Raw genomic sequence first — 230,686 nt, 5'->3', positions numbered from 1 at the left:
GTCAAGACTGGTGCTAACATTAGCTGAATTGCCCTCTTTGTAGGCCCAGTGAGCAGCCACGCCAAATTCAGCAATTTGATGCATTTCTTCTGTTCGAATTTGAACTTCGAGTGGCTCGCCACCCGGTCCTATTACGGTCGTATGCAACGATTGATACATGTTTGCCTTTGGCATCGCAATGTAGTCCTTAAAACGACCTGGCATCGGTTTAAAGCGTGTATGAATAATACCGAGGACAGCATAACAGTCTTTAATGCTTTCGACGACAACACGAATCGCTAACAAGTCATAAATTTCATTGAACTGCTTATGTTGACTCGTCATTTTATGATAGATAGAAAAGATATGTTTCGGACGTCCTGAAATATCTGCTTTAATATTCAGTTCACCCAAGTTTTCTTGGATGTCTTCCACTAAATCTTCAAGGTAAGCTTCACGCTCACCACGTTTTTGCTTCATCAAATGCACTATGCGATAATATTGTTGCGGATTTATATATCTTAATGCTGTATCTTCTAACTCCCATTTAATCATCGAAATACCTAAACGATGCGCAAGTGGTGCAAAAATATCAAGTGTTTCTTGGGCAATTCGTTTTTGTTTTTCGGGTGGTAAATGTTTCAACGTCCGCATGTTATGCACGCGGTCGGCTAATTTGATTAAGATAACACGAATGTCTTGGGCCATTGCTAAAAACATTTTACGATGGTTTTCAGCCTGTTGTTCTTCATGTGATTTGAATTTTATTTTCCCTAATTTAGTGACTCCATCAACGAGCATCGCCACTTCGGGATTGAATTTATGAGCAATATCCGTTAAAGTGACGTCAGTATCTTCGACGACGTCATGCAAAAAGCCAGCAGCAATTGTATTAGGATCCATATCGAGATCAACTAAAATGCCTGCTACTTGAATAGGATGAATGATATAAGGTTCACCTGATTTACGAAATTGATGTGCGTGCGAATCGCGCGCGAATTCATACGCCTCTGTGATAAATTGAAGATGTTGCTCATTTAAATAGCGCGATGCTTTCGTGATGACCTCTTCAATCGATAAATTTTGCTCTTTTACCATAATGCCATCCCCTTTCAATGGATATGCATAAAGCTGCACCTAACAGCCACGATAATCGACCTTAGGTACAGCTTAATCTTATTACCAATTATAGCAGATTGATCGTACGATAAAAAGAAAATTATATTTTTGGAAGGTCGGTCTCTTTTTTTCGAAAAACCGACCATTTAAATGCCATCAATCGCCTCTGTGTAACTTCCTAAAAAAAACAGTTCGCAGCATCGATTGCTTGTCGAGTGCTCCGAACTGGTTGTTTCGTTTAGTATTCTAATAACACTTTCGTGTCGATGTCGCCTAATTTGGCACGGCCGTTCAACTCAACTAACTCAAGTAAGAAGGCTGCGCCCACTACTTCGCCACCGAGGGCATGCACAAGTTTGATGGTAGCTTCAATAGTTCCACCAGTTGCTAATAAGTCATCGACGATTAAAACACGTTGCCCTGGTTTAATGGCATCTTTATGAATTGTCAATGAATCTTGACCGTATTCAAGGTCGTAAGTCACTTCAATTACTTCACGTGGTAACTTACCGGGTTTACGCACTGGTGCAAAGCCAACACCCATGGCATACGCCATCGGACAGCCGATAATAAAACCACGCGCCTCTGGTCCAACAATGACATCAACTTGTTTATCTTTCGCATAATCAACTAACTGATCAGTTGCAAATTTGTACGCTTCACCGTTACCCATTAATGGTGTGATGTCCCGAAAAATGATACCTGGTTTTGGGTAGTTCTCAATCGATGCAATGTAATCTTTCAAATCTTCTGTTTTCATAATCATTATCCCCTTTAATTAACTTTCACTCCAAAACACATTGTAAAGAGCGGTGTAGTTTGAATAAATAAAACGTTGTTGTAGCGCTTCAATTGCTTCGCGTTTTTTGTATGACGCTGATTCTGCTAATTGATGTTTCGGTGCTTGTTCGTTTATCGTCAAACAATCCTTTTCTATTTTAACAAATTCCAGCTCAAAAAACACCGTTGTCATGAAAAAGAGCTTATTTTTCGAGATGTTTAATTTTTGACAAATCGCTTGATGTTGACGCTTCACATCAACCGGTTGGAATTGCGCAATAAATTTAAAAAAGTCACCGAATTCCTCACGACTTGGCAGTACCACCAACCCTTGTGGATTAGGGTTTTCAAGTCGGGCATAAATATTTTGTGGTTGTGTCACAGCCAGTAAGGCCTCGAGTTGTTCGGCATCGGTGGGTAGATCGACAATCACAAGACTGTTGATGCGCTCACTCGGTAATTCATCCACCGCTAAATTAAGCACGTTGACTTTATCAGCCCATTCGCTCACAAAGGCGGGATGATTAAAAACAACAAAGGCATCTGGTTGATTAAAAGGCGTAACGGTTTTACAAAATTTGCTCCACTCGGCCTCACCACGTAAATCAAACAATTGGTTATTGGTGACTGCAATATCTTTAATTTGCAGCTGCACCATTTGTTGATTACGCCATTCATTCAGTGACAGTTCGCCAACAACATCAATATCGTCACTCATGTTCAAAGTATTTTTGAGAGCACCAATATTAAAACCAATCGCTTCAATCGTCGCCTCATCATCTTTAAAAGTTGCCTTAAGATGGGCGTTATCAGCACCAATTTGACGAATGCTCGCAAGTCGAACGTTGGTAAATTTCACTAGCGGTTTTGGGTTATCGGTTCCGAATGGTTCTAAGCGCTTGACCTCGTCAAGTAGCGCAAGACTTGCCTCGGGTATCGTTAAGTTTAAATCAATCATGAGCGGCAGTTTGGTACTCGTTTCTGCTAATAGTGGTGCTGCATAAGTATTAACAGCTGTTCGCAAAGCAGCCACATTATCGATTGGCAATGTCAGACCGGCTGCACCAGCATGTCCGCCAAAGCGGGTTAATAGCGTCGTACTATCGTTTAAGGCATCATAAAGATTCAAACCAGGAATGCTACGACCTGAGCCTTTGGCCCACTGTTTTTCTTCATTCAATGACAAGACAATCACCGGACGTTGATAGGCTTCAACGAGACGAGAAGCCACAATTCCTAATACACCTTCATGCCAGTCTTTGCCAGCAACAATTAAGACTTTATCTGCTAAAAACGGTTGGACTTGTTCGTCTGCAGCCAACACCAGTTCATTTACAATTGCTTTTCGTTCATTGTTGATCGCAACGAGGTCGCTAGCCAATTGCTTCGCTTCATTCACATCGCGTGTAATTAATAACGCCAATGCTTTCTCAGCAGACCCAAGGCGACCGGCCGCATTTAAATGGGGGGCAATCTTAAACCCAACCATATCGGATGTAACCGTTGATGTATCTAAGTTTAGTTGCCGGTAAAGGGCCTGTAAACCCGGGCGTTCAGTTACTGCTAGTCGCTCTAGCCCTGCTTTAACAAGAAAACGGTTTTCATCGGTTAACGATACCATATCACCAATTGTTCCAAGCGCAAATAAATCGAGTAATTCAACTGGGATTTCACCAAGTAAGGCGTGTGCAACTTTAAAGGCAACACCAACACCAGCTAGCTCTTTGAATGGGTAATTAAAGGCTGGATGTTTCGGATGAACAATCGCATCAGCATCCGGTAATTGTGCTCCGACTTCATGGTGATCTGTACAAATAACTTGCAAACCAATTTCACGTGCATAAGCCATTTCTTCGATGCCAGCAATACCGTTATCAACCGTAATTAAAAGGTCATAGCCATCTTCTTTAATTTTTTTGAAAGCGGCTTTATTAGGACCATACCCTTCAACAAAGCGATTGGGAATAAAACAACTCGGTTCTGCCCCAATGATTTGCAATGCTTCATATAAGACCGCAGTACTTGTTACACCATCCGCATCATAGTCGCCATAAATCATAATTTTTTTATCTTCAGCTAAAGCTTCTTCGATGATTTCAAGCGTTTTCTCCATATCCGACAGTAAAAAAGGATCATGCACAACTGTTTCGGTCGGCTGTAAAAACTGTTCGATAGCTGCTTCTGAACGCAGATTCCGTTCCCATAACAGCGCTGTGATTGGCGTTGATAATTGTGTTGCCTTTGCCAATGCTAATACGTCGGCTTGATTGTTTGTTAGTTCTTGCCAGTCATAGTTAGATGCAAGCACGTCTCTCACTCCTTCTAAATAAAGTTCCACTTCATATCTTACCATAAATCGACCTTTTTAACTGGTGCCACTTGTTTTTTTGTATAAAAAAAACTGGCAGACACTCGTCTGCCAGTTCAACTTAACAAATATCACGGAGCGTCTCTACCACTACTTTTTATCCGCTTGTTTAAGCTTGTTTATTTCTGTACGTGTTGTTGCTTGTGCTAAGCGTTCTTTTTTTTCCGCTTTTTCTGCCTGTTTACGCGTGTTTTTTTCTTTGATTGCGCGCATAAACGAAACACAGATAACGAGGAGCGCACCGAGTAAGGCTGAGCCAATAATCACTAAAATCAATGGCCATTGCACCGTTGTAAAGATGAAGTTCACTTCGACTTTATCGACATTGATAATCGCTAAAATGGCAATTATCAAAACCAATAAAATACTAATAAGTGTTAACCATTGTGCTTTTTTCATTTATCCCCATCCCTTTCTCTCGTTAAACGACAAGTTTATCCTTCTTCGTTTTGTATTTTTTCTCTTTAACCGTTTTAATTTCGCCGTGTTTATTTAATTCGCGAACTTTAAAACTATACCACATTTGCATAACCATAAACATTGAGGTGAAAATGCTTGAAATCAACCCGATCATTAAGGCTAGTGAGAATTCCCAAATTGAGTGACTACCAAAGAGCATTAAGGCAATCACGGTAATTAAAACCGTTGATACGGTTGTAATTGAACGGGTCAATGTTTGGCGTAACCCTTGGTTAACAGCGATTGCCAAATCTTCTTTGTTTTTGTAAACCCGTAGTTTTTGACCGATTTCACGCACACGGTCAGCTGTTACAATTGTATCATTAATTGAATAACCAATAACCGTTAAGACCGCGGCAATGAAGGTTAAATCAACCTTAATTTTGAAGAGACTAAAGACGACGAAAATCACAAAGCCATCGAATAATAACGATACAACAGCTGAAACAGCCATCTTCAATTCAAAACGGAAACCAATGTAGACAATAATTAACAATGAGGCAATGATTAATGCGAAGAAACCATTTTTTGCAAGTTCTTGTCCCACCGTCGGTGTCACTGTATTAATACTTGCTTCATGGCCGTATTCAGCTTTGAAGTGATTGTTGAATTTTTTGATTTCAGCTTGACTAAAGGCACCTTTATAACTGACAACTGCGCTTTTTTGATCCTTACCGGTCAAAACAATATCGCTTGATGGCATCCCGATTGCATCGAGTTCTTTTGATACCTTAGCTGCTGTTAAAGTAGAATCAGCTGTCAATTCAGCACGTGTACCACTTGAAAAATCGATACCTAAGTTCATCTTCAATGTTGCCAAACAAATAATACCGAGAATTGTAATCGCAGCAAAGATTGATAAGAACACTTTGCGGTGTTTCAAGAAATCGATATGGTCAAAGTTAGTCGCAAGCTTAAATGATTCGAAGCCTTCTGATAACTGATGGATACTTTTACGTTTAACCCCAAACAAACCTGGACGTTGATCTAACGAACCACTGTTGACAAGTAAGCCCAGCATAATCCGTGAGCCATAAACAGCTGTCACGAAACTTACGAGAATACTGATGATTAAAATAAGCGCGAAACCACGAATTGAGCTCGTACCGAATACAAATAAGACGGCAGCAACAATAATCGTTGTTAAGTTTGCATCTAAAATTGTACGGAATGACTCTTTTGAACCTTCGATAAAGGCTTTTTTAATCGTGCGTCCGACACGAATTTCTTCTTTAATCCGCTCATACGTAATAATGTTGGCATCGACGGCCATACCAATACCGAGAATCAAACCGGCAATCCCTGGCAAAGTCATCGTTGCACCAACCAGACTAACAATTAATAATACAATGTATGTGTATACGGCTAGCGTTACTGAGGCAATCAGACCTGGTAAACGATAGAAAATCGCCATGAACACGAAGATAACGAGCAGGCCTATTAAGCCAGCAAACATTGTATCTTCGAGTGCTGATTGACCAAAGGCAGCCCCTACTGAGGTAGAATACACTTCAGTTAATTTCACTGGTAATGCCCCTGCATTAAGTAACTCAGCAAGGTTAGTTGCTTCTGCGACTGTGAAACTACCTGAAATTTCTACTTGATTCGTATTGAGTACTTGGCTGACATTTGGTGCTGATAAAAAGGCAGGATTTGCTTTAGCAGATTCATCTAAGAATTTTTGTTTATCCTTATGATCAAGCCAAATAACAAGTTGATTATTTGGTGCTTGGTCTAAAATGTTTTTTGTTACCTTAGCAAATTTAGCACTGTCTTTCAATTTCAAAGTAACGACTGGTTGATTTTGTTGATCGTATGATTGCTTCGCAGCACCTTGTACGAGATCGCTACCATCCATCATGAGCTTATCATTGGCGTCACGGAATGATAATTGCGCGGTTGTTGATAACATATCACGCGCTTCATCTTGGTTTTTAATACCCGCTAATTGGACACGGATACGGTTACCCGATTCGATTGTAATGCTTGGTTCTGCCACACCTAACGCGTTAATACGTTTATCTAAGGCGACAACAGTTGATTTTAATGTTTCAGTTGTAATTTTATCGGATTTTCCGTCTTGGGGTTTAACCTCATATAAGACTTCAAACCCACCTTGCAAATCGAGTCCTAAATTAATATTATTTAATACTGGTTTAATAGTGAACGAGATGACAGCAGCGAATACGGCTATCAAAATAAAAAAACTAACTAATTTACCCTTTTTCATTGTGTTAAACACGACCTTTCTTCTGCCATTTTGTTTGAAGTAATTATTATTAGCTTTTTGAGCTACAAAAATAATCCTCTAGACTGTGAAAATAGTTATCATACGAACATACTAGTTATATGTACTACGTCTGCAGCTTTGCGAATGTTGCGTCTTAAAGTTATTAAACCCTACTTTAACAGTCCTTTAAGGTCACATCATTCTGCGTCAACACATTTCGTTAGCACTTCACAATTCTAGATAATTATACCAGTTTTAGTACTTTTTTTCATTAAAATAAAAAAACCTTTTATGTCCGAAAACATAGCAGGTTTTGGTGTGTTTATTTAGTTGTTATCGTCTGATTCAAACGTTTCAACTGGTGCTTCAGCGACTTCAAGTACTGTACGCACAGCTTGACGGTCAAATGTTAACAATGAACCGTGACAGTCCAAAGTAATTTGTTTTTCGTCAATTGACTCAACAACGCCATGTAAGCCACCGATAGTTGCAATTGTGTCGCCTTTTTTAAGCGCACTTTGCATCGATTGAACTTTCTTTTGACGCTTTTGTTGCGGACGGATTAACATAAAATAGAAAAGCGCAATCATTACGACAATTAGTAACATAGAACTCATGTGTGATAAAACCCCTTTCGTTATTCAATACTTTAAGTATATCAGAAAAAACTGTTAATAGACTACTAATAACTTAAAAATTACGTGGATTTGGCTTATTATAGCCATATTGTTCAAAGAATTCTTCTCTAAATGCCAGTAAACGGTCTTCCATAATCGCTTCACGGACATTTTCCATTAATTTAATGAGGAAGTGAAGGTTATGATAACTTGTTAAACGAATGCCGAATGATTCCTTCGCTTTAACTAAGTGACGAATATAAGCACGCGAATAGTTTTTGCAGACGTGGCAATCACAGTTCGGATCAAGTGGACCAAAGTCTTTTTCATAGATTTTATTTTTAATCACGACTCGACCTTGGCTCGTCATCGTTGTACCGTTACGAGCAATCCGTGTTGGCAATACGCAGTCAAACATATCAATTCCACGGATAACGCCATCAATCAAGGCATCTGGTGAACCGACACCCATTAAATAGCGCGGTTTGTCGGCGGGTAAAAATGGTGTTGTTGCTTCAAGCGCTTCATTCATTAAGTGTTTTTCTTCGCCGACACTTAAGCCCCCAATTGAATAACCAGGAAAATCAAGTGATGCCAATTCCTTCGCATGTTGTTGGCGTAAATCAGCATAAACCCCACCTTGCACAATACCGAAGAGCGACTGTTTATCCATTGTTGTGTGTGCTTTTAAGCCACGCTCTGCCCAACGCGTCGTCCGTGCCATCGATTGAATCATGTATTCACGACTGGCAGGATACGGTGGACATTCGTCAAACGACATCATTATGTCTGATCCGAGTGCTTCTTGAATTTCAATCGCTTTTTCGGGCGATAAGAATAATTTCGACCCGTCTAAATGCGACCGAAAATGAACGCCTTCTTCTTTAATGTCACGAATTTTACTTAAACTGAACACTTGGAAACCACCTGAATCGGTAAGAATCGGTTGATCCCAGTTCATGAATTTATGGAGCCCACCCGCTTCACGGATTAACTCATGACCAGGACGTAACCAAAGGTGATATGTGTTGCTTAAGATGATACCGGCATTCATTTCTTTTAAATCTTCTGGTGCCATCGTTTTAACTGTTGCTAACGTTCCGACTGGCATAAACATCGGTGTCGGAAACGAACCGTGTGGTGTGTGAATAATACCGGCACGGGCACCGGTTGCCTTATCCGTTTTAATGAGTTCATAGGTTACTGCTGGTTTCATAATTTCCCTCTTTCATTTGTTATTATTTTTGTAAAAACATTGCATCACCAAAACTGAAGAAACGATACTTTTCTTCGACTGCATGGTTATAGGCATTAATAATATGTTCACGGCTTGAGAACGCAGACACAAGCATCACGAGCGTTGATTTAGGTAAATGGAAGTTGGTAATTAACGCATCACAGGCCTTAAATTCAAACCCTGGCGAGATGAAAATATCCGTCCAACCATCGTCTGCCTTAATCTCACCATCAAATTTTTGCGTAATCGATTCAAGTGTTCGCATACTTGTAGTACCGACAGCGATGATTTTTTTACCATTAGCTTTAACTTCGTTTAAGGTTGCAGCCACGTCTTCAGTCATACGATAAAATTCAGAATGCATCTTATGGTTGGTCGTATCCTCCACACTAATTGGACGGAAGGTACCGAGTCCAACATGCAAGGTAATAAAGACGACGTGTACCCCTTTAGCACGGATAGCATCCAATAATTCAGTTGTGAAATGAAGGCCTGCTGTTGGTGCTGCAGCAGAACCATTTTCTTCTGCGTAAACTGTTTGGTAGCGTTCTTGATCCGCTAACTGCTCTTTAATGTATGGTGGTAATGGCATTTCACCGAGGGCTTCTAGCACTTCATAAAAAATCCCCTCGTAGCTGAATTTCAGTTTACGGCCACCGTGTTCAAGTTCTTCAGTGCAGACCGCGGTTAGTTGGCCTTCACCAAATGACATTTTGGTACCGACGCGGACACGTTTGGCTGGCTTCACTAACGTTTCCCATTCATCGTCTAAGAGTTGTTTAAGGAGTAACACTTCAACATGACCACCTGATTCGGTTTTAATCCCATGTAAGCGTGCAGGTAGCACCCGCGTGTTATTTAATACGAGGGCATCCCCTGCTTCAAAGTAATCCAATACATCCGGAAAATGACCATCACGATAAGCACCGGTTGCCCGGTTCACCATTAATAAGCGACTTGCTGTCCGGTCAAGTAAGGGGGTTTGCGCAATTAGTTCTTCTGGTAATTCATAATTAAAATCTTCAACTTTCACGTTTTTCACTCTTTCTCTCTTTAATTGTGTGGTTCTTTGCCTAAATGTTGATAGGCTTTGGCTGTTGCAACACGACCTCGTGGCGTTCGTTGTAAAAAGCCATGTTGTAATAAATACGGTTCGTACATATCTTCAATCGTGAGTCGTTCTTCACCAATACTCGCTGCTAAGGTATCCAAGCCGACGGGGCCTCCATTGAACATATCGATAATGGCACAAAGAATCTTTTCATCAACCTGATCAAGCCCCTTATCATCCACAAGCAGTAACTCCAACGCATATTGCGCGATGGCCACACTGATAGTGCCATCACTGCGTACTTGGGCCACATCTCGCACACGTTTCACTAAGCGGTTGGCAATCCGTGGTGTGCCGCGCGAGCGACGTGCCATCTCATGGGCAGCGTTCCCCTGAATGGGGGTCTCTAAAATAATCGCTGTTCGCTCAACAATCGCTTCTAACTCGCTAATTGTATAATATTCCAAGTGGTTAATGACACCAAAACGATCGCGCAATGGTGCGGTCATGTGACCGGCACGGGTCGTTGCCCCAATCAAGGTAAACGGTGGCAGCTCCATCCGAATGGAGCGCGCTTCAGGACCTTGTCCAATCATAATATCTAAGACGAAATCTTCCATCGCTGGGTATAAGATTTCTTCGATGACACGGCTCAAGCGGTGGATTTCATCAATAAAGAGCACATCCCCAGGCTCTAGCGCTGTTAAAATCGCAGCTAAATCCCCTGGTTTTTCAATCGCAGGTCCACTTGTCGTATGCAATTTCGCGCCCATTTCGTTGGCAATGACAACCGCTAAGGTCGTTTTCCCAAGCCCAGGTGGTCCATATAGTAACACATGATCCAACGCTTCATTACGGAGTCGGGCCGCTTCAATGAAAATTTGTAAATTTTGTTTCACTTTTTCTTGGCCGATATACTGGGCTAAGCGCTGTGGTCGTAAGCTTAACTCAATTGAACCATCAGCGCTGTTTTCTTCTGATGACACAAGACGCTCATCCATTGGCGTCACCCCTTTCAAGTCAATCTCTGACACTCGTTAATTCGTTAATTCGTTAATTCGTTAATTCGTTAATTCGTTAATTCGTTAATAATTTTAAGCCCGCACGAATGTATTCATCCGTCGAACTTAAATCAACTTTTTCTAATTTAGTTTCGGCTTTTTTAATTTCACGTGCACTGTAACCTAGCGCTTCTAAGGCCAGCAAGGCTTCGGCTAAGGCACTGTGTGTTTCGACAACAATCGTTGTTTGTTGCATCGATGGCACTAAATCATTGATTTTCCCTTTTAAATCTAAAATAATTTGGCGAGCGGTTTTTTTGCCAATCCCCGGGAACTTCACTAAATAGCCCTCGTTTTCACCTTCAATTGCTGTAACAAGCAGATTCAAATCACCACGGGCAATGATCGCCATCGCGCCCTTTGGTCCAATCCCTGTAACACTGAGTAGTTTTTGAAATAGAAAGCGTTCTTCGCGACTCTCAAAACCAAACAAGGTAATAGCATCTTCGCGAACATGATGATGGATAAAGATTTTTTCCACCTGACCTTCGCGCGTTGTAAACGTAAAGGGATTCGGTACATGAACCAAATAGCCAATCCCTTGCACATCAACAGTAATGTATAACGGACATATATAGGTAATCTGTCCTTTTAAATATTCAAACACATGAGCCACTCCTTTAGTCGAGGTGAAGTTTGGACGTCAAACTGACGTTACTTCATTTCTTTTCATCTCTACTATAATAGCATATATACGGTCTTAAAATCATCTAAACGGTCAATGTCTCGCTGAATTGCACAGAAAAAAGCAACGGTTATGAAACCGTTGCTTCAGATTGTAGACAAAGTCGAATTAAACTGCTTTTTCTGTGAAAAGTGGTCAAGCGACTTTGTCTACAAGATGATCAGGCTGAATAGAAACGCTGTTATATCCTCTCGTTCTAGTAGGCACGACGAGCGAGTGACGGTGCGCGTATTGATGGTACGTAATCCCAAGCGAGCAAGTCGTAACGATTTAGAACAGCGTTTATCTTCAGTCTCAAGCAGCTAACGTGCTGTCTGCTCTGTTAGTTCGCCATCTTCCATATGGAACACGCGGTCACAATAAGCAAGCATTCGTTCATCATGAGTGACCATAATCGCGGCCTTTTGACGTTTTTTTGTTTCATTCACTAGTAGTTGCACCACTTCATGTGCTTTTTTCGTATCTAAGCTCGCCGTGGGCTCATCGGCTAATATAACGCTCGGATCATTCATTAAGGCACGGCCAATTGCAACCCGTTGTTTTTGTCCTCCTGATAAATCTGATGGGAAATTTTTCAGTTTATCCGCTAAACCAAGCTCGGTTAATAATTCCTGTGCTTGTTGCTTATCTGCCGCGGTGACCTTCCCTTGCAATTGCTTCACTAACAACAATTGTTCTAACACATTTAAGTATGGTACTAAGTTTGAAGATTGTAAGATAAAACCAATTTCTTGTAAGCGTAAGCGTGACAGTTCTTGTTCATTGAAGCGTGAAATGTCTGTTTCATTGATTTTAATTTGTCCCGTTGTTGGTTGTAATAACGCACCTGCAATCGACAAAAACGTACTTTTACCTGAGCCTGAAGGCCCGACGATAGCAATCAGCTCACCGCTATTAACAGTTAAAGAGACCTTGTTTAAGGCAATGATTTTTTCACCATTGTCATCAACAAATTCTTTTGTAATATTTTTTAAAAATAAGTTACTCATTATTCCACTCTCCCTAATGCAATTAATGGATCGATTTTTAAGATTTTGCGCACTGAGAAAACCGAACTTAAAACGCTGATAATAAATAGTAACACGGCATACAGCACGATCATTTTAATATCTAAGGCAAAGGGCATTCCAGCTGGAAATACGAGTGCCGTTAAATATGTTAAGGCAATACCTGCCACAATACTAATTAACGAAATAATGCTTACTTGTGAAATAATCATCCGGCTAATAAAACGGTTGTTGGCACCGATTGCTTTCATCACGCCAAATTGATTCACTTTTTGCATCGTAATGACAAAGAAAAACACACCAATAACGAAGGCCGATATGACAATCAAGAAGGCTAACATCATCAAAATGGTACCGTTTTCTTCGGCATAACCAGGCATCGCTTGTACTGCTTGAGCACGAGTCACAACTTCTGTGTCCTTAACCTTTTTTTCAACTGCTTCAGCTGAAAAAGCAGACGTCGTATCAACGACAATCGCATTGGCCGCTGCTTTCACTCCATCATCACTACCTGGTGTTGTAAAGCGATAGTCGCGCCATTCGGTAATATTATAAATTATCGTTGGCAAATGATTGAACGTTTCACCTTTGACAAAACCAACGATTTTGTAATCACGTTTAAAACCGCTCAATTGAATCGTATCACCGAGCTTGTATCCAGCTTCTTTAATCGAAGCGTCAACAATAATGTCCCTTTTATTTGCGGTTAAGGCTTTTCCTTCAACGACCTCAGGTTCGATGAACGATCCTGGGATAATTCCCATTAACGTAATATCGGTTTTTTTATCATCTTTTTGTGATTCATTAATGACTGAGGCAATTGACGTACCTAAGGGTGTCGCACGTTTAACACCTGGCTGTTTTTCAATTTCTGCCACTTTAGTCGCCGTTATTAATGATTTAGAAAATTTATGTTCCGCCTCTGCTTGATAAACGAGATGTGAAGCTGGTAAGTTTTTAATCGTGGCCGCGTTCAAGGTCGATAGGCCATTACCTAGGCCACTTAAGATAAATACCAACCACGTAATCAGTAAGATGATTAGACCAATCATGACAAACCGCATCTTATTTCTGCTTATTTCTTTCCATGCTAACTTCATTTTTTTCCTCCTAAATAAATAAGTTACGATAAAGTTACTATACCGTAACTTTATCGTAACCTATTTTTAGAAAGATGTCACGTTCTTTTACTCGTACCATATAAAACAAGTTGGGTGAGCATCGTGAGCCACTCTTCTTTTGAAGCGCTTTTCAAATCGACCGTTTCGATAATGCCCATTATAAATTGCGTAATCAGCTCCGTACTCAAGCCAGTATCAAATACCCCTATGTGCTTGCCCTTCGTAATAATGGCATCGACGGTCGCTGAAAAACGCCGGTGTTGTTGTTTTAGCTGATCGAGATTGTCACCGATAGAAGTTGCTTGCTCGTATTCAATGCGATATAACGATGACATCATTCGATGTAGTTCACTAAAAGAAATTAATACCGTTAAGAGGTTTTCAAACAGTCGCTCGAACGAAGCGCTCATGTCAGTCGGTAACTGCTCGCTTATTTGAAGCATTTCACTCACCATCAACGCAGTAATCATCTCATCTTTATTGGTGAAGTGTTTATAAAGGGCAGGTCGTGTGACACCTAATCGTTTGCCTAGTTCGGCAAAGGTTAAACCATCGTAGCCACTTTCTAACAACACCATTTTGCTCTCACGGTAGATATCAGCTGTCGTTATTTTCATCAAACCCCCCCTTTTTTCATTCTTATTTATTTTACCATAGGCGGTTGCGAGAATGTAGTGCCATAGCCGTTAACAGTATCTTGCTGTTTGCCGGTCTTTATTGCTTTCCTCCGAAAGCTCTTTACGTTAAACTATGGGTAACTCCTCGGTGGCTGGCGATACCCTACATATAGTTTAACAGCCACTATATGTAATTTAATTGAGGAGTGATGCAATGAACGCGATTACAATCATGATTGGTTCAATTTGTCTTTTAGCTTTAGCTTACCGCTTTTATAGTTTATTTTTTGCCAAGAAGGTGCTTCGTTTACGAAACGATACGCCAACACCAGCTGAACAACTCGATGATGGACAAGATTATGTGCCCACCAATAAGTGGGTTACCTTCGGTCATCACTTTGCCGCTATTGCTGCCGCCGGCCCATTGGTTGGCCCCGTCTTGGCCGCACAGTTTGGCTATTTACCCGGCTTAATCTGGCTCTTGATTGGGGCCGTCTTAGGCGGCGCCGTCCACGATGCCGTCGTGCTGTATGCCTCAATGCGTCATCAAGGGCAGTCACTGAGCGAGGTCGCTAAAAAAGAAATGGGTCCGATTGCTGGCTTTTGTGCTGGGTTAGCGATGCTCTTTATTATTACGATTACGATGGCTGGTCTTTCGATGGTCGTACTTAATGCGTTAACACATAATCCGTGGGGAACATTTACGATTGCGATGACGATTCCGATTGCAATGGCCGTCGGGCTCTACTACCGCTTCACCGGACAATTAAAACTGGCAAGCACTGTCGGTTTCAGTTGTATCTTAGTAGCAGTCGGCCTAGGCCCTTGGATTGAAACGACCGTCTTAGGCACATGGCTCAGTTTAGATTATCAAACGCTCGCCCTCATCTTACCTGTGTATGCTTTTTTTGCAGCGGCGCTCCCCGTTTGGCTCTTGCTGACACCGCGTGACTATTTAAGTAGTTTTATGAAAATCGGCGTTTTTTTGGCCTTGATCATCGGTGTCTTTGTCATTAATCCCGCCATCCGCATGCCCGCTTTAACCGAATTCACAAGCGGAGGTGGACCGGTAATTGCTGGACCGGTTTGGCCTTTTATTAGTATTACAATCGCCTGTGGTGCGATTTCTGGCTTCCATGCCTTTGTCGGCTCGGGCACAACACCGAAAATGATTAACAAGTGGCGGGATATTCGCATGGTCGCCAGTGGTGCGATGCTTGTCGAATGTTTAGTCGCAATCATGGCCTTGCTTGCTGCCACTGCGCTTCATCCAGCTGATTATTTCGCCATCAATGCTACGCCTGAAGTCTTTCGTACGTTAGGGATGTCGGTCGTTGACTTACCACATCTCAGCCAAGAAATCGGGATGGATTTAGAAGGACGAACCGGTGGTGCGGTGACACTCGCAGTTGGGATGACCTCTATTTTCACTCGTTTGTCCTTCTTTGACACGATGGCTCCTTATTTTTATCAATTCGTCATCTTATTTGAAGCCGTCTTTATTTTAACCGCAATCGATGCAGGAACACGTGTTGCCCGTTACCTCATCCAAGATTTCTTTGGTGAGCTTTACAAACCGCTTAAACAGGTCAATTGGCTTCCCGGTACTATCTTCGCCAGTGTTCTTGCCTGTTTTGCTTGGGGCTATCTGCTCTATTCGGGCGATATTAGCTCGATTTGGGTCTTGTTTGGGGTCTCGAATCAGTTAATGGCCGTTATCGGCCTCATTATCGGTGCAACGGTCATTTTAAAAATGGCGAGCAACAAACATTATTGGCTCACCTGTTTGATACCGTTAGCCTATTTATATGTGACGGTCAACACCGCCAGTTTTTGGATGATGAAACAGGTTTACTTCAATCCCGCTAATGCCGGTTTTAGTATCGTCAATGGGATACTTTCGCTGATCATGCTCGTACTAGCCGTTATTATTTTAGTGACTGCCATTAGACAATGGCGTCACTTGTGGCAGCAACGACGGACACCGCTAGGCATAGAAGGAGAAGCGTTGGCAACCGCTAAAAACACCCTCCTCTAGACAGCTAAAAAAGACGCTAAAGTCGTGTAAACACATCACTTTAGCGTCTTTTTCGGTCTTTTATGCAATCAAAGGAATAACCACACTGGCAACAATTGCGGTTCCTGCCATTGTAATCAAGGCAATTGCACCTTCTTCTTTATTGAGTAACATTGAACGTGAAGCCCCCATAATATGAGCAACAGCAGCCATCGCTACCCCACGAGCGATGCGATGATGAATGCCCATCGCGTTCAGGATGCGGTCGCCAAACGCGGCCCCTAAGCAACCAGATAAGACGACCCCAATTGCTACGAGCGATGGCGATGCTGCAATATCATCGGCTATTATTAAGGCCACGGGTAAGGTGACATTTTTGCTCCAAAGTGCGGTTACAACCGTTGCTGATAAGGGCAATACGTGTGAAAACAGCAGTGTCATTCCTAACGACACCGTTACGCCGATAATAATACCGAGAATGACAAACGGCAGATAACGATAAATAATACTGCGAACAGCGTACATTGGCACAGCAAAGGCCACGATTGCTGGCCCCATCATAAAACTAAAAAAGGCGCGCGCCCCTGCATAGGCATCATAGCTCAAATCAAGACTGACTAAAAAAACAATCATCAGTGCTGAAGCTGTAAATATCGGCAATGTGAAGAACGAGGGAAAACGCCGATTAATGACATAGCCAATGCAAAAAAAGACAATTGTCATCACAACGAGTCCGAGATTTAAAATCATTTTCCCACCTCATTTCGCGACCGTTTTTGCCATAAAACGATGAGGTGTTGAATTGCCCAACCAGTCACAAAGAAAATCACAAAGGCTGAGATGACAATGTCGAGCACAATAAATACCCCTGCATGTAGAAAGAGTGAGCCGTATGCCATGACTCCTGTCATCGATGGAATGAAAAAGAGTGGCATAATCAACAATAAGAAGCTGGCACCGAGATTAACCCAACTGACTGGAATGATTTTCAAACTTAAGCACGTAAATAATAGCACAAGCCCAATCAGACTGCCAGGAACGATGAGGTGGAACAATTGTTGCAGTTGTACTCCCACTAAATAAAAACTAATCAAAAAGCAGATTTGAACGATGACTGTAGCAAGCCAACGTGCAAACTGCTTTATTTTTAACAGACGCATTTTTCTCACGATCCTTATCCTTTAATACCACTTATTGTACCTCTTTTAGCTCTCTTTGTATAGGATGGTTAGACGAGTAAATTGTAGAGCATCGCATTATCGTTGACCGACATATACTGCGGATCGAACACTTGTAGACGCTCAATCATCGCTGCGTAATCGTTCGTTTGACCGAGTAATACGCCAATAATAACAGGACCTTGCCCGCGATTGACTTTCTTCGTGTATTCAAATTTCGTAATGTCATCATTCGGACCCAACACTTGACTGACGAACTCTTTTAGCGCTCCTGGTCGTTGGGGAAAATTAACGATGAAATAATGTTGTAAGCCTTCAAACATGAGTGAGCGTTCTTCCATCTCTTTCATCCGATTGATATCGTTATTGCCACCACTGACGACGCACACTACTGTTTTCCCTTTAATTTCAGCACGCATCTGCTCCAATCCCGCAACGCTCATCGCACCGGCTGGTTCAGCGACAATCGCCAGTTTTGTGTACATTTCGATCAAGGTTGTACACACCTGACCTTCATGCACGGTGAGGACGTCATCGACTACGGTTTGACAGTAGTCAAAGGTGATTTTGCCCACCTCGGCGACAGCAGCCCCGTCTACAAACTTATCAATCTTCGGTAGTTTGACAACTTGACCAGCAGCGCGGGCACTTTTCATCGAGGCTGCCCCAAGCGGTTCAACTCCAATCACCTTTGTTTGAGGACTCTTTGCCTTAAAATAACTGCCTAACCCTGCAATGAGACCACCACCACCAATCGTCGCAATAACATAATCAATCGGATCTGGCGCATCACCTAAAATTTCAACGGCGACTGTCCCTTGACCAGCGATAATATTTTCGGAATCAAATGGTGGCACAAAGGTCATACCCTCTTGAGCAGTATACGCTTGGGCCGCCTCAGAACACGCATCAAACGTATCGCCAACGAGTTTAATTTCAATGTCAGAACCACCAAAAAATTTCACCTGTGCAACCTTTTGATTGGGTGTTGTCACTGGCATAAAAATAACTGCCTTCATTTTTAAACGATCACACGTATAGGCGACACCTTGCGCGTGATTGCCCGCACTGGCACAGGTGACACCTTGCGCCCGTTGTTGATCGCTTAATTGACTGATAGCATAATAAGCGCCCCGCAGTTTAAAGGAGCGCACAATTTGTAAATCTTCACGTTTTAAATACACACGACAATCGTATTTTTGTGATAAGTATGGATCATATTCGAGCGGTGTATGTCGTACGACTCCAGCTAATTGTTCAGCTGCTTCTTCAATGTTAGTTGCGTGCATAACTGTCGTCATTTGTTGTCCCCCGTTCATCAACCCGTTGTTCATACGCGCGAATGACATCTTCGTGCGTCAATGTTAGGGTGATATCATCTAAGCCCTCAACTAGTTTTTCCTTCACTTTTTGATTAATCTCAAACGGGTAGACATCCCCGTCAGCTTCAATCACTTGATTAACCAAGTTAATCGTCACCACTACATCACCCGCTAAGGCTGCCAACTGTTGGCGCTGTTCGAGTGGTAAAACAATCGGTAACAGGCGGTTTTTAGTACAATTGCTAAAGAAAATGTCGGCAAAACTACCGGCGATAATACAGTCGAAGCCATAATCAGTTAAAGCCCATGGTGCATGCTCACGACTTGAGCCACAACCAAAGTTATCCCCACTAATTAAAATTGAAGCACCTTGACGATCTTTGGCATTCAAAGGGAAGGCCGGATTCGGTTGATGACCGGGTAAATAGCGCCATTCATCGAATAAAAACCGTCCAAAGCCGGTTCGTTCAATCCGTTTTAAAAATTGTTTTGGAATAATTTGATCCGTATCAATATTATCATTCATCAAGGCGACGACTGTCCCGCGATGTTGTTTAAACGGTCTCATGTGCAATCCCCTCCTCCAAACGGACATCCACAAAATGTCCATGTATTGCTGCTACTGCCGCCATCGCTGGTGACACAAGATGTGTGCGTGCACCTTGACCTTGACGTCCTTCGAAATTACGATTGGAGGTTGAGGCACAATGTACACCATCCGGTACTTGATCGGGATTCATTCCGAGACACATCGAACAGCCGGGTTCGCGCCATTCAAAACCTGCCTCTTTAAAAACCTTATCGAGACCGACCGCTTCGGCCGCCTTGCGTACACCACGCGAGCCCGGTACGACCATCGCTCGAATGTGTTTCTGCACTTTGCGGCCACGTATCATTCGCGCAGCTTCGATTAAATCCGACAGCCGAGCATTCGTACACGAACCGATAAAGACGTAGCCAAGTTCGATTTCAGCAGCTGTTTGACCGGGTTGTAAATCCATGTAATGGTATGCTCGTTCATGATTAACGTTTTCAATCGGCGGAAAAGATGCTGTAACAGGTACGCCCATTTCAGGGTTGGTCCCCCAGGTTACGTATGGCACGAGACTAGCCGCATCGAGTTCGATTATTTTATCAAACACTGCATCAGCATCTGTGTACAGGGTCTCCCAGTCTGCGATTTTTTCAGCCATGTCAGTCGGAGCATAGTCGCGTCCGTTCACATAGGCATAAGTTGTTGCATCCGGTGCCATCATCCCCATCTTCGCACCGCCCTCAATTGCCATGTTACAGATTGTCATCCGTTCATCCATCGTCATTCGTTCGACTGTATCGCCATAAAATTCAACCGCATGTCCATTACCAAATGACACACCATTTTGAGCGATAAGCGCAAGGATGATGTCTTTAGCGTATACGCCTGGTTGCAGCTCACCTGTTATATGAACCCCCATCCGTTTCGGCTTCGTTTGCCATAAAGACTGCGTCGCAAACACATGCTCAACCTCACTGCTGCCGATTCCGAACGCTAGGGCACCAAACGCACCGTGTGTCGCCGTATGACTATCGCCACAAACAATTGTTTTACCAGGTTGTGTCAAACCGGTTTCTGGTCCAACCATGTGTACAATTCCTTGGCGGTCATTGCCCATTTCGGCTAATTCAATCCCAAACTCGGCACAGTTTTTGCTGAGGGCATCAATTTGTTTTTTTGCTACCAAATCTTGAATGTTAAAAATGTCGGAGGTCGGCACATTATGGTCCATCGTGGCAAACGTTCGATCAGGTCGTCTTACGGTCCGTTGCGTCATGCGTAGCCCTTCAAATGCTTGTGGCGATGTCACCTCATGAATGAGGTGCAAATCGATGTATAATAACTGCGGTTCACCTTCTTTTCCATACAATACGTGACGTTCCCAAAGTTTATCAAACAATGTTTGTTGTGACATTCGCCCCACTCCTTTCAATCAGTTCACTTATTTTTGCACCAAATGCGCGCGTACTCGTTTGTCCCCCTAAATCCTTTGTTAAAAAGCCTGCTGCCAATGCGGTTTCGACGGCTGTCTCAATTTGAGTCGCCTCCGCTTCGAGTTGAAATGACTGCCGTAACATCATAGCCGCTGACAGTAACATCCCGATTGGGTTAGCACAATCTTGACCTGCAATATCCGGTGCTGAACCATGAATCGGTTCGTATAGCGCCGCCCGACCAGCTTGCGCATGCGAGCTTGATGGTAATAAGCCCAGCGAACCGCCAAGCACACTCGCCTCGTCACTTAAAATATCACCAAACATGTTCTCAGTCACAATCACATCAAATTGCGCTGGCCGTTGAATCAAATGCATCGCGGCCGCATCGACATATAAGTGAGTGACGCGTACCTCTCGATAAAGCGGTGCAATCTCTTCAACAGTTTGACGCCATAATTTACTCGATGCCAACACATTTGCCTTATCGATACTCGTTAATTCACCTTTACGTGTGGCTGCGAGTTTAAAGGCGTAATGCACAATCCGTTCGATGCTCGCCTTGTCATAACGTAAGGTATCGACGCCTTCTTTTTCGTTGAAGTACTTCGGTTCACCGAAATATAAGCCGCCTAGTAATTCACGCACAACGACGAAATCGACAGCCTCTAAACGTTCTTCACGTAAAGGAGATAAATGTTTTACCGCCGAAAAAATTTTAACGGGACGAACATTGGCAAATACACCCATTTGTTTACGTAAGGCGAGTAAGCCTTGTTCTGGTCGTTCAGTGGCTTCATCCCATTTCGGGCCACCGACCGAACCAAGCAGAACTGCATCAGCCGTTGCTACGGCCGCCTGTGTCGCTGGCGGAAACGGCGAACCTGTCACATCAATCGCCGCGCCACCAAACAACTGCGCGTTAAATTGAATCTGCTGCTCTGATTGTGCGAGTACTTGTGTTAAAACGGTTTGCGTGACGGCCATGATTTCTGGTCCAATGCCATCACCTGCTAAGACGGTTACGTTATATCCCATTACACCTCAACCTCACTTGTGTTTAATGTCGCATGACGCTGTTTTGAAAAAGCTTGTATATAAGCTCGAGCAGAGGCGTTCAATACATCATGATCGATGCCAACACCATGATAAATGCTACCGTCCGCCGTTGCAATCACTGTATGTACTTCAGCCTGTGCATCCATTCCTGGTGAGATTGACTGAATACGATAATCTTTTAAGGTCACCGATTCGCCCATTAACTTATCAATCACATTGTAAACCGCTTCGATACTACCAGCACCTGTGGCTGAACCACTGAGACGCTCACCCTCGGCTGTTCTAATTGTAATATCGGCTAATTGTTGCGCAGCAGAATTATAATGCACATCCAACGACTCTAAGTGACAAAAACTCTCGTCACTGTATAGATGGCCTGACATCATTGCTCGGAGATCGTCATCGCTGACTTCTTTTTTAACATCAGCTAATTGTTTAAAACGTTCAAACAGTGGTTGTTGCTCCTCTTTTTCAATTGAAAAACCAATATCCGCGAGTCGTGTAAAGAGCGCATGACGTCCAGAGAGTTTTCCGAGTACAAGGGTTGATTGTGAAACACCAACAAGCTCAGGTGTAATAATTTCGTAAGTGCTTGGATTTTTCAAGAAACCATCCTGGTGAATGCCCGATTGGTGTGCAAACGCGTTGCCGCCAATCACTGCCTTATTTCGTGGTACCGCCATGCCCGATAAATGACTGACGAGATCACTGCTGCGTTTCAGTTGATTGAGCACAATGTTTGTTTCTGCTTGATAATGGTCTTTACGAATATGAAGAGCCATCGCGACTTCTTCCATTGCAGTATTGCCCGCACGCTCGCCAATCCCATTAATCGTACATTCAATCCGTGATGCCCCGTTTTCAATTGCAGCTAAGGCATTAGCGACCGACATCCCTAAGTCATCGTGACAATGTGATGAGAAAATCACCTCATCAAACCCACGAATCTCTTGGCGTAAATAGCGGAATAACGCACCGAACTCGGTTGGATTCGTATAGCCGACTGTATCGGGTACATTAATTACTTTGGCGCCGGCATCAATGGCTGTTTGGATTGCCTTAACTAAAAAGTCTGGTTCAGTTCGGGTTGCATCTTCAGGTGAAAATTGCACCATATTGACAAATTGCTTCGCATAGCGCACATGATGATCAATCGAGGCGAGTACTTCGGCTTGCGTCATTTTGAGTTTGAATTCACGATGAATCGGGCTTGTCGCTAAAAAGGTATGGATTTGGGGTGCAACCCCACCTTTAACCGCTTCATAAGCCCGACTAATGTCCGCTTCGACGCAGCGGGCGAGACCCGTAACCGCACTTTCTTTTACAATCTCAGCAATGGTTTTGACACAGTTAAAATCACCCGGGGAAGCGATTGGAAAACCAGCTTCAATGACATCGACACCAAGGGTTTCAAGCTGCTGTGCCATTTGAATTTTTTCTTGTAAGTTAAAGCTCACCCCCGCTGTTTGTTCGCCATCTCGTAATGTTGTATCAAATATTTGGATTTTTCTCATGCCTGACACCCCTCTCATTATTTTATTAGTAACGCAATTATGTTCAAATTTAAAGTGAGGCACACCTCAAATTGAGATGTGCTCACTGGTCATTCTTTTAGTTAATAGCTGCTAACACAATGTTAGTCTTTTATAACAGTAAGTTTTATCGCTTGTCACTTTATTGTATCGCTACTTTTTTCATCGAAGTGCTTGCTACTTAACGTTTACCCTTTTAGTTGCCTTTTGCCTTTTGCAAGTTGTATTCACTTTCTATTCTCCAGTTACTCCAACTAAAGGCTGTCTAAATTTCGCTGTTTCGTTCCGACAAAAAGCGTCGAACCCTCAACACCTCCAATTTAGTTGCCTTTTGCAAGTTGTATTCACTTTCTATTCTCCAGTTACTCCAACTAAAGGCTGTCTAAATTTCGCTGTTTCGTTCCGACAAAAAGCGTCGAACCCTCAACACCTCCAATTTAGTTGCCTTTTGCAAGTTGTATTCACTTTCTTTATTTGTTTTGATCAATAAACGGCATCATATCACGGAGTTTATTACCGACTTCGGTAATTTGATGACCTTTTTGCTCTGCACGCATACGATGGAATTCTTTAAAGCCATTGTTGTTATCATCAATGAAGCCTTTAGCAAAGTTACCGTTTTGAATATCAGTTAACACGTCTTTCATATGCGCTTTAACATCACTTGTTACGACGCGTGGGCCTGATACGTAATCGCCATATTCGGCTGTGTTCGAAATCGAGTTACGCATTTTTTCCATGCCACCTTCGTACATAAGATCAACAATTAATTTCAATTCATGTAACACTTCAAAGTAGGCCAGTTCTGGTTGATAACCCGCTTCAACTAATGTTTCAAAACCAGCTTGTACTAAATGCGTCGTGCCCCCACAAAGTACCGCTTGCTCTCCAAATAAATCAGTTTCTGTTTCTTCTTTAAAGGTTGTTTCAATTACACCTGCACGGGTACCACCCACACCTTTAGCATAAGACAGCGCGTTTTGAGTCGCCTCTCCAGTTGCGTCTTGATAAACCGCGAATAAACAAGGTACCGCACTACCTTCAACAAAGGTACGACGAACAAGATGACCTGGACCTTTTGGTGCCACTAAGAACACATCAACGTCTGCTGCCGGCTTAATGACATCGTAATGAATGTTAAAACCATGGGCAAAAACAAGTGAATTGCCGGCCTCTAAGTTATCCTTAATTTCAGCTTCATAAATCGTCCCTTGGTTTTCATCTGGTAAAAGTACCATGACAACATCTGCTTGTTTACTTGCTTCTGCTACCGAGAATACATCAAATTGATCTGCTTTGGCGTTATCAGCTGATTTACCTGCACGAATACCGATAATCACATCGTGACCATTGTCGCGTAAGTTTTGCGCATGAGCATGGCCTTGTGAACCATAGCCAATCACCGCGATTTTTTTGCCTTTAAGTGTATCCTCTTTTACCGAATCATCATAATATACTTTTACCATTTTCATTACCCCCTGTTTTATGTGTGTTATTTATAGATAAGCCTTGCGGCGAAATCATCAGTTATGCTGTTTTGACAAAACCGGCAATGCCGGTTCGTGTTAATTGTGTGATGTTGTATGGTTTTAACAGTTCAATAAAATCATCAATTTGATGATGCGATCCGGTTGCTTGAATGACTGTGTGATCGGCTGCCTCGGTTAAAATCGCGACTTGGAAAGAAACCAACAGGTCAGCTACCGCCGAATAATCAACTGCCACATCGACAATTGCCAATTCACGTGTTACCACATTTTCATCGGTAATGTCACGTGCTTCCATCACATCGACCTGCTTATTCAGCAGTTTGACCAAGTGTTCACAAGAGCTAATGTCGTCAACATGCACGACTAAGGTGAGCTGTGACTGATTGACTTCGGCCGTTTGACCGACCGCGATACTTTCAATATTAATAAAACGTTTTGAAATAGCATTGATGGCCCGGTTCAAAACACCGGGTGAATCGGATAAACGAGCAATTAAGATACGTTTCATTGACCAACAACCCCCTCCATTTGATGAATGCCTTTCCCCGGTGGTACCATCGGTGTAACGGTCTCCATCTGAGCAATATGAACATCGACGACAACTGGACCTTCGATCGCAAACACCGCTGCCAGTTGCTCAGCAAGTTGCTCGCTTTGTGTAATCCGCTCGCCCTGAATACCGTACGCTTCGGCGAGTTTCACAAAATCAGGTTGGCCGTCAAACACGGACTCGCTGTATCGCTCATCATAAAACTGTGTCTGCCATTGTTTCACCATTCCGAGTGAGGCATTATTGAGAATAATCACTTTTATATCTAACTTAAATTCTGTTAATAACGCTAATTCTTGCAACGTCATTTGAAAGCCACCGTCACCAACAATCGCAACCACCTGACGATTAGGTTGGGCAAACTTCCCACCAATTGCAGCCGGTAAGCCGAATCCCATCGTGCCCAAACCACCACTTGAGATGAGCGCATGTTCTTCTTTAAACTGATAATATTGAGCCGTCCACATTTGATGTTGCCCGACATCGGTGGCTACAATCGCTCGGCCCTCCGTTAAGCTACTAATCATTTCAATCACCTGTTGTGGTTTTATCGCGACGCTATCATTGGTCGTATAGCCATGTGGATGCTGTTGGGCATACGCTTGTAAACGACTGACCCACGCTGTATAATCAGCGGGTTGCTCAACTGCAGCCAACAAGGCTTGTAGGCTTACCTTGGCATCAGCGACAATCCCGATGTCAGCTGTAAACACTTTGTTGATTTCTGACGGATCAATATCAATATGGACAATATTAGCATCCTTCGCGAAATGCGCTTGTGCCCCGACTAAGCGGTCATCAAAACGAGCACCGATGGCGATTAGGAGGTCGCATTCATATATCGCACGATTGGCCGCATAGCCCCCATGCATTCCCGCCATGCCAAACGCTAACGGCTCAGATGGGCTAATGTTCCCTAAGCCTAACAGTGTGTTCACGACCGGAATGTTCATTTTGTTAGAAAATTCGGTCAATTCAGATTTGGCAGAGGCAAAATTAATGCCTGCACCCGCTAAGATTACCGGTTGTTTGCTCGTTGCTAACAGTTGTGCCACTGCTGCGATTGCTTCCACAGGTGGTGTTGTTGCCACCTCATAGGTCGCTAACGCTTGCACCTGTTTAATCTGTGAGACGACTGCGGTCATCATATCTTTTGGAAAATCAATTACGACTGGCCCTTTCCGTCCGGTTTCAGCAATCGTAAACGCCTGTGCCACAATTGTTGGAATATCGGCAGCGTCACGGATTTGAAAACTATGTTTCGTAATCGGTGAGGTCATATTCACAACATCGGCTTCTTGAAAAGCATCAGTGCCAATGACTGAGGTTGCCACCTGACCAGTAATAACGACGAGTGGTAAGGAATCAGCTAAGGCATCCGCTAAGCCGGTGACGACGTTAGTTGCCCCTGGTCCACTTGTGACGACGACAACACCGGCCTTGCCCGTAATACGAGCATAACCTTCAGCGGCGTGGATTGCACCTTGCTCATGTCGGGCTAAAATGTGTTTCACACCACTATCATAGAGGGCATCATACAAGGGTAAGACTGCACCTCCCGGATAGCCATAGATGATGTCAACCTCTGCTTGTTTAAGACTCTCGATGAGCCATTGCGCTCCATTTTTCAGCTTTACTGCTTGCTCAGCCATTTATTTCACCCTCTCTTAAAGTAGTTCATCCGGAATCTTCATGATGCCTCCGGTACTGGCACTCGTTGTTAGTACTGAGTAACGTGCTAACCAACCGGTTTTCACCTTTGATTTAAATGGTTTTAGCTGTGTGCGACGTGCCGCTAACTCATCTTCTGAAACGAGTAGTTCCATCGTCCGTTCCGGTAAATCAATCACAATCGTATCGCCATCTTTAATGAGGGCAATCGGGCCACCTGCTGCCGCTTCAGGCGATACATGACCAATCGCAATACCACGTGTTGCACCAGAGAAGCGACCATCCGTAATGAGGGCGACATCTTTGCCTAAGCCTCGTCCAACAATTGACGATGTCGGTGCTAACATTTCTGGCATTCCAGGCCCACCCTTCGGTCCTTCGTAGCGAATAACAACAACGTGCCCTTCACCGACACGGTGATCATCAATCGCCGCCACTGCTTCATCATGTGAGTCAAAACAAATGGCCTCGCCGACAAACTTAGTGACACTCGGATCAACACCGCCGACCTTAATCACAGAACCATCTGGCGCAATATTACCGTAAAGAATTGATAATCCACCCGTTTTACTATACGGATTCTCTTTAGAATGGATCACGTTTTCGTTTAAAATTTTCGCATCCGCCACATTCTCTCGTAATGTTTTACCCGTTACAGTAATGCGGTCGGGATGAATCGCATCGCCTTTATCAACCAACTCTTTAATGATTGCTGAAATGCCACCGGCTTCATGCACATCATGCATCGAGTATGCTGAACTTGGAGCGATTTTTGATAAATACGGAATGCGTTCGGCAATCTCATTGACCGATTTCAAATCGTAATCAATGCCTGCTTCATTCGCGATTGCTAATGTATGTAGTACTGTATTAGTTGAGCCACCCATTGCCATATCGAGGGCAAACGCGTCATCGATGGCTTCTTTGGTAACGATATCCTTTGGCTTAATGTCTTTTTTTACTAAGTCCATTAAGTGAAAGGCTGATTTTCGAATTAATTCGCGTCGTTCTTCTGAGACAGCTAGTGTAGTGCCGTTTCCTGGTAGGGCCAGTCCGAGCACTTCCATCAAACAGTTCATTGAGTTGGCCGTGAACATCCCTGCACAAGAGCCACAGGTTGGACATGCCTCTGCTTCAAGTTCTAAAAATTCTTCTTTACTCATTTTCCCTGATTTAAAGGCACCAACCCCCTCAAACACTGACGATAAGGTGAGCGCTTTACCAGTTGAAGATAGGCCTGCTTTCATCGGACCACCTGAGCAAAAGATGCCCGGTACGTTCGTCCGCATGGCCGCCAATAACATTCCTGGTGTGATTTTATCACAGTTTGGAATATAGAAAACACCATCAAACCAATGAGCGTTAATAACGGTTTCAGCCGCATCAGCGATAATCTCACGACTCGGTAATGAATAGCGCATGCCGATGTGTCCCATCGCAATCCCATCATCAACACCAATCGTATTGAACTCAAATGGAATACCGCCAGCCTCTCGAATCGCTTCTTTGGCAACATCGGCTAGTTCACGCAAGTGTACATGTCCTGGCACAATATCAATATATGAATTACAAATTGCAATAAAAGGCTTACGCATGTCATTATCGCTTCTTACTTGTCCAGTTGCTCTAAGGAGGCTACGTGCCGGGGCACGATCGTCACCTTTTTTGATTTCATCACTTCTCATCATTAACACTCCTTAGCTCTTCTGTAATTTTCCAATTAAAAACCCCATTCAAGGAATGGGGTTTGAAGCCCCAGTCAAACGCAATCGGGACTCAAGTAACAATCGCACAAGACGATGTTCCGAGTCCTAGCTAAGTAATAAAATGACTAAGCGTGATTGGTTTGACTGGCTACGTTTCATAATGAAAAACTCCTTTTGTTTTTTATTAATAAGATAATTTATATATTATAGGACATTTATCGATTAGTCAATTGAATATTCAGAAAATTCTAATTATGATATTGTTTCGTTTGTTTTTTTATTAAATCTATCTCATATCGATATAAAAAAAACGAAACCGGTTAATGGTTTCGTTTCAGCTTGTGAATCATCTTCAATTCTGTCTCATTCTATTACAGTAACCTCACTATTCGTTTAATTCAGGAAATAGTTTCATGAGCAACAACTGGGCTAATGGTCGGCCTGTCCCTTGATAAGGAAACATGTGCATGTGAATGGCTGGGTTATAATTAGCCTCAATAATCCCGTAGTTAGTAGCTGCTTTCGTCGACGGCACCCTGTTATCAGTGATCATCAAATCGATACCTGACACAAACGCACCCAGTGCGGCAACAGCTTCAACTGCAATTTGTTTATAACTTTCATCCATTTCATCAGTCATATCAATCGAATCACCACCAGTACTAACATTCGAGTTTTCCCGTAAATAAATACGTTGCTCCTTGGCAGGAATATCATCTTCGCTGTAACCTTGTGTTTTCAATAACAACCGTTCAATTGATCCAATTACTATACGTTGTAACGGTTTGCGGTAATGTGTCCCCCGTAACGGATCTTCGTTTTTGAATGCCACTAACTCCGCAATCGTATGAATGCCATCGCCAATAATGTTTGCGGGCACGCGTAAAATAATGCCTTCAACCTTGCCATCAAGGACATAAAAACGATACTCAGTACCCGCGATAAATTCTTCAATGAGCACATGAGAATCCTGCTTAAAGGCAATTTCAACCGCTTCTTGAAAATGAGTCCGTGAGACACCTTCTTGAAAAATCGAAATTCCCAGACCAAAATTAGTCGACTTCGGTTTAACAACAAAACCACTTTCGCTAAAATAGTCATACATTTGCATCGCTTCGTCCACAGTGGCAAATTCTTCGCCGCTAGGCACACGAAAACCGGCCTGTTTTAAAATTTTCTTTGTTACCGTTTTATTTTCCATAATGAGCGGTGCAATATAGGTATCAAGACTTGTCATATTCGTATTTTTTATATATTCAGTATGATTGCCGACGGTCAGTTTCAAAAACTGTTCCGCTTCATCTAGCACCTCGAAGGCAATACCGAGTTCAATTGCATGCACTATCACTAGCTGTGTCGATAGCTCCATCTTATCGAAGCCAGCTAAGGCAAAGGTGTTTTCCCAGGCTTGTTGTTGAAACAGCTGTCCTTGTTGGCAATTGTAGGTTGCTGCTGTTACTGTATCACTATCTTGCCTAAATGCGGATGAACTTACTTCGCGCCAACAGTGGGTAATGATGTCTCGATCGCTCTTACTTAAGTGTAAGTCATTCGCCATCGCAGTTAACGCTTCAAATAATTGATCGACTGTTTCAATATTAGTCGCTGTATAAGCTGACAGTAGCGTTAGCAGTGTATAAAAACGTAGTGTTTCGCTTGTTATTCCAAAACGTGCAGTCGCATCTAAGGGCACACCAACTAACGTAAGCTCCGCTTGCGTAGCTGAATTCGTTTCACTAGAAACGAAGGCAAAGCGAGACTGCAACTGTGAAGCAAGCATGACTTTGTATCCTGCTAGGTTCAGCCTCATTTGGTGAGACAATCCGGTCCGCGTTTCTGCAACTGTCTGCTTCATTGCTTGCGCTAAGTCATACACAAATGTTTCTGAGAAGATGTAATGCAGTGTAATCGCACCATTAAACGTTTCATCAGGCAGTGTTGAACTTGGCCAGAGCATTTCTGTTGACGGATGTGTACGCATCGCAACCTCTTGAATGGCACCAAAATACTTTAATGCCTCTTTTTCGGATGAGACAAACGGTGTTTTCATCACCAGGCTGTTATGATTTGTATACTTAAGCATCGGATGCTCTGCTCCTAATGCCAATCGATTGACTGGGCATTCAATCCCAGCTGTTGTTGTAAAATGACTTTCTCGTTCTATCGAAAGGAGCATTTCTTGCAACCGCTGTTTTAATCCCGGATTATGTTTTAAGTGTTCTGTGACATTCATCTATTTTCCGTCTCTCTATTATCAACGAACAGCTTGGCTGTCGTCAATCTATTTTTAAGTACGATTCATTTTAAAGTCCCACGTCTATTTTGTCAAACAGGTTGATTCTTGCGACAGCAAGGCAGTCTCGTCTTTTTACAAAAAAACAAGTGACGACAGCTGTCAGTCACTTGTTTTGGATTAAAGTTTCGTTACATTTTCAGCTTGCAATCCACGTTGTCCTTCAACGATTTCGAATTCAACGTCTTGCCCCTCGTCTAATGTTTTAAAACCTTCACCTTGGATAGCACTAAAATGTACAAAGACATCACTGCCACCTTCAACCTCAATAAAACCAAAACCTTTTTCTGAGTTGAACCATTTCACCTTACCTGTTTGCATAGTATGAACCCTCCAAATGATTTCTATAATATGGGTTTCCATATCGTTGATACAGATGACATCACATATTATAAATGAAGTTCGTTTACTTTTACAAAACAAAATCCATTTATAACATGCGAAATACCTTTTTATATTTTTTATTATAAGGGCTCTTCCTCACCTTTGCAAGCCCTTACATTTATCTTTTTTGGAACAGTTTACCCACATATATCTATTGATTATAGAAAACAAAGGAAGGCTATTAACTATCTGCCATTATGTCTAATCCTACATATGATGTGTTTTCTAAAAAAAGGAATAATCCCCCTCAATTGTTTTGTAAATAATTACAGCAGAGCCTCTATGAGATTGTTCACTGTTTTTTTCATAAGCGCCCCTAATAGAACAAAAAGCGCTCATTTTAATTGAGCGCTTGAGACTGAAGATAAACGCTCGTATCTTCAAAATTTTTGCTGGCGATGGTCAATAATCGCTTTTTTGTTCTATATTTAACTTCGCTAGTAATTCGTCTCAGCAAGCGTCTAACGGTGTAAAACGCACGGTACGCTCGTTTATTTAAGTCGCTTTATTCCATTGTATCAGGCGGCGTATAGGCGTAGTCTTTACTGAAAACAAACCGATCGTTTAAGCCCTTTTCAATAAATAACTTTTGAATACGCGGACCGAATTGTCTGAATAGCGTCGTACTTACAATCATATAAGTACTGGCCAATAAAAAACCACCGATAATATCACTTGGATAATGAACACCTAAATAAATGCGCGTATAGCCAATAAAACTGATGAGACAGGCTGTGATAATCAAATATGTTTTTCGATGATAACGCTGATTGACTGTTAGCATAAAAACAATACTTAACGTAAACGTTGTAATCGCCATTGTATGCCCACTCGGAAAACTAAAGCCACCTTGTTCAATTAACATATTCACCGGACGCTCCCGTTGAAAGAGCGATTTAAACACCCAGTTAATCCCACTAGCACCGACAAGCATATTAACGCCAAGCCAACATGCCCATAAAAACTGGCGGTAACAGGCCATAATAATAACGATTATCGCTGTAATGACAATCATGCCTTTAACCCCTGCAAAGTCAGTCGCTAGCGTGATGACTTTGGTTAGTCCAACCGGTTGAACAGCTTGACACATTGTTCGTATTGTCGAATCAAATTGTTTTACCCACAGTGCATTGGCCGAAACAGCTGCAGCCACAAACAGAAAGAGGATAAAAATAATAGCTACGACACTATAGCGCAAAATCGTTTGCTTTTTCGTTAACATTTCGTCACCTCTTCATTAGATTACATTACACTACATTTTAGCACATCATTAAGTTTACAACATCTAATTACCTAAAGGCTCCGTCTTTAGTCTGAATTGATCCTTAAAAAAAACGTTATTTCACTGGTGCTGAAATAACGTTTTTATCTTAAATACTTGATTGAGCCTCTACAAATTGAGCCGCTTGTTGCGCCATCCGTTCATAGGCTATTTGTTCAGCTGTCGTCGTTTGTGACATCACTGTCACGGCCTTGGCATCGGCGGAAATCACTAACTCAGCCTCAAATACAAAAGTGGCATTCCCAATTAAATCAATCCGATAGGTATCCGCTTCACGATAAACCTGACATTGCACACGACCCCCAGGATTATACACATCGATTTTACGCTCAAAATCACCACCATGAATGAGACGCGCCATTAAACTGCTGGCTGACATCGCAGTACCACAAGCGTTCGTAAACCCTACACCACGCTCATATGTTTTTACAAAGATGGCATCTTCGCTAAAACGGCGGACGTAACTAACGTTAACACCGTCTGTAAAATAGGGATTATCACTGTTCAGCCAGCGCGCTAATTTTTCTTGGTCTGCAAAATCAGCTCCTTCAACAAAGCTAATTAAGTGAGGATTTGGTACGGCTACTGCCGAATAATGTAACTGCTCTGAAAAAGCTGGCACGCGCTCATCGTATAGCTGTTCACCATCAATCACTAACGGCAAAGTCTCTTTAGCAAAGGTGACCGGTGAAATTTCAACGCGATAGGTTGGAATCCCTTCGGCTAGCGGTTCATCCTCAGATACTTTTAAAATCGCCTTCATTGTTTCGACGGTGAAATCAGTTAGCTGATGTTTTTCTGCCAAATAACGAGCAACTGTGCGAAGTCCGTTACCACACATCGAAGCCTCAGAACCATCTGAATTAATAACACGCATACGTGCTAACGCTGTTTTACTCGGAGAGACATATAAAACCCCATCTGCACCGCCCAAGGACTGCTGACGATCACACAAGGTCAATGCTAATTGTCGACGCTTTTCTTCTGGCAGTGCTTCACTTAACAACATTTCATCGATAATATAAAAATCGTTCCCGGAACCATGCACTTTTTTGACCGTTACTTTCATTCTGCCATAACCTCTTTCTGTTGATTAACGTTTATTTTTATTGTAGCACATTTTATTTTGAAACCGATGATTGGCTTCTTAGACAGAAAAAAACCGGTATCGACGTTACACGTCAATACCGGTTCAAATTGTAGACAAAGTCTAAAGAGACTTCATTTTTCTTCTAAACAGTTGCTTTCACTTTTAAGCTTCTAAGTCAATGTCGCCATAATGTTCAGTCACAATGTCAGCACAGTGAGCACATAAGGTTGGATGAGCAGCGTTTGAGCCAACGTCTGTTTTCACGACACGGCAACGTTCACATGTGTCACCGTCGGCAGCAGTGACAGCAACAGCAACTGTTTCTGTTGCAATCGCATCAGCTGGCGCGTTATCTTTACCCACAATTAACTCAAAGTCACTAACGATTAACAATTGTTTCACATCGTTGTTAATTGACTTGATTAAGTCAACCGTTGCTTGATCAGCATAGATTGAAACTTTCGCCATCAATGATTTCCCGATTAATTTCGCATTACGCGCTTCTTCTAATGCTTTTTGAACAGCGTCACGGATAGTCATGAACTGTGTCCATTTTTCAAGTAAGGCTGTTTGTTCTGCTGTCTCAGTCGCAAATTCAAAATCAGTTAAGTGAACACTCTTAGCTGTTTCAAACTCAAGATAAGACCAAATTTCATCAGCCGTATGTGGTAATAACGGTGCTAATAATTGTGTTAAACCTTTCGCAATCGTGTAGAATACTGTTTGCATACTACGACGAGCCTCACTCGCTGCCGCTTCAATGTAAACAACATCTTTGGCGAAGTCGAGGTAGAAGTTACTTAAGTCAGTCGTTACAAAGTTGTTAACCGCACGATAAACAGTTGAAAACTCATATTTATTGTACGCTTCATCAATTTGATGTGCTAGGCGGTTATATGTTGTTAACATGTATTGATCAGCTTCTGACAATTTGTCATACGCCACCATATCTGTTGTTGGATTAAAGTCTGATACATTTCCTAATAAGAAACGGAAAGTATTACGGATTTTACGGTAGACATCTGAAACTTGTTTTAAAATATCATCTGAAATACGCACATCCGCTTGGTAATCTGATGAGGATACCCATAAACGTAAAATATCGGCACCCATTTGGTTCATGATTTTTTGAGGATCAACTGTATTACCAATTGATTTACTCATTTTACGCCCTTTACCATCTAAGACCATCCCGTGGCTTAAGACACCTTTATAAGGTGATTTCCCTGTGATGGCAACACTCGTTGTAATTGACGAGTTGAACCAGCCACGGTATTGATCTGATCCTTCGAAATACAAGTCAGCTGGACGGCTCAAGTAATCACGTTCTTCAAGCACACCTTGGTGAGATGAACCTGAATCGAACCAAACGTCCATAATATCAGTCTCTTTTGTAAACGTTCCGTTCGGGCTTGATGGATGTGTAAAACCTGCTGGTAATAAATCTTTCGCTTCACGGGCAAACCAAACGTTTGAACCATGTTCACGCACTAATTCAACAAGATGAGCAATTGTTTCTTTCGTAATAATTGCATCGCCATTTTCACCATAAAAGATTGGTAACGGTACACCCCACGCACGTTGACGTGAAATAACCCAATCGCCACGGTCACGAACCATGTTGTGTAAACGTTGTTCTCCCCAAGCTGGTGTCCATTCAACCGTTGCAATCGCATCAAGAATATTCTCGCGGAACGCATCAATTGATGCAAACCATTGTGGTGTCGCACGGTAAATAACAGGTTTCTTCGTACGCCAGTCATGTGGGTAACTATGTGAAAAGAAGTCCAGTTTCAAGAGACGACCTTTTTCGGTTAATAAATCAGTAATCATTGGATTCGCTTTATCATAATAGATACCTTCAAATCCTGGTGCTTCATCAGTATAAATACCGCGACCATCCACTGGTGAAATAACTTCTAATTTATAAGCTAATGAGGCAAAGTAATCGTCTTCCCCGTGTCCTGGTGCTGTATGAACACAACCTGAACCAGCTTCTAGCGTTACATGGTCACCCAAAATAACAAGTGACTCGCGATCATAGAACGGATGACTTGCAGTAACGTACTCAAGCTCGCTCCCTTTGAACGTTTTGAGCACAGTCGGTGCTTCCCACTCTAGTTTTTCAGAAACGGCTTCTAATAAGCCTTCAGCCACGATAAACTTACGGTCAGCAACAGCGACTTCGATATAGTTATAGGTTGCATTAACAGCGATTGCTACGTTTGCTGGTAATGTCCATGGTGTCGTTGTCCAAATAACAAATTCTGCATCATTATCCACAATGCCTTTGCCGTCTTTTACGTTAAAAGCAATGTATAACGATGGACTTTTAACATCCGCGTACTCAATCTCGGCTTCGGCTAAGGCCGATTCACTTGATGGTGACCAGTAGACTGGTTTTTTACCACGGTAAATGTAGCCTTTTTCAGCCATCTCACCAAATACTTTAATTTCATTTGACTCAAAAATCGGATCCAATGTAATGTATGGGTTGTCCCATTCAGCCGAAACACCTAAGCGTTTAAAGCCTGTACGTTGAAGATCGATTTGTTCACGTGCATATTTTTCACACAGTTGACGGAATTCAACCGGTGACATCTCTTTGCGTTTAATGCCTTTTTTCGCTAATTGTTGTTCAATTGGTAAACCGTGTGTATCCCAGCCTGGAACATAAGGTGATGAAAAGCCACGCATTCCTTTGTAACGCACAATCATATCTTTGATGATTTTATTCATCGCATGTCCAACGTGAATCGCACCGTTTGCGTATGGCGGTCCATCATGTAAAATAAAAGTTGGTTTATCCGCATTTTTAGCTTGGATTTGCTCATATAAGTTCATTTCTTCCCAATCAGCTTGCATTTTTGGTTCTTTGTTTGGTAAGCCGCCACGCATCGGGAAGGCTGTTTTAGGCATAAGTAACGTTTTTTTGTATTCCATCTTTATTTCCTCCTTAGATTAGCGGTAAAACAAAAGAGTCCCATCCCCTTAAAAGGGACGAGACTCGCTCGCGATACCACCCTTATTAGTACGGCAAATTGCCTCACTAAAAAATGTACTCTCTCAACACTTTAACGCAGTGGCTACGGCTAAGCTTACTTGATTCAGCTTAACAGCTCATGGATGATTTTCAACCGTGACCCCTTTTTGACCTTTCACCATTCGTCAAATCGCTAGAAAAGGGCGGATACAGTTAACGTTCCATTCGTCGCTTATTATTTTGCTGGAATTTCTTTGTTCTCTTCAATCACTTCAATAGATTGAGTCGTTTCTGTTGGTGTTTCAACGCTTTGTTTCTCCGCAACATCTACAAATTTATCGGTGATGTTTTGTTCAACATCAATGTCATACTCGAGTGAATTTGACCAATCATCATGTTCAAGTAAGTCAAGTTGTGTCGTTACAAGTAAGCGTAAACGCTCACGGAACACTTTAGATTGACGTTTTAACTCTTCAATTTCGACCGAGAGACGATGCGCTTTGTTTAAGCCCTCTTTTACAAGCTCTGCTGCATCGGCTTTTGCTTCAACAACAATCAATTCGGCTTCTTTCTGTGCTTGTCTGCGTGTTTCATCAGCTGAATCTTGTGCAATCACAAGTGATTTATTCAATGTCGATTCAATTGTTTTAAAGTGGTCTAATTGCTCATTGCTTGTTTGCAAATCGCTTGTTAATTTTTTATTTTCTTTAAGGACTAATTCATAATCTTTAATGACTTGTTCTAAAAAATCGTTAACCTCATCTTCATCATAGCCACGTAATTTTTTACCGAATTCTTTATTGTGAATATCTAATGGTGATAACGGCATTTATTCCACCTCCAAGTATGTAAACAAATTAATGTTCTATACACCTTACTATATAGTAAAATGTACCGACTAATCAAGTATAAATCAACATCTTTTGGATAATTAACGTTTTTTCAGCCTTTTATCCGCACATTCAGTTTTAATTTATCCTTTTTACTCTTGCCGATTTGTTCTAACACTTGTATTCGACCATGTTTACGCACCGACAACATATCATTCTCAGTGCATTCAAAGTTGGCCTGTTTCACAACTTGCCAATTGACTTTGACGAGTCCTCCTTCAATCATTATTTTCACTTTTTGTCGGGAAATATTCAACACCGTTGCAACCACACTGTCAAGCCGCATTGAGCTGACCGTCACAAATTTATGCTCAAAATCATCTGGAATCGCTAGTGCACCTGTAAACGGTAGCCGTTCTAACTGAATATTAACCTTGCCTATTTTCGTAAGGTTAAGTTGAACATAATTGGCCACCTCTTCTTCGACGACAAATTGCCAGTCATTTCCGACATTTAAAATATCACCAAATACCTCTCGCTTCATACCGATGTTCATTAAGGCCCCTAGTATCTCTGGGTGACTCAAGTTTGAAAACTTCGATGGGTAACGGATGGAAAATAAACACATTTGATAGTCTGCTTCGTTCTCCTCAAAGTAATCCGGCTTAATTAAAAAACGTTGCCGTTCATGTGTCAACAGTGATACGAGCATGAATTCACTATTTTTGCTAATCAATGACTGTAAAATAAATGCTTGTCGCGGATCAATAAACGGGGTCAAATATGGGCTGTATTGATTTTCAGCCTGCACTATCCAACCCGATGCCGCATCGATAAAAGGCTGTTCTTCTGGTCTGAAATGTTGATATACACCGTCCATTACATTCGTCCTTTCTATAAAAAAAGAAGCAAACGCGATGTTTGCCTCCCTCTACTGTTATTACATTGTTACTAAAAATTGATAAATCGATTGCAAGCCACGAGGCAATAACTGATTTAACACAATTAAGGCCAAAATCGCAGATATATCTAGCACACCACCGATTGGAGGAATTATTTTTCTAAACGGTTCTAAAAACGGCTCACAGATGCGTCCTAACAGTTGGCCAAATTTACTGCCTTGCGCATTAGGTACCCAACTAAGCAAGATGTAAATTAAAATCGCCCATGAGTATACAGAGCAAAACGTTATTAAAACATTGAAAATAGTGTATAAAACCACTTAGTCACCTCTTTTTTATTTACGCATCATAGTTATTAATGTATTCCGAAATAGCACCATCGACGCTAATATTTTCCGGAGCGCATAAGAAAATATTATTTCCTAGACGTTTAATTTCACCATTGACTGCGTATATATTTCCACTTAAAAAATCAATCATTCGTAGCGATTGTTCTTTATCCATTCGTTGTAAGTTTACAACCACAACTTGACGGTTTAACAAGTCGTCTGCGATTGCTTGCACCTCACTATAAATGCGTGGTTCGTGTAATGTTACATTAGTCGTCTCTGTCTCGGAACCGATTCGAACGACATTATTTTTCTTAGTGACTGCTTTTTTCTCTTTAGGCACAGCTTGACGTTTAGCCTTTGGCTGCGTGTTGCGGTTACTTACCTGTTCTTTTGTTTCTGTTTGTTGTTTTGCTGATTGCGTCGATTGAAATTCTTCTTCCTCATCTAGGTAGAAAAAGTCTTTTACCTTTGACAACATTGACATTGCAATCCCTCCTTAATTGACAGTTACAAGTTCTGTTCCAACTCTTACAAACGTGGCCCCTTCTTGCAACGCAATCTGGTAATCATTCGACATTCCCATTGATGCTTCAAGGCAAGGTGCATGTTTTAATTGGAGTGCTTGAACGTCATTAGTTAGTTGCTTCAGTTGTGCAAACACTTCGTGAAGTTCCTGTTCGCTGGCCACAAACGGCGCCATCGTCATTAACCCCACGACTTTAATGTTTGGATAATGCGTAAGTTGCTCGATAAATGGAATGACATCGTCTGGCGCCATACCATGTTTATTTGCCTCACCGGCTACATTTACTTCCACAAAACAATTGCTTTCTTCGGTTGCACGTTTATTAATTTCTTTCGCAAGTGATAAACGATCGAGTGAATGAATATACGTTGTAGCTGGCAATACTTCTTTTACTTTACGGGTTTGTAAACTGCCGATAAAATGCCAGACAATATCTGGATATTTGTCACTGAGAGCTGCCTGTTTTGCTGTTAAGACATCGGCACGATTTTCACCGAAATGACGTTGTCCTAAGGCGTAGAGTTGCTCAATGACATCAATCCCCACTGTTTTTGTGACCGCCACTAGTTGCGCTGGTTGACCGGTTGCCAACATTTTATTCGTGACCTTCGTAAAGTTATCAGTCAGTCCCATCACTAGACCTCCTAGCGGTTGCGATTACGGTTACGTAAAAAGGCTGGAATATCTAAGTCATCTGAGGCTGCATCAACTTCACGACGTGGTGCCTCATTAACTGGTGAAGGTGCAACAGTTCCTTCTGCTTTATCTTCTGAGCGTGTTGGTGCCGCTTGACGTGTGAAAGCTGGTTTCACTTGACGGTTGCCCGCTTCAGAAAAACCAGTCGCGATAACTGTTACAACTAACTCATCATTTAGATCATCATTAATAACAGAACCAAAAATCATGTTAACTTCTGGATCAGACGCACTTGAAACGATTTCAGCAGCTTCTTGCACTTCGAATAAGCTCAAGTTTGATGCGCCTGTAATGTTCATTAAGACACCCTTCGCACCATCGATTGATGCTTCGAGCAATGGTGAAGAAATTGCTTTTTTAGCTGCATCAGCCGCACGGTTTTCACCACTAGCAGACCCAATACCCATTAAGGCCGAACCACGGTTAGACATGATTGTCTTAACATCGGCAAAATCCAAGTTGATTAAACCAGGAACCGCAATTAAATCAGAAATACCTTGCACACCTTGACGAAGAACATTATCAGCTTCTTTAAACGCTTCTAACATCGGTGTGTTTTTATCAACAATTTGCAATAAACGATCATTAGGGATGACAATCAGCGTGTCGACTGCCTCTTTTAAAGCTTCAATCCCGGCTACTGCATGTTTTGAGCGTTTTGGACCTTCAAATGTAAACGGACGAGTGACAACACCGACTGTTAAGGCACCAACTTCTTTGGCAATTTGTGCAATGACAGGAGCAGCACCAGTTCCTGTTCCCCCGCCCATACCAGCAGTTACGAATACCATATCAGCACCAGCTAATACTTCCTCGATTTGATCACGGCTTTCTTCGGCCGCTTTCTTACCAATTTCTGGTTGCGCACCTGCACCTAGTCCGCGTGTTAATTTACCACCAATTTGCATCCGTGTTTCTGCCTGTGATAAATTTAATGCTTGGGCATCCGTGTTAACGGTAATAAACTCAACACCTTGAACCCCATGTTCAATCATACGATTGACAGCATTGTTTCCGCCACCACCGACACCAATAACTTTAATTACAGCTAGTGAACTTCTCGTTTCATCAAAATCATACATATAATTTCCTCCTACATCGTCGCTAGTTTTGTGTTATTCGAATAATGAACCAAACATTTTTTTCATTTTATTTACAAGCTTATCTTCTTCAGCTTTAGGCTCTTTCATTCTTTCTTGTGGTGCATTGACGCTTTGATCTTCATACTCTTGAAGCTCATTAGGTTCACCATGCTCGATTTCATAGCTGATAAGTCCCACCGCGGTTGATAATGACGGATGTCTAACTCCAATGTAATCAGGATAAACAATCCGGACACGCGCTTGTAGCACCTGTTCAGCAATTTCCATCATGCCTGGAATAACGGTTGTTCCCCCAGTTAAAATATAACCGTTTGGCAACTTATTGAGCCCCGCTCGAACCAATTCATCATTAACCATCATTAAAATTTCTTCCAGTCTTGCTTCAATTATAACCGATAAATCCGTTTGATTGATGATAATTGGCTTAGAACCACCAATGACATCGATTTCAAATGTTTCTGCCGTGCTGGCATCGTTTGCATAAGCATAACCATGTTCCAGTTTGATTTGCTCGGCTTGACGCAATGAAATGTTTAAACCAATGGAAACATCCTTAGTGATTTGACTCCCGCCAACCGGGATGGCAAATGCATCAATCAATTGACCTTGATCAAAGACACCCACAGATGTAATGCCACCACCAATATCAATCAAAACCGTTCCGAAATCACGATCATCTTTTGTTAAACACGTTTCTGCAGCTGCAAGTGGTTGTAGTACCATCCCCGTTACTTCTAAGCCCGCGCGCTCGACACATCGTAAAATATTATGTACGATTGACTTCGAACCTGTAATCAGCGTTCCTTCAACTTCCAGTCTGACGCCAAACATCCCGGTTGGATCACTGATACCTTCTACGCCATCCACCTTATAGACACACGATTCAAAACTGATTGTTTCACGATCACTTGGTTTAGCAATTGCTTGTGCGGATTCAATCACATCTTGAATATCGTTTGCTGTTATTTCATTGTTTTCATTTTTAATGGCAATCATGCCATGACACCTTGCTAAATTTGTTTGAAAGTTTAACATGCTTACAACCACACGTTGAATCGTTACACCCACCATATCTTCAGCCTGACGAATCGCCGCTTTAATTGCCTCGACTGTTTTTTCGATATCAACTACCGTGCCACGACGAATGCCTTCTGAAGGGGCTCTTCCTACACCTATTACATTTAATTTTCCATCAGTGTGTTCGGCTATTATAACTTTTGTTGTCGATGTTCCAATGTCTAAACTTACATAAATTTCATTTTCACTCATACATCGGCACCTCCTTCGTCTCTTCATGTTTGTTTTTTTATATAAATATACCTATATTAAGTCTACACTAGTAAAAAGCGAAATAAAAGAAAAACTACACATTTTGAGGAAATTACTTCATATATGACCCTTTTCTCCCTCATTTCGCCTTATTTTTCCTACCTTGATTGTAATAGCTTTGATAAAATGCACCAACTTCTAAATCGATAATACCAGTTGATCCATCTGTAACTTGTCCCACAATCGAAGGGTAAGTCTTGATACTGGTTGAAAAATTAGCGAGACCGATGACCACTTGAAAACCGTCATTCATATTTATGTTCAAACGATTTTTATTTATTTTTGTCGGTTTATAAACAATTTCTGACATTGTGTTGCGCAGTTCAGCTGGTGTTTTCGTCAATTGTTTGGCCAATTCATTTAAGAGTTGTTTATTATTATCAAACCCGATGATTAACGGTTCGTTACCAATCGGATACTTCGAGACATTCTGTTCATCCAACAAACCCGAAGACAATAACGGGATATAACCATTAGTCTTTGGCATGTATGCTACTGGTTGCATTTCTTTAATCGTTAAACGATACGTATTAATCCCACGTCTTGTCAGCTCAGCTTTCTCAATCAAACGCGAGTCCGTAATTTTTTTTTCTATCGCACTACTGTGTATTCCAAAAATACTAACGTCTTTTTCCACCCCAGTTAAGGCCATCACCTGCGCTGTTGTCAGACGGCTATTATTGACGACTTCAATCGATTGCAGACGACTCAAAGGTGAAATTAAAAAGACAACGATTACGATTAGCAGACCAAACACACCTAAAAGGCCAAACAGTTTCCGACGTCGAACCTTGTCTTTGTATTCCTTTAAGCCCGGTATTTTTTCTTCGATTGAGACAACTTTCGTCTTAGCTGTCATACTTTCACCTCACCTTAACTGTTCGTTTTATTTCGCTAAATCTGTCACGAGATCACATAGGTCTTGGGCTGCCTGTGGTTTCCCTAAGGCTAGGGCTGCCGCTTTCATTTTTGCTTGATACGTTTCATCTAACAAACAATGATCCAATTGTTCGACCAGTTTCGCTGCGCTCAAGTCTGTTTGTTTAATCATTTCTGCTGCCCCCTTTTCAACTAAGGCCATCGCATTCTTTTCTTGATGATTATTGGTTACATACGGACTAGGAATTAGGATTGATGGCAAGCCTAACGCGGTAAACTCAGCTAAGCTGGTTGCACCTGCACGCGAGACAACAACATCACAATTACGTAATACGGCCGGCATATTGTAAATGAACGGCACGATTTTTACGTTACTGGCATTGATAGCCTTTGCAGCTGCCTCAATCTGAGCAAAATGAATATCACCCGTTGCACAAAGAACTTGATAATCTTTTTGTGCCAAAGTTGGTAAAGCTTCAATTATTGCCTCATTCAAAGCACGAGCACCGCGACTCCCACCAAAAATCAAGGCCGTTTTTTTAGTTAGGTCAAGACCGTATTCACTTAAGACTGCTGGATTATTTTCGGCTTGAACAACCTCTGTGGCACGTGGATTACCGATTAAGGTTACTTTTTCGGTAGGAAAATCTGCCATTACCGCTTCAAAGGCCACGGCAATTTTATCGACGTAACGGCTTAAAAATTTATTTGTTAAACCCGCCACACTGTTTTGCTCATGAATGACAGTCGGAATGTTCTTTTTAGCGGCGGCATACACAACCGGTGCACACACATACCCCCCCGTCCCAACTACAACATCGGGTTTAAATTCTTTGATTATTTGTTTCGCGCGTGAAACGCCCTTCATAAAGCGGGCAATCGTTTTTATATTTTCAAGTGATAATTTCCGTTTGAATCCGGTAATTTCCATCGTTTCAAAGGCAATGCCTGCTCGTGGTACGATATCGGCTTCTAAGCCTTTTGATGTCCCCACATAGAGCACTTCTCCATCAGGGTAATTTTCTTTAAACTGACGAACTAACGCTAACGCAGGATAAATGTGTCCCCCGGTTCCGCCACCACTAATTAATAATTTCATAATACACCTCTAAGTTTGATTAATATGTTCACTTGCTTATCAAAGAAAAATACTTTTTCCTTTGATAAACAGATGACCAAAGAGCCTTAAATAGGCTCTTGTTCGTCTGTTTATCACTTTACAATGCGTTGACTGCTTTGATAAATAAATCGCCACGGACTTCGAATGACGGCACTTGATCCCAGCTCGCACACGCTGGGCTAAGTAAAATGACATCACCTGGTTCACTGCACGTATACGCAACCGGAACGGCTTCTTCGACGTCGGTCACGATTTTAATGTGTTCAACACCCGCTTCAGTTGCAACGCGGGCAATCTTATGTTTTGTTTCTCCGAATAACACAACGGCGCGGACATTTTTAAAGAACGGCTTCAAGTCATCAAACTCATTACCGCGATCTAAACCGCCAGCTAATAACACAACGGGTTCTTTAAAGCCTTTTAGAGCACTCTCAGTTGAAATGATGTTGGTCGCTTTTGAATCATTATAAAAACGACGACCTGCTAACGTCTTAATAAATTGCGTCCGGTGTTCAACACCATTAAAGCTCGACAAGACTGCCATGATATTTTCGTTGCTCTCACCCTCAAGTTTAGCAACACAAATCGCTGCCAACACGTTTTCCAAGTTATGTTCACCTGGTAAAACAATATCTGCTTGACGGCCGATGATTTCCCCTTTAAACATCAGGTTCCCATCGAGCACATACGCACCTGCTTCGACAACTTCTTTCGTAGAAAAAGGCACAATCCGTGATTTAGCAGCTGTAACAAGCTCACGTAACTCTGGTTGATTCCAGTTAACGACTAAGAAGTCATCTGCTTGTTGGTTTTCAAAAATACGTAATTTCGCTGCCACATACCCTTGGCGTGATCCATGATAATCAAGATGCGCCTCATAAATATTAACGATGACCGCGATATGAGGACGGAATGTTTCAATCCCCATTAATTGGAAGGATGATAACTCCATCGTTATGATATCTTCTGCCTTGGCTTCCATTGCAACGCCTGACGCTGGAAAACCAATGTTTCCTGCTAACAAGGCTGTTTTTGAACGGTTTAACATCTCATTAATTAAGGTTGTCGTTGTGGTCTTACCATTCGTTCCAGTGACACCGACAATTTGTGCTTCGCTAATTAAGTATGCCAATTCAACCTCGGTAATAATCGGAATATTTAAAGTCAACGCTTTTTGAATCATTTGGTTTTCGTAAGGAATACCTGGGTTTTTAACGACCAATTCAAAACCTTCATCTAACATTTCGGTCGGATGTGAACCGGTAATAACCGTGATACCTTCTTCTAACAACCCTTGGGCTGCTGGGTTCTCATCAAATGACTTTTTATCGTTGACTGTCACAAAGGCACCGAGTTCATGTAATAACTCAGCCGCTTTAACACCGCTACGAGCAAGTCCTAAAACCAATACTTTTTTATGACGAAAAGAAGTAATCTTTTTCATTTTACAGCACCTCCATTAACACGGCAGCAACGGCACAAACTAAGCCTGCTGTCCAAAAAACAAAGACAACCTTCGTTTCTGACCAACCACCTAATTCAAAATGATGATGAATCGGTGTCATGCGGAAAATACGTTTTCCATGAGTCAGTTTGAAGTACGACACTTGCATCATGACTGAAACTGTTTCAATCACATAAACGAGTCCGATTAAGAGCATCAACCATTCAACCTTTAATAATATCGATACAGCCGCCATTGAACCACCAAGAGCAAGTGAACCGGTGTCGCCCATAAAGACTTTTGCTGGATTACGATTGAAGATTAAAAAGGCCAGTAAGCCACCAATAATCGCCATACAGAAGTACATCACAGCTAAGTTATGTTGGTGATAGGCGATAATCGCAAAGGCACCGAAAGAAAAGATGGCTAAGCCCGCCAATAAACCATCTAAACCATCTGTTAAGTTCGTCGCATTTGAAAAACCAACGAGCCAAAAAATAATGAAGAGTCCATACACATACGGTAATTCAACCATAATGTTTGTAAACGGAATGTTAAGGGCATCGGTGTAACCATTTAAATGGTAAACAACGTAAAAGAGAATACCAATCACTAATTGGCCAATCAATTTTTGTTTAGCCGTCAAGCCGAGGTTCCGTTTTTCACGGACTTTGACGAAGTCATCCCAAAAACCAATAAAAGCATAGCCTAGGAAGGTAATTAATAACAACCACATGCCCGAGACGCTCCCGCGTGAAATTCCAGTGCCAATCAAGGTTGCAATAAAGACAGCTGGGACAAATACAATCGCTCCCATCGTCGGAGTACCTGATTTAGCCTTATGACTTTGTGGCCCTTCTTCTCGTTGCTCTTGTCCCACCTTACGTTGACGCATTGCTGAAATGTAAATAGGTAACGCCATCAACGTTAAAATGAATGCGATGAACGCTGTACCAATAATGAATTTTGTAGACACTTTCGTTCTCCCCTAACTGTTTTTGCTTACTTTAGATTTTTTATTGCTTGTTCTGCTACTTCACGATCATCAAAATGGTGTGTGACTGAACCGATGATTTGGTATGTTTCATGTCCTTTACCCGCTATTAAAATAACATCATCATCCTTCGCTTCATTGACAGCTAACTGAATCGCTTTTTCACGATTAATTTCTTTAAGATAAACCGCCTCTGCCGATACGCCAGCTTCCATCTGATTTAAGATCGTCATGGGATCTTCTGACCGCGGATTATCTGATGTCAAAATCGCCACATCCGCTTTTTGCACAGCAATTTTCGCCATGATTGGACGCTTCGTACGATCGCGGTCACCACCACAACCAACCACACAAATAATTCGACCTTTGACAAAGTCACTGATTGTTTCTAACACATTTTCTAAACTATCAGGCGTGTGGGCATAGTCAACAATGACAGGGAAGGCTTGTCCTGCACTAACGAGTTCAAATCGTCCAGCCACACCTTTCAGTGATTCAATTGATTTAATCGCTGTTTCCAATGGTACACCTTGTACATAGGTTGTGGCAATAGCTGCCAATGCATTATACACATTGAAATTACCGACTAACTGCATCGCAATCGGGTATGTTTTTGCTTGAAAATGAAGATTGAAGGTTGTCCCTTTGCCACTGATTGCAATATCAGTCGCTTGGAAAGTCGCCGGCTTGCGAATGCCATACGTTACAACATGAGCCGCAGTCGCCGTTATCATCCGTTCGCTGGCGGCATCATCACTATTAATAACAGCAAATTTCGGACGATTCGAACGGTAATCATTACCTAATTGGGCAAACAACAAACTTTTAGCAACGGCATACTCATCCATTGTTTTATGAAAATCAAGATGGTCTTGGGTTAAGTTTGTAAAGACTGCTACATCATAGTCACAGCCATGTACACGGCCCAATACAAGTGCATGTGACGATACTTCCATTACGGCTGTATCGACATATTCTTCGCGCATGCTTGCAAATAAACGTTGTAATGTGAGACTGTCGGGTGTGGTGTTTTTAGTTGTTTGAATCGTATCACCAATTTTTTGATACATTGTACCCACCAATCCTGTTACTTGGTTGACACTGCGTAATACATGTTCGATTAAATGCGTCACGGTTGTTTTACCATTCGTTCCTGTTACAGCAATCATCTTCATTGCTTGTGTGGGATGATTGAAAAAAGCACCTGCTAAAATTGCCATTGCACGGTTAGTGTCTTCAACAATAATGACTGGCACACGTGTTTCAGCCAACGGTTTTTGAGCTAAGATTGCAACGGCACCTCGTTCAATTGCTTTATCGACATAATCATGACCATCAACAGTATAGCCATCAATACAAATGAAAAGTGTGCCGGGAGTGACTAGACGACTGTCTTGTTGCATGTCTGTTATGTCAACGTCCTGCCCCTCATAGTTCGTTAATGGTAGCTGTTTCATCAGTTCAATCAATTTCATTTTATCATCGTCCCTTTCTTAAATCCCTACATTAATTATTGTCCCACTATCGTTCCAACGGCTTCATTAACAGCGGTTCTTTCAGTGGCAGCTGTCGTTTCTTCATCAGCTGTCGTTGACGGTTTCACATTGTATTTTTCTAACGTTTCCGCCGCTTTCATCTCTAACGTAATCTTTGTGTTCGCGTTGACTTTCTCACCAGCTTTAACACTTTGTTTAGCGACATAACCTGAACCATTAAAGGTTAAAGGGACTCCGCTTATTTCAGAAAACTTCAAGGCATCATTTTTTGACCAATTTGCCATATCTGGTATCGTAATGTTACCGTTTGTTAATAAAAGCACCCGTTGTTTCTCGAGAATTCCTTCACCTTTTTGTGGCAGTTGTTGCACTATTTTAGTCCCGTCTCCCACTACTGTGACAGATGCCTTCGATTCTTTCAAGGCTTTTTGTGCTTGAGTGATGGTTTGGTCAGTCAATTCTGGCATAACGACTGACTTAGCATTAATTGTCTTTTCTGGTTTAATATTTAAATATTGTAAACTCGTCTGCATTACCGGATTAAAAATCGATTTTATCACATCGGTACTCGATTGACCTTCTTGGATAATTGGTTTTTTAACGGTCACATACATAACAAGTTGTGGATCATCTGTTGGGGCAATGCCCATAAATGAATAAATATAATCGTTGGGACCTGTCATATAGCCTGAGCCATCGGTATTTGCGATTTGGGCAGTCCCCGTCTTTCCGGCCAGTTTGTAACCATCTAATTTATACATTGAACCCGTACCATCTTCAGCTTCGATAACAGAACGCAATTGTTCAAGTGTTTCGTTCGCTGTTTCTTTAGAAACAGGTGTTCCGACCTGAGTCGGCTTAGTGGTCGTGACTTTACCCGTCACGCCATCTTTTACTTCTTTAATGTAATATGGTTTCATCATTTTACCATCGTTAGCAATGGCACTAACACCTTGCATCATTTGCATGGCTGTCACGGTTGTTCCTTGACCGAATGATGTTGTGACACGTTCAATCGGGTAACGGTATAATATATCGCCACTCGCCTCATTGGCTAATCCACTACCCGTTGATTTACCTAATCCAAATTTTTCAAGTGACGACTTAAAATTACTCGTCCCAATCTTATCAAGTAAGTTAGCAAAAGCAACGTTTGAGGAAATAGCAACCCCTTCATTAAAACTAATTGTGCCCCATCCTTCACCATTGTTCCAGTCGTTGATTTTAATATCATCGACACTGTACGAACCTGATTTATATAAGGCGTTCGGATTGTATACGCCTTTTTGAATAGCAGTTGCCAGCGTGAAAATTTTCATAACTGAACCTGGCTCAAACGGTTCCTCTGCTACAAGGTTACGCCAAGACTTATCCAATCCTTCTCGTGTTTGCGCATTAAAGGTCGGACGTTGGCTCATAGCAACGATTTCACCTGTTTTAGGATTCATCACAACTGCCATCATTTCTTCTGGTGTGTATTTAGCTTGGGCCGCACTCATCCGTTCTTCCAATAAAGTCTGGATGCGCTTATTCAACGTTAAGGTTAACGTGTTACCATTTTCAGCTTTTTTAAGCACCTTGTCAGCGTTCGGTAAAATCAACCCTAAATTATCCTGACTATAGTTGATTGAACCATCCTTACCACTCAATTCATTTTCTTCACTCGCTTCAATTCCCATTTGACCGGTTTGAATCGTCTTGTAGCTATCGTTAACTTTAACTTCCTCATTTTTCACAATTCCCACCAAATTTGAAGCAAAAACACCGTTAGGATAAATCCGCTTATTTGTTTTAGTGAAAATAATACCTGGTAGCTTTTCTTTTTCTAAGGCCATCTTTGTGGCTGAGCTAATATTTTTACCTGCCGTACCAAACTCAACCTGGTACAATCTAGGATTATCTTCAACTTTATTTAAGGTTTTCAAAATATCGGCTTCCTTCATATCGATATACTTACTCAATACTTTCGCCGTTTTCACACGATCAACCACATGTTGTGGGTTATCTTTATCGATTGTGACACCTGGTGTCACAACCGCAACCATTGAATAACTGACGACATTTTCAGCAATGACTTCACCATTCGTATCTAAAATATTACCTCTTTGTGAGAACAATGTCTCTTTTTGCAAGTACTGTTGTGCCGCTTGAGCCGCGAGTGGCTTACCGTTAGCAATTCCGATAATTTCTAAATATAAAAAGCGACCTATCAGTATAATAAAAAACAAACCGAAAAGCACGCGTAAAATCACGGCGCCTTTTTTTCGGTTTTTCGTTAGTTTTTTCATTTAATATCCACAGCCTTAACGTTTGTTTCACTCGATTTAAGACCGCTTTTATTCGCCTCTTGATAGACACGGTCGTAACGACTTAATTCATCAACATTCGCTTTCAAATCGGCATTTGTTTGTTTTTGTTGCGTAATTTTATTCTCCTGCGTTTGAATGTGACTACTCAGCGTATAATTGTCCGCTTGCAGCGATAACATCCAAATCGATAAGAGAGCAGAAACTGTAAGTGTGACGGACACAAAGACATTTCTTACTTTGCGAAAGACACGTTGTTCGTAATTATCTACTGCTGTCTTCGTTATTGTTTGTTTTACTTCACGTTGTGGTTGCCGTTCGATTTGTCGCGCTGCCATATTTGCCATCTCACTCAGCTCCATTCTCTTTAGGTTCGTTAGTCTTTAAGACATTCTGCCACACGTAGTTTTGCTGAACGTGCGCGGTTATTCTGTTCTAATTCTTCATCCGACGGTAAAATCGGCTTGCGCGCAATAATTTTAATTTTTGGTTGGTACTCGGTTGGAATCACAGGCATATTACGAGGTACATGAGGGCCTTTAGCATAATCTTTTAAAATCAGCTTCGTGATACGGTCCTCTAGCGAGTGAAAAGTGATGACTGACACGCGACCACCAATGTTTAGTAAGTTGACCGCTTGATCTAGCGATGCTTCGACCGCCCCTAATTCATCATTAACGGCGATTCGGATGGCTTGGAATACCCGTTTCGCTGGATGACCACCTTTACGTCTCGCTGGTGCTGGAATCGCATCTTTAATCAATTCGACTAATTCACCCGTTGTTTCAATTCGTTTTTCCACTCGACGTTTTTCAATTAAACGAGCGACTTGTTTTGAAAATTTTTCTTCGCCATATTGGAAGAAAATACGCACTAATTTTTCATAAGGCCATTCGTTGACAACCACTTCGGCTGACAATGCTTGTTGCCGATCCATTCGCATATCTAACTTAGCATCTTGATGGTAGCTAAAACCACGTTCTGCTTCATCCAACTGTGGCGACGAGACACCTAAGTCATATAAAATACCATCGACTTTTTCAATCCCACGTTGTTGTAATTCTGTTTTTAAATCACGAAAATTTGCTTTAATCAAGGTGACTTGACCATCGTACTGCGCAAGTTTCAGCTTTGCATTGTCAATCGCTGTTTGATCTTGGTCAAACGCATACAGATGCCCTTTGCTGCTTAACTGCGACAATAAGTAGGCGCTATGTCCTGCACCACCTAATGTGCAATCGACATAAACACCAGCCGGTTTAATCGCCAAAGCATCTACTGTTTCATGTAATAAAACCGTTTCATGTTGAAACATATCTCCACCATCTTCTCTATAAATTAAAATCTGTCATTTGTTCTGCAATCTCACTAAACGACTCTTCTGCCCCCGCAAAGAACGCTTCCCATTCGGACTTAGCCCAAATCTCAATGCGATTCGATACACCGACTACCGTCGTTTCTTTCTCTATCAATGAATACGTCAGTAAATTCTGAGGTAGGTTAATACGTCCTTGCTTATCTAATTCACATTCGAGCGCTCCTGATAAGAAAAAGCGCGAAAAAGCACGTGCGTCTTTTTTAGTCATTGGTAATGCCTGTAGTTTCATCGTTACTTTTTCCCACTCGTGCATCGGATAAACAAAGAGACATTTATCCAAACCACGAGTGACAACGAAGTGATCACCTAATTGTTCACGAAACTTAGCCGGCATAATTAGTCGACCTTTTACATCGATATTATGAGCATATTCTCCCATAAACATAAGCGCACCTCATTTCTGCTTTAATTTTACCACATCCCCCCACTTTCCACCACTTAGAACCTAAAAAAAAATAGCTTTTCACCTATTCAAAACCAGCTGTTCGTTTAACTAGTTTTTTTGAATCTTTTATCCTATAAAACAGCTTTTTAAAAATAGTTATTCTTAACGCACGTCTTTTCTATCAAAAAAAAGAAAGCACGTTTACACGTACTTTCTGCCAACCTCATTTCCGAAGTCAATAACTTCAGACAAATCCACAAAAAAAGCATCACTCACCTTTTTTAACTAAAAAACATTAGTACGATAGCAGACGAATAGGTCAAAGGTAATAGTATGAGTAGGATTTTAACATACCCTTTCAACACTTTTTTTACATACAATTCTTTTTTTACAGCATTGAATACTAAAATATACACGACACCAACTACCAGATAAAACAGTAGACAATAAAGAAATAGTTGTTCGTTATCTTTCGCGTCGAACAAACAGAAACACGCAACAAGCAAACTGACAATCAACACATAGGATAAGAACGCTTTAACCCGTGCGCTTTTGATGAATATTTTCAGTACTACAAACAATATAATAGGCAACACAATTAAACCCACTGTCATTAAAGTCATTACCGACACCTCACTTATGCACATTGATCATCCGCTGATGACCTTTTAAATAAGTATACGACATATCATTTTGTTTTGCGAGAACGAAAAAAACCTCCCCAAGAGCCATGGTCTCTCGGAAAGGTTAATTAGCAAAAGTGGACGTTTCACCTTTGCGGTGTGTTGTATTATGCTTTCGCTTCTACAACTGTCACACCTTTATATTGTCCACATTCAGGACATACGCGGTGAGATAATTTTGATGCGCCACAGTTAGGGCATGCAGTCATACCTGGTACTTCTAACTTGAAGTGAGTACGACGCTTGTTTTTCTTAGCTTTTGAAGTTCTACGTGCTGGTACTGCCATTTTCAAACACCTCCTTAAATAAAAATTAAAGATTATTCATCTTTTTTAAAATAATCAGCTAAAGCTGCTAATCGAGGATCGCCCTTAGGCGCCTCAGCGTCTTCAGACTGTTGTTCCTGATTGTAATACTCTTCTTGTCCGATAACAACCCAACCCTTGCCCGCTTTTGATGCTTTTTTAGCATCCGTTGCGTACACTTGCATAGGAATATCAACGAGGACACATTCTTCTATAATCGGCATTAAATCTACCTGATTGTCAGTCATCTCATATACATCATCACTACCCGTAAACTCAGTTAAGTCTTTGACCATCATTTCGTTAAGTGTTAAGTCTAACGGATAAGGAACATCAACTAACGTACGCGCACACGGCAAAATAATTACCCCTGTAACTTTAAGAGAAATCATTACCTGCTCACGTTGAGCAACTAAGTGTCCTGACACATGGATTGAATTTGCCGAACGTACATCTTTATTTTTAGTATGCAAAATTGCAGTAAGATCTACCACTTCTTCAACGGGAAATCCAGCTCTGTTTTTTTGTATTTGTAAAAAAGACCATTTCAACATTTTTTATCACCTCTACATGGACAACAAGACCAATTATAGCGTTAAATCACATCATTTGTCAACCTTATTATCTTTAAAGACCGTTATTCATTGATTCATTTTTCTTTTAACACTTTTTTTTGTTATGATAATGATTATATAACAGAAATGTGCGAAAGGATTGATGTTATGAAAGCTGTTGGAATCATTGCCGAATTTAACCCATTCCACAATGGGCACCGTTTCATTTTAAACCATGCGAAGCATAAATCACAAGCAGAAGTTTTAATTGTTGTCATGAGTGGCAACTTTTTACAGCGGGGCGAACCCGCTCTCATTAATAAATGGCGCCGGACGCAAGCCGCCTTAGCTAACGGTGCTGATCTCGTGATTGAATTACCTTTCACTGCCGCAACTGAATCGGCCGAAAATTTCGCCCGTGGTGGCGTTCAACTATTACACGACCTTCATTGCGACACCCTTTGTTTTGGGACTGAAGACGGCGATTCTATACCATACGAAGCTTTAGCTGTCTTTTATCAACAGGAGACAGCCCGTTTTGACGATCTTATTCAAGAACGTCTAGCCGAACACTATACGTATCCAAACGCACTCACAGCCGCTTGGGAAGCCTTAACACACGACACCTGGCCTAATATCAATTTTCGCCAGCCGAATATCCTGCTCGGTTTACAATATGCCATTGCCAATCAACTTGGTAATCACCCCATGCAATTATTACCACTCAATCGCATTGGCGCCCAACACAGTGATGAGCATATCGCGCACGAGGCCTTTGCGAGTGGAACGGCGATTCGTTCGCGTGTGCTTGAAGGCCATGACATCACCGCCTTTATCCCGGAAAACACACAACAACTCGTTACAGAAGCAACCAAACATACTTGGGCGGACTACTGGCCCCTGCTCCACTACCAATTATTGTTACAATCACCCGCACAACTTAGTTTGTACCACGGGATTAGTGAAGGAATCGAATACCGCCTCATCAACGCAGCCAAAAAAGCGAATTCCTTTAGCGAATGGCTCTCTTTAGTCAAAACAAAACGCTATACTGTCAATCGCATTCAACGAATGGCACTCAACATCCTCATGCAACATACTGAAGCTGACTTTCAACTGCAACAACAAAAAACATACCATCATTTGCTCGGCATGAGCACAACTGGACAAGCTTACTTAAAACAATCTAAAAAAACACGTTCATTCCCTGTAGTAGCAACTTTTTCTAAAGCACCACCTGGATACACGTTTGTTGACGAAAAGGCAACAGCGCTCTATCAGCTGCCATTTAAGAAAGTCTCCGCCAACGACTATACTCATCCTCCGATAAGGATTGAGCTATAACACTTCATCCACACAGTCATTGTTAAAAATAATAAAACGAATGCGCTGTCGAAAGTGATCGAAAGCGCATTCGTTTTATTGAGGTTACTCTTTTTTTATTGGTAATTTTTGCAGTGTGACAATCGCATCATTAAGTGATTTAACTGGAATAATCGTCATCGACGTATCAATCGCCTTCGCAACTTTAAGTGCGTCGTCATAATTCGAGTGAACTGATGAATCGGCCTTCTTCATGTCAGCGGTAATTTCATCATCGGGCGCTAAGAAATAATCCTTGCCCGCTTTAGCAGCCGTCACAATCTTTTCCTCTATTCCTCCGATACGTCCAATTGTACCATCTGCTTCAATTGTACCAGTGCCGGCAATCTCATAGCCACGCGTTAAATCTTCCGCCGCAAGACTACTATAGATTTCGAGCGAAAACATAAACCCGGCCGATGGTCCACCGATTTTTTCAGTGTGAACCGTAACCTTCGGCGTTGTCTTAACTTCTTTATCATCAACTAAGGTAATACCAATTCCTACTTTGCCTTTTTTGTCGATGTCAATTAATTTCACCTGACCGCTACGTTGAGACATTTCGCCTGCTTTAGTATACGTCAAACTGACCGATGAACCTTTTTTGCGCGAGCCGACATATGCTATAAATTCATCCGATGATTTAAATTGCTTACCATCGATGGCATGAATCGTGTCACCAGCTGCCAACAGTTTTTTTGCATCACTCTGATCGACTAACGATAAGACAAACACACCGTTATATTTCGCCTCTGCTTTGAGTCCAGCCTGCTTAAAAGCCGCTTCGACTGCATTGTTTTTAGCACTATTCATGTAATACATTTGACGAACATTAAATTGGGCATCCGTTTCACCTTCGGCGCGCAATTCGCTCGCTTTGTCGATTTCTTGATATTTCATTAACGAGGCAATGAGCAACGTCACCGGAGTTGCATGCTGTAAACCAATCGTCGTCAAACTAAAACTCCCTGTTTTGTTAGCGTGTTTGCCGGCGACACTAATCAACGGTTCTAATTTTTCAGTCGTACCTGGCTTCGTAATATAATACGGCACTGGGATAAAAATTAACCCTAATAGCAGCAAGGTAATAATGACTGTAAGTAGTTTCTGCAATGTTTTATTCATGCGCTACCCCTGCCCGAACTTTTGTGCCACGTCAATCGCCACAAAGTCTGGCACAAACTGTTGCACCGAACGACCGTATCGCGCGATTTCTTTTACAATTGAAGAACTAATCACTTCATGTTGTGGGCGCGCCATCAAAAAGACAGTCTCGATTTCAGGTGCCAGTTCGGCATTCATAGTCGCAATCGGCCACTCATAATTGTAATCGGTTGTGTTACGAATCCCCCTAACAAAACTATCCGCTTTAACAGTCCGGGCAAAATCAACTGCTAATCCCTCAGAATGAGTAACAATCACAGAGGTATCATTAGCAAAGGCTTGTGTGAGATGGTTGAGACGCTCATCAAGACTAAAAAGAGTCTGCTTCGCCTGATTAACCATAATCACGACGTACACACAATCAAACAATCGACTTGCACGCTCGACAATTTCAAGATGACCATTTGTTAACGGATCAAACGATCCGGCATAAACAGCAGTTGACATCGTTCATCACTCTCCTACTTCATAAAAGCTCAAACTAGTAATACCATATAACGCTTGTTTAAAGCGACTAAAACCACCAATCACATCCGGGAGCTCATAAGTTTTTTCATGTTCTACCACAATGATTGACTGCTCAGACACTAATTTTAACGTTTCAATTTTATTCAATAACGCTTCCATTTGATGAAAACGATAAGGCGGATCCAAAAAGATTAACTTGAAGGTATCGCCCGATTGGGCCAATTGATCAATCGTTCGCAACGCCTCACCTTTCTTAATAACTGCTTGTTTTTCTAAATGACATTTTGCGACATTCTCGGTAATAATTTTAATCGCTGGCGCGGCTTGATCAACAAAGACTGTTTCATCAATCCCCCGACTCAGCGCCTCAATTCCAAGACCACCACTGCCCGCAAAGAGATCCAATGCTTTTCCGCCATCAAAATAAGGGCCAATGATATTGAACATTGACTCCTTAATTTTATCGGTTGTCGGGCGTGTTTTATCACCTGGTACGGCTTTCAATTGGTGGTTTCTAACTGTTCCTGCTACAACTCTCATCATTATGCTCCTTTATTGTTCACTTCGTTAGAGTGAGTGATACTCTAATTCGACATTTGGATTTTCAATCGTCGTATAGGTTGTCTTTATAAATGGACGTTGCGAAACTTCCACTTTTTTAACCCAATTCAACGTTTTTAATTTAGCAACGACACCCTCAACATCATCACAATTACAGTAAACAACACCGTACTTCATTCGACGTGATGTATATTGCAAGTGACCGTAACGACGTAATGTTTTTAACTGTTTAAAATGATGACCCCAAACAACAATCCCTTGTCGTTCAATTGGTGTAAATGTCATAAATTCCCTCCTCTTAACCTACTGAGCAACCACAGCCGCCTCCGGTACTACAGCCACCGCCATGACGACGTTTCCCTTCGAAAAACGGATTGCCCACAGGCACTTTTACTTGTTCTGATACACTTTCGCCGATGAGGATACCCACTTGGTCCAATAATGATTGTACGCCCATTTCGGCTTGACGAAAAGTCATGATGACTTCATCCATGTCTAACTCTCGCTTCAATCGACGTGTTTCCCGGTTAATCTCTTTGTACTCGGGATGATAACGTCCAAATCGTTGCACTTCATCGAATCGCTCTTTCATTGTTGCAAAAGCTTTTATTTTTTCTTGCGTTACTGGTGTCGTCATTAATTGTCTTTTGGCAGAATGGTATTCTGACATCGCTTCTGATTGATTGATCATCTCAGCAAGTTCGTCTGCTAAATCAAGCACTTCAATCGTTTGATAGGTTGCAAACATCTAACCACCCTTTCTTATAATACTCTCTTAATTATACTGCTTTATGAAGGGTCTGTCACTTCCGCTACATAGCCAATGATTTGCGTTGTATAAAACTGAAAGCTTCCGACCCCCATAACGTTCGCATTCTCTAGCTCCAACGTTTGACGATGACTAGCTGAACTTAACCACGCGGCAAAGGTCGCGGCACCATCGACGTAATTAGCCGCAATATTTTCTTCAACTTCCTCAAATACGAGTTCAGAGACGGTCATCCGTTTTGCTAAATCACCCTTTGTAGCAGAATCATGGCTAAAAAATTCATTCTCGTGCATGTCCTTACTATGAGCACTTGCCGCCTGCCCAATTTTTTTGTTTTCAACTAACGTACTCAAGCCCCGTTTCGTCCGATAAATATTAGTTAAATCAACAATATCGCTGTTCATCCCTGCATTAATTTGACGCCATTTTTCATCAGATAATTTAGGTACCTCATAAAGTTCCCCTTCATAAACTGATTCATAAGGATGCAGTTTCACTAACGTATCGCTATCCATAAATGAGACTGCGAATAACTCACGTGCGTTCGAATCAATCGTCAACTGGGCATAGCGATTGGGTGCAAGTTTAATTAAAGGGCGCGTATAAAGGTCGTCTTCCGATAAACTCAATTGATATTTCCCATAGCTTGAATTAACAATGATTTCAGATTCCATCGCATAGCGATTCATGATTGTCTCAACTGGCATCCCAATTTCAAAGGGATTAATTTCTAGCTTATTACCGACTACATTGATTCGAACAACACGATCTGCTAATACACCAACCGTCATGTAACCTTGCACACCTTTGGTAAATACGTATTCCTCATATTCGTAAGCCGTTTGTTCCACCCGATCTGCCTTACCATATTTTTTTTCAATCGTCGCGTAAGGCTTGCCAATATATTTTGCAATACTCTTATCTTCGTCGTATTTCAGTGCCGTTTCTTTCGAGGCTACTTTCATTTTCAAATCACCTTGTTTCGCATCATACGTTTGAAATAAGGCAGTACTTTTATCCTTTGTGTATAAAGGAGAAGTATAGGCAATTAACATAAAAAGCACGACTAACAATAACACTTTTAAAATACTTTTCATTTTTCCCCTCTCCATCAAAAAAAGATATTAACAGTAACAACGAAACGTTACTGTTAATATCTTGAGACTGAAGATAAACGCTGTACTAGGTCGTTACGACTTGCTCGCTCGGGATTACGTACCATCAATACGCGCACCGTCACTCGCTCGTCGTTCCTACTATAACACCGTTTCTTTTCAGTCAAGTCATTTTGTACACAAAGTCACTGTAATAGCATTACAAAGAAAATGAAGTCTGTTTAGACTTTGTCTACATTCTGAGATATTAACAGTAACAACGAAACGTTACTGTTAATATCTTATCGTCTTTCTTGAATTCATGCAATCATCAACTGTGCTTACACAAAAGGTGCTAACACCATCATCGCCACAAATAAAATCATTAGATAGCTTAATGAGAAGAAAAACATTGATTTTGCCCATTGATCTGGATCGGCGGTTTTATAGCCGCGTAACCCGAGCACAAGCCACGCAATATTCATAATTGTCGCTAACACAACATAGATTATACCGAAATCAAACATGAAGAATGGTAACACGGTTAAAAAGCCCACCCAGAGAAGGATGCTTTTACGCCCTCGTTCTACACCTTTAACAACTGGCAGCATCGGAATACCTGCAGCTGCATAATCAGCACGACGACGGATGGCAATTGCATAAAAATGCGGTGGTTGCCAACAAAACATGAATAAAAAGAGCATGATTGCTGGTAATTCTAACGTTGGCGCAATTGCAAACCAACCAATTAGCGGTGGTACTGCACCTGAAAACGAACCGATAATCGTATTTGAAACAAGGTTTCGTTTCGCCCACATCGTGTAGACAACGTTATATAAAAACACACCTGCTAAACCAGTAATACCGGTCATCGGATTAATCATGAACAGCAACACTTCACCGACAACGGTTAAAGCAATAAAGGCTACAAGTGTCATTTTCGGACTAATTCGCCCCGTAATTGTCGGCCGTGTTTTTGTTCGCTCCATTTTTTTATCGATGTCACGATCGTAGTAATTGTTCCAACAGCCTGCTCCCGCAATAATCGCCGCCGTACCGATTACAAGCATAATAACGGTCACTATGTTTTGTAAAAAGGGTGTGTTCGTATATTGGAAAGCAATCCACATCCCTGCAAAGGCAGCAATCGTATTCGAATCAACGATGCCCATTTTTACAAGCCCCGTCAAATCATTGATTGTAACGCGTGACGTTGCTTTGTTTGTTTCAAGACTTTTTTCTGTCATATTATAAACCCCTTACCTTCTTTTTTCCTAAAAAACTCTTATATCAATATACCATATTTCACATAATATACACCAACTAATTGTTTAGTCATATTTCAGACACATTTATTCAAATTGCCAAAATGACCTCTTGGGTGTTTAGCGATTATAAGGTAAAATTAGAAGTGATTGTATTAAAGAAAGTGGGGTTCTCTTACACATGACTAAGTTTTTAAAAATTCTCTCAATAGTAACAATCGTCTTAATGACTGTTGTGGTGTTCGGTGGTGCTCTCGTAACAAAAACAGGCTCCGCCGATGGCTGTGGCGCTACATGGCCCTTATGTAACGGACAACTCGTTAATTTAACCGATGTCACCATCGAAAAATTAATTGAAGTGTTCCACCGTCTTTCAACGGGACTAGCCTCTATTTTCGTGATTGCACTTGCCATTTTCTCATGGCGCTATATTAAAGGACGTGCCGAAACAAAGGTTATTGCCATTATTTCAGTTGTTTTTTTAGTTTTACAAGCAATCATGGGTGCGATGGCAGTCGTTTGGAGTCAAAATGCCGTTATTATGGCATTGCATTTCGGAATTTCAATCATCTCATACGCTTCCATCGTGATGCTTGCCTTGTTCATCTTTGAAATCGACCTTAAGTTCGATGCCAAGTCGGTTAAAATGACCAAGAAATTACGCTACAGTATTTATTACTTGTTGCTTTTTACGTACATCGCAATTTACACCGGCGCCTTAGTGCGGCACATGGATGCCAGCTTAGCGCTACCGTCCTTCATGTTTGAAGATGGTAAATTTGTCATGCCGACAACAACGCCACAATTCGTGCAGTTATTACATCGAGCAGCAGCCTTCGTCTTGGCGGTTTGGATTGCTTGGCTTGCTTGGTACACATCGAAGCACTACAGCCATTCCAAAGTATTACGTGGCTGTTCATCACTCCTTGTACTCCTCGTTGTAATTCAAATCATTTTAGGGATTGCTACTGTTGACTCAAACGTCAACCTCTACATTGCCTTAATGCATTCCTTAACCATCACGATTATCTTTGCCGTCTTGAGCTACTTAGCATTGATCGCATTCCGTAGTGGTCGACGTAGCAACAACAATTAATATGCCCTATCAAAAGAGCCTGTCCAACCGTTTGGTTGGACAGGCTCTTTTGACATTTCGGTTAATCTAATTCAATCAGCAAATCAGCGGTTTCAATTGCATCACCGACTCCGATGTACACTTGTTTAATCGTGCTATCGTATGGCGCTTGAATCGTTGTTTCCATCTTCATTGCTTCTGTCACTAAGATTGGTTGGCCTTTTTCGACCTTATCGCCTTTAGCGACTAATACTTGCAGAACGCTCCCTGGCATTGTCGCACCAACGTGACCACGAACAGATGGTTCGATTTTACGACGTGTCGCAATCGTACTCGTAACGTTATTATCTTTAATTGTTACCTCACGTGGTTGACCATTTAATTCAAAGTAGAAGACACGCGTACCATCTGGCATTGCTTGTGAAATCGAGTTCAATTTAATGTTCAACGATTTACCGCGTTGAATTTCAACTTCAATTTGTTCTCCTAAACGCATCCCTTTAAAGAAGGTTGGCGTATCTAGTTTTGTTAAATCACCAAATTGATCGACCATTTTTGTATACTCAACAAATACTTTTGGATACAGTACATACGAAATAATTTCTTGTTCAGACGGTTCATAACCAATTAAGGCTGCTAATTCAGCCTTCACATCGTCAAAGTTGATTGGATCAAGCAAGGTGCCTGGTCGTACTGTAATTGGTTCACGATCTTTTAAAATTACCAATTGTAGTTTTTCTGGGAACCCTTGGTAAGGTTGACCTAATTGTCCTTCGAAGAACGAAATAACTGACTCTGGGAAATCAAGTGTCAAACCTTTTTCGTAAATATTTTCTTCATCTAGTTCATTTTGCACCATGAACAATGCCATGTCGCCAACTACTTTAGAAGATGGTGTCACTTTAATAATATCGCCGAACAACACATTGACTTTCATGTACATCGTTTTAACTTCTTCCCAACGATCGCCTAAACCAACAGCGCGTGATTGTTGTTGTAAGTTAGAGTATTGTCCACCTGGCATTTCATGGTCGTAAACTTCTGTTTGCGGTGCGTTTAAGCCGTTTTCGAAATCAGTATAGTAACGACGGACATCTTCCCAATAACGGTTAATGGCTTGTGAATTTTCTGGATTTAAGTTTGGTGTCCGACTGCTATTTACCTGACCGTAGAACAATGTGGTCATGCTTGGTTGTGACGTAGAGCTTGACATTGCGCTCGTCGCAACATCAACAATATCAACGCCTGCACTGATGGCGGCAGCATATGTATAGTTCCCATTACCGCTCGAATCATGCGTATGCAAGTGAATTGGAACGTCAACTGTTTCCTTCAGTTCACTAATTAAGCGATAAGCTGCCTGTGGTTTCAAGATACCTGCCATGTCTTTAATCGCGATAATGTCTGTTCCGACTGACACAAGGTCCTTCGCTAAGTTTTTATAGTAATCAATGTTATATTTCGGACGGTTTTCATCTAAAATATCACCCGCATAACAAATCGTTGCTTCAACTAGTTTGTTAGCATCTTTGGTCGCTTCAATCGCTGTTTCCATATTGGGAATCCAGTTGAGACTATCGAAAATACGGAACACATCAATGCCGGCCTCAGCTGATTGTTTAACGAATTCGCGCACCACATTATCAGGGTAGTTTTTATAGCCCACTGCATTAGCGCCACGCAATAACATTTGGAACAATACGTTCGGTACTTGCTTACGCATTGTTTCCAATCGCTTCCAAGGGTTTTCATTTAAGAAACGGTAAGCGACATCAAACGTAGCCCCGCCCCACATTTCGTAAGAGAACATATTAGGTAATAAGCGTGCCATTGCCGGTGCAATCGCTGTAATGTCCTTAGAACGCACACGAGTCGCCAATAACGATTGATGTGCGTCACGCAACGTTGTATCTGTTAACAATACTTCTTCACGAGATTTAATCCAATCGACAACCGCTTGTGGTCCACCCTGTTCTAAAATTTGTTTTGTACCCGCTGGTGGCGGTGTCTGTAAATCAATTTTAGGATAGCGAACTGTATCAAATAATTCTTTTTCTTTATGATCAATCCCAGGGAAGCCGTTAACGGTTACGTTGCCAATGTAGCGTAATGTTTTGCTGCCACGGTCACGTAATTGTGGAAATTCAAACAGTTCTGGTGTCGTATCAATAAACGACGTATTGTAGTTCCCTGTAATAAAGTTTGGATGCTCAACAACATTTTTTAAGAAGAGGATATTCGTTTTAACACCACGGATACGGAACTCTCGTAAGTTACGTTCCATTTTACGAGCCGCTTGTTCTAACGTCATCCCCCATGTACACACTTTAACGACCAATGAATCGTAGTAAGGCGTGATTTTGGTTCCTTGGAAACCACTACCCGCATCTAAACGTACACCAAAACCACCCGGTGAACGGTACGTATTAATGACACCTGTGTCTGGCATAAAGTTGTTTAACGGATCTTCAGTCGTCACACGACATTGAATCGCTGAACCATTAATGCGAATGTTTGCTTGTGTCGGTACGCCAACTTCAGAATCAAAAATATTATAGCCATCTGCCACATATAATTGCGTTTGAACAATATCAATCCCTGTGATTAATTCCGTAATTGTATGCTCAACCTGCACGCGCGGGTTAACTTCGATAAAGTAAAACCCTTCATCTGAAACTAAGAATTCAACTGTACCAGCATTGACGTAATCAACATTCTTCATTAATTTAACTGCTGCATCACAAATTTCAGCACGACGTTCATCGCTTAATGTCGCACATGGCGCAACTTCAACTACTTTTTGATGACGACGTTGTACGGAACAGTCACGTTCGAATAAATGCACAATGTTGCCATGATCATCACCAAAGATTTGCACTTCGATATGTTTTGGATTCAGGATACATTTTTCAACGTATAACTCATCGCTACCAAAAGCTGCCTTTGCCTCTGAAGCCGCCCGTTCATAGCCGTCCTTCACTTCTTTTTCATTATTAACGATACGCATTCCACGACCACCACCGCCAAGAGCGGCTTTAACCATAATCGGATAACCGACTTTTTCAGCAAATGCTTTTACTTCATCAAGTGATGAAACAGAACCATTCGTGCCTGGAATAACAGGAATACCTGCGAGTAACGCTTGTTCTTTCGCTTTAATTTTATCACCGAACATATTCAAATGTTTTGGCTGTGGTCCAACAAACTTAATACCTTCTTCTTCACAGCGTGTTACAAACTCTAGGTTTTCTGACAAAAAGCCGTAACCAGGGTGGATTGCATCTGCACCCACTTCTTTGGCAATTCGTAAAATATCTTCAATATCTAAATAAGCATCGATTGGTTTTTTACCTTCACCTACTAAATAGGATTCGTCTGCTTTGAAACGATGGAGTGATGCTGCATCCTCTTTCGAATATACCGCAACGGTTTTTATATTTAATTCATTACAAGCACGTAATATACGGATAGCAATTTCCCCTCGGTTTGCTACGAGAACTTTGTGAATGTTTTTCATAATTACCCTCCTAGTATGTTTGAAACTTATCTTTATATTATAGTATTACTTTAATGTAATTGTAAAATATTTTTTCGCTATCAATGCTAATACTTTCGGTTTTTTTTACATTCCAACCGTTATTCACTACAAAAATACGTGTATTCGTTATTTTTAAGCAAAAAAAAACGAACATATTCTCGTATGAACAAGAATATATCCGTCAAAAGCAAGCGATGTTCTCATCGTTATAGCTCTAATCGTTTCCGTTTGTTTTTCATACTAATATTAGCGACAATCCCCAACGGAATTAAAATCGACAGCAGTGATGAACCCCCTGCACTAATAAACGGCAATGCGACCCCCGTTAACGGCATCAAACCTGTTGCACCACCGAGATTAACGGCTGACTGGATAAAAATCCAGCTCGCCATCCCATAGCAGATTAGGGTTGCAAAACCGTCTTCAGCTTCAGAACCAATCCGTAAACACCGAAAAATCAAATACCCCAGACCGAGAATAACGAAGGCGACCCCGATAAACCCTAATTCTTCGGCAATGACAGCAATAATAAAATCGGTGTGTGCCTCAGGTAAATAACCTAACTTTTGAACACTGTTGCCAAGCCCTTGTCCAAAAAAACCACCCGAACCAATCGCATAGTATGAGTTAATCACTTGATGCCCCGTCGTATCTGAATACTTAAACGGATCAGAAAAACTAATTAACCGGTTGGCTCGATTTTTCCCGAGGACACTAATGAAAATGTGTGGCACATAGATTACGAGTGTAAAAACAACAGCCACTAACCCTAACAAGACGCCATATATATTAACCAACCTTCTCATATCAATACCCGAACCCGCGATGGTGAATAAGATAATACCTAAGTATAAAATTGACATACCGACATCAGGCTCTGCCCCCACCAATATTAAAAAGCCACTAAAAATATATAACGGTTTAATCAACTCTTGATTCGTTAACGCATAATCCTCATTTTTAGTACTGTATATTCGCGCAACATATAATACGAGCGCAATTTTACAAAATTCAGCAGGCTGAATCCCAAATAACCAACTTTTAGACCCATTAATATCTTCGGCAAAAATCAATACCATCAATAGTGAAAGCAAGGCAATTCCGACCATCCACATTGATATTTTCGCTTGCTTGAAAAAGCGATAATTAAAAAAGGCAAAGAAGAAAAAGACGAAAAAACCTAAACAAGCAAATTTTATTTGCTTCGCAAAAAAATAATAGGGCGATACGTCTTTTTCAATTGAGATTGTCAAACTTGAGCTATAAACCATGATACAACCAAAGATAACCAGGGCTGTAATGGCGATTAATAGGCCGTAATCAAACGATTTCATATTTCTTAAGAGTCTTGTTTTGACAGTATTAGCCATGATGTTTCTTCCAATCTGGTGATATCACAAATAAAAATAGAGCGTAGTACACTCTATTTTATCGTTTTTTTATTCGTTCAGTGAAGGGTCACCTGTTATTTTTTCAACGTTACCGATTCATGTAAGTTGGCCAATTGACGTTCAAGTGTCATCATGATTTCACGACCAACACTAGCTTCAATCAAACCAAGTCTGACTGCAAAATTAATTTCACGCGAAAGACCGTACATCTGTGTATCAAGTACCTCTTCATAGGCTGGACATTGTGGTAATGTTAAATTATCCATCTGCACCTTAATCAATTTCCAAATCCGGTTTGCATCTGTTTTTAATGCTTCATATGCTGCATGTTTCATTTCTTTTCCATTCATCATTCGCCACGTCCTTCACTTTTACTAAAGTTCCCTACGATCCTGTTATTTTAGTATAGCATGTTAAAAATAGTGGCGCAATTACTATCCCACTTTCACTCCTTCACGAACATCATTTTTTGAATTTTTGTCGGTTTTTGTTATACTATAAGTTATACGAGGTGATTTTAATGAAAGTAAAATGTATTTTATGTGATGGCAAACAAGAAATTAATGACCAAAGCATCGAAGCTAAAAAAATTCGTAACCATCCACTGTATTTATATACTTGCCCCGCTTGCTCAAAACGTGTCACACAACAAACGTTAATTCGGATTAACTCAAAAAACTATGATCCGCATCGTCCTAAGAGCGAGTCGTTTTACCGTTTATAAAGCTGAACCACATCCATTTAAGGATGTGGTTTTTTGACACATAAAAACCCTTGAAGAATATTCTTCAAGGGTTTTTAAACGATTCGCTTATTTAGATTTTTTTTGTGCTTTTTCGCGTTCGTTTTTGTTTAAGATTTTTTTACGTAAACGGATTGATTCTGGAGTTACTTCACAGTACTCATCATCAGCTAAGAATTCTAATGATTCTTCAAGCGTTAATTTACGCGGTGTTTTGATAACGTTAGTTTGATCTTTGTTAGCAGAACGAACGTTAGTCATTTGTTTTTGGCGAACGATGTTAACAGTGATATCTCCGTCTCGAGCGTTTTGACCAACAACCATACCTTCATAAATTTCAGTACCTGGTTCTACGAAAATAGTCCCACGGTCTTCAACTTGCATGATACCGTAAGTCGTAGCTTTACCAGTTTCCATAGAAACAAGTGCACCAATACGACGTCCACCTACATAACCTTTTTGTACAGGTTGGTAGCTGTCATAAGTATGGTTGATGATACCATAACCACGAGTTAATGACATGAACTCAGTTGTGTAACCAATTAAACCTCGTGAAGGAACAAGGAATTGTAAACGAACTTGTCCGCTACCGTTGTTTTCCATGTTTTTCATTTCACCTTTACGAGAAGATAATGATTCAATTACGCCACCCATGTATTCTTCAGGAACGTCAACTTGAACATCTTCGTAAGGCTCACATTTTTTACCGTCGATTTCACGAACGATAACTTCTGCTTTAGAAACTTGTAATTCGAAACCTTCACGACGTAAGTTTTCGATAAGAATTGACAAGTGTAACTCTCCACGACCAGAAACGATCCATGCATCAGGTGTTTCAGTAGGTTCTACACGTAAAGAAACATCTGTTTGTAATTCAGATAATAAACGTTCTTCAATTTTACGTGAAGTAACGTATTTACCTTCACGACCAGCAAATGGTGAGTTGTTAGTAACAAACTTCATTTGAAGTGTTGGTTCATCAATACGAAGAACTGGTAAAGCATCTAATTGGTTTTGAGGAGTAACAGTTTCACCTACGAAAATGTCTTCCATACCAGAAACGGCAATTAAATCACCAGCTTTAGCTTCTTGAATTTCAACACGTTTAAGACCAAGGAAACCAAATAATTTAGTTACACGGAAGTTTTTAACTGTACCGTCTAATTTAATTAATGATACCGATTGTCCAACTGACATTGTTCCACGGAAAACACGTCCGATACCAATACGACCAACATAATCGTTGTAATCAAGTAAAGATACTTGGAATTGTAATGGTTCATCAGAGTTATCTTCAGGAGCAGGAATTGTATTAACGATTAAGTCAAATACAGGATCCATTGTTGATTCTTGATCAGCAGGATCAGAACTAATTGAGCTTGTTCCGTTAAGAGCTGATGTGTAAACAACTGGGAATTCTAATTGAGAATCATCTGCACCTAATTCGATGAATAATTCTAAAACTTCATCAACAACTTCTTCTGGACGTGCTGAAGGGCGGTCAATTTTGTTTACTACAACGATTGGTGTTAATTTTTGCTCAAGCGCTTTTTTCAATACGAAGCGCGTTTGTGGCATTGTTCCTTCGTAAGCATCAACGATTAAACAAACACCATCTACCATTTTCATGATACGTTCAACTTCACCACCGAAATCGGCATGTCCAGGTGTATCCATGATGTTGATATGAGTCCCTTTATAGTTGATTGCTGTGTTTTTAGCTAAGATTGTGATACCACGCTCTTTTTCGATAGCGTTGCTATCCATTGCGCGTTCTTCCACTTGTTCGTGGTCGTTATAAGTACCTGATTGTTTTAATAATTCATCGACGATAGTTGTTTTACCATGATCGACATGGGCGATAATTGCAACGTTTCTTAAATCTGTACGTTTTGTCATTTTTTTCCGTTCACTCCTACTTCTATTCGATTCTATACTCTTGCCAAAAGTGGCATTTTATAGTCTTTATATAGCACTTTAAAAAAATCTTTTTACACAATTAAAAATTATAGCACAAGTTAAGTCATTTGACTAATATGTTTTTTTAATTTTTCATAATAAAATCATGTAAAAGTGTCTCATGCACTTGTTCAGAGGCAATCAACAGTGAACCTGACTTTAACACATTTATTTCAGTGCCGTCAATCCGACTGATTTTCAAGCCCAGTTCATTGGCCATGATAAACCCGGCAGCAATATCCCAAGGCATCAAGTGTCGTGATAGATAGGCATCCGCTCGGCCCGTAATAACTGCGGCCATTTCGAGTGATGCCACACCGTAGAGACGAACACTTCGTGCTTGAGCCCCTGCTGTGGCCAAACCAAGATAGTTAGCAGCAATAATACCAAAATTCATAATTAAGGTGCTCTCTGCTAACGAAGGATTGGGTCGTCGTCGTTCGACCTGAACACCATCAACAAATACACCTTCACCAACCTTACAACTATACAACGTTCGACGCTCAACATCAAATATATACGCCAGTTGGCCGACACCATCCTCAAAAATAGCCAGTGAAATGGCATAATCAGCCTGTTGTTGGATAAAATTTAATGTCCCATCAATGGGATCAAGAATCCAAGTCACACCGCTAAATGTTTGGTGCTTATGGGTTGGGTCTTCTTCTGCCACCAACTGATGGGTCGGATAAAATGTCGCTAGCTTGTCCGCAAAAAAAACTTCAATTTGTTGATCAACAGTCGTTACCAAGTCAGTCGGACCGGTTTTTTGTGACACCTGATAACGTGCCATTTTAAGTTCTGTTTGAATTAAATCGGCGGCTTCATTAAGCCATTGGCGCACGGAACGATCGATTTCAAGTTGTTCAATCATCGTGTCACCTCCTCCTTTTTATTTTACCATAAACGCGATTTGCGAAACATATCACATTGTGATTAAACTAAAACACTTGCGATAACACTTTTAGGACGGACCGTGCTATCATTTTTTGCCAAATCAGCTATAATAGAAAGGACAGAAAGCTTTATATAAGGAGGAACAACAATGACATTTAACGGCTTTTTAAGCGATGATTTTACACAGATGACTTCACCCACGCTCGAAGGACGGATGCATTTTTTACGTGAAACCATCCAACCCAAATTTTATGAACTCGGTGGCTCTTTAACCGACTTTTTAAGTGTCTCGCTCGGAAATGAAATGTACCTCCATGTCGCTAAACACTTACGCCGTTCAGTTAACCCACCAGATAGTACTTGGTTAGGGATTTGTCACAGTAAGCGCGGCTATAAAAAACACCCGCATTTTCAAGTCGGCATTTGGAAGGATTATATTTTCCTCTACCTTTCATATATTTATGAAACAGAAAACCGCACCGCTATTTCTGATGCCTTTTTAGAAAATAATGAGCTCTTCGCTGCTTTACCTGCTGACTTTGTTATTTCACCAGACCATACTGAGAATCGTTATTTACCACTAACAGAGGCTAATTTGGCTGCCACTTTGACGCGTTTTAAAACCGTTAAAAAGGGTGAATTTTTAGTCGGAAAAGTACTTTTAAAAGACAACCCACTCCTCGCTGACCCTGTGGCGCTTGAAAAAGAAATCGAAGCAACCTTTACAGCCATGCTCCCGCTTTATAAATTATCGATGTCTATCTAAGCGCTTTCAATGATTGCACGTTGATATATCTTGATTTGTTAGCTATACTTATAAGGTTGAATCTCTTTTGAAAGGAGCCTGTCACTATGAAAAATGCAAGCACGCCGAAAGAACCAGATCCCCTGTCTGAGCAGCAGGATTGGAATAGGAATTGTCCAACTAGCTTTAGCAGGCTCTTGAACTAAGTCGTTTCTGGTTCTGCCTTCCCAATAATAGTACGTAAAAATGAGGAGGTTATTAACATGCTACAAATCTTCAAAACCGATATGAATACCGGCAAATTAATTGAACTCGATGAGATTGAAAATCACTGTTGGGTCAATTTGATTAATCCAACGACGGAAGAAATCAACCACATTGTTGAACACACGAACGTGCCGGTTGAATTTATCCGCGATCCCCTCGATAACGATGAAAGTTCACGGATTGAACGTGAGGATGATAACGTCCTTATCATTGCCGATTTCCCGATTGAAAATACGGATGATGATGTCAGTTCAATTTCGTTTGAAACAATGCCCTTGGGGATTATTATTACGAATAAAGTTTTCATCACTGTTTGTTCAGAAAATTCACCGATTTTACAATCGTTCATCCACCAAAAGGTACGTAATTTTTATACTAATATGAAAACACGGTTTGCCTTGCAAATCTTATATTTAATCTCAACCAGTTATCTGCGTTTGTTAAAACGACTTAATCGTCATTCTGATCGGATTGAAAAAGAATTACACCGGTCAATGAAAAACAAACAGCTGTATGACTTGATGGGTATCGAAAAAAGTTTGGTTTACTTTGTAACCTCACTTAAAACAAACAAGGTTGTCTTAGATAAAATGTTCCGTCAAAATATGATTCGAATGTACGAAGAAGACCAAGACTTGCTTGAAGATGTTATTATTGAAAACCGCCAAGGTCTTGAAATGGCAGAAATACATAGTAATATTTTAAGTGGGATGATGGATGCCTATGCCTCTATCATTGGGAATAACATGAACATCGTGATGAAATTTTTGACGACGGTCACAATCATTCTTTCCTTTCCAACAATGGTCTTTAGTTTTTATGGCATGAATGTCAAACTCCCATTCATGGATAATGAATACGGTTGGATTATCGCCATCGGCTTCGCTGTTTTGATTGCAATTGTCACAGCCATCTTTTTTTCACGAAAAAAATTCTTTTAACTAGACAAGCCCCAACTGAGATACTCAGTTGGGGCTTCAGATTGTAGACAAAGTCTAAAGAGACTTCATTTTCTTTCGAATGCTATTACAGTGACTTTGTTTATAAGATGATAAGACTGAATAGAAAGGCTGTTCTATCCTCTCGTTTAATCAGCTAACTTCTATGATATTTCATGGAAAAGTAGCGACGGTAAATAGTCGCTATTCTTTTCCATTCCAATATCTTCAAAGTTGAACGAGCTGATTTCACTTTCGTTCTAGTAGGCACGACGAGCGAGTGACGGTGCGCGTACTGATGGTACGTAATCCCGAGCGAGCAAGTCGTAACGACCTAGAACAGCCTTTCTATTCAGTCTCAAGCCCCAACTGAGATACTCAGTTGGGGCTTTTTTATCGAAGGTAAGGTAGCAAGTTGGGATACAAACGGTCGGTATGCTCGATATAACTACTATGCGTTTCACCAGGTAAGACGAGTAACTGCGCGTTAGGCAAGACGGCCGTGACTTGCTCAAAAAATACGGGTTCACAAACATCATTTTCACCGGCAACAATTAAAGTCGGAATTGTCATTGTCGTCAGTTGCTCCAACTCAATCTGCGGTTCTTCTAACATTAATTGAATTAATGGGTCGTTGGTCTGGCGATACTCGAGTTGCAGCAGCGCCCGTACTGCCGGTTTAAAATCCGCCGGCGTTAAATTAAGACCGAGTAACAGTAATTGTTTCAGTTGAGGCTGTTGCGCTAATCCGAGCAACAAACCAATGATCGCCCCATCACTAAACCCAAGAATGGTTACGTCTTCTAACTGTAATACTGCAATAAAGGCGGCGACGTCATCACACATTGCTTGATAGCTTGTTGCTACATTTTTGGTGCTTTGACCATGGTTACGACTATCAATCGCGTAGACAGTCCGATGACGGCTTAGTTTAGTAGTGATTTCAGCGAATAGTTCGTGTGTTTCACCATTGCCGTGTAGTAATAGTAGTGGCGGACCACTACCACTTTTTTTGTAATATAAACTAACACCGTTGCATTTCAATTGCATGCCTTCACCTCTTTTAAGATTACATTTTAACGATTGAACGGGGTGTTTCTTTCATTTCTTTAATCGTTTTATAGATTGAGTAGCCACTTTCTTTTTCGAACTCAGCGCCAATTTTTTTCTCTTCACCAATACTTTTTATGACCATCTTAAACGCTTTATACGCCAGTTCAAGCTCTGTTACAGGCAACCCTTTTTCATAGGCCAATTCAATTTTTTGCAAGAACTCAATCACTGCAATTGTTTCTGCTGTTGACCAAGCCACATCGATCGGATAACTATAAGTATTCATTGTATCGCTCCCTTTGATTAAACGTCGTGCGTCTGCACACACTTATCTCTTTTATATTATAAGCTATTTTTAAGATAAAAAAAGGGGTACACTATAATAGTGCTCTCATTTTAGTTTCTCAATAGATCTGGCACCACCTACTTAGGAGGACTTCATGAAAAAAATACTGTTATATTTGTTCATCTCACTAAATTTAAATGCCTTTGGTAATGCCCTCACGATTAAAATTAACTTAGGGAGTGCACCATGGACTGGTTTATCTACGAATGCTGCTTTTTTCTTCGACGTTCCCATTAGCGTAACGTTGACGATAGTTGGTGTCACTGCACTTATCATTAACTATTTCGCCTACAAACAGGCTTCACTTAAGCGCTCATTTTTCAACCTGCTCTTTTTATTATCGTTTAGTTATCTAGTCGATTTTTGGTATTACCTCATTCCGGATATAACAATTGACGCCTACCTAATCCGCTTACTACTGAATGTGTTTGGCATTGTTTTTATTGCCGCTGGTGTTTCAATATACTTACGCCTCAATGTCGTGCTTCATCCTGTCGATGAGCTCTTACAAGTCTTTCGTTTACAAGTCTTCCGCGGTAATGTCGTTAAAGCTCAGGTTACAAGTTTATCGATTCCATTAATCGGCTCGCTTATTTTTTGGTGGCTGAGTGGCAATCTGTATGCGGTAAATGTTGCAACGCTCGTGTCGTTTTTCTTTATGGGTTGGTTCATCGTCTTCTTTGATAAATACTTATTCCCAAGCATCAAATTGAACGCGAAAATCACCACTACTCCAAATTAATGTTTTAACTTTTATTTTTCGGGGTAATAGTTAATAGATACAAAACAGAATGGGGATGTGTGAATGGCAAAAGAGGATTTGTTTGCAAAAATTAAGACGTTAGTGCAAGAGGGCAAGTTAGATCATGCCAAGGGTTTTTATGCCGAGCATAAAGATAGCTTAGGTGATTATGCTGCCAAAGCAAAAACCTTAATTCACAGTTCTAAAGATGAAAATTTGGTGGATAAGGTGAAACACTTATTTGATCAAAAATAACTAAAAAAACCGTACTGCGCTTGTCGCAGTACGGTTTTTTTATTATAACTTGTTCTTGGTATTTGACACATTATGATAAACTAATAACAGCTAAAAACAGAATATATCCTTCCGCTAAAATAAGGATGAAGTTTTTATACTATACAACATTTGTCGCTCGGTTCAGCATATAATTGTTCTTAGATGGAGGTTTTTTTGTTGGCTAAAGTAAAAGCAATTCTATTTGTTTTTTTTATGGCATTTTTTTTAACGGCTTGTACACAAGTCAAACTAAGTAACTATGACAGCACTAATCCGCTAATCATTTCACACAGAGGCAGTCCACTTACATTTCCAGAACATAGTTTCGCTGGGTATGATGACGCTATTGTCAAGGGCACTTACTTTATCGAACAAGATTTGATTTTAAGCAAAGATAATAAGCTTGTTGTTTCACATGATGATAACCTAATGAGAATTTTAGGCGTCAATCGTAATATCAGCGATTCAAACTACCTTCAACTATCAAACTACCGTTTTACAAATGGTGAACAACTACATCTTTTAAATGACGTTTTCGAAAGATACTCCAACGCTATCAACTATGTAATTGAAACAAAGTTCAATCAAACAAACTCTTTTCATACAATGGAACGTGAGTTAATTGCGCTGATAGAAAAACATCGTTTAGAAAAGAATGTTATTTTACAATCCTATTCAATCGACAGTCTCAATTTCATGTACGAAAAATCAAAAAAGATTCCGCAGATGCTTATCTTAGATGAAGCTAAAAGTAACAAACTGCAAGAAGCTCTAGTTAATGTACCTGAACATATTCAAATCATTACCATAAGCAGCAACTATTTGACTCCCACAGCTGTTAAACTAATTCACGATACAGGTAGATTAGCGATGACTTATAATTTGGATTCCTATGACCAATTAAATTATGGAACGCAAGTGAAAATAGATGGTTTCTTTACAAATGATACAAAAAAAGCCTATGATAAAAAAAATTAACCGCTCTATTTTCAAGGAATGGAGCTGTCATCCAAAAACGATGAACAATCAACATACGATAGCTCATCACCCTTTGCTATTGATAACCACTCTGCCAAGTTAGTTGCTATCCTTCAATTATCTGAAAAATAGAAAAAGAAACCGATTGTCATATCGGTTTCTTTTTCTATTTGCAAACACTATCCACCTACACAGACCATTGTCTTATGTAAATCAAAAAAACAGTTGGCCACATTGAGTGTGACCAACTGCTCGTACTAACTTACATGTGAATCGGCATACCGAGCGCTAACTCAGCAGCTTCCATCACTGTTTCACTTAATGACGGATGCGCGTGAATTGTTAAAGCGATATCTTCAGCATTCATTCCTGCTTCGATTGCTAAACCAATCTCAGATACAACATCACTTGCGTTTACACCAACAACTTGACCACCAATGACCAAGTTGTCAGATTTACGTGTAACAAGTCTGACAAAGCCTTCAGGTGCGTTTAATGATAAGGCACGACCGTTACCACCAAGTGGGAACTTAGATGCTTTTACGTCATAACCAGCGTCTTTTGCTTCTTTTTCAGATAAACCAACTTGCGCGATCTCTGGATCAGAGAAGACGATAGCAGGCATTACGATGTAGTCAACTTCTGAAGACTCACCAGCAATTGCTTCTGCAGCTACCTTACCTTCGTAAGATGCTTTGTGAGCAAGTGGTGCACCGGCAACAATATCACCGATTGCGTAAATGTTAGGAACGCTTGTACGTCCTTGTTTATCAACTTCAATTAAACCGCGCTCTGTTAATTTAACACCCGCTTGTTCTAAACCGATTTCAGCAGTGTTTGGTGAACGACCAACCGTTACCATGACGTAATCTGCTTCCACAGTTTCCTCTTTATCGTTCGCTTTATATGAGACAACAACGCCTGTATCTGACTCTTCAACACCTTGTGCTAAAGCGTTAGTAATAATTGTTGCGCCCTTGTCTTTCATTTTACGCTTAACCGGTTGAACCATATCTTTCGGGTATTGCGGTAAAATTTCAGCGCCACCTTCTAAGATAACAATTTCAGTTCCTAAGTTCGCAAAGGCACTACCTAACTCAGTTCCGATATAGCCACCACCAATGATGACTAATTTTTTCGGTACTTCAGGTAACGCTAACGCTGACGTAGAGTTAAGTACACGTTTAGAGTATTTAAAGCCTTTAATTTCAATTGGCGTTGATCCTGTTGCGATGATCAGATTTTTGTATGTGTATGTTTCAGCACCGTTTTCGTGCATGACACGAATCGTGCTTTCTTCACCAACATAAGCTTCACCGGCAACAACAGTTACTTTATTTTTTTTGAGAAGACCAGCAACACCTGCTGTTAATTTATTAACAACGCCGCCCTTCCATTCTTGTGCTTTAGTGAAGTCTAATTTTACATCTTCAGCTAATACACCCATCACATCTGAGTGTTGCGCTTCTTGGTAGCGGTGACCGATTGTGATCAATGCTTTTGAAGGGATACAGCCAACGTTTAAGCATGTCCCACCAAGGTTTTCTTTTTCAATCAATGTTACTTTTTGACCAAGTTGTGCGGCACGGATTGCTGCTACATATCCCCCAGGTCCACCACCGATAACGATTGTTTCTGCATCAATTGGAAAATCGCCTACTACCATTGTCTATCCCTCCATTAATAACAATTCTGGATCAGCCAGTAATCGTTTAATATGATTCATTGCATTTTGAGCTGTTGCCCCATCAATAATACGGTGATCAAAGCTTAATGATAACGCGATAACCGGTGCAACAACAACTTCGCCATTAACAACGATTGCTTTGTCAGCAATACGACCAATTCCTAAAATCGCAACTTCAGGATGGTTAATAACAGGTGTGAACCATTGTCCACCAGCAGAACCGATGTTTGAAATAGTAATTGAACCGCCACTCATTTCAGTTGCCGCTAATTTACCGTCGCGTGCTTTAACAGCCAATTCATTAATTTCAGCAGAGATTGCAAAAACAGATTTAGTGTCAGCATCTTTGACAACCGGTACTAATAAACCACGGTCTGTATCAGCCGCAATACCGATGTTCGCATAGTGTTTGTAAACAATTTCGTCTGTTGCATCATCAATTGACGCATTCAACACTGGGAATTTTTTAATCGCACTTGTTAACGCCTTAACCACATATGGTAAGTAAGTTAATTTAATGTTTTGTTCAGCCGCAACTTCTTTGAAACGTTTACGGTGTGTTACTAATTTAGCAACATCAATTTCGTCCATTAACGTTACGTGAGGTGCTGTATGTTTCGAGTTAACCATTGCTTTAGCAATTGCTTTACGAATACCAGACATTTTTTCACGTGTTTCACGTTCACCGACTGCAAGTGGTACTGGCGCTTCTTTTGGTGTTGCTGCCGTTGTTGACTCTGCCACTGGAGCTGTTTCAGCTACTGCAGACGCGTCTCCATTTAAGAATGCCTCAACGTTTTCTTTTAAAACACGGCCAGCTTTGCCTGTGCCTGCAACGCTTGAAATCGCAACGTTGTTATCACGAGCAAATTTACGAACAGATGGCATTGCAATAACACGATCGTTTTCGCGTGCCACTTCTGCAGTTGCAACAGCTGGTGCCGCTGCTACAGGTGCTGCTGCAGCTTTAACTGGTGCTGCAGGAGTTACTGGCGCTTCTACTGGCGCTGATGCCTCTTCTTCTTGGTCATTATCATGACCTGGTGCATCGATGGTAATTAATAAATCACCAACGATTGAAACTGTTCCTTCAGTTACGTGAACTTCTAAAACCGTTCCTGTAACAGGACTTGGAATTTCTTCGACACTTTTATCGTTTTGGATTTCTAATAATGGTGCATCCTCTTCAATTGTATCGCCTGCTTTTACAAACCATTTTACGATTTCGCCTTCGTGAATACCTTCACCAATATCTGGCATTTTAAATTTAAATGACACGTTTATTCATCCCCTTACATCATAGTAGTAAGTAGCTTCACAGATGCGAAGCTACTCGAGACTGACACAACTTATCGTTCAGCCTAATATATTTGTTAATACAGCTTTAATTTAGAAAGAAAGAATTTCTTTTGCTTTGTTGTAAATATCTGTTTTGTTTGGTAACCAAGCTGTTTCTGCTTGTGCAAATGGGAATACTGAATCCGCTGCTGTTACACGACCAACAGGTGCATCTAAGCTAAGGATGGCACGGTCATTGATTTCAGCAATAACGTGAGCTGCCACACCCGCTTGTTTTTGCGCTTCTTGAATAACAACCACGTGGTTCGTTTTTTCAATAGAAGCAACAAGGGTATCTGTATCGATTGGGCTAACTGTACGTAAATCGATTACCTCAGCTGAAATGCCCTCTTTTTCAAGTTCATCTGCCGCTTTAAGTGATTCTTGTACCATCGCACCGTATGCGATTAACGTAATGTCAGTTCCTTCGCGACGAATGTTTGCTTTACCTAATGGAATTGTGTATTCGCCTTCAGGTACATCTTCACGGAATGAACGGTATAATTTCATGTGCTCTAAGAAAACAACCGGATCGTTGTCACGAATTGCTGAAATTAACAAGCCTTTTGCATCGTAAGGCGTTGATGGAATAACAACCTTAAGACCTGGCGTTTGTGCCATTAAACCTTCTAATGAATCAGCGTGCATTTCTGGTGTATGTACACCACCACCAAATGGTGCACGGAATACAACTGGCATGTTACGTGTATTACCTGAACGGTAACGTGTACGCGCCACTTGACCCGCTACTTGGTCAAATACTTCGAAGACAAATCCGAAGAATTGGATTTCGGCAACTGGACGGAAACCTTTATAAGATAAACCGTTTGCTAAACCACCAATAGCTGATTCTGCAAGTGGTGTATCGAAGACACGGTCAACACCAAATTCTTTTTGTAAGTTTTCAGTTGCGCGGAATACACCACCGTTGTTACCAACATCTTCACCAAAAACGAGGACATTTTCATCGTTACGTAATTCTGTTGCAAGCGCATCTGTGATGGCTTGGATCATTGTCATTTGTGCCATGTTATTTCGACTCCTTTTCAGTGTAGTATGCAATTTGTTCGGCTACATTTTGAGTAGGCGTTTCAAACATGTTGTTAAGTAAGTCTGTTACTTTTTGTTTTGGAATCGCATCTGCTTCTTTAAGGGCAGCTTTGATTTCTTCTTTAGCGCGTTCAATGACAGCTTCTTCTTGCTCTGCTGACCAAAGGTTTTTTGATTCTAAGAAAAGACGGTAGCGCACGAGTGGATCTTTAAGTGCCCATGCTTCATCCATTTCTTTTGTACGGTAACGCGTCGGATCATCACCAGCTAAAGTATGTGGTCCGAAACGGTAAGTTAATGTTTCAATGACAGTTGGGCCTTCACCATTAACAGCGCGATCACGTGCTTCGCGAGTAACTGCATAGACTGCTAATGGATCCATTCCATCAACAACTACCCCAGGTACGCCGGCTGCAACTGCTTTTTGAGCAAGTGTCGGTGCCGCTGTTTGCAATTCACGTGGAACTGAGATAGCGAAACCGTTGTTTTGGATAACAAAAATTGCAGGTGATTTAAACGCACTTGCAAAGTTGATACCTTCATAGAAGTCACCTTGTGATGAACCACCATCACCTGTGTATGTGATTGCAACACTTTTTTCGCCACGTTTTTGAATACCAAGCGCCACACCAGCTGTTTGAACATACTGTGCTCCGATGATAATTTGTGGTGAGATAATGTTTAAATCTTTTGGATATTGATTTCCTGCAAAATGTCCACGTGAGAATAAGAAAGCTTTCGCAAGTGGTAAACCGTGCATGATGATTTGCGGAATATCACGGTAGCCCGGTAAGATGAAATCTTCTTGTTCTAACGCAAATTGTGTACCTAATTGAGAAGCTTCTTGACCAGCAGTTGGCGCATAGAAACCAAGACGACCTTGTTTGTTTAAGGCAGTTGAACGTTGATCTAACACACGCGTCCAAACCATGCGTTCCATCAATTCCACCATTTTTTCATCTGATAAATCAGGCATGTATTGAGGATTTACGACTTCCCCTTTTTCATTCAAGACTTGAATTGGTTCAAATTGTTTAGCGATTGCTGCAAATTGTTTTTTCACATCAACGATAAGTTGTTTTTGCTTAGTTGCCATTTCATAACACTCCTTTTTAGGTATTTCCTACCAAATAAGTTGATACTGCATAAAATACATCAATTATTCTATTTACCTATACGGCAACATTTAAATAATTTCAATGTGCTATTATACAGCTCCCATGACTAATATAACAAAGACCGTTAAATTGGTCAAATATTCAGGTGGTTAAAAAGAGATAAATTCTTATGACCGGCTTGCGATAAAGCGTTTTCAACACAAAACCTCTTGTAACCAGATAAAGTCTCTCTGTTATATAATAATAACCAGCTATTATAGTACAGTATGCCTTTATCTTTTTAATGATATATCATTAGAGGTATGTGGTTAGTTTGCACATTTTATGCACACACTAAAGTGTTACGCCTATCAACCGTGTGCTATCAAAAGAATCCTCCCAAACAATATCTTGTTCTTTTCGTTCTTTTTCTGCTAATATGTTAATGATATGATTCTTATTTTTAGAATTACATAATCCTCTGCTATTAGTTAACTATTCGGCAAGAAAATGTGTCTAAAATAAGAACAAAATTTAATTAAGAGGTGTAACTATTATGATTACAATGAAAGATATTGTTCGCGAAGGTCATCCCGCTTTACGCGTAAAAGCCGCTGAAGTTACTTTACCACTATCAAAAGAAGATATTGCAATTGGTAACGACATGCTAACATTCTTAAAAAATAGTCAAGACGAAGAAATCGCTGAAAAATACGAATTGCGTGCTGGTATCGGTATCGCTGCCCCACAATTAGCGATTGAAAAACGTATTATTGCAATGTATCTCTTAGATGACCGCGAACGTTTGATTAGTCATGTGCTTTACAACCCAAAAATAGTCAGTCATTCTGTTGAAGATGCTTGCCTTGCTGGTGGCGAAGGCTGTTTATCGGTTGACCGTGACGTTGAAGGCTATGTCGTACGTCACATGCGTGTGACTGTGCAAGCCTTTGATATCAACTCAAAACCGATTAAATTGCGTTTCAAAGGTTACCCTGCTATGTGTGTCCAACATGAAATCGATCATATTAACGGCGTCATGTTTTATGATCATATCAATGAAAAAGAACCGTTTAAATTAAACGGCGAAGTGACAATTATTGATTAATTCACTGAGCCAGGAATGAGGGCCCCTTGCCAAAACGATTGGATGGTTTCACCTTAAAGATGATTGCACTCCTATCGATGACCTGCGATCACCTCGGCGTCTTTTTCTTTTTAGGACCTGAATGGCGCATCATTGGTCGACTCGCTTTTCCGTTATTCGCCTTTCTCTTGGTCGAAGGCTTTTATCATACGCGTAACCGTCAAAAATACTTTCTTACAATTGCTGGGGCTGGCCTCTTAATGCAACTGCCTCTCTATTTAATGGGAGAACACACTTTTAATATTTTTCTAACGTTAGCATTAGGACTAATCGCCTTACAGTTGCTATCCTATCGAAATCATTTAAGTGTCGCTTTGTTGCTATTCGTCGCTTGGTTTTTACCCTTTGATTACGGCATGTATGGCCTACTACTCATCCTTGGTTTTTATCTCTTTAAAGTGAAACCTTCGCTGCTAATTGGTTATACCATCATCGTCACAGGCCTCAGCTTAACGATTGACCATCTGAGTGTATTACAACTGTATTCCTTATTTGCCCTGCCGTTACTCTTAATGTATAACGGACAACGAGGTAAAAATTGGAAGTGGTTTTTTTACCTCTATTATCCCTTACACATCATTGTTATTAACGCACTTGCGCTAATACTTTTTTCAAACCAATAGAAATGAGAGGTTCACTATGATGTTTCAACCTTCAGAACTTGAACAGATCAAACAAATTATGACTGGGAAATTTGGCATTGAACGTGAAAATTTACGCGTCACACCAAACGGTGAGCTCGCCTTAACACCTCATCCAAATGCATTGGGTGATAAACGTACCAATCCTGAGGTCACCACTGATTTTTCAGAAAGCCAACTTGAAATCATTTCACCTGTTGTTGATTCCATCGAACAACTTTTACCTGAATTGGCCCGTATTTCAACCACTGTCAAACAGGCATTATCGCAGGAATTTTTATGGATGCAAAGCGTGCCTCCAACCGCATTGCCAGCTGAAGAGACGATTCCGCTTGCACAATTCGGTACACGTGCTGATGCCGCTTATGAAAAAACACTCTATCGTGAGTATCTTTCGACCAAATACGGACGATACAAACAACTCTATTCGGGGATTCATTTTAACTTTTCATACGACGACAGCCAGTTGCGTTCATTGTTTCCACAAACAACAATCAATGATTTTTACATCCGACTGATGGCACAAACTTTAAAATACCGCTTCTTTCTTAACTTTGTTGTGGCAGCAAGTCCTGCAACTATTAATAAGGTGACCTATCGATCAGCTCGCCTCGGTGAAGAAGGCTATCATAATTTGACAATGATTCCGTTGGATTACACATCCACCGCCAATTATCTCGCTTCTTTGAAAGCCGTGATTGCTAGCGGAATCATCGAAGGCTCACGTGAGCTTTATGAATTGGTGCGGGCTAAGGGGACGTCAATGGATTCATTCAAGGCTGAGTATGCTGTGATTAATCGCATTGAACTGCGCATGCCTGATTTAAACCCGCTCTATCCAGAAGGAATCAATCCGAGCGACCTCTATGTCATGCACCTTTACATTAGGTGGTGTAGTTCACTCGTCGATCAAAGTTACGACGTTGCTGAACAACGCACAGCAGCAGAACTTGCCAATTCCGCTGCTTTATTCGAACTAAGTCAACCGCTTGAACATAAAATCAAGTCGATTTTCGATGCCTTGTTTGTTTACTTAGAATGGGCCAATCTACCCGCCGTTTATCACGCTAGTTTACTCGAGGCCTACCAACGTTTCTTATATCCAAACAAACGCTATGCCGAACAGTTAGTAGCCGCTTATGCCAAAAGCTCATTTGATGAAGTTAATTTAAATATCGCCAAACAACAGGCATAAAAAAGAAGCATAGGCCCTTAATCAGCCTGTGCTTCTTTATTTTCATGGAGACGATCTTCAAACGCAAATAACGTCTGTAACTCTGAGACGACATCGAATGATCTCATAACAATCGATGAAGGAATCTGTGGTGTCATCACGCTGAGATTTAAAATTGTCGTCACGGCTGTCGTACCTACCTGCTTTTCAATCGTATGCCATTCTTGTTCGCTACAATCTAAGACGAGTGTGCTAATGTTTTTTTCCAACATCACTTCCGTAAAATCCGTGATTGAGTATATCGGTACACCTTCATGAATTGTACCAACTGCGTGCTCTGTCTCAGTAAAAGCGCAACTAATTGTCATGTTTTTCTCGGTCAAACTGCGGTGATTAAAAAAACGACGACCACGTTGACTGACACCAATTACTGCGATTAAATGACTCCGATTTGTCATAAACAAATTATTTAGCACAATCACTAATGACTGTACGTGATAACCATATCCTTGCTTTCCGAGAGAGCCGATATGAGATAAATCTCTTCTTAATGTCGCAGCCTCAATTTTTAAATCGTGACTCATTTCAGTTGACGATATACGTTCTACCTCATTATCAGCCAACATTTTAACGTACTGATGATAGATCGACAAGCGCTTAGCTGTTGCTTTTGGCATGTTTGGATATTTATGAAACACGTCATCACTTCCTTTTCTTACCATTCACTACATCTATTGTAGCTTTTTTAATCAAATATAGCTAGTTACGGATAATTTCAATCATTCCTTCTCGATACATTCCTTTTTGGTCGGATATCGGTTAAAATTAAGAGGTGAAGGATGTGACGACAGATGATTTTACTCCAAGTAAATCAATTAACGAAACGATTTGGCGCCGAAGCCATACTCGAAAATATTCAATTAGAAATCAAAACCAATGACCGAATTGCTCTCGTCGGTAAAAACGGGGCTGGTAAATCAACTTTATTAAAAATAATTGCTAATCAGCTCTCTTATGATGAGGGACAAATAAGCAAACCAAAAGACGTAACGATTGGCTATCTCGCTCAAAATACTGGCCTCGAATCGACTCGTACGATTTGGGATGAGATGCTCAGTGTCTTTGAACCGTTAAAAGTAATGGAACAACGCATTCGTACCTTAGAAGAACAACTCGCTCAACCCAATGTTTATGAAAATGAGGAACGCTATCAACAAGTATCTGCCCAATATGATCATCTCCAACATGAGTTCAAAGAAAAAGGCGGCTATCAATACGAATCGGATATCCGTTCGATTCTACACGGTTTCCGTTTTTATGAAGAACGCTACCAACAAGTCATTACAAGTTTATCGGGTGGCCAAAAAACACGGTTAGCCCTTGCTAAATTACTATTATCCAACAATGATATTTTAATTTTAGATGAACCTACTAACCATCTCGATATTGAAACATTAACTTGGTTAGAAAACTATTTGGCGAACTACCGAGGCGCGCTCTTAATTGTTTCTCATGACCGCTATTTTCTCGACCGCGTTGTCAATCAAGTGTATAGCATTAGCCGTACCCATTCGAAACACTATGTTGGTAACTATTCACATTATTTGACCCAATATGCCGCTGATCTCGAAAAAGAATGGAAACAATTTGATAAACAACAGGGGCAAATTGCCAAACTGGAAGATTTCGTGCAACGTAATATTGTACGTGCCTCAACGACAAAACGCGCCCAAGCACGACGAAAACAACTTGAAAAAATTGACCGCATCGATAAACCACTTGGCGATGAAAAGGCCGCTCATTTTAGTTTTAAGATCAATAAACCGAGTGGTAAAGATGCCCTTTTAACAACCGATTTAGGCATTGGCTACGATGCTCCGTTAGCTCAGCATTTAAACATCGATATTAAGCGAACGGACGCGATTGCCCTCGTTGGACCAAATGGTGTTGGTAAATCAACCTTGCTCAAAACGTTAATCAAACAACTGCCCGCCTTGAGTGGTACTTTTACTTTCGGTGCAAACACTGAAATCGGCTATTATGATCAGGAGTTATCCAACTTAAATAGTCGCCAAACGGTCTTAGAAGAACTTTGGTCTGCCTATCCTAGTCTCGATGAAAAAATCATCCGAACGTTATTAGGTTCATTCTTGTTTACAGGCGATGACGTAAAAAAAGCAGTCAACATGTTAAGCGGCGGTGAAAAAGCCCGCCTCGCCCTCTCTAAGCTCACGTTACAACAGGCCAACTTTTTAATCTTAGATGAACCGACCAACCATCTTGATATTGATAGTAAAGAAGTGTTAGAAAATGCCCTAATTGATTACGAAGGTACACTCTTATTCGTTTCCCATGACCGCTATTTTATCAACCGGATTGCGAATAAAGTGATTGAACTATCAGCCGATGGTGCGGTGACGTATTTAGGAGACTACGATTATTACGTCGAAAAACTAGCAATCCAAACAGAGCGGGCCGCTTTATTAGCTGCTGAAAAAACACCAGAAACACTCAGCACTGTTGTCAATGACCGTAAATTAAGCTATGCCGAAGAAAAAGCTGCTGTACAACAAGCACGTAAACAACAGCGGGCCGTTGAAGCTGTTGAACGTGAAATTTCCGAAACAGAAACCTTAATTGACACATTGGAACACCGCTTAGCTGATCCAGCCATCTTTGGTGATGTTACACAAACCCAAAAATACCATCAACAATTACTCGATGCCCAAGCAGCACTCGAACAACTGATGATTGACTGGGAACATTTATCCTCTTAACTTAACGTCAAAAAGTAGCAACCCATTAAAGGTTGCTACTTTTTGATTGTGTATCGATCAGACTAGTAATAATAATTAAGACGACACCAATGATGAAACACCAACGCGCTTTAGTTTGTGTCAACTTTTACATCTCCTGACTTATTTTCAATGGTTAATTGATTATTCTTTGTTGTCGTTTTTTGATAGGAACCATTGTAATTTTTACCGTTGACTTTTACATCACCATAAGCCGTATCAATCGTTAAACCAACTGCATTTTTCGTGCTAATTTTAATGTCGCCGTACTGATTCGAAATGTGACTTACACCTGCTAGAACACTGTTTAACACCTTAATATCGCCACTACTGGCTTCGAGTGTTAATGCCGTTAAGTCACTTTCTTTAAAGGTGACATCACCATAGCGGCTCGAAATTTGCGCCTCGTTAAATGCATTCTTTGTGCTATCAATATCACCGGATTCACTCGTAATACGCAGTTGTTTGGCCGAGCTATTATCGATTTGAATATCGCCATACGTTTGTGTGATTGTTAAGTCATCCGTTAGTTTAACTGCTGCTATGTCGAGGTCGCCACTTTTCACCTGAATAACACTTACTTTTGCTTTAATGTCTGTCACACTCACATCGCCATATGTATTCATAATATTGACGGTTTCAAGCTTTTCTTTCGGTAATGTAATCTTTATGGTCGGTGTTGTCTCGATGATACCAAATATCATGGCATCTCCTTTTTCAGCTGTCACATTTAGTGTCCCATTGCTCACATCGACCTTTATCGGATGATTTTTATCAGCGGTCCATTCCGCCTTAGCTTCCACACCTGTCTCTAGTACGACATCCGCCGATTTCACAGCAATGTTCACATTATGAATACCTGTTACTTTTTTCGTTTCTTTCACATAATCAACCGTTTCGAAGCGATGGTTATGCCATGCAATGGCACTGATTGTACCACTTGAAAAACTGATGCCTGCTATAATAAGACCGACTACTACCAACGCACTATAAATCATTGTTCTTTTCTTCATTGGTTACTCCCTCGTTTGCGATTGAATTTTAAATAGGTTGCTTGAATCATATTAGCAATTAGTTTGAAACACACGATCCATAATTTTTTAAACGGCTGTGCCAATAAACAACCACCACCGATTAAGGACAGACCACATCCGATTAAGAAGGCTGCAGTCACTCCATCTTGAGCAATCACTAAACCCCCTAACAAAAGTGAACCGATGCCACTAATAATAAAACTAACGAAGACACTTACATAACTGATGAGGACTGCGAACACAACTGCTACTATGGCAATAAATACAGCGATCACAGATACTGCTAATGGTAAAATAATCGGACTAGAGGCGATACCCATCAGCACCCACCATAATTTTCGAGGTCGATCTTTAACCGTTCCCTCTGACGCACTCAATTCTTTCATTGCAAAGGTAGCCGTCACTTCGCGCGCGACTTTCTTCGGATGACCCAATCGTGCAATGACGGTTACCTCATCGTCTTCCAATAAGCCATCAGCAATTATTTCTTGGTAATAAGCCATAATATCGGCTTGCTCGTCCATCGGTAACTTTTTAATTTGTTTTTGTAATACTTGTAGAAAGGTTGCTTTATTCATTTTTTTTCTCTCCTTCGACGACCATCTCAATTTTCTTAATAAACTCGGTCCATTCTGCTGCCAACTCTGTTTTTCGCTGTAGGCCTGTCGCTGTAATTTGGTAGTAGCGTCGGTTACGCCCTTGAAAAGCTTCATCATAGGTTGTAACAAACGCTTCTTTTTTCAAGCGACGCAACACTGGATACAAGGTCGATTCGCTGATTGTCATCACCTTTTTCACTTCGACGGTTAAGGCATAACCATAGGCATCTTCACGCGCCAATACACCGAGCACACAATAATCGAGCAAGGCTGCTCCCATTTGAAAATTCATTTTGTTCTCTCCTCCGATACTATACATCGTATAACATACACATACTATACATCGTATAATATCATTTTGTCAATACCAATAGTTATTTTTTAGTGTTTTAAGCTTCCCTAAACAACATAACAGTATCAGAGATGGGCATTGAAGGGACGCTTTTTTTATATTAGTAATTTAATTCAATCAAAACGGTGCCAACATAATTGTCGACACCGCTTTGATTCACTTAGTTAGGCTGATCCAGTTACTGACGGTTTGTACGATAGTTCCGCTTTTTGCGAAGTTGAATGAGCTGCTTTCACTTTTATTTCACTAAACACAATTTTTCCTGACGATGAAAGCAGTAGCCAATCAAACCACAAATTAGACCCGCACCACTTAAGATGACCGCGGCAAACACGGTGTTGACCTCGGAGGCATGAAGATAATTTGCCAAAGTGCCATCAACTGTGCCCACAACATTCGCATACACAAACGGATTATACACTACCCACCATGCATCGATTGTATCTAATCGTTCAACCATCTGTTGTGTAGCTATCAGGCATACAATCAACACACTCAAGGTCAATACGCTATTTTTCAAGAGCAACACGCACAGGCTTGCAAGGTTGACTAAAAAATAAAGTACCGTTAGACTCAACACGGTTGTTTGCAACAACAGAACACCGATAGAACTCAAATGATAACTGCCCACCGTTTGAATAATGACCGGATAAGAAAAGATGCTCCATCCACCACTGCAACCGGCTAAACTATACGGAAACAAATACGAGAGGCTTGCCTCCGCAAAATCAGGTGCCCAAATGAAAAATCCTGTGTCATTGACTGGATAATGCTCAGCTGCCAACTTACGTTTGAGAGCAAGGCCCGCTTCAATCGCACGCGTCTCTTCTCCATCTGCTAATGTCCCGGCTGCAATCTGGTCTAATCGATAAACTAAGCTTTCTATCTCTAATTGCAAGGCGGTTAAGCGGTCTTTTCCCAATTGAAGCTCATGCTCATTACTGGCAATCATTTGGTTTATTCCTTCATCCGCTTCTTGCAACTGTAATTGATGCAAGGTCAGTTCAATCGAGGTGTTATTTACTTGTTGATCAGAGATGGCCGTTTGGGTTAGGATCTTTACTTGATTATGATGTAAACCATAGACTCCCACAACGGCGATGAGCAAGAGAATGAGTGTAACATAGCCCGCTTTTTGCTTCCCCACTTTTTTCAATTCAAAGGCTAACAGCTGCAACATCACGCTTCCCCTCCTCACCATAGAGTGCTTCATATGCTCGTCTCGTTTCATCCAGCCTACTAGTCACGGTCTTAACTGTTAACTGACATGCTTCACAGCTCTTAATGAAGGCATGTATTGTTTCAGGTGTGATCGTAACAGTAAGGTTCTCATCGTTCATTACCAGTTGCTGAACGTTTGCTTCCGCTGTTAAATATGCGATTTCGGTTGCGAGGGGTACACGATTGAGCCTGAGTAAATAACGCTCAGTCGTTGGTTGAATCGTCGTCTGTTCAAGCAATTTCCCAGCCTTCATAAAATAACAGTCATCCGCTAATTGGTCACTATCAGAGTGCTGATGCGATGAAAAAACAATCGTTGCCCCCTGTTTTTTCAAGCTCATCACCTGTTGCTTCAATCGTTGCGCCACAATTACATCGAGTCCATTAAAGGGCTCATCCAATAAATAGAAGGAGGTCTCAGACAATAGTGCCATCGCAAACAAGAGCTGCTGTTTCATCCCCAATGAATAATGTTTCACTTTGCGATGGATCCAAGCAGTGAGCTGTAATTTTTTCACCAACGCTCCAAGCGATTGGGACGACTGATACATGGCTGCTACGAACTGTAAATGATCATACAGCATCTCATGACCTTGTAAGAAGAAACAGTGTTTCAATCGTTCTGACCGTGAGACAGTCCCCGTTGTTGGTGCAATAATACCCGCTAACAAGCGAAACAAGGTCGTTTTTCCACAGCCATTCGGCCCAATAATGGCGGTGATTGTTCCTGGCGCTAAGCTCACCGACAGGTCATCCAACACCTTCGTCTGTCCCCACTTTTTCGTAATGTTTTGAGCGTGTAACATGATAACCTCCACCCATCTTTTACACTTTCTCCGTGTATTAGCGTTAGACTATCCTTCTCAAGCAGCGCTGTCAATCAACCAGTCGTTACCTTTCTGAGATTATATATCGCTAGACTATTATTTATATCGAACATCATTTTTAACATTTATAGATTATCACCTATGTTATCGTTAGCTTAGCTATCACTTAAAAATAACTGTGTATTGCTTAAAATTAATTAGGACAAAAAAAAAGATAGCTCATGCTATCTTTTTTCAGACTGAAGATATCTGCTGTTCCTAAGTGAGTATTAATGTTTTTCAAACATAAAACCCGGGCGGGCATTCAAACTCATGTCACTAAAGACACCTTGTTGCAACAACATATCGCCTGCTGCACCAATCATTGCGGCATTATCGCCACAGAGACTTAACGGCGGAATCACCAATTCAACCTCAGGGAACTGTGCTGTTAAAGCAGCTGCTAAGCCTTGACGTAACCCTTGGTTCGCGGCCACACCACCAGCCATAACAAGCATACCGACCGAATAGTGTTCCAACGCACGCATCGTTTTGGTCACGAGCACTTCCACTACAGCCGCCTGGAAACTCGCCGCAAAATTGGCTTTATCGATTGGTTCATTGCGTTGTTCTTTATTATGAATCGTATTGATAAATGACGATTTTAAACCTGAAAAACTAAAATCCAAGTTATCTTCATGGAGCATTGCCCGTGGAAAATGATAGGTATCTTCGCCTTCAAGCGCCAATTTATCAATCTTGGCTCCTCCAGGATACGTCAGTCCCATTGTCCGTCCAACTTTATCATACGCTTCACCAGCGGCATCATCACGTGTTTCACCGATGATTTCAAAACTATGATCGTTGGCCATGTAGACTAACTCGGTATGCCCACCACTAACGACTAGTGCAATCAGTGGATACGTTAAGGGTTGGACTAATCGATTCGCTAAAATATGACCTTCAATATGATGGACACCAATCAATGGTTTTTGATGGACAAACGCCAATGATTTAGCGGCACTAACACCGATTAACAAGGCACCGACCAAACCAGGTCCTTGTGTCACAGCGATGGCGTCCATTTCATCTATCGTTTTGCCAGCTTCTGTCAAAGCTGCTTCAATCACATACGTAATTTGTTCAACGTGATGACGTGATGCGATTTCAGGCACTACGCCACCAAATCGTTGATGACTTTTAATTTGCGAAGACACCACATTCGATAAGATTTCTGAGCCGTTTTGTACAACTGCGACACTCGTTTCATCACAGCTTGATTCAAATGCTAAAATTAAGCGCTTAGTTTCCATTAGTTTCTTCACCTTCAGTTGTTGACGTTTGTAAATTCACCATTTTTAGTGGATCAATCCATTGTTCGTATTGCGCTGGAGTGACGTCACCTGAAGCAATGGCCGCTTCTTTGAGTGAGCAATTATTAACAAAGGCAGCCTTGGCAATTTTCGCTGCTTTTTCATAGCCAATCTGCGGATTTAAAGCCGTAACGAGCATGAGTGATTGCTGTACTAATTCGTCCATCCGACTCGGGATTGCTTCCATTCCTACCAAGCAATTAACATTAAATGAGCGCAGTGCATCGGTTAATAAGCCGACCGACTGTAAAAAATTATAAATAATAACAGGCTTATAGACATTCAGCTCAAAGTTACCTTGACTAGCTGCAAAGCCGATTGCCGCATCGTTTCCCATCACTTGTACACTTACCATCGTTAAGGCTTCCGCCTGCGTCGGATTCACCTTACCTGGCATAATTGAACTACCAGGTTCATTTGCGGGTAACTGTAACTCACCGATGCCACTGCGTGGGCCACTTGCTAACAAGCGAATGTCGTTAGCAATTTTCAGCGCATTGGCAGCGAGGCCTTTAATTGCACCATGCGCATAAACTAAGCCATCATGACTAGTCAGCGCATGGAATTTATTGTCAGCACTCACAAACGGGTAACCGGTTTGTACGCTTAACTGTTGGGCCACCTTCGCACCGAACAGCGGATGCGCATTTAAGCCGGTACCGACTGCTGTACCGCCAATCGCTAACGCTAATAAGTGTTGCGCACTTTCGTTAATCTGGTGCATCGACATGCTAAGCATCGCTTCCCAACCAGAAATTTCTTGCCCAAAAGTTAAAGGAGTCGCATCTTGTAAATGCGTCCGACCAATCTTAACAAGCTGTTGGTATTGTGCTTGTTTTTGCAACATGACAGCCTGCATCTGTGCCACAACTGGCAGCAAGCTAGACTGTATTTCAGCATAAGCAGCAATATGCATCGCTGTCGGAAACGTATCATTTGAACTCTGAGACATGTTAACATCGTCATTCGGATGAATTGTTTCTGACGTTAACTGATTCGCACGATAGGCAATGACCTCATTCATATTCATGTTCGTCTGCGTGCCACTACCAGTTTGCCAGAGCGATAACGGAAATTCATCGGCCCATTGACCGGCAATAATTTCATCACAGGCTTGTGCAATGGCTGCTTGCTTAGCAGCTGACAATTTATTCAAGTTATGATTCGCAACACTTGCTGCTTTTTTCAACTGAGCAAATGCTAAAATAAGTGCATCTGGCATTTTTTCAGTACCAATTTTAAAATGCTCGAGGCTCCGTTGTGTTTGTGCACCCCATAAATGGTCGGCGGGCACTGCAATTTCACCCATCGTATCATGTTCTATTCGCACGTTCATTTGACATCCTCACTCTCTTTGTTAAAATCAACCCGCATAATAAGCGCATCTTCTTGATTATCACTGTAATATTTTTTGCGAAGAGCGACTGGACGAAAAGCCAATTTCTGATATAAGCGCTGGGCAATCACATTGCTTTCGCGTACTTCTAACGTTAAGTAACTGACCTGTTGTTTTTGTGCCTGTGCGATGAGTTGTTGCATGAGTCGCAACCCTAATCCTTGACCACGGTAAGCCGGTAATATCCCCACATTAGTTATATGACCTTCATCAAAAATAAAGCCGGCCCCTGCATAACCAATAATCGTCTGCTCACTTTCAATCACAACGTAATAGGCATACTGATTGATGGTTAATTCATATGCAAACGCGGCTCGATCCCAAGGTGTTGCAAAACAGGCCTGTTCAATCGCAACAAGCTGATCAATATCACGCGCCACTGCTGGACGAAAGGTTAATGAACTAGCCATTAATCTAATCCTTGGGCTTTACGCCAATTGGTTTCCGCTTCTGTCATGCGAATATAGGTTGGCACAAATGTATGGACATCCTGTGGTTTTTCATATTGAGCAAGTAACGCCAAGCGTGCCCCTGACGGCATCCCAGCGGCCGTATCTGCAAAAACAGTTTGTGCCAAATGTTCTTCAATTTGTGCTTGATAGAGACTAATATCAGCTGCTGAGGCAACGATCATCACCGCTTCTTGACGCTCTGCGAGTTGCTCGAGCAAGTCGGGCATCGTGACGTATTGATCAGTCACAACCGTTTCAATCGTATCGCCTATTGCTGCGCGACGATAAATACCCGCGAAAACAGCATTGCGTCGGGCATCGACTAACGAAACGATTAAACCATCGAACACCGTAATATTATCAGCCAACGTTCGTAAGGTCGACACACCATATAACGGCAGTTTTAAATCCCAGGCAAGTGTTTTCGCAATTGTTACCCCAATGCGCAAACCTGTGTAAGAACCTGGTCCTTGGGCGACGGCAATCGCGCTAAGTTGTTGCGGTGTAACCTGACTCGCTGCCATCAAATACTCGATAGCTGGCATCAATTGTACACTGTGATTTTGTTGGACGTTCAAGGTGATTTCACCTAAGACGGTTTCGTCGTTAACTAGACCGACAGTCATTGCTTTTGCTGATGAATCAATTGCGAGTGTTACCATTGTGCCAAGACCTCCTCAACGAGCATTTGATAATGCTCGCCTTCTGCTTCGATTGTTAGTTCACGTGAAAATTCATCAATATGTTTGAGTGACAGACGTAAAAACTGCGACGGTAAAAAAGTAGCAATATAATGCGCCCACTCAACGACTACTACACCGTTATTGGTAAAGTATTCTTCAAATCCTAAATCATCGTCTGCATCTTCAAGACGGTAGGCATCCATATGATATAACGGTAACCGTCCTTCATACTCGCGAATGATAGTAAAGGTCGGGCTTTTAACCATTGCTTCAACACCTAAACCACGGGCAATCGCCTTTGTTAAAGTTGTTTTGCCCGCACCTAAATCACCCTCGAGTAAAATGCAATCGTTGGCTTCTAACAGACGACCGATGCTCAGACCGAGACGTTCTGTATCTTCTAAATTTGCTATTGTTAATGTGGTCATTAAACATCACCTTCACTTCGATTCAATGCCTTTATTTTAGCATAAAATTGCAGTAAAGGCATTAGCCTACTCCTCAAAATTAGTCGCCATTTCTTCGTACTGCCGTTTTTTACCGAAGACTGATTCATAATGATTTTTTTGAATCGCTAGAACGATGCCTAAACTGAGCATATTTGCTAAAATTGAGGATCCGCCATAACTTATAAAGGGCAGTGGAATCCCCGTAACCGGCATTAGGCCGATGTTCATCGCAATGTTTTGAAACATATGAAAACTCATCAAAATCAAAATACCTGAAATCACATAGGTGTGATACAGTGTTTTCGTCATAAAACACGTCCGAATTAAATAATACATCAGAAAAAAGTAAACAATAATCAAAATGGCACAGCCAATCATACCAGTGGTTTCACCAATCATACTGAAAATAAAATCCGTATGGCGTTCCGGCACATAGACCTGCGATTCAAAGCCATTGCCAAAATAGCCACCTGATCCAATCGCCTTAACGGCTTGTTCAACATTAAAGGCCGAATCGGCATCTACTGCAGAACCATCGAACCATGTATCAATCCGTTTAAACTGGTAATTTTCAAACCCTATTTTTAATAACAGCCCACGGTTAAAAATAACTAAATAAGCAAATAAACCTAAGATGGTACCGCCTATCAAAATGGCTAAGGCAATAATTTTCTTCGAGATGCCCCCAATAAACAACATGCCACACGTAATAATGATAAAAACGATAGCAGTCCCTAAGTCAGGTTGTTTTAAAATGAAAATTAGTGGGATAATTAAAACCCCTAGTACTTTACCAATCAACAGAATATCACTGGCACGTTGTTTTGTCTGACGATGCTTTGCGATGACATGTGCCAAAAACAACACATAAAAAATTTTCATAAACTCAGACGTTTGCAAGCTAACTGGACCAAACTTTAGCCACCGTTGCGCACCATTAATATTGCTACCAAACAATAAAACTGCTACCAACGATAGGATACCTCCAAAGTATAACCAGATGGCGTATTTCTCAATCAATTTTGTATCAAATAATCGGATGATTGCTATTCCCACTGAGCCCACGATGTACCATAAGGTTTGCATAATCACTAAATTAAAACTCTTGGTTACTAAATAAATCATCGTGACACTGACTAAATATAAAACCACAATACTAATAATGATATTCGCACTTAAAAATCCTGCCTCGCTTTTAACCGCCTCATTTTTCACGTTTACCACTCCCCAAATTCTGTTGTTCAACCAATGAGACCTTACGAATTCAACAATTCAATTGACTGTTAGCAGGGTATCTCACACATTACGTTCTTTTGAAACAATCATTTATAACTAGTCACAAAACATTGTTGTTTCATTGTACAAATAAAAGCAAGGCATGAGCAAATGATATGAGGCTTGTTCGTTCTTTTTCTCCACAAAAAAAGCCACTTAAAAAGTAGCTCAGATTGTAGACAAAGTTGAATCAAACTGCTTTTTCTGTGAAAAGTGATGCAGCGACTTTGTTTACGAGGTGATTAGATTGAATAGGTAGACTACGATTTAAAGCTCAAAAGCAGTATGGCATACGTTTGCTGCTACGAGCATTTTAGCCTGCGGTACCACAACGGATACCTTGATTTCAGAAGTACTAATCATCCGAATGTCCACATCGGCTTGACGCAATTCCGTAAACATTTGCGCCGCTACCCCTGGATTGGAAACCATCCCCGAACCAACAATTGATACCTTCGCCAAACCAGCCTCAGTCACTAAGCTATCATAGCCAATCACGTCTTTATAGGCTGCTAAAATCGCCACTGCTTCATCGAGTGCAGCTTCTTTTAATGAGAATGACACCGCTGATGGTCCATCGTCTTCTCCGATACTTTGGACAATAATATCAACGTCAATATGTGCCTCTGCTAACTTCGTAAAAATACAGGCGATATTCATCGCTGTAATCGATGTGAAACTCACACGAATACGCGCAATTTCATCATCAAAGGCCACGCCTCGCACAACTTGTTTTGTTTCCAATAATGTTCCCTCCTTAATAATTGTTCCCGTTTCTGTCACATGTGCTCCACGTACTTCTAATGGGATTTGGTGATTTTTTGCATATTCGACTGCCCGCGGATGCAACACACCCGCACCGAGATTGGCAAGTTCTAACATTTCATCGTAATCAATCTCTCTTAACTTTTGTGCACCTGTAATATAACGGGGATCACTTGTGAACACACCAACGACATCGGTACAAATACTACATTTAGCAGCACCTAAGGCCGCTGCTAAAGCAACTGCCGTTGTATCTGAACCACCGCGACCTAAGGTCGTAATTTCACCGTTTTCACTCATTCCCTGAAAACCAGCAACAATGACAATCTGATTGTCAGCTAACGCCGTTGCAATTTTTGTTGTTTCGATTGTTTGAATCCGAGCATTACTATGTACCGCTTCAGTAATAATACCAGCCTGCCAACCTGTATAGGAGACCGCCTTTTGACCAGCAGCCTGTAGCGCCATCGTTAATAGTGAAATGGTGACCTGTTCGCCCGTTGTGAGCAACATGTCCATTTCGCGTGTACTTGCCTGTGGGTTAATTACTGTTGCTAACGCGACTAAGTCATCGGTTGATTTCCCCATCGCTGAGACAACTACAACCACCTGATTTCCTTGTGCTTTTTCACGAATCGCTTGCTCAGCCGTAGCCTTAATCTTAGCTACATCACCTACTGATGTGCCTCCAAATTTCAAAACAACAATGCCCATGCGTAACACTCTCCTATGACTTAATTTAGCTAAATGAATAGTCGTCCGGTGTCCTCTTTTAAAAAAAACGTCACCACTTTAAGCATAAGCCTCTGCTTATCTTCTCAAAGTGACAACGTTCCAAACGAATGGTTTGTATGTTTCCAATGAGAATAGCCCTCCAAGACTCCTTGACAATGTGTTATATCTTTTACAACACACCAGCAGGTTCGCTACGACACAGCCCCCACTTCGGCGATCACCCCTTTCAAACGTGTTCAACTGTGTTCGTAACACATCCCACATTTTACTCTTAGCTCTCGCGCCTCTATTCACATTCTATTTAACTATTGTACTTATTGTAGCTTATCTTGAACTACACCGCAACCTCTTCTGATTAATTATTCTGAAAATTCTTCATTTTATTTAATAAGCGGTGGCGACTGCTCAAATACCACGGTTAAAAGTGCAAGTGCCTCATTGAGTTCACGGTAGCTCGCGGTGATTGGTGGCAACAGACGAATCACTGTTGCTCCCGCACTCAATAGGAGTAACCCCGCTGCACGACACGCTTCTATGAGTGGTGCCACGACTTGGTTACATTCAAGTCCGATTAAAAAACCTCGACCACGAACAGCGGTAATGAGCGGGCTAGCATTTGCGATTTCTCTTAATTGTGCCATAAAATAAGCACTTTTTTGTCGCACTTCTGCCATAAAACCAGTGGTCGTTAACGTTGTTAGCACTGCCTCTGCTGCGGCCATTGCCAAATAATTCCCCCCAAAAGTTGACCCGTGCGTGCCCGGTGTAAAGGCGGATGCGACTGCTGGTTTAGCAAATACTGCCCCTGCAGGGATTCCGTTTGCCAATCCCTTCGCTAAGGTCATAATATCAGGCACAAACTGATACTGCTGTGTAGCAAAGAGCTCGCCCGTACGACCAAAACCGGTTTGAACTTCATCGACGATAATTAAAATCTTTTTGGCAGTGCAAAGCTGTACGAGTGTATCAATAAAGGTACTATCAGCTGGATAAACACCACCTTCCCCTTGAACGAGTTCGAGCATTACAGCGGCGATTGCATCATCGGTTGTTAATTTTTCAATGAGAGCAGCACTGTCGTTAAACGGTAAATAATCAAACCCTGCTAACAAGCGACCAAAACCGTTATGGATTTTAGCTTGTCCTGTGGCTGCCATTGCCCCGTATGTTCGTCCGTGAAACGATTGTTCAAAACTGACAATGGTCTCTTTTCCGGTATATTTACGCGCAAGCTTAATCGCTGCTTCATTCGCCTCTGTCCCTGAATTACAAAAAAAGACCTTTCCTGGTGCACCGATGCCCACGACAAGTGAAGCTGCCACCTTTTCTTGCAAACGGTTTTCAAACAGGTTAGATGTGTGCCATACTTGTTGTAATTGAGCTTGAACGGCCTCCTCGACCGCTGCCGGCCGATGACCTAAATTACAGACGGCAATTCCAGAAGTAAAGTCCAAATAACGCCGTGCTTGCTCATCTGTAACATACGATCCAGCAGCAGTTGTAATCACCAATGGGAGACGCCCATAATTATTCATCAAGCGTGTCATTGCAGCACCGCCTCCTTCGTAATTGCAGTACCGCTCACCTGAATCCTATCGGTAATGTGGACCCGTTTAACGCCGCGATTAACTGCGGCAATTGCGCCTTTCACCTTCGGAATCATTCCCCCGATAATGACACCACGATCAATGTAATCAAGCATTAACTGTGGCAACGATTCTTTAATAATCCGCTGATTAGCAAACACACCTGGTACGTCGGTCAATAAGATGAGCTGTTCGGCTTGAAGAGCACCCGCAATATGACAGGCGGCAATATCGGCGTTCACATTATACAGTTGGAAGTTTGCATCCACGCCTAGCGGAGCAATAACTGGTGTTAAGTGATGATCGAGTAACATCTTCAAAAAGGCAACATTAACATGTTCCACTGTACCAACATAGCCTAACATCTGATCATGAATCGGCCTTACTTTCAACAGTAAATTATCACTGCCATTGAGGCCGATGGACTGAAAGCCTTTAGCAGCAAACTGCAGCACCATTTCCGTATTGATTTTCCCCGCTAAAACCATCGTGGCGACATCGAGTACTTCACGACTGGTTACGCGTAATCCCTGTTTCTTTTCAATCCCAATGTGTAGTTTCTCAAGTAAGGTGTCAATTTGTGGCCCACCACCATGTACAAAGACTAGACGCTTCCCTGCTGTTTGCCAGTCTTTAATCTGTTTAAAAAAAGCCGGTTCGATGGTACTTAAGGCATTGCCTCCTAGTTTAATAACGATTGTTTCACTCATCTTATCCCCCCTATGTGCGGTAGGCCGCATTAATTTTGACGTACTCGTAACTTAAATCGCAGCCCCAGGCAGTCCCTGCTTCATTGCCCAAATGGAGCTCAACCGCAATCGTAATATCATGCGCTTTTAACACGGGTGTTAAGTCACGAGCCTCATCAATTATTACTGGTTCGCTGTTCTTTAGTACCGTTACACCCGAGATGGCAATATCGACTGTGTCAGGATTAATCGGTACTCCGGCGTATCCGATTGCATCAATAATCCGTCCCCAGTTGCCATCTTCACCAAAGAAGGCAGCCTTCACTAAGTTAGAACCAACGACTTTTTTGGCAATTAAACGCGCATCAGTTTGTTGAAGAGCTCCCGTCACATTCACTTCAATCAGTTTAGTCGCCCCTTCGCCATCAGCTGCTACCTTTTTTGATAACTGTTCGCACACATACATTAAAGCGGCTTTAAATTGCAGTATTTGAGGATGGTTCGCACAAAGTATATCATTGCCAGCCCGACCATTTGCCATCACCAATACCATATCATTTGTTGAGGTATCGCCATCAATCGTAATTTGATTAAATGACCGCTCAATTGTCTGGCGTAATAATTTATCTAAATAGACACCTTCAATGGCAGCATCTGTTGTAATAAATCCGAGCAAGGTTGCCATATTAGGATTAATCATGCCACTGCCCTTGGCTACACCTGCGACTGTCACTGTTTGACCATCGAGTTCAATCGTGACACAAACTGACTTAACCGCCTTATCAGTCGTCAAGATGGCTTCTTGAAAGCCATGACCATTACTCTGTGTTTCATCCAACTGTGCAATCCCATCGAGTACGCGTGGTAAATTGAGTGGCACACCAATGACACCTGTTGAAGCCACCGTCACATAATCAACAGGCAGCTGTAATTTTGCCGCCGTTGCCGCACGCATCGCATAAGCGTCAGCGATGCCTTTTTTCCCTGTACAAGTATTGGCATTGCCACTGTTTACAATCAAGGCTTGTGTCAAGGAGGAGGTTGCCAAACTCGCTTGTGTCACGGTAATTGGAGCTCCCTTAAAATAATTTTGCGTATACACCGCAGCTGTTTGCGCCGGTACATCCGAATAGATGAGTCCAATATCTTTTTTAAAGCGTTTTAACCCTGCATGTAACCCATCTGTATAAAAACCAAGCGGTGTGGCTATGTGTCCCTCATGTCGTATTTGCATTATTTTAACTCCCTCTAAATTAAGATTGGCAAGAGTGGTAACCCTAAGGTTTGCTCCCAACCTTGACTGATGTTAACGTTTTGAATCGCCTGTCCGGCCGCCCCTTTCACTAAATTATCAATGACTGATATGAGTGTCACACGACCTGTTCGCTCATCTTTATGCCAGCCAATATCGCAATAATTACTGCCAATGACTTGTTGTATCGTCGGCAGCTGTTCAGCAAATATGCGTACAAAGGGTGCTTGCTGATAAGCCGTTGCGAAAATGGCGGACAGTTGCTGATTGGTGGCGGACGTTTCAAAATAAATGGTTGCCATCAAACCTCGGGCAATTGGTAGCAACTGCGTTGTGAGTGTAATCGGTGCGACACTCTCAGTCACTTTGCTAAGCTGTTGCTCGATTTCAGGAATGTGTTGATGACGATTGATTTTGTAGGCTTGTAAATTATCATGGGTTTGCATAAAATGGGTTGCTGGCGATAAGCCCTTCCCCGCACCTGAAACACCCGATTTTGCATCGATAATGACGTCTCCCATCGCTAACTTCTCAAATAAGGGCATTAGAGCTAATAGAATCGCGGTGGCATAACAGCCTGGATTAGCAATTAAGCGTGCCCCCATCAAAGCGGTCTGCTCCCACTCACTGAGGCCGTAAATGGCCTCATCACGTAGAGCTTGCGCCGCCGCTGACTGCCCATACCAATTGTCATAATTTTCACTCTTTTCTAACCGAAAGTCGCCTGATAAATCAATAATTTGTAGCGATGAGCTCAATAATGGAATTAAGTCTTTTGCAATCCCTGCCGGTGTCGCTAAAAAGACGATTTCAGCAATTGCTGAAATACGTACAGCATCAACTGGTTCTACGATTAAATCATAACCCGTCTCTTTAACTAACGGAAACGTCTCCGATAACAACTCACCTTTCCCTGTTAAACTATGCAATGAAATCAGTTCTAAGTTGGGGTGTTGACTGACGAGACGAAGTAATTCTAAACCGCTATAACCCGTTGCTCCAACGATAGAAACTTTCATAAAAGGCCCCCTTTATTATTATAAGCTTATTATAAACATGTATAAATATAAAGTCAATACGTATATTTATACATTTGTTGTAAAAAAACGACGGGATACCGTCGTTTCAGGTTGTAGACAAAGTCGAATTAAAGGTTCTATAATTTATGGTGTTGGTGAATTTTCACTGATGCCTATTTTTTCGCAAAAAAATAGCAACATTTTCAAAATCCCTATAATATTAAGTCACCACAAAAAATTTATAAGGGGGATTCGACAATATCAGCTATCACTTTTAATAATATCGCGAATTCCTCTGGAATTACAGATGAAACTATTTCTTTTCCAAAAACATGGTGTTTAACTCAGTTAATTAAAGGTGTTTTAAGCACTTGTTATTTTGGCACACTCTCTTACACACCCTCACGGTGTGCGAATTGCGGCTTCAATAATAAAACAGTTAAACTCATTAAACACGGAACTAAACTATCACGTATCACACTCCTTAAAACCAATAACCTTCCAACCTATCTCTTTTTAAAGAAGCAACGCTTCTTATGTAAAGGATGTAAAACAACCTTTATCGCTTCAACTTCGATGGTAAAACGAAATTGTTTTATCTCCAAACGTGTCATCCAAACACTAGCTGCCGAAGGACAGTTTATTACTTCTGAAAAAGATATCGCTTTTAGACAGAGTGTTTCAACAACTACTGTTAATCGTGCTTTACACCAATGGTCTCCTCAATTCAAACCGAACTATCAAAGGCTTCCACTACATCTTTCAATGGATGAATTCAAATCGGTAAAGAGTGCTGATAGTCAGATGCGTTTTATTTGCACTGATGCGAAAAAATATGAAATCATTGATATCCTCCCATCTAGAAGATTGCATCATCGATCGTTTTCATTTGTCCCAATTAGTAACACGCTCCCTTAATCAAACACGTATTAAACTCATGAACCGTTATGATACTTCAAACTCAGAAGATAAAAAGATTTATCGTAAACTCAAAGCGTATTGGAAATTACTTCTCAAAAACAAAACAGACTTAAGCGATTTTGATTATCGCTATCATCGTTTATTTAACGGACAAAAAAGTTCGAGAGGAATCATCGATTACTTTATGACACTGGATGTTGAATTCAAAGAAACGTACGAACTAGCACAGCAATTACTGATTGCGCTACAACACAAAAATTTCCCTGCTTACCAATCACTGATTCAGACTAAAAAACCTTTCGTTTCTTCACAACTGAAACGCAGTTTAAAAATATTAAACAAGCATTTACTTGCAATCGAAAATAGCTTTAAATACAAGGATTCCAACGGGCATTTAGGAGGGATCAATAACAAAATAAAAGTGATTAAACGGATTTCGTTTGGTTACCGTAACTTTTCAAATTTCAGAAACAGGATTCTACTCGGATTCAATCATAAACGCATCGCTCCCAACTCGTAATTAATTGACTCTTTTACTGTCTTTTAATACGCGAAAACCTCAATAATAAACGTGCAGCGTCATGACGTTTGTGAAGGCGACTCTAGCGGGAAAAGTGGCAGCTGAATACCCCACAGCGGAGCGCGGAGGATGAAGCGTCACCCGCAGAAAGCGTCCTTCACATTAGGAATGACTACAAAAAAAGCAGCTACCAAAAAAGGTAGCTGCAAAAATGACTTATTTTACTAAATTTTGAATAACAACACTATTTGACATAGAGCCGAATTAAACCGGTTTTACTTTGAACGTTCGTTCAAGTGACTTTGTCTACGAGATGATAAGACTGAATAGAAACGTTGTTATATCCTCTAGTATTTAAATCCTAAACTTGGGTGATTTCACTTTAATTTTTCTAGTATGCGTTCAGCAATCACCTGCGGAATACCAATTTTAGTATACTCAGATAGCGGTGCCTCACTCATTTTTTTAATGGAACCGAAGTGTTTTAACAGCTTTTGTTTACGTTTCGGTCCAACACCTTCAATCCCATCCAATTTCGAACTAAAACTCGTTTTGCTATGCACTTGACGATGAAAGGTAATCGCAAAACGATGCACCTCATCCTGAATACGTTGCAGTAGATAGAAGGCTTCTGATCGTGGATCTAAGTACAAGGCGTCTAGCGGATCACCAAATACGAGGTAGCTCGTGTTATGTTTCGCATCTTTCGCCATACCAGCCACTGGTACATCAATGCCTAATTCATTGCTTAAAACATCTTTTGCGATATCAACCTGGCCTTTCCCACCATCGATTAAGATGAGATCTGGCATTGGAAGTTGCTCTTTTAACACGCGCCAATAACGGCGACGAATCACTTCTTGCATCGTTGCATAATCATCAGGACCTGTCACCGTTTTAATTTTATATTTACGGTATTTAGAACGCGAAGGTTTTCCATCTTCAAAACACACCATCGCTGAAACCGCATCGACACCTTGAATGTTTGAATTATCGAAGGCTTCAATCAGACGTGGCACTGGAATTGCTAGCGCTTCGCCAAGTTGCTCCGCCGCACCGATTGTGCGCTCATCATTGCGGGCAATCAGTGAGAATTTCTGTTGTAAGGCTATGCTTGCATTTTTATGAGCTAAAATCGTCAAATCTTTTTTGCTCCCTCGTTGAGGTACTAAACAAGGCACTTCTAATAATTCCTCAATTAAGTGATTATCAACTGAGTCCGGCAAAAAAATTTCTTGTGGCACTAAATGATTCATCCGTTTATAAAATTGCGCAATATAGGAAGTAAATTCATCAGCCGCTTCATCATGAATCGGGAACAACGATACGTCACGTTCGATTAACTTGCCTTGTCGCACAAAAAACACTTGCACACACATCCACCCTTTATCAACCGCATAACCAAATACATCCCGGTCTGTGAAATCATTGCTCGTCATCGTTTGTTTTTGAATCGTCAATTCGATACTTTCAATCTGGTCACGGTACTCGGCAGCCTTTTCAAACTCCAATCTTTCAGCAGCTGCCTGCATTTTCAATTGTAATTGTTTGACCACCTTTTGGTGACCTCCGTTTAAAAATTGGGCAATCTTAACAATCATATCATTGTAGGTCGCTTCCGATACGCTATTCACACAGGGGCCTAAGCATTGTCCTAAATGATAATACAAACAGGGACGCCCCGGAATCGCTTTACATTTACGGAGTGGATATAGTTTATCCAAGATTTTTTTCGTTTCGTTAGCGGCACTCACATTTGGATAAGGACCAAAATATTTCCCCTTATCATTTAACAATTTACGGGTAATGATTAAACGTGGATGACGTTCATTTGTAATTTTAAGATACGGATAGGTCTTATCATCTTTTAACATAATATTATATTTCGGGTCATGTTTTTTTATCAGATTAATTTCAAGTAACAGCGCTTCAACATCAGATCGTGTTACGATGTATTCAAAATCAACAATATCCGCTACCAATCGTTGTGTTTTACCATTGTGTGAACCGGTAAAGTAAGAACGCACACGATTTTTGAGAATTTTAGCTTTCCCGACATAAATAATCGTGCCATTACTATCTTTCATTAAATAGCAACCAGGGAAGTCAGGTAATATTTCGAGTTTATGTTTAATTAAATCATTCATTCGCTACACTCCTTATACATCTTCAGTATAACTGAGTTGGTCAGCTACTCGCAACTTTGCGAAATGCAGCAACCTTTGTTCGAAGATAATGAGATAAACTTGCAACTAACCTCAGACTGTTAGATAATATAGACAAATATAGAAATAGAAAAGAGGATTTACTTATGAGAGACAAGCTCTCATTTAAAACATCTGCCCCGATTGATCGCCAAACTGTCTGGCGCACGATTTGTGAAACGTATATTAAGCATTACATTGAACAAGATGATGATTTTCTCACGTATACCGATTTTTTAGAACCGTTTTCGGACGAAACTTTAAATCCTTTACTGCCCTCACTACTTGCAAGTTATTTTAGTGAACATCACATGGGACAAACAATTTATGAACAAATCGTTAGTGGCTTATCGATTCCTGATTATCAAATCAACCGTGTCGTTCATTGGTTTGATGATAGTGTAGTCAGCTTATTTGATGTCCTTGAACGGACACCGCAAAATAATTGGCTCTTACACAACCATCTGAATGCGCAAGAGTACTTCGTTAACCATCGCACACTCAAAGGATTAGATACGTATAGTAGTGAGCAACTTGACCAACTCTTTTATGTGACGCTTGTGCGTGAAAATACACATTATTATGCCTTAGAAAATACCATCACTCTCGGAGAAAAAGAAGAACGACTTATTTTTTCCCTCCTCAATCATAAAGAAACAAATTGGCAGCAAGATTTCACTAAACAGCAACAGTTATTTTTCAACATTGCCTTTACACATGACTTTTACTTAGAAAATAAACAATTGGATATGGGCACCTTTCTTGATACTGCCATGCATAAACAAGAAATTATGCTTGTTCTCGAAAATGAATTTGTACGGTACAAGTCACCTGAGCAACAACATGTTGCCCGGCATTTACTTGGTGAGGTTTTCTTGCAAATGACCACAGCACCAGAGTTGCAAAATGCTCAAATTAATTCAGTTGCTGCTGCTTTGACATACTTGTTGCAGCAACCACCCTTTAATTTTGGTACATCAGAAACGCAAAACACGATTGCGCAACGGTATAACATTTCTATTTCAACGATGCGAAAATGGTACCGTTACTTAAAAAATGAACTTACACCGTTTATTGATTCTTATCACTAAGAAAAATAGTAACTTTAAATTGATTGTACACAAGCTCATATAAGCCCTCTAAATTAGACAGATAACCTGTGGCAGCTACTTACTAGTACCAACTCTCAAAAACTTCAACGTTTTTTGACTAAAAAAGCCAGCGACGTCTTACAGTCGCTGGCTTTAAATTGTAAACAAAGTCTAAATAAACTTCATTTTCTTTGACATGCTATTACAGTGACTTTGTTGACGAGATGATAAGGCGGAATAGAAATGCTGTTATATTCTCTAGTTACATCACCTAGAAGCTGTTACCTTTCAGATAAATGGCAGCGACGGTAAACAGTCGCTATTCTTTTCCATTCCAATATCTTTAAAGTTGAACGAGCTGATTTCACTTTTGTTGTAGGAAAAACGAGCCTTCGAGATGCGTGAACAAGTGGTACCCGACTCCGAGAAGCAAGACATTGACAAGCTAGAAGAGCGTTTATCTTCAGTGGCTGGCTTTTTTTATTATTTTACTATCTTTTAATTCGTTTCTAAATAGACAACCTGTGTTTGCAAATATTCTTCTAGGCCATGTTTACCATCGGCACCACCGATACCTGATTTACGAAAGCCCGCATGAAAGCCTTGCATTGCTTCAAAATTTTCACGATTAATATATGTTTCGCCAAATTTAAGGCCTCGAACAACCTTAAAAGCCGTATTCAAGTTTGACGTATAAACAGATGACGTTAGACCAAACTCACTGTCATTCGCTAAGCCAATCACTTCTTCTAAAGATGTGAACACTACAATTGGTAAAACTGGACCAAAAACCTCTTCTTGGATGATTGCCATTTCATTTGTTACATCGACAATAACCGTCGGTTCAAAGAAATTCCCTTCACCGGCTACACGTTTACCACCAAGAACAACACGTCCACCTTGTTCTTGCGCTTTTTTCACCTTCGCTTCAACACTATCAACAGACTTCGCATCAATTAATGGGCCCATATGCAAATCACTAATTTCACTTGTGTTGCCATATTTAACAGCACTCATCAGATTGACTAATTTTTGTATAAATACTTCTTGGATATCGGCATGTACATACACACGTTCTGCACAGTTACACACTTGTCCCGTATTAATAACACGGGAATCAACAATTGCTTTTGCTGCCAAGTCTAAATCGGCATCAGGCATCACAATGGCGGGCGCCTTGCCACCTAGTTCAAGCGATACTTTCGTAATGTTTTCAGCTGCAGCTTCCATCACTTTTTGCCCCGCAGACACACTACCGGTAATGCTAACCATGCCAACATCGGGATGACTGGCTAAACGATTACCGACGGTTGCACCTCCACCTGTTACTAAATTGAAGACACCTTTAGGCAAGCCGACTTCATCAACAAGTTTAGCGAATTCGTACGCATTTTCTGGTGTGAGTGTTGAAGGTTTTACAACGATTGTGTTCCCTGTTACAAGTGCAGGTGCCATTTTTCGGGCAATTAAAAAGAACGGAAAGTTCCAAGGTAAAATACCAGTCGTGACACCAATCGCACGCTTGAATAAAAAGATATTTTCATTTGGACGATCACTTTGGATAATTTCACCCTCATATCGTCGTGCCCATTCTGCCATATAATCAAGGTAATCAGCTGTGAAATACACTTCGGTCTCAGCTAACCCCTGTACTTTTCCACCTTCAGTTTTAATCAATTCAATGAATACGTGTGCTTTTTCACGGATTTTATTAGCGATTTTCTTCAAATAACCGGCACGTTCAATTGCAGGTAATGCTTCCCACTCATCTTGTGCCGCTTTAGCTGCTGCAATCGCACGATCGACCTGTGCTTGTGTTGCACGTGGTACCAATGATAACACCTTATTGGTTGATGGATCTAACACCTCATCAAAGTCTGTTCCGTCTTCAAACGCCCCATTGATATAAAACTGTAGTTTTTTATCTGACATTTTGCCACCCCTTTTAGTTTGATGTAACAACACCTTGTAAGCGCTATCACACATTAAATTATATCGCTTTTAAATATATATCGCCACTTTTTGAATTCGTTTCATATAAAAAAACCGAAACGGAAATATCCGTTTCGGTTTGAGACTTCTTAGCATTTGATTCCAGTTTAATTCCTATAAATATTTGGCAATTGCTTCGTCTAACTCTTCTTTTGGACGGTAGCCAATAATTGTTTCTTTCACTTCGTTATCTTTTTTAATGATTAATGTTGGGATACTCATAACACCAAATTCTTTTGATGTTGCTTGATTATCATCGACATTTACTTTGACGATTTTAACTTTTTCTCCGAGTTCTTCGCTGATTTCATCTAGTACAGGCGCAACCATACGACACGGTCCACACCAAGGTGCCCAAAAATCCACTAATACTAAACCGTCTTTTGTTTCTGTTGCAAATGTTGCATCTGTTACTTCTTGTACATTACTCATTGTTATTTCCTCCCTTTATTTAACGCTTGTTCAACACAAGCTCATTGTTATGTGAATAGATCCTTTATTCATTGCATTAGTATAGCACCGAAACTGACGCATCGTCTATTTTTCTGCTTACTTAAGTTCGACAACCGTCATACCATTACCACCTTCAGCTGCTGCACCATGATGATAGCCTTTAACGAGACGATGTTGCTTCAAATAGTCTTGTACACCCTGTCTAAGCGCCCCTGTTCCTTTTCCGTGAATGATTGATACTTGGGCATAGCCCGCTAGTAATGCTTCGTCTAAGTACTTGTCCAAGCGATGAACCGCATCTTCATAGCGTGCACCTCGTAAATCCAACTCTGTTTTCACATGACTCTCACGCTTAATTGTCGTTAAAAAGCGCTGTTCTTGCGGTTTTTCAGTTGTGACATAGGTCATATTCGTTTCTTTAATGGTTGTCTTCATATGGCCCATTTGCACCTGCCAACTTTTCTTATCCACTCGTTTGATTAACTCACCTTTTTGCCCGAGTGATTCAACACGAACCGTATCACCGACAGCTAACACATGATTGGTAACTTTCGGTTTCACAATCGGCCCTTTTTTGAGTGTTTTTGGTCGTGCTTCTGACAGTTGATGGCGCCGTTCAATCAGTTCATGTTCTTTAAACTGACTGCGTTGCATACTCTGCATTTCGCGTAATTCTTTAATGATTTTATCCGCTGTTTCTTCCGCATTCATAATTACCGCATTGGCCTTCGAATTGGCATGATCCAACAGACGATTTTTATTCGTCTCATAAGAAACAAGCGCTTCTTCCAATTGTTTATGAAGCGCGCTTGCTTCATGCACGGTCTCCACCGCTTCTTCAAACCGTACTTCGGCTTGTTGGCGCATGTCTTCTAATTCTGAAATCATATTGTTTAAGTCGGTACTTTCTTCATCAACAAGACCGCGGGCACTATCAATCACATCGGCTGGTAAGCCTAATCGTTGCGAAATATCAAACGCGTTCGAGCGACCAGGGATACCGATTTGCAAACGATAGGTTGGTTTTAACGTTTCTACATCAAATTCAACCGATGCATTCATTGTATAGCTACGGTTATAGGCAAACGCTTTTAGTTCGGGATAATGCGTCGTTGCCATAATTTGTGCCCCCGTTTGGTGCATCGCATCGAGAATAGCAATCGCTAAGGCCGCTCCTTCTTGTGGATCTGTTCCCGCACCTAATTCATCGAATAACACGAGACTATTTTCATCAACTTCTTTAAAAATATGCACGATGTTCGTCATATGAGAAGAAAAGGTTGAGAGTGATTGTTCGATTGACTGTTCATCACCAATATCGGCGAAAATTTGACTGTATATTGGTAACTCTGACCCTACTTCAGCGGGGATTTGCAACCCAGACTGTGCCATCATCGCTAATAAACCAAGTGTTTTGAGCGTGATTGTTTTACCACCGGTATTCGGTCCGGTAATGATTAATGCCTCAAAATCGCCTCCGACATAAATATCATTCGGGACAATATCGGCCGGATTAATTAGCGGGTGACGGGCATCAATTAAGTTAACACGACGTTGATCATTCATTAACGGTGTCACTGCGTTCATTTGTTTCCCTAAACGAGCCTTTGCAAAGGTAAAGTCAAACACACCTAATTGATGTGTATTATGGCTAATTTCATTCGTAAACGGTTCAATTGCCACCGATAATTCTTTTAGGATACGAGCCACTTCATGTCGTTCTTTCACCTGAAGTTCACGTCGCTCATTATTTAAATCAACCACGGCCTGCGGTTCAATAAAGAGTGTTTGCCCCGAAGCAGATTGATCGTGTACAATCCCACCAAACTGACCTTTGTATTCGATTTTGACTGGAATAACATAGCGGTCGTTACGTATTGTTATGATGGCATCAGATAACATTTTACTCGCTGAACGTGAGCGGATGATACCTTCCAATTTTTCGCGTACATACCCTTCTGAGCGAACCAAGGCTGAACGAATCGCCCGCAACTCTGTACTCGCTGCATCCATCACATATCCCGTTTCATCAATTGATTCTAGCACTTCTTTTTCAATATCAAGCAAGGGGACAAGTGATTCTGCTAATTTCGTTAACGCAGGCATCTCAATCCCATTTGTTTCGAATTGCATGATAAACGCCTTAAAGAGACGAGCAACTTGTAAGTTGCGGGCAACCTGATACAGTTCTGTACCATTTAAGTCGGCACCGATTTCAAGTCTTTTCAGGGCAAAGGTGACGTCATGGATGCCCTGTAAAGGCGCTTCTCCACGTAAACGTAACACTTTGGCTGCCTCATCTGTTTGAGCTAACCGTTCTTGTACGGCGGTTAAGTCCGTTGCTGGCTTTAAGCCATGGATATGTTTTTCGCCTAAGCTTGATACAACTTGTTCAATTAGACGCTGTTTAATTTTTTCGAATTCGAGTACTGCTGCTACCTTTTTATTCATGTGCTCACCTTCCATAGTTCCATTTTAATTACTTATATTGTATCATCCAATGATAAAAATAATCGGATAATAAGGGGGTTTCTGTCACCATCCATTGCGCTAATTGTGACGATTGATAGGCTGTTTGAATCGTTTCGCTTGAAAAGAGCAATGAAAAATTCAGCACCATAAATATCACGGCATAAAAGATAACAAAGCCAAGTACACCACCGATAAGACCATTTAATTGTTTTAAGATGGGTAACTGTGTCACTGCGTTAATCAAAGTAATTATAATTTTAACGACAATCGAGCTGACGGTAAAAATAATCGCAAAGGCAATGACGTTATAAAATACAACCTCACTGTTTAAAAATGACAAGGCTGATTCGTTTGAGACATCAAAGGTAATAAACGTTAGATGTTGTGCTAATGGTTTATAGTACATATAGGCAATGAGCCACACGACAATTAAGCCGACAAACTTCAAGATATACTTCACTGCCCCTTGGCGCATCCCATTAAAGACACCGATTAACAGCAACAGGCTGATTCCGATTGTTACAATCATTACCTTCTTCCTTTCTGTGGAGCTGTTACTTTAATTCCTTTGTCTATTATAACAGTCTCTCTGCCTTTGTATTAACTTAAATGCCTTTTTACGACAGATTTATATCTTTTTCAAAAAAAGTTAACTTTTTCACTTTACATATCAAAAGATAGGAGCTATACTATTGTAAGTAGATAACGCTATCACATAAAAAAGGGGATTACTTAACATGTCTAACTTATTTTTAGAAGCATCTCAAAAACGTCGTTCAATCTATGCATTGGATACGAACACCAACTTATCAAACGCACAAATTACTGAAACAATTCAAGCTGCTATTGCTCACTCACCTTCTGCTTTCAACTCACAAACAACTAAAGCGGTTGTATTATATGGTGACGAAAGTGCTAAATTATGGGCAATCGTTTTAGAAGCGTTACGTAAAGTAACTCCTGCTGAAGCATTTGCTGCAACTGAAGGTAAAATTGCTTCCTTTAACGCTGGTGTTGGGACCGTTCTTTTCTTTGAAGACACTAGCATTGTCTCTGGCTTACAAGCTGGTTTTCCATTATACGCAGATAACTTCCCATTATGGTCAGAACAATCTGCTGGGATTGCTGCTTTTGCAGTTTGGACAGCTCTTGCTCAAGAAAACATCGGTGGTTCATTACAACATTATTCTAACCTAATTGAAGATGAAGTAAAAGCTGCTTGGGAACTTCCTGCTGAATGGCGCTTAACTGCTCAAATGCCAATCGGAAACATTGCAGCACCTGCTGGCGATAAAGAATTTGCACCAATTGCTGAACGAGTTCTTGTTTTTGGTGAATAAAGAACGAAAGTGACTGCAACCCGTTAGAAGTAAGCAACTTGGAAGGGAAATGTGAGCGATTATTCACCGTCGCAATCATTTTCCTGAAAGTTGAAAGTTTCTGGTTGATGGAACTGGAAGAACAAAAGTGACAGCAGCTCGTTCAACTTCGAAGATATTGGAAGGGAAAAGGTCTGCGACTATTTGCCGTCGCTGCCTTTTAGCTGAAATATCCCAGAAGTTAGCTGATGGAACTGGAGGAACGAAAGTGACACTAGCTCGTTCAACTTCGAAGATATTGGAAGGGAAAAGGTCTGCGACTATTTCCCGTCGCTGCCTTTTAGCTGAAATATCCCAGAAGTTAGCTGATGGAACTGGAAGAACAAAAGTGACAGCAGCTCGTTCAACTTCGAAGATATTGGAAGGGAAAAGGTCTGCGACTATTTGCCGTCGCTGCCTTTTAGCTGAAATATCACAGAAGTTAGCTGATGGAACTGGAGGAACGAAAGTGACTGCAACCCGTTAGAAGTATGCAACAATCATTTAGAACAGCGTATCGGCACTACTATCGAGACGCTGTTTTTGTTTTGCAACGAAAAAAAGCGTCCCTCAGATGGGACGCTTTTTTCACAAGGAAAACCTTATGCTCTTATCGAATTTCAGCACCAATTGCCACCAAGGCAGCCACAATCTTATCGTAAGATGCGCTAACTTCTTCATCTGTTAACGTGCGACTTGGATCAAAATAAGTTAAATTATAAGCCATCGATTTTTTATCAGCGCCCATTTTTTCATTGACGAAGACATCAAATAAGACGATGTGTTTCAACAAGCTGCCACCATTATCACGAATGATTGTTTCTAACGTCGCATTGCTGATTTCGCTATCGACTAACACCGCAATGTCACGGTGACTTTCAGGGAAACGTGGCATATCATAATACTGTTTTTCTACCGTATCAGCAGCTAATAACTGTTGAAGATTAAGCTCAAATACATACGTTTCTGGTAAATCTAGTCGTGTTGCTTCTGATGGGTGTAATTGACCCACAAAACCGATTTCATCCTCACCTAAGAAGATTGCTGCTGCGCGGCCTGGGTGTAGTTGTGGACGTTTTGTCGCTTCAAACCGTAAGGCTGTTGTTAAACCAAGTGAGGCAACAATCGCTTCAATTATCCCTTTCACATCAAAGAAATCAACGGGACGGGCAAGTTTTAACCATGGTGTTGATTCCGCTAGACCAGTCACCGCACCTGCTAAATGTTCTTCTTCGGTCGGACGGTCTGTATCATTACCATAAAAGACACGGGCAATTTCATAAAAGGCAACGTCTGATTGACGACGGGCAACATTATATGCGACAACATCAAGTAAACCAGCAATTAAACTCGTACGTAAATGCGATCGTTCTTCACTCATTGGCATGGCTAATTTGGTTAATGCTGTTTCTTTTAACGCTAAGTAACCCGCTTTCTCTGCTGTTTCTAACCCGTAAGTAATCGCTTGATAATAGCCATTACCTTCGAGTAAGTGACGCATTTCGCGTGTTTTTTGTTGGCTGTAACTTAATTTACCTGGTGTTGCTTCGCCTTTTGGCAACGTTGATGGTAATTTATCATAACCATAAATACGGCCAACTTCTTCAAGTAAATCCGCTTCAATTGAAATGTCCGGACGACGCGATGGCACTTTTACCATAAAGCGATCGCCTTCATTTGTTGTTTCAAATTGGAGGCGACTGAAACTTGTTGCTACATCAGCTGCGGTCATGTCTGTCCCTAACACATGGTTAACTCGTTTAACATCTAATGGCAAGGTTACATTAAAGGCTTCACGATAATCAAGTGTTAACGGTTCAGCTAAGATGGTCGCATCGGCTAACTCAACCAGTAAGGCAAGTGCATGCTGACGAGCTTGCTCTGCAATAAAATAATCCATTCCTTTTTCATACCGCATGCTAGCTTCGCTACGGATACCGACAGCCTTCGCAGACAAACGTGTAACTGTTGGTTGGAATAAAGCTGTTTCAAGCGCTACTCGTGTTGTTTTAGCAGTCACTTCACTGTCTAATCCCCCCATGATACCCGCAATCGCAATCGGTGTTTCATTGCTTGTAATCACTAGGTTTGTCGCTGTTAATTGACGTTCTGATCCATCTAAGGTTGTCAATTTTTCGGCGTCATGCGCTCGACGTACCGTAATATCATTGCCAGCTAACGTATCAAAATCAAAGGCATGTAACGGTTGACCGTATGTCAACAAAATATAGTTGGTAATATCGACAACATTGTTATGCGGACGAATGCCCGCTTTCATCAACTTCAGTTGTAACCAGAGTGGTGATTCTTTAATGACGACGTTTTCAGCGATTGCAATGCTGTAATATGGAACATCGGTTGTATCGGCAACTGCAATCGATAGTAATTCATCGGTTTTTTGATCAGCTACGGCAGTAATTTCAGGAATGTTAACAAGCGGTTTTTCGCCAATGATTGCGCCTACTTCATACGCAACTCCTCGCATACTCAAGGCATCTGAACGGTTTGGTGTAATCCCTAAATCTAAAATCGGATCATTTAAGGCAAGTAATTCTAAAACATCTGTTCCAGGAGCTGGCTTGTCAGCAAAGACATAAATCCCTTCAGCATATGCCTTTGGCACAACCTTACCGTCGAACCCTAGTTCTTGTAAGGCACAAATCATCCCATTTGAGACTTCACCACGTAATTTAGCTTTTTTAATTTTAATGCCGCCTGGTAAACGAGCACCCGGTAAGGCCACAATCACAGCTTGACCAACAGCCACGTTTGGCGCCCCGCAGACAATTTCAGCTAAGTCTGTTTCACCGACATCAATTGTTAATTTATGCAATTTTTCAGCATTAGGATGTTGCTCACAAGTGATAACATGACCAACAACGATTTTTTTTAAACCGTCAGCAAAACTAAACACATCTTCGACTTCAATACCAGTACGGGAAATGACTTCACCTAAGGCTTTCGCTTCTTGATTTAAGTTGGGTAAGTATTCTTTTAACCATTTATATGATACAAACATGTATGTTTCCTCCTTAGTCTTTCACTTTGAATTGTTGTAAAAAGCGGACATCATTCGTGTAGAAATGACGAATATCATCAACGCCATATTTCAACATTGCAATCCGGTCTGGTCCCATCCCAAAGGCAAAACCACCATAAATTGACGAATCAATTCCTGCCATTTCTAATACGTTCGGATGTACCATACCGGCACCTAATACTTCAATCCAACCGGTTCCTTTGCAGACGTTACAGCCAGCGCCACCACATTTGAAACATGAGATATCCATTTCAACTGATGGTTCTGTGAATGGGAAAAACGATGGGCGTAAACGGATTTCACGTTCTTCACCGAACATCTTTTTAGCAAAGGCTGTCAATGTACCTTTTAAATCAGCCATTGTGACATGTTTATCAATCACTAACCCTTCAATTTGTGTGAACTGATGTGAATGGGTCGCATCATCGCTGTCTCGGCGATACACTTTACCAGGACAAACAATTTTAATTGGTCCAGTGGAAAAATCATGTTTTTCCATGGTACGGGCTTGGACTGGTGATGTATGTGTACGCAAAAGAACTTCATCAGTAATATAGAATGTATCTTGCATGTCGCGCGCTGGATGATCCTTTGGTAAGTTTAGCATTTCAAAGTTATAGTGATCTTGTTCAACTTCTGGGCCTTCTACAACACTGTAGCCCATCCCAATAAAGAGGTCTTCGAGTTGCTCAACGACCTGTGTTAAAAGATGCGTTGTGCCTGTTTGAACGGCACGACTTGGCAAAGTGACATCAATGCTTTCATGTGCCAATTGTGCTTCGATTTTAGCGGACTCGAGTGCTTGATGTTTTTCTTCCATTGCCGCATTAATCGCTTCGCGTACTTCATTAGCAACTTTTCCCATCAACGGACGTTCTTCGTTTGAGAGCTTACCCATCCCTTTCATAATTTCAGTCATCGGTCCTTTTTTACCTAAAAATTTTACGCGGACATCGTTTAACTGACCTAAATCAACAACGTTTGTAATCGCAACAATGACTTCTTCTTTTAAACTTCTTAATTTATCAATACTCATCGTAATCCTCCTTTAATTGTTTGAACCTGTGGACAAAATAAAAAACCCCGTCTCCAAAAAGGGACGAGGTTCAGCGCGGTACCACCCTAATAAAAGAGCAGAAGGCCCTTTCACTTCATTAAGATAACGGCTGTTGATAGACAACCGGCTAACTTTACACATGCTGTGGTCCCGTTAGCGACTCCAGAGTTGAACGGCTTGTGTGTTGCTGTATGAGAGTAGTCTCAGTCTTGCTACTCCTTCCTGTCATCTTTCACACACACCTTATGCTCTTTCATAGTCTGTTTATTTAACTGTGTCTTAATTATACGGTGTTTAACCGTTATTTTCAACTGTTGTCTGTGGAATTTCAATCCATTTTTCGGCCCATTCATGAATATCTTTGGTCGCTTTTTGTAAATCCTTACCTTTTTGCGTCAAAACATATTCAATCCGTACCGGTGTTTCTGGATAAACTTTACGTTCAACTATTCCTTTTGCTTCAAGTTCTTTTAACCGTTCAGCTAGAACACGATCACTCATGTTCGGAATGAGTTCTGAAATTTCTTTAAAACGACGGCAGTCTGCGTTAAGTAACACTTCAATGATGAGTCCGGTCCAACGTTTACCAATTAATTGATAAGCTTCTTCAAACCTTGGGCATAATTTTTCTGAAGTAATCATCGTTACATTCACCTCGTCTCTCTATTTTACTATATTATAGCACCCAGTCGTAATGTTAGCCACTATCTAAATCTACATCACTTGTTTTTTGTAAGTAGTGTAAAACTTATAGACCTGAACTACCGATGCCACCATTACGTTGCTCGTTTAAGGTCAGATCGTTATCGGCAACAAAGTATTTTTTAAAAATACCTTGGGCAATTCGTTCACCCGCTTCAATCGTTACCGCTTCAGCGGAATGATTCACGAGACAAATACCAATGTTGCCATAATTACCAGCATTGGCATAGTATGAAGCATCAATAATCCCAACCGTATTTGCGAGCGTAAGATGACGTTTAATACCAATCGACGATCGCACATACATTTCAAGTACTTCGTCATCGAGCATGTAGGCACAGACGTCTGTCCAAAAAAGATGTTGTGCTCCGGGTGCGATAACAGCTGTTTCATTTGCACTAAAATCATAACCAGCTGAACGGGCATCTGCACGAACGGGCAGTGTAATTTGTGCTGCTTTAAATTTACGATGTTCCGTTGGAATGATTTCAAATCCTCTTGTTTTCATAGTTATCCCTGCTCTCTATCGTTATGGTCTGCTAAGTGATACGCTAAAATACCCGTCGCAACACCGACATTTAATGATTCTGATTTCCCATAAATGGGAATATAGATTTTTTCATCGAGTAACGCCATCACTTCTGGATTAATACCTTGGGCTTCATTTCCGACAACAAGTGCAACACGTTCAAGTGGTTCGATTTGATAATGACGTTTTGCTTTGGCATCAAGTAAGGCACCAAAAACAGGGATTTCAGCTGCTTGGATTGCTGGGATGAAAGTCGTTAAGTCAACCCCTGCCAAAACATTAATATGATAAAGACTGCCCTGCGTTGCACGGACGACTTTTGGGTTGTACATATCGCCACTACCCTTACCAAGGACGACCGTATCATAACCGGCCGCATCCGCTGTGCGAATAATCGTACCGATGTTCCCTGGATCTTGTACCTCGTCCATAATTAGTACAAAGTTCATATCATCGATGTTAGAGTGACTTTCAATCATCTCAATTTCAGCAAAAATCCCCTGCGTTGAATTCGTTTCTGCAAGCGCATCGGCTACCTGAGGTGTAACACTGAATTTAGCTAACATATCGACGTTCCAGTTTGTTGGGATTTTTGTGTCTTCTCGGACGATTAATGCTTTAATTGTTTGTTTAGCGAAAATGGCTTCTTCTATCAAATGAATACCTTCGACCAAGTAACTCCCACTGGCTTCGCGACCTTTTTTTGTTGCCAGTTTACGCCATTTTTTAATGCGGTCATTTTTAATTGATGTTATTTTTTCCATTGATTACACGTCCTTTTAGTTGAATACAATGCTTTAATTATAGCACATCTTATTATTTTTAATTAGTGTTATTATCAGTTACAATGAAGGTGATTAAGTCGCTGACTAACTCTAGAAACAGCTGACTTACGAAGAGAGGTGAAGTGATGAACGGCTTACTCCTGCTCACAACGGTTTTACTATTGTTTTTTTGCAGTTGGCTGCTCATAAAATATCTCAAAAGTGACAGTCGCCAACTCTTTATTGCGTCGCAAAAGCGCGAGTGGTACAGTTATCAAACAGTTGACAATGAGATTGTTTTTACTTGGCAAGGACGATTTTTCACCGCGCGTCCACAGCCGTTACAAGTGCACGATGACCACTTAGTGACGACTTATTTTATTACACCGTTTGACTACGAAAAACTAACTGGCTTAGATACCGCCGATGTTCGAATCATGACCGATTTGTTGGAAGAAAGTTATCCTCATTGTCATTTTCGTTGGGCCGATCCGTTGGCTACCCTTTTGATAGCTTTTTAAAACGAACATTTGATTAAGACCACTGACTTAAAGCGGCCCACAAAACACAAACACCCATCAGCGTTACTGATGGGTGTTTCAGACTGAAGATAAACGCTGTTCCAGGTCGTCAATGCCTCGCCTTCTCGGAGTCGAGTACCATCTGTACACTCACCTCTAAGGCTCGTGTTTCCTAGAACAAAAGAATTTAAAGCCGTTCTAAACGGCAGTGATTGGAGAAAATAACGTCTCGACTATTTCCCGTCGATGCGTTATTTTTGAAATCAACCAAGTTTAGGATTTAAATACGAGAGGATATAACAACGTTTCTTTTCGTTCAAGTCAGCTTGTAATCAAAGTCGTATCAAACTTCCTTGTCTTCTCAGTTGTTTGCTTCTAACAGGTTGATTTCACTTTCGTTTCTCCAGTTACATCAACCAGAAGTTTTCAACTTTCAGAAAAATGATTGCGACGGGAAATAAAGGCTGTAAAGAAAGTTCCAAGCTGTGTCAGAATTAAACGGAGCCAAAAGAACTTTCCTTCCTCCAGTTACATTAAGCGTTGGGCCAGTTGTTCCATTTTAACCCCACGTAACTCGCCCCATTCTTTGAGGCGACCATATGCGACAATTGGTACTTTTCGTAACTTAGATAAATTACGGGCATTCACCATTACCGCAATCATTTTCATTTGTAGTTTCCATTCTTCAACCCACTCGATCGTCGCCTCCACATCATGTTCTTTTAGATAAGCTAAAATCACACCGGCAATCCCGACTGCTTCTGCCCCAAGTGCTAAACATTTAATCGCATCCAGCGGGTGACGTACGCCACCAGAGGCAAAGTACGGCATATTCACATAATTTGGCGACTGAATCGCAATCAAAGACTGTGCAGTTGTTTGACCCCAGTCGTTAAAATAATCCCATTTTCCATCACGTCGACGCGCATTTTCGATGCGGGCAAAGTCAGTCCCACCTTTACCTGCTAGGTCAATAATATCGACATTGATATCGCGTAAGCGCATGATTGTTTTTCGAGCTAAACCGAAGCCCACTTCTTTCACAATCACAGGAACATTAACATGCTCTTTAATCGCCGCAATGTTTTCTAACCAATGATCAAAGTCACGTGACCCTTCTTTCATCACGAGTTCTTGGGCAACATTCACGTGAATTTGTAAGGCATCGGCTGCTAAAATATCAATAGCCTGCTGTGCCTGTATCGGTGATAAATCCGCGCTAATATTAGCAAACAATACACCCTCTGGATGATTTTTACGGACAATGCTATAACTTGAAGCCAGTTTAGGGTCACGAATTGCTGAATGCATCGAACCAACTGCCATCATCAGTCCTGTCGCTGCCGCTACTTCAGCTAATTGTCCATTTAATTTCTCAGTATGAGGGCTTCCACCAGTCATTGCATTAATATAAAGAGGGGTTTCAAACGCTAACCCCGCCACTTCACCAGCTAAATCAACATCGGCTAAATTTACCATTGGAATCGCATCATTAATCAGTTCTAATTCATCGAACTGTGACTGTAATTTCGTATTATGTTGCGACACCGCAAAATAAATATGTTCATCTTTACGACGTTGGCGTTCAATATTGTCGTTCATTTTCTTCCTCCTAATCGTTTAACTTCAACTTAGCAAGTGCTTCTGCTAACGGGTTATTAAACGGTTCATCATCCTGCCGTTGTTTTTTCATGTATTTGGCGACATCGCCTTTCGATACACGACCTTTTTTGTGTTTCTCAAATCGTTTATCCATCGCTTCTTGACTTTCACGATGACCACAAACACAAGAGTAGACTGCAGTTGAACCTTTGCCTCGTAGTTGTAATTTCTTCTTACATTCAGGACATCGCGCATTGGTCGTCCGTACCACGTTTTTCTTTGTACCACATTGTGGATCTGAACAAACGAGCATCTTCCCTTGTTTCGTTTTCACATCGAGCATAAACTTATCACAGGTTGGACATTTCGTCGCCGTTAAATTATCATGTTTATATTTCTTTTCACTTTTCTTAATATCGCTAATCACTTGTTGTGTGTAATTTTTCATCTCGGTAATAAATTGCCCTTTTGAATACTTCCCTTTTTCAATCTGCGCTAACTTTGTTTCCCAATCAGCTGTTAAATCTGGTGTTTTTAATTTTTGAGGTGCGAGATCAAGTAATTGACGCCCCTTCATTGTGACACGCAAGCCACCATTAACTTGTTCAACAACGTTCATCGCATACAGTTTTTCAATAATATCAGCCCGCGTTGCGACAGTTCCAATCCCACCGGTTTCTTTCAACGTTTTCGCTTTCTGAGAATCTTCAATTTGGAAGATTGTCGTCGGGTTTTCCATCGCCTTCAATAAGGTACCTTCATTTAAATAGGCTGGCGCTGTTGTGTGTCCCTCAGAAAGCGACAGTTTAGCAGCCGAATAACGCTCACCTTGTTTAAACGGTAACGCTTTAGCGTTTCCTTTTGTTTCATACAAGGCCTTAAAACCTAGCTCTGTCACAATCTGCTGTTTCGCTTTGAAAACATTGCCGTCAATCTCAGCTTCAATTACCTGCTCTGTATAGACGTGAGCTGGTAATAGAACACTCACAAATTTTTCAACAACTAAATTATAGATGGCCAATTCACGTGAACCCATTTTCAAGTAATTAGGGGCTTCTTCGGTTGGAATAATGGCATGATGATCAGATACCTTCGCATCGTTCACAAAGCTTTGATTCACCTTAAGTGGTTCACGTAAGACGGCTTTGACCTGCTCGCCAAACTTCGATTTACGGGCAGCCGTTAACCGTTCTTTTAAGGTTGGTACCACATCTTTTGAAATAAAGCGTGAATCCGTTCGTGGATAGGTTAATACCTTATGCGTTTCATAGAGCGATTGCATGATTTTTAACGTTTCTTTCGCTGAATATTTAAAGCGCTTATATGCATCTTGTTGCAAGGTTGTTAAATCATATAAGGCACCCGCATATTGTTTCTTTTCGCTATTTTTAACAGCTGTTATTTTGACCGGTTTCCCTTTGAGTTGTTGTGCTAATTGCTTAACGGTCGCCTCATCTTTAACACTTGTTTGTTGACCGTTATACCACTTGAAATGAGTGCCTTCAACCGTTAAATCCAATCCATAAAAAGGTGTGGATTTAAAACGGTTAATTTGATCCTGACGATGCGCAATCATTGCCAATGTCGGTGTTTGCACGCGACCACATGACAGTTGCGCATCATACTTTTTAGTTAAGGCACGGGTTGCATTGATCCCAACTAACCAATCCGCTTCTGACCGTGCAAGTGCTGCTTGATACAATGGTTCAAAGGCCTTCGCGTCACGGAGGTTATTAAATCCTTGTTTAATTGCTTGATTGGTCACGGAAGAAATCCAGAGTCGTTTAATCGTTTTATTTTTCAATTTACATTTTTCTAAAATCAGACGTGCCACTAGTTCACCTTCACGCCCAGCATCGGTCGCAATAATAACCTCATTCACATCATCGCGTTCGATTAGACGTTTAACCGCGTTGAATTGACTACTTGTTTGTTTAATGACAACTGTTTTCATTTGATTGGGAATAATTGGCAGTACCGCTAAATCCCATTCTTTATATTTATTATCGTATTGCTCTGGCTGTGCATTCGTTACCAAATGGCCTAACGCCCAAGTAACAATATATTTTGGTCCTTCAATTGATTGACGACTTGCGTTTGTCGCACCCATTACCCGTGCAATATCGCGGGCAACAGACGGTTTTTCTGCTAGAATAAGCGATTTCATTGTTTCCACCTACTTCGATTTTTTTTGGCTATTAATGGATGCCAAAGTCTCTCCCTATCTTATCATATTCACACGCGTTTCACACCACCACAAAAAAACACGTCGCGGCACTTATCGCTAATAAATGCGCCGACGTGCTATATCAGTTAAACGTAGCAGTTAGGCTTTCCATTTCGCCGTTAGTCTGCTTCGCCAGCTTTTTTTGCTATGCTCTCGCGTTGCTTTTGGTTCACCAATTGCATTCCACTTTGTAGCGGTGTTTTCTTTGAAGTTTAAAATGCGGTAATAACGTTGCATGTTTTCATCAATCTGTGTTTTTTTCGTCAACTCTTGCATACAACTATCACCCGTTCGTTTTGATACGGTTAAAAACCAGCCACTATTTTTTGTTGGATGATCTTCGATTGTCCGAGTTACCTTATCACTCATATAATACTCGCCAGTTGTATTAATCGCTTTCAAATCAATGGTGCCATCCAAATAAATTACTTCATCACCCAAGTCAGTTTTATTCCAATTGCTCTGGCCAAAACGAGTCACAATACGACGATACGATTCAATGTTCGTTTTCAACGATGCCCTTGTCAGTTCTTGAATAAAGTAACCACTTGCGGATTGCGGATGATTTTTGAGGAAGTAACCCGCTGCATCTCTTGTCGGCTTATCGATCATCTGCTCATATTGATGCATTGGAATGTAGTAATCCCCCCATTCACGAACATCAGCAAATGACTGGACATCATCACCAACTTTTTTACAGATACCTCCTGGTAACACTTCTTCCAATTTGAAATAGCCTCGTTCTTCCATCACTAACTTAATTAATTGTTGTTGGGCATCATCATAAAATGCCTGATTAAAATGGAGGTAAAACGGTCCCCATTCATTTTCAGCACTACTGTAATAACGCTCTTCATCAAACCGTAACGCCTTCACTTCCGGATACCTCGTGAGGAGGTATGTATCCATCTCCGTCCAAATATCATTCATGCGTTCTATCGTTGCCGCTGTTCTTTTCTTATCTTTGATGACAACAGATAAGTCTTCAAAACTTTTTGTGTCTGAGTTGAAATAACGATTGGTGAATTTTTTAGTGTTTAAGATAATGGTTGTTTCTGGTGATTCTTGCTTAATATAAGCCATAAAGCGATCAATGCTATCTTTCCAAAGTACAAGATAGCCTGCTCTATCCGTTAATGGATTAATAGCCGCCTTGACCTCTTGTTTGACAACCTTATTATAAAAGTCGATTTTTTGATACTGCCATTGTTTCCCAGACACATAGCTGCCATCCTGCAGTTCAATCACACCATAATACGTATCCATATAAAAATCTAACAGTAAGTAATCCTGCTCATTCGTCGCGATTTTTCGCAAAAACACCTTGGTTAAATCCTCTTTAAAACACTTTTTCACAAAGGGATTAACCTTGCCTTCAAGCTCTGCTGGAATTTTCCCCAATAATTCCTCTGATAACGGTTGTGACATTAAAGACACGACAGACATATGATACTGATCATTTGAAAATGCAAAGAAATCTTTGTAATCCCTCACGATTGAACTCTTAAATAAATCTCGACTGACACAAGCACCAAAACTAGTCATTTTTGGTAACAAGAAAATCTCCCCTTCCATAGCTTATCCCTACGATGCTATGTTTCCCTTATTTTCGTATCTGCTGTTCAAACACCCCGCTCCAAAAGGGCGAGTCTTTTTCCAAGTTAATTACCTCATCAAACACAGTATCACCAAATAAGCGGCGCCATTCTCGTTGATAAGCTTTTTGATAATGTTTTTTTGATTGCTCGGTACTAAATTGTTGCGTCTTTTCGAACTCACGAATCGCCATTATTTCAGCTAAAGTTTTCGGCATCGTTGGTCCGTACGGTACGAAGTTAACGTCGTTGCCTAATGAAACAATACTCGCTTTTTTAGCGCTATCTTTTAAGACGCCACCTCTCATCATCGCAGTCACAAGATGGTTATTCGCTTGGCGTTCTTTCGTCCCCTTAACAAAACTCGGCAAGACCGTTGTATCGCTCAATAAACCACCTAAATATAAATCTTTTTGACGATATTCTTTGTTTGCAACAAGCTCAACTTCGCGACTATCATCTTTGAAAAACCAGAGGGCAACAGCTTCACCTGAACGGCCCTTATCAAGTGGACAAAAACGTGCTTTTGCTGCCAAATAACGCGGACTTGGGGTTTGATCAACAATCCCTCGTTCAACCGCTGCCACGAGCTCTTCAGTCGTTTTCGCAATAAAACCAGGTAATTCTTCCTCACTTAAATTTAAACCACGGGCGCTGCGATACTCGTCAACATCGTATAAATAATGCACGATTGGTTTTTCTGTCGGTATAAAATCAAAGAACACACTTGAATAATCTGAGATTAATACATCCATTGTACTCATCAGTAAATTCGTTGAAATATCACCTGGTGGCATAATAATATTGTCCGGCATTTTGACCATTTTTAAAACCGATCGTGTAATTGGATGCCCTCTAAATAAAATATTGGCATCAATTCGTGCTAGAGCCTCTAAGTCACTTACTAACTTATCGACATCAAAGTGATTGTCTTTAGACGTTCCACGCCAAGTCGGTGCATATAATACATTGGCTTTCCCATTATTGATTTTCAAACGTTCTAAAATAGCTCGTTTGACGGTATCATCCTGTTTCAGTGTAATATCAATCCGGGGATAGCCCGCAATTGCAACTTTTGCCGAACGAATGCCTTTAATTGAATAGGCATATTCCTGTTGTTCGACCATAAATTGATTTGGAACAATTAAGTGGGTCGCTTGTAAATAATTTCGTGTACTGATTGCAACACCGACTTCTTTGTTGGCACTTTGGCGTCCCACTGTTTTGTAAAAGATACCGTGCGTGGTGTGTAAGTACTTTTGACCAGGTTTACGTACAACATATTGTGCAAAGACCGAATCACAAATTAGGTATTTTGCGGTGGTAATGTATCGTAAATAAGCATCTGAATTACGCTTCACGAAAATAATATTCGCCTGCTTACGATAGTGTTGTGGGATGGCTTCAAAGTCATTAATAACCCATATGTGTATGTAGTCACTAAAGTCTTCATCTCTAAATGTATAATCAAAAACCCCACCTGGATTACCCATCATGCTCGACCCACTCATGCTCTCATAAAACACCATTTTATCGTTTAATTCTTCGTAAAACTCATAGCACATTGCATATTTAACAGATACATCAGCGATTGCTTTTTGGTAGGATTTCTCTGACATATTACTCGGAATACGGTATAAATCTGCCTCACGATATTTTGCTAAAGCCGCCTTTTCTGCTCCTGTTTGAGCTAGGCAAAAAGCCAATCGTCGGTATATTTCAGGACGATGTACTTGTTGTCGTGAAACAGTCTGTTGGTAATTAACCGCCGCTTGCTCATAATTAGCGATATCTTCAAAACAGCGCGCTAAATTATAATACCAACCCGAAAAGACCTTTTCTCCTTCGAGTGCGTGTTCAATATAAGGAATCGCCTCTGTTGGTCGATTCAATTTTTTTAGTAAAATACCTAACTGATAATATAAGTGCGAATCGTTGTGAGTCTCCGTTAATTTTTCTTTATAAGCGGCGATTGCTAATTCCCATTCACCCTGTTGCTCATGAAGGACCCCTATGCCAAAACGAGACACATTTTTCACATCGCTTAATCCGATGGCAGCAGTAAACGCTTCGTTTGCAGCTGTTTGTTGACCGTCAACTTGCAGTTGTAGTCCCTTTGCATATAATGCATCGGCCGTCGGTTGTACCTTTTGCTCGACTACGTCGTCTTTCAGTTGTTCTTGTTGTAGCGGTGATTCCTGTTTTTTAAACTGTTTCTTCCATCTGCCAAATAATCCCATATCCTACGCCCCCACATCTTTAGTCTGTCACTGATTCCCCTACGTCTTGTTCGTACATATTCTTCTGTTATATTTTAAAAAAACTATCATTATTTATTATAACTAAGTTAGAACAAGGCTGTCAAACACTGCTCAAACTCGAAACGTTTACACTCGTTCGTCGCATAAAAAAACTAAGCATTTAATAATGCTTAGTGCCCGACTGTAGACAAAGTCGAATGAAACTTCCTTTTCTGTGAAAATAAGTCAACGAACTCTGACTACTGATAATCAGACTGAATAGAAATACTGCTCTATCTTCTAGTTGCATCAGCTAACCGTCAGTTTTATTTTTTATTCGCTTAAAACGTTCGATTGCAGCCAATCGTGCAGTTTGGTGGTCAACGATTGGCGCAAGATAAGTAAGTCCATACTTCTGCGGTTCATGAATTTCTTTGGACTTTGCCAATACAAGTTCAGGTAACCAACGGCGAATGAACGCACCATCCGGATCAAATCGCTTGCTTTGGACCGTTGGATTAAACACACGGAAGTACGGCACAGCATCAACACCCGTTGAGGCAGCCCACTGCCAACCACCTGCATTTGAAGCACGATCATAATCAATTAGTTTCTCCGCAAAATAGCGCTCACCTTCGCGCCAATCAATCCCGAGATCTTTCACTAAGAACGAGGACACCACCATCCGCAGGCGATTGTGCATCCAGCCAGTGGCATTCAATTGTTTCATCGCCGCGTCAACTAATGGATAACCGGTTTCGCCCTTACACCAAGCATTAAATCCCGCTGGATTAACCTCCCATTCGAGCGCACGGTATTGAGGCGTTAATGCTTCCGTTTGTATCGTGGGATTTTCACACGCAATCATCTGATAAAAATCACGCCAAGCCAACTCTTTAATGTAAGTCGCCTGTCCTCGTTGCTCGCTTGTGACGACACGACGATACACTTCCACTATTGAGAGGACACCATACTTTAAATAAGGCGACATCCGACTCGTGCCTGCACGGGCAGGAAAATCACGGTCGTAGTCATACGTCGCTAACGGACCGGCAATAAATTGCTCTAACTGTTGACGTGCAGCTGTGACACCAATCGTTTCATCCCATTGCTGAGCCCTTAACTGTGTAAGCAAGCCTGCAAAAACGCGTCTGCCTTCATCGAAGCATGCCCCTTCATACTGAGGAGAACACGACTGCTCACAGCGAATACGATGCCAACTCGGCTTTTCTAATGCTAGCCATTGACGATAGTAAGGTGTAAATACTCGATAGGATGAGCCGTCTGCTTTTTTCACTTCCGCCACGCCATGTAAATGGCCGTCTAAAAACTGTTGGTAAGGGATCTGCTTGTCTTCCAACAACGCTATTAATTGCTGATCACGACGCAAACGCTCACCAGACAATTGCCTATTAAAGTAAAACGTCACATTAGTTCCAAGCGTCGCTAACAAAGACGTAAACGCAGCACTCAGTTCACCAGCAATAAAATGCAACGGTGCTATCTGCTGACATTCAGTCTGAAACCAGTTCAATGTTTTAAAGAAATAATCATGTCGTGCAGTTTTTGGAGCAAACTGCGAGGGATTCAAATGAAACAACAGCACTATTTGATCATGTGTTTCTCGAGCATCTAAGGCAGCTTGTAAGGCTGGTTGATGATCCAAGCGTAAATCATTCCGAAACAAGACAATATGTATCATTGGTTTAAGCAAGTAAATGCGCTTGAATAAATTGACCGACGCCACCTTCGTCACTATCAACCGTTGAAATATGTTTAGCAACCGCTTTAACAACTGGTTTTGCATTACACATTGCTAAGCTTTCAGGTGTTGCTTGTAACATTGACATGTCATTCTCATTATCCCCACACGTTAATGTCGTTTCGAGCTCTAAGTAGCCATGCTCTGCTAGCCATTGCACTGCAGCTCCCTTTGTACTGTTACCGACCATCACATCTAATAAGTTACTGCCCGAAATAACCGTTTCAACACCTAGTGCTAAGAATTCAGTTCGCACTGTTTCAAGCAACGCCTCATCTTCAATAATAACGAGCATTTTCAACATCGCCTCATCTTCATGTAAGGCACCTAAAATATCTGGTGTAATCGTATACGGTGTTTTTTCATCCTCTGTTTTAGCTTCCGCATTAATTTTGACATAACGTTCCATCGTGCCGTATAATGCCGGACTAAGTAAACGTTCTGTTGTATAAATGTGATAAGGAACCTGATGTTTTTGCGCAATCGCAACTGTTTTTTGCATCGTTTCAAGCGGTATTGCGTTTTTAAATAACACCTCGCCAGTTGTCCAGTCACGGATTAAAGCACCGTTACATGAAATAACGGGCAAGCTGATGTTCATTTGTGAGGCATAAATACGCGCACCTAAATCGAGTCGTCCCGTTGCCATAATCAACTGACCTCCTTGTGCCTGCCATTGTTTAAAGGCCGCTAAGGTAATTGGGTGCAATTCTTTTTTTGATGTTAAAGCTGTCCCATCCATATCGGTCACGATTGTTTTAATGTTTGCTAATGTCATTGTAATACCCCCTGATATGTTGCAGTCGCTAACGGACTGTTCTCTTTTATTTTAACATGAATCGCTCACTTTTGTTGACGTGCTTAAACACAAAAAAGCCTCTCACAAGGAGAGGCTTTAGCGCTATTATTTAGCTAATTCTGTTTTTGCTGCGTCACATAATTGTGTGAATGCTGCAAAATCATTAACTGCTAATTCAGCTAACATCTTACGGTTCATATCAATACCAGCTAATTTTAAGCCGTGGATTAATTTAGAGTAAGATAATTCGTTCATACGAGCTGCTGCGTTAATACGAGCAATCCATAATCTACGGAAGTTACGTTTTGTTTGGTGACGATCACGGTAAGCATACATGTTTGCTTTCATTACAGCTTGGTTAGCTACGCTGAAAATAATGTGTTTTGCTCCGTAATAACCTTTTGCTAATTTGATGACCTTTTTGCGACGTGCGCGTGTTACAGTACCGCCTTTAACTCGTGGCATAAGAATTCCCTCCTGATTTTAAAAACAATGATTTTTGGTCGTTTCTTGGACGACTTCGATTATTTGATGTTGTCTAATTGTTGACGGATACGTTTCATATCGCCAGCTGATACTAATGCAGATTTACGTAAATGACGTTTTGCTTTAGTAGATTTGTTTGCAAACAAGTGACTTGTTTTAGCACGGCCACGTTTCAATTTACCTGAAGCAGTTTTTTTGAAACGTTTAGCTGTACCTCTGTGTGTTTTCATTTTTGGCATGGTTTTTTCCTCCTTGTATTAACACAGCATTAAATGCTGTCCCCGATTAGCTTTCTTTCGGCGCTAAAACTAAGAACATACTACGTCCGTCCATTTTAGCTTTTGATTCGACTGTCGCAATTTCTGCACACTCGGATGCAAAACGGTTTAGAACTTCTAATCCAATTTCTTTATGTGTAATCGCACGTCCTTTGAAACGGATAGAAGCTTTCACTTTATCGCCTTTTTCTAAGAACTTAACTGCGTTACGCAATTTTGTATTGAAATCATGTTCATCAATTGTTGGACTTAGTCGTACTTCTTTTTGCGTAATTGTCTTTTGGTTTTTACGCGCTTCTTTGTCTTTCTTTTGTTGTTCGAATCGGAACTTACCGTAATCCATAATACGGGCTACTGGCGGTTTTGCGTTCGGAGCAACAAGAACAAGATCAAGATTTGCACGTTCTGCAAGTTCGAGTGCATCATGTTTAGATGTTACACCTAACTGCTCACCAGTTTGAGTAATTACACGAAGTTCACGAGCACGAATATTTTCATTGATCAAAGTGTTGTCTTTGCTAATGATAATCCACCTCCAAATTAAATTGAACCTAGCATGATGTTCAAAAACATGAAAAAAACGGGCATTTCATCTCAGAAATACCCGCAAACAGACTTAATTAAATAGTTTGTTAGCCTGAAAACAATGACGTCAACAAGGCGAGAAGCGGAAACTTCTTCTTTCATGTATTATTTAAACTCACAAGATTTATATTACCACGTCACTTTGTAACTGTCAATCCTTTTTACAAACCATTTTCAATTAAAGTGCGATAACCTTCGATACTTAAGCCCGGTGTAATCCGCACACGTTTCAATTGATAATACCCGTCAGCTTTAGACGCAAGCCCTGGCTCAGTCGTAACGGCTAGTTTGTAGCCGGCGGTGTTAGCGGCTGCCAACGTCTCGTCATTGTATCGACCGACAGGATAACTTAAGATGATGCTATCGTAGTCGAGCTCGTCTTTAATAAACCGCTTCGAATCAATCATTTCGGTTAACTGCGTCTCTTTGGCCAGCAGGTTCAGTTCTTGATGATTGACCGTATGACTTTCAATCGTCACCTGCTGCTGTTGCATTGCTTTCATTTGTTCGATTGTGAGATGATTCGGTTTTCCAGTAGTGCCTGTAATCATAAAAACAGTACTCGCAAGACCATAGCGTTCCAACACCGGTAAAGCTGCTGTGTAATTATCGGTATAGCCATCATCAAAAGTGATAAGGACTACCTTTTCGGCTGGAACCGTATTCGTTTCAAAGGCCTGATACAATTCAGCTGGGGTTAAGGTGTAATAGCCTGCTTCTTTAAGAAACTGCATCTGTTGCTCAAATTCTGTAGGTGGCACCCGTAACGAATTACCGCTCGAAATGCTATGATACATTAAAATCGGTATTTTAACCGGTGTTTCACGTGTTAACCATCTCTGTGTTTCTTCCGCTTTTCCAGGTGGGGGTACTGCCTTCTTCGGTGCTTTCTGTACCTGCTTCACTGGTTTTATTTCTGTTTTTTGGGAAAGGTACGCATCTGTCCCCATTGCGGCAACCACGCATAAACCAATGAGAAGCAACCACTTCGCTATCTTCGTCATCTGGACTCCTTTTGGCTATTGTCAGCTAGCCTGACACAACCTTTTCTTTCGGATATCTAAACCCATATTCATTATCTGTTTTCGCTGCTGTAAACAATAAAATATACATCATCGATACCCGTCCAACAAACATTAACATAATAATAACCAGTTTACCAACGATAGACAGTTGAGCCGTTGCACCGAGTGACAAGCCCGATGTCCCGAAGGCTGATGCCGTTTCAAACATTAATGACATCAGAGGAATATTGACCTCTGTTAGCGATAAAATTAAGACCGAAGTGAAACAAAGCAAGCCCGAAAACAAGGTGACCGATAAGGCTTTTCTTAAATCTTCTTCAATGAGCTCACGTCCAAATACATGCACATGTTTATGGCCACGTGCTGTTGCAAAAATAAACAACACCGTCATTGCAAAGGTTGTTGTCCGTATCCCACCACCCGTTGAACTGGGTGATGAACCGATGAACATAAATAAAATTAAAATCAATAAGGTCGTGGCCGAGTACTGATTTAAATCCAGCAAAGTAAAACCACCACTGCGGGCCGTCGCCGAGGTGAATAAGGAATAAAACAAGCCTTGATGCCAAGTCATCCCACTAAAGAATTTATTAAATTCTAGGAGAATGATTAACATCGCCCCTGCAAAGTAGAGACCAAAATAAGTAAAGGTTGTTAATTTCGTAAAGAGCGAAAAACGAAAGGGTCGCTTCGTTGATTTTCGTCCAATTAAAAAGCGCTTGACTTCTAACAGCACCGGAAAACCAATGCCCCCCATGATCATTAATAACATGACAACCGTTTGGATGAAATAATCACCCGCGAATGGTTCCATTGATAAGCCATCCATATCCATCCCTGCACTAGTGGCAGCTGCAACACTCAAGAAGAAACCATGGAAGAAAGCTGAACCCACATCTTTATAATGAGGAATCGTGTATAAACCAATCAAAATACCGCCGATTACCTCTGCCGTCGTAATAATAATAAACACGTCACGAATCAGATTAACCATGCCACTCATTGAGTAGGCATTTACATCCGTTTGAATGAGACGACGTTGTTTCAAACCAATTCGACGTCGCAACATCAAATAAAACAATGTACTCATCATCATAATACCGAGGCCTCCGACTTGGAAGAAAATCATCATACAGACAAGACCAAACGTACTGTAGGTACCTCCTGGGCTAACAGGCGATAGACCAGTGACACTGACTGAACTTGCCGCGACAAATAACGTATCAATGAACGACACTTCTTGCCCTGGCTTTTTTGCAATCGGCAATAACAAAACGAGTGTGGCAACTGTCATCGCGACAAAATAAAACGATACAATCGCTTGTACTGGCGTCAAATTACGCAATCGTAATCGCAAGTGATAGAACATGGTTAATTCACCCTTTCTGATGTGTCAACTTTATCTTAATTAATGCGCCGATAATAATGACTATCATAACACCCCAGAATGTAACTTGCCACCCGATACTTTCTGGGAACCCAAGCGCTAAAACACCGATATCTTTATGTGCCAAGGTTAAGACCGCTAATTTCACACCGACCCAACCGACAAGCAAGAAGGCCGCCTGTTCTAAAACAGGATAAAGTTCTAACCAACGGACAATTTTAGTGGCAGCGAAGCGAATACACAATAACCCGATAAAACCACCAATAAACATCACGATAAACTTCCAGCCATCCATACCACCAATTGAGAACGTATGTGTACTCGGTAAGGTAATCACTAAGGCCGCCGCAGCTAAAATCGAATCAATCGCAAAGGCGATGTCCGACAATTCAACCTTCAACACCGTCCCCCAAAATGATTGGGACTTTCTGTCGGTATCTATGGCAGTCATTGACGCTTCTTCCGTCATAAAATGTTTCACCGCTAAATAGAGCAAGTACAACGCACCAAGCGCTTGTATATACCACATATCAACCAAGAGCGATATGACAAACAGCGCTGTGAATCGTAAAACCATCGCACCCACTAAACCATAAAACAGTGCTTTTTTTTGCGCCTGTGGCTCTAATCCCTTAACCATTACCGCCATCACGACTGCATTATCGGCTGATAACACCACTTCTAAACCAACCAATACGATAAATACCCAACCGTATTGTAAAAAAAGACTTGCATCCATTTTGACACCTTCTTCATTAAATTTCTTCACATGTTTGTTTGCATAAAGAAAACTCAATCAAACACTTTGTAAAGTGTCTGATTGAGTCATTTTAAACTGTTGTTTCTTTTGCTTTACGCGATACAATCACACTGATTACAATAATCAATACCATCACGCCATAAAAAATACTTTGCCACACTGTCCCATGTGGGAAGTGTGCGTCTAACAGCGCTACTTTTTCATGCGCTAAGGTCATAACAACCAATTTGACACCGACCCAACCGACGAGGACAAATGCCCCAGTTTCGAGTGCGGGGTATTTTTTCAACAAGTTCACCACCGCTGTTGCAACAAAGCGAATGATGATTAAGCCAATCACGCCACCAAGGAACATAACGATAAACTGCGCTGTGTCAATCTCAGCAATATGGCCCCAACCTGATGGTGGCAACGTAATTGCTAATGCCACTGCTGCTAACATTGAATCAACTGCAAAGGCAATATCTGCCACTTCAACCTTAATGACCGTCGCCCAGAAACCACCTTGCTTACGTTTCTTAGTTTTATGTTCGCCTTCTTTATGGGCGAATTTCTTATAGAGATTAGAACCCGCTATGTAAAGTAAGTAAACTGCACCAAGCGCTTGCAACTGCCAATATTTAGCCAAGGTTGCGATTAAGAATAACGCGATAAAACGGAACACTAACGCTCCGACCAAACCATAAAACAACGCCTTTTTTTGTTGTTCTGGCTCTAAGTGTTTCACCATTACTGCCATCACGACCGCGTTATCAGCCGCTAAAATTCCTTCCAATCCAATTAATACGATTAAAACCCAACCATACTGTAATAACATTGCTGCATCCAAAAAATCGCCTCCTCTAAATTATCTGTGTTAAAGTCCCAGTGACGTTTAAGGTGTATGGCGGTTAGACCCCTTTTTTTAAACAAAAAAACAAGCCCTTTGCCCACCTTAAATAAGTGTGGACAAAGGTCTCGCTGACATGACACATGTTGATAAAACCGATGGAATTAATCCATGTATTGACGACTTTATCTTGCTTACTGTTATCAACAGTAAGCAACGCTACTCCCCTTTGACACAAAATGTCAAACTGATATTTAATTGAGTATATCGTAACATATGGCCAATTCATTCGTCAATTTTTTTTACGATTTTTTTGCAGCTGGCTTATTATGCTGATATAGTTGCAATGGAATTCTATTTAAGTGTAAAATGAAGTATAGTTTCACTAACGTTGTTTCTATCAATCTAAGAATAGAGGTATCTTTCAATGAGTTATTATTCAATTCCTATTGCCACAATTATTATTGGTTTTATTTTTTTACTTTGGACCTTTTTACTTGTTAAATCCTCAAAAAAACGCATCTCTAAACTCGGTTTTTTCAACCTACTGCTCATCGCAGTCATTTTAATTGTAGCCGGATTACTACTATTGCTCGTATTTACAGGCGATTTGGCCACTTTGTTGTAATAATAGCTAGAGAAATGAAAGTGAAATCAGCTCGTAAACAACGTCACTGTAATAGCATTCGAAAGAAAATGAAATCCGTTTAGACTTTATCTACAATCTGAAAGGAGGGGACCGAAACTAATCGGTCCCCTCCTTTTATCTTAGCTTAGATTAATTCAAACAGTTCAACATCCGGGTTCTTATCACTAAACCAGCGTAAGGCAAATTCATTTTCAAACAAGAAGACGGGTTGATCGTAACGGTCACGCACAAGCATATTACGAGTCGTTGCTAATTTTTCATCCGCATCTTCTGGTTTGATCCAACGCGCCATTTTCTTGCCCATTGGTTCCATGATGATTTCAGAATTGTACTCATTGTTCATCCGGTGTTCAAACACCTCGAACTGTAATTGACCAACAGCTCCAAGCATGTAGTCACCCGCATGCCATGTTTTGTACAACTGAATGGCACCCTCTTGTACTAATTGTTCGACACCTTTATGGAAATGTTTTTGTTTCATGACGTTTTTAGCTGACACACGCATAAACAATTCCGGTGTGAATTGTGGCATTTTTTCATAATGCAGGTTTTTAGCCCCCATCGTAATCGTGTCCCCAATTTGATAGTTACCTGTATCATATAAACCGATAATATCACCCGAAACGGCATGGCTCACAATTTCTTGAGAATCGGCCATAAATTGGGTTGAGTTATTCAGCTTAATCGTTTTACCTGTCCGTGCTAAATGAACGTTCATGCCTTTTTCAAACGCCCCCGAACAAATACGGACGAAGGCGATCCGATCGCGATGGGCTTTGTTCATATTGGCTTGGATTTTGAAAATAAAACCAGAGAACTTGCTGTCGGTTGGATCAACTAAGTCACCTTCTTCAGTTTGGCGCGGTTGCGGTGCTGGAGCAAAATCAACAAAAGTTGATAAGAAGTTTTCAACACCAAAGTTGGCTAAGGCACTACCAAAAAAGACAGGTGTTAATTCACCAGCTGAAATCGCCGCTTCATCAAATTCATTGCCTGCTTCATCTAATAAGTTGATTTCTTCCATTGCTTCATCAAAATAAGTTGATTCCTGCACAGCATGAGGTGCCAATAATTCATTTTTATCATTAAGAGGGATAAAGCGGTCCGCTTCGTCCTCATAACGATATTGCTCAATACGGTGATTATAGCGGTCAATGTTACCAATCAACTCTTTTCCCATCCCGATTGGCCAGTTCATTGGATAAGCACCAATGCCCAGCACTTCTTCTAATTCTGAAATCAAGTCCATTGGATCGCGACCCGGACGGTCTAATTTGTTAATAAAGGTAAAGATGGGAATACCGCGCATGCGACAAACTTTGAACAGTTTCATCGTTTGTGGTTCAATCCCTTTAGCCGAGTCAATTACCATCACTGCACTATCGACCGCCATCAATGTACGGTACGTATCCTCACTAAAATCCTGGTGACCAGGAGTATCAAGGATGTTGATGCGGTAATGATCGAAATCAAATTGCATCACTGAACTTGTTACCGAGATACCACGTTGTTTTTCAATATCCATCCAATCGGATGTGGCAAACTTACCTGACTTTTTACCTTTTACTGTTCCGGCTGAACGAATCGCACCACCAAACAGTAAGAGTTGTTCTGTAATCGTTGTTTTACCCGCATCGGGGTGAGAAATAATCGCAAACGTTTTACGCGATTCAATTTCTTTTTTAATTGCGTCTATCATGAATACCCTCCGTTTATCTAAATAGAATCTGATGTTTAACAAAATAAACTACATCGGACTTCCTCCGTAACTTAAAATTGACATAAAATTAGTATAGCATATTTCAGACGATAACTTTAGCGTTCGTGTGAAAAAACAGCTATTTGTTGTCGGCTAATGGTGAGAATATATAGGCCCATACGAGTTGCTCTGTCGCTGTAATCGCTTCTTTATGCGTCCGTTCGTAAGCATGAGAGGCTTCGATTCCCGCACCAATTAAGCCATGTTTCACATCAGCACCAGCCTTCATTGCTGCACTAGCATCGGAGCCATAAAACGGATAAATATCAACGCAGTAAGCCAGCTGTTGCGCCTGTGCCAATCCCACTAAATGTTGCCGTAGACCATAATGATAAGGACCACTGCTGTCCTTCGCACAAATTGACACATGGTACTCATCACTCGTTTGCCCATCACCGATTGCCCCCATATCAACAGCGATATACTCTACCACCTCTTCAGGGATGCTCGAATTACCACCATAGCCGATTTCTTCATTATTGGAAATTAAGAAATGAGTTGTGTAGGGTAAGGTCTGCTGTTCTGCTACGAGACGCCCAAGCGTTTCAATCAAAACAGCAACACTCACCTTATCGTCTAGATGACGTGACTTAATAAAATCACCACTACGTGTACTACGGGCATCAAAACTAATAAAATCACCGACTTCAATGCCCAATTCACGTGTTTGAGCAGCCGTTGCCACCTTTTCATCAATTCGAACTTCCATATTAGCTGCATTTCGCTCAGCCGAGCCCGCATCAGCATATACGTGCACCGTTGTTTGATGCATTAAAATCGTGCCAGTATACGTTTTGCCACTGGCGGTCGTGATTGTACAGTACTCTCCTTCAATCGCATTAAAACGAAACCCACCCACAAGCGATAAAGCTAGACGACCGTTGGACTTCACTTCTTTTACCATCGCACCTAATGTATCGACATGTGCCGTTAATAAGCGTTGCTCTGTGTTGTTTTTACCAGGAATAGTCACGATGCGATTGCCTTTATTAGTCGGCGCTACTGTTAATCCCATCGCTGTCAAGCGGTCGGTAATGTACGACATGATTGACTCCGTATAGCCGGTTGGACTTGCAATTTGTGTCAATTCGAATAAGGTTGCAATTGTTTTTTCAGTTGTTATTGTCATTTGTGTCAGCCTTCTTTCCTTCATTCAGTGAGTTATCTAGAACTCTAATTCACCTTAATTATACACAATTGGAGGCCTAACGAATACCGTCAGCTTTTGATGAGCGTTATTCGCCTATTACCGTTAAAAATGTTAAAATAATAGCAGCTCTTAAACAACACGTATCATTTCCATTTAGGCGCTAAATGGAAGCCTGACTTTGCTTGTTATGATTAGCAAATAACACATTAGGTTCGCCGCAAACGAGCTTAGTAAAGGAGAATGTTCTTTGAAAAAAACACATGTAAAATGGGTCACTGTCGCCATCTTTGTTTCAACCTTTATGACCGCGATTGAAGGCACCATTGTTTCTACAGCCGTGCCACGGATTGTTAGTGAACTCAACGGTATTTCAATTATGAACTGGGTCTTTTCAATCTACTTATTAACATCAGCTGTCTGTGTGCCGATTTTTGGTAAATTAGCTGATATTTATGGCCGAAAACCGATATTCATTATCGGAACGATTGTCTTCATGATTGGTTCGGCCCTTTGTGGCTTTGCGCAAGACATGACCCAACTAATTATTTATCGTGCCATCCAAGGGATTGGAGCTGGCTCGATTATGCCGTTAAGCTTTATTATTATCGCTGATATTTATTCAGTTGATAAGCGAGCAAAAATTATGGGCCTTAATGGAGCCGCCTGGGGTATCGCTGGTATCTTTGGTCCGCTCCTCGGCGGATTCATCGTCGATTACTTAACCTGGCACTGGATTTTCTTCATCAACGTGCCGATTGGGATTATCCTCATCATCTTAATGAAGATGTACTTCCATGAAGAAGTCAGCAAAACTGAGCAGACGATTGATTACATCGGCACCTTCCTCTTAACAATCGGCTTAGTCGCCTTGTTACTCGGATTTCAATTAGCTGGTGACACCTTAAGTTGGCTTGCACCGAGTGTACTAATTGCGTTTGCAATAGCGCTTGTTTTTCTTGGACTCTTCGTTTGGCAAGAAAATCGTACGAAATACCCCATCTTACCGTTACCGATGTTTAAAAACAGTTCGTTTACCTTCGCCAACTGTGTCGCTATTTTAGCAAGTGCCTTTTTAATTGGTGTTAACGTGTATATGCCGATGTGGGTACAAGGTATTCTCGGATTAAGCGCAACGATTGCCGGATTCACGCTCGCACCGATGTCAATCACGTGGATCCTCGGTTCATTTATCGGTGGTAAAATGATTGAAAACAGCACGATTCGTCGTGTCATTGGTTTAGGGACGTTTGTGATTGCCCTCGCCGGTCTTTGGCTGATGGTGTTGACACAGACCGCTTCGATTTGGCTGTTCCTCGGTGCTTCTGCGGTGATGGGACTCGGCTTCGGAATTACGATTACGATGACGACCATTACAGCACAAAATGTCGTCGCACCTACCGACATGGGATCAGCTACATCTGTTAACACCCTCTTCCGTACCCTCGGACAAGTGATGGGGATGGCTGTCTTTGGTACCATTTTCAACTCGGTGACAACACGTCATTTAGCTGATGCAACCACAGCCGGTGTAACACACGCTAATTTAACGCAATTGCTCAATCCCAATCATGCACCAATTGCCGCAGAAGCAGTTGCACAACTTAAACATATTTTATTCAGTGGCTTGCATACGGTCTTTATCGCGATGTTTATCATTACACTTATTACTTTTATTTTCCATCTACCAATTACAACCATGAAATTTAAAAAATAAGCACGGAGGTGAGCCCATGACGGCCCGTTTGGATGAACAGCACCAACTTTATAGTCAGTTTTTAAAGACCGACTTAACCTTTATCATTCACTACCCACCACATTACGATCCGACACATAAGTACCCGTACCTAATTGTGCAAGATGGGCAAGATTTCATCACATATGGCGACTTGTTTACTAAAAGTGATGCGGCGATGTTAGCTGGTACGCTTCATAGCTACATTACAATTGCAATTCCGTATGAGTCCGTCGCGCTACGAGCTGAACGTTGTCATCCTAATGGGGCATCATTCAGTAACTATCAACGCTGTATTGCCGAAGAATTAACACCTTATTTAGATGCGAAGCTGCCTTCACTGCAACTGGCACAGGGACGTTACCTCGCTGGGGTCTCACTCGGCGCCACATTTTCGTTAGCCCTTTGCTTGCGTTACCGCTTCACTTTTGGTAAAGTATGTTTATTCTCGCCTTTTTTAGATGAGACACTGCTCGAAAAATGTCGCACAACGACACCCGTTTCATTAGTCATCTCACACACTTACGGAACAGATGAGCAACACGTCGACACTACTTTTGGCGAGCCGGATTGTGATTTCACAACCCCGAATCAACAACTAGCAACCATTTGGTCCGAACAGACAGATTATACTGGTTGGACCTTTAACGGCGCCCATCTGTGGCGACATTGGTCTGATCAATTAGCGCAAAGCTTACAAGTTTTTAATGAAAAGGAGTTTTAAGAACCATGACTGTAGTTAAAATTAACCCTGAAAATACCGAGGAATTAGCAATTGTGAAAGCGATTCGTGAGAAGGTCTTTGTTGAAGAACAAAACTTTTCTCCCGATGAAGATAACGATGGTAAAGAATCTGAATGCGAACACTTCCTTGCCTACGATGATGAAACAGGTCATCCAGTCGCAACTGGTCGTTTATACATTCACGATAACCGCGGTAAATTACAACGTATTTGTGTTTTAAAAGAAGGACGTGGCAAAGGCTTTGGTCGCAAGATAATTTTAGCGATTGAACAGTCAGCCCGTGAAGAGCAGCTTGACTCTTTATACTTGTCTGCTCAAGAGCATGCTGTTCCTTTTTATGAAAAGCTTGGATTCGTTGCGACAACTGGTGAACGATACATCGATATGGGCGGTATTTGGCACATCGATATGGACTATAAAATCGCTGTACATGCCTAACAAAAAAGAGTACGACCCTCACTTCTTCCTTGAAGAAATGAGGGTCGTACTCTTTTTTTAGCTATTGACAAAGGTTACCGTTTTTTGCAAAGCAACCAATTCATCATCGAGGCAGCTGAGCGTTAGCACCTCGGCCTTGTGATAGTCAACAACCGCTCCTTTTTTGCCATAGACATCAATCTTTTGCAACTGTAATGTGGTTTTATCCTCGCCAATTAAATAGCCATTGTTCTGTTCAAAAATCGTCTGAATACGACAAAGAATAACTTTAGCCTGCAGCTGTTTACAGAGCGAATCAACAATGTTAAAGCTATTCAACTGCAATGGTAACAGCTGCGTCACTTGCTCCGAACGGCGATTTTCAATTTCAAGTAAATAAGGTTCTGCCACTTCAAGTTGTTTAATGGCTGCTGTTTCCATCACAATCAGCCCTTCTGTCCGTCCACTTGGTGCCACTAACTCGATCCCAATCCGCCGTGGATTAACCGCTACTACGACACCAATCATAAACGCGTCGTGATGATAGAGACCAATCACCCGTTGTTCATTGGCACAGGTACTCAGTTTTGCATACATGATTAGACCTTCTTTCTTTAAAAAGTTGCGACACTGACCGCCCCAGTAGCAGTTGCGATAATCGTTACTTCTGTCATTTGATTAAAGAGGCCGTGTTCAACCACACCAGTCATGTGCTTCAACTCAGTCGCTAAGGCGAGTGGCTCAGTAATCGGCTCGAACTGTAAATCAAGGATGTAATTGCCACTGTCAGTTAGGTAAGGTGTCTCGTCAGCAGAGCGACGCAACACTGGGTTATATCCTCGTTTTGCAAGCGCTCGTTCCAATTGTTGATAGCCAAACTGAACCACCTCAACCGGCAGACCGAAGGCACCTAACTGTGTGACCGTCTTTGATTCGTCGGCAATCCAAATACGTTGCTGTGCTGCTTCAGCCACAAGTTTTTCGAACAGCAGTGCACCACCGCCACCTTTAATCCCATAAACAGAGCCATCCGCCACAAAAATCTCATCAGCGCCATCAATACAAACATCAATCGTTGTTGCCTCATTAAGATCCATTAAAGGAATGTTCAGTTCTTTTGCTAAGGCTGCTGTTTGCATTGAGGTGACGACTCCAGTTACTTGTAATCCCTCTGCGACTTTCTTTGCCAAAGCCTGTAAAAAATAAAACACTGTTGACCCCGTACCTAAGCCAACTATCATGCCATCTTTAATATAGTCAACTGCCCGTTCTCCTGCTGCTTGTTTACCGTTCATTCAAAAGCCCCACCTTCAAGTTAGTTTGCTAATATTTGTTTGATAATCTCATTGACCGTTAAGTGATTGGTTACAATTGTTTCATTTGCTAAACGATAAATTTTATCGCGTTCAGTGAATAACTGTTGGATTTGAGCTGGTGTATTGGTCTTTAACAGCGGACGTGACCGTTTTAATTTGCGCGATCGTTTTTGCCACAGCTCCCAATCCATCTTCAAATAGACGGTCGTTGCTTCCTGTAAACAAGCCGTGCGAATGTTAGCATTCATAAATGCACCACCGCCAAGCGCTAAAATATGCGTCTTATTATCGCGTAATTGCGCGATAACGAGTTCTTCTTCTAACGCTCTAAAAGCCGCTTCACCTTTAGTTGCAAAAATGTCTTGCACTGACATCTTTGTCTGCTGTTCAATCAAATCATCACTATCGGCAAACGGAAGCAGCGTCCGTTTGCCTAATTCTCGACCAATGGTTGTTTTACCAACACCCATAAAACCAACTAACACGATTGTTTTTTGTTTGGTTTGCATTCGACTGCCTCCTCGTCTGTTCTTTTTGACGGTCATCCATAAAAAAAAGCAACATAAGAAGGCGCACCTCTTTATCTTGCTTGTTTCTGAAGAAGTGTGAACCGCTTAGTCATTCAGTTTAGTAACCAATGATGTGGTAACCACTATCAACATGAATGTTTTCACCTGTAATCCCACTTGCCATATCACTTAATAAGAATAATGCCGTTGTGCCGACTTCTTCTGAAGTCGTAACGCGACGCAATGGTGCGCGTTCTTCAACCATTTTTTGAGACTCACTAAAGTTCCCCACACCACGAGCAGACAACGTCCGGATTGGTCCGGCTGAAATCGCATTGACCCGAATGCCAGTTGGACCATACTCATTCGCTAAATAACGAACAGATGATTCTAAGGCCGCTTTCGCCACACCCATCAAGTTATAATTTTGAATAACGCGTTCGCCACCTAAGTACGTTAACGTAATCAGACTCGCATTATCAGCTAATAACTCCGCTTGGTGTGCTGCTCGAATAATAGCTGTAAACGAATAGGCACTAATATCAAGTGCTTGAGCAAAGCTAGCACGATCGACCGCTGAATACGCATCACCTAAAAAGTCTTTGTTAGCGAAGGCAACCGAATGTACAATCCCACTTAACTGACCCGCTTTGACTTTCAAATCAGCCACTGCTGTAGCGATATCCTCGTCACTTGTAACATCACATTTCACCATATCTGGTTCTTTATTCAAATCTGATAATTCAAGCGCTAACTTTAATAACCCTTTGGCTGAACGTTCTTTTGAGTATGAAAAAATCAATTTGGCGCCGGCTTTATCAAGTTCTTTAGCAATGCCCCAGCCAATACTGCGTTTATTTGCAACACCCATAATTAAAACGGTTTTATTTTCAAAGTTCAAATACATAATTGCCTCCTATATAACGATATTTTCCTTTTCTATTTTACATGACTTTACGATAAATAACTATCGAATTGATGTAATTAGCTCTGATTGTGCCAAGACGGCTGCCATGTCGGCAGGCAATTCACAAACAAAGCTCATTTCCTCACCGGTAAACGGGTGAATTAATCGTAGCTTTTCACTATGCAACGCCTGTCGTTTCAAACGTGTCACACTGCCCTTGTACATATCGTCACCCATTAAAGTATGACCCAAATGTTGAAAATGAACACGGATTTGATGCGTCCGTCCCGTCCGTAATTCGACGTTAACATCCGTCCAATCATGGTAATGGTTTCGCACCTGATAATGTGTTTCAGCATATTTACCATCCGCTCGCACTTCACGAATCATAATGCTACCATCTTTACGGCCGATTGGCGCAATGATTGCACCTGATTCAGCGATAGTCCCTTCGGCAAAGGCACGATAAGTCCGTTTGACGAGTCCTTGTTGGTGCAACTCACTTAAACGCGCATGCGCAAAGCGATTTTTAGCAATCAACATGATTCCCGATGTATCTTTATCAAGGCGTGAGACAATATGAATTGCTTGTTTCTCGCCGTTTTGATAGTAATGGCCCTTAATAAAATTCGCCATCGTTTGCGTTGGATGATACTGGGCCGTAATCGATGCTATTCCCGCTGGTTTATCCACGACTAAAATAAACTCATCTTCAAATAGTACTTTAAGCGGTCCAATTTCAGGGATGATCGAGTCATTTTCTTGTTCAATCGGTGTATCAACCGTAATCACATCACCAGTTGATACTTGATAGCGAACATTTTCAACCTTTTCGTTGACGCGTATTTGACCACCGCTAAATTTAATTGCCGATAACAAACGTTTAGAAATATGATGATGACTTAAAAAAGTCCGTAATAACAAGCCATTATCGGCAGGCGTAACTGTCCATGTAAGTTTCATTCAATCGTTCCTTCTCTTAGTTAATAAATGAATTATGCACACGATTCCAAAAAGTCGATGCTTTTAATCGGGCAAATTGCACTTTTTTCGCAGATAATTCATAATCCAAACGGGTAACATTTTCATGCAGTTCCGTTTGGTGGTCAATCGTTAAAATGCACTTCGTACCACCTGTCGGAATCAGTTTAATTTTTTGTTCCTTTGGTAAAATCAACGATGAACCAATGGTTCGAAACACACGATTGTTAATCGATGCCATCTCTGTCAATTGCATCACTTCAATGGTCGGATGAATAATCGCTCCACCAAGCGAACGGTTATACGCGGTTGATCCAGTCGGTGTCGAAACACAGAGACCATCGCCGCGAAAATACTCAAACAGTTCATTTTCTAAATAAACATCGACCGCTAAAGTCCCTGAAGCCATCCGAAAAGTTGATTCATTGAGCACTAAATACTTACTTGGCTCTGCATCTTCCTTACTGAGGCGCACCTCGATTAACGGATAACTTTCAATGCTGTATTTTCCGTGTGCAATCCCTTCTGCAAGGGAATTGACTTCGTGAGGCAACCAATCCGCATAGAAGCCCAAATGGCCTGTGTGGATACCGACAAAGGCAGTATTAGCCAGACGATTTTCATAGTGATGAAAGGCATCGAGTAACGTCCCGTCTCCACCAATTGTAACGACAATATCAGGTGCATTCTCATCCTCACTTAAACCTAAAGACGTAAACCGTTCAATTAGATGGACACGTATTTCTTGCGACATTAAATCATGCCTTGTTCGAATCGCGTATTTCACTCATTTCACCTCTTATTTACATGTTTTCGATCTTTAATATGTTGGCGCTGTTGTTTTTTAATGTACAGCTGTGCCTCATGAATTTCATCACGGATATGCGACATCTCCTCATCAAGCTGAAATGCAGCTTCTGAAGCGCGTTGCAATCGTTCTTTAATTTCAATCGGAAATTCATCGCTGTATTTATAACTCAACGAATGTTCGATTGTCGCCCAAAAATTCATCGCTAATGTTCTAATTTGGATTTCAGCGATGACTTTTTTTTCACCGTTGATTGTTTGCACGGGATACTCTAACACGACATGATACGAGCGATAGCCGCTTGGCTTTTTATTTGAAATGTAATCGCGTTCTTCAATAATTCGAAAATCATTGCGTTTCCGTAAATGATCGACAACTATGCCAATGTCCTCAACGAACTGACACATAACGCGACAGCCTGCAATATCGGTAACTTCTTCGGCAAAACGCGTATCTTCGATGTGTTTTTTTGAAGCTTTATCAATAATACTTTCAATTGGTTTTACACGTCCGGTAACAAATTCAATCGGAGAGTGTTTGCCCTCTAATTTATATTGTGTGCGAATACCTTTTAATTTCATTTTCAACTCAGCCACAGTCTGTTGATATGGCGCTAAAAATCCATCCCAATCTTCCATTGAATTCACCTCTGTTTAATGTTACGCTACTTTTACAGTTTACCATATTTCTTAGCTTTAGTACGCTTATTCCCTCAACTTGAAAGGTGGATTTTATCATGCAAGAACGCGAAATCGAATTCAAAAACCTACTGACAAAAACAGAATACACTGCCTTATTGGCTCATTTTAAAACAGCAGCGGCGACGACGATTACACAAACAAACAGTTATTTTGACACACCAGATTACCAACTAAAAGAGCAGCACTGCGGCTTGCGTATCCGAACCTTTGCAACGAAACAAAACGAACTGACCTTAAAATCACCCCTACCTGTTGGCTTGCTTGAAACAACCGCTTTCTTAAGTGATGAGCAAACGAACGACATCCTCGCCGGCAGCCCATTACCTCAAGGTGAAGTATATGATGCCCTCATCGCCCGTGGTATTGACCCTCAAGCGATTGTCTGTTTCGGCAGTTTAACGACCGAGCGGATTGAATGCAGCTATCAATCAGGATTACTCGTGTTAGATCACAGCCGCTATTTAGGCCAAGAAGATTATGAAATCGAATTCGAAGTACCGGATGAACAAATCGGGCAACTCGAATTCAATGCCTTATTAGAGGCCTTTTCAATTAAACAACAGCCAACTTCTAACAAAGTCGCTCGTTTTTATCAGGCGCTTAAAGAGGTGAATTAGCAACAAAGGTACCGCTTTCACTCACAGTCCATTCTCATTTGTTTTTAATTTCCAAAGCAAATTAATTGTCCAATTGTCATTTGATTGCTAAAATGAAGTTACATTAAATATTAGGACAAGGTGATTACACTATGTTGAACTCGTTGAATCAGCGCTCATTCCATCCACAGACACGAACTGAAAAACCATTAGAACTTTATCTCTTTTTCAATCCTTTAAATGAAAGTTCTTGGGAATTAGAACGCATTATTCGCAAAGTAAAAACTAAATACGCCCCTTATTTTAAACTAAGATACGTCCTTCATCTCGAAGCGTGTATCAGTTGTGACAAACAAGAAGGTTATCGAACAATTTTTTATGCGATTAAAGCAGCTGAGCTACAAGGTCATCGTCTTGGAACTGAATTTATCCAACGATTGTTCGACCATCTCTACCTTGCTAAAGAGACAATCACTAATCAGCAGACACTGCTTGAAATCGCTTCACAGTCGGGCTTGGATATGAATGAATTCCAACTTGATCTTGCTTCTACTATTACAGAAAAAGCCTATTTATGTGATCGTTCAATTGCAGCTGAAATGGATGTGACTCAATCTCCATCCTTAGTTTTCTTTAACCGATACCATGAAGAAGAAGGCCTTAAAATTGAAGGCTTACACTCGCTTGATATTTATCAACATATCTTCCGTGAATTACTACAGAACGAGCCCATTACAGACATCAATCTTTCAATTGAACAGTGCATCCGTTTACTTCGTTTTTCCAATTGTGACGAAATTGCTCGTCTGCTCAATATTTCTGAAAAGCAAGTTACGTGTGAACTTAAAAAACTCTGCCTTCAAAACAAAGTGAGAAAAACGATTACTCAACAAGGTATCCTCTGGAAAATCAACTAAACAAACGCCCTCACAGTAGCTTAGATACTTACTGCCGGGGCGTTTTTTATTCGTTTATTTGTCGACACATGCTTTCGAGTACGCCTTCTTTTAAACCACATTCACTAAACACTAGTTGTGGACTATCAATATATCTTAGCAATACTTTCAACGGCGCTAATCCCGCGACAATCGTCTCTGACCGTTTCTTCCCTAGTGCAGGGATTGCTTGTCGTTGTAAAAGCGTGCTTGACTGGATAGTTGCGATAATCGCTAACACTTCCGCCGTATCCATCACCTGAGCGTGGACAGTTTCTTCAGTACCATTTGCAACGCGAGCAACACTCCGATTCGACCCACCGACAGCAACACAAGGAACACCTTTGGCTTCCTGTAAAAAAATGAGCTGCTCAAACGCTGTTTCAAGCTGAGTTTCCATTTGAATGAGACGTTCACTTGACCATTCGTAGGTGGCTGTACCGAATCTATTTGTTAACGTAACTGCCCCCATCGGAAGGCTGACTAAGGCGCTTATTTCACCCCTCTTCATATAAATAAGCTCACAGCTACCGCCACCTGTATCAATAATCACGGCCTCTTGTAGATTAGGTAGGCCCTTCTTAACACCGAGAAAGTCATAGGTAGCTTCTTCTTCCCCCGTAATAAGAGCCATCTTAATCCCTGTCTCACTAGCTATTCGCTCAAATAAAACGGCACGATTGACGGCACGTCTCGCTGCTGCGGTTGCAATTGCCTGATATCGCTGAACACCTAAACGTTTCATAATCTTAGAAAATCCTGCCAGTACAACCACTGCCTCAGCTATTTTTTCGGTTGCAATCACACCACCAGAACTCATTCCCTCGCTTAACCGTGTGAATGCTGTATGTTTTGCAATGACCCTTGTCTCCTCGTTTGTAAGCGTTTCGTAAATTGTTAAGCGAATGGCATTTGATCCCATATCAATGATTGCAATTACTGTCATAACCAGTCTCCTTAGTCAGAAAATTTAAACAACTAATTCTAATATAGCAAAAAACAATCTTTTTCTCAAATGCGTGTGAATTCATCAATCCTACTATTTATTTTGACTAGTTATATATTGCTATCCGCGAACTTTTGTAATACAATTGTAATGTTAATGTAACCAAAAAGAAATAAAAACAGCTATTATACATCGAAAAGAGGACTCAAATGAATAATAAAAAAAACTTTTACTTGCCTGGACTCGACGGCTTACGCGCGGTAGCCATCCTCGTTGTTTTTGCTTATCATCTTCATGCCCCGTGGGCGCAAGGTGGTTTTATTGGCGTTGATATTTTCTTTATCTTATCGGGCTATTTAATTACCTCTGCGATTTTACGTGAATGGCAGCAAACACAATCGTTTGACTTTAAAAAATTTCTTTACCGCCGCTTCAAGCGCCTTATTCCAGCTGTTTATTTTCTAATTATCGTTGTTGTCGTCTATGTTTTACTGTTTAAACCTGTCATTTTGCATACCTTACGTGGCGATGCCCTTGCAAGCCTATTTTATTCAAGTAACTGGTGGTTTATTTTTCATGACGTTAGTTATTTTGATTCTTTCGGTGCGGGATCGCCCTTAAAAAACCTTTGGTCGCTCGCGATTGAGGAACAATTTTACTTTGTCTGGCCCATTATTTTACTCATATTACTCAAATATTGTCAAAACAAGAAACAATTGCTTGGGGTGGTCGTTGTAATGATTATCCTATCGATTAGTTTGATGGCTTGGCTCTTCGTTCCTGGCAGTGATCCCAGTAGGGTTTATTACGGTACAGACACCCGTTGTTTTGCACTTCTATTTGGTGCCCTTTTAGCGATTGCAATACCAACTAATCGGCTTTTAAAGCCATTACCTGCAACTGCTGTAAAAACGCTTAATTATATTGGCTTAGGCGCTTTCACCCTTTTATTAATAGGAGTACTAACCCTTTCTGAACTAAGTTCTTTTCTTTACTATGGTGGTTTTGTCCTCGTTGCATTTTTAGCAATGATTGCGGTTTTCGTCTCTGCGCACCCATTAACGATTTGGTCGAAAATATTGGCAACTCCTCCCTTACACTATTTTGGCACGCGTTCATATAGTCTTTATTTATGGCACTATCCCGTTATCATTTTAACGACACCTATTACTGCAGCTGGAGTCTTTTCTCCCACTCGATCACTGCTTCAATTCAGCATCACACTCGTGTTAGCAGAATTATCTTTTCGCTACGTTGAAGCACCCATTCGACAACATGGCTTTAAACATGTGTTTCGTCACTTTCTACCACAACAATTCAAACAAACACAGCCGCTTCTCAAAAGTTGTTTCATTGCACTGATTGTTCTTTTTGGTATCGCACTTGGAAATGTAATGACTATTTTTGAAGAACCCACTCCAAAACCAATAACAACAGTTAAAATTACACAGAAAGCTTCAAAAAAAACACCACCGACACAGACTAATAAGCGCTCTTATCAACAGTACTTATTTATTGGTGATTCTCTCGCCATCGATATTAGTGATAAACTATCTAAGACCTTAACACCGATTACAATTGATGGTGCAATCGGACGACAAATGGTAGAGGCAACGATAATTGCACAACATTATCGCAGCTTCGACACTAGTAAAACAGCTATTTTTTTAGCACTCGGTACAAATGGAACGTTCTCACAGAGCGCTTTGGATAACGTTATTAAACAGTTCGTTAACGCACATGTCTATTTGGTAAACACACGCGTGCCACGAAAATGGGAATCAGCTGTCAATCATTTATTAGCGAAAACAGCCTCTAAAAACAAACAAGTATCCTTAATCAATTGGTATGATACCGCTATTTCACATCCTGAATACTTCGCACCAGACGGTGTCCATTTAGAAAAAAGTGGCATCGAGGCCTATGTGAACTTAATAGAAGACAGCCTTTCTTCAACTTAAATCAGCAACACTTAGGTCGATGCTTCAGATTGTAGACACGATCGAATTAAACTGCTTTTTCTTTCAAATCTTAATACAGTGACTTTGCCTACGAAATGAACACTATCCTTTAGTTACATCAGCTAAGTGCTTTTTTCATTTTCGTTATAGGCACGATGAGCGAGTAACGGTGCATGTACTGATAGTATGTAATCGCGATTGAGCAAGTCGTAACGACCTAGAATAGCCTTTATTTTCAGTCACAAGCAGAAGACGACACCATAAACGGTGTCGTCTTCTGCTTGCTTATTTTTGATAATAGTTCTCTAAAATTGGTTTGGTTAGCTCTACTATTTTTTTGTTTTTAAGGTTTTTATTCGATTTTTCAACCATTGTGACTGAGACATAGGATGCCGTTGTTGTATCAAACGCGAGTACAAAACTATTTTCATCACCTTTTGTATCTTGCTTATCTTTGATTTCTGCGGTTCCTGTTTTAGCCGCAATTTCTTGTCCTGTTGTTTGAAGCCCGTGCGCGGTTCCAGCTGTGCGGTTGACTGTTTCATATAAGGCTTTTGTGACTGTATTAGCAGCAGATTTTGTAAACACCGCCTTATCCTTTCGCTTATCTTTCACTTCTAAATGAGGATAAACAATCGCACCATCATTGGCGAATGCCGAATACATTGTCACTTGATCGATTGGTGTCATTAAGAGCTCTCCTTGCCCGTATGCAGTATCCGCTAGTAAGATATCAGTATCGATACCTTTATTAGATAGTTGCGCCTTATCCATCTCTAGTGGCAATTTAAGCGACTCGTCAAACGGAAGTTTTTCTAAGCCTGCCTCAAATCGTTTTTGACCGATTGTCAGTGCTTCTTGAGCAAAGTAAATATTATCTGAATACACAAGTGCAGCGGTCATATTGACCTGCGGCACGTCTGAGACACGGGTGACAAAATAATCACCCCATGACTTATCTTGTTGCCATTTCAAGCCACTAATTGCTTGTGCTTGCGTTGGATCAATCACCTTCGCATCAAGCCCAATCGCAGCCGTAATTGTTTTAAAGGTTGATCCGGGGGCAAAACGAGCCGTATAGCGCGCTAAAAACGGAAGATTTTTGTTCGCCGCTAGTTTTTGATACGCCGCCGTACTGATACCAGCTGTCATTTCATTAGGGTCATACGACGGTGAACTGACTAGCGCCGTTAAACCACCCGTTTTAGGATCCAACGCCGTATAAGAGCCAACTGTCTCTTTTAATTGGGCATACGCTTGTTTTTGTAGCTCGCCATCAATCGTGAGTTGAATGTTTTCACCTGCAACAGCTTTTTGCGACTGTATTTCATCAGCTTTGCCTGTCACATCATTAGTGACTGTAATCGTCCCACCGTTTTTGCCTTTTAGACGTGTGTTGTAAGTTGCTTCTAACCCAGCCTTACCAATTAAGTCACCGGCTTTGTAGCTCGGTTCCTTATCGATATCTGCAGCTGAAACCTCACCAACATAACCAATCAAGTGGGCTGCAGCTGCTCCATACGGATAAAAGCGTGCTGTTACTTCATTCATAGTGACACCATTAATATCATCGGGTACTTTGAAACTGAGCGGCACAATTTTCAAAGGAATGAAGCTTTCATCGTTCACCCATTCTTGAGCTAATTCTTGCTCTAACGTTTTTTTCTCTAACTTAAATAAGGCCGCAATTGCGGTTAAATTTGCTTCTTTCCCCTTACCTTCAGTTAGTTGTTTCGGATAAAGGCCTGCTTGTTTTTGACGCTTATTATAGGCTAAGTTATTGCCTGCAACATCTGTGATTGCACCTCGTACAGCTTCATCTTCGCTAACCGCAATCTTATCACCTGGCGACATAAAGGGAATAATCAAACTTGGTTCCCAAACAACTTTTGCTTCACCGTCTGTCTTTACTACAGTCCCTTTATATTTCATCTTATTCGTCCAGCCTAAAAATGTTTTAAAACGAGCTGTATAACTAAATTCATACGTATCTGTCGCTTTATTTTGGATCATTTTAATAGCACTCACCTGTGTTTTCGTTGTTTCAATACTCGAAAACACATTTTTATAACGCGCGACAACCGCTTTGCTATTTTTTTCATCATTCGTTTTTTTGACGCTAATTAACGGTGCCAATTTATCGTAATCTTGACTTTCAATCGCTTCGATAAAGGCCGTCGCGACTTTTTCTTCCTTACTCGTACGATTGCTTAACATCACAACTAATACTACGATAGCCACCACAACGATGGCTCCTACTATGATTAGTTTTTTACTTTTCATGTCTTCACGTCCTCTCTCATCGGTATCATTATAACTTAAAGTAGACATATAAAAAAATAAAAAGAGACAGTTGATTAATATCAACTGTCTCTGTTTGTAGACAAAGTCTAAACAGACTTCCTTTTCTTTGTAATACTATTACAGTGACTTTGTTTACAAAATGACTTGACTGAAAAGAAACGGTGTTATATCCTCTCGTTCTAGTAGGCACGACGAGCGAGTGACTGTGCGCGTACTGATGGTACGTAATCCCGAGCGAGCAAGTCGTAACGACCTAGTACAGCGTTTATCTTCAGTCTCAGAGACAAAGTCCTTAGAATCCCTAATTAATTTATAACACTTTATTTAAAAAGTCGCTGGTCCGTGGATTTTGAGGTTTTGTAAAGACCTCATCCGGATGACCTTCTTCAACAATATAACCACCGTCCATGAAAATAACACGGTCGCCAACTTCTTTCGCAAAGCCCATCTCATGTGTGACAACGACCATTGTCATACCTTCTTTGGCTAAATCTTTCATCACTTGTAACACTTCACCAACCATCTCAGGGTCAAGCGCTGAGGTCGGTTCATCGAAAAGCATAATGTCAGGGTTCATTGCTAATGCACGAGCAATCGCGACACGTTGTTTCTGACCACCAGATAAGGTTTGAGGGTAAACATTCGCCTTATCCGCTAAACCAACCCGATCTAATAATTTCAAACCATTCGCTTTGGCTTCGGCTTTCGACATTTTTTTCAGCTCAGTTGGAGCTAACGTTATGTTTTCGAGCACTGATAAGTTAGGGAATAAATTAAAATGTTGGAATACCATACCGATATGTTCTCGCACCTTATTGAGGTTGATTTTTTTATCGGTTAAATCCTTGCCATCAACGATAACATTACCTGCTGTGATTTCTTCAAGTTTATTTAAGCAGCGTAAAAAGGTACTTTTCCCTGAACCAGAGGGCCCGATAACACAGACCACTTCGCCTTGTTCAATTGCAACGTCAATGCCTTTTAACACTTCAAGTTGACCGTATGATTTTTTTAATTGTTTAACGTTTAACTTTGCCATTTGCCATTCTCCTTTCGAGGAAATCAGATACTTTCGTTAAGCACATGATGACGATAAAGTACATAATCCCGACAATTAACCAGATTTTTAATGATTCTAAATCACGAGCGATAATGATTTTACCACTTTGAGTCAATTCATAAATACCGATAATTGAGAGTATTGATGTATCTTTTAAGGTCATAACAAACTGGTTCACGAACGATGGAATCATCACACGAATTGCTTGTGGGATGATGACACGGCGCATCGCTGTTTTATAAGGTAAACCTAAACTGCGGGCTGCTTCCATTTGACCACTATCAACTGATTGAATCCCTCCACGGACAATTTCAGCCATGTAAGCTCCAGCGTTAAGGCTTAAGGTAATAATACCTGCAGCGAAGGCTGAGAGACGGAAGTCAAAGGCAGTTGGTACACCAAAGTAAATAAAGAATGCTTGAACAATCAATGGTGTCCCACGGAAGATATCAATGTAAATAATACTAATCCAACGCACAAACGGATTGGCCGATACACGCATGAAACCAAAGAGAATACCGACGACTGAAGCAATCGCTAAAGAAATCGCTGTCAGTAAGATGGTCATCCCTAAACCTTTCATTAAATCCGGATAGTTCGCTTTAATCAGTCCAAAGAACGTCTTATCTTTAGCCACTGTTTCGGCTTTATCCGTTTTCAAGTAAGTGTCTTGTATTTTTTGATACTCGCCACTCGTTTTAATGTTCGCTAAGCCTGTATTAAAGGCAGTTAATAAATCAGCGTTTTTATTTTTACCGACTGCAAAGCCGTATGAATTACCTTTTTCTTTATCTGTCACTAATTTCAGACCGTTGCCGTTTTTAACACCGTAAGCAAGTACCGGATAATCATCGAACACGGCAACTGAGTTGCCGGTCTTCACATCATTGTACATGCTGTCTGAGTCATCAAAGGCAACCGGTGTGAAATCATATTTTTGCTTAATTGAGTTGGCGAAGGTTGCACCTTCTGTGCCGGTTTTAACCGCTACTCGTTTGCCTTTTAAGTCGTCATATGAAGTCACCTGATCATCATCTTCTGCTACCGCCATGACAACACCCGAATCAAAATACGGATCAGAGAAAGCAAATTTGGCTTTACGTTCTGGCGTAATGCTCATTCCTGCAATCACAGCATCCACTTGATTGGATTCTAATGCTTGTACAGCCGAATTAAAGCCGACTGATTTAATTTCGTACATAAAGTTTTGGTCTTTAGCAATTGCTTTAACAAGATCCATATCAATCCCAACGAATTCACCTTTTTTGTTGACAAATTCGAACGGTGCAAACGTCGTATCTGTTGCTATTGTATAAGTTTTATCACGATCAAGCGTCACTTGTTTCGATGCTGATGACTGTGTCTCACCTAAGTATGTACTAATAATCTCATCGTATTTACCCGACGCTTTTAAGTTAGCTAAGCCTTTGTTGAATTTTTTCAGCAATTCTTCGTTACCTGTTTGATTCAAGGCAAAACCGTATGAATTCCCCTTTTCTTTTGGAGTAACAATTTTCAAGCCATTGCCTTCGTTAACGCCGTATGCTAATACGGGATAATCGTCAAAGACTGCCACTGAATTACCGGCTTTAACATCATCATACATGTTAGCAGAGTCATCAAAGGTTACTGTTTTAAAACCGTATTTAGCTTTAATTGATTCAGCAAAAGTTGCCCCTTCTGTTCCGGTTTTAATGGCAACGCGTTTCCCTTTTAAATCTTGATAACTTTTGACTGTATTATCTTTATCGGCAACTGCCATAACAATTCCTGAGTCAAAGTAAGGATCAGAGAAACTGAATTTTGCTTGACGTTCAGGTGTGATACTCATACCTGCAATAACGCCATCCACTTGTTTTGATTCTAGCGCTTGCACAGCTGCATTAAATCCGAGTGGTTTTATTTCAACTTTGAAATCTTGGTCTTTTGCTATCGCCTGTAACAGGTCCATATCAATACCAACATATTCACCTTTATCCTTGTATTCGAACGGAGCAAATGTCACATCAGTTGCGATTGTGTATGTTTTTTGTGCTGAGTCTTTCTCATTTGAACAACCCATCGCAATTACTGTCACGATTAGTAGTAATAATGATAGCATTGTTAACTTTGTTAGTTTTTTCATCATATCCTCCCTTTCAAAAATAATAACCTATACTTGATAGTAACATAAGTTTAATTTATTGAAAACGAGTTATAATGCGTCACAAAAGGCCGTTTCTAATGAATAATCCAATCTATTATCGTTCTTTCCTTATATAACAAGCTTTTTAAAAAGTGATTATTCTGACATTTTTAAAAAAATGTTAGATAATCTCACAAGAAAAAAAGCATCCCTTAGAAAAAGGGATGCCACAGTATTTGTCAGTATTAGCCGCTTGGCTGTTGGCACTGATTTCACTTTTATTTCTTCGCCATAATTTCTTCAAACTCACTTAAGCGCGTCTCAAATACCTTTAAGGCATCTTCAATCGGTTTAGCTGTCGTCATATCAACACCAGCTGCTTTCAATACATCAATCGGATAATCAGAGTTACCTGCCTTTAAGAAAGTCAAATAGCGGGCCACGGCTGGTTCGCCTTCGGTTAAAATATGTTGCGCTAAGGCCGACGCTGCTGAAAAACCAGTGGCATATTGGTACACATAATAATTGTAATAGAAATGAGGAATTCGTGCCCACTCATAACCAATCTCTTCATCGTGTACCAGTGTATCACCGTAATACTTTTTATTAATACCATAGTATAATTCCGTTAAAAACTCAGCCGTTAACGCCTTGCCAGCTTGATCAGCAAGATGTATCTCATGCTCAAATTCAGCGAACTGCGTTTGACGGAAAACAGTCCCTTTAAAGCCATCTAAGAAATGATTAATGATATACGCTTGGATTTTTTCATCTTCATATGTTTTCAGTAAATAATCCGTCAATAAATTTTCATTAGTCGTTGATGCTATTTCTGCTAAGAAGATAGTATAGTCTCCGTAGACAGCTGGTTGATTGTTACGTGTTAAATAACTGTGGACACTGTGACCAAATTCATGCACTAGCGTATACAAATTATCTAACGTATCATGCCAGTTTAAGAGGATAAAAGGATTCGTTCCGTATGAGCCACCCGAGTAGGCACCACTGCGCTTGCCTTTGTTTTCAACGACGTCAACCCAGCGTTTATCAAAACCTTCTTTTAAAATACTGACATATTCTTCGCCGAGAGGTGCGAGCGCCGCAATTGTCACAGCTTTTGCTTCCTCATAAGTGAACGATAATTCGTCAACATCTGCAACTAACGGTGTATATAAATCATAAACATGGAGTTCATCCACAGCTAGCACCTGTTTGCGTAAACGTACATAACGGTGAAGTAAGTCAACGTTATTGCCTACAGTTTCCAACAATGTTTGATGAACCGTTTGCGGAATGTTATTACTAAACACCGCAGCTTCACGCGCGTCAGTAAATTGTTTAACTTCCGCACGGAAATTATCTTCTTTAATTTGCCCAGTTAATGTCGAGGCAAACGTATTTAACAATGCTTTATATGTTTGATAAACGTTTTGAAACGCGTCACGACGGACGCGACGGTCTTTACTTTCTAACAGTGGCCCATATAAGCCATGGGTGATTTCAACCGTTTCACCATTTTCATCTTCAATCGACGGAAAACGAAGGTCCGCGTTATTTAAAATACCGAATGTATTTTGTGAGGCATTTAAAACTTCACCCGCTTTTGCTAATAACGCTTCTTCTTTATCTGATAGCGTATGCGCACGCTTATTTGTGATTTTTTCTAATTCATGGGCATACACACGTAATTGCGCTGATTCGTATACGTAGGTAGCAATTGTTTCATCCGCAACCGCTAGTAGTTCGGGTTCCATAAATGATAAAGCTGCTGACGCTTTAGATGCCAATGATTCGGCCCGACTATTTAACGCCTGATAGACGGTGTTCCCGGTATCTTGATCATGCTTCATGCTCGCATAGACATAAACTTTTGATAGTCTAACGACTAGTTCATCACTAAACTGTAAGGCTGACAACAGTTGGTCTGCCGATTCAGCAAGGGTTCCTTTGAAACGCACTGCCTCGTCTGTCAATTGTTGTACGGCTTTAAATTCGCTTTCCCAGCTTTCATCTGATGTAAAAATTGTTGTTAAATCCCACGTGTCTTCAACCGGTACTTCTGTACGTAAAACCACTTTTGTTGCCATTTTTATCAGTCCTTTGTCTTAGTATGTGTCTATTATCCAACATCGCTGTCGTTTGTGCAACATTAAAACCTTTTATTAATAGATTATTCTGACTATCTTGTGCTTTCCTTCTGGACGACTCGTGTTAAAAGTGACCACTCTCTCGTCTGTTCGATGCGATTAAAACCAATGGGAGCGACGATTTGATACTGACCACTTTGATACGTTAGTTTGTTGAGTTGCCGCAATACGCGCAAATAAATTATTACTAATTGATAGCTATCGGGTGTCATCGTCACAAAGGATTTCGGTTTAATCACTTCATACCACCATCTGTGCAACTCACTTTCCGAGTAACTTTTCCGCTGATTAAAGCACTGGATTAAGTGATACTGCCAGACAAAGGCAGGTGTTTGAATGAACCACTGCTGTGGTAATTCGACCCCGACAAAATAAGGAAAATACTGCAGATGTTCTTTTCGATGATAGAGATATGAGCGAAACGAGCGATTACTTTTACTATTAAAACGATTGATTTGTATTTGACGCTTTAACTCACTGTATTGTCTCCGCGGATGATGCACTTGTTCTTTTGGTCGAAATAACCAGCGTGATAGTTGACGATAGGTTATCTCCGCCACCTTTACTCTCCGCTGTCTGGCATAAAAAAACTGACCGTGTTGCTGTTGTAAGCTATCGTAACTGATGAATTGCTGTGTCGTTGGTGAATAAGCAATGAGGTAAAACCCCAACTGCTGATGATACGAAATCAGCCCACCAATAAAGCGGCTGATTACAACCGTTTTATTGTTATCCTGTAGTTCTCCAATTAACCAAGTAACTCGTAATCCAATTGAATGGTATGCTAGGGTTCGTTTAATTAGTTCCTCATGGGTTGTATGCGACAATTGATATTCAAGCACATGGTTATTTCCTGGGACATAAAGATCTGCCCGCTTTTTTATCGCTTTAAAATAAAACTCACTGTGAACCTCATCTGTTTGAGAAATCCAAGCATGTAACGTTTTTTTCATCGTTAAATGGTGTTCACTTTCACCACTCTGACAAGACTGACCTTGTCGATGCGCAAAATGCGGCCGATTACTCATGCCACGTTTAATCACACAACGTGCGCCACAGCTCGGGCAATAATAAGTTTCCGACTCTTTTGCTTGATCGATTTGTATCAGTCGTGACGCTTGGTTATGAGCTAGTTGCATAATATCCCTCCAATCCTTATTCAACATAACTCCTCTTTCATCCTAAAAAAATAGCAGTCTTTCTTTGGCAAAGCCAAAGAAAGACTGCTATTTTTTTAGGATGATTATTTACTGAAATTCGCTTTTATTACTGAAAAAGCCTTTTCTGATGCAATTGTTTTACCATATTCTTTCATTACATAAGGTGAACGTTCTGACTCATCACCATACTCTAACAATAAGCTTAAAATATTATCAATTGTATCAATGTCATTTTTATTCGAATTGAATTCTACCTCAGCAAAGTAGCTTCCTTCAAAATAATACAAATTAGCTGTTAACTCCTCCACTTTTGGCTGATGTGCTAACGAAATTAAGTCTTCAAGTTCTTTAATTTTTAACACGAAATTCAAACTATCCAACTCTACTTTTTCATCATTATCATTGTCGGTCTGAGTATCTAAAATAGCTTCGATTTGTTTTTCAACATCGTCTAATGCCTTATCTTCTTCTTCTTTAGCGTTTTGGTTTAGAGGCAATTCAATATTAATGCCTTCTTTGGTTAAATTAGCCTTTGTCACTACAACCTCAAGTCCTTTTTTCAGCGCCTGTACTTGAATCCACAAGGGACCATCTGGATTGAATTGATCTTCATAATCTAATTCTTCCATCATATTCCAAAATAGTTCTTCACTCTTATCACGGTTATACCAAATATCTTCGTGATTAAAGCCGCGTTCTTCTAAATCACCATATGAAATATAAAATTTCACTGTGTTTTCATTAATGCGTTCAATTTCCATCGTTATACTCTCCCTTCTCAACCGAGAAGTATTCTTTACTCTCACTATCGCTTATTTTGATAGCCTCTATCTGTTTATATCTTTCATTTTAACCTATTCTAACATATAAAGAAAAGTATTTGTTTCATAACGTTTAAAAACACCGTGTGTGATTACTTTTCACTGTAATCATACACGGTGTCTGTTCATTCCTTTGTTTGCTTCAATCTTTGTTTCGTTACGCTTGTAATGCGTTTGCTAAACGTTGTGCCTCACGTAATTTAAACGTACGAACACCGCGCGGTAAAAAGCGACGAATCTCATCTTCATTGTATCCAACTTGGATACGTTTTTCGTCAATGATAATTGGACGACGTAACAAACCTGGATGGGCTTGAATTAATTCACATAACTCATGTAGTGATAAGCTTTCTAAATCTAAATTTAATTTATGGAAAGTTTTTGAGCGGGTCGAAATAATTTCATCGGTACCGTTCTCTGTTAGACTTAAGATTCGTTTTATTTCATCTAATGACATGTTCTCATTAAAGTAATTGCGTTCAGAATAAGCAATATGATGTTCTTCTAACCAATGTTTTGCTTTTCGGCATGATGTGCAGCTTGGGGATGTGTATAATGTAACCATTTTCCATCCACTCCTTTATTATCGATTTATTTCTCTATAGTTTTATTATAAAGACTTAAAAATATAAACAGATGAAAAAAACAGGCTCTTAACTAAGAATTTAATGAGAATTTATTGTTTTTTCAAAGGGAGTTAGTTGACAGAATGTTTTTGACGTTATATATTTAGAAAGAAATTAAATATTTTATGCGATGATAAAGAGGAGTAAACATAAACATTACTTTAAAGAGAGTCTGTGGCGCTGAAAACAGGCAAATCATTATGTTGAATGGACTTTTGAGCACCTTAGATGAAATTAGTAGTTTAAGGCGTCTAATCAGCGATATTTGATGCCTTCACTGGCACGAGTGGTTATCTTTTTGATGACACTTAGGGTGGTACCGCGGATACAACACATTTTCGTCCCTTTTATTTAATAGGAGATAGATGTGTTTTTTATTTTGTCTATTTCACTAAAATTCGGAGGTTATTCTTATGACAGTTATCTTTTCAGGAGTGCAACCAAGTGGTGACGCACCAACTTTAGGCAATTACTTAGGCGCTTTTAAACAATTTGCGGCCTTTCAAGCAGAAAACGACTGCATCTATTGTGTCGTTGATCAACATGCGATTACCGTTAAACAAGATCCAAAATTACTAAAGGAACGGGTTCGCCGGTTAGCGGCGATTTATTTGGCCGTCGGCATTGATCCAGATAAATCAATCCTATTCATCCAATCCGAGGTTCCAGCCCATGCACAAGCAGCATGGATGTTACAATGTATTGTTAGTGTCGGTGAGCTAGAACGAATGACACAGTATAAAGATAAATCAGATGGGAAAGCACGTGTCAATGCCGCCCTCTTAACTTATCCACCATTAATGGTTGCCGATATTTTACTCTATAACACAAACGTTGTACCTGTCGGTGATGATCAAAAACAACACATTGAATTAACACGTGATTTAGCTGAACGTTTTAATAAACAATATAAAAATGTCTTAACTGTACCAGAAATTTCAACGCCGAAACAGGGTGCACGCATCATGTCCTTACAAGAACCAACTCGTAAAATGAGTAAATCGGATGAAAATAAAAAAGCTACGATTTTCTTAACCGATACACCTGCCCAAATTACAAAAAAAATTAAGAGTGCGATGACAGACTCATCAGGTATCATCTCTTATGACAAAGAAAATAAACCTGGCGTCGCTAACCTCTTAACTATTTACGCTGCAATTACTGGCGAAAAAATCGCGGATATTGTCGCTAAATACGACGGCAAAGGCTACGGTGCTTTTAAAACCGATTTAGCTGAAATTGTTGTTAATGAACTTGCACCTGTTCAAGAACGCTATGAACAATTGCTTAATTCAAGCGAACTCGATGACATTTTAGATGCCGGTGCTGCCAAAGCAAATAAAATTGCGAGCAAAACCTTAGCTAAAATGGAAAAAGCAATGGGACTTGGTCGTCGCTAGGAAAAAGGCTGCTAAATCAAATGATTTAGCAGCCTCTTTTTGACTTTAACTGTTTAATTGTGCAATAATCTCATCTTCAAAGGTTTCTGGTTTAACCCTTCCATCGTAACGTTCAACGACATCGCCTTTGCGGTTAATTAGAAATTTAGTGAAATTCCACGGGATTTTTTTACCGCCTGTTTCTGCCACTAAATACTGATATAATGGATCAGCATCTTTACCATTAACTTTAATTTTTTGATGCATCGTAAACGTTACACCATAATTAAGCTGGCAAAAATCATTAATCGCCTCATTGTCTTTGAGCTCTTGTCCTAAAAATTGACCACAAGGAAAACCTAATACAACTAATCCTTCTTCTTTATATCTTTGTGATAACGATTCAAGCGTTGTGAGTTGATTAACTAAGCCACATTTACTCGCTGTATTAACAATCAAAACAACTTTGCCTTTATATGTTTCAAGCGAAACTTCCTCACCGTTCATCTGTGTTACCTGATAATCATAGATTGTCATTTGAATCCCTCGCTTTCTACTTGTAGCATAACTTATTCCCCTAAAAAAAGAGGATTTACTGATTATAAAACAAGAGCCCCACTCTCCCGCTAGAGTGAGGCTCTTACTAAATCATTTTTAACGATACTGATATTTTTTTAACTTGATAACATAATTACCAATTACAAAAATAACAGCTAATATAAAGAGACTCGTCACGACTATAAGTAAATTAAACGGTTGTGAGCGTACATAATACAGTAAAAGTCCTAAAACACACCCTGCACAACTACATAAAAGAATGGTAATGGCTTGTTTTGTTGTCTGCTCCATATCAATTCCTCCTTAAAGGTGATATAGAACAATACCCGTTTTTCGTAAAATTACATGTATTTTTTTATATTTTGGTTAACTTCTGTTCTCTTATCACTGATGATTTTCCCTGCCTCGATGCGTATAACACGCGTACAGCAAGAGGCAATAAAAGCCTCATCATGAGTGACGACAAAAACACATCTCTGCTTGAATAAATCTGACCGTAACTGTGTGGCAACTTTTGCCATGTGATAGCCGTCTAATCCACTTGTAGGCTCATCTAAAATAAGACAAGCTCGTTTACGTATCAGACCGATTGCCAATGCTAGCCGTTGTTTTTCTCCACCAGATAATGTCATTGGATGTCGTTCTTTTAAGTGCGCAAGTCCCATTTGTTCTAACAAGCATTCTGCCTCTTTCATGATTTGAGGTTGCTTTTCATTGCCCAGAAGCAATTCAGCCATGACTGTTTCGGCAAACAATTGATAATCCGTATCTTGCGCTACGAACCAACTATTAGCTAAGCGTTGGCGTGAGCTCATTTTTTTACCATTGATGACAATACTACCTTTTTGAGGTTTGATAAACCCTGCTAACGCACGGGCTAAGGTTGTTTTCCCCGCACCATTATTACCAACAATCGCAATTACTTCACCGGGATAAGCCACTAAGTCATTAACATTCAAGATGAATGCTGCTTTTTTTAGACGATAATTCACCTTGTTCACTGCCACAATCGGCGTTTCTTCGAGTCGTTCAGGAGCTGCTGCATTGACAACGAGTGGTGTAAACACACGTAATCCACGGGCTTCACCGGTTGTTTTCAAATACTCTTCAACCTCTGCCTGCAATATATCAGCGACAATTCCACCCGCTTCGAGCACTATCAGACGATCAATCACATCTAGCAAGTAATGTAGCCGATGCTCACTGACAATCACCGTCGCGCCTTGTTTTTTTAGTTTAGCAATAAAACGTTTTAAATACCCTGCCATTTCTTCATCTAAATTTGATGAGGGTTCATCGAATAAATAAACGTTAGGTGCCATCATTCTAACAGAGGCTAAGGCCACGCGTTGCTTTTCACCACTCGACAATTCATAGAGGCTCTTTGACAGCAAGTGTCTGATTTGAACTTCTTCACTGACTTTAATGAGACGTTCATTAATTTCTGTCGCAGGTAAGGCATGGTTCTCAGCGCCAAAGACAACCTCATCTTTGACATGAAGGCCAAAGAATTGACTGCGTGGATCTTGCAAAACAGAACCTACACTATGCGGTAGTTTCCATAATGGTTGTTCTTTTGTATTGTGCTGATCAATCAGTACATCACCTTGAAACTGCCCCTCATAATAATGAGGTATTAAACTATTCAGCAAGCGTGTGAAGGTTGTTTTCCCTGACCCACTTTTACCTGTTATAACAACAACTTGACCTGTTGGAATCATTAACGTCATGTTTTTTATGCTTGGAATCGTACTATCCTTATATGTATATGACACGTTTTTAAGTTCAATCATCTACAAACCTACTTCCAGTGAAACACCAATAATAACCGCTCCGATAGAAAACAGATAGTCATACCAACGGAAGGTTAACGCTGTAGCATTCGTTCGTTTATTTGTGAGTTCAATTCCTCTTAAGGTGGCTGATATCGCTAATTCCTCGCTGATTTTGATGCTTCGAAATAAAAACGGCACCATTAAATACTCCCATTTCGTCCAAAAAGGACGACCGACCAACCGTTGCTTAACATACTGACGAATCGTTGTAAATTCATTGAGCAACGTGGGCGTATAACGTAAGCAGACGACAACTGGCAAGCTGACGCGTCGTGAAAAACGGATGCGTTCAAATAATTGTAATAAATCGGCTGGAGACGTTTGTTTTAATAACGGTAATGCCGCCATGTAAATCGGCATCAACCGTAATGCAAAGTATGGAAAAATCAAAAAGACAGAGATACTCTCAGGCAGATCACTTTTTTCACCCCACGCATTAATACAATAGAGCAAGCCAAAAATAACAGCCAAATAAACAACGGTTTTGCCAAATCCTTGTATTAACAAATACAACAATAAAAACACGCTGAATATGATTATTGGTAAGAGCTCATTTGCAACAAATGACATAATAATTGCCATGGCTAACATGATGATACGAGTAAGTGGATGAATTTTAAGCAATGTTATCTCGCCCCTTAGTTTCGACTGACTGATTTGAAGTGTTTATTCACCATTTTAATACTAATAAAAGCGGCGATCAGTGTAAATGCTACTGTAATGGCTCCTACTAATAATTGACCGTTAAAACTGAGGTATAAATCAACCATTTCATTGGCATAGGGTTTAGTCGATCGGAGTTCAGACACATATTTCGCTCTAAAGAATGTAAAAGGAATCATCATCGAAATATTAACAGCCACATAATGCAAGGCTTGTGAGAATACGATGATTTTATTATTTGTATAGCCATTCGTTACTTTCATGATAACTTCACTTATCAAAGCTGAAACAATGATAAACGGCACCATATACCACATGCCCATAAAGATTAAAAAGACACTTAAGACAAGGTTAAACACGAGTACGACACCTGGTTTAGCGACACGTCGACATAACACTAAAAAGGGTAGCATCGTAAGCAGCGACATCGTTGCTGTTTCAACATACACACGAATTGGCGTTACGAGTGTTAAACCGAACCCGACAACCCCCATTAAAATATAGATAATACCTGTAAAAATTCCGATTGTGACAAGATCACGAATCGTTAACTTATTTGATTGTTCCATCGTTATCCTCTTTTCTATTTCGAGTTGATACATACTTATTTCATTTTAATTGATAATCATTATCAAAGTCAAATTAAATACTATACAAAAAGCATATTCATGATGAATATGCTTCAGGTTGTAGACAAAGTCCAAATAGACTTCATTTTATTTCGAATTCTATTACAGTGACTTTGTTTACGAGCTGATAAGATTAGCTAGACATGCTGTTCTATCTTCTAACAGGTTGATTTCACTTTTAATCCTCAAACTGTTTGAAGATTAGGCAGGCATTGTGTCCACCAAAACCGAATGAGTTTGATAAGACCGTCTTAACTTCCGCTTCACGTTTCACGTTCGGAACATAATCAAGATCACATTTTTCATCCACTTCTTCAAGATGGATAGTTGGTGCAATTTGATTATCACGGATAGTTTGAACAGCAAAGACTGCTTCAATCCCACCAGAGGCACCCAATGTATGGCCCGTCATCGATTTGGTCGATGAAATTGCTAATGATTTAGCAGCATCACCAAAGACTGATTTAATCGCCATTGTTTCATATTCATCGTTATACGGCGTACTTGTACCGTGAGCGTTAATATAATCAACCGCTTCTGGTTGCAAGTCAGCATCTACCAACGCTTTTTTCATTGCTCGCGCAGCGCCTTCGCCATCAGGTGCAGGTGCTGTCATGTGATAAGCATCACCAGTTGAACCATAGCCAACGATTTCAGCATAAATGTTAGCCCCACGCGCTTTCGCATGTTCTAACTCTTCGATGTATAAAATCCCCGCACCTTCACCAATAACAAAACCGTCACGGTTTTTATCAAACGGACGACAAGCCGAATCGATGTCAGGATTTAATGACAAAGCTTTATTCGATGTGAAACCAGCCATCGACATTTTAGTGATTGGCGCTTCTGCACCACCAGTAATCATTGCGACTGCATCACCACGTTGTACAACACGGAAGGCATCACCAATTGAATTGGTACCCGTTGCACATGCTGTAACAGTTGTTGAGTTAACACCTTTAGCACCTAATTGAATCGATACTTGACCAGTTGCCATATCAGGAATCATCATTGGTACGAAGAAAGGACTTACGCGACTCGGTCCACGTTTAATCAATTTTTCAAATTCTTTTTCGTATGTTTCCATACCACCAATCCCTGAACCAATCCAAACACCGATATCTTCAGCGTTTGTTTCATCGATTGTAACGTTTGCATCCGCAACCGCCATCTTAGCTGCTGCGACAGCAAACTGTGTGAAGCGATCCATGTGGCGTGCTGCTTTACGGTCGATAAATTCTGAGGCATCAAAGTCTTTCACTTCTGCGCCCAATTTAACCGCGTAGTCAGTTGTGTCCATTCGTGTTAAAAGAGCCACACCATTCTTACCTGCTAACGCGTTTTGCCATGATTCTTCGGCTGTATTTCCTAGCGGTGTAATCGAGCCTACACCAGTAATTACTACTCGTTTGGTCATCGTATCTTTCTCTCCTTTTAAAGTCATCTAACTGATAACCTTTTAAATAATAAATTAAATAAGTGCCTATATTAATTGTCTTGATACTATTATATCGTATTTTCTTCATTTGTGAATTTTTTTGCGGTGATTACACCTATTTCCCCCAACGAAGGAGAACAGCACCCCAAGTTAAACCACCACCAAAACCAACGAGGACAATGTTATCGCCATCATGAACGCGGCCTGCTTTCACTGCATCACATAAAGCGACTGGAATGGAGGCTGATGAGGTGTTACCGTATTTGTGAATTGTTTTCACCATTTTTTCGTCTGGCAAGTTTAGACGTTCTCGTGCAGCATTCATAATACGAATGTTTGCTTGATGTGGAATTAATAAATCCAGTTCTTCTTTAGCAATCCCTGCTTTTTCAAGGACGGCTTCAGCTGATTTTCCCATTTGGCGGACAGCAAATTTAAAAACTTCACTACCGTTCATACTAATGAAATGACGGTCATCTTCAAATAAGAAGCCCGCACCGGCACCATCAGAACCTAATTCAAAACTTAAAATACCTTTATCGTCGCTAACTGGACCAAGAACAGCTGCTCCAGCACCATCACCAAAAAGAACAGCAGTTGAACGATCTTCCCAGTTGGTTGCTTTTGATAATTTATCTGCACCAATCACAAGCACATTTTTATATGTCCCTGCTTCGATAAAATGTTTCGCTGTTACGACACCGAACATAAATCCTGAACAAGCCGCTTCTAAATCCATGCCGGGAATTTTTTTCTTACCAATGGCATGTTGCACATAGTTTGAAATTGACGGGTGGCGTTGTGTTTGCGTCACTGTCGCTGTAATAATAAAATCAATATCTTCCGGTTGTAAGCCTGAGTCAGCAATCGCTTCTTTAGCTGCTGCAATTGCCATATCAACTGTATCTATATCGTCAGGTGCGATGCATCGTGCTTCGATACCTGTCCGTGTGCGAATCCATTCATCATTGGTATCCATTACTTTTTCTAAATCAAAATTAGTGACACTATTATCGGGAATATAGCTCCCTACTCCTAGAATACCTGCGTTCATTATAAACACTCCTTCGTTTCTTCGTTATGACCTGGTACTAATTTTAAAACATTATTCCTTTTTTTGCAACCTTCGATGCTCATAACGTCATTAATAGACGTTATCACCTGTGTTATTTTGTCACAACTGTCATTATTTTATTGATTCATCTTTTATTATTGCTCATCTATGATAAACTAGAAGAAACACAAGAAATGAAAGTTGGAGGTGTCAGTATGCGTTATGTTGTATCAGCATTATGGATTTTCATCCTAAGTGCAATGACTAACTATGTTGTTAGTTCAATGGCAAGTGCTACCTTTAATATGGGAGCAACGCTCTTAATGGGAACAATTGTTACGTTAGCAGTTTGGTTCTTACCATTAATGTTAAAAAGCCACGAAGAATTATCTAACTAATAAACAAAAAGCGGAAATCGTAAAGACGATTTCCGCTTTTTTTATGTCAAATAATATTTATTTGTGACAGTCAAATCAGCTGCCAACTCATATACGAGTGGTGTTCCTGTCGGTAATTCAACTGCCATAATGTCATCATCCGAGATGTTTTCTAAGTATTTGATGAGCGCACGTAAACTATTGCCATGTGCTGCAACAATCACGTTTTCACCTTGTAATAAGGCGGGAGCAATCGCATCCGTCCAATATGGCAATACTCGTTCGAGTGTTACTTTTAAATTTTCACCACTTGGAAGCATCCGTTGGTCAATTGCTTGATAACGACGGTCTTGGCTTGGATGATTCGGATCTGTTTGCAGCATTAAAGGTGGTAATACATCGTAGCTTCGGCGCCATTGCAAGACTTTATCTGCACCGTATTTAACGGCCGTTTCTTCTTTATTAAGGCCTTGTAATGCACCGTAATGCCGTTCATTAAGACGCCAACTTTTAGTCACTGGCAACCAGTCTTGATTGCTTTCAGCGAGGACATCGTTTAACGTATGCACCGCTCTTTTTAAGACCGACGTAAACGCATGATCAAAGGTGATATTGGCCTCCTTAATTAAAGTACCTGCCTGCTTCGCCTCTGCTACCCCTTGCTCTGATAGCTCGACATCGTGCCAACCCGTAAACAGATTACGTTTATTCCACTCGCTTTGGCCATGACGGATTAATACTAGTTTCATACGCTCAGCTCCTCTTAGTCAATTGCTTTCGTGATGCTTAATTGCCCATCTTCTACTGTTACGATGGCAGTATCGCCTTCGCTAATGTCACCCGCGATAATTTTACGAGCCAACGGTGTTTCAATATGACGAATCATATATCTGTTTAGTGGTCTTGCACCATAGGCTGGATCATAAGCTTCTTCTCCGATTAAGCGGGCTGCTTCAGCTGTAATTTGCAATGTGATTTGTTGTTCTTGCAAACGGTGTTCGAGGTTCTGAGCTAATTTTAAGACAATCCCTGAAATATTATCAAGTGATAACGGTTTAAACAAGACAATATCATCCACGCGGTTTAAGAATTCTGGTTTAAAATGACCGCGTAAGGCATTCATCACGCTTGTTTCTGCTTCTGGTGTAATCGCTTGGTCTTTTGTACCTTCTAGTAAGTATTGTGAGCCAATATTTGAAGTCATAATAATGACGGTGTTTTTAAAATCAACCATCCGTCCTTGTGAATCCGTAATACGCCCATCATCCAACACTTGTAATAAGATATTGAATACATCGGGATGTGCTTTTTCAATTTCATCCAATAAAACAATCGTGTATGGGTTTCGGCGTACCGCTTCTGTTAATTGACCGCCTTCTTCGTAACCCACGTAACCTGGAGGCGCACCGACTAAACGTGACACTGAGTATTTTTCCATGTATTCGCTCATATCAATCCGAACCATGTGGTCTTCACTGTCAAACAACTGATCGGCTAACGCTTTCGCTAGTTCTGTTTTACCTACACCAGTTGGTCCTAAGAAAATGAATGACCCAATTGGTCGACGTGGATTTTTAATGCCTGCACGTGCCCGTAAAACGGCATCTGATACTAATTCAACTGCCTCATCTTGGCCAATCACTCGTTCATGAAGGGCGTCATCAAGATGGAGTAATTTAGTTCGTTCGCCTTCGACTAGCCGTGTCACTGGTACACCCGTCCAGCGTGAAACAACGTCCGCAATTTCTTCTTGCGTGACCGCTTCTTGTACAAGACGATCGTCACCCGTTTTGTTGCTCGCAGCTGTTTCAAGCTCTGCTAATTCGGCTTCTGCTGCTGGAATTTGCCCGTGACGTAATTCAGCTGCCTTACTCAAATCATAGTTTGTTTCAGCTTCTTCGAGTTGATGACGTAATTCATCAATATGGCTACGCATATCACGAACGGTCGCAATTTCATCTTTCTCTGCTTTCCATTTTGCTTCCATTTGTTGTTTGTTTTCTTTCAATTCACTTAATTCTTCACGTAAGGTGACAAGACGGGACGCACTGACCTCATCTTTTTCTTGTTCTAAGGCCGCTTCTTCGATTTCTAATTGCATCACACGACGGGTTATTTCGTCGAGTTCATTCGGCATTGAATCGATTTCAACACGAATCGTTGCACAGGCTTCATCGACTAAGTCGATGGCTTTATCTGGTAAAAAACGATCGGTGATGTAGCGGTCTGCTAAACTTGCTGCCGATACGAGGGCATTATCATGAATATTAACACCATGATGAATTTCAAACCGTTCTTTTAAACCTCGTAAAATCGAAATAGTATCTTCGACTGATGGTTCAGGCACTAATACTTTTTGGAAACGGCGTTCGAGTGCCGCGTCTTTTTCAATGTACTGGCGGTATTCGTCTAAGGTTGTTGCCCCGATACAGTGTAATTCACCACGAGCCAACATCGGTTTTAGCATGTTGCCTGCATCCATTGCGCCATCGGTTTTACCTGCTCCGACGATGGTATGGATTTCATCAATGAACAGTAAAATCTTCCCTTCACTTTTTTGGACCTCAGCTAAGACAGCTTTTAACCGTTCCTCAAATTCACCGCGGTATTTTGCTCCGGCAATTAAAGAGCCAATATCCAATGAAAAAATCGTTTTATCTTTTAGGTTTTCAGGAACATCTTTGCGGACGATTCTGGCAGCTAAGCCTTCAACGATTGCTGTTTTACCCACACCAGGTTCACCGATTAATACTGGGTTATTTTTTGTTTTTCGACTTAAAATGCGAATTACATTTCTTATTTCAGTATCACGGCCAATCACGGGTTCAATTTTCCCTTCGCGCACAGCTTCAACTAAATCAATCCCATATTTACTTACCGCTTCATAGGTTTGTTCTGCGTTTTGATCTGTCACGTGTTTTCCTCCTCTGACGGTTGCAATTACAGTTTCTAATTCAGCCGTATTTAATTGTAGGTATTGCGTAAGTGCATTCTTTTTTTGTGTTTGCAAGGCGAGTAAGAAATGCTCGGTTGCGATAAAGCTATCTTCCATTTTTAGTCGTTGTTGATCGGCATCAGCAATCAATTCATATAAATCACCAGCTAATTGCTGGCCATAGCTGACGCTACTACCTGTTACAACGGGTTGTTGGTCTAATTTCTCGTTTAAGTACTGCTCTAATTTGTTAAAATCGACGTTTAGCTCTGAGTAAATACGCTTCACAAGGTCATTTGATGTGATAAAGACCAGCCATAAATGCCAAATTGTAATCGTTTGATGCTTACGTGTGACTGCAATTTGCTGAGCTTCACCTATATCCATTTGAAGTTGATTTGTCATTTTATTCGGTTCCAACATCATCACCTCTTCCTTTGTATACACCCATTGTAGGTCAATAAAGGTCAAAAATCAATTAAAAACACTTGTCTTTTCACAACAAAAAAAGCCTATCAGAGAGGAAAACTCTGATAGGCTTCTAACAGGTTGATTTTACTTTTGTTCTTCCAGTTCCATCAACCAGAAGCTTTCAACTTTCAGAAAAATGATTGCGACGGTAAATAATCGCTCGCATTCTCCTTCCAAGTTGTTTGCTTCTAACAGGTTGATTTTACTTTTGTTCTTCGATGGCAGTGGTTAAATTAACACGCTTATTAAGAAGGTGGATAACTAACATCCCAATGGCCATAACTGCCATTTCTCCCAATGCCATGTAAAACCAAGCGAGTCCAAAGGCAAGGTTTGCACTACCAAGGACGCCAATTATTTTTAATTCGTAAGCAACAAAGCACATCGTCACCCCAAACACAGCGGTGTTGATTGCCATTAATAAAATTTTATTTTTAATGAATTTACCGATAAAAATAACAAGGGCTAATGAAACAACTGATTGCCCCACCCCAAAGACTAAATCAAGCACACCGTTAGCTGAAAATAAATTTGCAACGATTACCCCGATGATAATGGCAGGAAAATATTTTTTATTATAGACAACTAAATGATTCATCATTTCTGATAAACGAAACTGTGCCCACCCATAGGCAAATGGTCCACTTAACAATGTCAAGATGACATAGAGCGCCGCTAAGACACCACTCGTTGCCAACATTTTAACTTTCATTCTTATTCCTCCTAGTTTTTGTATCGCAGGATGGTATTAATAAACTGCGTGTAGCTTTGCTACAAGGCTAATGTTTTAGCCAAACTCTATTGTATATGTAAATCACCTTAAACTCAAGCATATAAAAAGCGAGTTCCTCTCTATTGAAGGAACTCGCTTAACTCATTGTCAACTCTGACTGTTCTCTCTAGGTTGAAGTAATCATGTTGTTTCAATTTGTTTATCATTGTTTAAGCAAATCTGCTTAGTTAGCGTATTTACTTTCAACTTGTGCTGCATAATCTTTTAATGATTGAACCTCATCTTGTGCTTTTTTTAATTTCAGTTTTGTATCATCATTTTCTGTTTGTGAAGCTGTTAATTGTGCTTGTAAGTTGATTTTATCTTGGTTTAATTGCGCAATTGTTTGATTTAAAGTGTTAATTTGTTCTTTAGCTGTGTCTAAAGCTGCTTTTGCGTTATCAATCTCTTTTTGTTTATTACCAATGATTACTTGCTTCGCATCAACTTCTGCTTGTTTTACAGCAACTTTAGCATTGCCTTCATCGATTTTTTGTTGAATTTCACTTTCTTTTTGTTTAATTGTAGCATCTTTTTGTGTTATTTCGACTTGTTTACTAGCAATGTCTGCTTTTAATTGTGAAATTTGATTGTTTAATTCGGTCACACTGTTTTGGACTTTGTTTAATTCGGCAGTCGCTTTATCAAGTTCTGCTTTAGACGTTGACGCTGCTGCTTTAAGTGTGTTAATTTCGGTTACTTTTGCACCTAGTTTTGAATCCAATGCTTCAATTGTCGAATGAATTGATGTTACTTCGCTTTCTTTCCCCCAACGAAGGACATTATCTGCATCACCGATTGCTGCTCCACCAAAAAGTAACCCTACGACTACGATTGCTCCTACAGCAATCTTCATAACTTTGTTCTTCATTTTTCTTTTCCCCTTTTCCCTAAAATCCATGATAAGTTTTACTTTATCTAAGATATCATTATTCTATAGAAAATAATACACTTTACATGTAAAATGAGTATTTATCCTTATACAAGTAGATAATCAATGACTTTTTCGAATGTTTTTAACCAGTTAGCATAAAAAAATAGTTATTAGACTATACATTTCACACTATAACGATAGATCATCAAGTTATAATTAAATCCTTACACATCAGTCGGTTTATTACTTTTTTCCTATTTTACCAAAAAAATCCCCCTTTTTCATAAAAAAAAGAGGGTTTTTATGTCATTTACGTGTCGTTTTTTTTCTAAATAAGCTAAATGAACTCATCATATGAGTATAACTGATTTTTTCATAAAAGAGCGGTGCATTTTTGCGTAATTTATTAATAAGCAAATGAACAACAAATACTAAAATAAAGAAGAAAACGATGTAGATTAAATAATTCAGCAAATTGAGGTTGTCTGAGGTACCCGTTAATTCTAACAAGTTAAACTCAACATTAATCAGTGTAAATACGACACCATACAACAAACCATAGCGGATGAAATACTGTGGCAACGATGGTGATTGATCCAGATCATCAACGATTTTCAAATGGACAATAAGTTTCCCTAATGTTCGCCCGTTAAAGATGTACGGAATCATTATGAAAAAGACCACGATTGTTAGTATGTAACTGGCGGTATTCAACCAACTGAACTGATAAAGAACCGTTCCACTAAATAGGGAATGGTTTTTAATCATCATAAACTCACCAATAATGCCTATCAAGAGCCAATCAATCAAAAAAGCCATCAACCGACGCAGATAACTGACTTGATGACTGCGTGAATAAGCGTTATTTCTCAGCGTTTCATCACTTGGAATAAAGAAGGTTAACAACGGTGCTAAGGCATACCCAATCCAACCTCCTACGGTATTTAACAGCAAATCATCAACATCGAATAAACGATAAGATCTATCATAATAACCGTAGAGACCTGACAATTGTGTTACTTCAAAAAAGAGCGACACACAAAAGGCTGTAATAATAATAAACAGCAGCGATCGTTTAAAATAAAAGCGTAAATAAACACCTAACGGCAATAACAACATTAAATTAAAGAGTGGCTGAATGAACACACCTTGTTTTAAGGCTGTAATATAAGTGTGTGGATTGGTCAATGAAAAAGCAGTATGCTGGACAAAATCAACTAAAAAACGGAGGGGCATCAATTGTGTCTTAGCTGTTGTCAGTTGACTAACATTCGCTTGTGATGGCAGTGGCAAAATCACTAATAAATAGCTGCATAACAAATAAAATATAAAGCTATAAATAATCAACGCCCGCCAAAATGAGAAACCACCGTATTTATAATATTGACGAATTAAAAATGGCAGTGAAATGACGAGCGCAATCAAAGGAAAAATCAACGCAGCCGTCTTTAAGGGATATAAATAAACGTCCATAAGTCACTCCTTTTGTTTTTAGTTATCATAACATGTTCAATTGCTAATAAAAAGTCGCTTCTCATATTTGAGGAGCGACTTTGCTATTTAAACAGTACTAACGAATCGCTATCACTTTTATCCTTTTCTTAATTGTGCCGCAATCGCACTTTCTAGTTGTTCTTGTGTCACTTGTGAATCAAAGACTTGATCTCCGATATATATCGTTGGAACAGATACTATATCATGGGCATTGGCTTCATCAATTACTACTTGTGCTGTTGCTTTGGCTTTGGCTAATTCATGTAGTTTAAAGTTGGTTTCTAAATAAGTTGTCAGTTCTACCGGTGTTAATTTCCCCCACTCAGCTTGCGAGCGAAAGAGACTATCGACGACTTTAATCGCCGCTTCATCCTCATTATCAATAAAGTGATGCGCATGATTACCAATTTCTAGGGATGGTTTCGGTTTGTCATAAAATTTGATAATGTGTTCGACATGTCCTGATACAACATGTTTTTCGAGTGAATTTTCGGCCTTCAAATGCCAGTTTGCACAAAAAGGACAACGTAGATTTACAAAACTGATGACTTTAACAGGCGCCTCTGCTTGACCGATGTGCAAACCCGTTTTTGAAAATTTTTCAACTGTCATTTTTATCAATCTCCCATCTCTGATTTAGATACTCTTAGTATAAGCAAAGATACCGTAACATTCTAATAAACTGCCTAACAAAAAGCCAACCCAAATAAAGGGTTGGCTCAGATTGTAGCCAAAGTCAAATTAAACTGATTTTACTTTGAAAGTTAGTTCAAGTGACTTTGGCTGCCAGATGACTTGACTGAAAAGAAACGTTGTTATATCCTCTCGTTCTAGTAGGCACAACGAGCGAGTGACGGTGCGAGTACTGATGGTACGTAATCCCGAGCGAGCAAGTCGTAACGACCTAGAACAACGTTTATCTTCATTCTGATTCAACCCAAATAAAGGGTTGGCTTATGTTAATGCTGAACGTTGTCCAATTGCTTAATCAGGCATTTTCTTTAATGCTTGCAATCGTTGTCGCATCGAGTTGTGGTAATAATTTCAAGAGCATTTCTTTTGCTGCCGCGTAATCATCCACATGTAAAATCGATTGACTCGTATGAATATAACGTGACGGTAAGCCGATGACAGCGCTTGGAATACCGCCTTCCATTTTATGAACAGTTCCAGCATCTGTTCCACCAGGTGACACAAAATATTGGTACGGAATGTGGTTGTCCTTCGCAGTTTCGAGCATGAAGTCACGTAAGCCACGGTGCGTAATCATCGTGCGGTCATAAATACGTAATAAGAAGCCTTGACCAAGTTGACCAAACTGCGTTTTATCACCTGTCGTATCGTTAGCAGGGGAGGCATCGAGCGCAATGAACATCTCTGGCTTAATCATGCTTGCAGACGCCTGTGCCCCTCGTAGGCCGACTTCTTCTTGGACAGTGGCACCGATAAATAGCTCATGTGGTAATTTTATCTTTTTCAGTTCGGCCGCTGCTTCGATTGCTAAACCAACTCCGTAGCGATTATCCCACGCTTTTGCCAAAATTTTCTTTGGGTTTGCCATTGGGGTAAATTCAGATACGGGTGCAATTGGATAACCCGGCAGAATACCGAATGAATGCATCACTTCATCGGCACTATCAGCGCCGATATCGATGAGTAAATTAGCCGCTTTGACAGGTGCATTACGTTCGGCCTCTGATAATAAATGTGGTGGTACCGATGCAATGACACCGATAACAGGACCATGATCAGAGATAATTTGAACACGCTGTGCCGATAACACATGCGGACTCCAGCCACCTAATGTATCGAATTTAATCATACCATTAGCTGTGATCTTAGTGACGATAAAACCAACTTCATCCATATGGCCCGCTACCATGATTCGCGGTGCACCGACATTTTCTTTCACACCAAACAAGCCCCCTAAACCATCTTGCTCAAAACGGTCGACGTTCGGTGCCAATTTTTCTTTCATAAACGCTCGGACTGGTCGTTCAAAGCCTGATGGACCTGCCATTTCGGTTAAAGTTTTAAACAATTGTTGTGTGTTGTTATTCATCCTATTTCCCCCTAAAAAAAACGCAATAAATGAGTATCATTTATTACGTCATTCGTTTATTTTGTTTTTGCTTCAAAAATAACTGTTTCACCTGCGGTTACATTACCAAGTTCTGACCATGTAAACGTATAGTCGCCTGTGCTACTGTTTGTGACAACAACAGGAATAACAGTTGAGGCTGCTTTTTCGGCAATTAAAGCGATATCTGCTTCAATAATCGGTTGACCCGCTTTTACTTTATCGCCTAATTTAACTAAAACTTTAAAACCTTCGCCTTTCATAGCAACTGTTTCCAAGCCAATATGTACTAAAATTTCTTGGCCTAATGCTGAACGGATACCAAATGCGTGTTTACTTTCATCAGCTATTTGAATGATTTCACCGTCAACTGGTGCAACAACAATACCGTTTGTTGGTTGAACAGCCACGCCTTCACCCATCATTTTTTGTGCGAATACCGGATCGGGAACATCGTCAATTTTAATTAACGTCCCAGTCACTGGTGAGACAATTTTTTCTTCTGTTACTTTTGCTTCTTTACCGAAAAGTTTTTTAAACATAATCCGTTCCTCCTAATAAAGTTCTATTTTCCTAACCATTATACCATGATTTAACAGGTGTTCACCTTATATAACACTAAATTCAGTGATTATGACGATTTTTTGTCACGACGACTAGCTGTTTAATCCCGACGATAGTATTAGACTATTCTTAAAAGAACGAGTAAAATAACTCGTATAGTCTATTAAAGGAAGTGATTTTTTGGATGAATACACATCAAATCAAGTAACCAATCAAATTACCCGTTTCAATACTTATTTTGATAGTATCGATTGGAGTCAAATTATTGATAACATCATCAGCGGAATTTTATCGCTTATTTTTACAGTCATACTCTATTATATAGTACGCAAAATCGGGCAAAAAATTATCCGTAAAATATTTATCAGCTATAGTAAACGCGAAAATGTGAGTGAAAACCGCTCGAAAACGTTGTTTAATTTAATCGATAACGCCTTTCGCTACATTTTAATCTTCATCTTGACTGTTAATATTTTAAGTACCTTTAACGTTGATGTCCGCGCGATTATTGCCAGTGCAGGAATTGTCGGTCTCGCTGTTGCATTTGGGGCTCAAGGACTCGTCAGTGATGTCGTCACCGGTTTTTTTATTCTGCTAGAACGACAGTTGGATGTTGGCGATAACATTACAATTGGTGCCGTTAAAGGTACAGTTGAGTTACTCGGTTTACGAACGACCCAAATAAGAGATTTGAATGGAACCCTCCATTTCATTCCCAATCGTGAAATTATTGTCGTCAGTAATCACTCGCGCGGGAACATGCTCGCCCTCGTTGAAATTCAGATTAATCCGAACGAAGATATCGACAAGGCGATTGCTTTGATTGAGGAAACAACACGTGCCTTCACTAGAGACAATCCGAACATCGTTGATACCCCGATTGTATCTGGGGTAACGGGTTATGCCAACGGTAATTTTGTCGTCACGATTTCAACGCATACGTTGAACGGAACACAGCTGTTAGTTAGTAATGAACTCTATCAAAAAATTTATTTAGCTTTTCAAGAAAATGAGCTGTTAATGCCCTTATCTTTAGCAGGATTAGCCTCAACACAACCTTAAAAAAAGCCATCACCCATTAGTTAAACACTAATAGGTGATGGCTTTTTTCAGACGTTTAAATAGTTTGTTAAGACGTCGACTGCAAACGCTAATGCGTCCTCATTAGGTGACATTCTGGCATGATGGAGGCCATCTGCTGAATCGACTCCTAACCAAAACATAAAGCCTGGAATTTTTTCAAGCATGTAACCAAAATCTTCCCCCGTCATCGCAGCCGGACAAGCAACATAACTTTCGGGATACTGTTCATTCAAATACGTAATAAATTGCGCCGTTTCGGTTTCATCATTAAACACCTGCATATAAGCTGGTCGTTCTGTTCGTGTAATTTCACAGTTGTAGGCGATTTGGAAACCATCAATCAATTGACGAATACGTTTATTGACAATCAGCATCGTTTCTTTCGATAAAGTTCGGATTGTGCCTTCAATTTCGGCCTTTTCAGCAATGACATTCATCGTATTCCCCGCTACAATCTTACCGACAGTAATCACGGCACTATCGAGTGGATCAATGTTACGGCTAATAATCAATTGCAATTGCGTCACAAATTGACAAGCGGCAACAACCATATCATTCGCTTGATGAGGATACGCCGCGTGACCACCCTTACCCTTGAATTCAACAAATAATTCACAGGTGTTCGCAAATAAAATCCCTGGTTTCACGGCAATCTTACCAACCGGATACTCCGGTGCCACATGCAATGCCATAATCTTATCCGGCCACCAGTTTTTCATTTCAGCTGATTGCATCATTGGCAAGGCACCACCAGGATTTTCTTCAGCCGGCTGAAAGTAAAACACAACTGTATCATCAATCCGGTCAGTCACAATATTGGTAAGAACACCTAACGCAATCGTCATGTGAAAATCATGACCACAAGCGTGCATTCGCCCCTCATGTTCCGAAGCAAAGGCCAAGCCTGTGTCTTCAACAATCGGCAAGCCATCAATATCCGCACGGTAGCCAACAACTTTCGTCGGTGCCTTCCCTTCAACTCGAACGAGTAAGCCGGTCCGCCATTCTTTCACTTGCATGAATGCTTGCGGTAACGTTGAAAGATAGTCCCGTAAATAGGCCTGTGTCTTAAATTCAGCATACCCGAGTTCAGGTATTTGATGTAACGCACGTCTAATCGTTTGTAAGTCCGCTAAGTTCATTGATGTCCCTTCTTTCTATTGCTTAAAGTTCACGTAACGCTGCCATAATTTCAGTTTTCGAACGGGTTTGGTCGTCAATTTTTTTAATTTCACGCGCAGGTACACCCGCAACAACTGTACCAGGAGCGACATCTTTAATGACAACCGCACCGGCAGCAACAACTGCGCCTTTACCAATGCGAACACCTTCTAAAACCGTACAGTTTGCCCCAATTAAGACATCATCTTCTACAATGACTGGTTGTGCTGATGGCGGTTCAACAACACCAGCTAACACTGTTCCAGCACCAATGTGACAGTTATCACCAACGGTCGCACGTCCACCAAGCGTTACATTCATGTCAATCATCGTATTTTTGCCGATGACTGCTCCAATGTTAATTAAAGCACCCATCATAATAACCGCATTATCACCAATTTCAACTTGGTCACGAATCATCACATCTGGTTCAATTCGGGCGTTGAATTTCTTCAAGTCGACTTCTGGAATCGCTGAATTACGACGGTCATTTTCTAAGACATAATCTTTAATGTAAGCTGTATTTTCTGCTAAAAAAGGTTCAACAACATCCCATTCACCAAAGATGACACCTGACGTTTCAGAAACAAAATCTTTAATTGTCTCCGGAAAGTTTATTTTTGCTAATTCACCCTTAAGGTATACTTTAACCGGTGTTGATTTTTTACTCTCTTGAATAAATTTAATAATCTCATGTGCATCCATTTGTTTCATCTGTCATTCTCCTTTTTAGTCAATTTATTATAGTGTGCCATATTTCAGAATATTTGCAATAGTCCTTTTTCTTTATCCAGTTCTTCGATCAACTGGACAAAGGCTTGTACTTGTGGCAATTGGAAACTTTTCTTATAACCGAGTAACCATGTATCGCGGTGCAGCTGTGTGCCATCTTCTTGAATTAACGGCATTAAATTCAAATCGGTATGCTTGTCGATTGTGAGCAGTGGTAAAATCGTATAGCCCATTCCACTCATCGCCATTTGCTTACACGTTTCAATTTGATCGACCACCAATGTTTTTTCAGGCAAACGATGAAAATATTGCTGCCAATAATCCATAATACTTTGGTCATAGTCTGAATCGGTTTTAAAGCGAATAAACGGGCGTTCTGACGCTAATATGTCTTCAATCGACGTATGATATTTATCGGCAAGCGACAAATTGTCGCCAAATAAATAACGTTTTTCACCTAGCCAATCCGTCTCACCACGGGTGATTGCTAAATGCACCTTGCCATCTGCAATCGCTTGTTGCGCTCGGCGGCTACCACCTGAATCCAATTCAATGTTAACGTGTGGGTAACGTTTCACAAACTCTTTAAAAACAAAAGGGAGCCAGCGTTGCGCTACAATCGTTCCCGAGTATATTTTTAAAGTACCCTGAACGACACCTTCCATTGCTAACAATTTATCAAACACATTTTCTTCACGATTAATAACCGAACGTGCAAATTCTACAATCAATTCACCTTGTGGCGTCAATAATAGGCCTTTACGTGTTCGAATAAACAACTGTTTGCCCCAACGTGCTTCAATCGACTGTAATCGTTGGGATAAGGCCGGCTGTGAAATATAAAGGCGCTCTGCCGTTTTTCGCATATTGAGCTCCTCTGCTAACATATCTAAAATGCGAAATTCAGTTATACTCATTTCTACCATCCTTTGTTTATCATTGGTTTTATTTACTGAGTAACAGGCTGATGAATAGCCTTCGCTAAGCGTTTGAGGGCAACACGACGTGTCACAATCCCCATAAATTCATTTTGATCGTTAACGACACATAAAAACGAATGGTCAATTAACTGTTTAAGTAAAACATCAAACGTAAACCCTTCACGTAAGACGGGATAGTCACGGATGACAACATCTGCTACTTTCACTTCGGGGAGTTGTTCGAATAAAATTCGTTCAATCCCCATGACATGATTAATGATACTCGCATTATTAATCATCCCGATATATTTATTATCGTAATCCAACACAGGTATGAGTGTGTAACCAGTTGTGGTCAATACGAGTAATGTATGTTCTAAACTATTTTCTTCGAAAACATGCGCGACTTTACTTGCCGGAATAAGATAGTCTGACATATTGACTTCAAATTCTTCTTTGAGTAAATGATTCATTCTTAACGCCACCTTTATGTTTACTTCGTCTATCTACTTCCATTTAACCACATTTCCGACAACTTCTAAAGTAAACACCTTAAAAAAACTGTATCCCTAATCGCAAAAAAACAAAGCAAACAGTTCGTTTACTTTGTTTCGCTGTAACTATTGCTTACTGAGCATCTTGTAATAATTCGAAGATATCAATAGCTGCTAAATCAATGTTATCAAATTGATATTTTTGATCATCTTCAAGAATCATAATTTCAAATGATTCAGTTGCTTGGAAATATTTAACTTCGCAAATTGCTTTGCCTTCTCTTTCGAAACGACGTTGTTGAACTTCAACAGACTCGTCTTCTTTCATTGCGTTTAAACGTTGAATAATACCTGCTAATTGAGACAAGTAAAAAACCCCTCTCTTCTCATTGGAAAATTTGCTTTAAAAATCATCGCATGTATTATCTTATCAGATATCACACATTTTTTCACTAATTATAGATGGTTTTTTTACGTTTATTTTTATATTTTATTATTGTTTGTCTTTTGCTGACTTTGCAAAAGCCTTGCTACTTCATACATAGCACAGGCTAAGACTTTATTGCGATGATAGCCAACAAAACGATAGGTTTCACCTGCAACGTTCACATAGACTTCACCCCATGATTTAAGCGGCGTAAACGATACAATTTGAAAAACTAATGCCTGACCGTTTACCTTCGTATAAACGCACTCCATTTTTTTCGTTGTGATCATCGTGCCACCTCTTTTTCAATTGATAATAATTATCATTATCAATTATCATACTAAATGTCAGCTATTTTTACAAGGTAATCCCACTTTTTTTCGTTAATCGCTCCTCCAATGTGCTAAAATAGCAACTAACACATAATCCATAGATGAGGAGTTGTACAACATGGTTCTTCCTTTAAACACGCGCGTATACGACATTCAAATTTCTGGCATTCGCCAATTCAGCGATCAAGTCGGGGTCATTCCTGGTATTATCCCACTGACTCTCGGTGCACCGAATTTTCCCACCCCTTTGCACATTAAAGAAGCAGCTAAACAAGCAATCGATAATAACATTACAAACTACACACCCAATGCAGGGTTTTTATCAACACGCGAAGCCGCAGCCCGTTATTTCGCTAAAAAATACGATTTAGTCTATGACCCTAAAACTGAGATTGTCATCACAGTCGGAGCGACGGAAGCAATTGACCTTGCTTTAAAAACAGTTTTAAACCCCGGTGACGACGTTTTAGTTCCTGACCCCTTGTATCCGGGTTATGAGGCGCCTATTCACCTTGCAGGGGCTAACATGGTCGTTATGGACACAACAACAACTGCCTTCAAAGTGACACCCGCCTTATTAGACGCCTATGTGACACCAACCACAAAGGCTTTGATTTTAGCCTATCCTTGTAACCCCACCGGTGTTACTTATACGAAAGAAGAAGCGATTATTTTAGCAGCTAAAATCAAAGAACTTGGCATCTATTTGATTGCTGATGAAATATACAGTGAGTTAACATACGGCGAGCCTCATTATTCACTCGCCAATGAGATTCGCGAGCAAACAATCGTCTTGAATGGTCTTTCAAAATCACATGCGATGACTGGTTGGCGCATTGGCGTGATTATGGCGAGCGCTCCGATTGTTGAACACGTCCTCAAAATCCACCAAGTAACTGCAACCTGTGCGACGAGTATTTCACAAATGGCCGCAGAGGAAGCCTTTAATAACGGCTTCAATGACTCTGTCGAAATGCGTGACGCCTACCGTGAACGTCGGGATTATCTACAACCATTGCTCGAGCAAATGGCATTCGATGTCATTGCACCAGACGGCGCCTTCTACTTCTTTGTGAAATTACCTGATTACGTGACTGAAAGCAGTTATCAATTCGCGTTAGATTTTGCGACAGAATACAAAATCGCCTTAATTCCTGGCGATTCGTTCTCACAAAAAGGCGACCGTTATTTACGGATTTCATATGCAGCGAGCATGGCTGACCTCATTGTTGCGATGGAACGATTGGCGAAAAAAATGAAAAGTTATAAGGAGCGAAAGTATTTTAAAGCCCGTTTTAAACTGCAGTGATTCGAAAAAAATAACGTCTCGACTATTTCCCGTCAGAGCAATCCGTTACGACACAAAAAGCGACTGCCCTTCCGATAAACATCGGTGAGACAGTCGCTTTTCGTTCATTATCCTTCACGTCGCACAATAAAGCGACGAATATTCGTATTAAAGACCTCTGATAACATTAGACCAATCGCAATTGCACCGGCTACCATCCCGACATGAACGGTATGACTAATCGCTGCAATATAGTCGCCGTTGACGTATTCACGCACGGCTGACATCGCGATAAACCCCGGCACAAGTGGTACGATACCAGGCATATTAAAAATAATCATCGGCATTTTCATCTTGCGTGCCATCCGATCGCTCGCAATCGCTACCGCAAAAGATGCAATTAAGGTGGCCATAATTTTTCCAATCCCCATAAATGTAAAAGCTTCAAAGACTGCCCAGCAGACAGCCCCAATCACACCACAGGCAATAAAGGCCCGTGCTGGCACATTGAGTAACACACCAAAGGTGGCCACTGACACGAAACAAATAGCAATATGTAACAAATAAGTTAACAAGACAATGACCTCCTTAGTTTAATAAAAAACGATACGTAATGGCGATACCAATCGCAATCGAAGCAGCTGATAAAATCGCTTCGACCCCACGACCCATACCCGATATGAGGTGACCTGCTAATAAATCACGCACGGCATTCGCAATTGGCACACCTGGAACAAGTGGCATAACCGCCCCAGTCACGACAATATTCAACATCGACACAAATGACAATCGCACCGCAAAGATACTTATAGCCGCAATTACAATCGAGGCAATAATTTCTGCTAAAAACTTAATTTTCAACAACTCGTCGCTGTAATAAAAAATGAGATAGCCGATGCCTCCAATGAGAGAAGTCACGATAAAGTCTGACCAAACACCACCAAATAGCATCATTAAGGCGCCACTGACAATACAGGCTGATAAGAATTGAATCCAGACAGGATACAGGTTGTTTTCTGTATCTAATCTCACCAAGCGCTTGTATGCTTCGTCCAATGAAATTTCCTTATTTACTAACTCACGTGAAATCTGATTCGCTTCGGTGACTTTTTTCAAATTCAACGTTCGTTTTGTCACTTCTTGTAATTTGATACCCTCATCTTCAATTGTCATAAAGATACCGGTTGGTGTCGCAAAACTATTACCAACTTCAGCCCCGTCATAACAGGCATTGGCAATTCGTTTCATCGTGTCCTCAACCCGGTAATTTTCAGCGCCATTTTCAAGCATGATTTTACCTGTTAGCACACAAATATCAATGACACGTCCTGCTTTAATGCTCAATCAAACTCCTCCTTTCCGACTCCCATCGAAAGACTATTGCCTTAATGATAACAGACAGTTTATTAAATAAACAACCTTAATTTGCAAAATAGTAGTGATAAAGTGCCTGTGTCCCTTTTTCGCTTAAACCGTTGATTGCTAACTGTTCATATAAACGTTCCGCCGTAGCTAATCCTGGTAATTCAAAGTGACATTTTTCTGCTTCATCGAGAGCGATTTTCATATCTTTGATGAAGTGTTTAATAAAGAAACCGGGTTCAAAATCACCTGCCACAATTCGCGGCGCTAAGTTAGACATTGTCCAACTACCAGCGGCACCACTCGCAACCGCTTTTAAGACGTTATTCACATCTAACTGCATTTTTTCAGCATAGACAATCGCTTCGACTACGCCAAGCATCGTACCAGCGACTGCAATTTGATTGACCATCTTCGTATGTTGTCCGTTACCAGCGCTTCCTTGATAAACAATTGTTGCGCCAATTTGTTCGAACAAAGGCTTGATCGCATTAAAAATCGCTTCATCGCCACCAACCATAATTGCTAACGTTCCGTTTTGAGCACCGACATCCCCACCAGAAACAGGCGCATCTAACACATGTTGACGTAAGGATAAGCCCTTCACATACAGTTCATGTGCAAGGGACGGTGATGAGGTCGTCATATCCACAAAAATCGTTCCTGTTTTTGCTGCTGTTAAAATACCTTCGCGTCCTAAGTAGAGTTGTTCGACATCTGTTGGATACCCCACCATCGTAAAAACAACATCTACTTGTTGCGCTAACTGTTGTGCTGTTTCAACATAAATAGCACCTGCCGCAATGACTGCGGCTGCACGACTCGGCGTACGTGTATAAACCTTAACGTTATTTCCCTTCGCGAGCAGTTGTTTAATCATGCCAGTGCCCATTACACCTGTACCAATAAACCCAATTGTTTTCATCATGACGCCTCCTAAGAACTTTTCTTCATTCTAACATAACTCAAAAAAACGACCTAGCATAACTGCTAGGTCGTTTGTATCTTACTTATTTAAGGTATTCATCCATTGTTGCAATAACATCTTCTTGTGTCGCACAGTTAATAGCTTTTTCAGCTAACTCTGCCATTTCAGTTGATGATAATTTAGCAATTAATGAACGTGTTTTCAAGACTGATGAGGCACTCATTGAGAACTCATCTAAGCCTAAACCTAACAACAATGGTACTGCTGTTTGATCACCGGCCATCTCGCCACACATACCTGCCCATTTACCTTCTTTGTGAGCTGCGTCAATGACGTTTTTCACAAGACGGAGGATAGCTGGGTTATATGGTTGGTAAAGGTATGAAATATCTTGGTTCATACGGTCAGCAGCCATTGAGTATTGAATCAAATCGTTTGTTCCGATACTCATGAAGTCTACTTCTTTAGCAAATTGATCAGCAATAATAGCAGCGGCCGGAATTTCAATCATAATACCAACTTCGATATGGTCAGAAACCTTGATTCCTTCTGCAACTAATTTCGCTCTTTCTTCTGCTAACATCCCTTTAGCTTTACGGAATTCGCCTAAAGTTGCAATCATTGGGAACATAATGTGTAAGTTACCATAAACACTTGCGCGCAATAACGCACGTAATTGTGTACGGAACATATCTTGTTCTTGGAAGCATAAACGAATCGCACGTACGCCTAAGAATGGGTTCATTTCTTCTGGTAGTTTAAGGTAAGAAAGGTTTTTGTCGCCACCGATGTCCAACGTACGAACAACAACAGGTCCACCCTCTTTTACGCCTTCAAGGACTGCTTTATACGCTTCGAATTGCTCATCTTCAGTCGGGAAGTTATCGCGACCCATAAATAAGAATTCAGTACGGTATAAACCAACACCTTCTGCGCCGTTAGAAGTAACACCTTCCATGTCGCCAGGAGAGCCGATGTTTGCAACTAAAAGAACTTCTTTTCCGTCTTTAGAGACAGATTTTTCGTTTTTCAGTTTTTCCCATTCAGCTTGTTGTGCTTCAAAAGCCGCTTGTTTTTCTTGATACTCAGCTAATTCTTCTGCCGTTGGATCAACAAGGACATGACCTTCTAAACCATCAACAATAATCATTGTGCCGTTAGAAACAGATTCAGTAATTGAACCACTACCTACAATCGCAGGAATTTCTAATGAACGCGCCATGATTGCTGAATGTGATGTACGGCCACCGATGTCTGTTACAAAACCTTGCACAAAGTTACGGTTTAATTGGGCTGTATCTGAAGGCGTTAAATCTTCAGCAACAACCACAACTTCAGTATCAATCAATGTTGGTGAAGGCAATTCAACGTTTAATAAATGTGCCATAATACGTTTACGAACGTCACGGATATCCGCTGCACGTTCGCGCATGTATTCGTTGTCCATTGATTCAAAAATCGTAATAAATGTATCCGTTGCTTCTTGCAAAGCAGCTTCTGCATTGACGTTGTTTTTAATTTGTTCTGCGATTTGACCAGTTACTTCTGGATCTTGAGCCACAAGTAAATGCGCATCAAAGATGGCAGCTTTGTCTTCGCCTAAATCTGTTTTAGCTTTATCACGAATTGCTTCCAATTCTGAGATTGATACAGCTACAGCTGCTTCAAAGCGTTTAATTTCGCCTTCAACATCTGTAATTGTTTTTTTCTCAAATGATAAATCAGGTTCTACTAACAGATAAGCTGGACCAACAGCAATACCGTCTGATGCTGCAATACCGGTAAGTGTTAGTTTAGCCATTATTCTGCCAATCCTTCTTTCTTAAGTGTTTCAGTTAATCCTGCGATTGCTTCTTTTTCGTCAGCACCTTCAGCAGAGATAGTAATTTCAGCACCTTTACCAATACCTAAAGACATTACGCCCATGATTGATTTTAAGTTAACATCTTTGCCGTTATAACCTAATTGAACATCTGAAGCAAATTTGCTTGCTGATTGTACCAATAAAGTTGCAGGGCGTGCGTGAATACCTGTTTCGTCGATAACAGTGAAAGTTTGTTTTTCCATAATTAAAAATCTCCTTTATATATACAGTTGTGACGATTTCATTTTCAATAATAACGGTTTCATAAGCGCTTACATGAATTTCGTTAAACTATAGAAAAATAAAATCTATCCACTACAAAGATTACCATTATTACCTAAATTTCTCAACTATTTTTAGTTCTTTCTTTCTTTTTTTATGCTTATTTCAGACATATTTATGTTGACAGCGTTTACAATGTAAATGCGATTGCCCTTACTATCACATGACTTCTATAAAAAACGGAAACGAACCCTCGCGTGATGCCAAGTTTCGTTTCCGTATAGGCTAACATAGCTTCTCACTATGACCGCTTCACTTCATGTAAGCTACCATTCTCAATCCGAACGATGCGATCGACAAGCGGTAGCACCCGCTCGTCATGTGTCACCATGATTGCAGCTTTTTGATGGCGATGTACTTCTTCGGCAAGCACTTGCACGACTTGATAACCGCGGGTCGCATCGAGACTAGCTGTTGGTTCATCTGCTAAAATCACGTCCGGATTATTCATCAACGCACGACCGATTGACACCCGTTGTTTTTCGCCGCCAGACAAGCTCGCCGGATATTGATGGTGATCCGTCAGTCCTAAGGCGGTCAATAAATGACGCGCTTTGGCCGTCTGTGCTTTTTTATCCTTGCCTTTTCCTATTTCTGTGATGACTTGTAACTGCTCTAACACTGTTAAATATGGCAATAATTGAGCCGATTGAAAGACGAAGCCAATTTTGCGCATACGTAAATCCGTCCGTTGAGCTTGCGAGTATGCATCAATCCGTTCAACGCCAATCGCCACCGAACCACTAGTCGCTGATAAAAGAGCACCAGCAATCGCTAAAAAGGTGCTTTTACCAGAGCCGGATGGCCCGACAATGGCAACAAATTCACCTGCCCTCACTTCTAAGTTGGCATTTTTCAGCACCACTTTTGTTTCTTTACCATCCTTATATGATTTAGTCACATCTGTCATTTTAAATTTCACACTCATTCACCTGCACCTCCGATTGCTTCAATTGGGTCCACCTTAAAAACACGATACAACGATAAAAGTGAACCGAGTAAGGCCACGACTACAAAAATTGCAATGATACCGCTGACCAATGGCAACGAAAGTTCAAAAGGCATCGTTGCTGGTAGTAGTTGCGCCACACCGAGTGTTAGCAACACACTGATGATGATACTAATGAGCGCTAAAAAAATAATTTGCAGCAATAAACTCTTCGCTAAATAACGATTAGTGGCACCCAACGCTTTTAACACACCGTACTGTGACATTTTTTGAATCGTAATAACATAAAAGAATGCCGCTAACACGAAAGTGGCAATCCCAATTAAGAACGCAATCATCATCGTTAATGAGCCTTGTTCTTCTTTATAGCCTGGTATTTGTTTCACAACGGCTGCTTTCGTAACAACCGTCAAGCCTTTGATCGCTAATTGCTGCGCCTCATCATCAGTGATACGCAAGGCAACTACATTAACACCTGCTTTTTTAGTGGCTGACGGTGTTGCGATTTGCTTGAAAGCGGAGGTGCTTAAATAAATGACTGGCGTATGACTATACGCTTTACCAGCCGTAAAACCTTTAATTGTAAAGACCGTTCCCGTCCGCTCATCTTTAAATGCGTCTCCGATAGTATAACCGGCTGCTTTAAAGGAATCGTCTATCACAACCGACTTATCATCAACTGCAGCCAACGTCGGTTGTGGCGCTAATTCCGTTGTGAAATCAATCCCGAAATAAGTTACATCTGTTTTGTTCGTATCCGATGGTGATGTAATCGTTGCCTGTTGCAGTTGCAATGGCATGACTGCCGAGCCGTACTGTTGTTTTATTTGTTGGAGTTGACTGTCACTCACTGTTGAGCGAGCAATCCGTTCCCCAGCATCCTCTTGGATGATAAAATGTGAGACCGGCATCGCCTTGATGGCAGAGGCATTTTCATTGCCTAAACCGGCCGCCAAGCCAGCAACAAATAACACGAGCCAAATAATTAAGGTCATAATGACAACGACCATACTTGAACGTAAGCGTGACTGTTTAATTTCTTTCAGTGCTAAAAACATTTTCTCACTCCCTATCTATGATACCCATAGTATAGAAGTCTTATATGAACTGATGATGAACTTTTGCCAATTATGAGCGTGGCAGTTTCACAGTAAAGGTCGTTTGCGTCTTTGTCGAACGCACCTTAATTTCACCTTGATGACGCTCCACAATTTCAGCTGCAATCGCTAACCCTAGACCACTGCTTTGATGCTGCCGTTCACGTTGTTTATCCGCGATATAAAAGCGGTCAAACAGCTGTTTTAAATCAGTTGCTGGAATAGCCGGTCCTGTGTTCGTTACTGCAAGGATGACGTCGGTTGCTGACATGGACATCCGAATGTCGATACGTCCATCCTGAGGGGTGTAGTTCAAGGCATTACCAATTAAGTTCTGCCAAACTTGATAGAGCAAAGCCTCATGACCCCGAATTAGACTATCGGTTGTTTCAAGCGTGACGGTAATATTCGCCAGCTGCCAACGCCATTGTGTCGCCTTGATAAATTGACGGATTTGCCGTGCAATGCTGACCTCAGCTGTCATTGGTAAGGCCGTTGTTTGATCTAAGTAGGATAACGTCAACAATTCATTTGTTAACTGAGATAGTCGTTTTGTTTCTGCTGAAATAATGGTTAAATAACGGGCTTTCTCAGCCTCACTGACTGTACCTTGTTGTAAAATAGCGGTAAAGCCTTGCATCGTTGTGAGCGGTGTTTGCAGTTCATGTGAGACATTTGCGACAAATTTTTGGCGTTTTTGCTCTGCTTCCGCCAGTTCAGTCGTCATCATCTCGAAGGAACGGGCAAGTTGTCCCAGTTCATCTTGACGTTTTAATGGTAGATTCTCCACCGGTTTACCTGCCGAAAATGCTTCAGTTGCCCTGGTGAGTGCGCGTACCGGTTTAACGAGATAACGCGTCATAATAAAGACGGCCACAATACTAAGCAAGGCACTAAACAAGCCAATGAGGGCAATGAAAATACGCAACTCCCCAAATTGAGCGGCTTGACTCGGGCGAATGAACATCGCCGTATCCCCTACTTTAACGCCTACAGTATTGCGCACATCGTTGTCAAAAAAACCGGTAATAAATAAACCTGTTTTAAACGCTAAAATACCATGATACGTTTCGCCTGCTAGCACCGAGCTAATAACGTCAGCTGATAAGGCGGTTTTGCGAAAGTCATCACCATAAAAGTGTTCGTTGCCATTGGCATCACTTGTGTACACCTCATACCCAAGCTTACCGACCTGTGTTAAGTAACGCGGTAATGACTCCGTTTTATCCCGCTCATAATCCGTTGCAATCGATTGAGCAATCTTCATTATTTTTTGATCATTCACCGGTTTTAGTTGCAGCTGATAATAGAGATTGGCACCAAAAAAGCCGAGTAAACAACTCACCGTCATCACCACTAAAAAAATCGTTACAATGCGGATATATAATGTTTTCATACGATGACCTCTAGCTTATAGCCTAAACCCCGCATCGTTACAATTGCAACGGCTGTATTTTCACCTAAATGTTCGCGCAGCCGTTTAATGTGAACATCCACGGTTCGATCATTGCCTTCGTAAGCAGCACCCCAAATACGTGAAATCAAGTCCTCACGTGTATAGACCCACCCCGGATGACTTGCTAATTCATAGAGCAGTTCAAACTCTTTTAATGGCAGAAAAATATCCGTTTGCTGATGTGTGACCGCATAGGTGCGTCGATCAATCACAAGGTTTCCGACTTCAACTGTTGTTTCGTGGGACAAATCATAACGTCGAAAGAGAGCCTTGATCCGAAATAATAATTCTGCGGTGGCAAAAGGCTTCGTCATGTAATCATCGATTCCTGCTAAAAATCCCTCTGCCTTATTTGCCAACTCACCTTTTGCAGTGAGCATTATGAGCGGAATATCCCGTTCAGCTCGAATTGTACGAGCAACTTCGTAGCCATCTTTTAACGGCATCATAATATCGATTACGACTAAGTCAGGTAGCTGTTGCTCGGCCAAGGCTAACGCTTGCTCGCCGTTGACCGCCTCGATAACATCGTAACCCGTTTCAATTAAAGGATACTTAATTAATTCACGAATGTTTTTATCATCATCGGCAATTAAAATTGTTTTCATTTTAGCCACTCCTTTTTTTGCTCTCGCTGTAATACTACCATAAAGCGACGAAAAAACCCGTTCACAATGTGAACGGGTCCAGACTGAAGATAAACACTGCTCGAGGAACGAAAGTGAAATCAACCGCTTAGAAGCAAATAGCTTGCAAGATAAATGAAGGCGACTATCTACCGTCGCTGCCATTTATCTGAAAGTTGACAGCTTCTGGTTGATGTAACTAGAGGAATGAAAGTGAAATCAGCTCGTAGACAAAGTCGCATTAAACTGCTTTTTCTTTCGAATTCTATGACCGTGACTCTGCCAGTTTAGTTCCAACTGTTAACCCTTTAGCCCTAATCGTCTGCGCTTCTTGTGGTTGTGCATGATGCCCTTCGATAATAACTTCACCGCTACTGTCCATCCCAAAGCGGCCGTTAAAGACTTTGCAGCGCTAAGAGCAACTGAGTCGATACCACCACGTGCGTTGAGAAACACTACTTTTTTATCGCTCATCAGCTGAATCATTTCACCTTTTTTATTATATCTAAACGTAAAACCAGCAATAAAAAAAATGCTGCCGCATACGTTTATCAGCTTGACCAAAATCAAGTCGAATACGAGATACGAACAACATTTTCAACACTTGTATAGCTACTTAAAGATTGAAATAGCTATTTGTTAGTTGCTTTTTTTAGTTTTGATAAACAACGAGCCGACAAAGCCAATCACTGCCAACACCGCTAACCATGTGAACGCATGTTGAACACCAGCTGACATCATTTGTGGTACCGTCGCTGACGCATTTGCAGCAGCAAATGTTTTTTGACCACTTGTCATTAATAAAATACCGAAGGTTGTTCCGACAGCTCCGGCCACTTGTTGCAACGTACTCATAACGGCTGAACCATCAGGGTATAATTGTGGCGGCAATTGATTTAAACCATATGTTTGACCCGGCATAATAATCAACGTAATACCAATAAAGACCATTGAATGGAATAAAATAACCATCCAAAATGCTGTACTTGTTGTTAAGTTTGATAATAAAAACAACCCGATAGCCGCCAGTAAGAAACCAGTTGGGATAAACGGTTTTGGACCAATTTTATCGAATGAACGACCAACAACAGGTGAAAGTACGGCGTTTAAAAAGCCACCAGGGAGCAAGATAAGACCTGCCATAGCTGAGGATACGAGTAAGCTCCCTTTTAAGTACATTGGTAATAAAATCGCTGATGATAAAATCAACATCATTACGATAATGATAAACAGTAAGCTCAAATTAAACATTGGGTACTTGAAGACTGTCATTTTTAACATCGGATGTTCAATCTTATTTTGACGGATGACAAAAATCACAAGTGCTACGACACCAATTGCCAATGAAAGTAAGACCATTGGGTCACTCATCGAGGAGTCACCCGCAATACTAAAGCCATAGACAATCGCACCGAAGCCAATTGTTGAAAGAATAATTGAGAGCACATCAATTTTTGGTTTGGTAATCGTAGACACATCTTTAATCACTTTAACGCCGAAAATAAAGTTAACGACTAATAAAACCGCACTAATATAAAAAATAAAGTTCCAACCGAGGCCATCGACAATCAGACCTGAAATCGTTGGTGCAATCGCAGGAGCTGCGACGATGACTAAGCCCATTACACCCATTACTGCACCACGTTTATGGATTGGATAAATAACGAGTAAGACATTAATTAATAACGGTAAAACTAGCCCTGTTCCTAACGCTTGAATAATTCGTCCAACTAATAACATTTCAAAATTGACAGCTAACGCTGCTACGAGCGTACCGACAATTGAAAAAATCATTGAGATAATGAATAATTTACGGGTTGAAAACCACTGAATCAGCAAAGCTGAAACGGGCACCAAAATACCTAACACGAGTAAATAGCCTGTTGCTAACCATTGAACGGTTGCTGCTGAAATTGAAAATTCCACCATTAGATTTGTAAAAGCCATATTTAAAGCTGTTTCACTAAATAATCCGACAAACGCTGCGAGCATCAAGGCAAATGCCATCACATTAGGATTAAAAGCTTGTTTTTCGGTTGATTGCATGTATAAGCTCCTCTTTCCATTCTTGAATTAGACCGATTGGTCTAACGACTAGTATATTAGCTTTTTTACTAAATGTCAAACGTTGCTTTTTAGAGATATTTTCCTATTTGACAATTCAGTGACGCTTCTCTATTCTTACTAAAGAAGCATTATTTCATGAATTGAGGTGAACCGTCTATGAAATCTGATCAAGGACAAGCCAAAGAGCGTATTCTCGCAGCCGCCATGCGGTTGTTCCATTTTAGAGGCTATCATGCCACTGGCCTATCACAAATTTTAGCCGAAAGTAAGGCGCCTAAAGGATCGCTCTACTACCATTTTCCTGGTGGAAAAGAACAGCTCGCGATTGAGGCCATTCAACAATCAACGAGTATTATTACCGCGGCAATGATTGCTGATTTAGCCAAATTTGATGACATCATCGAATCGTTTAATTTTCATATAATGAGCATCGCGACGAAGTTCACTGACTTCGATTCCAATACAGATTTTTCAACCATTCCCTTCGGTCTCATTGCAAGCGAAACTGCCCTTGTCAATGAAAACATTCGAAAAACATGCGAGGTCACCTATCAAATTATTGAGGACGTCTATATTCACCGTTTTTTGCAAGCTGGCTACTCACAAGCCGAAGCCGAAATGTTAAGTGCCACTTTTAACGCGCTCGTCGAAGGAGCCGTCACCTTAAGTGTCACCCTTAAATCAAATGCACCACTCCTTAATATTAAAAATGTCGTGCCCTTATTACTGCATAAAAAAGAGAAATGAGCTAAGGAACTGCCACTATAATTAGATACAACTAAAAAAGAGCACCTCAAATTTGGTAAAATAAATTCGGAGGTGTTTTCTGATGTCAAAACATAATTTTTATCCTGTTGAATTAAAGATTCAAATTATTAAACGGTTTCTGAATGGTGAAAGCGCAGCTTCACTTCGTGAAGAATTTAAAATCCCTAGTAGTGGAACTCTTTACAGATGGAAAGATTGGTACCTAAATGGTGAAATAAGAAGTCTAGAAAGTTCTTCTGGACGACGATTAGAAAAGGATATTTCTATATCTGAACAATTGGATAAAGTAACGAAAGAGCTAAACTTATTAAAAAAATATTTTTCTCAAGAAAGATGGTGATAGCTGAAAATATAGTGCAGTTTATTAAACAAAATACAGATACCTTTTCCATTACTAAATTAACGGAATTATTTGGAATATCTAGAAGTTTTTATTATCGTCACCAAAATAAAGAGACATTTAAATTTTCCTATCTAGAGCAAAGGATTCAAAAACTAACGAAAGAAAATCACTTTCTCTATGGCTATCGGAAAATTCATGCACTTATCAGTAACGCGTTTTCTGTAGGTATTAATAAAGGAGCTAGGATTATGCGTAAATATGGATGGAATTGTATTGCTAAGAAGAAAAAATTTAAGAAGCCTGGTAATCCATATGAATTTTTTTGAAAATATCCTTAATAAAGATTGGGCAATAACTAGACCTCTTTGTAAATTGACAACGGATATTACTTAGCTACCTTTGGGTAAATCTATGCTCTATTTATCAACTATCATGGATACCTTTAATAGTGAGATTGTAGCCTATAAAATTACAAATCATCCAGATACTAAATTAGCCGTAGCTACCTTAAAGCAGATTGGTAAATTTCCCAAAGGAGGCATTTTGCATAGTGAGCAAGGTTCAACCTACACTTCAAAATATTTTTTTGAAGTAGGCCGAAAAAAACGTTATCCGAAGTATGTCCCGTAAGGGGACGCCTTCAGATAACGCACCAATAGAATTGTTTCATTCCTCGTTAAAGTCTGAAACATTCTATATTAACAAAGAACCGATTGGTTCTAATAACATTGTAATCGATAGTGTTGAAAACTACATTACATTTTGGAATAACAAATGCGTCTTAACGAAATTAGGTCATCTTTCACCAGTAGATTACCGGAAAAAGATGACCTAATGAGATGCTCTTTTTAAATTGTGTCAAAAAGTAGTTGCATTCCCCTAACTCATTTCTCTTTTTTTGATATTATGATCACTGTTAAAGGTTCAGTGCGTGCCCTTCTTCCATTTCAGGATATAGTTCTTCAAAGGCAACTAACGCTTTTTCAAACAGGTCCATTGCCTCATGAATTTCAGCTGTCGTAATCGTTAACGGTGGCGTAATTAACACATTTGATTCATGGTTAAATGTCGAAAAACCTTCTTCACTCAACAGTTTTGTAAAGGCGCCCATGTAACCTTGGGTATCTTTGCCATAGTCACTGCCGTAATCAATAATCGGTTCTTTTGTCACTTTATTTTTCACTAATTCAACAGCCGCAAACAAACCTTTAATCCGAACATCACCGACATATTTATAGGCAAGTAAACGCTGCAACCGTTCTCCCAACACCTTTTCCATCCGTTTAACATGATTAATCGTGTCCAATTCTTCATAAGCGGCAATCGCTGCATTTCCGATTTCACAAACAAGCGGGTGCCCACTATAGGTTGCGCCAGATGAAAAATGATTCGTATCAAAATGCTTGGCGACCTGTTCACTTAAAATAACCCCTCCCAATGGTAAATAGCCACCGGTGACACCTTTCGCAAAGGTGATTAAATCAGGTTCGACATCATAGTGGTTACAAGCAAACCACTCACCACTACGCCCGAACCCAGACATCACCTCATCACAAATCATCATGATGTGATAACGACGACATAATGTTTCTATTCCTTTAATGTAGCCATCTGGCGGCAGCAACACCCCATTACTGCCTGGAATTGTTTCAATTACTAAGGCAGCAATTGTTTCCGGTCCTTCACAATTAATTTGACGCTCTAACCGCGTTAAATACTGTGCACTTAATTCTTGTTCGCTCGTATACTGTTGGTATTCACGATAAACGTAAGGCATATCAAATTTCACAAATCCTGGCGGACTTGGTTCTGACCCTAGACGTCTCGACTCACCCGTTAAATTACCCGCGCCAAAAGTGCTGCCATGGTAAGAACGGTAACGTGAAAATATTTTATAGCCACCGGTAACTGCTTTCGCCATTTTCATTGCCTGCTCATTTGATTCTGCTCCTGCAGTTGTAAAATAAACTTTTGCCATATTAGCCGGCGCTAACTCGACAATTTTCTTGGCCAATTTTGATTTTGAAGCTGAGGCAAAACCAGGTGCTGAAATTTCCAACTGATTAATTTTGGCCAATGCATTCATTATTCGTGGGTGTTTATGACCGAGATTCGCATAGATTAATTGGGCATTCATATCAAAATATTTTTTATTATTTTGATCCCAAAAATAAATCCCATCTGAGTGCGTCACGACCTTAGCATCTCGATTCGCCTGCTTTGACCATGATTGAATAACAAATTGTTGATCTAATTGTTTGATTGTTGTACTATCCATCTCACTTGCCCCCTTCACTTTGATACCTTAAGCATACTGAAACAACAAGCACTTGAACATTGGTTATTTAACCGAATCTTTTTAGTCATCTGCACGATTACTACTTGAAATATCAGCGATTAGTAAGGCTAATGATAAACTGGTCTTATCCAAATTATTTACTAGGCTTCGATCCAAAATTTTTTCAATCCGTTGCACCCGATAATTAACCGTATTGCGATGAATATACAAGCGATTTGCAATTGCATTCGTATGACCATCTTCTTCTAAATAAACCCGTAAAAATTCATAGTATTTTTTATTGTTGCAACGATCATACTCCCACAGGGTACGGAGCGTTTCCTGACAAAATGTCTTTAATAATGGTGAGCCGCGATGGGCGAATAAAAACTGATAAACCCCTAAATCCTTATATTTGTAAAGCCACACCTTCTTTTGATGTTGGACAATCGCAATGACTTGCAACGCTTCGTGATAACTTTTGACTAACTGACTGATTTTATCATAGCCACAACCGATTCCTATTGCGATTGTGACCTTTTTTTTAGCAAAGACTTGATAAAGTTCTTTCGCAAAATCAGCAAAAGCCACGGCAGTCGGTTGCGCGACGCGGTTGACAATGAAAACAACCATTTTACCGATGACACACGAGACATACGTATCGTATTTATGCGAAAATAACGTCCGTACTAAGTCATGAAAAAGCGACATTTCTTGTTTCACCGCACCTGTTTGTTTTACGATAAGGACTGTGCCATCGAACAGTGCATTCGCCCCTAACATTGTAATAATTTCCAACGGCACGTCCGAGTCATACAACCGTTGCGCTAACAAATCATCGATGAATTGTTCAATGGTAGTCGTGGTGCCCGTTTGTTGTAGCACCTGCTCGAAAATCGCCTTTGTCATGTCGGCAATCCGAATACGCCAAGGCATACTCAGTAAGATGATGCCCTGTTGTTCGGCGTACTGCTCTAATGCTGATGGTATCATCGACAAATAGGGTCCACAATTAATAACTAACGCTGCGGCCCCTTGTTGTTTGATTTCATCGATTAATTCACAACAGTCTTTAACATCGTCGGTCATACCAACACCAGTTGTTATAATCAACTCATTTTTATGAATCAATTTTTTAAAATTAACATTATCAATGCGATTCACACTCGTAATCGCAGCATTTAATCCGACCTTTTTTGTGTGACACTCTAAAAATTTAAATCGTTCGTTTGCTAATAACTCGGCTACTGTAATCATAGTTAACCTCCCAAAAGGATTCCTCTCTTACAGTAAACCACATTACGATGGACAACAGCAATGAAAAGCCCTAGCGATTACTGTTATTGACAATGATCAGGACGTTTCTCACTTAGCAATCCCTTTAGCTGTTCCTGTGGCAAGGCATAAAATTGATTCGCTGATTGTCCTATCATATCCTCAGCCGCAAACATCGCATTTAAAATGGCTTCTTCGACTGCTTCTGCCGTTGCCTTATAAATTGGATCGAGTCGGTCATCACTGAGTAAGCAGGCTGCTTCCTTTTCATAAGCCTCTTCATTCACTGTTGAAAAAGCTAAGAAAATATCACCTGAATCATTTTCATAACCTGCACCCAGTCGCCCAATGCCAATCGGTATCCGTTTGCAAATTTTTTGCAGTTGAATCGGCATCACCGGGGCATCTGTCGCAACAATCGCAATAATCGAACCCGTCCCCGGTTTCGGTGCAAAACTGTTGAGCACTGCTTCATTCCCTGTTAACAATTTCCCTACTGGCAAACCAAATATTTCAAAATGCTCACGTGTGCCGTGATTTGCTTGGACGAATACCCCAACTGTAAAACCACCGTCAGCTTCTGCTAACACACGTGAAGCTGTTCCCGAGCCACCCTTAAACTCGTGACACTGCATTCCATTACCGCCACCGACGTTTCCTTCAGCGATGGGCCCTGATCGTGCGTCATCAATCGCATCATAAACATCGTCAGCCGTCACATGAAAGCCGTTTGTATCATTCATTAAGCCATCCCATGTTTCACCGACAACAGGATAGAAATAACCAATCCCTTTTAAAGGTTGCCCGTTTAAGACATACGGATAGTAATAGTCATTATCAATCATCCATTTTGCTAACGTATCACGGACAATCCCCACACTATTCGTATTTGTAATTGCAATCGGCCCGTGCAAAAAACCAGAATCATCCATCCAATGTGTGCCTGTTAATTCGCCATTGCCATTTAAATTATGCCGACCGACGTATAAGGCACTTTTCGCCCGTCCCTTTGGTAAAATGACGGTGACACCTGTGCGAGCAAATGCTGATCCGGGCCCAGTATAATCTGTAGGTTTACCGATATTAATCGTTTTATAACCTACTTCGATGCCCGCAACGTCGGTGATTGCATTATTAATCCCTGTTTTCCCGGGAAATAGATAGCCTGCTTCACGAAAACGGTGTTTGTTCATCTCTTCTTCCTCCTCTACAATAGTTTCTTGAACGCATCATGCGTATGCTGTTGCTGTTTTTTTCTTGCGTTAAGCGCTACTATTAAAGCATCAAACCGTTTTTTTGTAATCGGATAAAACAAAATCACTAACACTGCAAAGATACCAAAGAGTCCTGGGAATAAGGTGTTTAAATATAAAATCATTTTATTAGCCGCTGCCGTTTGCACGTCTAAAGCACCGTTATAGCCAGAAACAGACAACATAAAGCCAATCATCCACGTGGCGATTGCCGCTCCTAATTTTTGTGAAAAGGACATTAAAGCTGTAATCGCACCTTCACGACGGCGCTGATTCACGTAATCATCTACCTCACAAACGTCATACATCATTGAATAATAGATGGTCCAATACGTACTGTTTCCTAAGCAAAAGACGATACAAAAAAGAATAAGGAAAGCGAAACTTGGAAACCCGATAAAGGCAAAGGCCAATAAGCCAAGTGTTCCAATGGCCAAGGCGACTGCATAAATATTCTTTTTATCGACATACTTCGAAACCCAAATAATAAGCGGTAACCATAAAATACAGACCACACTATTAATGATGAAAAAGAGCGACTGGCGATCGGCACTATAGCCTAGCGTATAACTCATTAAATAAATGAGTGAACCGGTTCCCATCGTCGATACTATCGCCCATAAAAAGACCGATCCAGCCAAAAACTTCGTTGGTTTTAGTTTGAAAATTTCAACGAATGATTTAAGCAGTGACTGTTGCGGTTGCGCCTGAGCCTCATTTTGACTAAACTTCTCCTTACCGCGGGTGAAATGCCAACAAATAAAGGCACATAGCAACAGCATCAAACTAAAGAGTGTTGCAATCAAACGCCAACCATTAGCACCGCTAATCCCTTGCTGCTGAAAGACAGCTAATAAATAAGGTGGCAAGGCCGAAGTAAGCAATACTGAAATATAAATGCCGACACTTGCCCAAGCACGCAAGGTTGTCCGTTCATTAAAGTCATCCGTTAACTCGACGCCCAAAGCAAAATACGGAATGACATAAAATTTATAGCAGCTCCAAAAAACAATCGCCATCGCCAAATAGTAAATAAACGCACCTTGACTGCTAAATGAGACGTTATTAAAAATTAAAAATAAGGCAATTGAATAAGGAATGACCGCCGCAATCATCAACGGCCGACGTCGCCCATACTGCGATTTGAGATTGTCGGATAAATATCCGGCGACGGGATCAAATATCGCATCCCATAAGATGGCAATTAATGAGACGGTGCCAGCAATCGCTGGTGGAATCCCCACAAAATCGGTTAGGAAAAAAAGGAAGAAAAAGTAGTATATATTAAAACCGATTGAGTCAACAAACTGACCAATTGCATAGCCCGTCTTCACTTTAACGGTTAATCGTGCTGTGTTTCCCTCACTTTCCATTATTGTCCTCTCCTTCGCTTAGCCGCTGTTATAGCATCTCTTTAAAGTCGGTGTCATCATAGGCCTTATTTTCACGCTTCGCATTTAAGGCAACCATCATGCTATCAAAGCGTTTTTTAGTCACTGGATAAAAGAGTACAGCTAATACTGCTAATGCCCCAAAAACACCGGGAACAAGCGTGTTAACGTATAAAATCATCTGATGCGCACTGTCTGTCTGTGTCTCAACTGTTCCTTCGTAGCCACCAAAGGCTAGTAACAAACCGGTAAACCACGTCGCACAAGCAGCCCCAATTTTTTGAGAGAATGACATAACGGCAGTCACCACCCCTTCACGACGGCGATTATTAACGTACTCATCGACTTCACAAATGTCGTACATCATCGAATAGTACAAGGTCCAATACGTACTATCGCCTAAGCAGAAGATGACACAAAAAATGAGTAAAATGGCAAAGAGTGGGAATCCGGTTAGGCTAAAAAAGAGCAATCCTAAGGAGCCGATCCCTAAGAAACAAGCATAAACCATTTTTTTATCGTAACGACGAGCCGCCATATTAATAAATGGCAACCACGCAATACAGACTAAACTATTAATAATAAAATAAAGCGATTGCCGGTCTGCCCCATAGCCGAGGTTATATTTCATCAAGTAAATAAGTCCCCCCATCGCCATGGTTGAGGCAATTGCCCAAAAGAAGACCGAGCCTGCTAAATACTTTGTGGGTTTTAATTTGATAATTTGACCAATCGCCTTAAACAGTGACGAGCGCGCCATCTTTTGTTTGGCTTGTTGATCGTGTTGATAAATTTCTTTGCCACGGGTGAAATTCCAACAAATAACAGCGCTTAATAAAATACCGCTAGCAAATATCGCCCCGATAATACGCCAGCTATTTTGACCAGACATACCGCTGTTTTCGAAATATTCTAACAAATATGGTGGCAAAGCCGAGGCTAACATGACCGCAATATACAAACCAACGCTTGACCACGCACGTAAGGTTGTACGTTCATTAAAGTCATCGGTGAGTTCGGCACCAAGGGCAAAATACGGAATAACAAAAAATTTATAGCTACTCCAAAATAAGATGGTCATCACTAAGAAATAAATAAAGGTTGCCTGTGTGCCTAATGCGATACTGTTGAAAATTAAGAAGGCAAAGATTGAATACGGGAGTGCCGCCATAATCATTAAGGGACGGCGACGGCCATACGGCGAACGCATATTATCAGAAATATGACCCGCTACTGGATCAAAAATCGCATCCCATATAATCGCAATCAGTGAGATTGTTCCTGCTAAAGCCGGGGGAACACCGACATAATCCGTCAAGAAGAAGAGGAAAAAGAAGAAATAAATATTATAGCCTAACGCATCCCCAATTTGACCCATTGAATATGAAAATTTGATTTTGAAAGGTAAACTTACCGTCTTTTGTTCGACAGACATGTGTTCATCATCCTTTCTTTCATGATATTTTCAGTTCAATAACACCTTATGTTTTAACCATACTCCTTTCAACTGAAATAGACATTGTCATTTTCAACAGATTTTTTTAGTGAATTGCACTTTGGTCATTTGAACCAAGCCGCCCGACACGTCGTTGCATAAAAAAAAACCACCTAGCGCTTGACCTCTGCTAGGTGGTTTTTGAAACTGAAGATAAATAGTGTTCTAACTTCGCCGTTTATTTTTTCTCACGCACTACTGTTGCTAATTGTTCGATAAATGTTTCACGTGAGACAGTGTTTGATTCTTTTTTACTGTATTGGCGTACGTTAACGGCATTGTTTGCCACTTCTTCATCGCCAACAACGAGTTGGAACGGAATTTTTTGCATTTGAGCTTCACGGATTTTATAGCCTAATTTTTCATTTTTCATGTCGACTTCAACACGGTAACCAGCCTGTTTCAATTCTTCTTTTACGGCAAAAGCATAATCAGCATGTGCGTCTAAGTTAACCGGAATAATTTGAACTTGAACTGGAGCTAACCAAGTTGGGAAGGCACCTTTGTATTCTTCGATTAAGTATGCAACAAAACGTTCCATTGTCGATACAATCCCACGGTGAATAACGACTGGACGATGTTTCTCACCATCTTCACCAATGTAGTTTAAGTCAAAGCGTTCTGGCAATAAGAAATCCAATTGGATTGTTGATAATGTTTCTTCTTTCCCAATCGCTGTTTTAACCATCACATCAAGTTTTGGACCGTAGAAGGCAGCTTCGCCTTCAGCTTCAAAATAATCTAAACCGAGATCATCCATTGCTGATTTAAGCATCGCTTGCGCTTTGTTCCACATGTCGTCATCATCATAATATTTTTCGGTGTTTTCGGGATCACGATAACTTAAGCGGAACGAGTAATCTGTAATGTTAAAGTCTTGATATACTTTATGCAATAATTCAACGGTACGTTTAAACTCGTCTGCAATTTGATCAGGACGAACAAATACATGCGCGTCATTAAGCGTCATCGCACGTACACGTTGCAAGCCTGATAAGGCCCCACTCATTTCATAACGGTGCATTAAGCCTAATTCAGCTATACGAATTGGTAATTCACGGTATGAATGAATATCATTTTTGTAAATCATCATGTGATGTGGACAGTTCATTGGACGTAAAACGAGCGATTCATTTTCGTCCATTTTCATCGGTGGAAACATGTCATCTTGATAATGTTCCCAGTGACCACTTGTTTTATATAAATCAACGTTAGCTAAGGCTGGTGTGTAAACATGATCATAACCTTTAGACACTTCTAGGTCAACGATGTATCGTTCGATTTGACGACGAACAGTTGCGCCTTTTGGCAACCACATTGGTAAGCCTTGACCAATTAAGTTGCTGATCATAAAGAGATTTAATTCTTTACCAATTTTACGATGATCGCGTTCTTTCGCTTCTTGAAGTAACGCTAAATGCGTATCTAAGTCTGTTTGTGAGAAGAAAGCTGTTCCGTAAATACGGTGTAACATTTTATTTTTGCTATCGCCACGCCAGTACGCACCCGCAAGGCTTAATAATTTAAACGCTTTGATTTTTCCAGTTGATGGTAAATGACCCCCACGGCAAAGATCCGCATATTCGCCTTGGGCATATAAAGTAACCTGTTGATCTGCTGGAATGGCATCGATTAATTCTAATTTGTATTTATCATCTGCAAAACGAGCTTTGGCTTCGTCACGTGATACTTCTTGACGTTCAATTTTAATATTTTGTTTGATGATTTTTTTCATTTCTTTTTCAATCGCTTTAAATGACTCATCCGATACCTCTTCTGCTGTATCAAAATCGTAGTAGAAACCGCCATCAATCGCTGGTCCAACACCAAATTGCGCATCGGGATACAAACGACGAATCGCCTGCGCCATTGTATGTGCAGTCGAGTGATTAATAACAGTTAAGGCATCTTCGTGGTCAGGTGTAATGATTTCAAATGCTGCATCCTCGTTAATTGGTGTTGTCAATTCAACGATTTGACCGTTCACCTTCCCAGCGATTGCTTTTTTCTTTAAGCTTGAACTAATTGAGCCTGCAATTTCAGCCGTGGTTAAACCCTTTTCAAATTCTTTGATTGCGCCATCAGGAAATGTAATGTTCATAAGTCAGTTCTCCTTTATTTCTTAGTTTTGTAATACAAAAAACGTCCCTTTGTACACTGGTTTAGTAGTATACAAAGGGACGTTTGAATTAACAGACGTGGTTCCACCCTCATTTTATAGCAAATAGCTATTCTCATGGGCCTTGGTAACGGATAAGGTTCCGTCGTCTCTTACTTAATTCAGAGACGCAGTTCAAAGGTGGTAGGTAACAAGTGTGGGGTTAATAGGCTCTCAGCTTTGCCCATCTCTCTGGAAACGACTGCTTGTTAGCGTTGTCCTTCTCAATACTTTTTGTATATGACTATATTATAGCTTTTTTTGATAAAAATGCAACTTTATTGGCGGTAATTTTTACCGGACAGTTCAATCGGTTGTGCTAAAAAACGAATTCGCTCCATAATTCGGGTCGCCTTCATCGTTTCTTCATCGCCACGATTGTTGACCATCAAATATTTTTGGAGTTGTTTGAAATCCATGTTCGAAGAGAAAAAGGTCGGCAACTCTTCTTGCATCCGATATTGTAAAATTGCACCGAGCACCTCGTCACGGGTCCAACTCGTTAACGACTCAGCCCCAATATCATCCAACATGAGCACGGGTGTTTCTTTCGCAATCTGGACTTTTTCTCCCACGGAGTTATCGTTAATCGCTTGTTTGATTTCACGCATAAACTCAGGCACATAAATCATCGTTGTTTCAACGTCATTATCGGCTAACATGTTCGCAATCGTCCCTAAAATGTATGATTTACCAGTGCCGTATGAGCCGTGGATGTACCAACCCTGTACCATTGTATCACCGGCTTGTTTAATCGATTTTACTAATGGGAACATGGCATTAACGAGTTCCATTCGCTGTGGTGTATTCATATCGAGATTTTCCATGCTCGCATTCAGAATTTGTTTTGGCATGTGCAACGAGTGAATCCGTTTGCGGCGTTCGCGTTCACGATCGGCACGAATTTTTTCAGGCGTCGCAGCATAACGAACTTCAATGATATCCTTTGTTAAAGACAGTTCCGGGCGATAGCCAGGCAACAACCCTTTTTCTTTTTTCTCATATTTTTGATGTTCTGTCACAAATTCATACAGTTTCGTAATATTTTGCTTAATGACTTCGGGCGTTAACGATGGATTTTCTTGTTGAAAGACCTTAATCGCTTCGTAATTCATGACGGTCATTAATGTTTCTTCATAGAGTGCTGTTAAACGACTGTTTTTGGCTGCTAAGCCTTTTAAAGACTGCTGTATGGGGTCCATGCTATCACCTACCTTCCTTTAAATCTTTACGGAACTGGGCAATTTTTTCGAGCATTGCCGGATCTGTTGTGATTTCGGGTTTTTTCTTAATAATTTCAGGGACGATGACTTTGTCGGCCACGCCCTCAGGTTCTGCAACTGTTTTACCATCTTCAACTGCCAATTGTTTTTGGAGCCAGTCAGGAATAATATCGTTGGCTTTGCCATCAACTTTGCGATACGATTTGTTTTGTCGTTGTTGCCATTTTTCATAATCTTCTTGTTTTTTATCAACGAAGGCTTTGGTTGACTGCAACACATCGGCGACTGTAACAACACCTTTCATATCCCAATCACGGGCAATTTTCTCCATGTATTCGGGGCTATCAATGCTATTGCCTTGTAGACGTGTGTAATAGATTAATGCGTTCATGACGGGTAATGGCATTTTTCGTTTCGCCATCACCGTTTCAACTGCGGCTAATTCTTTAGCCGTTGGGTCAGCACCATAGGTTGATAATTCTTTAATGAGATTGAAGGTATCAATCTGTGTTAAAAAGGCGATTAACTGTTCTTCACTTTGAATATCACCAATTGATTGCACCACATTAACCTGCGTAGTTGGCGCTGCTTTTAATTTGAGGGTTGGATAGGCGCCTTCGCCCATATTCAATTGATAAAAGTCGCGGGCTACTTTCCGTAATTGTGCTTGGTTAATATTACCATCTGACTGCACCGAACGATAAACAAGGCTCACCATGTCGTCTTCATTAATATGATAGACGGCATACAGTTTACGAATCGTTTCTTTCACCTCGTCAGTAATCGCAGTTAACGTTACGAATGTCGGTGATAACTCATTATAAAAGCGTTCAAAATCGAAGTATGAATCAGGAATTTCAAACTGCAATGGTTGCACGCGTGTAACGATCTTATCGGTATCTGCTTTCGCGCGATCACTCACCTTTGTTTTCGGAAATTGGAACACTTCAGTAAACGAGGTTGTAATTTCAGTCATTGCTGTTTTATCTGTCACCTCACGGAACCAGCCTTTTTTTAACTCGTTATAACGGCGTTCGCCAATCGCGCTGTATAAGAACAAGTTAAGCACACCGTCCGTGAAAAAGGCCTGCGGGTTCATCGGTGCCGCCAGTTCATAGACGTAATGACGCGACTCCCCTTTATCAACCACATAACTTTTCAGCAACCGCACACCTTCTAAAATCAGACGTGCTTGCACTAGCCGTTGCTGGCTCATGTCCCCAAGTAAGGTTTGGAGTTGGTAATGGGTGTGTTGCTCTGATTGCGTTCCCATGATTGGCAGATGGTCGAATAGTGTTTGGTAGAGCGTATAAGCATCAACATTAATCAAGGGCAGATACAGTTGGGTTAACACACGACGATCGACCGCTGTTAACAATCCCGTTGTTTCTACCACATAGCTATCGCCTGGATCGGGCTGATGGCTTCCTTCTAATTGCTGTTGTCTCATAATCGCACCTTCTTTATACACATCATTTATTTTTGTTTCTCCATAATTTCTTTTAATTCGTCAATGAACACACTGAGGTCTTTGAATTGACGGTAAACTGAGGCGAAACGCACGTATGATACTTCATCAATATCAGCCAGTTTATTCATCACAAATTCACCAATAATGGTCGACTCAATCTCACTCGTACCTTGTGCTCTAATGTCATGTTCGACTTCGTTCACGACTGTCTCTAATTTTTCTAATGAAACAGGACGTTTTTCACATGCGCGCACCAAGCCACGCAATACTTTATCACGTGAAAACTCTTCACGGACACCGTCTTTTTTGACGATAATTAGCGGACTTTCTTCGACTTTTTCAAATGTTGTGAACCGAAATGAACAGTCTTCACATTCCCGACGACGTCTAATTGAACGGTTTTCGTCTGTTGGTCGTGAGTCAATAACTTTTGTATCATTTGATTGACAAGATGGACAACGCATTGACTTACCTCCTTTAAATATTCGAATGTTTTTATATCGTCATTATATCATAGATAACGAGCCAACCTATACGGTAATTCTTACGGACAGACACGATTACACCACTTTTTTAGAGTTGTTGTAAGTGATGGTCAATTTGGGCAAAGGTTTGTTGCTTCGTGCCACTGTTGTCGATGATGACGTCAGCCTGTTCCTGTTTTTGCGCAAGTGATAGTTGCGCTTGTATTCGTTGGAGTGCTGCTCGTTTGGTCAACTGGTTTCGTGCCATTAAGCGCTCCAGTTGGAGCGCTTCACTGACACTGACGACCCAAATCGCATCGTAGCGATCGAGTTGATTGTTTTCAAATAACAGAGGTACATCAAGAAAAACAACCGCTTCGTTTTGTTGACGGTATGTTGTTAATTGGGCATTCATCCGTTCAAAAATAGCCGGATGCATCAGGTTATTAAGTGTCTGACGTTGGTGTGCATCGTTGAAAATCACGGCTGCTAATGCGGCACGATTCAACCCGGCAGTCGTTGCAATTGCAGTGCCAAATTGAGCCTGTAAGTGTAATAAGAGCGGTTCACCGGGAGCAACTATTTCGCGGGCCACTTGGTCGGCATCGATGACTGGGATGCCTTTTGCCGCGATATAAGTGCTTACCAAACTTTTGCCGCTAGCGATGCCTCCTGTTAAGCCAATTATGACGGTCATACGCTCACATCCCTATTTCGGTTGACACGACGGGCAATAATGCGTGCCACGACCATGGTATTGGATTTTTTCAATCAAGCTCCCACAATGCGGGCACGGCTCACCCTTATGACCATAAACAAGCAGTTTATCTTGGTAGTTGCCGATTTTCCCTTGTGAGTTAACGTACGTCCGGATTGTGGAACCGCCGAGTCGTACCGCCTCAGTTAAGATGGACCGGGTCACATCATAAAGACGGGTTACCTCTGCTGCTGTTAGGCTGTTGCTCGCTTTTGTTGGATGCACCTGCGCTTGAAAACACACTTCATCGACGTAAATATTCCCTAAGCCGACGACTGCTTTTTGATCAAGTAAGACATTTTTAATACCGCGAGTCGAACGTGCTAATGCCGCCTTAAATGCTGCTAATTGAAAGTCATCACCGAACGGTTCTGGCCCCAGTTTTTGAATCGCACGCGTACTGCCTTCATCACCGCGGGCAACCAGTTCCATTGTTCCAAATTTACGCACATCCAAATAACGCAGTTCGTCCTCATCTGTTAATTGAAAAACGATGTGTGTGTGTTTCGTCCGCGCTTCTGTTTGAGGCGCTAAACGATACTTGCCTTCCATCCGTAAATGCGACAAAATCGTATAATTCGTCGTATCTAGCAATAAAAATTTGCCACGACGGCGAATCGCCACAAAGGTTTCATTCGTTAAATCAGTCGCAAACTGATCGGCTTCGATGCCACGAATCATTTTTGGTACACCGATGTCGACGGCTTTAATCGTACGTCCGACCACCAATTCGGCAAGTGTTGCTCGGACATTTTCTACTTCTGGTAATTCTGGCACTGTGTTTCCCCCTCTATCTTCAGTTCGTTCAATTTGGTTATTTTGCGTCGTACCACGACTCACCAAAGGCACTGTCAGCTTTTAGCGGTACATCGAGTTCAACCGCATTTGCCATCACTGTTTTAACGAGTGTATCAAGTTGGGCAAGATCGCCTTCGGCCACTTCAAAGATAAGCTCATCGTGTACTTGTAACAATAAGTTAGCGGCAAGGTTTGAGACAGCTAATTCAGCGGCGAGTAAGACCATTGCTTCTTTGATAATATCAGCGGCACTCCCTTGAATCGGTGTGTTCATCGCTGTGCGCTCAGCAAAACCACGTATATTGAAGTTTTTGCTTGTAATTTCAGGAATATAGCGGCGGCGATGGAGAATCGTTTCAACATAACCACGTTGACGCGTTTCAATGACAACATCTTCCATGAAGCTTTTAACCTTTGGATAGCTTTCAAAGTAGCGGTCGATAAAGGTTTGAGCCTCAGCGCGAGTAATGCCTAAGTTTTGTGACAATCCATAATCACTAATACCATACACAATTCCAAAGTTAACGGCTTTCGCTTGGCGACGCATGTTGCTTGTCACATCCGCCGCTGCCACATGAAAAACATCCATCGCTGTTTTCGTATGAATGTCCATGTCTGCCTTAAAGGCTGCAATCAAGTTCTCGTCTTGGGCAATATGTGCCAAAACACGTAATTCAATTTGCGAGTAATCGGCCGCATAAATTTTCCATCCCGGTTGCGAGGCTTTAAAGACAGAACGAATGCGACGCCCCTCTTCCAGACGCACGGGAATATTTTGCAAGTTTGGATCGACTGAACTGAGTCGGCCGGTTTGCGTTAATGTTTGGTTAAAGCGGGTGTGCACTTTTTGCGTCTGTTGGTCAGTCACCTTCAACAAGCCTTCAATATAGGTTGATTGTAGCTTCACTAGCGTTCGATACGTCATGACTAACTCAATGATTGGGTGTTGGTCTTTCAATTGCTCTAACACGTCAACAGAGGTCGAATACCCTGTCTTTGTTTTCTTGATGACGGGTAGTTGGAGCGTTTCAAACAAGACCACTCCGAGTTGTTTCGGTGAATTGACGTTAAAAGGCTCACCCGCTGCGGCATGAATATCCGCCACTAACGTATCTAAGCGACCTTGCAAATCGGTTTTCATCTTTTCTAATGCCTGTGTATCAACGACCACTCCTTGCACTTCCATCTGTGCGAGTACGAGTGATAAGGGCAGCTCCAATTCTGTTAGGAGGTCCAGTTGTTCATTATTGGTTAAGGCAATCCGCACTGCTTCTTCGAGCGCTGCAATTGCGTAGGCTTTCCGTCCTAAATGTTGCGCCACAATCGCTGTTTCTGGCAGCGCCCATTTCGCGCCCTTACCATAAATCGCCTCGTCACTTTCAATCGCTTCGTAACTATGTAAACGGGCGACACTCGCAAAATCAGTAATTGCAAACGAAGGATCTAACAAATAAGAACCAAGCATTAAGTCGAAGGTAATCCCCTTTACGGCAACACCATCACGACTTAACAGTGCCACCACTCGTTTGGCATCATATACTTTTTTTGAAAGCGACGCATCCGTCAGAAACTGCGTCACTGCTATGGAAGCAAGTACAGCCTCATGACTCATATAGTAGACAGTCTCTCCGTTATAAAAGCTCCACCCTAAGCAAGCTGAGGCTAAATAGTTGTCGGTTTTTGTTTCGGCATACACAGCCATGCCTGTCGTCAATTGTTCCACAGGAATATCACTAACCGTTTCAACGACTAGCGTTGCCAATGGTTCTTTTTTGGCCTCTGGTTGGTCACCGAGTTCTTTTTCGAGCAAGGCCTTAAAACCTAATTCGCGTAAGGTTGGGATGACATCATTCGGTTCATAACCGCTGTATGCAATTTCATCGAGTGTGATTTCAATCGGTGTGTCGACCTTAATCGTCACTAATGCCTTACTCATTATGGCATCTTCGCGATAGGTGGTTAAGTTTTCTTTTAACTTTTTACCTGATACGTCATCGATGTGCGCCAAGACGTTTTCAACGGTGTCGTATTGGTGTAATAATTTAAGGGCTGTTTTCTCTCCAACGCCTTTAACACCTGGAATATTATCAGAGCTATCGCCCATCAGGCCTTTTAAGTCAATGATTTGCTGCGGTGTGAGGTCATATTTTTCACGCAATGAAGCTGGCGTATTCGCCTCCACTTCTGTGATGCCCTTTTTCGTAATATTGACAGTAATTTTATCACTAGCAAGTTGAGTTAAATCGCGGTCTCCAGTAATAATGAGCACTTCATCAAAGCCATCGCGTTCAGCCTGTTGTGCCAATGTACCGATAATATCATCGGCTTCATAGTTTGGCAGTTGGTAGTGTTTCACTTGATACGCCTCTAACAATTCTTTAATAAAGGGAAATTGCTCACCTAACTCGCTCGGTGTTTTTGAACGTCCACCTTTGTAGTCTTGATACTGGGCATGTCTAAACGTCGTTTTTCCTGCATCAAACGCCACCATCACATGGGTCGGTTGTTCTTTTTTCATTACGTTCGTCAACATCATCGCAAAGCCATACACAGCGTTTGTATAAACACCTTTATCATTATTTAAAAGTGGCAGTGCAAAGAAGGCACGATAGGCCAAACTGTTGCCATCAAACAATACTAATTTTTTCAATTCAATCGCTCCTCGTTTATATGGATATCTAGTATCATTTTAGCATTTATTAGCCCTAAACACACTTTAATTACAACGACAAAAAAGCAATCACACGTTTCATTCGTGTGATTGCTCCAGCTTGTAGACAAAGTCAGAAAGACTTCATTTTATTGCAGCGACGTTATCTAATTGTTTTTGTTTGTGAGATAACTGACTAACTCGTCTGCAAATTCACTTGTAGACACAGGATTCACGTTGATAAGTTCAGCTAAATCTTCAGTAACAACCTTACGAGAAATCGTCTGTTGTAGCGCTAACAAAATCAGTTCTGCTGCTTCATGCCAGTTCAAATGTTGCAACAGCATCACAGCGGATAGGAGCATTGCACTTGGATTAGCACGGTCTTGATCAGCAAAGGTGGGTGCTGTGCCATGTGTTGCTTCAAAGAGCGCATGGCCTGTTTGATAATTGATATTCGCGCCTGGTGATAGACCAATTCCTCCAACTTGTGCCGCCAAAGCATCTGAAGCATAGTCGCCATTTAAGTTCATCGTTGCCACGACGTCAAATTGTTCGGGTTTCAAAACAATTTGTTGGAGAAAATTATCGGTAATAATATCGTTGATAATTAATTTATCGGCCAAAACCGCCGCCGTTAAAGCGGCTTCTGCCGCTGCCTGATTGGTGTCAGCTTTAATTGTTTCATACTGGTGCCACGTAAAGACCTGTTCGCCATACTCGCGTTCAGCCAATTGATAACCCCATTGTTTAAAAGCGCCCTCTGTATACTTCATAATATTACCTTTATGGATGAGGGTAACACTTTTACGATTGTGCGCTAACGCATACTCAATCGCCGCCTTAACCAAACGTTCAGAGCCTTCACGTGAAATTGGTTTAATCGCGAACGAAGATGTCTCAGGAAAACGAATCGATTTCACGTCTAACTCATCGATTAAAAAACGTTTCAACTTGTCATTTTCAGCGGTGCCGACATTAAATTCAATGCCCGCATAAATATCTTCTGTGTTTTCACGAAAGACAACGATGTCTGTTTTCTCAGGTTCTTTTAATGGCGACGGTACCCCTTTCAGATAAGTGACCGGTCGTAAACAAACGTATAGATCCAACTGCTGGCGTAAGGCCACATTTAACGAACGAATCCCACCACCAATCGGTGTGGTCAATGGTCCTTTTAAGGCAACTAACTTTTCGTTAATCGTCGCAACTGTCGCAGCCGGCAACCATTCACCTGTTGCCTTAAACGCTTTCTCCCCTGCTAGTATTTCTTCCCATTCAATCCGTCGCTGCCCATTGTAGGCAATCTTTACCGCTGTTTCAATTACACGTCGACTCGCACGCCAAATATCAGGGCCAATACCGTCTCCCTCAATATAGGGCACGATTACCTCATCTGGTACGTGTAAACCTGTTGCTGTCATTTTCACTGTTGTTGCTCCCATGATACTCCCCCTTATTAACGTTCTTCAACTGGTATGTATGTATTATTCGTTTCACCAACATATTCTGCCCGTGGGCGAATTAAGCGGTTATCTTCGTACTGTTCTAAAATATGAGCCGACCAACCGGCAATACGACTAACAGTAAAAATCGGGGTAAACAAGTCTTGATCGATACCAAGACAATGATAAACGGTCGCTGAATAAAAATCGACGTTCGGTTTCAATTGCTTTTTATCCCAGACATATTGTTCAACCGCGCGACTAATGTCATACCATTTCGTATCACCGGTTACCGTCGTCAATTCTTCACACATATCACGTAAATATTGCGCTCGTGGGTCACCATTTTCATAGACACGGTGCCCAAACCCCATAATTTTCTCTTTCTTAGCAAGCTTCGCATCAAGATACGCCACCACATTACTCTCATCGCCAATTTCAGCTAACATCACCATGACTTGTTCATTTGCGCCACCATGCAAAGCCCCTTTTAACGAACCGATTGCGGCGGTCACACCCGAATAAATATCTGATAATGTCGCGACACATACCCGCGCCGAAAACGTCGAGGCATTCATCTCATGTTCGGCATGTAGCACTAACGCACGGTTCATTGCCTTCACATGTAAAGGCGTTGGTTCTGTACCTGTGAGCATGTATAAAAAATTACCCGCGAGTGATAAGTCCCCACGAGGTTGCAGTGGAACTTCATCCTTACGCATGCGCGCATAGGCTGCCACTAACGTCGGCATTTTGGCAACAAGTTTCATCGCCTTTGAATAGTTCGATAAATTCGAATCACCCTCTGAATCCTTATCGTACACACCAAGCATCGAGACCATCGTGCGCATCACACTCATTGGATGAACCTTTTCATGTGCAATCACTGCCAAACTAGCAATAATTTTATGTCCCAATTTCATTTCTTTTGTTAGTTGTTCTTGAAAAATCGCCAATTCCCGTTTGTTAGGTAAACGGTAATACCACAATAAATAAATCACTTCTTCAAATGATGCATGTTCTGCTAAATCACCGATATCATAACCGACATACGTGAGACGGTCATCAATAATTGAACTTATTTTTGTTTGACTGGCAATAACGCCTTCTAAGCCTTTATTCATTTCAGTCATGGGGTAATACCTCCTCTATGTCTCTCCCTTTGCTAATAAGCAATGGTTCGAATATTCTAAATATTATAATTATAATAGTACAGTAATTAACGGTACTTTACAATAACTTAGGTTAATTCCATTGTAACATAAGTTATACTTATCTAATTCTGCATTATTTTAAAGTTTTTATGATTATACGAAAAAACACGATTCCTTTAGGAATCGTGTTAGCTTGTAGGCAAAGTCGCATTAAACTCCTTTGTCTACAAGATGATAAGGCTTAATAGTTGCATAGAACTGTTACTTTATAAAATAAGAAAGCCCCTGCATAATAACATATGTAATCCCACTAGCAATTACAGGCCCTGCGGCTACACCTTTTAAGAAAACAACGCCTAAAATCGTTCCCATCACGAGCGCGACCGTCACCTGCGGATCTGTTCCCATCAATTTAATGCCTCGAGCACTTAAAATCGCAACTGCAATACCGGAGGCAAGCGCAACCCACCCAACTGGTGTTTTAAACGCTTCGTATAGGTCTTTGAAGCCTATTTGACCCGTTGCAATCGGAATCAAAATCGCAATTGTAATGATGGTGACACCCCAATGAATCCCTTTCGTTTGAATGAGCGCCATCAGCTTTGTACCGTCAAAAAATAATTTCAATATCATTACTGCTGCCACTGCAATTAATAAGGATTGATTTTTGGCAACGAGTGCAATCACCAATATACAACTTAAAAATAAAAAAGCTTGAGTAAACATTTACACTCTCCTTATTCTTTGTAATCAAACGTCTCTTTTTTCACTGTGTTTTGTCGCTGCGTTGTAGCTGTATGCATCGTGAATTTTTGCGTCAGAACTTGAGTTCCTCTGGCAACAATGACGGGTGCGATTAGCGAACGAACGAATGGCATTAAAAGTAGCACACCAATAACCGAAGTCACTAAGCCTGGAATAATTAAGAGGAGACCTGCGATAAAAACACCTAATTGTTGTGCCAATCCACTCGTTACTGATGTCGTCTTTTTAATATCCTTTACAAAAAATTGCAACGAACGCCATTGTCGGACGATAATGACAATCCCAATCACAGTTGAGATAAACTCGATTAAAAAGATTTTGCTAAATGGCAAATACTGTCCTGCGATGACATAACCAATTGTTTCAATCACACAGTATCCCAACCAATATTTCAATAATTTTTTCATTTTCTCACCTCTGTTTAATGGTGTCATTATATCATATTCGCATCTTATTTCAGCTTAATAACCATTGAAAAAAGCACTTACCCAAGGGTAAGTGCTCACAAACTGACGATATCTTAGATTTTTGAGATTTTAAGTAAGTTAGTTGTTCCAGCTTCACCGTTTGAACCAACGATACCAGCAGTTACAATTACTAAGTCGTCTTTTTCAACAAGACCACTTGCTACTGCTTCTTTATCTGCAAGTTCGAATAATTCATCTGTGTTAGATGGCGCTTCAACTAATTTAGGATAAACACCCCAAGAAATTGCTAAGTTGTTATATGTTTTTGGATCAAATGTTAATGCTAAGATTGGTGCTTTAGGACGGAATTTAGAAATCATACGTGCAGTATGTCCACCACGAGTAGCAGCAACGATTGCTTTAACGCCTAAGTTACGGGCAGTGTGTGCAACTGAGTTACCGATTGCTTCTGTAGTTGAAGATTGAACGTTGATTTTCAAGAACGCTTTATCTTGATCTTCTAATGCATGTTCAGAACGTTCAGCGATACGAGCCATTGTTGCAACAGCTTCTGCAGGATAAGCTCCAGCAGCAGTTTCGCCTGAAAGCATGATTGCGTCAGTACCATCAAAGATAGCGTTGGCAACATCACTTGCTTCCGCACGTGTTGGACGTGGGTTATGTTGCATTGAATCTAACATTTGAGTTGCAGTAATAACAGGTTTACCTAAAAGGTTACATTTTTTGATTAACGCTTTTTGGATAACTGGAACTTCTTCTGCAGGTACTTCAACACCAAGGTCACCACGAGCAACCATCAAGCCTTGAGATACAGCTAAGATTTCGTCGATGTTATCAACGCCTTCTTGGTTTTCGATTTTAGGAATGATTGCAACGTGATCTGCTTTTTCTTCATCAAGAATTTTGCGGATTTCTAAAACGTCGCTGGCAGTACGTACGAATGAAGCAGCGATGAATGTTGCACCATTGCGAACACCAAAACGGATATCTTCAGCATCTTTTTCAGTGATACCAGGTAATTTAATGCTAGCGTTTGGTACGTTAACACCTTTTTTACTTTTAAGGATACCAGGATTTAATACTTTAGTTACGATATCGCCATTAGCGTGATCTAATTCAGTTACTTCTAAAGCAACTAAACCATCATCTAATAAGATAAGGCCACCAATTTCAACGTCGTTGATTAAACCATCGTATGAAACTGAGAATTTTTCACGTGTTCCGCTTACTTCTGTCATTGAGACACGAACAACGTCACCTGTTTCAAATTCAACAATCCCAGTTCCACCCATGTTATGTGTGCGGATTTCAGGACCTTTTGTATCTAAAAGAATCGGAACTGATTTACCAGAGATTTTTTCTGCTGCATGAATGCTTTCGATACGAGCACCGTGTTCTGCATAGTCACCGTGTGAGAAGTTAAGACGAGCAACGTTCATACCGTTGTTCATTAACTCTACTAATTTTTCGACTGATTCACTTGCAGGTCCAATTGTACAAACAATTTTCGTTTTTTTCATAAATAAAATCCTCCTAAAATATATTATGTAACCTTAAATTAATAATTACGCCTCTACCATTATAACCTACTTCGGGATTTTTTTCATCTTTTTTCAAAAGTTATCTTTTCACTTTCATTAATTTTCATAAAGACGACAAAAAACCCGAAGTACTTAAACTTCGAGTTTTGAGACTAGATTGAAAGTTCTTTTGAAAGTTCAAAGAGACGGTGGTCCATTTCACTTTTGTTTTGAAGAACTGCTGTAATATCATTTTCAACAATTTGGTTTGCTACAATACCGACAGCTAAACCACCTTTACCTTCAAGTAATAATTCAACTGCACGAGCACCTAAACGACTTGCTAACACACGGTCAGCTGTTGTAGGGTTACCACCACGTTGAATGTGTCCTAAGACAGACGCACGACTATCAAAATCACCATATTTATCGAGTTCAGCTGCAAATTCTGGACCAGACATAACGCCCTCAGCTAAAACGATAATACTATGCGCTTTACCACGTGCACGACGAACGTTTAATTGTTCAACGATTTTGTGAATATCAAATTTTTCTTCAGGAACGATAATTGCATCAGCACCACCAGCAATACCCGCATAAAGTGCGATATCGCCACAGTTACGACCCATCACTTCAATAATGAATGTACGGTCATGCGAAGAAGCTGTGTCACGAATACGGTCAATTGCATCTAAAGCCGTATTACATGCCGTATCAAAACCGATTGTGAAGTCAGTCCCTGAAATATCGTTATCAATTGTTCCTGGTAAACCAATCGCATTAAAACCACGTTTAGTTAAGGCTTCAGCACCATGATAAGAACCGTCGCCACCAATAACAACTAAGGCATCAATCCCAAATTTTTTGAGTTGTTCAATCCCTTTAAGTTGGCCTTCTTCAGACGCAAATTCAGGGTATCGGGCAGAATGTAAAAAAGTTCCCCCACGTTGAATGTAGTCACCTACATCGCCTAATTCCATTTTTTTAAGATCGCCGTTAACTAAACCACGGAAACCATATTTAACACCATAAACTTCTAGACCTTCATAGATTCCTTTACGTACAACGGCGCGGACTGCGGCGTTCATCCCCGGAGCATCTCCACCACTTGTTAATACTGCAATGCGTTTCATTTTTTTCATCGTCCTCTCTTATGTGCTACTTGGATAACAATTCTATGTAAACGACCTGCTATCTTTCACAACTATTATAGTATAATTAACAACTTTGAGCAATCTATCGCCCAGATAAAAAATGCAATAAGAGTTGCTACGTCACGAATTCGACGATTATCTCACTTACTTCTTCAGTAGCATTTCAAAAACCACCTTGCCCCATTTTATCGAGACAAGGTGGTTTGCTTAATTTTCAGTATACTGCCCAATTTTGCGTAGTTGTTCATAACGCTGTTCACGTAATGTTACACCGTCTAAAGCCAGCAATTCGGCTAAGTTTGCTGCAATCGCAGCATCAATCAATTGTGCTTGTTGCACTTGATCATGATGCGCACCACCCTTAACTTCAGGAATAACACCGTTAATCACACCGAGTTCCAATAAGTCAGGTGATGTAATGTGTAAATGTTCCGCCGCCTTCTTCGCTAAGGAAGCATCCTTCCACAAAATAACCGCACCACTTTCAGGTGAAATAACAGAATAAGTGCTGTTTTCGAGCATTAAGACACGGTTACCAACACCGATACCTAAGGCGCCACCACTACCACCTTCACCAATAACGATACAAATAATCGGCACTTCGTAACCAGCCATCTCAAATAAGTTACGAGCAATCGCTTCGCTTTGGCCACGTTCTTCGGCCGCCTTACCAGGATAAGCCCCTTTTGTATCAATAAACGTGATAATCGGACGCTTGAATTTATTTGCCTGTTCCATTAAACGCAAAGCCTTACGGTAACCTTCAGGATGTGGCATGCCAAAATTACGAGCAAGGTTTTCTTTTGTATCCTTCCCACGTTGATGACCAATGACTGTGACAGGCATACCTTTATAACGGGCAATTCCCCCGACAATCGCTGCATCGTCACCAAAACGACGATCGCCATGCAACTCCATAAAATCGGTAAATAATAACGGAATATAATCCAATGTTGTTGGACGTTCTGGATGACGTGCAACTTGCACACGGTCCCATGAAGTCATATGGCTATAAACTTCTGTTTCGACCTTCGCTAGACGCGACTCTAATTTAACGATTTCTGCGGTTAAGTCCACATCATTATCTTTTGTATATTGTTTTAATTCACTTATTTTTTTACGAAGTTCTAAAATCGGCTTTTCGAACTGTAAATCTGCTCCCATTATTTATCACTCACTTTCTGATGGAATGACACAAGGAAACCTAGTTTCGAACGCATTTCAAGACGTGGCACCACTGCATCAAGCTGACCTGTTTTGAGTAAGAACTCAGCTGTTTGGAAATCTTTCGGCAGTTTTTCACGGACGGTTTGTTCAATCACACGACGACCTGCAAAGCCAATTAAGGCACCCGGTTCAGCCAAGTTGAAATCACCCAATGACGCAAAGCTGGCTGATACACCCCCAGTAGTCGGATAGGTCATCACGATAATTGACAGCCCTCCAGCTGCGCTTAAACGTTCTAAGGCGGCAGATGTTTTAGCCATTTGCATTAGCGAGAGCATGCCTTCTTGCATACGTGCCCCACCTGATGCTGTGAAAATAATGACCGGTACCATTCTTTTTTGCGCGTCTTCAATCGCACGTGTGATTTTTTCACCAACGACACTCCCCATACTCCCCATTCGGAAACTTGAATCCATCACAGCAAGCATACAGCCGTTGCCTTCAATTTCACCATAGCCTGTTACAACGGCTTCATCAAGACTTGACTTTGCTTTATCTGCTTGAATTTTATCCATATAACCAGGAAATTCAAGCGGATTTGTTGTTGTCATATGAGGATTCGTTTCTACGAATGTATCAGGATCCACTAAGGTTGTAATCCGTGCCCGTGCTTGTATTTTATGATGGTAGCCACAGTGTGGACAAACCATTTCGTTTTTTTCAAGCTCTTTTGCATACATAATTTTTTGACAGCCAAGACATTTTTTCATAATGCCTTCTGGGATGTCTTGTGCCGCAGCTTCGCTGTTCGACATCATATGTTTTTTCTTCTTAGGTTTCGAAAAAAGTTCTCCTAGCAAAATAAACTACCTCCTAGATACTTTAATTAAGCACCATTTTATCGCTCAATGTTAATTGTTCACTAAAAAACTATACCTTATTATAGTTAAATGAGCAAATATACTAAAAAAAAAAAGCTGTTGACGATTCATCTAATCATTAATTAAAGCAATCGTCAATTACTTCATCACCCAACCTGAAGGGGATAATAATGTATCTAACGCCTTCGCTAACGACTCTGTCATTACAATATTAAATGAATTATTCAAGGCAATACCACGGCGGGTTGCTTTATCCACAACAATCACTTCCACTGTTCCTGGCTCCGTTGCTAAAATTTCTTTTAGGGCAATAATTTGCGTTGACTCACAGTTAACATACAATCGTTGGGCTGGGGCAAACGGCGCATCATCTTCTTCTAACAACGTCATACTATTTACAACAAGCTGTTGCTTACCTTGACGTTCACTCATTTTTCCGTTTAAAATGACGGCTTTATTTTCGACAAGAACACCTTTCATTGCACGATACGCTTGCGGAAATACCACACCTGAACGTTCAGTGCTAGGGTCACTCACCGTAATAAAACACATCAACTCGCCTTTTTTAGTTCGAGTTTCTTTCAATTGGTGTACATACACCCCGAAATTGGCTGTTTGCTCTAATTTAACCGTTTGTAATTGTTGTACATGCGCACGTTTCAGTTGATGCGGGTAACTTGTTAGTGGGTGTTTCGATAAATACATCCCCAAATAGTCTTTTTCTTGAGTTAACCGATCGATGGCTGGCATTTCGGGCATTTCGGTATATTTCGGTTTGAGTGCTAAAGTCGAACCACCGATTTCATCAAATAGATCAACTGGTGAATCGCCCTTGCGACTGAGGTCGGCTAAATTCAACGCTGAATCAATCGTCGCCAATAAGGTCGAACGTGTCTTATCCCATTCGTCACAGGCTCCTGCTAAAATAAGCGCTTCTAAAATTGGTTGCGTTGCTATTTTAGCGGGTAAACGGCGGCATAGATCAAATAAATCTTTAAAGGCTCCCGCTCGTTTTCGTTCAGCCACAATCACCTTCACTGTTTGTGATCCGATTTTTTTAATACTGCTCAGACTGTAACGAATTGCACCGGCTTCATTGCAGAAAAAATGATAACTGTGATTGATCGATGGTGGTAAAATCGTCAAATCACGTTTACGTCCTTCCGCTATGTAAGTTGTCAACTTCGACTCATCACCCGTCACAGACGTCATTAAGGCAGCATAAAAAGCAGCTGGGTAATGGGTTTTCAAATAGGCCAATTGGAAGGCGATTTTGGCATAGGCGACTGAGTGTGAACGGTTAAAACCATAGTTGGCAAACCGAACAATCAGATCGTACACCTCCTCGGCAACCGCTTCACTTACCTGTTGTGCAATCGCACCGGCGACAAAGCGCTCACGTTGTTGTTGCAATACAGCTGCCTTCTTCTTACTGACTGCACGGCGGAGCATATCCGCTTCACCTAAGCTAAAACCAGCTAAGGCTGAAGCAATTTGCATGATTTGCTCTTGGTAGACGATAACACCATAAGTCGGTGCTAAAATATCCTCGAGGGCTGGATGTGCATAAGACACCTGTTCTTTGCCATGTTTACGTGCAATAAACGTGCTGATTTGTTCCATCGGACCGGGACGGTAAAGGGCATTCACAGCGACGACATCTTCAAATGAGGTCGGGATTAGGCGTCGCAACACTTGGCGAATACCAGGCGATTCAAATTGAAAAACACCGTTTGTATCACCCGCTTGAAACACCCTTAACGTCTCCGTATCATTGAGTGAGATTTTTTCAATATCAAACTGAGGCTGTTCGTAACGGACCGCTTTAATAATCGTTGCCAACATCGTCAAGTTGCGTAAACCTAAATAATCCATTTTCAGCAGACCTATTTCTTCTAGATCACCCATTGGATATTGTGTCAGTAACGCATCGGCACTCCCTTTTTGCAACGGAACATAATCAATTAATGGGGCATCACTAATAATAACACCGGCGGCATGAGTCGACATGTGACGAGGCAACCCTTCAATCGTTTGTGCAATCCGCCAAATTTCTTCATTGCGCTTACTACTATTAATATGGCGACTCAGTGCTTTTGATTCTGTTTGCGCACCCGCTAAAGTGAGTCCGACTTGCTGAGGCAATAAATTCGACCATTCACTTAATTCAACCCGGTTCAAACCAAACACACGGGCGGTATCACGAATAGCAGCTTTGGCGGCTAACGTACCAAATGTTCCAATTTGAGCGACATGCTGTACGCCATATTTTTCAACTGTGTACGCAATCATCTCGTCACGACGGTTATCAGGAAAATCCAAATCGATATCGGGCATTGTCACCCGTTCGGGATTAAGAAAACGTTCAAACAGTAACTGATACGCAATCGGATCAACATCGGTAATCCGCAATACATAGGATACAAGTGAACCTGCTGCTGACCCTCGGCCTGGACCTGTTAAAATCCCATTTGTTTGTGCATGATGCATGAGGTCCCATACAATCAAGAAATAATCATTAAAGCCCATCTCATTAATAATACCGAGTTCATAGTGCAGTCGCTCAACATAACGTTGTGCGGGATTGCTAAAGCGTTGGCGTAAGCCTTCTTCGGCTAATTGTTGTAAATACACCTTTGCCTCAAGACCATCTGGCGTTTTGAACTTCGGTAACAACGTTTGATTGAGTTCAATCGTCACCTCACTTAGGTCTGCGATTGTGGCGGTTCGTTCAAGTGCTTCACGTTGTGCTGGTGTTTGCCATAACGCTTCTAATTCTGTTGGACTCGTAAAATAATGCGTTCCTGTAGGAGCCAGTGTTTCCCAATTTATAATCGTGTTGTCACGAATCGCTTCTAATACGGCTAAACTTTTAACGTCCTCCGGCTTTAAATAACGCACATCACTAACAACAACTGTATCGCTCTCCGCCGCAAACGCCCATTGCGTAACCTCAGCTTCCGGTTGAGAAACACCTAAGTAGGCTGTTGGAAATTGACTTAAGACTGCTAGTCGCTCTTCTTCGATGAGTTGTTCGAGCGCGGGTGATACGGGTAAAATAACACTCATATTCTCGGCATAAGCATCGAACCATTTTTTCGGTAAAAAAGCGCATTCTTCTGTTTGCAACGCACTTGTCATTTTCATTAAGTCGTGATAACCTGCCGTATTTTGAGCGATAACAAGCATCGGTAGTGACGCCACTTCACCGATTGGTTGTTCAACCTCAATCTGCATGCCATATAACGGTTTGATCCCGTAAGCTTCACATGCCTTCTTAAAACTTAAGGCACCATATAAGTGATTTTGATTGGTCATTGCGAGCGATTGATAGCCTAACTGAGCTGCTGTTTTTACAAGTTCTTCTATTTTTAATGTGCTCGATAGCAAATCGAAGGCAGTTGCCACCTGCAAATGAGTATAATTGGTCATGTTAAAAGCCTCCTAATCGTTCTGATCTTCTGAGCGATGTTTCCATCCGCCTTTTCATCTTCATTATACGCAATATTTTCACAAAAGGGAAAGGACGTTCAAATGATATTTTGATTATTGTAATTTTCAAGTTTAAAATGCTATATTAAGAGCAACACATGCAGTCTTGCATTAACAATTAACCGAGGTGATAAAATGAAGTTTATTTCATGGAACGTCAACGGCTTACGAGCGGTTGTCAAAAAAAATTTCGAAGCGTATTTCATCAACAGTGAGGCCGATTTTTTCTGTCTACAAGAAACAAAACTGCAAGAAGGTCAAATCGACCTTTCTTTTCCAAGCTACCACAGCTATTGGAACTACGCTGATCGTAAAGGCTATTCGGGAACAGCCATCTTTACGAAGCATGAGCCTCTTTCTGTTCGTTACGGTATTGAGCAAGATGAACATAACCATGAAGGACGTGTCATTACGCTTGAGTATGCTAATTTCTATCTCGTCACGGTATACACACCTAACTCCAAACAAGCGTTGGCACGTTTAGAATACCGCATTAAATGGGAACATGACCTAACCGACTATTTAGTCGCTCTTAAAGAACAAAAGCCAGTTATCCTTTGTGGCGATTTAAACGTTGCTCATAAGGAAATCGACTTAAAAAATCCGAAAAACAACCGTCATAATCCCGGCTTTTCTGATGATGAACGTCATTGTTTTAGCTATTTACTTGCGCAAGGTTTTACCGACAGTTTCCGTCATTTCTACCCCGATTTAACCGGTGCCTACTCTTGGTGGTCATACCGCTTCAATGCCCGGGCAAACAATGCTGGTTGGCGCATTGATTACTTTTTAGTAAGCGATGCACTTAAATCACAGATGACATCCGCTACCATTCACGCCGATGTTCTTGGCTCTGATCATTGCCCGGTTGAATTAGATATCGACGTGACAGCAAACAGATAGAACTGGAGAAACGAAAGTGATAGCAGCTCGTTTAACCGCGTATAAATTAGAACTACCGCATTTTCCGATTATTTACTATCGGCAAGTAAGGGAGTGAAACTTACTAGCTGTTGGCTGATTAAGCTAGAGGATATAACAGTATCTCTATTCAATCTCATCATCTGATACACAAAATTACTGTAATCGCATTCGAAAGAAAATGAAGTCTGTTTGGACTTTGTCTACAATCCAAAAGGCCTCGACGTTAATTCGTCGAGGCCTTTTTTTAAATTATTCTATAAACTTAAGCGGATAAACAGACAGTTATTGACACACCGCTTCTAAATCAGCAATTAAGCAATCGGCTTCTGCCCATGAATAGACTGTTGCACCCGAAGCTAAATTATGTCCTCCACCGTTGTATTTTGCAGCAATCTCATTAATGGTAATCGCTTTAGAGCGAATACGCACACGAATACGTTCTGGTTCTTCGACGAAAAAGGCCCAAACTTTCACGCCTTCAACTTGTGCCACTGAATTAACGAGCATCGCGGCTTCATCCGAACTAATCGCGAATTGCTCTAGCAGGTCAGGCGTAATTTTCAAATAGATAACTCCTGCTTCAGACAGCTTAAAATGTTGCAAGACATAGCCACTGAAACGTAAGACACGAATGTCTTTTTTATACATTGTATTAAAGATAGCCGAGCGATCAAAATCATAAGACGCCAAAGTTGAGACATAACTAAACGTACGCGATGTTGTGTTTGGGAACATAAAACGTCCTGTGTCGCCGACAATTCCTGTAAATAATAACCGCGCTGCTGTCGCTGTCATTTGTAATTCGTCCGCAAACTCTGCCTGGAATTCACAAATCATTTCGCTCGTCGACGAAGCGTTTGTGTCGACCCAAACGATATCACCGTAGACATCATTATTTGGGTGATGGTCAATCTTAATCAACTCTTTACCCAAGTTAAAACGGTCATCATCTATCCGAGGTGCGTTCGCTGTATCTAGTACAATGACAAGTGCCTCTTGATATATGCTATCATCAATTTCATCAAGATCACTTAAAAAGGCTAATGATTCTTCAGGCTGTCCGACACGATAAACTTTTTTCGAGGGAAAACTTGCCATAATAATTTCAGCTAAGCCACATTGTGAACCGTAGGCATCAGGATCTGGTCTCCCATGTCGATGTAAAATAATAGTATCATACGCTTTGATTTTATTTAAAATCTGTTGTTTCATCAGCTTCACTTACCTTTCAATAATTTGAACAGACACTAATGCCTTGCTCATAATTTGATTATCAACTTTAACAGTAATATCTATTTTTGCCGTTTTACGACTTTGCTCAAGTAACAAGGGTTCGAATTCTAATAAACTATCCATTTGAATCGGTTTCAAAAAGTAAATTGTCATTGATTCAATCATCATATTTTGATGTTTCGCACTTGTCATCATTTGTTGTACTACTTCACATAACGTTTGCGATAATACACCATACGACAAAGTTCCGATATGATTTGTCATTTGGGGTGTTACTTTAAATTTAAAGGTTTCATCTTTGCTGTAACTACTTTCGGGAAAAATAAATTGATTCACAATCGTATCGTCTAGCGTTTCGCCGATTTGTGGTTGACGTTGCATTAATTGCATTGCTTTTAAGACATCTTCACGACTAACAATCCCTACTAACGTTTGATTTTCTTTCACGACGGGAATTAGTTCAATCCCTTCCCAAATCATCATATGCGCAACTGAAGGCACCGTCATTTGTTCACCAACGACAATGGGGTGACGTGTCATTAAATTATCAATCGCTGTTGTACTTGGGTGATCACTAATATCCTTTGGTGATACGACACCAACCAAACGACCATTTTTATTAATAACAGGGTAACGATTGTGTCCCGTTGATTCCTGTAATTGATAATAGGTCGCCACCGTGTTTGTACTTTGAAGCGCGGTCACCTCTGTGATCGGCTTTAATATATCAGACACAAACAAAATTTCTTTTTTAATGAGACGATCATAAATCGCACGGTTGATTAACGTCGCTACCGTAAAAGTATCGTACGAGGTGGATATAATTGGCAATTCGAGTTCATTCGCTAATTTTATGACCTCATCATTCGTGCCAAATCCGCCCGTAATTAAAACTGCTGCGCCTTTTTCGAGTGCCAATTTTTGAGCATTGACACGGTTTCCGACGATTATCAAATGTTTCGCTTCAACGTAACGTTCCATTGCTTCAATCGTCATCGCGCCAATCACAAAACGATTCAACGTTTTGTGGAGTCCTGTCCGCCCACCTAACACTTGGCCGTCAGTCATGTTCAGAATTTCAGCATAGGTTAATTTTTCGATATTTTCTTTGATTTTTCGTTCAATTCGAATCGTTCCAACACGCTTTATCGTACTGACGTAACCTGCATTTTCAGCTTCCTTAATCGCTCGATAAGCAGTCCCCTCACTGACGCGCATGTTTTGCGCAACTTTCCTTACAGAAATCTTGTCTCCTACTGGCAGTTTTTCTATATACGACATAATCAATTCGTGTTTCGTAGTCACCAACTAACAACCCCTCTCGTCACACTCGTTTTCATTTGTTTTTGCCGCGTTTCTGTTATAGTTTGATTTATTTAAAATTATAACACAGAACAGCAGTCCGACGCATGCTCATAACATAATGCATTACATTCTATTTTATGGTACACTGAAACGGTAATTTATCAGATTATAGGTAACAAGAAAGGACTTACTATGCTAAACAAACTTGACACAATCCAACAACACTTAAGAGATAACAACTTAGATTTTGCTTATATTTCTAATCCGCATAACATTGGTTACATTACAGGTTTCCATAGCGATCCACACGAACGCGTATTGGCGCTTTTTATTTTCGCAAATACGATTCCGTTACTATTTGCACCAGCACTTGATGTTAGTGATGCAAAAGCATCCGGTTGGGAATTTGACATTAATGGTTACACTGATAGCCAAGAACCATTTGACTTAATTACTGACCTTATTAAATCTCGTACGACCGATGTTAACGCCATCATGATTGAAAAAGATCATCTGATTGTTGAACGCTACTTGAAATTACAAGCCGCTTTTCCAAATGCTACATTTAGTAATGGTAATGACTTGATTAATGGCATGCGTGTCATTAAGTCTCCTGATGAATTAGCAATCATGAAAGAAGCCGCAGCGCTCGCTGATTATGCCGTTGAAGTTGGTGTCGCTGCCTTAGCTGAAGGTAAAACTGAGCTTGATATTATTGCTGAAATCGAATATGAATTGAAGAAAAAAGGCGTCACTGAAATGTCATTCGCAACGATGGTCTTAACAG

General features: G+C 40.8%; 212 protein-coding genes, 4 pseudogenes, 2 riboswitches and 3 other annotated features (2 of these 221 cut by a window edge). Of the genes and pseudogenes, 38 read left to right on the top strand and 178 right to left on the bottom strand.

Features of this window, described 5'->3' with window-relative positions; all coding sequences use genetic code 11:
• The 13 genes from ACJYYY_RS04070 to ACJYYY_RS04010 form a co-directional block, all read right to left on the bottom strand.
• Positions 1 to 1,077, bottom strand: the 5' end (the start) of a protein-coding gene (locus tag ACJYYY_RS04070) for a RelA/SpoT family protein (RefSeq protein WP_408869140.1). Its footprint begins 1,152 nt before the window's first position; the window shows 1,077 of its 2,229 coding nt (coding positions 1–1,077); its start codon is at positions 1,075 to 1,077; its stop codon lies beyond the left edge, outside the window.
• A gap of 259 nt (positions 1,078 to 1,336) precedes the next feature.
• The gene (locus tag ACJYYY_RS04065; protein ID WP_035313297.1) at positions 1,337 to 1,858 is read right to left on the bottom strand and encodes an adenine phosphoribosyltransferase; all 522 of its coding nucleotides are present in this window, start codon (positions 1,856 to 1,858) and stop codon (positions 1,337 to 1,339) included.
• Between the two features lie 18 nt (positions 1,859 to 1,876).
• Positions 1,877 to 4,231: a single-stranded-DNA-specific exonuclease RecJ gene (gene recJ, locus ACJYYY_RS04060; protein ID WP_035313299.1), complete on the bottom strand. Its 2,355-nt coding sequence runs from the start codon at positions 4,229 to 4,231 to the stop codon at positions 1,877 to 1,879.
• 105 nt (positions 4,232 to 4,336) lie between these two features.
• Entirely contained in the window at positions 4,337 to 4,645 is a 309-nt protein-coding gene (locus tag ACJYYY_RS04055; RefSeq protein ID WP_408869139.1) for a lipopolysaccharide assembly LapA domain-containing protein, read from the bottom strand.
• A 22-nt stretch (positions 4,646 to 4,667) separates the two neighbouring features.
• Positions 4,668 to 6,935 (bottom strand): protein translocase subunit SecD, encoded by a 2,268-nt coding sequence (secD, locus tag ACJYYY_RS04050; RefSeq protein WP_035313416.1) that lies wholly within the window; start codon positions 6,933 to 6,935, stop codon positions 4,668 to 4,670.
• A 326-nt stretch (positions 6,936 to 7,261) separates the two neighbouring features.
• Positions 7,262 to 7,552: a preprotein translocase subunit YajC gene (gene yajC / locus ACJYYY_RS04045; RefSeq protein WP_035313301.1), complete on the bottom strand. Its 291-nt coding sequence runs from the start codon at positions 7,550 to 7,552 to the stop codon at positions 7,262 to 7,264.
• Between the two features lie 73 nt (positions 7,553 to 7,625).
• Entirely contained in the window at positions 7,626 to 8,768 is a 1,143-nt protein-coding gene (tgt, locus tag ACJYYY_RS04040; protein ID WP_035313302.1) for a tRNA guanosine(34) transglycosylase Tgt, read from the bottom strand.
• A 22-nt stretch (positions 8,769 to 8,790) separates the two neighbouring features.
• A complete protein-coding gene (queA, locus tag ACJYYY_RS04035; RefSeq protein WP_408869233.1) occupies positions 8,791 to 9,822 on the bottom strand; it encodes a tRNA preQ1(34) S-adenosylmethionine ribosyltransferase-isomerase QueA in 1,032 nt (343 codons plus the stop codon).
• 20 nt (positions 9,823 to 9,842) lie between these two features.
• A complete protein-coding gene (ruvB, locus tag ACJYYY_RS04030) occupies positions 9,843 to 10,841 on the bottom strand; it encodes a Holliday junction branch migration DNA helicase RuvB (protein WP_035313304.1) in 999 nt (332 codons plus the stop codon).
• Between the two features lie 76 nt (positions 10,842 to 10,917).
• A complete protein-coding gene (ruvA, locus tag ACJYYY_RS04025) occupies positions 10,918 to 11,508 on the bottom strand; it encodes a Holliday junction branch migration protein RuvA (RefSeq protein WP_035313305.1) in 591 nt (196 codons plus the stop codon).
• A 380-nt stretch (positions 11,509 to 11,888) separates the two neighbouring features.
• Positions 11,889 to 12,575, bottom strand: a complete 687-nt coding sequence (locus tag ACJYYY_RS04020; protein WP_408869138.1) for an ABC transporter ATP-binding protein — start codon at positions 12,573 to 12,575, stop codon at positions 11,889 to 11,891.
• Positions 12,575 to 13,693 (bottom strand): ABC transporter permease, encoded by a 1,119-nt coding sequence (locus ACJYYY_RS04015; protein ID WP_035313306.1) that lies wholly within the window; start codon positions 13,691 to 13,693, stop codon positions 12,575 to 12,577. Before ACJYYY_RS04015 ends, ACJYYY_RS04020 begins: the two co-directional genes overlap by 1 nt.
• Before the next feature lie 77 nt (positions 13,694 to 13,770).
• On the bottom strand, positions 13,771 to 14,331 hold the full coding sequence (locus ACJYYY_RS04010; protein ID WP_051456809.1) for a TetR/AcrR family transcriptional regulator: 561 nt from the start codon (positions 14,329 to 14,331) through the stop codon (positions 13,771 to 13,773).
• A gap of 214 nt (positions 14,332 to 14,545) precedes the next feature.
• Here ACJYYY_RS04010 and ACJYYY_RS04005 point away from each other — a divergent pair, with 214 nt between their 5' ends.
• Entirely contained in the window at positions 14,546 to 16,369 is a 1,824-nt protein-coding gene (locus ACJYYY_RS04005; protein WP_408869137.1) for a carbon starvation protein A, read from the top strand.
• A 60-nt stretch (positions 16,370 to 16,429) separates the two neighbouring features.
• On the opposite strand, the gene ACJYYY_RS04000 is transcribed toward ACJYYY_RS04005, so the two are convergent.
• The 35 genes and pseudogenes from ACJYYY_RS04000 to ACJYYY_RS03830 form a co-directional block, all read right to left on the bottom strand.
• On the bottom strand, positions 16,430 to 17,098 hold the full coding sequence (locus ACJYYY_RS04000; protein ID WP_035313308.1) for an LrgB family protein: 669 nt from the start codon (positions 17,096 to 17,098) through the stop codon (positions 16,430 to 16,432).
• The gene (locus ACJYYY_RS03995; protein ID WP_051456810.1) at positions 17,095 to 17,508 is read right to left on the bottom strand and encodes a CidA/LrgA family protein; all 414 of its coding nucleotides are present in this window, start codon (positions 17,506 to 17,508) and stop codon (positions 17,095 to 17,097) included. The genes ACJYYY_RS04000 and ACJYYY_RS03995 overlap by 4 nt, the downstream gene beginning before the upstream one ends.
• A gap of 68 nt (positions 17,509 to 17,576) precedes the next feature.
• Complete coding sequence (ilvA, locus tag ACJYYY_RS03990) at positions 17,577 to 18,827, bottom strand: threonine ammonia-lyase IlvA (protein WP_156921096.1); 1,251 nt, start codon at positions 18,825 to 18,827, stop codon at positions 17,577 to 17,579.
• The gene (gene leuD / locus ACJYYY_RS03985; protein ID WP_051456811.1) at positions 18,802 to 19,416 is read right to left on the bottom strand and encodes a 3-isopropylmalate dehydratase small subunit; all 615 of its coding nucleotides are present in this window, start codon (positions 19,414 to 19,416) and stop codon (positions 18,802 to 18,804) included. Before leuD ends, ilvA begins: the two co-directional genes overlap by 26 nt.
• Complete coding sequence (gene leuC / locus ACJYYY_RS03980; protein ID WP_035313311.1) at positions 19,403 to 20,797, bottom strand: 3-isopropylmalate dehydratase large subunit; 1,395 nt, start codon at positions 20,795 to 20,797, stop codon at positions 19,403 to 19,405. The genes leuD and leuC overlap by 14 nt, the downstream gene beginning before the upstream one ends.
• A complete protein-coding gene (gene leuB, locus ACJYYY_RS03975) occupies positions 20,775 to 21,854 on the bottom strand; it encodes a 3-isopropylmalate dehydrogenase (RefSeq protein WP_051456812.1) in 1,080 nt (359 codons plus the stop codon). Before leuB ends, leuC begins: the two co-directional genes overlap by 23 nt.
• Entirely contained in the window at positions 21,854 to 23,389 is a 1,536-nt protein-coding gene (locus ACJYYY_RS03970) for a 2-isopropylmalate synthase (protein WP_408869136.1), read from the bottom strand. The genes leuB and ACJYYY_RS03970 overlap by 1 nt, the downstream gene beginning before the upstream one ends.
• 441 nt (positions 23,390 to 23,830) lie before the next feature.
• Positions 23,831 to 24,873, bottom strand: a pseudogene (gene ilvC, locus ACJYYY_RS03965) (ketol-acid reductoisomerase).
• A 61-nt stretch (positions 24,874 to 24,934) separates the two neighbouring features.
• Positions 24,935 to 25,405 (bottom strand): acetolactate synthase small subunit, encoded by a 471-nt coding sequence (gene ilvN, locus ACJYYY_RS03960; RefSeq protein WP_035313315.1) that lies wholly within the window; start codon positions 25,403 to 25,405, stop codon positions 24,935 to 24,937.
• Entirely contained in the window at positions 25,402 to 27,099 is a 1,698-nt protein-coding gene (gene ilvB / locus ACJYYY_RS03955) for a biosynthetic-type acetolactate synthase large subunit (RefSeq protein WP_408869135.1), read from the bottom strand. The genes ilvN and ilvB overlap by 4 nt, the downstream gene beginning before the upstream one ends.
• Before the next feature lie 15 nt (positions 27,100 to 27,114).
• The gene (gene ilvD, locus ACJYYY_RS03950) at positions 27,115 to 28,803 is read right to left on the bottom strand and encodes a dihydroxy-acid dehydratase (RefSeq protein WP_408869134.1); all 1,689 of its coding nucleotides are present in this window, start codon (positions 28,801 to 28,803) and stop codon (positions 27,115 to 27,117) included.
• A 406-nt stretch (positions 28,804 to 29,209) separates the two neighbouring features.
• A complete protein-coding gene (gene gshAB / locus ACJYYY_RS03945; RefSeq protein WP_051456813.1) occupies positions 29,210 to 31,057 on the bottom strand; it encodes a bifunctional glutamate--cysteine ligase GshA/glutathione synthetase GshB in 1,848 nt (615 codons plus the stop codon).
• A 180-nt stretch (positions 31,058 to 31,237) separates the two neighbouring features.
• Positions 31,238 to 31,438: a cold-shock protein gene (locus ACJYYY_RS03940; protein WP_035313318.1), complete on the bottom strand. Its 201-nt coding sequence runs from the start codon at positions 31,436 to 31,438 to the stop codon at positions 31,238 to 31,240.
• Positions 31,439 to 32,006: 568 nt separating this feature from the next.
• Positions 32,007 to 32,723, bottom strand: coding sequence for a phosphatase PAP2 family protein (locus ACJYYY_RS03935; RefSeq protein WP_408869133.1), 717 nt, complete (start codon positions 32,721 to 32,723; stop codon positions 32,007 to 32,009).
• A gap of 148 nt (positions 32,724 to 32,871) precedes the next feature.
• Entirely contained in the window at positions 32,872 to 33,852 is a 981-nt protein-coding gene (gene dapF / locus ACJYYY_RS03930; RefSeq protein ID WP_035313321.1) for a diaminopimelate epimerase, read from the bottom strand.
• A gap of 183 nt (positions 33,853 to 34,035) precedes the next feature.
• The gene (gene ileS, locus ACJYYY_RS03925; protein WP_035313322.1) at positions 34,036 to 36,816 is read right to left on the bottom strand and encodes an isoleucine--tRNA ligase; all 2,781 of its coding nucleotides are present in this window, start codon (positions 36,814 to 36,816) and stop codon (positions 34,036 to 34,038) included.
• Positions 36,817 to 36,866: 50 nt separating this feature from the next.
• Positions 36,867 to 37,094 (bottom strand) — a binding site (T-box leader).
• Complete coding sequence (locus ACJYYY_RS03920) at positions 37,092 to 37,685, bottom strand: DivIVA domain-containing protein (RefSeq protein ID WP_084038440.1); 594 nt, start codon at positions 37,683 to 37,685, stop codon at positions 37,092 to 37,094. Its footprint overlaps the feature before it by 3 nt.
• A gap of 113 nt (positions 37,686 to 37,798) precedes the next feature.
• Complete coding sequence (locus ACJYYY_RS03915; protein WP_035313324.1) at positions 37,799 to 38,566, bottom strand: RNA-binding protein; 768 nt, start codon at positions 38,564 to 38,566, stop codon at positions 37,799 to 37,801.
• A gap of 60 nt (positions 38,567 to 38,626) precedes the next feature.
• Positions 38,627 to 38,908, bottom strand: a complete 282-nt coding sequence (locus ACJYYY_RS03910) for a YggT family protein (RefSeq protein ID WP_035313326.1) — start codon at positions 38,906 to 38,908, stop codon at positions 38,627 to 38,629.
• Between the two features lie 19 nt (positions 38,909 to 38,927).
• Positions 38,928 to 39,404 (bottom strand): cell division protein SepF, encoded by a 477-nt coding sequence (locus tag ACJYYY_RS03905; RefSeq protein ID WP_035313328.1) that lies wholly within the window; start codon positions 39,402 to 39,404, stop codon positions 38,928 to 38,930.
• A gap of 12 nt (positions 39,405 to 39,416) precedes the next feature.
• Positions 39,417 to 40,079: a YggS family pyridoxal phosphate-dependent enzyme gene (locus ACJYYY_RS03900; protein ID WP_035313331.1), complete on the bottom strand. Its 663-nt coding sequence runs from the start codon at positions 40,077 to 40,079 to the stop codon at positions 39,417 to 39,419.
• 11 nt (positions 40,080 to 40,090) lie between these two features.
• Positions 40,091 to 41,224: a cell division protein FtsZ gene (gene ftsZ / locus ACJYYY_RS03895; protein WP_035313333.1), complete on the bottom strand. Its 1,134-nt coding sequence runs from the start codon at positions 41,222 to 41,224 to the stop codon at positions 40,091 to 40,093.
• A gap of 33 nt (positions 41,225 to 41,257) precedes the next feature.
• A complete protein-coding gene (gene ftsA, locus ACJYYY_RS03890; protein ID WP_408869132.1) occupies positions 41,258 to 42,514 on the bottom strand; it encodes a cell division protein FtsA in 1,257 nt (418 codons plus the stop codon).
• Positions 42,515 to 42,653: 139 nt separating this feature from the next.
• Positions 42,654 to 43,433 carry a cell division protein FtsQ/DivIB gene (locus tag ACJYYY_RS03885; RefSeq protein WP_408869131.1) on the bottom strand — a complete coding sequence of 260 codons (780 nt, stop codon included), beginning with the start codon at positions 43,431 to 43,433 and terminating at the stop codon, positions 42,654 to 42,656.
• A gap of 27 nt (positions 43,434 to 43,460) precedes the next feature.
• Positions 43,461 to 44,552, bottom strand: a complete 1,092-nt coding sequence (murG, locus tag ACJYYY_RS03880) for an undecaprenyldiphospho-muramoylpentapeptide beta-N-acetylglucosaminyltransferase (RefSeq protein WP_035313338.1) — start codon at positions 44,550 to 44,552, stop codon at positions 43,461 to 43,463.
• 118 nt (positions 44,553 to 44,670) lie between these two features.
• Entirely contained in the window at positions 44,671 to 46,017 is a 1,347-nt protein-coding gene (gene murD, locus ACJYYY_RS03875; RefSeq protein WP_035313340.1) for a UDP-N-acetylmuramoyl-L-alanine--D-glutamate ligase, read from the bottom strand.
• A gap of 1 nt (position 46,018) precedes the next feature.
• Positions 46,019 to 46,993, bottom strand: coding sequence for a phospho-N-acetylmuramoyl-pentapeptide-transferase (mraY, locus tag ACJYYY_RS03870; protein WP_035313342.1), 975 nt, complete (start codon positions 46,991 to 46,993; stop codon positions 46,019 to 46,021).
• 26 nt (positions 46,994 to 47,019) lie between these two features.
• Positions 47,020 to 48,486 carry a UDP-N-acetylmuramoyl-L-alanyl-D-glutamate--2,6-diaminopimelate ligase gene (locus ACJYYY_RS03865; RefSeq protein ID WP_035313344.1) on the bottom strand — a complete coding sequence of 489 codons (1,467 nt, stop codon included), beginning with the start codon at positions 48,484 to 48,486 and terminating at the stop codon, positions 47,020 to 47,022.
• Positions 48,487 to 48,521: 35 nt separating this feature from the next.
• Entirely contained in the window at positions 48,522 to 50,795 is a 2,274-nt protein-coding gene (locus ACJYYY_RS03860) for a penicillin-binding protein (RefSeq protein ID WP_035313346.1), read from the bottom strand.
• Positions 50,792 to 51,160 (bottom strand): cell division protein FtsL, encoded by a 369-nt coding sequence (gene ftsL, locus ACJYYY_RS03855; protein ID WP_035313348.1) that lies wholly within the window; start codon positions 51,158 to 51,160, stop codon positions 50,792 to 50,794. The genes ACJYYY_RS03860 and ftsL overlap by 4 nt, the downstream gene beginning before the upstream one ends.
• A 29-nt stretch (positions 51,161 to 51,189) precedes the next feature.
• Positions 51,190 to 52,128, bottom strand: coding sequence for a 16S rRNA (cytosine(1402)-N(4))-methyltransferase RsmH (gene rsmH / locus ACJYYY_RS03850; RefSeq protein ID WP_035313350.1), 939 nt, complete (start codon positions 52,126 to 52,128; stop codon positions 51,190 to 51,192).
• 16 nt (positions 52,129 to 52,144) lie between these two features.
• Positions 52,145 to 52,576 (bottom strand): division/cell wall cluster transcriptional repressor MraZ, encoded by a 432-nt coding sequence (gene mraZ, locus ACJYYY_RS03845; RefSeq protein ID WP_035313352.1) that lies wholly within the window; start codon positions 52,574 to 52,576, stop codon positions 52,145 to 52,147.
• 281 nt (positions 52,577 to 52,857) lie between these two features.
• Positions 52,858 to 53,190 (bottom strand): DUF3397 family protein, encoded by a 333-nt coding sequence (locus ACJYYY_RS03840; RefSeq protein ID WP_408869232.1) that lies wholly within the window; start codon positions 53,188 to 53,190, stop codon positions 52,858 to 52,860.
• Positions 53,191 to 53,366: 176 nt separating this feature from the next.
• Complete coding sequence (gene rpmF / locus ACJYYY_RS03835; protein WP_035313355.1) at positions 53,367 to 53,546, bottom strand: 50S ribosomal protein L32; 180 nt, start codon at positions 53,544 to 53,546, stop codon at positions 53,367 to 53,369.
• A gap of 32 nt (positions 53,547 to 53,578) precedes the next feature.
• Positions 53,579 to 54,118, bottom strand: a complete 540-nt coding sequence (locus ACJYYY_RS03830; RefSeq protein WP_408869130.1) for a YceD family protein — start codon at positions 54,116 to 54,118, stop codon at positions 53,579 to 53,581.
• 168 nt (positions 54,119 to 54,286) lie between these two features.
• Between ACJYYY_RS03830 and ACJYYY_RS03825 the strand changes: the two genes are divergently transcribed.
• Positions 54,287 to 55,462, top strand: coding sequence for a nucleotidyltransferase (locus ACJYYY_RS03825; protein WP_051456815.1), 1,176 nt, complete (start codon positions 54,287 to 54,289; stop codon positions 55,460 to 55,462).
• Between the two features lie 84 nt (positions 55,463 to 55,546).
• Here the strand turns inward: ACJYYY_RS03825 and ACJYYY_RS03820 are convergent, their stop codons facing one another.
• The 7 genes from ACJYYY_RS03820 to cyoE form a co-directional block, all read right to left on the bottom strand.
• Positions 55,547 to 56,605: a SepM family pheromone-processing serine protease gene (locus ACJYYY_RS03820; RefSeq protein ID WP_035313358.1), complete on the bottom strand. Its 1,059-nt coding sequence runs from the start codon at positions 56,603 to 56,605 to the stop codon at positions 55,547 to 55,549.
• 3 nt (positions 56,606 to 56,608) lie between these two features.
• Positions 56,609 to 57,091: a pantetheine-phosphate adenylyltransferase gene (coaD, locus tag ACJYYY_RS03815; RefSeq protein ID WP_035313360.1), complete on the bottom strand. Its 483-nt coding sequence runs from the start codon at positions 57,089 to 57,091 to the stop codon at positions 56,609 to 56,611.
• Positions 57,092 to 57,097: 6 nt separating this feature from the next.
• Positions 57,098 to 57,652 carry a 16S rRNA (guanine(966)-N(2))-methyltransferase RsmD gene (gene rsmD, locus ACJYYY_RS03810; protein ID WP_035313362.1) on the bottom strand — a complete coding sequence of 185 codons (555 nt, stop codon included), beginning with the start codon at positions 57,650 to 57,652 and terminating at the stop codon, positions 57,098 to 57,100.
• A 27-nt stretch (positions 57,653 to 57,679) separates the two neighbouring features.
• Positions 57,680 to 57,958 (bottom strand): YlbG family protein, encoded by a 279-nt coding sequence (locus tag ACJYYY_RS03805; protein ID WP_035313364.1) that lies wholly within the window; start codon positions 57,956 to 57,958, stop codon positions 57,680 to 57,682.
• 13 nt (positions 57,959 to 57,971) lie between these two features.
• Positions 57,972 to 58,421: a YlbF family regulator gene (locus ACJYYY_RS03800; RefSeq protein ID WP_408869129.1), complete on the bottom strand. Its 450-nt coding sequence runs from the start codon at positions 58,419 to 58,421 to the stop codon at positions 57,972 to 57,974.
• Between the two features lie 41 nt (positions 58,422 to 58,462).
• Complete coding sequence (locus ACJYYY_RS03795; protein WP_408869128.1) at positions 58,463 to 59,539, bottom strand: CAP domain-containing protein; 1,077 nt, start codon at positions 59,537 to 59,539, stop codon at positions 58,463 to 58,465.
• Between the two features lie 338 nt (positions 59,540 to 59,877).
• A complete protein-coding gene (gene cyoE / locus ACJYYY_RS03790; RefSeq protein ID WP_035313365.1) occupies positions 59,878 to 60,783 on the bottom strand; it encodes a heme o synthase in 906 nt (301 codons plus the stop codon).
• Positions 60,784 to 60,982: 199 nt separating this feature from the next.
• Here cyoE and ACJYYY_RS03785 point away from each other — a divergent pair, with 199 nt between their 5' ends.
• Positions 60,983 to 61,897, top strand: a complete 915-nt coding sequence (locus tag ACJYYY_RS03785) for a heme A synthase (protein WP_035313367.1) — start codon at positions 60,983 to 60,985, stop codon at positions 61,895 to 61,897.
• A gap of 61 nt (positions 61,898 to 61,958) precedes the next feature.
• Here ACJYYY_RS03785 and ACJYYY_RS03780 read toward each other — a convergent pair whose 3' ends face one another.
• From ACJYYY_RS03780 to ACJYYY_RS03770, 3 genes are all read right to left on the bottom strand, one after another.
• Entirely contained in the window at positions 61,959 to 65,393 is a 3,435-nt protein-coding gene (locus ACJYYY_RS03780) for a pyruvate carboxylase (RefSeq protein WP_408869127.1), read from the bottom strand.
• 227 nt (positions 65,394 to 65,620) lie between these two features.
• Positions 65,621 to 66,784, bottom strand: coding sequence for an FtsW/RodA/SpoVE family cell cycle protein (locus tag ACJYYY_RS03775; RefSeq protein ID WP_408869126.1), 1,164 nt, complete (start codon positions 66,782 to 66,784; stop codon positions 65,621 to 65,623).
• A 95-nt stretch (positions 66,785 to 66,879) separates the two neighbouring features.
• Positions 66,880 to 67,155 (bottom strand): YlaN family protein, encoded by a 276-nt coding sequence (locus ACJYYY_RS03770; protein WP_156921108.1) that lies wholly within the window; start codon positions 67,153 to 67,155, stop codon positions 66,880 to 66,882.
• Positions 67,156 to 67,325: 170 nt separating this feature from the next.
• Here ACJYYY_RS03770 and ACJYYY_RS03765 point away from each other — a divergent pair, with 170 nt between their 5' ends.
• A complete protein-coding gene (locus ACJYYY_RS03765; protein WP_408869125.1) occupies positions 67,326 to 67,529 on the top strand; it encodes a YlaI family protein in 204 nt (67 codons plus the stop codon).
• Positions 67,530 to 67,616: 87 nt separating this feature from the next.
• Here ACJYYY_RS03765 and typA read toward each other — a convergent pair whose 3' ends face one another.
• Entirely contained in the window at positions 67,617 to 69,446 is a 1,830-nt protein-coding gene (gene typA, locus ACJYYY_RS03760; RefSeq protein WP_408869124.1) for a translational GTPase TypA, read from the bottom strand.
• Positions 69,447 to 69,591: 145 nt separating this feature from the next.
• Positions 69,592 to 70,380: an inositol monophosphatase family protein gene (locus tag ACJYYY_RS03755; protein ID WP_051456820.1), complete on the bottom strand. Its 789-nt coding sequence runs from the start codon at positions 70,378 to 70,380 to the stop codon at positions 69,592 to 69,594.
• 171 nt (positions 70,381 to 70,551) lie between these two features.
• Here ACJYYY_RS03755 and ACJYYY_RS03750 point away from each other — a divergent pair, with 171 nt between their 5' ends.
• Both ACJYYY_RS03750 and ACJYYY_RS03745 read left to right on the top strand, forming a co-directional pair.
• Entirely contained in the window at positions 70,552 to 71,169 is a 618-nt protein-coding gene (locus ACJYYY_RS03750) for a YktB family protein (RefSeq protein ID WP_035313374.1), read from the top strand.
• Positions 71,170 to 71,411: 242 nt separating this feature from the next.
• A complete protein-coding gene (locus tag ACJYYY_RS03745) occupies positions 71,412 to 72,356 on the top strand; it encodes a magnesium transporter CorA family protein (protein ID WP_035313376.1) in 945 nt (314 codons plus the stop codon).
• A 390-nt stretch (positions 72,357 to 72,746) separates the two neighbouring features.
• Here the strand turns inward: ACJYYY_RS03745 and ACJYYY_RS03740 are convergent, their stop codons facing one another.
• Together ACJYYY_RS03740 and ACJYYY_RS03735 are read right to left on the bottom strand one after the other, a co-directional pair.
• A complete protein-coding gene (locus ACJYYY_RS03740; protein ID WP_408869123.1) occupies positions 72,747 to 73,403 on the bottom strand; it encodes an alpha/beta fold hydrolase in 657 nt (218 codons plus the stop codon).
• A 19-nt stretch (positions 73,404 to 73,422) separates the two neighbouring features.
• A complete protein-coding gene (locus tag ACJYYY_RS03735; protein ID WP_408869122.1) occupies positions 73,423 to 73,692 on the bottom strand; it encodes a UPF0223 family protein in 270 nt (89 codons plus the stop codon).
• 154 nt (positions 73,693 to 73,846) lie between these two features.
• Here ACJYYY_RS03735 and ACJYYY_RS03730 point away from each other — a divergent pair, with 154 nt between their 5' ends.
• The 3 genes from ACJYYY_RS03730 (at position 73,847) to ACJYYY_RS03720 (ending at position 75,748) form a co-directional block, all read left to right on the top strand.
• Positions 73,847 to 74,494, top strand: a complete 648-nt coding sequence (locus ACJYYY_RS03730) for a YczE/YyaS/YitT family protein (protein WP_408869121.1) — start codon at positions 73,847 to 73,849, stop codon at positions 74,492 to 74,494.
• Between the two features lie 63 nt (positions 74,495 to 74,557).
• The gene (locus tag ACJYYY_RS03725) at positions 74,558 to 74,749 is read left to right on the top strand and encodes a hypothetical protein (RefSeq protein ID WP_035313382.1); all 192 of its coding nucleotides are present in this window, start codon (positions 74,558 to 74,560) and stop codon (positions 74,747 to 74,749) included.
• Between the two features lie 198 nt (positions 74,750 to 74,947).
• Entirely contained in the window at positions 74,948 to 75,748 is an 801-nt protein-coding gene (locus ACJYYY_RS03720) for a glycerophosphodiester phosphodiesterase (protein WP_408869120.1), read from the top strand.
• 262 nt (positions 75,749 to 76,010) lie between these two features.
• Here the strand turns inward: ACJYYY_RS03720 and lpdA are convergent, their stop codons facing one another.
• The 4 genes from lpdA to pdhA form a co-directional block, all read right to left on the bottom strand.
• Positions 76,011 to 77,414, bottom strand: coding sequence for a dihydrolipoyl dehydrogenase (gene lpdA / locus ACJYYY_RS03715; RefSeq protein ID WP_035313384.1), 1,404 nt, complete (start codon positions 77,412 to 77,414; stop codon positions 76,011 to 76,013).
• A gap of 3 nt (positions 77,415 to 77,417) precedes the next feature.
• The gene (locus ACJYYY_RS03710; protein WP_035313385.1) at positions 77,418 to 78,713 is read right to left on the bottom strand and encodes a dihydrolipoamide acetyltransferase family protein; all 1,296 of its coding nucleotides are present in this window, start codon (positions 78,711 to 78,713) and stop codon (positions 77,418 to 77,420) included.
• Positions 78,714 to 78,824: 111 nt separating this feature from the next.
• Complete coding sequence (locus tag ACJYYY_RS03705) at positions 78,825 to 79,802, bottom strand: alpha-ketoacid dehydrogenase subunit beta (RefSeq protein ID WP_035313387.1); 978 nt, start codon at positions 79,800 to 79,802, stop codon at positions 78,825 to 78,827.
• A gap of 1 nt (position 79,803) precedes the next feature.
• A complete protein-coding gene (gene pdhA / locus ACJYYY_RS03700; protein WP_035313388.1) occupies positions 79,804 to 80,919 on the bottom strand; it encodes a pyruvate dehydrogenase (acetyl-transferring) E1 component subunit alpha in 1,116 nt (371 codons plus the stop codon).
• 557 nt (positions 80,920 to 81,476) lie between these two features.
• Between pdhA and def the strand changes: the two genes are divergently transcribed.
• Genes def through ACJYYY_RS03685 form a run of 3 tightly spaced genes read left to right on the top strand, consistent with a single transcriptional unit; the run spans position 81,477 to position 83,903 of the window.
• Complete coding sequence (gene def, locus ACJYYY_RS03695) at positions 81,477 to 82,028, top strand: peptide deformylase (RefSeq protein ID WP_035313390.1); 552 nt, start codon at positions 81,477 to 81,479, stop codon at positions 82,026 to 82,028.
• Positions 82,029 to 82,054: 26 nt separating this feature from the next.
• Positions 82,055 to 82,690 (top strand): TraX family protein, encoded by a 636-nt coding sequence (locus tag ACJYYY_RS03690; protein WP_035313391.1) that lies wholly within the window; start codon positions 82,055 to 82,057, stop codon positions 82,688 to 82,690.
• A 16-nt stretch (positions 82,691 to 82,706) separates the two neighbouring features.
• A complete protein-coding gene (locus ACJYYY_RS03685; protein WP_051456822.1) occupies positions 82,707 to 83,903 on the top strand; it encodes a hypothetical protein in 1,197 nt (398 codons plus the stop codon).
• 17 nt (positions 83,904 to 83,920) lie between these two features.
• On the opposite strand, the gene ACJYYY_RS03680 is transcribed toward ACJYYY_RS03685, so the two are convergent.
• The gene (locus ACJYYY_RS03680) at positions 83,921 to 84,559 is read right to left on the bottom strand and encodes a redox-sensing transcriptional repressor Rex (protein ID WP_408869119.1); all 639 of its coding nucleotides are present in this window, start codon (positions 84,557 to 84,559) and stop codon (positions 83,921 to 83,923) included.
• Positions 84,560 to 84,733: 174 nt separating this feature from the next.
• On the opposite strand from ACJYYY_RS03680, the gene ACJYYY_RS03675 reads away from it, so the two are divergent.
• Complete coding sequence (locus ACJYYY_RS03675) at positions 84,734 to 86,659, top strand: ABC-F family ATP-binding cassette domain-containing protein (protein ID WP_408869118.1); 1,926 nt, start codon at positions 84,734 to 84,736, stop codon at positions 86,657 to 86,659.
• 110 nt (positions 86,660 to 86,769) lie between these two features.
• Here the strand turns inward: ACJYYY_RS03675 and ACJYYY_RS03670 are convergent, their stop codons facing one another.
• From ACJYYY_RS03670 to argC, 16 genes are all read right to left on the bottom strand, one after another.
• Positions 86,770 to 87,690 carry a DUF4097 family beta strand repeat-containing protein gene (locus ACJYYY_RS03670; RefSeq protein WP_035313393.1) on the bottom strand — a complete coding sequence of 307 codons (921 nt, stop codon included), beginning with the start codon at positions 87,688 to 87,690 and terminating at the stop codon, positions 86,770 to 86,772.
• The gene (locus ACJYYY_RS03665) at positions 87,687 to 88,289 is read right to left on the bottom strand and encodes a DUF1700 domain-containing protein (protein ID WP_035313394.1); all 603 of its coding nucleotides are present in this window, start codon (positions 88,287 to 88,289) and stop codon (positions 87,687 to 87,689) included. Before ACJYYY_RS03665 ends, ACJYYY_RS03670 begins: the two co-directional genes overlap by 4 nt.
• On the bottom strand, positions 88,282 to 88,602 hold the full coding sequence (locus ACJYYY_RS03660; protein WP_408869117.1) for a PadR family transcriptional regulator: 321 nt from the start codon (positions 88,600 to 88,602) through the stop codon (positions 88,282 to 88,284). The genes ACJYYY_RS03665 and ACJYYY_RS03660 overlap by 8 nt, the downstream gene beginning before the upstream one ends.
• A gap of 298 nt (positions 88,603 to 88,900) precedes the next feature.
• Entirely contained in the window at positions 88,901 to 89,842 is a 942-nt protein-coding gene (locus ACJYYY_RS03655) for a hypothetical protein (RefSeq protein WP_035313396.1), read from the bottom strand.
• A complete protein-coding gene (locus ACJYYY_RS03650; protein WP_035313397.1) occupies positions 89,820 to 90,689 on the bottom strand; it encodes an ABC transporter ATP-binding protein in 870 nt (289 codons plus the stop codon). Before ACJYYY_RS03650 ends, ACJYYY_RS03655 begins: the two co-directional genes overlap by 23 nt.
• A 290-nt stretch (positions 90,690 to 90,979) precedes the next feature.
• Positions 90,980 to 92,002 (bottom strand): tRNA (adenosine(37)-N6)-threonylcarbamoyltransferase complex transferase subunit TsaD, encoded by a 1,023-nt coding sequence (gene tsaD / locus ACJYYY_RS03645; protein WP_035313399.1) that lies wholly within the window; start codon positions 92,000 to 92,002, stop codon positions 90,980 to 90,982.
• Positions 91,992 to 93,398 (bottom strand): class II fumarate hydratase, encoded by a 1,407-nt coding sequence (gene fumC, locus ACJYYY_RS03640; protein WP_051456823.1) that lies wholly within the window; start codon positions 93,396 to 93,398, stop codon positions 91,992 to 91,994. Before fumC ends, tsaD begins: the two co-directional genes overlap by 11 nt.
• Positions 93,395 to 93,868, bottom strand: coding sequence for a ribosomal protein S18-alanine N-acetyltransferase (gene rimI, locus ACJYYY_RS03635; RefSeq protein ID WP_035313401.1), 474 nt, complete (start codon positions 93,866 to 93,868; stop codon positions 93,395 to 93,397). The genes fumC and rimI overlap by 4 nt, the downstream gene beginning before the upstream one ends.
• Positions 93,868 to 94,572: a tRNA (adenosine(37)-N6)-threonylcarbamoyltransferase complex dimerization subunit type 1 TsaB gene (tsaB, locus tag ACJYYY_RS03630; RefSeq protein WP_035313403.1), complete on the bottom strand. Its 705-nt coding sequence runs from the start codon at positions 94,570 to 94,572 to the stop codon at positions 93,868 to 93,870. Before tsaB ends, rimI begins: the two co-directional genes overlap by 1 nt.
• Positions 94,566 to 95,021 (bottom strand): tRNA (adenosine(37)-N6)-threonylcarbamoyltransferase complex ATPase subunit type 1 TsaE, encoded by a 456-nt coding sequence (gene tsaE / locus ACJYYY_RS03625; RefSeq protein ID WP_035313404.1) that lies wholly within the window; start codon positions 95,019 to 95,021, stop codon positions 94,566 to 94,568. Before tsaE ends, tsaB begins: the two co-directional genes overlap by 7 nt.
• A gap of 66 nt (positions 95,022 to 95,087) precedes the next feature.
• Entirely contained in the window at positions 95,088 to 96,257 is a 1,170-nt protein-coding gene (locus tag ACJYYY_RS03620) for an FtsW/RodA/SpoVE family cell cycle protein (protein WP_408869116.1), read from the bottom strand.
• A gap of 327 nt (positions 96,258 to 96,584) precedes the next feature.
• Complete coding sequence (locus ACJYYY_RS03615; RefSeq protein WP_035313406.1) at positions 96,585 to 97,796, bottom strand: aspartate kinase; 1,212 nt, start codon at positions 97,794 to 97,796, stop codon at positions 96,585 to 96,587.
• A 145-nt stretch (positions 97,797 to 97,941) separates the two neighbouring features.
• Positions 97,942 to 98,114: riboswitch (Lysine riboswitch) on the bottom strand.
• Positions 98,115 to 98,197: 83 nt separating this feature from the next.
• Entirely contained in the window at positions 98,198 to 99,364 is a 1,167-nt protein-coding gene (locus ACJYYY_RS03610) for an acetylornithine transaminase (RefSeq protein ID WP_408869115.1), read from the bottom strand.
• Positions 99,361 to 100,113 carry an acetylglutamate kinase gene (gene argB / locus ACJYYY_RS03605; RefSeq protein ID WP_035313407.1) on the bottom strand — a complete coding sequence of 251 codons (753 nt, stop codon included), beginning with the start codon at positions 100,111 to 100,113 and terminating at the stop codon, positions 99,361 to 99,363. The genes ACJYYY_RS03610 and argB overlap by 4 nt, the downstream gene beginning before the upstream one ends.
• A 10-nt stretch (positions 100,114 to 100,123) precedes the next feature.
• Positions 100,124 to 101,326, bottom strand: a complete 1,203-nt coding sequence (gene argJ / locus ACJYYY_RS03600; RefSeq protein ID WP_035313409.1) for a bifunctional glutamate N-acetyltransferase/amino-acid acetyltransferase ArgJ — start codon at positions 101,324 to 101,326, stop codon at positions 100,124 to 100,126.
• Positions 101,327 to 101,340: 14 nt separating this feature from the next.
• Positions 101,341 to 102,363: an N-acetyl-gamma-glutamyl-phosphate reductase gene (argC, locus tag ACJYYY_RS03595; RefSeq protein WP_035313411.1), complete on the bottom strand. Its 1,023-nt coding sequence runs from the start codon at positions 102,361 to 102,363 to the stop codon at positions 101,341 to 101,343.
• A gap of 219 nt (positions 102,364 to 102,582) precedes the next feature.
• Between argC and ACJYYY_RS03590 the strand changes: the two are divergent.
• The 3 genes and pseudogenes from ACJYYY_RS03590 to ACJYYY_RS03580 form a co-directional block, all read left to right on the top strand.
• Positions 102,583 to 102,900 (top strand): annotated as a pseudogene (locus tag ACJYYY_RS03590) (hypothetical protein); the annotation flags it as partial.
• Positions 102,901 to 102,939: 39 nt separating this feature from the next.
• The gene (locus ACJYYY_RS03585; protein WP_408869114.1) at positions 102,940 to 103,281 is read left to right on the top strand and encodes a hypothetical protein; all 342 of its coding nucleotides are present in this window, start codon (positions 102,940 to 102,942) and stop codon (positions 103,279 to 103,281) included.
• Positions 103,187 to 103,804, top strand: a complete 618-nt coding sequence (locus ACJYYY_RS03580) for a transposase (protein ID WP_408869113.1) — start codon at positions 103,187 to 103,189, stop codon at positions 103,802 to 103,804. Before ACJYYY_RS03585 ends, ACJYYY_RS03580 begins: the two co-directional genes overlap by 95 nt.
• 377 nt (positions 103,805 to 104,181) lie before the next feature.
• On the opposite strand, the gene uvrC is transcribed toward ACJYYY_RS03580, so the two are convergent.
• On the bottom strand, positions 104,182 to 105,951 hold the full coding sequence (uvrC, locus tag ACJYYY_RS03575) for an excinuclease ABC subunit UvrC (protein WP_035314707.1): 1,770 nt from the start codon (positions 105,949 to 105,951) through the stop codon (positions 104,182 to 104,184).
• A gap of 164 nt (positions 105,952 to 106,115) precedes the next feature.
• On the opposite strand from uvrC, the gene ACJYYY_RS03570 reads away from it, so the two are divergent.
• On the top strand, positions 106,116 to 107,099 hold the full coding sequence (locus tag ACJYYY_RS03570) for a hypothetical protein (RefSeq protein WP_035314708.1): 984 nt from the start codon (positions 106,116 to 106,118) through the stop codon (positions 107,097 to 107,099).
• Positions 107,100 to 107,597: 498 nt separating this feature from the next.
• Here the strand turns inward: ACJYYY_RS03570 and aldA are convergent, their stop codons facing one another.
• From aldA to ACJYYY_RS03550, 4 genes are all read right to left on the bottom strand, one after another.
• On the bottom strand, positions 107,598 to 109,031 hold the full coding sequence (gene aldA / locus ACJYYY_RS03565; protein WP_035314709.1) for an aldehyde dehydrogenase: 1,434 nt from the start codon (positions 109,029 to 109,031) through the stop codon (positions 107,598 to 107,600).
• A gap of 174 nt (positions 109,032 to 109,205) precedes the next feature.
• A complete protein-coding gene (trxA, locus tag ACJYYY_RS03560; protein ID WP_035314711.1) occupies positions 109,206 to 109,523 on the bottom strand; it encodes a thioredoxin in 318 nt (105 codons plus the stop codon).
• 117 nt (positions 109,524 to 109,640) lie between these two features.
• Positions 109,641 to 111,995 carry an endonuclease MutS2 gene (locus tag ACJYYY_RS03555; RefSeq protein ID WP_035314713.1) on the bottom strand — a complete coding sequence of 785 codons (2,355 nt, stop codon included), beginning with the start codon at positions 111,993 to 111,995 and terminating at the stop codon, positions 109,641 to 109,643.
• Positions 111,996 to 112,023: 28 nt separating this feature from the next.
• A complete protein-coding gene (locus ACJYYY_RS03550) occupies positions 112,024 to 112,545 on the bottom strand; it encodes a CvpA family protein (protein WP_035314715.1) in 522 nt (173 codons plus the stop codon).
• Between the two features lie 208 nt (positions 112,546 to 112,753).
• On the opposite strand from ACJYYY_RS03550, the gene ACJYYY_RS03545 reads away from it, so the two are divergent.
• Both ACJYYY_RS03545 and ACJYYY_RS03540 read left to right on the top strand, forming a co-directional pair.
• Positions 112,754 to 113,356, top strand: a complete 603-nt coding sequence (locus ACJYYY_RS03545) for a nitroreductase family protein (RefSeq protein WP_035314717.1) — start codon at positions 112,754 to 112,756, stop codon at positions 113,354 to 113,356.
• A 127-nt stretch (positions 113,357 to 113,483) separates the two neighbouring features.
• Positions 113,484 to 113,861 (top strand): hypothetical protein, encoded by a 378-nt coding sequence (locus ACJYYY_RS03540; RefSeq protein ID WP_156921181.1) that lies wholly within the window; start codon positions 113,484 to 113,486, stop codon positions 113,859 to 113,861.
• A 123-nt stretch (positions 113,862 to 113,984) separates the two neighbouring features.
• Here the strand turns inward: ACJYYY_RS03540 and pheT are convergent, their stop codons facing one another.
• The 5 genes from pheT to ACJYYY_RS03515 all read right to left on the bottom strand — a co-directional run bounded on the left by pheT (position 113,985) and on the right by ACJYYY_RS03515 (position 119,466).
• Positions 113,985 to 116,393: a phenylalanine--tRNA ligase subunit beta gene (gene pheT, locus ACJYYY_RS03535; RefSeq protein WP_408869112.1), complete on the bottom strand. Its 2,409-nt coding sequence runs from the start codon at positions 116,391 to 116,393 to the stop codon at positions 113,985 to 113,987.
• Between the two features lie 13 nt (positions 116,394 to 116,406).
• Complete coding sequence (gene pheS / locus ACJYYY_RS03530; protein ID WP_035314721.1) at positions 116,407 to 117,450, bottom strand: phenylalanine--tRNA ligase subunit alpha; 1,044 nt, start codon at positions 117,448 to 117,450, stop codon at positions 116,407 to 116,409.
• A gap of 315 nt (positions 117,451 to 117,765) precedes the next feature.
• A complete protein-coding gene (locus tag ACJYYY_RS03525) occupies positions 117,766 to 118,113 on the bottom strand; it encodes a helix-turn-helix domain-containing protein (protein WP_035314722.1) in 348 nt (115 codons plus the stop codon).
• A 106-nt stretch (positions 118,114 to 118,219) separates the two neighbouring features.
• Positions 118,220 to 118,681, bottom strand: coding sequence for a dUTP diphosphatase (locus ACJYYY_RS03520; RefSeq protein WP_035314724.1), 462 nt, complete (start codon positions 118,679 to 118,681; stop codon positions 118,220 to 118,222).
• A 2-nt stretch (positions 118,682 to 118,683) separates the two neighbouring features.
• Positions 118,684 to 119,466, bottom strand: a complete 783-nt coding sequence (locus ACJYYY_RS03515; RefSeq protein ID WP_035314726.1) for an RNA methyltransferase — start codon at positions 119,464 to 119,466, stop codon at positions 118,684 to 118,686.
• A 146-nt stretch (positions 119,467 to 119,612) separates the two neighbouring features.
• Here ACJYYY_RS03515 and ACJYYY_RS03510 point away from each other — a divergent pair, with 146 nt between their 5' ends.
• Positions 119,613 to 119,987, top strand: a complete 375-nt coding sequence (locus ACJYYY_RS03510; RefSeq protein ID WP_035314728.1) for a hypothetical protein — start codon at positions 119,613 to 119,615, stop codon at positions 119,985 to 119,987.
• Between the two features lie 528 nt (positions 119,988 to 120,515).
• Here the strand turns inward: ACJYYY_RS03510 and fni are convergent.
• The 13 genes from fni to ACJYYY_RS03445 form a co-directional block, all read right to left on the bottom strand.
• Positions 120,516 to 121,589, bottom strand: coding sequence for a type 2 isopentenyl-diphosphate Delta-isomerase (gene fni, locus ACJYYY_RS03505; RefSeq protein ID WP_035314730.1), 1,074 nt, complete (start codon positions 121,587 to 121,589; stop codon positions 120,516 to 120,518).
• 10 nt (positions 121,590 to 121,599) lie between these two features.
• Positions 121,600 to 123,756 carry a DNA topoisomerase III gene (locus tag ACJYYY_RS03500; protein WP_035314731.1) on the bottom strand — a complete coding sequence of 719 codons (2,157 nt, stop codon included), beginning with the start codon at positions 123,754 to 123,756 and terminating at the stop codon, positions 121,600 to 121,602.
• A 159-nt stretch (positions 123,757 to 123,915) separates the two neighbouring features.
• Positions 123,916 to 125,373, bottom strand: a complete 1,458-nt coding sequence (locus ACJYYY_RS03495) for a DUF6270 domain-containing protein (RefSeq protein WP_035314732.1) — start codon at positions 125,371 to 125,373, stop codon at positions 123,916 to 123,918.
• 46 nt (positions 125,374 to 125,419) lie between these two features.
• On the bottom strand, positions 125,420 to 127,651 hold the full coding sequence (locus ACJYYY_RS03490; protein ID WP_035314733.1) for a CDP-glycerol glycerophosphotransferase family protein: 2,232 nt from the start codon (positions 127,649 to 127,651) through the stop codon (positions 125,420 to 125,422).
• A gap of 313 nt (positions 127,652 to 127,964) precedes the next feature.
• The gene (locus ACJYYY_RS03485; RefSeq protein ID WP_035314763.1) at positions 127,965 to 129,353 is read right to left on the bottom strand and encodes an FAD-binding domain-containing protein; all 1,389 of its coding nucleotides are present in this window, start codon (positions 129,351 to 129,353) and stop codon (positions 127,965 to 127,967) included.
• Between the two features lie 4 nt (positions 129,354 to 129,357).
• Positions 129,358 to 130,191, bottom strand: a complete 834-nt coding sequence (locus tag ACJYYY_RS03480; protein ID WP_035314735.1) for a Cof-type HAD-IIB family hydrolase — start codon at positions 130,189 to 130,191, stop codon at positions 129,358 to 129,360.
• 126 nt (positions 130,192 to 130,317) lie between these two features.
• Positions 130,318 to 130,677 carry a 50S ribosomal protein L20 gene (rplT, locus tag ACJYYY_RS03475; protein WP_035314736.1) on the bottom strand — a complete coding sequence of 120 codons (360 nt, stop codon included), beginning with the start codon at positions 130,675 to 130,677 and terminating at the stop codon, positions 130,318 to 130,320.
• Positions 130,678 to 130,736: 59 nt separating this feature from the next.
• Positions 130,737 to 130,937: a 50S ribosomal protein L35 gene (gene rpmI, locus ACJYYY_RS03470; RefSeq protein WP_029091835.1), complete on the bottom strand. Its 201-nt coding sequence runs from the start codon at positions 130,935 to 130,937 to the stop codon at positions 130,737 to 130,739.
• 46 nt (positions 130,938 to 130,983) lie between these two features.
• On the bottom strand, positions 130,984 to 131,502 hold the full coding sequence (infC, locus tag ACJYYY_RS03465) for a translation initiation factor IF-3 (RefSeq protein ID WP_232217940.1): 519 nt from the start codon (positions 131,500 to 131,502) through the stop codon (positions 130,984 to 130,986).
• A gap of 42 nt (positions 131,503 to 131,544) precedes the next feature.
• Positions 131,545 to 131,665: a sequence feature (ribosomal protein L20 leader region), on the bottom strand.
• 57 nt (positions 131,666 to 131,722) lie between these two features.
• Positions 131,723 to 132,565, bottom strand: a complete 843-nt coding sequence (locus tag ACJYYY_RS03460; RefSeq protein WP_035314740.1) for a polysaccharide deacetylase family protein — start codon at positions 132,563 to 132,565, stop codon at positions 131,723 to 131,725.
• Between the two features lie 25 nt (positions 132,566 to 132,590).
• Positions 132,591 to 133,955, bottom strand: a complete 1,365-nt coding sequence (locus ACJYYY_RS03455) for a TrkH family potassium uptake protein (protein ID WP_035314741.1) — start codon at positions 133,953 to 133,955, stop codon at positions 132,591 to 132,593.
• Positions 133,956 to 133,962: 7 nt separating this feature from the next.
• On the bottom strand, positions 133,963 to 134,712 hold the full coding sequence (locus tag ACJYYY_RS03450; protein ID WP_408869231.1) for a TerC family protein: 750 nt from the start codon (positions 134,710 to 134,712) through the stop codon (positions 133,963 to 133,965).
• Between the two features lie 91 nt (positions 134,713 to 134,803).
• Complete coding sequence (locus tag ACJYYY_RS03445) at positions 134,804 to 135,562, bottom strand: TerC family protein (protein ID WP_035314742.1); 759 nt, start codon at positions 135,560 to 135,562, stop codon at positions 134,804 to 134,806.
• Positions 135,563 to 135,648: 86 nt separating this feature from the next.
• Positions 135,649 to 135,802: riboswitch (yybP-ykoY riboswitch) on the bottom strand.
• A 187-nt stretch (positions 135,803 to 135,989) separates the two neighbouring features.
• On the opposite strand from ACJYYY_RS03445, the gene ACJYYY_RS03440 reads away from it, so the two are divergent.
• A complete protein-coding gene (locus ACJYYY_RS03440; RefSeq protein ID WP_408869111.1) occupies positions 135,990 to 136,190 on the top strand; it encodes a hypothetical protein in 201 nt (66 codons plus the stop codon).
• Positions 136,191 to 136,335: 145 nt separating this feature from the next.
• Here the strand turns inward: ACJYYY_RS03440 and ACJYYY_RS03435 are convergent, their stop codons facing one another.
• Both ACJYYY_RS03435 and ACJYYY_RS03430 read right to left on the bottom strand, forming a co-directional pair.
• Positions 136,336 to 137,910 carry a peptide chain release factor 3 gene (locus ACJYYY_RS03435; protein ID WP_035314744.1) on the bottom strand — a complete coding sequence of 525 codons (1,575 nt, stop codon included), beginning with the start codon at positions 137,908 to 137,910 and terminating at the stop codon, positions 136,336 to 136,338.
• Positions 137,911 to 138,049: 139 nt separating this feature from the next.
• The gene (locus tag ACJYYY_RS03430; protein ID WP_035314745.1) at positions 138,050 to 139,099 is read right to left on the bottom strand and encodes a M42 family metallopeptidase; all 1,050 of its coding nucleotides are present in this window, start codon (positions 139,097 to 139,099) and stop codon (positions 138,050 to 138,052) included.
• Positions 139,100 to 139,367: 268 nt separating this feature from the next.
• Here ACJYYY_RS03430 and ACJYYY_RS03425 point away from each other — a divergent pair, with 268 nt between their 5' ends.
• Genes ACJYYY_RS03425 through ACJYYY_RS03415 form a run of 3 tightly spaced genes read left to right on the top strand, consistent with a single transcriptional unit; the run spans position 139,368 to position 142,034 of the window.
• On the top strand, positions 139,368 to 140,834 hold the full coding sequence (locus ACJYYY_RS03425) for an MDR family MFS transporter (protein ID WP_035314746.1): 1,467 nt from the start codon (positions 139,368 to 139,370) through the stop codon (positions 140,832 to 140,834).
• Positions 140,835 to 140,850: 16 nt separating this feature from the next.
• Complete coding sequence (locus tag ACJYYY_RS03420) at positions 140,851 to 141,576, top strand: esterase family protein (RefSeq protein ID WP_035314748.1); 726 nt, start codon at positions 140,851 to 140,853, stop codon at positions 141,574 to 141,576.
• Positions 141,577 to 141,581: 5 nt separating this feature from the next.
• A complete protein-coding gene (locus ACJYYY_RS03415; protein ID WP_035314750.1) occupies positions 141,582 to 142,034 on the top strand; it encodes a GNAT family N-acetyltransferase in 453 nt (150 codons plus the stop codon).
• Between the two features lie 57 nt (positions 142,035 to 142,091).
• Here the strand turns inward: ACJYYY_RS03415 and ACJYYY_RS03410 are convergent, their stop codons facing one another.
• The 7 genes from ACJYYY_RS03410 to ACJYYY_RS03380 all read right to left on the bottom strand — a co-directional run bounded on the left by ACJYYY_RS03410 (position 142,092) and on the right by ACJYYY_RS03380 (position 147,172).
• Complete coding sequence (locus ACJYYY_RS03410) at positions 142,092 to 142,610, bottom strand: hypothetical protein (RefSeq protein WP_035314751.1); 519 nt, start codon at positions 142,608 to 142,610, stop codon at positions 142,092 to 142,094.
• A gap of 17 nt (positions 142,611 to 142,627) precedes the next feature.
• Complete coding sequence (rpiA, locus tag ACJYYY_RS03405; protein ID WP_035314752.1) at positions 142,628 to 143,308, bottom strand: ribose-5-phosphate isomerase RpiA; 681 nt, start codon at positions 143,306 to 143,308, stop codon at positions 142,628 to 142,630.
• Positions 143,309 to 143,328: 20 nt separating this feature from the next.
• Positions 143,329 to 143,838, bottom strand: a complete 510-nt coding sequence (locus tag ACJYYY_RS03400) for a shikimate kinase (protein ID WP_035314753.1) — start codon at positions 143,836 to 143,838, stop codon at positions 143,329 to 143,331.
• Between the two features lie 118 nt (positions 143,839 to 143,956).
• Positions 143,957 to 144,745, bottom strand: a complete 789-nt coding sequence (locus tag ACJYYY_RS03395) for an SDR family oxidoreductase (protein ID WP_035314755.1) — start codon at positions 144,743 to 144,745, stop codon at positions 143,957 to 143,959.
• A 60-nt stretch (positions 144,746 to 144,805) separates the two neighbouring features.
• Positions 144,806 to 145,708: an RluA family pseudouridine synthase gene (locus ACJYYY_RS03390; RefSeq protein WP_408869110.1), complete on the bottom strand. Its 903-nt coding sequence runs from the start codon at positions 145,706 to 145,708 to the stop codon at positions 144,806 to 144,808.
• Between the two features lie 16 nt (positions 145,709 to 145,724).
• A complete protein-coding gene (locus ACJYYY_RS03385) occupies positions 145,725 to 146,513 on the bottom strand; it encodes an NAD kinase (protein WP_035314756.1) in 789 nt (262 codons plus the stop codon).
• 5 nt (positions 146,514 to 146,518) lie between these two features.
• Positions 146,519 to 147,172 carry a GTP pyrophosphokinase family protein gene (locus ACJYYY_RS03380; RefSeq protein ID WP_408869109.1) on the bottom strand — a complete coding sequence of 218 codons (654 nt, stop codon included), beginning with the start codon at positions 147,170 to 147,172 and terminating at the stop codon, positions 146,519 to 146,521.
• 98 nt (positions 147,173 to 147,270) lie between these two features.
• Between ACJYYY_RS03380 and ACJYYY_RS03375 the strand changes: the two genes are divergently transcribed.
• Both ACJYYY_RS03375 and ACJYYY_RS03370 read left to right on the top strand, forming a co-directional pair.
• On the top strand, positions 147,271 to 147,852 hold the full coding sequence (locus ACJYYY_RS03375; RefSeq protein WP_408869108.1) for a CYTH domain-containing protein: 582 nt from the start codon (positions 147,271 to 147,273) through the stop codon (positions 147,850 to 147,852).
• Positions 147,853 to 147,983: 131 nt separating this feature from the next.
• Entirely contained in the window at positions 147,984 to 148,748 is a 765-nt protein-coding gene (locus ACJYYY_RS03370) for a DsbA family protein (protein ID WP_035314757.1), read from the top strand.
• Positions 148,749 to 148,794: 46 nt separating this feature from the next.
• Here the strand turns inward: ACJYYY_RS03370 and ACJYYY_RS03365 are convergent, their stop codons facing one another.
• Entirely contained in the window at positions 148,795 to 149,712 is a 918-nt protein-coding gene (locus ACJYYY_RS03365) for a hypothetical protein (protein WP_035314758.1), read from the bottom strand.
• Positions 149,713 to 149,921: 209 nt separating this feature from the next.
• On the opposite strand from ACJYYY_RS03365, the gene ACJYYY_RS03360 reads away from it, so the two are divergent.
• On the top strand, positions 149,922 to 151,673 hold the full coding sequence (locus ACJYYY_RS03360; RefSeq protein WP_408869107.1) for an acyltransferase family protein: 1,752 nt from the start codon (positions 149,922 to 149,924) through the stop codon (positions 151,671 to 151,673).
• Between the two features lie 285 nt (positions 151,674 to 151,958).
• Here the strand turns inward: ACJYYY_RS03360 and ACJYYY_RS03355 are convergent, their stop codons facing one another.
• From ACJYYY_RS03355 to spxA, 8 genes and pseudogenes are all read right to left on the bottom strand, one after another.
• Positions 151,959 to 153,956: a penicillin-binding transpeptidase domain-containing protein gene (locus tag ACJYYY_RS03355; protein ID WP_408869106.1), complete on the bottom strand. Its 1,998-nt coding sequence runs from the start codon at positions 153,954 to 153,956 to the stop codon at positions 151,959 to 151,961.
• Positions 153,957 to 154,287: 331 nt separating this feature from the next.
• Positions 154,288 to 155,016: an amino acid ABC transporter ATP-binding protein gene (locus tag ACJYYY_RS03350; RefSeq protein WP_408869105.1), complete on the bottom strand. Its 729-nt coding sequence runs from the start codon at positions 155,014 to 155,016 to the stop codon at positions 154,288 to 154,290.
• The gene (locus tag ACJYYY_RS03345) at positions 154,997 to 156,421 is read right to left on the bottom strand and encodes an amino acid ABC transporter substrate-binding protein/permease (RefSeq protein WP_408605184.1); all 1,425 of its coding nucleotides are present in this window, start codon (positions 156,419 to 156,421) and stop codon (positions 154,997 to 154,999) included. The genes ACJYYY_RS03350 and ACJYYY_RS03345 overlap by 20 nt, the downstream gene beginning before the upstream one ends.
• A gap of 453 nt (positions 156,422 to 156,874) precedes the next feature.
• A pseudogene (locus ACJYYY_RS03340) lies at positions 156,875 to 157,099 on the bottom strand (transporter substrate-binding domain-containing protein); the annotation flags it as partial.
• Positions 157,100 to 157,440: 341 nt separating this feature from the next.
• A complete protein-coding gene (gene pepF / locus ACJYYY_RS03335; protein ID WP_408605185.1) occupies positions 157,441 to 159,255 on the bottom strand; it encodes an oligoendopeptidase F in 1,815 nt (604 codons plus the stop codon).
• A gap of 86 nt (positions 159,256 to 159,341) precedes the next feature.
• Entirely contained in the window at positions 159,342 to 160,448 is a 1,107-nt protein-coding gene (locus tag ACJYYY_RS03330; RefSeq protein ID WP_035314761.1) for a competence protein CoiA, read from the bottom strand.
• A 104-nt stretch (positions 160,449 to 160,552) separates the two neighbouring features.
• Positions 160,553 to 161,230: an adaptor protein MecA gene (gene mecA, locus ACJYYY_RS03325; protein WP_035314856.1), complete on the bottom strand. Its 678-nt coding sequence runs from the start codon at positions 161,228 to 161,230 to the stop codon at positions 160,553 to 160,555.
• Positions 161,231 to 161,447: 217 nt separating this feature from the next.
• Positions 161,448 to 161,855, bottom strand: a complete 408-nt coding sequence (spxA, locus tag ACJYYY_RS03320) for a transcriptional regulator SpxA (protein WP_035314855.1) — start codon at positions 161,853 to 161,855, stop codon at positions 161,448 to 161,450.
• 182 nt (positions 161,856 to 162,037) lie between these two features.
• Positions 162,038 to 162,265: a binding site (T-box leader), on the top strand.
• Positions 162,266 to 162,329: 64 nt separating this feature from the next.
• Here spxA and trpS point away from each other — a divergent pair.
• Positions 162,330 to 163,316, top strand: a complete 987-nt coding sequence (trpS, locus tag ACJYYY_RS03315; protein WP_408869104.1) for a tryptophan--tRNA ligase — start codon at positions 162,330 to 162,332, stop codon at positions 163,314 to 163,316.
• A gap of 45 nt (positions 163,317 to 163,361) precedes the next feature.
• Here the strand turns inward: trpS and ACJYYY_RS03310 are convergent, their stop codons facing one another.
• The 7 genes from ACJYYY_RS03310 to ACJYYY_RS03280 form a co-directional block, all read right to left on the bottom strand.
• Positions 163,362 to 163,832 carry a glutathione peroxidase gene (locus tag ACJYYY_RS03310; protein ID WP_035314854.1) on the bottom strand — a complete coding sequence of 157 codons (471 nt, stop codon included), beginning with the start codon at positions 163,830 to 163,832 and terminating at the stop codon, positions 163,362 to 163,364.
• A 117-nt stretch (positions 163,833 to 163,949) separates the two neighbouring features.
• Positions 163,950 to 164,144, bottom strand: a complete 195-nt coding sequence (locus ACJYYY_RS03305) for an FUSC family protein (protein WP_035314853.1) — start codon at positions 164,142 to 164,144, stop codon at positions 163,950 to 163,952.
• A gap of 50 nt (positions 164,145 to 164,194) precedes the next feature.
• Entirely contained in the window at positions 164,195 to 165,646 is a 1,452-nt protein-coding gene (locus tag ACJYYY_RS03300; RefSeq protein WP_035314852.1) for an ABC transporter ATP-binding protein, read from the bottom strand.
• Positions 165,647 to 166,312 (bottom strand): energy-coupling factor transporter transmembrane protein EcfT, encoded by a 666-nt coding sequence (locus ACJYYY_RS03295; RefSeq protein ID WP_035314851.1) that lies wholly within the window; start codon positions 166,310 to 166,312, stop codon positions 165,647 to 165,649. It lies immediately after the preceding gene.
• 14 nt (positions 166,313 to 166,326) lie between these two features.
• Positions 166,327 to 166,920: an MptD family putative ECF transporter S component gene (locus ACJYYY_RS03290; protein WP_035314850.1), complete on the bottom strand. Its 594-nt coding sequence runs from the start codon at positions 166,918 to 166,920 to the stop codon at positions 166,327 to 166,329.
• A 238-nt stretch (positions 166,921 to 167,158) separates the two neighbouring features.
• The gene (gene fabF, locus ACJYYY_RS03285; protein ID WP_408869103.1) at positions 167,159 to 168,397 is read right to left on the bottom strand and encodes a beta-ketoacyl-ACP synthase II; all 1,239 of its coding nucleotides are present in this window, start codon (positions 168,395 to 168,397) and stop codon (positions 167,159 to 167,161) included.
• 136 nt (positions 168,398 to 168,533) lie between these two features.
• Positions 168,534 to 169,472, bottom strand: a complete 939-nt coding sequence (locus ACJYYY_RS03280; RefSeq protein WP_035314849.1) for a beta-ketoacyl-ACP synthase III — start codon at positions 169,470 to 169,472, stop codon at positions 168,534 to 168,536.
• 158 nt (positions 169,473 to 169,630) lie between these two features.
• On the opposite strand from ACJYYY_RS03280, the gene ACJYYY_RS03275 reads away from it, so the two are divergent.
• Entirely contained in the window at positions 169,631 to 169,870 is a 240-nt protein-coding gene (locus tag ACJYYY_RS03275; RefSeq protein ID WP_408869102.1) for a YjzD family protein, read from the top strand.
• Positions 169,871 to 169,911: 41 nt separating this feature from the next.
• Here the strand turns inward: ACJYYY_RS03275 and gpmA are convergent, their stop codons facing one another.
• The 8 genes from gpmA to ACJYYY_RS03235 form a co-directional block, all read right to left on the bottom strand.
• Entirely contained in the window at positions 169,912 to 170,598 is a 687-nt protein-coding gene (gene gpmA / locus ACJYYY_RS03270; protein WP_035314847.1) for a 2,3-diphosphoglycerate-dependent phosphoglycerate mutase, read from the bottom strand.
• 14 nt (positions 170,599 to 170,612) lie between these two features.
• Complete coding sequence (clpB, locus tag ACJYYY_RS03265) at positions 170,613 to 173,204, bottom strand: ATP-dependent chaperone ClpB (RefSeq protein ID WP_408869230.1); 2,592 nt, start codon at positions 173,202 to 173,204, stop codon at positions 170,613 to 170,615.
• 253 nt (positions 173,205 to 173,457) lie between these two features.
• Positions 173,458 to 173,967 (bottom strand): QueT transporter family protein, encoded by a 510-nt coding sequence (locus tag ACJYYY_RS03260; RefSeq protein WP_035314846.1) that lies wholly within the window; start codon positions 173,965 to 173,967, stop codon positions 173,458 to 173,460.
• 244 nt (positions 173,968 to 174,211) lie between these two features.
• Positions 174,212 to 174,898: a hypothetical protein gene (locus ACJYYY_RS03255; RefSeq protein WP_051456963.1), complete on the bottom strand. Its 687-nt coding sequence runs from the start codon at positions 174,896 to 174,898 to the stop codon at positions 174,212 to 174,214.
• 309 nt (positions 174,899 to 175,207) lie between these two features.
• A complete protein-coding gene (locus ACJYYY_RS03250; RefSeq protein ID WP_035314845.1) occupies positions 175,208 to 176,374 on the bottom strand; it encodes a VanZ family protein in 1,167 nt (388 codons plus the stop codon).
• 117 nt (positions 176,375 to 176,491) lie between these two features.
• On the bottom strand, positions 176,492 to 177,007 hold the full coding sequence (locus ACJYYY_RS03245) for a thioredoxin domain-containing protein (RefSeq protein ID WP_035314844.1): 516 nt from the start codon (positions 177,005 to 177,007) through the stop codon (positions 176,492 to 176,494).
• A 376-nt stretch (positions 177,008 to 177,383) separates the two neighbouring features.
• Positions 177,384 to 178,457: a M42 family metallopeptidase gene (locus ACJYYY_RS03240; protein WP_035314843.1), complete on the bottom strand. Its 1,074-nt coding sequence runs from the start codon at positions 178,455 to 178,457 to the stop codon at positions 177,384 to 177,386.
• A 56-nt stretch (positions 178,458 to 178,513) separates the two neighbouring features.
• Positions 178,514 to 179,017: a PTS glucose transporter subunit IIA gene (locus ACJYYY_RS03235; RefSeq protein WP_035314842.1), complete on the bottom strand. Its 504-nt coding sequence runs from the start codon at positions 179,015 to 179,017 to the stop codon at positions 178,514 to 178,516.
• A 202-nt stretch (positions 179,018 to 179,219) separates the two neighbouring features.
• On the opposite strand from ACJYYY_RS03235, the gene ACJYYY_RS03230 reads away from it, so the two are divergent.
• Positions 179,220 to 180,101, top strand: coding sequence for a mechanosensitive ion channel family protein (locus ACJYYY_RS03230; protein ID WP_051456962.1), 882 nt, complete (start codon positions 179,220 to 179,222; stop codon positions 180,099 to 180,101).
• A gap of 47 nt (positions 180,102 to 180,148) precedes the next feature.
• Here the strand turns inward: ACJYYY_RS03230 and ACJYYY_RS03225 are convergent, their stop codons facing one another.
• The 6 genes from ACJYYY_RS03225 to ACJYYY_RS03200 form a co-directional block, all read right to left on the bottom strand.
• A complete protein-coding gene (locus ACJYYY_RS03225; RefSeq protein WP_035314841.1) occupies positions 180,149 to 181,264 on the bottom strand; it encodes an N-acetyldiaminopimelate deacetylase in 1,116 nt (371 codons plus the stop codon).
• Between the two features lie 22 nt (positions 181,265 to 181,286).
• Positions 181,287 to 181,997 carry a 2,3,4,5-tetrahydropyridine-2,6-dicarboxylate N-acetyltransferase gene (gene dapD / locus ACJYYY_RS03220; protein ID WP_035314840.1) on the bottom strand — a complete coding sequence of 237 codons (711 nt, stop codon included), beginning with the start codon at positions 181,995 to 181,997 and terminating at the stop codon, positions 181,287 to 181,289.
• Positions 181,998 to 182,041: 44 nt separating this feature from the next.
• Positions 182,042 to 182,932: a LysR family transcriptional regulator gene (locus tag ACJYYY_RS03215; RefSeq protein WP_035314839.1), complete on the bottom strand. Its 891-nt coding sequence runs from the start codon at positions 182,930 to 182,932 to the stop codon at positions 182,042 to 182,044.
• A 32-nt stretch (positions 182,933 to 182,964) separates the two neighbouring features.
• The gene (cbpB, locus tag ACJYYY_RS03210) at positions 182,965 to 183,408 is read right to left on the bottom strand and encodes a cyclic-di-AMP-binding protein CbpB (protein WP_035314838.1); all 444 of its coding nucleotides are present in this window, start codon (positions 183,406 to 183,408) and stop codon (positions 182,965 to 182,967) included.
• Positions 183,409 to 183,562: 154 nt separating this feature from the next.
• Complete coding sequence (locus ACJYYY_RS03205) at positions 183,563 to 183,796, bottom strand: YkuJ family protein (protein WP_035314837.1); 234 nt, start codon at positions 183,794 to 183,796, stop codon at positions 183,563 to 183,565.
• 116 nt (positions 183,797 to 183,912) lie between these two features.
• Positions 183,913 to 184,146: a hypothetical protein gene (locus ACJYYY_RS03200; protein WP_035314836.1), complete on the bottom strand. Its 234-nt coding sequence runs from the start codon at positions 184,144 to 184,146 to the stop codon at positions 183,913 to 183,915.
• 160 nt (positions 184,147 to 184,306) lie between these two features.
• Between ACJYYY_RS03200 and ACJYYY_RS03195 the strand changes: the two genes are divergently transcribed.
• On the top strand, positions 184,307 to 185,497 hold the full coding sequence (locus ACJYYY_RS03195) for an aminotransferase class I/II-fold pyridoxal phosphate-dependent enzyme (protein WP_051456961.1): 1,191 nt from the start codon (positions 184,307 to 184,309) through the stop codon (positions 185,495 to 185,497).
• Between the two features lie 107 nt (positions 185,498 to 185,604).
• Here the strand turns inward: ACJYYY_RS03195 and ACJYYY_RS03190 are convergent, their stop codons facing one another.
• From ACJYYY_RS03190 to ACJYYY_RS03145, 10 genes are all read right to left on the bottom strand, one after another.
• Positions 185,605 to 186,051: a threonine/serine exporter family protein gene (locus ACJYYY_RS03190; protein ID WP_051456960.1), complete on the bottom strand. Its 447-nt coding sequence runs from the start codon at positions 186,049 to 186,051 to the stop codon at positions 185,605 to 185,607.
• Between the two features lie 13 nt (positions 186,052 to 186,064).
• Positions 186,065 to 186,820 (bottom strand): threonine/serine exporter family protein, encoded by a 756-nt coding sequence (locus ACJYYY_RS03185; RefSeq protein ID WP_269479275.1) that lies wholly within the window; start codon positions 186,818 to 186,820, stop codon positions 186,065 to 186,067.
• Positions 186,821 to 186,896: 76 nt separating this feature from the next.
• Positions 186,897 to 187,766: an NAD(P)-dependent oxidoreductase gene (locus ACJYYY_RS03180; RefSeq protein WP_408869101.1), complete on the bottom strand. Its 870-nt coding sequence runs from the start codon at positions 187,764 to 187,766 to the stop codon at positions 186,897 to 186,899.
• An 82-nt stretch (positions 187,767 to 187,848) separates the two neighbouring features.
• Positions 187,849 to 189,567: a phosphoenolpyruvate--protein phosphotransferase gene (gene ptsP, locus ACJYYY_RS03175; RefSeq protein WP_035314834.1), complete on the bottom strand. Its 1,719-nt coding sequence runs from the start codon at positions 189,565 to 189,567 to the stop codon at positions 187,849 to 187,851.
• Positions 189,567 to 189,833: a phosphocarrier protein HPr gene (locus ACJYYY_RS03170; RefSeq protein WP_029090620.1), complete on the bottom strand. Its 267-nt coding sequence runs from the start codon at positions 189,831 to 189,833 to the stop codon at positions 189,567 to 189,569. Before ACJYYY_RS03170 ends, ptsP begins: the two co-directional genes overlap by 1 nt.
• Positions 189,834 to 190,153: 320 nt before the next feature.
• Entirely contained in the window at positions 190,154 to 190,834 is a 681-nt protein-coding gene (locus ACJYYY_RS03165; protein ID WP_156921187.1) for an ABC transporter ATP-binding protein, read from the bottom strand.
• Between the two features lie 2 nt (positions 190,835 to 190,836).
• Positions 190,837 to 191,919, bottom strand: coding sequence for an ABC transporter permease (locus ACJYYY_RS03160; RefSeq protein WP_035314832.1), 1,083 nt, complete (start codon positions 191,917 to 191,919; stop codon positions 190,837 to 190,839).
• 70 nt (positions 191,920 to 191,989) lie between these two features.
• Positions 191,990 to 193,354, bottom strand: coding sequence for a cell wall metabolism sensor histidine kinase WalK (locus tag ACJYYY_RS03155; protein ID WP_035314831.1), 1,365 nt, complete (start codon positions 193,352 to 193,354; stop codon positions 191,990 to 191,992).
• On the bottom strand, positions 193,351 to 194,022 hold the full coding sequence (locus ACJYYY_RS03150) for a response regulator transcription factor (RefSeq protein ID WP_035314830.1): 672 nt from the start codon (positions 194,020 to 194,022) through the stop codon (positions 193,351 to 193,353). The genes ACJYYY_RS03155 and ACJYYY_RS03150 overlap by 4 nt, the downstream gene beginning before the upstream one ends.
• A 657-nt stretch (positions 194,023 to 194,679) precedes the next feature.
• Positions 194,680 to 196,086 (bottom strand): DHA2 family efflux MFS transporter permease subunit, encoded by a 1,407-nt coding sequence (locus ACJYYY_RS03145; RefSeq protein WP_035314828.1) that lies wholly within the window; start codon positions 196,084 to 196,086, stop codon positions 194,680 to 194,682.
• A gap of 177 nt (positions 196,087 to 196,263) precedes the next feature.
• Between ACJYYY_RS03145 and ACJYYY_RS03140 the strand changes: the two genes are divergently transcribed.
• The 5 genes from ACJYYY_RS03140 (at position 196,264) to ACJYYY_RS03120 (ending at position 198,053) form a co-directional block, all read left to right on the top strand.
• Positions 196,264 to 196,854 carry a TetR/AcrR family transcriptional regulator gene (locus ACJYYY_RS03140; protein WP_035314827.1) on the top strand — a complete coding sequence of 197 codons (591 nt, stop codon included), beginning with the start codon at positions 196,264 to 196,266 and terminating at the stop codon, positions 196,852 to 196,854.
• Positions 196,855 to 196,936: 82 nt separating this feature from the next.
• Positions 196,937 to 197,215 (top strand): helix-turn-helix domain-containing protein, encoded by a 279-nt coding sequence (locus ACJYYY_RS03135; protein WP_035312926.1) that lies wholly within the window; start codon positions 196,937 to 196,939, stop codon positions 197,213 to 197,215.
• The gene (locus ACJYYY_RS03130; RefSeq protein ID WP_408869100.1) at positions 197,209 to 197,544 is read left to right on the top strand and encodes an IS3 family transposase; all 336 of its coding nucleotides are present in this window, start codon (positions 197,209 to 197,211) and stop codon (positions 197,542 to 197,544) included. The genes ACJYYY_RS03135 and ACJYYY_RS03130 overlap by 7 nt, the downstream gene beginning before the upstream one ends.
• Before the next feature lie 85 nt (positions 197,545 to 197,629).
• Positions 197,630 to 197,848: a DDE-type integrase/transposase/recombinase gene (locus ACJYYY_RS03125; RefSeq protein ID WP_408869229.1), complete on the top strand. Its 219-nt coding sequence runs from the start codon at positions 197,630 to 197,632 to the stop codon at positions 197,846 to 197,848.
• The gene (locus ACJYYY_RS03120; RefSeq protein ID WP_084038546.1) at positions 197,838 to 198,053 is read left to right on the top strand and encodes an IS3 family transposase; all 216 of its coding nucleotides are present in this window, start codon (positions 197,838 to 197,840) and stop codon (positions 198,051 to 198,053) included. Before ACJYYY_RS03125 ends, ACJYYY_RS03120 begins: the two co-directional genes overlap by 11 nt.
• Positions 198,054 to 198,134: 81 nt before the next feature.
• Here the strand turns inward: ACJYYY_RS03120 and ACJYYY_RS03115 are convergent, their stop codons facing one another.
• The 21 genes and pseudogenes from ACJYYY_RS03115 to dnaE all read right to left on the bottom strand — a co-directional run bounded on the left by ACJYYY_RS03115 (position 198,135) and on the right by dnaE (position 226,377).
• The gene (locus ACJYYY_RS03115) at positions 198,135 to 199,496 is read right to left on the bottom strand and encodes an aminotransferase class III-fold pyridoxal phosphate-dependent enzyme (RefSeq protein WP_051456892.1); all 1,362 of its coding nucleotides are present in this window, start codon (positions 199,494 to 199,496) and stop codon (positions 198,135 to 198,137) included.
• Between the two features lie 81 nt (positions 199,497 to 199,577).
• The gene (locus ACJYYY_RS03110; protein WP_408869099.1) at positions 199,578 to 200,753 is read right to left on the bottom strand and encodes a PucR family transcriptional regulator; all 1,176 of its coding nucleotides are present in this window, start codon (positions 200,751 to 200,753) and stop codon (positions 199,578 to 199,580) included.
• An 83-nt stretch (positions 200,754 to 200,836) separates the two neighbouring features.
• Complete coding sequence (locus ACJYYY_RS03105) at positions 200,837 to 201,964, bottom strand: P1 family peptidase (protein ID WP_051456893.1); 1,128 nt, start codon at positions 201,962 to 201,964, stop codon at positions 200,837 to 200,839.
• Between the two features lie 14 nt (positions 201,965 to 201,978).
• On the bottom strand, positions 201,979 to 203,397 hold the full coding sequence (locus tag ACJYYY_RS03100) for an MFS transporter (RefSeq protein ID WP_408869098.1): 1,419 nt from the start codon (positions 203,395 to 203,397) through the stop codon (positions 201,979 to 201,981).
• Between the two features lie 28 nt (positions 203,398 to 203,425).
• Complete coding sequence (locus tag ACJYYY_RS03095) at positions 203,426 to 204,850, bottom strand: MFS transporter (RefSeq protein ID WP_035314100.1); 1,425 nt, start codon at positions 204,848 to 204,850, stop codon at positions 203,426 to 203,428.
• 238 nt (positions 204,851 to 205,088) lie between these two features.
• Positions 205,089 to 207,011, bottom strand: a complete 1,923-nt coding sequence (gene thrS, locus ACJYYY_RS03090; RefSeq protein WP_035314102.1) for a threonine--tRNA ligase — start codon at positions 207,009 to 207,011, stop codon at positions 205,089 to 205,091.
• 335 nt (positions 207,012 to 207,346) lie between these two features.
• Entirely contained in the window at positions 207,347 to 208,270 is a 924-nt protein-coding gene (dnaI, locus tag ACJYYY_RS03085; protein WP_035314105.1) for a primosomal protein DnaI, read from the bottom strand.
• 4 nt (positions 208,271 to 208,274) lie between these two features.
• Positions 208,275 to 209,741: a replication initiation and membrane attachment family protein gene (locus ACJYYY_RS03080; RefSeq protein ID WP_035314107.1), complete on the bottom strand. Its 1,467-nt coding sequence runs from the start codon at positions 209,739 to 209,741 to the stop codon at positions 208,275 to 208,277.
• Between the two features lie 26 nt (positions 209,742 to 209,767).
• Positions 209,768 to 210,226 carry a transcriptional regulator NrdR gene (nrdR, locus tag ACJYYY_RS03075; protein WP_035314108.1) on the bottom strand — a complete coding sequence of 153 codons (459 nt, stop codon included), beginning with the start codon at positions 210,224 to 210,226 and terminating at the stop codon, positions 209,768 to 209,770.
• Positions 210,227 to 210,335: 109 nt separating this feature from the next.
• Positions 210,336 to 210,923: a dephospho-CoA kinase gene (gene coaE / locus ACJYYY_RS03070; protein WP_035314110.1), complete on the bottom strand. Its 588-nt coding sequence runs from the start codon at positions 210,921 to 210,923 to the stop codon at positions 210,336 to 210,338.
• A 12-nt stretch (positions 210,924 to 210,935) separates the two neighbouring features.
• Complete coding sequence (gene mutM / locus ACJYYY_RS03065) at positions 210,936 to 211,760, bottom strand: DNA-formamidopyrimidine glycosylase (RefSeq protein ID WP_035314112.1); 825 nt, start codon at positions 211,758 to 211,760, stop codon at positions 210,936 to 210,938.
• A gap of 37 nt (positions 211,761 to 211,797) precedes the next feature.
• Positions 211,798 to 214,431 (bottom strand): DNA polymerase I, encoded by a 2,634-nt coding sequence (gene polA / locus ACJYYY_RS03060; RefSeq protein ID WP_408869097.1) that lies wholly within the window; start codon positions 214,429 to 214,431, stop codon positions 211,798 to 211,800.
• 167 nt (positions 214,432 to 214,598) lie between these two features.
• A complete protein-coding gene (gene icd, locus ACJYYY_RS03055; RefSeq protein ID WP_035314114.1) occupies positions 214,599 to 215,876 on the bottom strand; it encodes an NADP-dependent isocitrate dehydrogenase in 1,278 nt (425 codons plus the stop codon).
• 14 nt (positions 215,877 to 215,890) lie between these two features.
• Entirely contained in the window at positions 215,891 to 217,009 is a 1,119-nt protein-coding gene (gene citZ, locus ACJYYY_RS03050) for a citrate synthase (RefSeq protein WP_035314117.1), read from the bottom strand.
• A gap of 282 nt (positions 217,010 to 217,291) precedes the next feature.
• Entirely contained in the window at positions 217,292 to 217,756 is a 465-nt protein-coding gene (locus tag ACJYYY_RS03045; protein WP_408869096.1) for a DUF441 domain-containing protein, read from the bottom strand.
• A gap of 11 nt (positions 217,757 to 217,767) precedes the next feature.
• Positions 217,768 to 218,202, bottom strand: a complete 435-nt coding sequence (locus tag ACJYYY_RS03040; RefSeq protein WP_035314121.1) for an FxsA family protein — start codon at positions 218,200 to 218,202, stop codon at positions 217,768 to 217,770.
• Between the two features lie 116 nt (positions 218,203 to 218,318).
• Positions 218,319 to 219,743: pseudogene (pyk, locus tag ACJYYY_RS03035) on the bottom strand (pyruvate kinase); the annotation flags it as partial.
• Between the two features lie 173 nt (positions 219,744 to 219,916).
• On the bottom strand, positions 219,917 to 220,876 hold the full coding sequence (gene pfkA, locus ACJYYY_RS03030) for a 6-phosphofructokinase (protein ID WP_035314156.1): 960 nt from the start codon (positions 220,874 to 220,876) through the stop codon (positions 219,917 to 219,919).
• A gap of 228 nt (positions 220,877 to 221,104) precedes the next feature.
• Complete coding sequence (locus ACJYYY_RS03025; RefSeq protein WP_035314125.1) at positions 221,105 to 222,061, bottom strand: acetyl-CoA carboxylase carboxyltransferase subunit alpha; 957 nt, start codon at positions 222,059 to 222,061, stop codon at positions 221,105 to 221,107.
• Entirely contained in the window at positions 222,061 to 222,924 is an 864-nt protein-coding gene (accD, locus tag ACJYYY_RS03020; protein ID WP_408869095.1) for an acetyl-CoA carboxylase, carboxyltransferase subunit beta, read from the bottom strand. The genes ACJYYY_RS03025 and accD overlap by 1 nt, the downstream gene beginning before the upstream one ends.
• 159 nt (positions 222,925 to 223,083) lie before the next feature.
• Complete coding sequence (gene dnaE, locus ACJYYY_RS03015; protein WP_035314127.1) at positions 223,084 to 226,377, bottom strand: DNA polymerase III subunit alpha; 3,294 nt, start codon at positions 226,375 to 226,377, stop codon at positions 223,084 to 223,086.
• 195 nt (positions 226,378 to 226,572) lie between these two features.
• Between dnaE and ACJYYY_RS03010 the strand changes: the two genes are divergently transcribed.
• A complete protein-coding gene (locus ACJYYY_RS03010) occupies positions 226,573 to 227,340 on the top strand; it encodes an exodeoxyribonuclease III (RefSeq protein WP_408869094.1) in 768 nt (255 codons plus the stop codon).
• A 303-nt stretch (positions 227,341 to 227,643) separates the two neighbouring features.
• Here the strand turns inward: ACJYYY_RS03010 and ACJYYY_RS03005 are convergent, their stop codons facing one another.
• Both ACJYYY_RS03005 and ACJYYY_RS03000 read right to left on the bottom strand, forming a co-directional pair.
• Positions 227,644 to 228,573 (bottom strand): bifunctional oligoribonuclease/PAP phosphatase NrnA, encoded by a 930-nt coding sequence (locus ACJYYY_RS03005; protein WP_035314129.1) that lies wholly within the window; start codon positions 228,571 to 228,573, stop codon positions 227,644 to 227,646.
• A 9-nt stretch (positions 228,574 to 228,582) separates the two neighbouring features.
• Positions 228,583 to 229,899, bottom strand: coding sequence for a DRTGG domain-containing protein (locus tag ACJYYY_RS03000; protein WP_035314160.1), 1,317 nt, complete (start codon positions 229,897 to 229,899; stop codon positions 228,583 to 228,585).
• Between the two features lie 192 nt (positions 229,900 to 230,091).
• Between ACJYYY_RS03000 and ACJYYY_RS02995 the strand changes: the two genes are divergently transcribed.
• Positions 230,092 to 230,686, top strand: partial view of a Xaa-Pro peptidase family protein gene (locus ACJYYY_RS02995; protein WP_035314130.1) — the 5' portion only. It continues 506 nt past the right edge of the window; 595 of the gene's 1,101 nt are visible here — the first part of the coding sequence; it begins with the start codon at positions 230,092 to 230,094; the stop codon falls past the right edge of the window.

Origin of the sequence: Brochothrix campestris, assembly GCF_046058945.1 — a bacterium.
Lineage (GTDB): Bacteria > Bacillota > Bacilli > Lactobacillales > Listeriaceae > Brochothrix > Brochothrix campestris.
Note: the sequence above shows the minus strand (reverse complement) of the source record. Positions and strands in the feature narration are given on the sequence as shown.

Bases quoted from the DNA above. Each gene is read 5' to 3' on its own strand.
- ACJYYY_RS04065 (WP_035313297.1), bottom strand. From the start codon at position 1,858: ATGAAAACAGAAGATTTGAAAGATTACATTGCATCGATTGAGAACTAC.
- recJ (WP_035313299.1), bottom strand. From the start codon at position 4,231: ATGGTAAGATATGAAGTGGAACTTTATTTAGAAGGAGTGAGAGACGTG.
- ACJYYY_RS04055 (WP_408869139.1), bottom strand. From the start codon at position 4,645: ATGAAAAAAGCACAATGGTTAACACTTATTAGTATTTTATTGGTTTTG.
- secD (WP_035313416.1), bottom strand. From the start codon at position 6,935: ATGAAAAAGGGTAAATTAGTTAGTTTTTTTATTTTGATAGCCGTATTC.
- yajC (WP_035313301.1), bottom strand. From the start codon at position 7,552: ATGAGTTCTATGTTACTAATTGTCGTAATGATTGCGCTTTTCTATTTT.
- tgt (WP_035313302.1), bottom strand. From the start codon at position 8,768: ATGAAACCAGCAGTAACCTATGAACTCATTAAAACGGATAAGGCAACC.
- ruvB (WP_035313304.1), bottom strand. From the start codon at position 10,841: ATGGATGAGCGTCTTGTGTCATCAGAAGAAAACAGCGCTGATGGTTCA.
- ACJYYY_RS04020 (WP_408869138.1), bottom strand. From the start codon at position 12,575: ATGAGTAACTTATTTTTAAAAAATATTACAAAAGAATTTGTTGATGAC.
- ACJYYY_RS04015 (WP_035313306.1), bottom strand. From the start codon at position 13,693: ATGAAGTTAGCATGGAAAGAAATAAGCAGAAATAAGATGCGGTTTGTC.
- ACJYYY_RS04010 (WP_051456809.1), bottom strand. From the start codon at position 14,331: ATGAAAATAACGACAGCTGATATCTACCGTGAGAGCAAAATGGTGTTG.
- ACJYYY_RS04005 (WP_408869137.1), top strand. From the start codon at position 14,546: ATGAACGCGATTACAATCATGATTGGTTCAATTTGTCTTTTAGCTTTA.
- ACJYYY_RS04000 (WP_035313308.1), bottom strand. From the start codon at position 17,098: ATGATTTTAAATCTCGGACTCGTTGTGATGACAATTGTCTTTTTTTGC.
- ACJYYY_RS03995 (WP_051456810.1), bottom strand. From the start codon at position 17,508: ATGCGTCTGTTAAAAATAAAGCAGTTTGCACGTTGGCTTGCTACAGTC.
- ilvA (WP_156921096.1), bottom strand. From the start codon at position 18,827: ATGACGACAGTTATGCACGCAACTAACATTGAAGAAGCAGCTGAACAA.
- leuD (WP_051456811.1), bottom strand. From the start codon at position 19,416: ATGAGACCGTTTAAACAACATCGCGGGACAGTCGTCGCCTTGATGAAT.
- leuC (WP_035313311.1), bottom strand. From the start codon at position 20,797: ATGTCACAACAAACATTGTTTGATAAACTTTGGGAACGTCACGTATTG.
- leuB (WP_051456812.1), bottom strand. From the start codon at position 21,854: ATGGGATATAACGTAACCGTCTTAGCAGGTGATGGCATTGGACCAGAA.
- ACJYYY_RS03970 (WP_408869136.1), bottom strand. From the start codon at position 23,389: ATGAGAAAAATCCAAATATTTGATACAACATTACGAGATGGCGAACAA.
- ilvN (WP_035313315.1), bottom strand. From the start codon at position 25,405: ATGAAACGTATCTTAATTGCTCGTTTATCCGATTCACCCGGTGTTTTG.
- ilvB (WP_408869135.1), bottom strand. From the start codon at position 27,099: ATGGCTGAGCAAGCAGTAAAGCTGAAAAATGGAGCGCAATGGCTCATC.
- ilvD (WP_408869134.1), bottom strand. From the start codon at position 28,803: ATGAGAAGTGATGAAATCAAAAAAGGTGACGATCGTGCCCCGGCACGT.
- gshAB (WP_051456813.1), bottom strand. From the start codon at position 31,057: ATGAATGTCACAGAACACTTAAAACATAATCCGGGATTAAAACAGCGG.
- ACJYYY_RS03940 (WP_035313318.1), bottom strand. From the start codon at position 31,438: ATGCAAACAGGTAAGGTGAAATGGTTCAACTCAGAAAAAGGTTTTGGT.
- ACJYYY_RS03935 (WP_408869133.1), bottom strand. From the start codon at position 32,723: ATGTTAACGAAAAAGCAAACGATTTTGCGCTATAGTGTCGTAGCTATT.
- dapF (WP_035313321.1), bottom strand. From the start codon at position 33,852: ATGAAAGTAACGGTCAAAAAAGTGCATGGTTCCGGGAACGATTTTTAT.
- ileS (WP_035313322.1), bottom strand. From the start codon at position 36,816: ATGGAATACAAAAAAACGTTACTTATGCCTAAAACAGCCTTCCCGATG.
- ACJYYY_RS03920 (WP_084038440.1), bottom strand. From the start codon at position 37,685: ATGCCGTTATCACCATTAGATATTCACAATAAAGAATTCGGTAAAAAA.
- ACJYYY_RS03915 (WP_035313324.1), bottom strand. From the start codon at position 38,566: ATGGACGGTGTATATCAACATTTCAGACCAGAAGAACAGCCTTTTATC.
- ACJYYY_RS03905 (WP_035313328.1), bottom strand. From the start codon at position 39,404: ATGTCAATGTTGTCAAAGGTAAAAGACTTTTTCTACCTAGATGAGGAA.
- ACJYYY_RS03900 (WP_035313331.1), bottom strand. From the start codon at position 40,079: ATGGGACTGACTGATAACTTTACGAAGGTCACGAATAAAATGTTGGCA.
- ftsZ (WP_035313333.1), bottom strand. From the start codon at position 41,224: ATGTATGATTTTGATGAAACGAGAAGTTCACTAGCTGTAATTAAAGTT.
- ftsA (WP_408869132.1), bottom strand. From the start codon at position 42,514: ATGAGTGAAAATGAAATTTATGTAAGTTTAGACATTGGAACATCGACA.
- ACJYYY_RS03885 (WP_408869131.1), bottom strand. From the start codon at position 43,433: ATGACAGCTAAGACGAAAGTTGTCTCAATCGAAGAAAAAATACCGGGC.
- murG (WP_035313338.1), bottom strand. From the start codon at position 44,552: ATGAAATTATTAATTAGTGGTGGCGGAACCGGGGGACACATTTATCCT.
- murD (WP_035313340.1), bottom strand. From the start codon at position 46,017: ATGAAAAAGATTACTTCTTTTCGTCATAAAAAAGTATTGGTTTTAGGA.
- ACJYYY_RS03865 (WP_035313344.1), bottom strand. From the start codon at position 48,486: ATGAAATTGATTGAACTGATGAAACAGCTACCATTAACGAACTATGAG.
- ACJYYY_RS03860 (WP_035313346.1), bottom strand. From the start codon at position 50,795: ATGAAAAAACTAACGAAAAACCGAAAAAAAGGCGCCGTGATTTTACGC.
- ftsL (WP_035313348.1), bottom strand. From the start codon at position 51,160: ATGGCAAATATGGCAGCGCGACAAATCGAACGGCAACCACAACGTGAA.
- rsmH (WP_035313350.1), bottom strand. From the start codon at position 52,128: ATGTTTCAACATGAAACGGTTTTATTACATGAAACAGTAGATGCTTTG.
- mraZ (WP_035313352.1), bottom strand. From the start codon at position 52,576: ATGTTTATGGGAGAATATGCTCATAATATCGATGTAAAAGGTCGACTA.
- ACJYYY_RS03840 (WP_408869232.1), bottom strand. From the start codon at position 53,190: ATGACAGTGGGTTTAATTGTGTTGCCTATTATATTGTTTGTAGTACTG.
- rpmF (WP_035313355.1), bottom strand. From the start codon at position 53,546: ATGGCAGTACCAGCACGTAGAACTTCAAAAGCTAAGAAAAACAAGCGT.
- ACJYYY_RS03830 (WP_408869130.1), bottom strand. From the start codon at position 54,118: ATGTTGAAATGGTCTTTTTTACAAATACAAAAAAACAGAGCTGGATTT.
- ACJYYY_RS03825 (WP_051456815.1), top strand. From the start codon at position 54,287: ATGAAAGCTGTTGGAATCATTGCCGAATTTAACCCATTCCACAATGGG.
- ACJYYY_RS03820 (WP_035313358.1), bottom strand. From the start codon at position 56,605: ATGAATAAAACATTGCAGAAACTACTTACAGTCATTATTACCTTGCTG.
- coaD (WP_035313360.1), bottom strand. From the start codon at position 57,091: ATGTCAACTGCTGTTTATGCCGGATCGTTTGATCCGTTAACAAATGGT.
- rsmD (WP_035313362.1), bottom strand. From the start codon at position 57,652: ATGAGAGTTGTAGCAGGAACAGTTAGAAACCACCAATTGAAAGCCGTA.
- ACJYYY_RS03805 (WP_035313364.1), bottom strand. From the start codon at position 57,958: ATGACATTTACACCAATTGAACGACAAGGGATTGTTGTTTGGGGTCAT.
- ACJYYY_RS03800 (WP_408869129.1), bottom strand. From the start codon at position 58,421: ATGTTTGCAACCTATCAAACGATTGAAGTGCTTGATTTAGCAGACGAA.
- ACJYYY_RS03795 (WP_408869128.1), bottom strand. From the start codon at position 59,539: ATGAAAAGTATTTTAAAAGTGTTATTGTTAGTCGTGCTTTTTATGTTA.
- cyoE (WP_035313365.1), bottom strand. From the start codon at position 60,783: ATGACAGAAAAAAGTCTTGAAACAAACAAAGCAACGTCACGCGTTACA.
- ACJYYY_RS03785 (WP_035313367.1), top strand. From the start codon at position 60,983: ATGACTAAGTTTTTAAAAATTCTCTCAATAGTAACAATCGTCTTAATG.
- ACJYYY_RS03780 (WP_408869127.1), bottom strand. From the start codon at position 65,393: ATGAAAAACATTCACAAAGTTCTCGTAGCAAACCGAGGGGAAATTGCT.
- ACJYYY_RS03775 (WP_408869126.1), bottom strand. From the start codon at position 66,784: ATGGCTAATACTGTCAAAACAAGACTCTTAAGAAATATGAAATCGTTT.
- ACJYYY_RS03770 (WP_156921108.1), bottom strand. From the start codon at position 67,155: ATGAATGGAAAAGAAATGAAACATGCAGCATATGAAGCATTAAAAACA.
- ACJYYY_RS03765 (WP_408869125.1), top strand. From the start codon at position 67,326: ATGAAAGTAAAATGTATTTTATGTGATGGCAAACAAGAAATTAATGAC.
- typA (WP_408869124.1), bottom strand. From the start codon at position 69,446: ATGACAAAACGTACAGATTTAAGAAACGTTGCAATTATCGCCCATGTC.
- ACJYYY_RS03755 (WP_051456820.1), bottom strand. From the start codon at position 70,380: ATGATTGAACAACTTGAAATCGATCGTTCCGTGCGCCAATGGCTTAAT.
- ACJYYY_RS03750 (WP_035313374.1), top strand. From the start codon at position 70,552: ATGACATTTAACGGCTTTTTAAGCGATGATTTTACACAGATGACTTCA.
- ACJYYY_RS03745 (WP_035313376.1), top strand. From the start codon at position 71,412: ATGCTACAAATCTTCAAAACCGATATGAATACCGGCAAATTAATTGAA.
- ACJYYY_RS03740 (WP_408869123.1), bottom strand. From the start codon at position 73,403: ATGCAATTGAAATGCAACGGTGTTAGTTTATATTACAAAAAAAGTGGT.
- ACJYYY_RS03735 (WP_408869122.1), bottom strand. From the start codon at position 73,692: ATGAATACTTATAGTTATCCGATCGATGTGGCTTGGTCAACAGCAGAA.
- ACJYYY_RS03730 (WP_408869121.1), top strand. From the start codon at position 73,847: ATGAAAAAAATACTGTTATATTTGTTCATCTCACTAAATTTAAATGCC.
- ACJYYY_RS03725 (WP_035313382.1), top strand. From the start codon at position 74,558: ATGGCAAAAGAGGATTTGTTTGCAAAAATTAAGACGTTAGTGCAAGAG.
- lpdA (WP_035313384.1), bottom strand. From the start codon at position 77,414: ATGGTAGTAGGCGATTTTCCAATTGATGCAGAAACAATCGTTATCGGT.
- ACJYYY_RS03705 (WP_035313387.1), bottom strand. From the start codon at position 79,802: ATGGCACAAATGACAATGATCCAAGCCATCACAGATGCGCTTGCAACA.
- pdhA (WP_035313388.1), bottom strand. From the start codon at position 80,919: ATGGCAACTAAGCAAAAACAACTTATCGTTGATGTGAAAAAACAATTT.
- def (WP_035313390.1), top strand. From the start codon at position 81,477: ATGATTACAATGAAAGATATTGTTCGCGAAGGTCATCCCGCTTTACGC.
- ACJYYY_RS03685 (WP_051456822.1), top strand. From the start codon at position 82,707: ATGATGTTTCAACCTTCAGAACTTGAACAGATCAAACAAATTATGACT.
- ACJYYY_RS03680 (WP_408869119.1), bottom strand. From the start codon at position 84,559: ATGCCAAAAGCAACAGCTAAGCGCTTGTCGATCTATCATCAGTACGTT.
- ACJYYY_RS03675 (WP_408869118.1), top strand. From the start codon at position 84,734: ATGATTTTACTCCAAGTAAATCAATTAACGAAACGATTTGGCGCCGAA.
- ACJYYY_RS03670 (WP_035313393.1), bottom strand. From the start codon at position 87,690: ATGAAGAAAAGAACAATGATTTATAGTGCGTTGGTAGTAGTCGGTCTT.
- ACJYYY_RS03665 (WP_035313394.1), bottom strand. From the start codon at position 88,289: ATGAATAAAGCAACCTTTCTACAAGTATTACAAAAACAAATTAAAAAG.
- ACJYYY_RS03660 (WP_408869117.1), bottom strand. From the start codon at position 88,602: ATGAATTTTCAAATGGGAGCAGCCTTGCTCGATTATTGTGTGCTCGGT.
- ACJYYY_RS03655 (WP_035313396.1), bottom strand. From the start codon at position 89,842: ATGTTGCAGCTGTTAGCCTTTGAATTGAAAAAAGTGGGGAAGCAAAAA.
- ACJYYY_RS03650 (WP_035313397.1), bottom strand. From the start codon at position 90,689: ATGTTACACGCTCAAAACATTACGAAAAAGTGGGGACAGACGAAGGTG.
- tsaD (WP_035313399.1), bottom strand. From the start codon at position 92,002: ATGGAAACTAAGCGCTTAATTTTAGCATTTGAATCAAGCTGTGATGAA.
- fumC (WP_051456823.1), bottom strand. From the start codon at position 93,398: ATGAACGTGCGAATAGAACATGATACGATGGGTGAAATTGCAGTGCCC.
- rimI (WP_035313401.1), bottom strand. From the start codon at position 93,868: ATGGCTAGTTCATTAACCTTTCGTCCAGCAGTGGCGCGTGATATTGAT.
- tsaB (WP_035313403.1), bottom strand. From the start codon at position 94,572: ATGGTAACACTCGCAATTGATTCATCAGCAAAAGCAATGACTGTCGGT.
- tsaE (WP_035313404.1), bottom strand. From the start codon at position 95,021: ATGACCACATTAACAATAGCAAATTTAGAAGATACAGAACGTCTCGGT.
- ACJYYY_RS03615 (WP_035313406.1), bottom strand. From the start codon at position 97,796: ATGGGCATTGTTGTTTTGAAATTTGGAGGCACATCAGTAGGTGATGTA.
- ACJYYY_RS03610 (WP_408869115.1), bottom strand. From the start codon at position 99,364: ATGACACGCTTGATGAATAATTATGGGCGTCTCCCATTGGTGATTACA.
- argB (WP_035313407.1), bottom strand. From the start codon at position 100,113: ATGAGTGAAACAATCGTTATTAAACTAGGAGGCAATGCCTTAAGTACC.
- argJ (WP_035313409.1), bottom strand. From the start codon at position 101,326: ATGCAAATACGACATGAGGGACACATAGCCACACCGCTTGGTTTTTAT.
- argC (WP_035313411.1), bottom strand. From the start codon at position 102,363: ATGAAAGTTTCTATCGTTGGAGCAACGGGTTATAGCGGTTTAGAATTA.
- ACJYYY_RS03585 (WP_408869114.1), top strand. From the start codon at position 102,940: ATGGTAAAACGAAATTGTTTTATCTCCAAACGTGTCATCCAAACACTA.
- ACJYYY_RS03580 (WP_408869113.1), top strand. From the start codon at position 103,187: ATGCGAAAAAATATGAAATCATTGATATCCTCCCATCTAGAAGATTGC.
- uvrC (WP_035314707.1), bottom strand. From the start codon at position 105,951: ATGAATGATTTAATTAAACATAAACTCGAAATATTACCTGACTTCCCT.
- ACJYYY_RS03570 (WP_035314708.1), top strand. From the start codon at position 106,116: ATGAGAGACAAGCTCTCATTTAAAACATCTGCCCCGATTGATCGCCAA.
- aldA (WP_035314709.1), bottom strand. From the start codon at position 109,031: ATGTCAGATAAAAAACTACAGTTTTATATCAATGGGGCGTTTGAAGAC.
- trxA (WP_035314711.1), bottom strand. From the start codon at position 109,523: ATGAGTAATGTACAAGAAGTAACAGATGCAACATTTGCAACAGAAACA.
- ACJYYY_RS03555 (WP_035314713.1), bottom strand. From the start codon at position 111,995: ATGAATAAAAAGGTAGCAGCAGTACTCGAATTCGAAAAAATTAAACAG.
- ACJYYY_RS03550 (WP_035314715.1), bottom strand. From the start codon at position 112,545: ATGATTGTAACAATCGGAATCAGCCTGTTGCTGTTAATCGGTGTCTTT.
- ACJYYY_RS03545 (WP_035314717.1), top strand. From the start codon at position 112,754: ATGTCTAACTTATTTTTAGAAGCATCTCAAAAACGTCGTTCAATCTAT.
- pheT (WP_408869112.1), bottom strand. From the start codon at position 116,393: ATGTTTGTATCATATAAATGGTTAAAAGAATACTTACCCAACTTAAAT.
- pheS (WP_035314721.1), bottom strand. From the start codon at position 117,450: ATGAGTATTGATAAATTAAGAAGTTTAAAAGAAGAAGTCATTGTTGCG.
- ACJYYY_RS03525 (WP_035314722.1), bottom strand. From the start codon at position 118,113: ATGATTACTTCAGAAAAATTATGCCCAAGGTTTGAAGAAGCTTATCAA.
- ACJYYY_RS03520 (WP_035314724.1), bottom strand. From the start codon at position 118,681: ATGAAAACAAGAGGATTTGAAATCATTCCAACGGAACATCGTAAATTT.
- ACJYYY_RS03515 (WP_035314726.1), bottom strand. From the start codon at position 119,466: ATGGAAAAAATAACATCAATTAAAAATGACCGCATTAAAAAATGGCGT.
- ACJYYY_RS03510 (WP_035314728.1), top strand. From the start codon at position 119,613: ATGAACGGCTTACTCCTGCTCACAACGGTTTTACTATTGTTTTTTTGC.
- fni (WP_035314730.1), bottom strand. From the start codon at position 121,589: ATGAACGACAATATTGAACGCCAACGTCGTAAAGATGAACATATTTAT.
- ACJYYY_RS03500 (WP_035314731.1), bottom strand. From the start codon at position 123,756: ATGAAATCGCTTATTCTAGCAGAAAAACCGTCTGTTGCCCGCGATATT.
- ACJYYY_RS03490 (WP_035314733.1), bottom strand. From the start codon at position 127,651: ATGGGATTATTTGGCAGATGGAAGAAACAGTTTAAAAAACAGGAATCA.
- ACJYYY_RS03485 (WP_035314763.1), bottom strand. From the start codon at position 129,353: ATGATACATATTGTCTTGTTTCGGAATGATTTACGCTTGGATCATCAA.
- ACJYYY_RS03480 (WP_035314735.1), bottom strand. From the start codon at position 130,191: ATGACATTAGCAAACATTAAAACAATCGTGACCGATATGGATGGGACA.
- rplT (WP_035314736.1), bottom strand. From the start codon at position 130,677: ATGCCACGAGTTAAAGGCGGTACTGTAACACGCGCACGTCGCAAAAAG.
- rpmI (WP_029091835.1), bottom strand. From the start codon at position 130,937: ATGCCAAAAATGAAAACACACAGAGGTACAGCTAAACGTTTCAAAAAA.
- ACJYYY_RS03460 (WP_035314740.1), bottom strand. From the start codon at position 132,565: ATGACGAAGATAGCGAAGTGGTTGCTTCTCATTGGTTTATGCGTGGTT.
- ACJYYY_RS03455 (WP_035314741.1), bottom strand. From the start codon at position 133,955: ATGTTCTATCACTTGCGATTACGATTGCGTAATTTGACGCCAGTACAA.
- ACJYYY_RS03450 (WP_408869231.1), bottom strand. From the start codon at position 134,712: ATGGATGCAAGTCTTTTTTTACAATACGGTTGGGTATTTATCGTATTG.
- ACJYYY_RS03440 (WP_408869111.1), top strand. From the start codon at position 135,990: ATGAGTTATTATTCAATTCCTATTGCCACAATTATTATTGGTTTTATT.
- ACJYYY_RS03435 (WP_035314744.1), bottom strand. From the start codon at position 137,910: ATGATAGACGCAATTAAAAAAGAAATTGAATCGCGTAAAACGTTTGCG.
- ACJYYY_RS03430 (WP_035314745.1), bottom strand. From the start codon at position 139,099: ATGACAATAACAACTGAAAAAACAATTGCAACCTTATTCGAATTGACA.
- ACJYYY_RS03420 (WP_035314748.1), top strand. From the start codon at position 140,851: ATGACGGCCCGTTTGGATGAACAGCACCAACTTTATAGTCAGTTTTTA.
- ACJYYY_RS03415 (WP_035314750.1), top strand. From the start codon at position 141,582: ATGACTGTAGTTAAAATTAACCCTGAAAATACCGAGGAATTAGCAATT.
- ACJYYY_RS03410 (WP_035314751.1), bottom strand. From the start codon at position 142,610: ATGTATGCAAAACTGAGTACCTGTGCCAATGAACAACGGGTGATTGGT.
- rpiA (WP_035314752.1), bottom strand. From the start codon at position 143,308: ATGAACGGTAAACAAGCAGCAGGAGAACGGGCAGTTGACTATATTAAA.
- ACJYYY_RS03400 (WP_035314753.1), bottom strand. From the start codon at position 143,838: ATGCAAACCAAACAAAAAACAATCGTGTTAGTTGGTTTTATGGGTGTT.
- ACJYYY_RS03395 (WP_035314755.1), bottom strand. From the start codon at position 144,745: ATGTATTTGAACTTTGAAAATAAAACCGTTTTAATTATGGGTGTTGCA.
- ACJYYY_RS03390 (WP_408869110.1), bottom strand. From the start codon at position 145,708: ATGAAACTTACATGGACAGTTACGCCTGCCGATAATGGCTTGTTATTA.
- ACJYYY_RS03380 (WP_408869109.1), bottom strand. From the start codon at position 147,172: ATGGAAGATTGGGATGGATTTTTAGCGCCATATCAACAGACTGTGGCT.
- ACJYYY_RS03375 (WP_408869108.1), top strand. From the start codon at position 147,271: ATGCAAGAACGCGAAATCGAATTCAAAAACCTACTGACAAAAACAGAA.
- ACJYYY_RS03370 (WP_035314757.1), top strand. From the start codon at position 147,984: ATGTTGAACTCGTTGAATCAGCGCTCATTCCATCCACAGACACGAACT.
- ACJYYY_RS03365 (WP_035314758.1), bottom strand. From the start codon at position 149,712: ATGACAGTAATTGCAATCATTGATATGGGATCAAATGCCATTCGCTTA.
- ACJYYY_RS03360 (WP_408869107.1), top strand. From the start codon at position 149,922: ATGAATAATAAAAAAAACTTTTACTTGCCTGGACTCGACGGCTTACGC.
- ACJYYY_RS03355 (WP_408869106.1), bottom strand. From the start codon at position 153,956: ATGAAAAGTAAAAAACTAATCATAGTAGGAGCCATCGTTGTGGTGGCT.
- ACJYYY_RS03350 (WP_408869105.1), bottom strand. From the start codon at position 155,016: ATGGCAAAGTTAAACGTTAAACAATTAAAAAAATCATACGGTCAACTT.
- ACJYYY_RS03330 (WP_035314761.1), bottom strand. From the start codon at position 160,448: ATGCAACTAGCTCATAACCAAGCGTCACGACTGATACAAATCGATCAA.
- mecA (WP_035314856.1), bottom strand. From the start codon at position 161,230: ATGGAAATTGAACGCATTAATGAAAACACAGTGAAATTTTATATTTCA.
- spxA (WP_035314855.1), bottom strand. From the start codon at position 161,855: ATGGTTACATTATACACATCCCCAAGCTGCACATCATGCCGAAAAGCA.
- trpS (WP_408869104.1), top strand. From the start codon at position 162,330: ATGACAGTTATCTTTTCAGGAGTGCAACCAAGTGGTGACGCACCAACT.
- ACJYYY_RS03310 (WP_035314854.1), bottom strand. From the start codon at position 163,832: ATGACAATCTATGATTATCAGGTAACACAGATGAACGGTGAGGAAGTT.
- ACJYYY_RS03305 (WP_035314853.1), bottom strand. From the start codon at position 164,144: ATGGAGCAGACAACAAAACAAGCCATTACCATTCTTTTATGTAGTTGT.
- ACJYYY_RS03300 (WP_035314852.1), bottom strand. From the start codon at position 165,646: ATGATTGAACTTAAAAACGTGTCATATACATATAAGGATAGTACGATT.
- ACJYYY_RS03290 (WP_035314850.1), bottom strand. From the start codon at position 166,920: ATGGAACAATCAAATAAGTTAACGATTCGTGATCTTGTCACAATCGGA.
- fabF (WP_408869103.1), bottom strand. From the start codon at position 168,397: ATGACCAAACGAGTAGTAATTACTGGTGTAGGCTCGATTACACCGCTA.
- ACJYYY_RS03280 (WP_035314849.1), bottom strand. From the start codon at position 169,472: ATGAACGCAGGTATTCTAGGAGTAGGGAGCTATATTCCCGATAATAGT.
- gpmA (WP_035314847.1), bottom strand. From the start codon at position 170,598: ATGAAACTAGTATTAATCCGTCATGGCCAAAGCGAGTGGAATAAACGT.
- ACJYYY_RS03260 (WP_035314846.1), bottom strand. From the start codon at position 173,967: ATGAAAGTTAAAATGTTGGCAACGAGTGGTGTCTTAGCGGCGCTCTAT.
- ACJYYY_RS03255 (WP_051456963.1), bottom strand. From the start codon at position 174,898: ATGAAGAACAAAGTTATGAAGATTGCTGTAGGAGCAATCGTAGTCGTA.
- ACJYYY_RS03250 (WP_035314845.1), bottom strand. From the start codon at position 176,374: ATGGACGTTTATTTATATCCCTTAAAGACGGCTGCGTTGATTTTTCCT.
- ACJYYY_RS03245 (WP_035314844.1), bottom strand. From the start codon at position 177,007: ATGACAGTTGAAAAATTTTCAAAAACGGGTTTGCACATCGGTCAAGCA.
- ACJYYY_RS03240 (WP_035314843.1), bottom strand. From the start codon at position 178,457: ATGAATAACAACACACAACAATTGTTTAAAACTTTAACCGAAATGGCA.
- ACJYYY_RS03235 (WP_035314842.1), bottom strand. From the start codon at position 179,017: ATGTTTAAAAAACTTTTCGGTAAAGAAGCAAAAGTAACAGAAGAAAAA.
- ACJYYY_RS03225 (WP_035314841.1), bottom strand. From the start codon at position 181,264: ATGAACTTAGCGGACTTACAAACGATTAGACGTGCGTTACATCAAATA.
- dapD (WP_035314840.1), bottom strand. From the start codon at position 181,997: ATGAAACAAATGGATGCACATGAGATTATTAAATTTATTCAAGAGAGT.
- ACJYYY_RS03215 (WP_035314839.1), bottom strand. From the start codon at position 182,932: ATGAGTATAACTGAATTTCGCATTTTAGATATGTTAGCAGAGGAGCTC.
- cbpB (WP_035314838.1), bottom strand. From the start codon at position 183,408: ATGAATCATTTACTCAAAGAAGAATTTGAAGTCAATATGTCAGACTAT.
- ACJYYY_RS03200 (WP_035314836.1), bottom strand. From the start codon at position 184,146: ATGATCACAACGAAAAAAATGGAGTGCGTTTATACGAAGGTAAACGGT.
- ACJYYY_RS03195 (WP_051456961.1), top strand. From the start codon at position 184,307: ATGGTTCTTCCTTTAAACACGCGCGTATACGACATTCAAATTTCTGGC.
- ACJYYY_RS03180 (WP_408869101.1), bottom strand. From the start codon at position 187,766: ATGATGAAAACAATTGGGTTTATTGGTACAGGTGTAATGGGCACTGGC.
- ptsP (WP_035314834.1), bottom strand. From the start codon at position 189,567: ATGGCTAAACTAACACTTACCGGTATTGCAGCATCAGACGGTATTGCT.
- ACJYYY_RS03170 (WP_029090620.1), bottom strand. From the start codon at position 189,833: ATGGAAAAACAAACTTTCACTGTTATCGACGAAACAGGTATTCACGCA.
- ACJYYY_RS03160 (WP_035314832.1), bottom strand. From the start codon at position 191,919: ATGTTTTTAGCACTGAAAGAAATTAAACAGTCACGCTTACGTTCAAGT.
- ACJYYY_RS03155 (WP_035314831.1), bottom strand. From the start codon at position 193,354: ATGAAAACATTATATATCCGCATTGTAACGATTTTTTTAGTGGTGATG.
- ACJYYY_RS03150 (WP_035314830.1), bottom strand. From the start codon at position 194,022: ATGAAAACAATTTTAATTGCCGATGATGATAAAAACATTCGTGAATTA.
- ACJYYY_RS03145 (WP_035314828.1), bottom strand. From the start codon at position 196,086: ATGCAATCAACCGAAAAACAAGCTTTTAATCCTAATGTGATGGCATTT.
- ACJYYY_RS03140 (WP_035314827.1), top strand. From the start codon at position 196,264: ATGAAATCTGATCAAGGACAAGCCAAAGAGCGTATTCTCGCAGCCGCC.
- ACJYYY_RS03135 (WP_035312926.1), top strand. From the start codon at position 196,937: ATGTCAAAACATAATTTTTATCCTGTTGAATTAAAGATTCAAATTATT.
- ACJYYY_RS03130 (WP_408869100.1), top strand. From the start codon at position 197,209: ATGGTGATAGCTGAAAATATAGTGCAGTTTATTAAACAAAATACAGAT.
- ACJYYY_RS03125 (WP_408869229.1), top strand. From the start codon at position 197,630: ATGCTCTATTTATCAACTATCATGGATACCTTTAATAGTGAGATTGTA.
- ACJYYY_RS03120 (WP_084038546.1), top strand. From the start codon at position 197,838: ATGTCCCGTAAGGGGACGCCTTCAGATAACGCACCAATAGAATTGTTT.
- ACJYYY_RS03115 (WP_051456892.1), bottom strand. From the start codon at position 199,496: ATGGATAGTACAACAATCAAACAATTAGATCAACAATTTGTTATTCAA.
- ACJYYY_RS03110 (WP_408869099.1), bottom strand. From the start codon at position 200,753: ATGATTACAGTAGCCGAGTTATTAGCAAACGAACGATTTAAATTTTTA.
- ACJYYY_RS03105 (WP_051456893.1), bottom strand. From the start codon at position 201,964: ATGAACAAACACCGTTTTCGTGAAGCAGGCTATCTATTTCCCGGGAAA.
- ACJYYY_RS03100 (WP_408869098.1), bottom strand. From the start codon at position 203,397: ATGGAAAGTGAGGGAAACACAGCACGATTAACCGTTAAAGTGAAGACG.
- ACJYYY_RS03095 (WP_035314100.1), bottom strand. From the start codon at position 204,850: ATGTCTGTCGAACAAAAGACGGTAAGTTTACCTTTCAAAATCAAATTT.
- thrS (WP_035314102.1), bottom strand. From the start codon at position 207,011: ATGAACATTACATTTCCTGATGGCGCAATCAAAGAATTTGAAAAGGGT.
- dnaI (WP_035314105.1), bottom strand. From the start codon at position 208,270: ATGGACCCCATACAGCAGTCTTTAAAAGGCTTAGCAGCCAAAAACAGT.
- ACJYYY_RS03080 (WP_035314107.1), bottom strand. From the start codon at position 209,741: ATGAGACAACAGCAATTAGAAGGAAGCCATCAGCCCGATCCAGGCGAT.
- nrdR (WP_035314108.1), bottom strand. From the start codon at position 210,226: ATGCGTTGTCCATCTTGTCAATCAAATGATACAAAAGTTATTGACTCA.
- coaE (WP_035314110.1), bottom strand. From the start codon at position 210,923: ATGACCGTCATAATTGGCTTAACAGGAGGCATCGCTAGCGGCAAAAGT.
- icd (WP_035314114.1), bottom strand. From the start codon at position 215,876: ATGGGAGCAACAACAGTGAAAATGACAGCAACAGGTTTACACGTACCA.
- citZ (WP_035314117.1), bottom strand. From the start codon at position 217,009: ATGACTGAAATGAATAAAGGCTTAGAAGGCGTTATTGCCAGTCAAACA.
- ACJYYY_RS03045 (WP_408869096.1), bottom strand. From the start codon at position 217,756: ATGTTTACTCAAGCTTTTTTATTTTTAAGTTGTATATTGGTGATTGCA.
- ACJYYY_RS03040 (WP_035314121.1), bottom strand. From the start codon at position 218,202: ATGAAAAAATTATTGAAATATTGGTTGGGATACTGTGTGATTGAAACA.
- pfkA (WP_035314156.1), bottom strand. From the start codon at position 220,876: ATGAAACGCATTGCAGTATTAACAAGTGGTGGAGATGCTCCGGGGATG.
- ACJYYY_RS03025 (WP_035314125.1), bottom strand. From the start codon at position 222,061: ATGGGAGCAGATTTACAGTTCGAAAAGCCGATTTTAGAACTTCGTAAA.
- dnaE (WP_035314127.1), bottom strand. From the start codon at position 226,377: ATGACCAATTATACTCATTTGCAGGTGGCAACTGCCTTCGATTTGCTA.
- ACJYYY_RS03010 (WP_408869094.1), top strand. From the start codon at position 226,573: ATGAAGTTTATTTCATGGAACGTCAACGGCTTACGAGCGGTTGTCAAA.
- ACJYYY_RS03005 (WP_035314129.1), bottom strand. From the start codon at position 228,573: ATGAAACAACAGATTTTAAATAAAATCAAAGCGTATGATACTATTATT.